The following is a 169594-nucleotide window of genomic DNA, read 5'->3' as shown; positions in this document are numbered from 1 at the left end:
GACCAACCTACGAATACGAAGCGATCGCGCTTGAGCCAGTCGTCGAGAACGTCAAACCACCCTCTACTGGGGGCGCGTCCAACTGCGATGGTCATCGGACTAAAATCCTCTTTTTTTACTAAAATTGCAAACGTTCCTAAGGCGGTGCGGAGAGGCAATGTAACCGACTGCCGTGAGGAATTAACGTTTTTTTGACAATCTCAATAGCATCAAAGCAATTGAGATTCTGAGAGTTTGCTGACTAGTGAAGTCACCATTTCTCAGAGTTATGCCATTACACGTACCATCGGCTAGTAATCTAGCTTGTGGTAACTTAATGATTCTTAATTTATCACACTAGTAAGGGTTTTTGCCTGATACGCAGAAGCAAATGAGGTATGAAACACGAACCTTATAATTAATATGAATATCAGAAATTTTACAATTTGACACAAGTTTTCTCAGAAATCTGAAAAAATTTAATGTAGATGTACGTATGTAGGTAATTTCTTCCCAAGAGGTCAAAAAGAGGCGGGGAGAGAGGAGCAAGGGGGCAGAGTAGAAAGAATTTTTATATAACCTGCCTTAAAAAATTATATGGTTAGCAGCAACAGGGAGGAGCGCAGTTGAGTTTTTGTCAACAATCTTTGGTAAAATACACAGGAGCCACCACTCAATGCAAAAACATTCAGTGTGCGAGTATGTTACGAGCCAAGGTAGTTTAATGACGACATCAACAACGGTTAACAAAGGCGATCGCCTCCTGCATCAAAATGTTCTCGGTTCTCGTCGGTTCAGTAACTACTGGTGGGCAACTATCGTTACCCTGGGAGCAAGCGGCTTTTTATTGGCTGGTATATCCAGTTATTTAAAAGTTAATTTACTCATAGTTTCCGATCCAACTCAACTGGTATTCGTTCCCCAAGGATTGGTAATGGGGTTATATGGCGCTGCTGGCTTGCTATTAGCCACATACCTCTGGCTAGTGATTTTATTAGATGTTGGAGGCGGTTACAACGAATTTAATCAGGAAACTGGCGCAATCAAAATCTTCCGTTGGGGGTTTCCTGGCAAAAATCGCCGAATTGAAATTGATAGCCGCATAGAAGATGTGCAATCTGTACGAATAGATGTCAAAGAAGGTCTTAATCCCCGTCGCGCCCTCTATCTACGCATTAAAGGCCGTCGAGATATACCCTTAACACGGGTTGGACAACCCTTATCTTTAACAGAGTTGGAAACAGATGGCGCAAAGTTAGCCCGCTTTTTGAGTGTGTCACTAGAAGGATTGTAAGGGAGTGTGCATGGGGTATGGGGCATGGGGCGTTGGAAAACCCTTGGTTTGTCCTCCTTGTTCCCACTTGCTAATCCGCAATACTTCGACTTCTCTACGAGACGCTACGCGAACGCTCAGTACAAGTGCCCAATTCCCCATTCCCTCTTGAGACGATAAGATACTCTGGTTGAATCAGTAAGTAACAATGCAGTTAAAAATTTCACAATTTTTGCTTTCTCTTGTGCTCATTAGTGCCTTGATGTTGGGAGGATGTTCAACACAGCAAGCCGCTTCTAATACCTCTTCTCCAACCTCGACAGCTACCTCGACTACAAGCGAGGCAAGCACCAAGACAACTACTGAAGCAACTTCTGTATCTCAAACCAGTAGTGAGAGTATTCCTGGAATCACAGATTTACCAAGGCTTGAAGGTAAGGCTACTGTGGTAATGACGGTTAAAGGCTCGCCCATTACTATCGAAGTAGACGGTACTGATGCCCCCATTACAGCAGGGAACTTCGTAGATTTAGTGCAAAAGGGTGTGTACGATGGTCTGGCTTTCCATCGAGTTGTACGCGAACCCCAACCCTTTGTAGTTCAAGGGGGAGATCCCAAAAGTAAAGACCCGAAAGTTCCTGTAGATAGTCTGGGAACAGGTAGTTATATTGACCCAAAAACGGGAAATGCTCGTTATATACCTTTAGAAGTTAAGGCAAAAGGTTCAGATACTCCGATTTACAATAAACCGTTTGATGCCACTGCTCAAGCTGTTGTATTGCCCCATAAGCAGGGTGCAGTAGCGATGGCGCGATCGCAACCACCAGATTCCGCTTCTGCCCAATTTTACTTTGCTTTAGCGGATCTAGCCTTCTTAGATGGTAACTACGCCGTCTTTGGGAATGTTACTCAAGGCTTTGATGTAGTGAACAAAATTCAGCAAGGCGATCGCATTGACTCCGCTAAAGTTACCCAAGGTGCTGAAAATCTAAAAATACCTGGAAAGTAGGAAAAATAAATTCAAAATGAAGAATTGAATATTTGGTGTTGCTGAATCGAGGTATGAATTTGGATTTAGAGACGTTGCATTGCAACGTCTCTACAAGGATTTTAAAATAACGCAAAATTATTTTTCATACCGCAATCAGCAACGCCGAATATTTGAATAGGCAAAGATTCTTCACTCCCAAAATTCAAATTGGTTAAGGTTTGTGTCACTGGTATTGGTTTAATTTCCGCGTTGGGTAGAAGCTTAGAGGATAGTTGGCGAAATTTAATCGCGGGTAAATCTGGAATTGTCTTACATCAACCATTTCCAGAACTTATACCACTTCCTCTAGGTTTGATTACTCAACAACCATCTGAGTTGACAATGTTAACTCAGATGGTTGTTGCTTATGCTTTGCAAGATGCTGGGTTAGTTCCACCTTTAGCTGATTGTGCTGTAGTCATTGGATCGAGTCGCTCTTATCAAGGATCTTGGGAGAAGTTGGCAAGGCAAATGTATACTGAGGCGGAGAATTTACCCCTGTCCTCTTTTGGCAATTGGCTAGATACATTACCTCATATAAATGCGATCGCAGCTGCGCGACAAATCGGTGCATCGGGGATAGTTTTGGCACCGATGGCAGCTTGTGCTACTGGAATTTGGTCTATTGCCCAAGCAGCTTTACTGATCCAAAGTGGGCAATGTCAACAAGCGATCGCAGGTGCAGTGGAAGCACCAATTACACCCTTAACTTTAGCTGGATTTCAGCAGATGGGTGCTTTGGCAAAAACTGGGGCTTATCCCTTTGATTTGCACCGGGAAGGCTTAGTGTTGGGCGAAGGCGCAGCTGTGTTTGTCTTAGAATCAGCAGAGTTGGCAAAACAGCGTCAAGCAAAAGTGTATGGTGAAATTCTCGGTTTTGGCTTAACTAACGATGCATATCATAGTAATTCACCAGAACCAGAAGGGAAAAGTGCGATCGCAGCTATCAAACAATGTCTAGAACGTAGTTGTTTGATACCAAGTGATATTGATTACATTCATGCTCATGGCACAGCAACTCAGCTAAATGACCAGATAGAGAGTATGGTAATCCAGCGTTTGTTTCCTCAAGGCGTGGCGGTTAGTTCCACCAAAGGAAGCACAGGTCATACACTAGGAGCATCTGGAGCTTTAGGTGTAGCTTTTTCTCTTATGGCATTAAAGCATCAAACTTTACCACCTTGTATAGGATTGCAGGAGCCAGAGTTTGATTTAGATATAGTTACAGCAGCCCGTCTAAGTAAAATTAGGCAGGTATTATGTTTGAGTTTTGGCTTTGGTGGACAGAATGCCGCGATCGCCTTGGCGAGTTAAGGAGGCAGGAGGCAGAAGGAATCCCCCTAAATTTATCGTAAATTCAAGGGTTTAAGACCCCAACCATTACACGTAGTATTAGCTGAGTTGGGGTTTAAATCCCCGACTCCAACTGTCTTTGATTTTGAAGTAATGAGTAATAACGTAATAAGTAATAAGTAATAACGTAATAAGTAATAACGTAATAAGTAATAAGTAATAACGTAATAAGTAATGAGTAATAAGTAATAAGTAATAAGTAATGGGTATTACTCATTACTCATTACTCATTACTCATTACTCATTACTCATTACTCATTACTCATTACTCATTTAATTATGGGGATTTAATAGCGCTTCTGGGTTTAAAAATCCTTCACAAATTCCGTCAAGAACCTGAATGCCTTCAAAATATAATTGGCGCAATCTCTAGGCGAGGTGTTGTAAAACGATCGCCACGCACTCGCCTTATCTTCATCATAGCGATCGCTGCGTTGACTATGATTTTCTAGCCACGCCAATCGTACTGCATGACCGACTAACACATCTAACACGATATATTCTTCAATTTGCAGGTTGGGATTATTAGATGCGATCGCAGCTAATTCTACTAATGCTTCAATATTAACTTGGCGATATTCTGGAGCTTCGATTTTATTCAGCAAATGCTCAACTAACAGAGCAAAATTTCTTTCACCTGCTGTCATTTCCGACAACATTATTTCACTATCTAAACGATTGCGCCGCTCTAGTTTATCGCCAATTACTAGACCTTTGCAATGTTGCATTAATAGCCAAACTTGCTTAAAAAATTCTTTTGGTACGCGCCCCGTTGCACCCTCAGCTTGACGAAACCGCCGCCAACCGCCCGGTGGGACTTCTATTCCTTCTGCTATTGCTGGTAACACTACCCAAGCAATATCACTTTCTTTTTGTTTGACATGCAGTGATTCTTGCTGGCGTAACAGGTTACTCATGCCAGTATATCCAGTTAATACCTGACGCAAACGCATTTTCACATCAAAGGGTGAAAGTTGCATTAAGTAATCATAAGCTTCATCTTGAGTGACGTATAATTCCCGTGCTAGTTCGCTGGTAATCAATAAGATAAGATAGCCGACTCTCAGGGTTAATAGTCCCTGAAATAGTTCGGGTTCTGAGCGAATTAAGATGCCAAGATAGATTAAAATCTCTTGAGTGAGGACGCGATCGCGGATATCTTCACGACAAAAATGATTAATTTTATCGGCAATTTCATCGTGAGACATCGGTACGGTAATCAAGGACGCTTCACTGTAAGCTTTACCCACAGCAATTTGCTTACCTCGCACCAAAATACTCGTGACTGCATCTGATAAGCTGATATCAACCATCAGCCGTAACCCCGCAGCCCGACGCACTACTGCCCAAATGCCTAAATCTCCAGCTTTGGTGTAAACTTCATCGAGTAAATCGCCTACGGTGACAAGATATCCTGGCCCACCGTACCCCGTATCAAATTGCATTCCCTGCAAGCGAGTTAAAGTTTGCAATAACTCAATTTGCTCGTAGATATTCTCTGATGAGCGCAAACGAGAAAGTAATAACCCAAAGTTGGTTTCACACTCCATTTGAAATTCTTGGCTATGTCCTAAGCGCCAGTTTTTCTCAGGATGATAAGCTAGATAATAGCAACGTGGGCTAGCATTTTTCAGTGGCGATCGCAAAAATTCTGCATTTGGAAGAAAATCAATTCTTTGAATTCCGGCTGTTAGCATTAGCTGATTTAGCCGCCCTAATTTCACCCGCACGCTGTTACAAACACCATCTTTCAGTTCTTGCATCAATTCCAATAATGCTTCGGAACCGACTTCTAACATGGTGTGCGTCAACATTAAAGTCAAGGTAGGACGCCCTAAATCGCTCCAATATTTTTGAATGTAAGCTAATTCACTTCTAATTTGATCTAGCAGAAAATGGTAATCAAGGGTTAAGTAAAACTGCTGAGAGTCGGAAAATGAAGGTAAAAAGACAATTGTTTCACCGCTAATCCGAAAGATTCTAGATGTTGTTAAACTCCGCAGCCGCCGCACTGGACGCCCAGTTAAACCAAGTTTGTCGTTACGTCCAATTTGGGTATAAATAGCTGAAAATTCTCCAGCTTTTCTCACCTGAATCGGTTCTACTTGGGTAGGCGTTTGTGCTTCAATTCCGTGAACTTCTAATTTCTTTTGTAAATCTTCATCTTCTGCTAATAAGGCAATTTGTACCAAGGACTCGCGCTGTTTACCAACACACAAATGTCTTCCCAAAGGGTCGATATCACCAACGGCTAGCAAACCTTCACTTAACATTTGACTGAGAAAATATAAACTCTGCGCCCATACCAAGGGAATATTTTCATTAGGCAAACGTGGTTGCGTTTGAGGTGCTAACTTTTCAGCTTCTATGTTTTCGGCGGGAACATAATAAAGTTCTGGCAATAAACGCAAACCATCTTGTTCTATAAATAATGATTCTAAAAGATTTTGGTATTTTTTAACTTGTTCTTGTTCGCCGCGAAATAATCCATCTAGAACTAAATAAGTGAAAAATAACGGCCATTCGCATTCGATATGCTCAAATTGCTTAAGTTCTAACGGTTCGTAGTGCAAGCGCTGATGATCTTCTAAAACGGTTTGGTGTCCATCACGCAGAAAGCGTTTGCAGCCGTATTTGCCTGCGAGTTTATTGATAATATCGTTTAAAGTGCGATCGCGTAATTCCAAATCTTCCACTGCAAAGGCAGGATAACTAATAATACTCAACAGCGCCGCATCAATTTCTTTGGAACCAGATTCTCTCGGTAATAGTGATTCTAAAGTAATCCGGGCGCGGGCGATTTCATCTGGTAGCACATGAATCACCGATGCTTGACTACCACGCACACCAAATAAATCCAGTCCGTTGATAGCTTCTAAAGCCGCTTTTGCCATACCTACAGAACTGGCGTTTAACTCTGCACTACCACGATTAATTTTATTCCCACGTTCCCAAATGCCGTAATCTGGTGTGCGGTAAGCTCGTCCAATGTAATAAACTAAATTTTGGACGAAATTCACTTCATCAATTGAATAAATTATTTGCAATCCCGCAGCAGTCATTTGCCCCAACATCAGTAAAAATATAGATGTGGCATCAAGTTGTAAATGTCCCCATTCATCATCACCAACAACAATGTCACCGGTCGCTGTATTATATTTGGCGTGCAGTCCATCTAGTAGCGACTGAGTATGTTTAAATGTCTCTACTTTATGAGCCTGTCGCATCATCGCAAAAAGCAACCCACGCATCAATTTGATGACACTGTGTTCTAGTTCATAAGTGCGTCCTTCGTCGTCGTCAATTTTGCGGTATGCAAGTCCTAAACCCCAAACTGCCAAAATGCTGTAAACGTTGTCTCGCACCCACGCATCAGTATAATCGCCGTGGGCTGTAATCGCTGTACTCGCAGGTAGTAAACCAGTAATCGGATTTTGCCGAGTCAGGATGATCGTTTTGATTTGCTGGTAGTAATAGTCTAGGCGAGTTAGCAATTTGGTAGATGTTTTCATGATTTGGTTCAGAACAGCTTGCAAAATTCGACCCTGTGACTGTGAAGTTAATTACCTAAACCAAGTCAGAACAAGCTCTGTAATGGTTGATGGGAGAACAGCTGAGGGTGGTGTGAGTTTATCATTATCTCGTGTTAAGAGGTTTCTGGGTACTTAATTTTAGCGATCGCCAACTAAAATATGATATTTGTTAAAATCCCCAACAATTGATGTAATATCCTATACCTTTTTCGTTTCTTAGCTAGGACTTAGGGACTGACAAATAAAAAAATACTCAACTATTTCTTGTGGGGTGGGTGTCTCACCCGCCCACAGCCAAAGGCGCTCATGTTGCCCACCCCACAAGATTGGATAATTTATTTGTTGTCAGTCCCTTACCCAAGAAACTTCTTAAACTCCTATTCCTCCGTGTACTCTGCGCCTCTGTGGTTCGATTTTCCGTTACCTGTGCGTAAGTCCTGTTAGTTTATGGACAACTAGTGGTGGCGTTGTTCGCGTAGCGTTCCGCAGGAAAGGTATCAATAACAAACTCAAACTATAGCAATTTTAAATCATTCGTAAAAAATTAGATCCCCGACTTCTCGAAGAAGTCGGGGATCTGGACATCGCGCATTTTCACAACTCATTTAGGACTGCTATAATTAAACTCTCGGTTTATGGGTTGAAAAATTTTGAAACCTTCCGAGTAAGATGCTTATTAAGGTAGCATTCTAATTATTGCTTTAGCATAACAAGTGCTGAAGAACCGATTAATTTAATGTCACAAGACAAAAATTACTCAGATTTTCCCGACTCAGGCTTATAGTAAAGGGCTGACTTATATAAGACTTGTTCTTGATGGGTTTCTAAAGTGCAATCAGACAAAGGATAAGTTATACAAGTAACAACATAACCAGCCTGTATCTCACTTGGGCGCAGAAATTTTTGCTCACTTTGATTAACTTCACCGCTAATAAGTTTGGCGACACAAGCAGAACATTCGCCTTGTTTACATCCAGATGGTAGGCGGATGCCAGCATCTTCCGCCATATCCAGAATATATTGATCGTCTGGTACTGGAATAGTACGATCTAATCCAAGTGTAGGATTGATGAATCGAACTTGATAAACTGCCATCTGCTGTCTTTAATTATTGTTTAACTGCTTTCATCGACAAACTAATCCGCTTGAGTTTTTCGTTGATTTCTAACACCTCAACTTTAACTACTTGTCCGACTTTGACAACTTTGTTGGGATCATCTACAAATCTATCAGCAAGTTGGGATATATGCACCAAGCCATCTTGATGTACGCCGATATCCACAAATGCGCCGAAGTTGGCGACGTTTGTCACGATTCCCTCTAGTTCCATTCCCACCTTTAAGTCCCTGATTTCCTTAATTCCTTCCCTGAAGGTGGCATACTTAAACTCAGCACGAGGATCTCTACCTGGTTTTTCCAGTTCGCTGAGGATGTCGCGCAGTGTGGGTTCGCCGACGCTATCGGTAACATATTTCTTCAGATTGATCTTTTTGAGTTTTTCGGCAATTTGTGTTACCTGATTTAATGGCACACTAAGATCAGATGCGATCGCTTCTACTACAGAATAACTCTCTGGATGCACTGCTGTATTATCCAAGGGGTTATCACCGCCGCGAATCCGCAGAAAACCCGCCGCTTGTTCAAAGGCTTTTGGCCCCAATTTGGGAACTTTCAACAGTTGTCGGCGATTTTTAAAGGCTCCATTCTGGTTGCGATGGGCGACAATATTATTGGCAACTGTTGCCGTAATCCCAGAGACGGAAGTCAGAAGTTCTTTGGAGGCTGTATTTAAGTCTACACCTACGTAATTAACGCAGCTTTCTACGGTGTCATCCAATTTCTTTTTCAACAACTTCTGATCGACGTCGTGCTGATATTGTCCCACACCAATGGATTTAGGATCAATTTTCACCAGTTCCGCCAAAGGGTCTTGTAAACGGCGACCGATGCTGATGGCACCGCGCACGGTAATATCTAAATCGGGAAACTCTTCTAGCGCTACAGTACTTGCAGAATATATAGATGCGCCAGACTCATTCACCATCACCTTAACTGGTTTGCGTTCTATGGTTTGCAATATTTGCGTGACAAATTCCTCAGTCTCGCGGGACGCTGTACCGTTACCGATGGCGATTAACTCAATTTTGTACTTTTCAATGAGATTTTTGACAGTTTGTGCAGCTTTGAGTCGTTGTTCAGCCGCTTGGTGGGGAAATACCGCTTGATATTCCAAAAATTTTCCTGTTTGGTCGAGAACTGCAACTTTACACCCAGTTCTAAATCCAGGGTCTATGGCTAGCGTTGGTTTCATTCCTGCTGGTGCAGATAGCAGCAATTCTCGCAGATTAGTTTCAAATGTCTTGATTGATTCCATGTCTGCGTACACTTTAATCTCAGAAATTACCTCTCCCATTAGAGAGACTTTCATCAAACGATTGAATGCATCCTTCAACATCGCCTGATAAAAATCCCGAATTGTCCGAACTTTGGTTTTAATTTCTTTCGACTCAAGATAGTAAAGTACAGTATCTTCATCAAAAGCAATTTCAAAGCTTAATATTTTTTCAGTTTCACCCCGACACAACGCCAGCATATTGTGGGGTGCAATATTTTTTACCCTAATTTGATAGTTACGGTACATCTCAAATTTGGTTGTACCTTCAGGATAATCATCTTTGATGCGGGAGACGAATACCCCTTCTTCTAAAAGATAGTCGCGGATATATGCGCGTAACTCCGCTTTTTCAGCCACTTCTTCCGCTAAAATGTCAGCAGCACCTTTGAGCGCTTCTTCTGCTGTTTTTACTCCCTTACTTTCAGAAATATACTTCGCCGCTTCTTCTTCTAATAAAGCAGTTACAGCATTTTTGGTATTTAACGACTTGATGAACTCCGCCAATGGTTCGAGTCCTTTTTCCCTGGCGATAGTGGCGCGGGTGCGTCGTTTTGGGCGATAGGGTAAGTATAAATCCTCAAGTTCAGTTTTTTGTAAACAGGATGAAATTTTGGCTTTGAGTTCATCTGTGAGTTTACCTTGTTGGGCGATCGCACTTAAAATTACAGATTTTCGTTCTTCCAGTTCTGTTAAATAAGTATATCGTTCAGCCAGATCACGTAGTTGCACTTCATTCATCTCATCGGTGCGCTCTTTGCGGTAACGTGCAATAAAGGGAATTGTTGCACCCTCCGCCAAAAGTTCCAGCGCGTTTTGCACCTGATGGGGTTTGAGGTTTATTTCAGTTGCCAGTAATTGAGGAATGTTCAGCATTGAGTGTCTAAAATGAAAATCTTACTTCTAAAGGTAATATGCTAGATCCTGATCCTGGCGCAAGGGGAAACTTTTAAACTAATTTACCAGATGATTGCTTACAATAAGGCATTTAGCGAAATAAACAAAACCCATCTACACAAGTTTTAAAGCCTTTCAATCCGCGTAGCTGAACAAGTAAAGCTGACTACACACACCATTTACCACACAAAAACGATTTATTACTAACCTTTTGAGTGCTTCATCTGTCGCCAGAATTATTCCAATTGTTGTAATATACAACCTTGCGTAATCAATAGTTTCTATAATATTTATTTCAATCGGCTGTTGTGGCTAAAACCTTATTGGATGTAGAATTAACCACAATTCCAACTTATTTTACCAGCACAACAAATTTTAGTTCAGAGGTTACTAAAATGCCTTTGTTTTTCTTGATACCACTATGTACGGCTTTAGCTACTGGCTACTTATTTAAAAAGAGTACTGATGAAATTTCATATCTTGCCGGTGTATTTGCAGCTATTAGCTTTATTTTAAGTTTAGTATTAGCACCCTGGCAAATCCAGTTTGGATTGTTAATCATTGTCTTTATTGTTACCAACAAACTTTTGCAAAAGAATCAGTCCAAACAATAGAAAACAACCTAGAGAAACTGAATAATCCAAATACCTCGCACTAATTGTTTCTCAACTTCAAACTGCTGCAAATTATCAGACAGCTAACATTGCAGTAAGTGTACAAAATGTAAGATACTATACTTGTGGTTACAGGGTGTATAACCTTGCCCAAGAGGAGGGAAATCCACACGCCTTTCTAGCAACCCTGGCTTTCGCTGATTTGTTAGACTGGACACACACCAGGATTTTTCAGTCAAATCTCTGAACTACGCCAGCAGACGAGGCTACCGATGCTTACAAGTACGCTACTTCTCTCGAATCAACTTCCCACTCTCCAATATTCCTCCACACCAGAGCGTTTCGATGAAACCTGGGAAGCTCCCCTGGCTACCCTTCTGGGACTAGGACGCGCCGCCGGTGCTGATTTCATCGAATTATTTTTAGAGCGTCGCAACTATATTAGTTGTCTAGCAGAAGACGACTCCATCACCAGTATTTCACCCAGTCTGTCTACAGGTGCGGGAGTCAGAGTCTTTCGCGGCAAAGCCGATTGCTACGTTAGCACCAATGACCTTTCCTTTTCTGGTTTGAAAGCCGCCTTAGAAAAAGGTCTTTCAATCTTGGGATTGCAACTACCCACTGCGAAAGCTTTCATCCCAGAAATTAACCTGGAATTACTGAGAGATTACGCCACCAAAAGAGGTAAAGATGCATGGCTACCAGTGTGTAGCTCTATCCGAGAAATGGGAGAAGTCCTCCTTGATGGTACTGCCAACCTGAAGCAAAAAGCTAGCCACGTCCAATCCCGCCGTGCTAGCTATTTCCGGGATTGGCAAGAAGTTTTAATCGCCGCCAGTGATGGTACTTTTGCTCGTGATATTCGGCTCACCCAGTCAGTAGGATTTAACCTATTGTGTGCTGATGGTGCTAATCGTACCTCAATTGGCGATCGCGCGGGTAACACTAGCGATGCCAACTTCTTGAGGACTTGGGATTCTCAACAAGCAGCTGAGAAAATAGCAGAATCGGCAGGCAAAATGCTCTACGCAGATTACGTAGAATCGGGAACTTACCCCATCATTATGGCCAATCACTTTGGCGGCGTAATCTTCCACGAAGCCTGCGGACACCTGCTAGAAACCACTCAAATTGAACGCAATACCACACCCTTTGCTGACAAAAAAGGCGAAAAAATTGCCCACGAAAGTTTGACAGCCTGGGATGAAGGGCGCTCTGAAAATGCCTTCGGGACAATTGACATGGATGACGAAGGTATGCCCGCTCAAAGAACCCTATTAATAGAAAAAGGCGTTCTGAAAAACTTCTTAGCAGATAGAACAGGTTCTGCACGCACCGGACACCCCAGAACAGGAAGTGGACGCCGCCAAGATTATACCTATGCCGCCGCTAGCCGGATGCGTAATACCTATATTGATTCTGGCGAATACACCATTGATGAATTATTTGCCTCTATTGATAAAGGTGTTTACTGTAAAAAGATGGGTGGTGGTAGCGTTGGTGCTACAGGCCAATTTAACTTTAGTGTTGATGAAGCTTATTTAATTGAAAATGGCAAAATCACCAAACCACTAAAGGGAGCAATTCTCATCGGTGAAGCCAAGGAAATTATGAACAAAATTTCTATGTGTTCCCAAGATTTAGAAATTGCACCAGGTTTTTGTGGTTCCGTCAGTGGCAGTATTTACACCACAGTTGGACAACCCCACATCAAGGTTGATTCTATTACCCTCGGTGGGCGATAAAAATTTTAGATTTTGGATTTTGGATTGCAATATTCAAAATCCAAAATGCTCAAGTTACCGGATTGTTTCGTGGGTTCAATCTAAAACCTAAAATACCAAATTTTTTGACTGTTGCTTCAGTCAGAACTCTACGAGAGGAAAACAAGCAATAACATCCAAAATCCAAAATCTAATATTCAAAATAGAATCGCTTCCAATCCCAAATCGTTCGACTGAGCGTAGCCAAAGTCTAAAATCCAAAATCAAAAATTCACTATGCCAAATATCAATGAGATTGCAAATTCTGCCAAGGATAATGCTGATAAGCTTGGTATTAAGAAATTCGACATTTATGGCTCAACAGTAGATGATACTAGCGTGCAAGTAGACCAAGGTGAGCCAAAACAAGTCAAAGCCTCAAATCGCTCTGGTGTTACTGTTCGTGTCTGGAATGAAGAGAATACAATGGGTGTCACCAGCACCACAGATGTAGACCCCAAGGGACTAGAATTAGCTTTAAAAACTGCTTACGAAGCCAGTTTTTTTGGTGTTAAAGAAAATGTTCCTGATTTTAGTCCAGAGGCTACTATTCCTATTCCAAATAAACCTCTGGATAAGACACCCCAAGCACCTGTTGCTGAACTCATAGAAAGATTATTGGTAGCTGAAAAAGAATTACTAGCAGCTCATCCAGCAATTAAAGGTGTACCTTATAACGGTTTATCACAAAGAGATATTGACAGATTCTATCTCAATAGCGACGGCGCGGTGAGAACTGAATCTCACTCTTTGGCATCAGTTTATCTTTACAGCAAAACTGAGGAAGAAGGAAAAAAACCGCGCAGTGCAGGTGCTTTTAGAATCAACCAAAGTTTAGATAATCTAGATATTAATGGTTGCATCAAAGAAACCGCCGATAAAACTATCAGCCATTTGAATTATGAAAAAATTCCGACTGGTAAATATCGAGTTGTTTTCTCTGCGGAAGCTTTCTTAAGTCTCTTGGGTGGTTTTTCTAACTTGTTCAATGCCCAAAGTATTTTGGACAATCAAAGCTTATCTACTCCTGATGATTTAGGTAAGGAAATTGCTTCTCCTCTGCTTTCAGTTTATGATGATGCACTTCACCCAGCTAACGTAGGCGCAGAAACTTTTGATGGGGAAGGAACTCCCACTCGTCAGGTTTCGCTGATTGAAAATGGTGTTTTAACAAGCTTTCTCCACAGTGCAGGCACTGCTAAAAGGTTCAATACCCAGCCAACAGGTAATGCCAGTATTGGTGCCAAAGTTAGTGTTAGTCCCAATTTTTATCACGTTTTTTCAACAGCAACTCCTGAAGAAGAGTTAAGTTTAGAAACTGCTGAAAATGTGATTTTTATCGATGATTTACAAGCTCTCCATGCTGGAGTTAAAGCTTTGCAAGGTTCTTTTTCTTTGCCGTTTGATGGTTGGCTAGTTAATAAGGGTGTGAGGACAAGTATTGAGTCAGCAACTGTTGCTGGCGATTTCTTGGAAGTCCTGAAGTCAATTATTTATGTAGAAAAAGAGCCAGAGTTAACGCCAGGGGGAGTTTGCCCGAAAATCTGGGTAAATGAACTGTCAATTACTGGTGAGTAAAAGTTAAAAAGTAGAGAGTTAGGAGTTGAATATAACTCTTAACTCATCACTTTAAAATCATTATTCACCATTAGTATTCACCACCAATGCTAATGGCAGTATTAAATACATCAGCACCGCTTAAATCAATATTAGCCATAACAGCGCCATCTACATCACTATTATATAAACGGGAATTACTCAAATTAACGTTGGTGAGATTGGCATTATTTAAGATAGTATCGCTGACGAATGCTTTTGTGAGATTAGCAGACTTCAAATTTGCACCAGTTAGATCAGCACCTTCTAAGTTAGCACCTTCCAAGTTAGCTCCTTTTAAATTTGCATTTCTGAGGTCAACACCTATCAGGTGAGCGCCTTTGAGGTTTGCTCCTGTTAAATTACATCCAGAACATTCTCTAGTTTCCAGCAAGCGCCGGACAGGTGCGGAGTTTTCTGCTTTGACGGGAATGGGAGCAGCTAGAGATAGCGTGCTGAGTAAGGCTGCTGCCGTCAAAAAAATTCGTTTCATATTTACCTCCGACACTTCTAGAAGTCATTAAATTTTTGAACTTCTACGATACCAGTGTGCCAAGATTACAGAATTCTGTACTCATGCGATGGGAGGAATAGATAATTTCTATGAGAATAGGTATTCTTCCGTAAGCTAGTCCGATGGGACTAATATTATTGGACTCAACTGCAAACTGCTATATATTTTTAGTCGTTAATTGTTCCATCAGGCATGACCGCACCACGCAAATTTGCACCAGTCAGATTTGTACTACTCATTTCTGCTCTAATCAGATTTGCCTTACTTAAATTAGCACCAGTCAAGTTTGTCCTAGCAAGATAGGCATCAACTAAGTCTGCTTCAGTGAGGTTAGCCCCACACAGGTTAGCCCGACTTAAATCAACTCTATTTAGCCTTGCAAAACTCAGGTTTGCTCCACTCATCTGGCATCTAGTCAGTTTAGCATCGGGCATAATTGCACCATACAAGTTAACACCTGTAAGTTCGGCATCAATGAGATTTGACCGTTGCAGTCTAGCATTCATCAGGTTAGCACCTTTCAAATTAGCACCCCCGATGTTAGTATCTGCCAGAGATGCATTATGCAAAATCGCTTCACTCAAATTGGCATCACTCAAATCGGCATAACGTAGCGTTGCCTCACTCAAGTTAGCACCACTCAAATCAACTTTAGATAAGTCTACACCAGTTAAATCAGCGCCCCGCAGGTCAGCCTTATGGAGGTTAGCACCCCGTAGACTAGCAGAATACATTCTCTTTTCTTCTCTCAGGTTAGCACCACGCAGGCACGCACCAGTTAGATTTGCACCACTTAAATCTGCACCACGCAAATCGGCATCCATCAAGTTAGCATCCAGCATATACGCCAAAGTTAAATTGGCATTACGCAAATCAGCACCCTGCAAAGTTGCACCATGTAAATTAGCATCATGCAAGTTGGCACCGATTAAACTTGCCTGATTTAGGTTCGCGCCACTTAGTTTTGTACAAACTAGATTAGCCTTATCCAGGATTCCTCGATTTAGATAGCTAAAAATTAGGATGGCATGACGCAAATCTGCCTTGTTCAAAGCTATACCAATCAAGTCTGCACCAAACAAATTTACCCCATTTAAGTTTGCCTCAAGAAATTTTGTTTCTCCATTCTCATATCGCTGAAGAAGTTCATTGGCATCCATATTTTTTATATCTCAATTACCATAATCTTTCAAAATTTTCCCAGGTTCAACAATTATCTGTTGGCACTGGTGGATGATATATTGCCATATAAAACTTGCATAGATTGGATGATTGCACTAGCTGCTTGAATATTTTCATCCGGCTTGCCTAGAGATATAACAGCACTATTTAGTTTAGATTCAAGCTCTATGATAGTTGGACAAGCATCAAATAATTTCAGCAATAAATCATCGAGTTTTTTAGCCTTCAGTTTCAACCAGTCTTCTTCATTGAAAGTAAACTTATTGTCAAGGGCAGAAAATAGAACTATTTTAGCCCTAAGTGGGTTAGTATACTTCATAATATTTTGCCGTAAATCAAACTGATTATATTCATGTTTGATTTGACTGTTTGAAGATTTATCTATAGAATTTGATGGTATTTGTCCCCGATTATCAAATATCTGTTCCTCTAATAGTATTCCTGTTAATTCTTCTTGATGATGTTTATTTAATAATATTCCTGTTTGTTCATCAAGTGTTATATATAATCTCTGCATTTCCTGAGAAATAAGACTAGCAATTAGGGTATATTCAGTTTGTTTATTAAGGGTTTTTACAACTTTAGATAAAGTATAATTTAAGTTATTTATACTTGGATTGAATCTGTATAACTCTTGAATTAATTCTTGTAATTTAAACCGTTCTAGCGTGTCTTCATCATTCTCCCAAATATTTTTACAAGCCGAGTATATTAATTTTTTAATCCGTTTTGAGTTTTCATCCTGTTCTAAATTTTTAGTTACCGCATCGAGGCTAGATATAGTTTTCATCGGCAAATCTCCGGCACAGTTATAGAGCTAGCCCTTTCAACATGACTCGTAAAATCTCTTTTTCTCTGAGTTATCTCTGTGTCGAAAGTGTTTTAGGGACTTCCAAATAAAAAAATATCCAACTATTTATTGTGGGGTGGGCATCTCGCCCGCCTTTGGTTACTGGGCGGGCGAGACGCCCACCCCACAAGATTGGATAATTTATTTCTTGTCAGTCCCTTATCAGTTATTTAACCGAGCAGGGACAAAGGAAAGCCTGATGACAGGAAACCGCCGTAGGTATCAGGCTTTACAAAACAGAGAACAGAGGTTTAGAGAGGAATTCATTTTCGAGAATTTATACTCGCTTTGAAAGGGCTGTCTTATGTTATACCCTTTTTATCTAGCTTGTGTAGTCATAAATACATAGATGGTATTCAGCACTCAATTTGGGATTTGTCCGTTAAATTCCTTAAACCTTACCGCTTCCTATCAAATACAGTAGCGCCATCCGAACGGCAACACCGCTAGTAACTTGCGATTGAATGAGACTAAATTCTGGGTCATCCATCAAATCAGAACTAATTTCGACACCACGGTTAACTGGGCCTGGATGCAAAACTTTGACATTTGGTTGACAAAGTTGCAACTTTGTGCGTGTAATGCCAAAGAGCTGATGATATTCTCGCAAACTTGGCAGTAAATGAGCCGTCATACGTTCCTTTTGCAGGCGCAAAGTCATCACAAAATCAGCATTCTGCAAAGCTGGTTCTAGCTGCCAATGTAAAAAAAGTTGGGGAGTGGGGAAATAACTCGTGACTTCTGACTCCTGACTGCTGACTCCTAACTCTTCACAGATATACTCGGCAAATAACTTGGGTAACAGGGTAGGTGGTGCTGCGAGATGCACTTCGGCACCACTGGCAATTAAACTCCAAATATTCGATCGCGCCACACGAGAATGGAGAATATCCCCAACAATGGCAATCTTTTTCCCCTTTAAAAGTTCTAGCCGGGGACTCGCTGGGTCAATTAGAGTAGTTATGGTAAATAAATCTAGCAGCGCTTGGGAAGGATGCTCATGTTGACCATCACCAGCATTGAGGACGCTAACTTTTACACCTAGACGATCCATTTCAGCCGCGATCGCATTTGGTACTCCTGCCTCTCGATGGCGGACTACCATAATATCAGTTCCCATAGCCAAATAGGTTTTCGCCGTGTCGAGAATTGTTTCTCCCTTAGTCATAGAAGATGTGGCGGCGGCAAAGTTCAGTGTATCTGCACTTAAGCGTTTGGCTGCGAGTTCAAAACTGCTGCGAGTGCGGGTAGACGATTCAAAAAATAAATTCGCCACTACCTGTCCCTGCAAAGTTGGTACTTTCTTCGTCCGCCGTGATAGCACCTCTTGAAAACTGGCAGCAGTTTGCAAAACAGTATCGTATTCAGTGGTAGTGAAGTCAGCTAGGGAAAGAATGTGATGACGATTCCAAGTGTTAGTAGGCATAAATAGCAATCAGTTTCCTGCATAGAGATACAAGCGATCGCGTCTCTACAGCTTTTTAATTTACAGATGCACAGGAAATGATATCACCTGTCTTCTATCAAATTAGATATCTATTATTTTCTCATTAGTTATTTGTATTCACAAAGGACTAGTACAGCACGGCGTAAATCCAGCTAAGGGACTGACAACAAATAAATTCTCCAATCTTGTAGGGTGGACAACATGAGCGCCCATAGGCAAAGGCGCTCATGTTGCCCACCCCACAAGAAGTAGTTGAGTATTTTTTTATTTGTCAGTCCCTAATATCTCAAACAAGTTGCTTTGGGTTAAAGATAGGCAAACTGATGCTCTTGCTCTTGGCGCGTCTTTTCAGGGTACAAATCGCAAAAATTGCAAGGAACCCAGCTATACTTTCAATGCACGACATCTGAAAAATTAAGTAAATGCCGACACTTGGGTAAAGCTGATACTATAGCGGTTCTCGCTTGGGTGCAGTACAGTTTTGACCTCTCTCCTTTTAGGCTATCCATTACCCGGATCTTTCTTAACATTTGTGAGAGTATTGACTCAGGTTTTTATAACCCTTATTGGTTCGTTGTTTATTCTCAATAAAAACGCAGTTTTAGCGAGAGTATTAAAAGCGAATTTGTCAAGTATGCCTAACTCTTCAGTGTCTAAGACGGTTATAGAGCATAGGTTTCAAGATTGTTAAGAAAGATGTGACTAATGGATAGCTTTTTAGGAGAGAGGCTTTGAATCTTACTCCCCAAGGCTAGAAGGGAAGGGGCTGGGGGTTAGGTCTGTATTCCATGCAATTGGGAACCGCTATAATGCCCGTACTGGTGCATATTTGTCTTTTTTTAGACCTTTAAATTGGGATGATCGCATTTTTACCAATAAATACTGAGAGATCGGAAATTATGCAAGTGTGTCTGGTTACAGGTGGTAACTCTGGTGTAGGTTTAATGACGGCTGTAGGTTTAGCCAAATTAGGCAATCATGTATTTATTGCTTGTCGTTCGGCAAATAAAGCTGCAAAAGCTATAGACTATATCCGCCAAACTACCGGAAATCAAAATGTGACATTTTTACCTCTTGATCTAGCTTCTTTAGATTCAGTTCGTCAGTGTGTAAAACTATTTAATGACAAAAATTTACCATTACATATATTAGTCAACAATGCGGGTATATTCAACCGCCGAGGCACAACAAAAGAAGGTTTTGAACTGATTTGGGGCACTAACTATTTAGGTCATTTTTTGCTCACTTATTTATTACTAGAAAAATTGCAAGAATCTGCCCCTAGTCGCATTATTATGCTAGCGTCAGATTTGGCATTATCTCCAAGTGGTATTGACTGGAATTTATTAGTTAAAAGAACACCATTCAATTTTATAAAATTATATGCGGTTTCTAAACTCTCTTTATTGCTTTTAACAAGAGAACTTTCTCAGCGATTAAATAATTCTCAAGTCACTGTTAACGCAATACATCCAGGCTTTGTGCAATCAAATATTACTATATGGCATCGTCTCAGTAAATATTTAGGTTTAGGTATTTCCTCGGAAGCTGGAGCATATAGCACCCTTATTTGTGCTACTTCACCAGATTATCAAAATGTTAGTGGAAAATTTTTAGATAGTCATACTCAAGAAATCCCATTACCGAAAATAGCACAAAATCAAGAATTATCAGAGCAATTATGGGAACGTAGTTTATTATGGGCTGGTTGCAACCAACAGCAGAATATAAAGAAAATTAATTATGATGGTACTGATGAAATTTGGGGGCCAAACTCTCTGCTTTTAACCAGTAATGAAATAGCTGATATTAACCAATATATTTTCGATGAAGTTTTAAGAAAATTACCAATAAAAATATTATTAAAACAGGTAGTTAAATCATTTATTAGATTTGATATTGGGTCATTGTTCATTATATTGATTCAGGTTTTTACTAAATCTTTTTACATGGAAAGACATTTAGATTCACCTGTGATTTTGCAATTATGTCAAGATAAAAATTTATTAGAAAGGCTTAATGCTCATTTAGGAGAAAATTTAGTATTATGGCGATCAGAGTTGTGGGTAAATTATCCCGCACAGCAATTAATTCCTTTTTGGCATCAAGACTCTTATCCTAAACTGCTAAAAGGAGACGGTAAAACTATCCATGCTTATATAGCTTTGACAGAAGTTAATGAATATAATGGATTTGAGTATATACCTAATATTTACTTAAAAGATTGCCAGATAAAAGGAACCGATCCTTTTAGTGGTAATCACTTTTTTGAAATCAGTGATGAAGTTGCCCAAAAAGCTATTCCTGTGGTGCTACGTCCTGGTGAATTTGTACTATTTAGTAATGAACTATTACATCGTTCAGTACGTAATAATAGCGGTAAAGTCCGACTTTCTTTAACGCTACGGTTGACTCAGCCAGAGATAAAAGTTTTACCGGGTTATAGTTCTAATTGTCAGGAACCTGTAATTTTGCAATCACAAAAATAGCTGCGGGTATTAAATATTCACCCATTCCTCTGGCTTTTTAATTTATTTTTAGGGACTGACAAAAAATAAATGATCCATCTTGTGGGGTGGGCAACATGAGCGCCCTAGACCTGGGACGGGCAAGATGCCCATCCCACAAGAGAATTTGGGATGTTTTTTTATTTGGAAGTCCCTTAGCGGGGAATGTGAAAACTGACGATTAACTTGGTAAATGTAATACCTGCAAAGCAAAGGAAATCAAGGAAAGGAACGTTAAAAACCCAATTGTATCTAGCATTGTAGTGACTAAAGGACCACTAACTAAAGCTGGGTCAAGTTTTAAGCGTTTCAAACCCATTGGCAGTAAAGTGCCGAGTGTAACAGCCACAATTGTATTTGTTGCCATTACCATGCCGGCAATTAAAGCCACCCATCGTTCTTGGGGTTGCGCCCAAATTAAGGAAAGCAATATCATGGTTGTGGCTAAAGCGAGAGCTGTACCTAAACCAGCTAGAAGTTCCTTGCGGAGAATTTTCAAGGTGTCTTTGGGTGTTACCTCGCCCACTCCTAAGCCGCGAATTGTTACCGTTAATGATTGAATACCGACAGTACCACCTGTGTTGGAAAAAATCGGCATGATGACTGCTAAAACTGGCACTGCGGAGATGACAGATTGAAAAGGCGCGATCGCACTGGCGGCACCAATATACAGTGCCATGATGCCCAAAAGCCAAGGTAAGCGGTTGCGGATGGTGAGTAGGGGAGAGGATAAAGCTGCTTCATCACCACTGACACCCGCCAGTTTTTGGATATCTTCTGTGGCTTCCTCTTCCAAAATATCCATGACATCATCAATGGTGACAATGCCCACTAATCTGTCTTCTCGATCAACTACGGGGATAGCGATTAAGTCGTAGCGCTGCATAATTCGCGCCACTTCTTCTTGAGGGGTTTCGGTTCTAACTTTGATGACGCGATCGCTAGCAATATCTTTAATGAAAACCTCAGGAAAGGTAAATAGCAATTGACGCAGTGAAACTACTCTTACCAGCGTCCGGTTGTCATCTGTGACGTAGGCGTAGTAAATTGTCTCCTTGTCTTCATCCTGACGGCGGATTTTGCTTAGGGCTTCACCTACAGTCAATCCTTGGCGCAACCTTACATATTCAGTTGTCATCACCCGCCCAGCCGTGCCTTCTGGATAGCCGAGAATCGTTGCTGTTGCTTGCCTTTCTTCTGGACTCAGTTCTTGCAATAGCCGTTTGATGACTCCAGCAGGTAGTTCATCAAACAATTCTGCCCGTTCGTCGGGACTCATAGCTTCTACAAGTTGCACTACTTGGACATCATGCAGAGAATTAAGTAGTTCTTCTTGGACTTCTGTGGGCAGATATTCAAATACATCAATTGCTTGAGCTTTGTTGAGTAAACGAAATGCGATCGCGCGTTGTTTCTTAGGCAATTGTGTAATGTAATCTCCCACATCCACAGGTTGCAAGCGATTTAAATCCCATTTCAACTGGTTTAAATCGGTAGTATCAGTCAGCAAATCACGAATATCCTGTGTGAGCATGAGATATATCTCCTAAGTCTCCCCCGCGCTGGGAGACTTCCTCGCCAGTTCAGAGGAGGTTGATACTGCCATCTGGTGGACTATTGCCCATAAAATTTCAACAATTCAATATCGATATCTAAATCAAGGCATCGCTAGTCATCATCCTAACCCGGAATAGCGCTCTCCGGTAAATACTGAGACGCTGGTATTCAGTCTTGGCGATAATTATTACTATTGACTAACTTAATTACCTGATTCTTAGAGGTTGTTTGAAAAGTGTTTGGCTGTGATTTTAAGTACTTCTAGATCCCCCCGATCAAGCCTCAAAAAGGGGGAAACCGGAATCAAAGTCCCCCTTTATAAGGGGAGCCACTGCGTTGGGCGGCGAGCCACTCTTGTTGCACGTGGCGTGGATTTAGGGGGATCTTCAACGGTTTTGGTTTTGTAAAAAGATGTGTGTACACCGTAGCCTTTCCTTGTAGGTAAGGGGCTGAGGGTTAGGTCTGTATTAGACTCAAAAGAGAAGCGCTTTATCAATGATAGACCTAATGGTAGAAGTAAATTCTATCTTGCAAGAGAGGTTAAACTCTCGCACATAGTTAAAGATGAGATAAGAAGTAAGAAACAAAAAATATTTAGTAGGTCAAAAAAATGTTGACACCATTATTAACCGCCTTAGCTACAGCTTTGAGCCTGTTGATTGTTGATTTAGTTGTTCCAGGCGTTAATATTGCGAATTTTCCCGCAGCGTTGATTGCCGCTTTAGTAATTGGTCTAATTAACGGTTCAGTGAAACCAGTTCTCTCTGCTCTTTCGCTACCACTTAACTTTCTCTCATTTGGAGCATTTTCGCTCATCGTCAACGGTTTGTGTTTCTGGCTAGCAGCAGTGCTAGTTCCTGGGTTCGCAGTTCGCGGAATTATTGGTTTCCTTCTCGGCCCAGTAATTTTAACTTTTGCTAACACCTTCATTAACAACTACTTTGTTGAAAGAAGTCTTTTGACAGGCAGTGGGAATGTCAAGAACCAAACGGAATTACCTTCTAGATAATTTAGAAGGAGTAGAAAGAAACACCGGTTATATCAGGCTTCTTGCTTACATAAAATCTCTGAAGATGGATTTCCTAATTAGGCATCTTCAAAAGAATGTAATTAAACAAAATCACAAAGTTGTAAAATCATGAAACTAGTTCGTTTTCTTCTAGGTCTCTTAGTTCCTCCTTTAGGCGTTTTCTTGACAGTTGGAGTTGGCCCCACTTTGTTTATTAACATTTTACTTACCTTTCTAGGTTGGCTTCCCGGTAGTATTCATGCAATTTGGGTTATAGCCAAGCATGACGAACAACTTAATGAACAAGGGCGTATTTACTAATACGTAAGGATAGTTTTAAAGACTTTCAATTAAGGAGGGTGCGTTACGGTGTTTCACCTAACGCACCATTTTTTATGTATGCAATCTGCCGTTGTATTAGGCGTATACTTCGATATGATTTGTAAAGAAAAAGATTTCTGGAAAGCACTTAATAGTTATACAACATGGTGCGTTATGGCTAAAGCCGTAACGCACCCTACTTAAAATCTACTGAGCTAAATCAACAAACATCAAAGTAGTCTATTTATGAATAGTTTCCCGTTCTTTTTCAGCAGGTTCCTTATCTTTATCTTTGAACAAGTCAGCCGCCGTTAAGAGTAACTCTCTCAATGTTTGTTTAATTTGGCGCTCTTTTCTAGCTAGAGATGTACCAGCTTCACCAAGTTTATCTTCTAACTGCGATCGCTTCTGTTCTACCTGTACAGCTACAGACTCCGCTTGGGGACGAGCTTTATCATACCAGTGTTTAGCCTCGTCTAGATAATCTTGAACCTCTAAAGATCTTCCACCATAGCGTGCAGCTAAGTTAGCTCGGACAATGGCTAGCTGTGATTGCAGTTGCGCGTAACGTTTTTTTAACAATGCAACTTCTTCACTATCTTTAATCGTATTAACAGCAGAATCAATGGCAGTTTTAGTACTAGCAGATTTTTCTCTACCTGTGTCTTCAATCTCTGCCAAAATTACATCAACCTCTTGCTGTAATTGTTCTTCTTGACCATCTAGTTGAGCCTGTAGCTGCTTGATATCTGTCTGAGTTTTAGCAATGGCTTCGTGCCTTTGACTATTAATTCCTTCCAGCGCACCTTCAATGGAAGCTGTCACTTCATCTTTAAGTTCACTGCCTTTTTCTTGGAAGTTTTCAATTACAGCAGAAACGGCATCTCTAACAAGACTACGAAGTTCAGTAGAACCTTGTTTAAACTCAGAACCTACTTGAGAAACTGCGGATTTCACAATTTCTCGAATCCGATCGGTTCTTAATTGTCCAGTTTCTTTCGCTTGTTGCAAGTCGGCTTGAATTTGTTGTTTGATATTGTTAGGCATTTTCAACTCTTGAAATTTAACTAATTGGGATAAAAGTTTATAGACGTGTTCCTACATCCACATTATGGCGTAGCCTCATTGGGCTAGGCACTTCCTTTAGATAGAAAATTCCAGTCCCAAAGAGGTGATATGTAAGAACTTGCCCATTTGTGAGATGATGAATATTTGGTGGTAGTAATTGGGGGTGAAATATGTGGCGAGTAAATATTACTTGTTCGGGTGATGCTTGGAAGCTTTATGGTATTGATTTTAAAGCGATCGCCGCAAAATATCAAGGTGAATTGATTGGTTCCAAAAAAATGCCAGATGGTACGCGCATCATGTCTTATAAAATTGAGGATGTTAGTGATGCAGAAGCTTTTCAAGAAGATTGTGCAAATTTTGCTGGATTTACAACTGACTTTGAATCACTCTAGTATTGCTTCTGACACTTATGCTTGCAACCAGAATGTCAAAATCGGGAGAAGTTAATTGAAAAAACTACTCACATTAGTATTAGTAACATTTGTGTTATTAATCAGTACTTTTACTTTACCTGCTAGTGCAGCAGACACAGTTAACGGCGAACAAATATTTAGTGTTAATTGTGCTGCTTGTCATATCAACGGCAGCAATATAATTAGGCGAGGTAAAAATCTCAAAAAGCAAGCACTGAAAAAGTATGGCATGGATTCAATCGAGGCAGTTACATCTATAGTTACCAATGGTAAAAATAATATGTCAGCTTACAAAGAACGCCTGACTGAACAGCAAATTCAAGAGGTTGCTGCTTACGTTCTCGAACAAGCTGAAAAAGGCTGGCGTTAGAAAATTATGAGTTAGGAGTTAAGATTTTAGCAGTCATTAACTCTGGCAGTCCTAAATCATTCATAATAAAATTGAGGAGGCTGTAAAAACCCGCTTGGCAACTCACTAATTATTAATTCTTCTCACTTCTAAACTCGAATATGAACTTACCCGCAGCTAGCCGTCTCCAATTCACTCCCGACTTAAACATTTGCCGCATTTTAAATGGTATGTGGCAAGTCTCCGGCGCACACGGACAGATCAATCCCCAAGCTGCCATTGAGACTATGTTTCAATATTTAGATGCAGGTTTTACTACTTGGGATTTAGCAGATCATTATGGCCCTGCAGAAGACTTTATTGGTGAGTTTCGCTGTCAATTAATTGATACTCGTGGGAAAGATGCTTTATCTCAGGTACAAGCGTTTACAAAATGGGTGCCTCGTCCAGGAAAAATGACGAAAAAACTCGTCGAAGAAAATATTGATATTTCCCTGAGAAGAATGAATGTACAATCGTTAGATTTGATGCAATTTCACTGGTGGGAATATCAGGATAAAAATTACCTGGATGCCCTCAAATATATGGCAGAACTTCAGACTGAGGGTAAAATTAAGCATCTAGGTTTAACTAATTTTGACACGGAAAACTTGAAGATTATTACCGAAGCAGGTATCAAAATTGTTTCTAACCAAGTGCAATTTTCCCTTGTTGACCGCCGTCCCGAAGTTAATATGGTAGAGTTTTGTCAACAGCATGATATAAAGCTTTTTACCTACGGGACACTGTGCGGTGGTTTGTTATCAGAAAACTATTTAGGAAAACCGGAACCGCAAGGATTTGATCTAGCTACTGCTAGTTTGAAAAAATATAAAAATATGATCGATGGTTGGGGTGGTTGGCAATTATTTCAAGAGTTGCTGGCTATTCTGAAGGAAATTGCTAATAGGCATGGGGTAAGCATTTCTAACGTGGCAGTGCGTTACATTTTAGATCAGCCAACTGTAGGAGGTGTGATAGTTGGGGCCAGACTTGGTGTATCTGAACATATAGAAGATAACGCCAAAGTATTTAATTTTAGTTTAGATGCTGACGATCGCGATCGCATCAATGCAGTATCTCACCAGTCACGAGATTTGTACCAGGTAATCGGCGATTGTGGCGATGAATATCGCCGATAATTATCAGAAATTGGGTTGATAATATTTTGAACTGCGCTTCAAACTCATAAAAGCCTGCTTATGCAGGCTTTCTTTAGGTATGCGCAGAATTTAGTCTGTGGGCAATTTCAGGTTTTTGCAAATTTCAATTAACGTCTCTGACTGTTCTCTTTACTGCATCCCCTGCATCCTCAGCTGTGCGCTGAACATTTTTACCAGCGTTTTCAGCCCCACGCTGAACATTCTTGCTCAAGTCTTCGCCTGCATTTTGGGCATTTCCCTTGAGATTTTCAAATCCACGCTGAGTCCCCTTAACAAGACCTTCCCGCACTTCATCAGCAGAACTGCCGATATCTTCACCTAGGTTCTTTACTCTTTCACCAAGGGGTGTACCTTGTTGGAAATTCCGGCCATATTGCTCTCTGGTGTCAATTCCCTTCTGCTCGATATTTTTTTGAGCATTTTTCACTAGCGCCTCAGCTCTATCATTGGCTGCCTTTTCATCTTGCGCTCTGGGATCTACATCACTAAAGTTATTTATCCCACCGGTGGGAGAATTTAGAGGATAATTTTTTGTGGGATCATATCGTTGGACATTCGGTGCTTGGGAACCTGGCTGTGGTGGCTGTGCTGCTACTCCTGGAGCGCCACAAGCCTGTGCCACAAATAGAAAGATTCCTGCTAAAAAAACAGTCAAAACTTTCAACGGACGAATATTTTTCAGCCAACTACCTACTTTTTTCATAGTTCTACTCCTTGCATTTTTGTGACTAAGTTAAACTTCAACCAAGATAGCATTTGGAATTATTTTTGTATCCGAACAATTCAGATAAAATAATAACTTTTTCTAATAATATAAATAATCAAAGAAGTTTGACATCTAGCGCAAGTCACATTTTAATCAGCACAAAAATTATATTTTTATCTAACTCTAGGGAGATATAAATTAAGGTAATATAGTTGTTGTAAAAATAGCTACATCAACCTGTTTGAGACTTCAAAAGCTTTGGATATATAGCTGAAATACCATAAGAATTGAGGTATTCAGCCCTTGTGACTCTACCGTTAATATTACTAAATTCATGAAGCAATTTTTACGCTGGATAATTTTGGGGGGAACGCTGTTTTTTTTAGGTAAAGCTCTGAAGGATAATTGGATTGAGGTGACTGCTATCCGCATTGATGGGGTAGGATGGGCAGTCATAGCGATCGCTACAGGGGTAACTTTACTAGCTCATACTTGGGCAGGCTGGATCTGGACTTGGATTCTAAAAGAGTTAAATCAACCTGTATCATCTCCCCAATTTATCCAAGTTTACCTAAAAACGAACATCGCTAAGTATTTACCAGGTAATATCTGGCATCATTACGGGCGAATTGTCGCCGCCAAAAATGCCAATATTTCTACCGGTGCAGCCACCTTAAGCGTTTTGCTGGAACCGCTACTCATGCTAGCGGCTGCTTTAATCATCATTGTCCTATGCAGTAGCCAATTTGCGGCAGCTAATACTACTTTTGTTATACAAATACTACAATTGTTGAGTTTAGTTTTAGTTCTTTGTGCAATTCATCCCTGGTTTTTAAACCCAGTTATTCGCCTTTTGTACAGATTGAAAGCAAGAAAGTCTCCTGCTACCACTAAGCAAGCTGTTCCCTTCAGTCTTAAAAGCTATCCTCTACGCCCTTTGTTAGGAGAATTGGGCTTTATGGCACTACGCGCCACAGGATTTATATTAACTATGTTCGCCCTGGGTTCGTTAAATGCGAATCAAATTCCTTTGTTGTTAGGGGCTTTTAGTTGCGCTTGGTTGTTAGGGTTTGTCATACCGGGTGCGCCTGGTGGGTTAGGTGTGTTTGAAGCGACTGCATATCAACTTTTGCAACATCACTTTCCAGCAGCTTTAGTATTTAGTGCGATCGCTCTATATCGCCTCATTAGTATTCTAGCCGAAACTGCGGGTGCTACCCTCGCTTGGTTAGACGAACGCCTTGCTAAATCCTGAATTAGGCGACACTCATTTTTGTCTATCTACCTTCATCTGTGAAAACACGCGATAACCATCCAGATTTAACTGCTCATTACTGCTTTGTTCCTCTTCTTCCATCTTAATCAAGTTATATTCTACGTTTTCTGCATAAATTGCAAAGGTAATATTAAAAATCTCGATAAAATTTATTACCCCCTTGCATTCCTCTTCCGAATACTTTTCGTAAAAACGAATCAGATGAGCAATCCGAGTTTCTAAATGTCTGCGGGAATTTTTACAAATCAAAATAATCTTTAACAGGACAATTACCAATGTTAAAGCATGACCTTGGTTAAGCAATAATATAAATAATGATGAAGGCTCTTTGCCATTTTCTGTTGTCAAGCAGTCAATCACTCGATTACAGGTTCTCAAAAATAATTCTTTAGTGATATTTTGTTGATTATAATCCGTTTTCCATAAGGATAAACTCTCTGAAAACTGCTGCCGCAAAATCTCAACTGATTCTTGAATTTCTACGGAAAAAAAGAGATATTTTTCCAGATTTATTTTAAACTCTTCCAGAGTTTGATTTTGAGTTTGCTTGATGAATATATGGGCAATATTTTCATGACTAAATGCACCTCGTTTTAAGACAATTGCTTTTATTAAACGCAGTGCTTGATCTCCCAAAACACTTGGATTTTTGTACCGCGTTGTGCTGGAAACGGCAGATTGAGAACGAGCAACATACATTGCTAGTTCAAACTTAAATTTGTCCTTTATCTCTTTAGAAAGTCTTCTAGCAGCTTCTTGTTGCTCTCTGGGATTCTTTTCGTTAACAGATTGATCAATTAATAAATAGGATGTGTAGCGATTAGCCCAATGACCTTTAAATGATTCTTCATATCTCGTAGTAAATAATTTAAGATCCTTGTAATCTTTGCTGTTGACAAAATTCTCTAGCCAAGCTTTACAAGTTTTTACTACTGGAGGATTATTCGTCTTTATCTTGAGATTTTCATTAACAAATAAATTAAGTAATTCTTGGATATATTTGTCTTTCCGATTGGTTTTCCAATTATTAACTATAATGTAGCAACACCGCTTAATTGTATTACATAACTCCTCTTGATTATCATCTAAAAAAATGCTGTATATTCCAGGTATATAATCAGAATCTTGTGAATCAAGACCGTCTATAAATAAACCTTTGAATTCCCGTAAAACATCCTCTGGGGGCAATTTTTTGACAATTTCCACAAAGAAGCTATAAACCTCCTCTTGTGCAATTTGCACATTTAGTTGTCTAGAGTTAGACGTAAAATAACGGGGATCTTCCTGACTCATTGGTAAACTATTAGCGGTCATTCCAGTTATCAGGACAAAAAGACTTCCTGCTCATATTATTACCAGCTTAACCTTGGTGAACAGTAGCATAATCTATTCTTCAGAGATTCAGTAATTTTTTTACACAAATTTGATAAACTAAGACTATAAATAAAGTATTAAAGAGAAATTGTTTAATACTTTATCAAATAGTTCAGTAAAATTACTTAGTTGCCAATACTGCGTAGGTTTTGGCTAAAAAATTACTCTGGTGTAGGTTGGGTTGAGAAACCTAGACCCGAAGGGGCTTCCCGCAGGGGAACCCAACATTTTCAGAGCTTTGTTGGGTTGAACGCAGTGAAACCCAACCTACAAATCTTCAAAACCTAGGCAGTATTGACTTAGTTGTAACAATTGAAGACCATACATAACTATATGGGCGGTTTGTACCTATGATTAGATACAACCCGCCCATACCTTCTATGTAAACCTTTCGGTATTTTAAATTTTAGTGGGGGTGGAGGGACTTGAACCCACACGACCTTTTACGGTCAACGGATTTTCATTCTCCCGCAGCTTTCACTGCTACCTGATGATAATAACCAGATCAGGTTTTGAGAATTGGACTCTCCCTTTACCCTCGACTTAACGTTAGGGTAGCTCCCGTCGGGTCTCTGCACCTTCCGAATAGTTATGAGTTATGAGTTAGGAGTTGAGAGTTTTAAATTTACTCAATACTCAGCACTCAGAACTTTCTTCGGCTTGGCTCAGGATTGCCATGTCTGTCACCAGATTTAGGTTTCCCTGAGTTTGAGAGCTTCCACTTGAGGGATTTCTCCTTCAAGGCTCAGTTATCTAAGTCCGTAGCGTCTACCATTCCGCCACACCCCCGCAGGTGCTTGGTAACTAGTTATAACTAGTTATTTTGTAGAGGTAGCAAATACCCCCTCATCTATTCCACCATCAATTGTGTCTTTTGTCCAACTAGATTGAAAATATTTTTCTAGATTGTGCGATCGCTTCCTAAATTTGGAAGTTTTTTTGTTTTCTCGTAATCAATCTGGATAAGTTTTCGATCTTGCCTGACTAGAGCATTTGCTTGCTAGTAGACTTTTTATAATAGCATGACATTAGCTTTTTTCATGATGTCCGTTGAATTGCCCCCACAGTCAAAGTACTCCAGCCCGCTAAAGCTGCCCTTCCTCGCTTGTGGTGAGGGGTTATGAGGAATTCTGGGGCGTTTATGTTGAAGGCATTATGACTATAGTTCTCTGAGTTTGGCTCTTCAGCCTATGATGGAAAACAGATGCTTAAGACTTGAAACTTATGATTGTCGCCCTGCTGTATCTGATTTTGGCTGGAGCTTACCTTCTGGTAATCCCCATTGCTGTCTTGCTGTACCTGAAGCAGCGTTGGTATGTCGCTAGCTCCATTGAGCGGATGTTGATGTACTTTTTGGTGTTTTTCTTCTTTCCGGGTTTGTTGGTTCTATCGCCGTTTGTAAATTTTCGACCCCAACGGCGACAAATTCAAGTTTAACGATATTGGTAGGTCATAACTCTCATGCGACGGATTGACGCGATTGGAATTGGCTTGGGTGTTTTTACTGCCGGTGGCTTGGCATACATAGGATTGCAGCTAGTCGGTTTGGATAATCAGAAAGCTGGTATATGGAGCCAAGTCTTACTAATCAGTGGGTTAGTTGGTTGGTTAGCCACCTATTTTTTCCGCGCGGTGGGAAAAAAAATGACCTACCACGAACAGAGGGAACAGTATGAGCAAGACTTTCTGCAAAAGCGGCTAGATGAGCTTACTCCCGAAGAATTGGCACGAATTCAAGCCCAAATAGAACAAGAAGAGCAATCTCAGGTGTAAAGTTATCATTGGTCAGTTGTCGTTTGTCCTTTGTTAGTTACGAATTACCAACGACTAATGACCAATGACCAATGATTAATGATTAATGCTAATGACTGCAATTTCTGATTGCTTTGAAACTCTTGGGCGCAATGGTGAGTGCGCTCTGATTCCTTTTATCACTGCTGGCGATCCAGATTTAGAAACAACGGCAAAAGCTTTGCAGGTTCTAGATCGTAGTGGAGCCGACATTATAGAACTGGGCATACCCTACTCCGATCCTTTGGCGGATGGACCAGTAATTCAAGCTGCTGCTACTCGCGCCCTGCAAAGGGGTACGAAATTAGAGCAGGTGCTAGAAATGCTGCAAGAGATTACTCCCCAATTGCGATCGCCTATTATTCTATTTACCTATTACAACCCAATTTTGCACCGGGGAATTGACAAATTTCTCTCTTCAGTCGCTGCGGCTGGGGTAGCAGGATTGGTAGTACCAGATTTGCCCTTGGAAGAAGCCGCAGGCTTGCTCGAACCAGCTAAGGAGATGGGAATTGATGTCACCTTATTGGTAGCTCCCACCAGCTCTGCCCAACGGATACAAGCGATCGCTCATTCTTCTCAAGGATTTATTTATTTAGTCAGCGTCACAGGGGTAACAGGGGTGCGATCGCAACTGGAAAACCGCGTGTCCGATTTACTCAAACAAATTCGTAATGTTACTGATAAACCCATCGGTGTCGGCTTTGGGATTTCTGAAGCTGCCCAAGCCCGTCAGGTAAGGGAATGGGGTGCAGATGCTGCGATCGTGGGCAGTGCTTTTGTGAAACGGTTGGCAGAAGGCACCCCAGAAGAAGGACTAAATGCGATCGCCCAATTTTGCCAAAGTCTCAAGGCAGCCATCAAAACCACCAACACCAGCACAGATACTCCTCTTGATTAGAAGGGTAAACTAGATTAAAAAAGTATAATAGTGTAGTTTTTCCATCCTTCCTTGGTAGACAATTTGACCATTATGGTCTTGAATATTAACATCAGATATCATGGTGTAAAAAAACTAGCTGATACATTCGCTTATAGTTTGAGTATTATGTGAAATCAAGTAGGCAAAATTTATGAATGTGAGTGTGAGAGTGAGTCAGTCACAAATGATTATAGTTACGTCGCAATTGAGGAGCAAAGGCGATGAGTGAGAGTATGGCGTTTATCGGCGGGGTCGCCGTAGCTGGGCTGGCGGCTCTCGTATTGCTCAAAGGAACAAATACCCCTCTACAACCTAACTTTGCTGTTGCTTCGCAAATCCCAGGTGTAGTAGCGCCCCAAGGAATGCAGCCACAAATGTATCCTTACGGGCCTTATGGGCAACCAATGTATCCCGGTCAGATTCAGCCACCGACTGCCCCAAATACTGACCAGCGCTTAGAGGTAGAGAAGCTGAACACGCAAATGCAGTTGGAACGTTTAAAAAGCGACAACGAACAACTGAAGTTGCAAAATCAACAGCTCCAAGGCCAAGTCCAAAATTTCAATACTCAGCAGCAGTGGCAACAAGCCCAGCAGTATAACCAACAAAAAGCAGCAGCATTCCAACCGCAAAATCCTTCTTGGTGGTCTTCACCCATGCTTTGGGCTGTGGGAGGCGCAACTCTCACCATTGGTGGTGGTGTTGTCGTCGCTGGGGTATTGGCTTTATTCTCACCACGGCAGCGTCCAGCCCGGACTGTACAAGTTATTCATCCTTACCAAGGAAATACGCCGCCCTTGGTTCCAGTCCGTCGCGCTGAGTTTCTGCCTGCTTCGCGGATGGAAGCCAGACGAGTTGAAGCCCAAGAATACGACGAAATGCACGGATAGGGAAAATAAAACCACAGATAAGGGACTGACAAAGAAAAAAATACTCAACTATTTCTTGTGGGGTGGGTGTCTCACCCGCCCACAGCCAAAGGCGCTCATGTTGCCCACCCCACAAGATTGGATAATTTATTTGTTGTCAGTCCCTAAACACAGATGCACACTGACGAATTATCTGTGTGCATCTGTGGTTTAAAATGAGCAACAAAGCTTTTTGCAAGGTTTATATAGTAGTTTTCAATATCATTGGTATCAGCTTAGAGCCAGGGCGAATAGAATTTGCGGCTACACAAACTCTCGTCCGCCTCCACGGACTAAGGAAAAATTGAGTGTTTGAAACCTAGGGAGGTGGGTTTTATCTGTGTAGACAAGCCAGTGCGTTGGGCGGCTCCGCCGACTTGAAGCAACTGGTGCGCGGTTTCTAAGCGCCCTTTAAACTCGTAACTGTAACTGTTAAAACCCGCTTTTAGGAGTTTCTATGGCATTGGGACTCTCTTTGGTAGCACGTTGCTTAGTATCAGGAAGTTTCTGTTGGGTACTCTTCTGATTACCTTGATTTTCTAGTTGAGTTAGTGCTTGTTTTGCGAGATTTTCGGCTGCTTGTTTAAATAAAGGTTCTATTTTATTTCGCCAATATTGAGTATTAGGCAACTTTTCTGGATGGTTTTTATAATCTAAAACTTTATCCCATTTACCATCATCTATTGCTTTGTTGATCTCATTAGATAACGCCTCCGCCTTAGCCCAATCTTGCTGCCACTGGTTAATCATTTTGCCTGTCTCCTGGATGCCAGAAGCAGCATTTGCCGGAATTGATTTTAAAAGTGCGATCGCTCCTACTATATCCCCAGAATCATACTTCTTTTTTGCTTGTTCTATAATACTGGCACTGTTGTCACTAGGTTGCGATCGCTCTGATTTCCCCGCATCGTTAGTTGACCCCTTTGGCTTTTCTGGTAATGAAGTTGCGACATTCCTCAATTTTGCTTGTGCCTTGGGAGTCGGTCGAGTCGCAATCAAGCTACTATCATCTACAATTTTAGTTGCAATGCCTTTTTCGCGCAGGCAAGAACCCCATTCTGGATTATTGGTTATCACATCTGAGGATGCCCAAGCCAAACGACCAGATTTAAGTTTAACTTCTATCCAACCTCGTTTTGTCCGCTTGCCTGTTACCTCGAAATTGGTGTTATCAGCAACAGTTTGCAAAACATTATCAGAATTTATCGAACTAGGTTCAGAACGAATATTAGAATTTCCGACGACAACAGCCGAGCATTTGTTTGCTAAGGACGTATCCTTACCTGTAAGATTAGCAGCTAAATTTTTGACATTTGGATATACATTTGCTACCAAAGCAGCCGCACCACCAGCCAATAATATGGCAATTAATAGCGGCCATGGGTCGGATTTACTAGAATCTTTAGGCGCAGATTTAGCGGGGACGGGATTTGCTGGTGCAACTGCAACCGTTTGCAGCCGAGATACTTGAGGTTGGGATTTGGTTGCTTGGTAGCTGGAATTTTTGGCAGATTCTTGAGGTGTGGAAAGTGCAGGTACAGGATTAATCGCGTCTCTACACGCTTGCAGTGCTTCCGTGGCGTTTTGGTAACGGTCTTTGAAGTGATAACGCACCATCTTCGTCAACACTGCCGCCAATCGAGGGTTGACGGTTACTGAATGCCGCCAGATGATTTCCCCCGTTTCGGGATCTTCTTGCAATTCTGTTGGGTGTAATCCTGTTAATGCTTGAATGGCGATGATGCCAAGGGAATAGATATCGCTGTTGGGACGTGGTTTACCTTGCCCTTGTTCTGTGGGCATATACCCAGGAGTGCCGATAACTACTGTAGAAGAGGGTTGTCCGCCCACTGTTACCATCTGTGTACGCAGTTGCTTCACTGCCCCAAAGTCCACTAAAACTAACTTATTATCTGAGGCGCGGCGGATGATATTATCCGGTTTGATGTCGCGGTGAATCACGCCTTGGCGATGAACAAATTCGAGAATTTCTAGAACTTCCTGTAATAGTTGAATTACTTGGCTTTCATTCCAGCGCTTACGAGATATAAGTTCCTCAGCTAGGGTATGTCCTTCAATATATTCTTGTACTAAATAGAATTCTTGGTTTTCGTCAAAGTACGCTAATAACCGGGGTATTTGGTCATGGTTGCCTAGTTTTTCTAAAGTTTCGGCTTCGCTGTTGAACAAACGTTTAGCAGTATCAAAAACTCTGGGGTCAGTTCCGGGTTTAAGATGCTTGACAACGCAAATGGGGTTGCCGGGACGCCTAGTATCTTGGGCAATGTAGGTTTGACCAAATCCTCCCATTGCGAGGACTCGAATTACTTGGTAACGATGGTCTAGTAGCTTGCCTATCATATTCCCTCCCCAGAGTTATTACCTAATTTTCCAGCTGGTAATAAATATCTCCAAATTTTCTTCAATGAAATCCGCTATCTTGAGAAAAGATTTAGATTAAAAACGCAGCTTTTTAATAAACGTAGACTGTTTATTTTTCTTTTAGTGTCCCTGTTTATTACCAATGCCACCTAAAATAACCAACTCAGTTGCATGGCAGCAGGCTGAAATCCTCATGCAACCAGCTTTCATTCGCGTTATCGACAATATCCGCAAGTCCCTTGATGAATCTTCTTGGACGGGAACTTACCATGATGTCCTGATTTGGCCGCCTAGCACCACTGATGAAATCAAAGCATTGGTGACTGAGTTGTTGCAAGCAATGGAAACTGCAACGCCGAAAGAGGCAGATGAAATCAGAGAGACTCTGGCTCGTCTGCCGATGCCCCATCCAGGATATCATCTACGTTTGCAGCGTCAACAGCAAGAAGCGAGTATCGATTTGTGGGAACTGTGTTATCAAGTGTGTTTTCTTGAATACACGCCACAGGTGGAAGCTGCTGATATTGATACTAGTTTAATTGATGAAGTCGGTGAAGTCGATTGGCTGGGTTTGGATGCTAAGGCAAAGGAGTTAGTTGAAGAGGCGTTTGCTAAATTACCAGAGAGTTGAAACCCTCAGAATAGAATTCTGGGGCTATACGAACAAAACCCAACGGCTTGGGCTAATGAGATAAGGCGATCGCTTTTTCAGCCTGTCTTAGCCGCCTACCTGACAGTTTATGCTGGCTTCCAAGTATTTAAAGATGCTTCAATAGGAGCCAATTCGCTCAAATATTCATTAAGTTTTACTTTCTGAGCTTCAATGATTGCAAGAATTTGCTCCTTTTCGCCCTCTCTAGTTTCGCGCTCTTTCAACACGCGGTCAAACTCCTCTTGAAACATATTCATGTATTCATTAATCTGGTGTTTTGCATATCTGAAGTCTTTTGATACTTGTTTTTCAACTACTCGCTCTAGTAAATGTTGGTTTCTTAAAACCTGTTCATCTATCTTTTGCTGAATTAATCTTGCTGTTTCTTCTAAGTCAATGTCGTAAACTTCTCCTATAATTGGCACATCAACATAATAATCAGGTTGACAGCAACCACCGCTTCTTTTTTCTGGTGTTTTTCCAATAATGACATTTTGTTGATGTTGAATTACTGCATCAATACCTTTAAACTTAAATTTTTGAAACTGAATTGTGTTGAGATTAATCTCAATCTCCAATGTTTTTCCAAGATAATCAGACAACTCATTTGATATTGTTTGAATATCAATTTGTATTCTTTAGCTAAAGCACGTACAGCTTAAATTACTAATGAAAATATTTGCCTCAGTAATTGCACTGTCACAATAAAGGCGATCGCACCTTATACCTTTAGCCACAAACACATTAAAGTTGAAAAAGCAGCAAAATGGAAGAATAGATAAATTGAAGAACAAAAAAATGCCTATCCAGACAAACTACACCGAAGCTTGCAACAATTTTGACAAAATTTACGAAGAGGCAATTCAAAGCCGTGAACCTGTAGTTATTAATCGTGAAGGTGCTGAAAGTGTAGCCGTAATTCCTACTGCGGAACTTAACAGCATCATAGAGACAGCGTATTTGTTTCAATCACCTGAAAATGCAGCACGTCTTTTAGCAGCCATAGAACGTGCGAAAGACCGTACATTTCAGCCTCGAACCATAGACGATTTGCGCCAGGAGTTTGGTCTTGTCGAAGAAGAGTAAAAAATCCAACTCGGACAATCCACAGTCTGAATCTTCCCAAGACGAGATTTCAGAACGTGACCTGGTATTCGACTCCCAATTTCTCGAAGACCTTACCTACTGGGTAGAGACAAATAAAAAAATTGCAATCCGCCTACTATCTCTAGTTGAGGAAATCAGGCGGAATCCTTTCATTGGAATTGGAAAACCTGAAAAATTGAAATATCAGGATGCAAACGTATGGTCGCGCCGACTAACTGAAGCTGACCGCATTGTTTATATGGTTAGTGATAATCGGATTGATTTTCTTCAGGCTCGATACCATTATAATGATCGCTGATTTCATGATTAAGTGATGTAAACAAGCTGGGGTGGAAAAAGAGTGATGCCTACGGCGTTTAAGCGGCACCTATTTCTACCTGAAGTGTCTTAATTTGAGGAATAATAGTAGCTATTGGTGGTTCAAAATGTAGTGACAAAGCTTCCTCAAGATTAGCCAATGCATCAGTTTCAGTCTCACCCTGGCTAGCAATATCAATTTCCAAGCACTGTGCCACAAACCAGTTACTTTCCTGCCATACACTTGCAGTAAAAGTTCGTTTCATAAGTTTTTATTCTTCGGCACTTACTTTTGATTTGATTATACGCTAGAAGAAACCCGGAGGTGCATTGAAGCCGCAAACCCTTATTTGCTAAGATTTTCAGTGCGACAACATTGAAACAGGGCAATTTCTCATCACCATGCCAACATCTACACTTGACGATCAAGACGCAGCAGCTATCGAAGCCGCCAGAGTTGGGGTTGCAATATGCGATCGCACCGCCTGGGGACGCATCAAAGTATCTGGCGACGATCGCCTCAATTTCTTACACAACCAAAGTACTAACAATTTCCAAATACTCAAGCCAGGACAAGGTTGTGATACGGTTTTTGTCACTTCCACAGCCAGAACAATTGATTTAGCAACCGCCTACGTTCGAGAAGATGCGGTAATTCTGCTGGTTTCGCCTAACCGCCGCCAGTTTCTCATGGAATGGCTGGATAAATATATTTTCTCTGCCGACAAGGTGAAATTATCTGATATTACCCAATACACCAACACCTTCAGCCTCATTGGCCCAGGAAGTGACGCTGTTTTAGAAAAGTTGGGTATTGGCGAACTCATCGGCCAACCTTACGGTAGTCACAAAGTATATACGATCGCTCCGGCTGAAGGAGTGCGGATTGCTGTGGGTAGTGGGTTAGCGGCACCCGGATACACTTTTACTTTCCCCTATACTGATAAATCTTCGGTGTGGAACAAATTGTTAGAAGCTGGGGCGGTAGAGATGAGCGATCGCGCTTGGGATGCTTTGCGAATCTTACAAGGCCGCCCCGCCCCAGATGCGGAACTTACAGATGATTACAATCCTCTGGAAGTTGGTTTGTGGCAAACAATTTCTTTTACTAAAGGTTGCTATATTGGGCAAGAAACCATTGCTCGGTTAAATACATATAAAGGTGTAAAACAACACCTTTTGGGTATTCGCCTCAGTGCCCCTGCGAAAGTTGGCAGTGCGATCGCACTTGGAGATGAAAAGATCGGCAAACTCACCAGTTACACCCAAACTGCTGATGGTTACTTTGGACTAGGTTACATCCGTACCAAAGCTGGAGGTGTAGGCTTAAAAGTCCAAGTGGGAGAAACTGAAGGTGAAATAGTCGAAATCCCCTTTGTTTCTCACGAGTACCCATAAGCAATTCAAATCAAAATATCTTCCTCTTTATCCCGCGTGCCATAACAAAATTCATCTATCCAAGAAGCTATACTACGGGCATTAGTGGTTGGTAAATTCACTTTGCTTTTAACATCTTGTGGTTGAATATTCGGATGTTTGGCGTTGCTTTTAACCTCAGTAGTAATTGCTAGCGATCGCACTGGTTTGCCGTTGCTGTTAATCTCGGTGGTAATTGCCAACAGTGCGCCTAAAGGGAGTCGCGCAGATGGCGATCGCATTGGTTTGCTGTTGCTAGAAACCTCAGTAGCTAATGCTAGAGATGGCATAGTTTTAGTTTTGGCTTTGCTGTTAACCTCAGTGGTCATTGTCAGTAATATTCCTGAAGAGAGGCGTTCAAGGGGCGTTTGTACTGGTTTGTGTTCCCTTAGGAAACTGAAGGGTATCTTGGCTGAGTGTGAAGTTATTACGGGAGTATCTGGAGCAATTTTAGTGCCAGATACAACTAACAACTTAGGTTTCTGTGTGTGAGCTACCTCAGTAGTTGCTGTCAATGATGGCACCGATTGGTCAGCGCGTGACAAGTTCGAGTGAGGTGCAATCTTGCTAGCAGTTACAACCGATGACATAATATCCTCACAATGCTTCTGATATGGCGACTCGCTTTCAACTTGGCTTGCAGCCATAGAATGCTCTGATTTTATTAAACGTAACTCTTCATCAGGATTGAAGTTGAGACCTAAAGCGGCGACTATTTTATCTGGATTGTTATTCAGATCCAGCATAAAAGAAAGTATTTCATCAAACTGGGGTTCCAAAACAGACAGTGTTGCCAAAATAAAACCGGACAAAGGACGGCGCAAACCATCGTAAGTGCCCCAAATTCGCATTTTTACCAGCCAGGGAATATTTTGCTCGTAGTAACTCAGCCACTTATGTTTTAAGGATTGACGCAGCAGTTGGATATTCATTGGATGCCTCGCTTCAGTCAACAAGATTGCAGACATTGATATTATTAATTAGTTTGATTTTTGGGGATGAAACCGATAATAGAGCATCTGTTTGACTATTTGACCACCTAGCAAATGATCTTCTACCAATAGAGAGACTTCATCTGGTTGAACGGCGCTATACCAGATCATATCGGGTAATACCAGCACCATCGGCCCATTGCCACATTGTCCCAAACAGCTGCTAGCCATTACCGTTACGCCAGGGATTGGTAAAGCTGCAAAAGCTGCTAAAACCTTGACTGAACCTTGCTTTTTGCAAGTACGATTTTGACAAACCCTCACACATTTAGGAGAGGAGGGTTGATCTATTGTCGGGAAGTTTGATGGTTGAGTGATGTTTGACATTTTTTAACGTAGACGCGGAGCGGCTTCCCGCAGGGTACCGCAGAGGCGCAGAGGACACAGAGATGAGGGAGAAATCAATTCAAAATTCAAAATTCAAGAATTTATTTCTGCCTCCTGCCTCCTCTTTCCCAATTCCCAATTCCCAATTCCCAATTCCCCATAACTAATCTATTGAAAGTCCTTTTGAGGCTAGCCATTCCGGGTTGAATATGCGCGACTGATACCGAGAACCACTATCACATAAGATGGTGACAATGGTATGTCCTGGACCCAACTGCTTCGCTAGGGCAACAGCAGCCCCAACATTAATACCCGTTGAACCGCCCATTAATAGCCCATCTTTTCTCAGGAGTTGGTAAACTACCCGCAAAGCTTCTTTATCATCGATTTGGATGGCATCATCAGCAGGTGCGCCTTCCATATTGGCTGTAACACGACTGTTACCGATGCCTTCGGTGATGGAATTTCCTTGTATGTTGATTTCGCCGGTTTTGACATAGCTATAAAGTCCACTACCCAGAGGATCGGCAACAACGCATTTAATCGCCGGATTTTGTTCTTTCAAGTACAACGCCACGCCAGCAAAAGTACCACCAGTACCAATTGCAGCTGTCCAAGCATCTATTTTACCATCTGTCTGAGTCCAAATTTCCGGCCCTGTGGTTTCGTAGTGGGCGCGGCGGTTGGCTAAGTTATCAAACTGATTCGCCCAAATAGCATTTTCTAATTCAGCAGCCACTCTGCCAGATAGTTTGACGTAATTGTTCGGGTCTTTGTAGGGTACAGCAGGGATGGGACGAACTTCTGCCCCTAGTGCTGTCAGTGCATCTATTTTTTCTTGTGACTGAGTATCGGGAATAATAATTAGGCATTTGTAGCCTTTGGCGTTGCAAATATGCGCCAGTCCAATGCCAGTATTACCAGCCGTTCCCTCGACAACGGTACCACCAGGTTTGAGTAGACCTTTCTCTTCTGCGTCTTCGATAATGTAAAGTGCGGCGCGGTCTTTGACGGAACCGCCAGGATTGAGGAATTCTGCTTTACCAAGGATTTCGCACCCTGTTTCTTCACTGAAGCTGTTTAAGCGAATCAGGGGTGTGTTGCCAATAGCGCCGACGAAGCCATTTTTAATATCCATTTTGATTTTACCTGTGTGAGTATCTATAAAAATTTTGGCTTATAGCGGTGGCATGATTTACATCTGATTTGCCTAAAATCCGATGATGCTTAAAAAAAGACAAATTTAGAACTAATTTTGGTGAAGAGCGTTAAGATAAAGTGCGTAGACGCAAAGCGGCTTGTCGTTAGACATCGCTTCACGAATATTTTCTAAGGCTTCTTGCTCTGTTTCTCCTGCTGAGACACAACCTGGTAACTCTGGACACCAAACAGCTCAGTCACCTGTTTCTGAATCTGGTTCAAGAATTACACGCCATTTCATTTTTTGTTACCACACTTTATTCAAATTCAGCACAAACCCAGATAATACCGATTCACCGCTAACAGTCGCGGGATTTTCTAGACATTCCTCTAATACACCACGACGATAAATATAGACTCGGCGATGCTTGCGGTCAATTAACAAGCCTAGCTGTACTCCTGGTTCCCTCATATATTCTTCCATTTTCTCCTTTAAAGGTTTGAGGTTATCAGAAGGCGATCGCAGTTCAACTACAAAATCTGGACAGATGGGGGCAAACCTTTGCTGTTGTTCTGGCGAGAGAGCATTCCACCGTTCCAGTTTAATCCAGCAAGCATCAGGCGATCTATCTGCACCTGTTGATAGCTTAAATCCTGTGCTGGAGTCAAAACAAATACCTGTCCCGTCTTTTTCTGTCCAGACATACAACTGACCAGCTAGGTTGAAGTTACGATTACCTGTCTCTGAACCAGTGGGGGACATAATTGATATTTCTCCAAATTGATTCCGCTCAATGCGTAAGTCACGATTCACCTGGCAAAAGTCAAAAAACTGCTCGTCTGTCATTTGCATTGAGGGAGGAATTTGCACAACTAAAGGGGATGAAAGCATGATGATTTCCTCTAGGTTTTGCTGTCTACCCGACTGGCTTGTATTTCTTATTCTGACGCAATTCATTAACTAAATAGCTGCTGAGATTCAAAGATACAGCAGATTTCAGGTAAATGAAGTACATATATAAAACCCAAAACCTTGTAGAGACGTAGCAGTGCTACGTCTCTACGTGTATTCGATTAGAGCGCAATCTGCTGTAATATTCGTTCTTGCTACAAATTTCTGGCAAACGAGTGCATTTTCTAGTATCTAACTTCCAGCTTCAGTTTTGCAGTGGCTGAAAATTAAAATAGTAATTTTACTGGGGGTAAAAAATATTGGTGTAAGTTAGTATACTGCATGACTAACGAGTGAATGCTGACATCATTTCATTGTCTTAGATGGGGTGGACACCGATGACATCTGAAAGCAATCGCCAAAAAGAACTTGATCACCGGGAACGTTTACTACGAGAACGAGAAGTTGAATTGCGACTCCGGGAAATGGAAACTAACATCCAGGCTAACGACGCAGCTTTTCATCAAACTGTCAAGCATCAGCCAGAAAATTCCCAGAAACCTTGGATGAAAAAAGTGATTCTGGGTGGGAAGCTGTTTGTTCTTGGTGTGGCAGCGCTGGTTGCAGTAAAAATAGCCTCAGTGCTGGCTGGGTTTATGATTGTTGGGGCACTGGGGTGGATGTCTTACAAATTATTTTTGGAATCTCAAAAACCCAATCTTTAATAAAGGTATAACTATGACGACTGATCAAGTAGTAAATGACAGATTTATCCAAGATTTAGAGCGTGTTGCTCAAGTGCGATCGGAGATTTCTGTATGTTTAAGTAAACTTGCTGAAACAATTAATCAAGCTGAGTTGGCTGGAGACTCTTCATCAGGGAAACTCAGTTTAGAGCGAGATATTGAAGATATTACTGTAGCTAGTAAAAACCTCCGTCAAGGTGTATTTCGCCTTTTAGTTTTGGGCGACATGAAACGGGGAAAAAGTACGTTTCTCAATGCCTTAATTGGTGAAAAATTATTACCGAGCGATGTTAACCCTTGCACCGCAGTCTTAACAATTTTACGCTATGGAGCAGAAAAGAAAGTTACCATTCATTTTAATGATGGGAAAAGTCCACAACAGCTAGATTTCCAGAACTTTAAATATAAATATACCATTGATCCGGCTGAAGCGAAAAAACTGGAGCAGGAGAAAAAACAAGCATTTCCCGATGTGGATTATGCAGTAGTTGAGTATCCCTTAACGCTACTAGAAAAGGGAATTGAAATTGTTGATAGTCCAGGGTTGAATGATACAGAAGCGCGAAACGAATTATCTTTGGGTTATGTAAATAATTGCCATGCAATTTTGTTTGTCATGAGAGCTTCTCAACCTTGTACCTTGGGTGAGCGTCGCTACCTAGAGAATTATATCAAAGGTCGTGGATTGACGGTTTTCTTCTTAGTTAATGCTTGGGATCAAGTGCGGGAATCATTGATTGATCCTGATGATGTCGAAGAATTACAAGCATCTGAGAATAGATTACGGCAAGTATTTAATGCGAATTTGGCAGAATATTGTTCTGTAGAGGGTCAAAATATTTATGACGAACGGGTGTTTGAGCTTTCGTCAATTCAAGCACTCAGACAACGATTGAAAAATCCCCAAGCTGATTTAGAGGGGACTGGCTTTCCAAAATTTATGGAAGCCCTTAATACTTTTCTTACCAGAGAACGTGCGATCGCAGAACTCCGTCAAGTCAGAACCTTAGCAAGACTTGCCTGCAATCATACCCGCGAAGCAGTAGCTAGACGCATACCATTACTTGACCAAGATGTAAATGAATTAAAAAAACGGATTGATTCAGTCGAACCAGAGTTTAACAAACTCACAGGTATTCGAGATGAATTCCAAAAAGAGATTATCAATACCAGAGACACTCAAGCAAGAACGATTTCCGAATCTTTTCGCAGCTACGTTTTAAACTTAGGTAATACCTTTGAAAACGACTTCTTACGCTATCAGCCAGAATTAAATTTGTTTGATTTTCTCAGTAGTGGTAAACGAGAAGCATTTAACACCGCACTACAAAAAGCCTTTGAGCAATATATCACTGACAAATCTGCTGCTTGGACATTAACTGCTGAAAAAGATATCAATGCAGCTTTTAAAGAACTTTCTCGCAGTGCTGCACAATATGGCGCGTCTTATAGTCAAGTCACAGATCAAATAACAGAAAAGCTCACAGGACAAGACGTAAAGGTAAATACCACTACGACTGCTGAAGAAGATAACTCTCCTGGCTGGGCAAAATGGGCGATGGGATTGTTATCACTGTCTAAGGGAAATCTTGCTGGTTTCGCACTAGCCGGGGCTGGATTTGATTGGAAAAATATCTTGTTAAACTACTTCACTGTAATCGGCATTGGTGGGATAATTTCGGCAGTGACAGGTATTTTGCTTGGACCTATCGGGTTTGCACTGCTAGGTTTGGGAGTAGGATTTTTGCAAGCAGATCAAGCCCGTAAAGAGTTAGTTAAAACAGCGAAAAAAGAGTTAGTTAAACATCTACCCCAAATCGCCCATGAGCAATCTCAGGTTGTCTATAGTGCGGTGAAAGAGTGTTTTGACTCTTACGAAAGAGAAGTTAGCAAACGGATTAACGATGATATTGTATCTCGTAAATCTGAATTAGATAATCTAGTCAAACAGAAACAAAACCGCGAAATAAATCGTGAGGGTGAGTTCAATCGATTAAAAAAATTACAGGAAGATGTAATAGCTCAGTTGCAAAAAATTGAGGCAGCATATAGCAATTTATTAGCTTACTATAGTTGATAAATCTTGTTACTCTCGTTCCCAGCTAGAAGCTGGGAATGCCTACTTGGAGGGCTACCGCCTCCTATAACCATAAGAAAGTGAGGCGGAGCCTCAATGATTTGCATTCCCAGCCTGGAGGCTGGGAACGAGGAAGATAAGGTAATTATGCAACAACAGTATGAAGGTTATAAGGATTTAGCAGATTCTCTGAAGTCTGCATCTGCATTACTACATTTAGAACGCAAATCGCAACTACATCAAGATATAATTGCCATCTGCAATCATCTCGTTAATCCTAGCTTTCGGATTGCGGTATTTGGCCCCTTTAATCATGGAAAGTCTACCCTATTGAATGCCATGTTGGGGAATCGTACCTTACCGATTGATTTAATTCCCACCACAGGCGCAGCAATTACTGTTAAGTATGGCTCTGATGTGCGAACTCGCATCATGTTGGTAGATGGTACAGAAATCTATCGCAGTGGTACAGAAGTTTTACAGCAATTTGCCATTCTTGATGGCAATAGACAAATGCGAAAGGATGTCGCATCTGTGGAAGTTTTTTGTCCCCATCCTTTTTTGGAAACGGGTGTAGAATTTCTAGACTTACCGGGAACAAATGATCGAGATGAACAAGATAATTTAGTTAGAGAAAAACTTTTAAGTGCAGATTTAGTTATCCAATTATTAGATGCACGGAAGTTAATGACTTTAGGTGAACGGGAAAATTTACGAGATTGGCTATTAGATCGCGGAATTAAAACAGTTATCTTTGTTGCCAATTTTATTAACTTACTCGAACCCGACGAGCAAAAACAAATTCAAAATCGCCTGGTATTTGTTGCAGAAAGCTTTCGAGCCGAATTACCTCCAGGTTTTAGTAATTTATATCGCGTTGATGCCTTACCTGCCTTAAGAGCCAGATTAAAAGGCGATGTTGCGGCTGCTAATAGTAGCGGTTTAGCAGCTTTTGAAACAGCGTTGCAAAATATTGTCGGGATTTTGCAACCAAATCGTGGTATTGTGCGTTTGCCAAGAGTGGAAGCGATCGCTTCTCAAATCCAATTCTCATTAAAAGCTAAAATTGACCCGATTGCTGTTGAAATAAAATCCTTTGATGATAAACAAAATAGCAAAACTGAAATTAAACAAAAAGCAGCCAATTTAATTTATAAAGGTTTTACTACTAGCCTAGGAGAGTTACGCGATTGGCTAGCATTACCCAAGTTACTCACAAAATATCAAGCTGATGCAGCAGTTGCATTGGCAGAAAATAACTTTAAAGCTTGGCAAATAAATACTCTTAAAAAAGACCTGACTCAATTGCAATTTGCGGCGGTGAAATGGCTTTATCAAGCTTACGAATTTTTCCAAGAAGAACGACCGCAAGATTTATTAATTCCCTTCCCTAGCGAACCACAAGTAATACTACCCTCAAAGCCCAGCAATACCGATGATTTGAGTGAACCCGGTTCCATCGCTGTTGGTGGTGGTATTGGTTGGTTGTTAGGCGGTCCAGTGGGTGCTGCTGTCGTCGGCAGTATTTCTTATCTGTTAAACAAGAATATCCAAAAACAAGACGATCAATTAGCAAAGGAATCTTATCATCAGGAAGTTGCTAAACTTTGTATAACTGCAACTGAAAATTATTTTTCTGACTTCAGTATTCAAGCATTATCAATTTTGACTGAATATGAACAGAAAGCCGAAAAAGTAATTTGCTTTGAATTTAGTCAAGAACCGCTAGAAATTACTAATAAACGTGAAAACTTGCAGCAATTACAAAATGCTTTTAATCAGTTGCTACGAGAGTTAGAAAAAGTCAAAATCGTCTCAAATCATCAATATTATAAAGAAATACCCAAATCTAACAACACTAATAGAAAATATTCGCCACAGCCAAAGAGAGTTCAAACTTCCCCTGAAAAAGATCCTAGTGTTAAGCGACAACAGGAAAATACTATTAAGAATACTGGGACAAGGGTAGAATCTGTTTCTGCACCACCGCCAAAAGCTTCTCCCTCTCCACGGAAAGAAGAGGTGGAGGCGAAATTTCGTGATTGGGAACTCAATGAGGAAATAGCGCGAATGAAAGCAGAGATGCGTAGCCCTAATGCTTGTCGTCAGACATCGCCAGATTCTCAAACTGGTAAACAGCAAAATACAACTCAAAGCAACAAAGCACCCAGTCAACCCAAAACCCAGACGGAAAAAGATAAAATCACTCGCGCCTACAGCATTTTAGGATTGCAAACTAATGCTTCTTTGGCTGAGGTAAAGCAAGCTTATCGAACTTTAGTAAAAAAATGGCATCCAGATTTGTTTGTGAATCAGCCGCAACTGCTAAAACAAGCACAAGAAAAAATGCACTTAGTTAATGAAGCTTACACAATTTTGAGTGATAAATGAACAATCATATCCCCAACTTTTCAAAGAATCGGGGATTTTTAGATTTCATCCTAATTTCATTTCTGGCTGTAAAGCTAAGAAGTAAATATAGAATTAAGAAACTGTTAGGTGAAATTTATGCAACTGCTATCTTTGAGGAATGGCTTTTTGGTATTAACCCTGAGTGCGATCGCTTCAGCCAGTGGGTTAATGACAGCCTGTACCAATACTGCTTCCCAGAACCAAAGCCAAGCCCCAAACACAACCGCTACCAATAGTAGCGATAAGCAACAGATGAACCACGGTAGTGGGATGAATCACAGCATGGGAATGGATTTAGGCCCAGCCGATGCTAACTTTGATTTACGGTTTATCGATGCTATGATACCACACCATCAAGGGGCTGTGGAAATGGCTAAAGAAGCGCAGCAGAAATCAAAACATCCTGAAATCAAAAAGCTAGCAGACAATATCATCAAATCGCAGAACCAAGAAATCACTCAGATGAAACAGTGGCGACAAGCTTGGTATCCCAAGGCGGGAGATAAACCAATGGCTTATGATAGTCAAATGGGGCATACGATGGAAATGTCGTCTGACCAAATGCAAGCCATGATGATGAGTCAAAACTTAGGTGCAGCCGATCCTAACTTTGATTTGCGTTTTATCAATGCGATGATTCCTCACCATGAAGGGGCTGTAACAATGGCAAAAGATGTGTTAAGTAAGTCTAAGCGCCCTGAAGTCAAGCAATTAGCCCAAGAAATTATTAAGGCACAAAATACAGAGATTAAGCAAATGCAGCAGTGGCGAAAAACCTGGTATAACAAGTGATAAGCTAATGGGCATTTAAGTTGCATAATCAAGGCGCTCATGTTGCCCACCCCACAAGATGTTGAGAACATTTTAATATGCAAATTAGATGTGTTTTAGCTTAGTAATTAGTAATTACTAATTAAGACATAGGATAAACCTTGATATCGGATCGTCAATATTTACTGTAAGTAGAGAGGCGTAAAGAATTAAAGGTTTATAGTGTACCCCTTTGAGGATCTTGCTACGCGTAGCGTCTCGCAGAGAGGACTAAAATCCTGACTACAAAATAATAAGCTAAAAATCCTTTAATTTGCATCCTCAAAAAAATGAATCTCTTGTGGGGTGGGCAACATGAGCGCCCTAGTTGTGCAATCTTATTTGCGCGACAGCTTATCAAGATTTTTTACAATAATTGTTCGTTTGAAAACCCAGTCCCCAGTCCCTTTTACGATTTTGAAAATTGCGATGAGATATCAGGTTGTTCTATGGGAATTTCGATCGCAAACTCTGCTCCTTTGCCAACAGATGAGGTACAAGTAATATTGCCTCGGTGTTTTTGGACAACAATCTGATAGCTAATGGATAATCCTAGTCCACTACCTTTGCCTACAGGCTTTGTGGTAAAAAATGGGTCAAATAAACGCGATCGCAACGACTCTTCAATACCAAGACCATTATCAGCGATCGCAATTTTGACCATATCTAAGTTTATCACTTCTGTATGAATCTGAATTTGGGGAGTAGGGAGTAGGGAGTGGGGAGTAGAAAATTGATTCTCTACTCCCCACTCGCCATTACTCCTTATCTCCAGAGGCGACCCCACCTTCCCCACTCTCTCTTCTATTGCATCAATAGCATTATTCAACAGATGCATAAATACTTGATTTAGTTCACTCGCATAACAAGTGACTAGGGGCAAGTTCCCATAATCTTTCACTACAACAATTGCCGGACGATCGGCTGCTTCCCTGAGTCGATGTTGTAACATCACCAAAGTATTTTCAATGTCTTCATGGATATTTACCCGCTTCATCTGTGCTTCATCATGCCGAGAGAAGTGTTGTAGCGCCAGTACAATTTCCCGAATGCGATCAGATCCCCTATACATTGCACTTATAAGGTTTTGCAGATCCTCAATCATAAAATTCAGGTCTATATCTTGGGCTATTTCCTGGATTTTTGGTGTGGGTTTGGGATATTCCTGTTGATAGACCTCAATCATATTCACTAGGTCTTGGACATATTGACCAGCATATTGGAGATTACCATAAATAAAACTGATCGGGTTATTAATCTCATGAGCCAGCCCAGCCACTAACTGTCCCAGCGCCACCATCTTTTCATTCTGAATTTGTTGAACTTGAGAGGCTTGCAAGTTGTCAAGTGCCTGTTGGAGTAGAAAGTTTTTTTCTTCGAGTTTAACTTGAAGTAAACGTAAATTAATCTGATTTTCAATTCGCAACACCACCTCTGCCCCATGAAAAGGTTTTGCAATATAATCTACACCACCAACATCAAAGGCTTTTACCTTATCGACAACATCATCTAGGGCACTAATAAAAATTACTGGGATTTCACAAGTTTTATCGTCAGCTTTCAGTTGTTGGCAAACTTCATAGCCATCCATCCCTGGCATATTGATATCCAGCAAAATCACATCGGGCAAAACCATTTTACATGCAGTTAGCGCCATTTTACCGTTTAGGGCTTTGCGAACTTCAAAACCTTGTGCAGTCAGCATCGCCGATAAAAGCCGCAAATTATCTGGGGTGTCATCGACCACCAAAACATTTCTTTTATGATGGTTAGTTTGGTTAAAATGCATTATTATCAAGAGCTATGGGTATAGACATCTCCAAAAATTAATTATACGTTGTCCAAAACCCTTCGTATGCACAATTTATAAATTGTGCATACGTTATTTTCACTAAATTCCTAATGAAATTTTTCCCAGGTATTATTTGATAGCTACCATTGGGGTGCTGCGGCAAGCAACTTAAGAACCAGTTGTTGTTCTATAGGTTGAGAAAACAGATATCCCTGAGCAAAATTACAGTTTAAACTTCTTAATTGGGCTAACTGTTCTTCTGTTTCGACACCTTCAGCGATCGCACTCATGCCCATTGAGTTGGCAATGCTAATCATTGCTGGTACTAACCCCATATTCTCTTTGTTCTCCTGCATTCGCTTGACGAAAGATTGATCAATTTTCAGGGCATCGAAAGGAAAACTATGCAGATAACTCAATGATGAATATCCTGTACCAAAATCATCCATAATCAACTTGATTTTTCGCTGCTTTAGTTGTTCAAGAATTATTTTAATTGCATAACTATTTTCCATAATTACACTTTCTGTAATTTCTAATTCTAAGTACTCAGGATTTATTTTCTTTTCATAAATTATTCGGTCAATTTGTTCTACCAAATTGGTCTGTAAAAATAACCTAGCACTTAAATTGATACTAATAGTTAGAGGTTCTGGTGTCACTGGATGATGTTGCCAGACACTTAATTGATGACAAGCTGACTGTAATACCCAAGTATTGATGGCATTAATCAAACCTGTTTCTTCGGCGATCGGAATAAATTCTATGGGAGAAACTAGACCACGAATTGGATGTCGCCAACGCACCAAGGCTTCAAATCCACAAATTCTGCCTGTAGTCAGCGAAACAATTGGCTGATAGTAAACAAGGAATTCTCGCCTTTCAATAGCCCTTCGCAAGTCATTTTCTAACTCTAAAAGCTGAATAGCTTCCTGATGCATCGCCGGATTGAAAACGTGATATTTGCCTCTTCCTTGAGCCTTAGCCCGATACATTGCCGTATCAGCATCCCGCAGCAAATACTCTGGGCGTTCGTAATCTTTATTGCCCCAACTAATACCAATACTGGCATTCATAAATACTTCATATCTTGACAGTTTAAAAGTAACTGATAGCTGTTGTATAATCTGTTCAGCAACTTGAATTGCTATGTTGATATCTGTAATATTTTCTATGAGAATTCCAAATTCGTCACCGCCTAATCGTGCTAGAGTATCAATAGATACAAGACATGATTGCAGGCGACGACCGATGGCTATCAGCAATTCATCTCCCACCAAATGACCAAGGGAATCATTGACAACTTTGAAGCGATCGCAGTCCAAAAAAAGTACCGCAAACTGATAACTAGATTCTTGTTTAGCCCGATTGAGAGCATATTCTAGTCGCCTGATAAACAAAACTCGGTTTGGCAATCCAGTCAGTGAATCATGCAGTGCTATATCTAGTAGTTTACTTTGCAATTTCTGGCGAGAATCGATTTCTTCTTGGAGTTTCTCTAGAGCTTTTTCTAGCTCCAAAGTTCGCTCTTTTACCCGATCTTCTAGTTCAACATTTAGTTTCAATATTTCTAATTGCGCCGATCTCAATGCCAGTTGATTTTTCACGCGCACTAAAACTTCTTGAAACTCAAAAGGTTTGGTGATGTAGTCTACACCACCCACCTTAAAAGCTTTAACTTTGTCCAAAACATCATCTAAAGCGCTAATAAAAATCACCGGAATATCGGCTGTTAGTTCCCAAGCTTTAAAGGTCTGACAAATTCCATAGCCATCTACTTCTGGCATCATAATATCGAGTAGAATCAAATCTGGTAATAATGTCTGAGTTGCTGTCAGTGCCATTTGCCAGTTTAAGGCTTTACGAACGTTATACCCTTCCCTTGTTAATATGGAGGATAGAACCCGGAGGTTGTCGGCCATATCGTCAATGATCAAAATATCTTTTTTATCAGGGTCTAAATGCTCGTAATTCATTTTACGTTTGTTTTAGTCAATTCCATGATTTTCTCAAACTGGTAGTTATTTGCTAAATTCCTGAGGGCTTGGAAAACTTGACCATTATCTGATGGAATTTGCTTGAGTAACTCCAAAATCAGTTCATCGCTACAGCTGGCTGCGGCATAGTGGATCTTTTCGAGCCACTCAGGTGACATTTGTGATAAAAGGCTCACCAGTTCGGCAACACTGACAAACATCTGTGTAGGTTGATCGAGAACTACACCTTTTGTAGTTTCTACTTGGTTGGTATACTTTAAATCCAGATGTTGGCTGAGTTTTTCCAATAATACTTCCTGTGTGAATGGCTTGCGAATAAAATCATCGCAGCCAATGGATAAAATTTTCTGGCGTTCTTCCTCAAAGGCGCTAGCAGTTAGGGCAATAATGATCGTGTGTGTATTGGAGCAATCTGGCGTTGCTCCAGACAATTCGCAAGGGGGAGCCAAGGCTGTTGGCATCCACTTTGCAAAGGCGGATGCACCAGAAGCATCATTTCCCATAACAACAGTTGCTTCTAGTGAGGGAGAAGCTTTGTGTAGAACTTTCAGAACCTCGCAGTCGCCTGAATTGGGTAATCCTTGAGTCAGGTTCTGGCTCGGCGATGATGCTAGTTGTTTCAATTTTGGGAACCTCCACAACGTATTGGCTGCCCCATACCCTATTTGTTTAGCTTTAATCATTCTTGTGGCTTCGTAGCCATCCATAACCGGCATTCGCATATCCATAAAAATCAAGTGTGGTTGCCAAGATTCCCAATTAGCGATCGCTTCACTACCATCAGTAGCTTCCCTGACTTCAAAGCCTAGAGATGTGAGAATTTTGACTAGCAACAGACGGCTTTCTTTGGAGTCGTCAACTACTAAGATACGGTATACTTTCTCAATTGGTGCTAAACCTCTAATTTGGGATTTAATTTTGTTTGTCGGTATTTTTATGGGACAAGTTAGAGCAATCTGAATATCAAAGGCAAATGTGCTACCGACACCAGGCATACTGCTGACAGTAATATCTCCTCCCATGAGTTGCACGTATTTGCGGCTAATGGCTAAACCCAATCCCGTGCCTTGTTGTGATTTTCTGCCGATTTCAGTTTGCTCAAAAGCCTCAAATAGCAAGCCAATTTCTTGTGGGGCAATACCACAACCGGTGTCTTGTATCTCGAAGATTAGGGATTGGGGATTAGGGGGTAAAGGGGAGAATGAAGAATTACCTCTTTCACCTCTGCTCCCTCCTTCCTGCTCACCAGTTCCCAGTCCCCAGTCCCCAATCCCCAGTCCCCAGCGATGCACTGAGCTTGTCGTTGGCGCAGCCTCTCGTAGAGAAGTGTCCCCAGTCCCCAGTCTCACCCTTAACGTCACGCTCCCCGTATCAGTAAATTTGATGGCGTTTTCCAAGAGGTTGATCAAGACTTGATACAGTTTATGTTCGTCTGTTTCTATGTAATTAGGAATATCTTCTGTATATTCAAACAGCAATTCTAAATTTCTCGATGCAGCCCGCAAGTGCAACATCTCTTCTAAGTTCTTCAACAGATGAATTAAGTCAAAGCTACTGCAATTTAATGTGATTCTGCCAGCTTCGATTTTGGACATTTCTAGAATGTCGTTAATTAAGTTGAGTAGATGTTCGCCAGCACGATTAATAATTGCCAAATTTTCTTGATGTTCGTTGGATAGTGAATAATCTCGGCTCATGATTTGGCTAAAACCAAGAATTGCATTCAGTGGGGTACGTAGTTCGTGGCTCATATTGGCGAGGAATTCGCTTTTGGCGAGGTTGGCGGCGGCGCTGCGTGCGGCTTCCCGAACGGCTGCTTGTTGTTCCTGTGCCGCGATTTCTTGCGATTTAATCAGTTCTTCTTGGGTGCTTTGCAGTTCCTCGATCAGTTGCTGGAATTCTTCAGTACGTTTTTTTACTTTAGCCTCTAAGGTGCGATTGTATTCTGCTAATAAATTTTCTGTTTGTTTGCGTTGGCTGATATCAAAAAATGTGGCGATCGCAAAAGCCAGATTCCCCGATTCATCATAAATTGGTTTTCCTAAAACCTCAATAGGAGTAATCTTTTCACAACAGCGAATTTCCATATCATCAATTCTGGCGCTTTCCCCTTGCAATGCTCTCAAAATTGGAAAGCGATCGCTGGGGTAAAGTTGATCTGTCCCGGCAAGGTAAGCTTGATATACCTCTGATAATTGTTCAGCGCTAACTTCTGCGATTGCTCCTTGCCCAAGAATTTGCTGCCCAATTTTATTTGTATAATAAGGTTCACCTTCCGCATCGATAATAAGTACACCTACTGGCATGGCTTCTAAAAACTGAGTTAGCTGACTCTGACTGTGAGATAGCGCCTCATTTAAGACTTGCATCTCGGCATTCTTTGCTGACAAAGCACTAAAGGATGCTTGAAGTTGCTTTGCCATAATTTCAAATGACTTGGCTAGTTCTCCCAGTTCATCGGAACGCTGAATTTCTGATGTTTGCTCCCATTCACCTTGAGCAATTTTTTTCGCTGATGCGTTTAATTGTAAAATCGGCTTAATTACCCAACGAGCCGTCAAAATCCCAATTCTTATAGCTACTAAAAAAGCAACTATGCAAAGCAAAATAGTAATGCGAGTGTTGGCGTTAATTTGCTCCATAAATTCGCCTTCGGGAATCACCGCCACAATTAGCCAATCTAAACCCAGTTTGTCCCTCCAGCTTTTTACCTGCACAAAATAACGCATTCCATCGGCGGTAAAACTTAGCTGTTCCTTCCCCACAACAGACTTAAGACTGCCAAAGCGTTTGATTAAAGACTGTGTTGTGAGTCTAATTAAAGAATCTTGACTATCTAATGCTGATCGACGTTTTCCTTTGCCATTAACGATGGTATATGGTGGATTGCTAGTAGAAGAAGCCACTATTAACCCAGAACGCTCTAAAATAAAAGTTTTACCCGAACGCTCGACATTTAATTTAGCTAAAAAGTTGCTGATTTGTGACAATATCAAATCGATACCAATCACCCCAACAAGTTTGTGAGTTTTATCGTAAACAGGATAGCTGGAAGATATGGATAAAATTTCTGGTTTATCTTCCCATTGATAAATTTGACTCCAGACGGGTTTGCCTATTTTGATTGCATCTGCATACCACGCTTCTGCACGAGGATCATAATTTTTGACTTGCTGTAACTGGCGGCGATTGCCTTTCTGGTCTGTATTGTAAACATAAAGTTTTCCGATGCCATGCTTTTCGGTAACTTCATTAATTAAGAGCGTGCCATTATCTAAACGTTCAATGCCGATAAATTCACCTTTGGGGTTGGCAAAGTTGTTATAGCCAACATCAAAAACCTGCATTTGTTTCCAAAAGTAATTTCCGGTGGTTTTAAAGTCTGAAAGGTTGAGCAAACCTAGCTCAATCGCATCTAAATTGATTTGATTGATTTGCTTTGGGTTTGTTAAATAGTCATCAAGATGCTGCTCAATGCGATCGCAGATTTCACTTTCTAATTGACTAGCAAGCTTATTTACCGCTTTTTGGCCGTTTTGATACGAAAGATATCCCACAAGCCCCACCGCCCCACAAATTTGCAATATAAAGGGCACAATCAGAACATATCTCAGGGGCATCTTGGCATAAACTTTGCCAACTAACCGATTAATAGATTTGGCGGGCTGAAGTTTGGATAACATTGTTGTTTAATTCTTCACCAGCATATAGTAGGTGTATTTTTGCCCTATTAGCTACACTCAATCTCAATATAATTACGGAATAAAATCGCTTGGTTCATGATTTCATTGTATACTTGTTTAACTGGCTGAGTTCCTCCAATGCTTAACTTTCAAACTTTGCTTAGGCGTAGCCGGTTGTAAACATCGTCTATAGGGGAGGAGTAAGCCATCGCAGGTGAATTTGCTTAGTTTTATCTGCCAATATGTCAACAGATTTTCTCTGAATGAACTGAAATTTGACCGATAAGCTCCAGTATGGCATTATAAAATCCCGGTCGCCATTAGCACCCAATCCTAAATTGAATTTTTAATTGCTGATGTCTTAATTGTCCGGTCTGAAAACCTCTGGACTTGTATAAAAACTTATCTTTAACTACAACAATTTTAAAATTGTCATGCAAATACACAGCCAAAACAAAAAAAATCCCAAAAAATTTACTTAGTATTTTTTATTTTAAATAAATATTAATTTTGTTGTGGAAGTATGTCAACCTCATCGCCAAGCTGTAAAACTTTTCCGGCTGACAATGGGCGTAATTGGGTATTGACACTCAATCTGTAAAAGTGATTAAAAGGCGATGAAGCAACCCAATTTGGCAGAGTTGCTTGTCGCTGGGTTGCAAAGATTTTTTGAAAGTTTGGGTAAACTTTCCCTAAGTAAGAATCCCGTGTTGGGACTATACAACGCTGACATGGGTTAACCCCAAAAAATTGCACATCTCCTACTTGAAAGGAGACTAAATCACCTTGTTCACTAAATAGCCGATCTTCCCAAAATGCTGGGACACCCCCAATCTCGATGTTGGCACGCATCCGACGGCGCATTTCATCTACACTTAAACCGGGAAACCAAGAAGCTACTTCTACCAAAGTTGCCGTACTAATTACCGTTGGGCCAAGTGAGTGTGTATCGTCAGGAAAACCCATCAGAGAGTTTTGCTTCAATGTGACAGCAAACTCAAAAAAATCACTTAAAATTGCTTCTAATGCTTGCCGATCTTCATCCAGATGAAAAATTTGTTGTGAGTCGCCACCTGGGATTTGCAACGAGATAGTTCTATTTAAGACGGCAAATTGCGCCCTTAATAAATGGATTTTAGGATGACGCTTGCCATTGACAAATCTACCCTGTTCGTCAAAAATTGCAAACTCACGGTCAGATTGTAGTGCGCCACTGGCAAGGACTCTAGCGTTCTCAACTTCAACACCATCCAGTGACTTAACAGGATACAGCAAAATCTTTGCTAGATAAGGCATCATGGATATAGTGGCGATTTATTTATTCCTCCAATATGACTTAGAGGCCAGAAACGAACTACAGCAAGTCCAATAAGATTTTGGCGGGGGACGACACCCCAGCAGCGTCCATCGTAACTGCTATTACGATTGTCACCCAGTACCAAGTATGAATCGGGTGGTATAGTCTGGGGTTTTGCCAAAAAAGGTGCCTGTGGCATTGATTGGCAAACATCAATGACTGTAGTCTGCCCAGAACTGAGGTAATTACCTTCTGAGAGGGGTTTGTTGTTGATGTAGACTTTGCCATCCTGAAGTTGTATTTTTTCTCCGGGTAAGCCAATTATACGTTTAATAAAAGCATCCTTAAATTGTTGCTTTTTTAGCTCTTCTGTAGGTGAGAATACTACTATATCTCCCCTCTGCGGGTTAGCAAATTTATACTTCAACTTATCGACAATGATTTTGTCTGCTTCCCATTGGTTTGGCGTACCATGCAGAGTTGGTTCCATCGCGCCAGAGGGAATCCAACGAGCTTCGACAAACTTAATATAAACAAGAATATAGAGACCAATTAACCCTGAGACTAATACACTACTGTATACAACAATATTACGGATGATCTTGGGCATACCACATCCTCCTTCGTTTTTCCTCAAAGCTAGCTGATTGCTCAAGCGAAGAATATAACAGTCTTAAATCATTCTTCAGCAAGAGCATCAAGCTAATTATCCCTCAAACCCATGATTCTTGTTCTTGAAAAGAGACTTTACTGGCACTTAGGAATGAGGATTAAATTAGATCCATAACTTTTTCTGGGGGCATGGCACTGAAATGCTTCTATGCAGGAAATCTGGAAGTTAATAAATCCTTATTCCTTAAGTGTAATCGCTAAATTTTTGAATCAAGTATACAGAGGTGCAGTCAGAAAAATTGGGGTAGTAATAAGTTAAGTGAGAAGGTGGAAATGTTTACCCATCTTTATGGAGTTTTTTGTGGATATAGTGGCGACTTATCAAGGCCACCAATATGATTTAGAGGCCAGAAGCGAAATACAGCACGTCCAATAATATTCTGGCGGGGGACAACACCCCAGCAGCGGCCATCATAACTGTTGTTACGATTGTCACCTAGTACTAAATATGAATCAGCCGGTACAGTCTGAGGTTTCGTCAAAAAAGGTGGATCTGGCCTTGATTGGCAAACATCAATGATTGTGGTTTGCCCAGAACTGAGGTAATTAGCTTCTGGAAGGGGTTTGTTGTTGATATAGACTTTGCCATCCTTAAGTTGTACTTTTTCTCCAGGTAAGCCAATTACACGCTTAATGAAAGCATCCTTAAATTGTTCTTTTTGTAACTCTTGTGTGGGTGAAAATACTACAATATCTCCCCTCTGTGGTTCAGCAAATTTATACTTCAACTTATCGACAATAATTTTATCTGCCTCCCACTGGTTATCAACACCATGCAGAGTCGGTTCCATCGATCCAGAAGGAATCCAGCGTGCTTCTGCAACAAAGGTGCGAATTCCCAGAGCTAAAACAATGCTCAAGACAATGGTTCTACCTAGCTCTGCGATCCAAGAATTATCGGGTTGTTGACTAGAATTGTTATCAGACACTTGATTATGCATGAAATTACTTAACTGAATGAAAAATGTAGGTAATTAACTCACCTAGTGAGACTTGATCTGTTAATCTTAACGGGAAAACTTTAATTTCCTAGTCATGTTTGCCTCTTGACTACCAATTTTAGATTGTGGACTTCGGTGTGAGCGCCAAAGGTGCGAACTAAAATTCCAAATCGATTGACGGGGTTCTTCATACAATTAAAAATAAACTTTTTTTTAAGACACGGCAAAAATTGGTTACTCCGATCGCGAATAAGTTTAACCTAAAAGCATGGTTCTCTGTAATACATAGTTTCCTGTCTGAACTTTAGTTATCCCTATGTCATCTCCAAAAAACTTACTGATTCGCCGCGCTCGCATAATTCTACCCAATGGTGAACTGATGATTGGGGATGTATTGACGCGCGATCGCCAAATAGTCGAAGTTGCGCCAGAAATCTCCCAAACAGCACTAGTCACTGAAGTTGACGCAGAAGGGTTAACTTTGTTGCCAGGAGTGATTGATCCGCAGGTGCATTTCCGCGAACCGGGGCTAGAACACAAGGAAGATTTATTCACCGCCAGTTGTGCCTGTGCTAAAGGTGGAGTCACTTCTTTTTTAGAAATGCCCAATACGCGCCCCTTGACAACGACACAGCAGGCTTTAGACGATAAGCTAGAACGTGCCTCACATAAGTCCTTAGTTAATTATGGATTTTTTATTGGGGCAACGGCAGAAAATTTACCAGATTTGCTTTTAGCAAAGCCAACACCGGGAATTAAGATTTTTATGGGGTCGATGCATGGTCAATTGCTAATTGATGGTGAAACAGCACTGGAAGCGATATTTGCTAAAGGCCATCGCTTGATTGCCGTTCATGCCGAAGACCAAGCTAGAATTAACCAACGTCGCCAAGAATTTGCCAACATTCACGATGTAGCCGTTCACTCTCAAATTCAAGATAATCAAGCGGCATTGCTGGCAACTCAACTGGCATTAAAACTTTCTCACAAATATCAACGTCGTCTGCATATTCTGCACTTATCAACGGCTGAAGAAGCAGAGTTACTGCGTCAAGATAAACCGAGTTGGGTGACAGCAGAGGTAACGCCACAGCATTTGTTGTTGAATACTAGTGCTTATGAAACAATTGGCACATTAGCACAAATGAATCCACCTTTGCGATCGCCCCACGATAACGAAGTTCTCTGGCAAGCTTTGCGCGATGGCGTGATTGATTTCATCGCTACAGATCATGCCCCGCACACCTTAGAAGAAAAAGCTCAAGAATATCCCAATAGCCCTTCGGGAATGCCTGGGGTAGAAACTTCCCTAGCTTTGATGCTAACTGCGGCGATGGAAGGAAAGTGTACTGTGGCTCAAGTTGTGAACTGGATGTCTAAAGCTGTAGCTGTAGCTTATGGTATTCCCAATAAGGGTGCGATCGCGCCTGGTTATGATGCCGATTTAGTCCTTGTAGATTTAAATACATACCGTCCAGTGCGGCGGGAGGAACTTTTAACTAAATGCCATTGGAGTCCCTTTGAGGGCTGGAACCTCACCGGCTGGGCTACAACCACCATTGTCGGCGGTGAGATAGTTTATGACAAAGGCCAGGTAAATACGCAAGTCCGGGGTCAAGCTTTAACTTTCTTATAGCAAATATTTATTTAACATTACGTAGTAGACGGATAATTTTACATCAAAGTCATACTTGAACTGGCAAGATTTTCATCTATCCAGAGTCAAGACTAGACCAATGCGGTTTGGTTAAAGCTAAAAGGCGAAAATCCTTGTTTTTCTACCTTTACTCTTTTAACCAAAGAGTATTGATATTATGTCCGCTTGAATACTTACTAAACCCGAAGAACCCAACCCCGCCAAAGCTGTGCTTTGTCTCCCCTCCCGAAGAACTCTTAGGCGCTGGGGGTGGGGTGCAATGACTGTGGGAATCATAACTAATTATCCGGGCTTGATATGACTTGTCCCTGGCTCAGAAATTGCAACTTGAAACCCTAAATTTATTTGTAAGTGTTTCAAGTCAAATCTTCGGGAGCATCCCAAATGTGCAAAAACCTTGATAGCCCTCATCCCTTAACCCCTTCTCCCGTCTTTGGGAGAAGGGGAACTAGAATTATGTCTCCCCTCTCCCTTCATATGGGAGAGGGGCTGGGGGTGAGGGAAAAGATTTAAGCTTGCATTGGGATGCTCCCAAATCTTCAATAACTACTCATAGAAATAATCAAGGAGAATTACAATGTCTTTCCGAATTTTAGCTTTAGATGGTGGTGGTGTTCGTGGAGTCATTGCAGCACGAATACTTCAACAAGTAGAACAAGAAATTAGAAATCAGGGTAAAGGAAACTTTTTACACGAATACTTTGACCTGATTGCTGGTACTTCTACTGGTTCAATGTTAACAGGAGGGATTGCTATGGGAAAGGAGAGTGATGAACTAATTAAAATGTATCTAGATCGGGGTAAAGATATATTTCCAACCTATAGAAAAGACCGCTATAAAAACTTCCCGCCCATCATAAAATCCATTTTGGATGTACTTTCACCACCTAAATATTCTCATGATGGAATTACTAGCGTCCTCAAAGAGGCGTATAAATCCACAAGAATGAAGGATATTGAAAAACCCATTATTTTGATTCTTGCTTACGATACGCTATATCGCAACACAACCTTTTTTACAAATTGTCATCCCGACGTAGGAGACAAATGGTACGATGATTGTTATTTATGGGAAATATGTACCGCTTCTGCTTCAGCACCCACTTTTTTTCCACCATATAAACTAGAACCTGTAGATAAAGAAAAATTTGGTGATTGGCAATTTCCCCATATTGATGGAGGGGTTTCTGCTAACAACCCCTCTCTCGCCGCTTTGAGTCTAGTTATGAGGATCAGTCAATCTTCAGTCTCTCCAGCAATCAAGCAGAAATATAAACTGGATAATCTGCGATTGGAAGATATTTCTATCCTTTCTATTGGCACAGGTCAAACTGGTGAACCATATCAATATGAGCAAATAAGCAAGTGGAGAGGCTTCGACTGGGCAAAAAATCTGACTAACATCTTTATGGAACCTACATCTGAGATTGGTACTACAATTTGCCGGCAAATCATGGGTGGATACGATTCTAAACGTTATTTACGTCTTCAGTTTGACTTAAATGAGACATTTAAACCCAAGCCAAAAGAGACTTATAAAGATCCTCGCATTGTATTACCTCCAGAAGATCGAAAAAACCGATTTACAGGCGAAAAAGTAAGTCAAGAAATAGATAACACTAATTCCGAGATTCTTCAGCAGTTAATAGATACTACCTCTATATTCATTGATCATGGTCGTACATATTATACCAGAAACGACTCCGGTCCTCTGGTAAAAAATGCGATCGCTTCTTTCGTTAGAGATAATTAGTAGTCGTTAGTCCTGGATTTTAAGCCCTGAAGTGCTGACTACAAATTCATCAAAATTAATCAAACAGACTTCTAGTGGGGAGCATCTCAGCGAAAGCAAATATACTAGGCGATTAGAAATCGCGGCTACACAAACGTACTCCTTTGGAGAACCCGTTGGCGCAGCCTCTCGAAGAGAAGGGTAGAATTTGAAACCCAGCTCGCTGGGTAAAGTCTCGTATAGCCGCCTTCGCAGAGGCATCATTGTATTCGGTAGGGTAGGTTTCTTTTTACACTTTTTTAATGCTCCCCTCATAGTGCATCCACTTAGGCATATTAAGGTCAACTATAGTGGTTATCGCTTGGATGCAATACAGTTTGACCTCTCTCCAAACCTCTTCCTAAAAGGAGAGAGGCTTTGAATATTACTCCCCAACGCTAGTAGGGAAGGGGCTGGGGGTTAGGTCTGTATTGCACTAAACTGAGAACCGCTATAATTTCGGATAAAACATCTCGTATTTCTACAGAAGTTATCGTAGAAATACGAGATGTTTTAGTTAATATATTCTTGAATTAAGTGCTAATTACAGATGTGAATATCAGAATTTGTTGCTAGTTAAAATTATTAGAACTAATTTCATCCAACTATAAACTAGTTTATTTTTTTGTATAGATTGTGAATCTAACTTGGGAATACTAAGCGTAAGGAAAGTTAGACGAATTATACACAAGTTGATTATTGCTTAACTTTTCTCTACTAGCTTTCGCTACTAAATAATCCAGATTACTTCTCTGAATGATCGTAGGAAACTAATCTGGTTCAACTAAGCTGACTAAGTTTTGTAAAAATTCTCATTTAACCCAACAACAGTTTATTTAAATTCGCTTGATTCGGACTGTAAATCAGTTTTTAAGGATAAGGGTACGGGGAGACAAGGGGAAGTTGTCTCAAGACTGGCTTTTCACGGTATCTGGAAAACCTCTCTAAATCTCCTGCATCTGGCTTGTGTTTCAGGTGGGGTATTAATCCCCATCTAATTTCTCCCCTTGTCCCTTTGTCTCTTTTTTAAGAGGGGTGAAGGCAAAAACTCAACCTATTTGTGCCTCTGTTTTTAGCTTTAACTGAACCCTATTGCAATATATCTGCTGTTGAACAGTTCTTTCGTTTATTTTTGGCTGAGATAACAATGTTAGTGACTTATAGCGGCGAGCGTGGTAGTGGCAGATAGGACGAGCGTGGAGTTCTCCCTCGGCTATTTGCAGAAATTTTTTAATGTTGCGACGGGAAAAGTGAAATCCCTTGTACTTCAGTGAGGAAATGAGCTTAAATCGCGGTAATGACTTTGCTAATGACGCAATTGAATGGTATGAGTTCGACTTGACGAGCGCCCTCATGCCCATAAGTCAAACTCACACTCAGATAACTATCTGGCTTGTAGGGTAAACGTTCTGCCCATTCAACTGCCACAATTCCTGGTATGAGTTCAACACCTTCCCAGTAACTTTCTAAATTCAGGGCTGCAACTTCTTGTGGCTCTAAGCGGTATAAATCTAGATGGTAAAGGGGGAGGCGTCCTTCCGTGTACTCATTAATCAGCGTGAAAGTTGGACTGACAATGGGTTCAGCAATTCCCAAACCTTTGCCAATGCCTTGAACGAGGGTAGTTTTACCAGCGCCTAAATCACCTTCTAGTAAAATTACACTGCCAGGGGTCAGAGATTCACCAAGAGTAATACCTAAGCGTAGCGTCGCCTCTGTATCTGCAAGAAAAATTTTCATAATTCATCATTAGTCATTGGTCATGAGTCAAAACAAAGGACTAATGACTAATTTTCATTTTCCTTAATTTTGAATTTTGAATTTTGAATTCCCCGAAGGGGCTGACCTCTACCGTACCACCGCAATAACACTCGTGCTAGTTTCTGCGGATTATGACGCACAAAACCCGTTTCATCTTCATACAAAACATTAGCTGGAACAATCCTTCGCCCTAGCTGAGTTACGGCTTCTCTATCCAGGAAAACGGGATGGGAATTTTGTTGGGCGTAGCGGATGAGTGATTGCTCGGAGGGAGATTTTTTGTGTATTAGCACAGCATCGAATAGCCGTCTTTGTCCACAAGCAGCATCAATTGCTCTAATGTGGTCGGCAACAGTGTAGCCTTCAGTTTCTCCTGGTTGAGTCATTATATTGCAGATATAAATACGAGGCACATCTGTTTGAGCGATCGCATCGGCAATTTCTGGTACTAATAAATTAGGAATCAGGCTGGTATAAAGGCTACCTGGGCCAATAATAATGTAATCAGCTTCTTTAAGTGCCTTAATAGCTGCTGGCACCGCCGGAGGATTAGCTGGAATGCAGCCAATTTTGACAATTTTACCGCCAGCTTTGGGAATGCTAGACTCCCCATCAATGCGACGGCCATCAGCCAATTCTGCCCAGAGGCGAACATCACTGAGAGTTGCTGGTAGTACTTGTCCCCGTACCGCTAGCACTTTGGAACTCGCTGCAACTGCTTGTTCTAAATCTCCAGTAATATCACTCATTGCCGTTAAAAACAAATTGCCAAAACTATGACCTGTCAACCCATCTCCAGCCCGAAAACGGTATTGAAACAATTCTGTTAATAACTTTTCTTCATCCGCTAGTGCAGCCAAACAATTGCGAATATCCCCTGGTGGTAACACTCCAAATTCTTGACGCAACCGCCCAGAAGATCCGCCATCATCGGCGACAGTGACGATGGCGGTAATATTAGCGCTGTAGGTTTTCAGTCCCCTCAACAACGTAGAAAGTCCTGTACCACCACCAATTACCACTATTTTCGGGCCTCGGTACAATTGACGATAGGCGAGCAAGACATCAATAAGTTCCTCCCCGCCTTCTGCTCTTAATACCTTTGTAATTGAGCCGACGGTGCGAGTTTGTCCCCAAAGCACTAACAGCAAGCCACCAAGCAGCACCAAAGGGCCGCTGATATAGTTGGGTAAGACGTCGGTAATTACTCCCAGGAAACCCCTAAGCAACTCGATTATCCAAAAAATGGGGGTTAGCTTAATCCAGATAGCTAACCCCAAACTCGCCAGCAGTACACCCCCAACACTGATCAACAACCAACGTTTTACCGATATTCCAGGGGATAACCATTTGAACCACTGGTTAACCCGATGGGAAGTACGAGAGCGCGACTGCTTTTGCAGGGCGTTGAGGGCTTGTCTGAGAAAACCAATTGACATACCTGATTCGGAGCAGTGCTACAAAGAATAATTAACTGAAAATCTACACCACTTGGTTTAAAACACGAGGCGTGAAACTATTATATTTTTCAATCCCATTAAGCAAGTGGTCAAAATTGCCAGTATTCCTAGTTAAACAATATTCTGGCTTGGTAAAAGTGAATTTAATGGAAAAACGAATTTTAGGATTAGATCCAGGACTAGCAATTTTAGGATTTGGGGCAATTAGCTGTATACAAACTCCTAACAAGGTGCCAGAGACTACAGTAAATATGCTGGATTTCGGGGTAATTAAAACGTCGGCAAATGTAGAAATGGCACAGCGCCTATGTACCTTATTCGATGATTTACACACCCTGATGGAAGAATTCCAACCAGATTTGGTGGCGATCGAGAAACTATTCTTCTATCGGATGTCAAATACAATCGTAGTTGCACAGGCGCGGGGTATAGTTATTTTAGTGTTGGGTCAGCGTCGTCTTCCTTATGTAGAGTTTACTCCTGCTCAAATTAAACAAGCTTTAACAGGGTATGGCAATGCGGATAAGTCGGAAGTGCAAGAGGCGGTGGCGCGGGAGTTGGATTTAGATGATATTCCTAAGCCGGATGACGCTGCGGATGCTTTAGCGGTGGCTTTGACGGCTTCTTATCAGCTTTAAAACAATAAAGTCCTTTATTAACTCTCACAGAGTAAAAATACTTAAGACACGATTAGTACGAGCGATCGCTTGAAATAAGGGACTGACAAAAAATAAAATCAGCATTCAAACTATTTTGAATGCTCTAGACAATAGTAGATAGTGCTTAAGCAAAAGGCTCCAATATGCCTAGAATCAAAATTGCCTAAATTACTTTATGACTAAGAACTTTGCCATCTCAGTAAAAGCTATAAAACTGTAGGGTGCGTTAGGATGAAATCTATAACGCACCAAATCCTTACGAATGGTGCGTTACGCTGTGGCTAACACACCCCGGATCTTTTTAAAAATCAAATAGTAGTCCTATAATCAATACTTTTATCTTCGGAATACGCTTATAGATAGGTTCAAAAACAGTCAGAAACAAACTCAGTGAATCGCCGTCATTAAATACATCACATACACAAAGGACGACCCTCTGATGACACGCTTACATCAATGGAAATCTGGAACTTCTGCACTTATGGCAATCGCCATTACTACAAGCGTCATTAGCCCTCTATTGGGCTTGGCTCCTGCTAATGCCCAATATAGAATTGGGCAAGACCGAACTGGGCAATACGGAAACACTACTATTCCTTCTGGGGTTGCTTTTCCTGTTACCTACGAAAAGGAGACAATTACTATTGCTCCTGGAGAAAGTAAATCTCTAACCCTGAGAATAGCGAACGATATTATCGACAGAAATAGAAATGTCTTGATTCCTGCTGGTACTAAAGTAAATGGACGGCTAGAATCTGTTGATTTAGATAATTATTCTAGAAATACAGATGAGAACCAAGGAAAAGGCGTGCGGTTTGTAGCCCAAGAGTTAGAATTTTCTAATGGTCAGCGTCAGTCAATTAATGCAAGTTCTCGAACATATACCACAACTCAAAAAGTTACACAGGGACCCAGCACAAATCAGGTTTTAACTGATGCAGCTATTGGTGGGGGTGCTGGTCTTTTAGGTTCACTACTTACTGGTAATCGCAGAATTGACGATTTAAAACCTGTTCTCGGTGCGGCTGCGGGTGCGGGTGCCAGTGTCCTGTTGCGGAAAAAAGAAGCAAATGTCTTTGTCCTCAGACCTGCACAGGATTTAAAGCTCACACTGAGTTCTAATTTGAATTTAGTACCATCATCCCGCTACTAGATTTAACTCTATTCCAGTTGTGATTAAAATCACCCATGACAGGCGATCGCTACTTTCACTATAGTGTGCGATCGCCTTCATTTTAACCGTGAAAAATCTATTTTCCAACAACTATTCTATCTCTGTATCGTCTGACTTGGTATCAATATTTATGAGAATAATTATTTTATTGCGCTCTGGAAAGAGGTAGAAAAGTTCGCTCTATTGTATTCTCTATCCAAAAGAGTATTCAAAATTAGGTAATATCCTGATACTTTTGTGAAGTAGTGGCGATCAAGGAGCCTTTATTGTGTTAATTCAAGGTTTCGGCTTAAGCGCATCTCTTGCAATTCCCGTAGTATTAAGTCTTTTAGCTCAAGGAGAAAAAGTAAAAGTATCGGTAGTTGAAAACGCCCGTCAGGTATCCACTAACAAGGAAATGATCCGATCCAAGCGCGAGCTAATCAGTGCCAATTCAACACCGAAAACATACTATGTTAGTGGTACTGGAGACGATAGTAATAACGGACTCTCTACTTCATCCGCTTTTAGGACAATTCAAAAGGCCGCAGACCTTACCAGCCCTGGCGATACAGTATTGATTATGAACGGATTATACACAAACTCACCCAAAGCTGGGAGTGTAGTAAGTATTAAACGTTCTGGAAGTGCAAATGCATGGATTAGGTATAAAGCATATCCTGGGCATTTGCCAAAAATTCAGCATAATACATGGAACGGGATCGAGATTTCCAATGGAGCTTCATATATCGAGATCAACGGGCTGGAGGTTATGGGAAACAATGCCAACATAACCCTTGATTATGCGATGAGTCAGAAAACTAACAAAACAAACCCCCTGACGAGCGGAAACTGCATCAGCGTGGATGGACGAAAAAATGGTCATAGTCACCATATACGTATTCTCAACAACAAGGTACATGATTGTGGAGGTGGAGGCATTTCAACGATTCAATCGGACTATGTGACAGTAGATAGTAACGTGGTGTTCGATAATGCTTGGTACAGCGTTTATGGTTGCAGTGGCATTTCAATGTTGAGCAATTGGAATTTTGACAACAACCAGGGATACAAGATGTTTGTCACCAACAACAAGACTTACAACAATCGAATGTACATCCCTTGGATTGCAGTTGGAAAGATCACAGACGGGAATGGGATTATTATCGATAGTTCAAGAAATCAGAACAACCCAAGTTTGGGTGCATATAAAGGACGGACTTTAGTTAAAAACAATCTGACATTTAATAATGGTGGATCGGGTATTCATGCATTTATAAGCGATCATGTTGATATTGTAAATAACACAGCCGTTTTAAATAATCAGAGTCCAGAAATTAAAGGAGGACAAATATTTGCTCGGATGTCATCTGACGTAAAAATTCTAAACAATATTCTCTATGCTTTTCCTGGTAAGGATGTTAATGATAGCAATAGAAACCAAAACGTTACTTATGATTATAATATCTACATGAATACCTCTAAGATAAGTGTTAAGGGTCCTCACGATATTGTTGCAGACTCAGAGTTTTTAAGTAAGCATCCCACTCTACAAAAAATATCTGGCGATTGGACGCGCCTAGATAAACAAAATCCACCAAGGCGGACTTATGTAGAGCCTAAATTGGCAGCTTTTGCTTGTGGGACAGTGAGTTATACTTTGCAAGAGGAACTCATCAAAGTGGGATGCTCTCCGCAATCTGTAGCTCAAACGGCTCAAACGGCTCAAACGACTTTCTCTGATGTTTCATCTAACTATTGGGCGGCACAATTTATTCAACAATTGTCACAGCTAGGTGTAATTGTTGGATTTCCTGATGGTAGCTTCCGTCCTGAAGAACCGGTGACACGCGCTCAATTTGCCGCGATGGTAAACAAAGCTTTCCAAAAAGCCCAGCAACGGCAGGCGATCAATTTTAGTGATGTGCCAAGCAATTATTGGGCATCCAGTGCCATTGGGCAAGCCTATAGCATTGGTTTCTTATCTGGTTATCCTGGTAATCGCTTTCAGCCTAATCAGGCTATTCCCCGCGAGCAGGTTTTGGTTTCCCTAGCCAACGGTCTGGGATATACTCCTGGCGGTAATACTAAAAGCACTCTGCAACACTTCAACGATGCCTCTAATATCGCTAGCTATGCCCGTAGCCCGATCGCAGCAGCAACTGAAAAGCAAATTGTGGTGAACTATCCGAATGTAAAGTTACTGAATCCAACTGCAAATGCTACTCGCGCCCAGGTAGCAGCTTTTATCTACCAAGCATTGGTTAGTTCTAATCAAGCCTCGGCAATTAACTCGCCTTATGTCGTGTCAAACTTCAGCAATTAACTCGCCATATTGAATTTAATCATTTTACATAGGCGATCGCCACTTTAACTATAGTGGGCGATCGCATTTATTTTTAACCCTAAAAAATCTATTTTATAGCAACTATTTTATCTCTGTATCGTCTGACTCTGGATCTATATTTATGGGAATACTTATTTAAGTAGGTAGGCACAAATAAACGTAACTATGTAACGAAAAGTAAAAGAGGTGAAAACCTTGCGATTGCTTCACTCCACTCCGTTGCATTCGCAATGACATAGTTATAAATTTTCTCGCCCACCTACTTAATTATGTAAAGAGATAATAGGGTAATTACACTACTTCTATTACCTACTTTTTTTACGGATATCTTTTGATTATCGCCGTATTACTAAAGTAATGGTTTTTACTAAAAGCAGAAATAATTGGGAACCTAATACTTCAGTAAATGTCTAATTAATTAACAGTAAAAAAAAATAATCTCACTGGATTAAAAAATAATGTTTAACTTAAATCGTTGGCAATCTCCAACATCTGCACTTATGGCTTTGAGCGTCACAGTCGCTACTGTAGCGCCCTTCATTACAGCTTTGCCATCTTTAGCTCAAACTACTTTTTCTGATGTTTCATCTAACTATTGGGCGGCACAATTTATTCAACAATTGTCTCAAAGAGGTGTAATTGCCGGATTTCCTGATGGTAGCTTCCGCCCTGAAGAACCGGTAACACGCGCTCAATTTGCCGCGATGGTCAACAAAGCTTTCCAAAAAGCACAGGAACGGCAAACAATCAATTTTACTGATGTGCCCAGCAACTATTGGGCATCCAGTGCTATTGGGCAAGCGTATACCATTGGTTTCTTATCTGGTTATCCTGGTAATCGCTTTGAGCCTAACCAAGCTATTCCCCGTGAGCAAGTTTTGGTTTCCCTCGCCAACGGTCTGGGATATACTCCTGGCGGCAATACCGAAAGCACTCTGCAATACTTCAACGATGGTTCTAACATCGCTAGCTATGCCCGTAGCCCGATCGCAGCAGCAACTGAAAAGCAAATTGTGGTGAACTATCCTAATGTCAAGTTCCTGAATCCAACTGCAACTGCTACTCGCGCCCAGGTAGCAGCTTTTATCTACCAAGCATTGGTTAGTTCTAATCAAGCCTCAGCAATTAACTCGCCTTATGTCGTGGCTGTCGGTTCTACTACCCCAACATCTGCATCAGTCACAATTGCCCAAGGGACTGCTATTCCTGTGAAATATGACAAAGCACAAAAAATTCTGGTAACAAAGGACGAAACAGCGCCTTTGACACTGACAGTATCTCAAAACGTGGTTACGCAAGACGGATCTGTAGTGATTCCGGCTGGTAGTCAAGTTATTGGTCAACTCAAACCTGCTATAGGCGGTTCTCAATTCGTTGCCGAAAAACTGGTTTTGACTACAGGCCAAGAGTATCAGCTCAACGCTACATCTGAAGTGATTACCAAAACTGAAAGAGTCAACAACGGTACTAGTACTGGTTCAATTATCAAGGATACTGTATTGGGTGCAGGTGCAGCTGCTGCGGTCTCTGCTGTCACAGGCGATCGCGCCATTGCCACAGAAGAAGTCTTGGGTGGTGCTGGTATCGGTGCCTTGATTGGTCTATTCTTCGGTAAGAAGAGTGTTGACTTAATCGCTATTGACCCAAATACCGATTTACAAATGACAATCAATCAGAATTTGTTGGTTTCACTTAAATAGTTAGGAGTGAGAAGTTATGAGTTAGAAGTTAGGAGTGAGGAGTTATGAATTGAAAACTCCTCACTCCTAACTCATAACTAATTTCCAACTTCCGGCAACCAAATAATAAAGGTAGTCCCCGGCGCATCGGCTGAAGTTAGCTTGGAGTTGATTGCAGGGCTGAAAATCTCGATTTCGCCCTGCATAAGTTCTATTAATTGTTTAGCGATCGCTAACCCCAAACCTGTGCCGGGGATTTCTGTTTGCGCTTGTACACCCCGATAATGCCGTTCCCCAAGATGTTCTAAATCCTGGGGTGGAATACCAGGCCCGTTGTCACTGATGATAATTCCCTGAAAATTAGCTTTTTCTGCCCCCGCCTGGATCAAAATTTTGCCCCCAGTGGGAGTATATTTCAATGCATTATCAATAATGTTAGTCAATACCTCTCGTAATGCTTTGACATTGGCACGTACTAGGGATGAATTCTGTTGAATTTCAGTTATGAGTTTTAGCTTTCGCTCTTGGGCGATCGCTTTGGCTGATATTAATAATGGTTCTAATATATCTGCTAGGGAGCAGTCAACTGCTTTATCTCCCGTTCCTGGCAATAATAGTGGCGGTTTAGCGGATTTTTGAATAGTTGCTTCGACAAATACTTCATCTTCTGCCAGATTTAATGGTGCTAAATCTACCTCTGTAAAGTCAATTACTTGCTCAAATTGTTGCAGCAATTCTTGGAGGCGATCGCTTTCCCGCACAATACTACTTGCTACATCTCGGTTAGCGTCTGCTGGTCGTAGTCGCTTCAATAGCAGTTTACCAAAAGTCCGCAACGCCGTTAATGGATTACGAAACTGATGCAACAGGTTATCCAGCAAGTCGCGCTGTTTTTCTTGAAGAATTTGTTGCTCACGCAACTGCTGTTCAAACCATGCTCGGCGCTGATCTAAAATACAAGCGATCGCCAGTGTTTGGGCTATCCGTTGAATCTGACTTTCCTCATGTTCATTCCATGCCCGGTCTTTCCTACCCGTCACCAGTAACCCCATCATCACACCTTCATAGACCAGAGGTAAAACAATTTGGTTGCCACTAAGTAGGTATTCCTCTTTTAGATGAGGTTGAGAAGCATCTGGTATTTCCGACTCCCGTGGCGAGGTTGGAGATTCTGACCCTGCTGTTAATAATCTTCTCTGATCGTTGGGTAATATAAAGGCGTTTCCAATTTGAAGTTGCTTGTATGTTGTCACCTCAGCAGTTTCATCCCCTGGCGGCAATAATGCTGTTTCTGGATAAATCACCACAGGAATAAGTTTTGCATCGCCGGAAGCAGTTTCTACCAACTCTTGTGTTAAGTACACAATACTTAAAGTTGCTCCCAGCCCCTGGGTTAGCAGCGCTATTTGCTCTCGACACAGAGCAAGAAAATCGGAACTGGCAGACATTAACATTTTTAGCTTTTGCTCAAGATTATAGATTTTGAGGCATGATGTAAGAGAGGATACTTAATTTTTACCTCACTCATTTAATAAAGCTTAACTAAAATTTTCTTAGAGATGGTTTCTACCGAGGGATTATATTCTTAGGTGATTTTGTTTTGTCTAGCTTCAAAGATATTAACTTTCTTATATTAAAAGGTTAAAAACTATTGATATTTTGAACTAGAACCTATATAATGACGACGGATTTTGTAGCTATTACTACAATCTATAGCTTGAAAGAGGAGGACAATAAATTGGCAAGGAGACGTAAAAGGAAGAGTCGCCGTCGTCAAGAAGGACGGCGAATTTTGGAACATGTGCCTCAATATAGCATCGAGAGTGGCGAAGAAAAGCCTGTGACAGCAGCGAGAAGATTCATTCAAGCTGAAGGTATTTTGCCACCGGCGTTGCTACTCGTAAAACGAAACGAACACACAACAGATCGTTATTTCTGGGCAGAAAAGGGACTGTTTGGTGCTCAATACGTAGAGGAAAACCATTTCTTGTTTCCTAGTTTGAGGGTGTTAGAACCTTCACCAGGTCAAGAACCTCTTGCCTTAGCTAGTCGGTGAACCATAAATGGTCATCTTAGGCATTGAATGTGGCTCCTGACTATAATTAACTGGCAAAATTGCTAAGTTTATGCAAAATTTAATTTTTTTTTAGTTTGTAGCTGATTGCCAGTAAATCTAGTCCAGGTAGTTGGAAAGTAAACTTGTCTCAAACCACGCTAGATTGCATGGGTTGATACTATTTTGATGATGCAGAAGGGATTGGGTATAGAGCCAAGCGCCTTCAAAAGCGCTAGTGAAATTGCGCTCTGATGCCGTAGATTGTTAGGGAAGCTCTGTCAACAGATTTAAGTTAATGAATTTAAATTTTTTCCCCACGACTTGTATCGTGGGGAAGATTGACAAAGCAGCAGTCTTGATTTCCTCCTTCCTACTTTCCATTGCCTAAAGAGTAGGTTAGGTCAGAAGTCTGCATCTCATAGTTAAAAGATGGTCATAAAAAGCAACAATTATTTCCCAGGCTTTAGCTGTAGAGTCCTCTGTAACTCACTGAGTTCATCTCGATGGGCGGCTACAGTGATCTTACTTGAGCAGGTTTGTTCGCTCTGAGTTGTTTCTACTTTGAGCGACACCTTCTCAAGTCTTCCAGATTTTTGCCAATAAAATAGACCACTTAAAGGCGACAACACTACCATAGCCAGAACAAGGGTACTAAGGCTAGGAAAAAGCAGGGATATAACCAGAGATAGACAAATAATCCCAGTCGCTGCCAGTAAAGTTAGAAATATCGCTAAGAACCAGCTAGGGCGAACATTACCTTCAAAAGTCACCTGGTTTTGTTCTCGGTTTACCGCTGCCACTCGGTAAGACCGCGATCGAAAATACTCTCTTAATTGAGACATTAAAGCAGCTTCATCTTGCTCAGATACCAGTTGCGCTATTTCTGTGCGGTCTTTAGTCGAGGCACGAATAAAGAAAAACAGCCCAACCGATAACAACAAGGTTAGCAGAAACGTAGATGGCAGAATAGCAGTATCCATAACTAATTGTTAGTGTTTGACTGGAGGAGACTTATTCATTATCAATTATTCGTTATACCAATTTGAACAATGATTGCGACAAATGGAGTGCTAAAAAGCGATTACCAGGGACTTATCCAAAATCCAAAATGGTATTACTTTGTCCTCCCATTAATGTAGTCTTGCCAAAGAAAAGCTAAATCCTGTCCTTGAACTTGCCATTCGGGAGAAACTTGGTACATCCGCCTGGGGCGTCCCCGTCCTTCGAGTTTCTTCCAATATCCAGTGATTGCCCTTTGGTCTTCCAGAAATTTGATTGCACTGTAAAGTACGGTATCTGAAAGCCGATAGATGGGATATTCAGTTTCTAATTGCTCGATCAACTCGGTTCCGTAGGATTCACCTTGTAATAAAACAGACAGTATGTAACAAACTGCTAGTTCCTGACAAAGGTAAGTTGGCGGAGGATTCTCAAAAAATTGATATATATCCTCAAGTTTCATGGTTAGTGAATGGCTAAAAAAATGCCTTAGGGTAAGGTCTACAATCCTTGTAGTCAGTATACACTGCTACTGGTAAGTCAGTAATATAGATCAAGCTACTTAGACTAGATATCCATTGCGTAAACACCAAATAATTACCCACGCCGATAAAGTTGTGGGACGAGTTTGGGAGTTTTAGGGGCACAAAATAGTGTACCCCGACTCAAGCTCGATACGGTGTGGTGAGGAGCGAACAGACAGTGGCGAACTCACTATCTTGGTGTCAAGTGATGCCGAACTGATTAGAACCGCTTAAGCAATAAAATGCCATCGAAGAAATTTTACAGGTAAAATGCTATTTTGTCTGTAAATGTTAATAAACACTTTTTTTTACAGTGATTTTCCCAATGCAAATTCTCCAAGCTTAGGCTATGGAATATGTCTGGGTTAAAGCTCCTACGTCAGTGGAAACACTTAAGTAGTAACTATTACTAATTTCCTCGACAAGAGAATCTCTTGTCTGTTATGGCAAGTGTGATAGTAAATTTATCAAAGAAGACCCAAAGACGGGGGAAAGAAAACCTGACTTTTCACGTTGTCCCCGCGTCCCTTAATTAAGCGCCCAGCTGGTGATCACTAACTATGTCACAAACTCCCGATGCCCCATCATCTTCCTCAACTCTTAGGGCAATTGCCCAAACTTTTCGTCTTACAGGTTGGATTAGCTTCTGGATTCAGCTAGTACTAGGCGTTGTTTCTAGCATAATTGTGCTGCTGTTCGCCGTCTTTAATCAAAAAACTGGCAGTCCTAGTAATAATCCGGGGACTGGCTTTGGTGTGTTTTTAGCAATTTGTGGACTGGTTGTTTTGGGTGGGGGCATTTATTTAGCTTACCGTTACACTAGAATTGGCAAGCAATTGGAATCCTCTAATGCCAGCAACCGCCCTCGGAAAAGCGAGACTGTGCAAGTATTACGCTTAGGGGTGTGGGTGAATTTAGGGGGAACGCTGGTGACTCTTTTGGGGGCGCAAGCGATCGTTGGAACGCTGGTAGCAAGATCCATATCGCCTCAAGCGATAACTACCCAATTTTTTGACCCCACCCGAATTATTAGCGGTCTAGATATGCTTGTAGTACAGGCAAACACCAACACTGTCTCAGCCCATTTTGCCGGGCTTGTGGCGTCACTTTGGCTACTCAATCGCATTAACAAACCACAATAAGCAATTAAAAATTAAAATTGAGACTGATTTTTCAAACAAACTTTGTTTTTGCAGTCACAGGAAACCGAAATTAATATATGCTGGATGCTTGTGTGTTAACTGTCTTGACAAGAAGATAATAGGCTAAAAACTGAGAAAAATCTGTGCTGGATATCAAGCAAATACGGGAAAATCCGCAATTAGTTCAAGAACGATTGAATAGTCGTAGTGGTAAATACGACATTGAACCGATATTACAGTTAGATCGTCAACAACGGGAACTTGAGGGAAGGCGTAGTCAACTCCAAGCCCGTAGCAACGAAATCGGTAAATTAGTTGGGCAAAAGATTAAATCTGGGATCAGTCCTCAAGACTCAGAAATTCAAGCTTTGCGGGATGAAGGTAACTCTGTCAAAGCTACGTTGAGTGAACTGGAACCCCAGGAAAAAGAACTCAAAGCTGAAATTATCCAACTTGTGTTGGCACTTCCCAATTTACCAAGCGACTCTACACCCATTGGTAAGAATGAGGAAGATAACGTAGAAGTGCGCCGTTGGGGTGATGAGTACATTCCCCAAAATCCAAATATTCTCCCTCACTGGGAAATTGGCGAAAAGCTAGGTATTCTCAATGTTGAACGGGCTGTCAAAGTTGCCCAAAGTCGATTTGTGACATTGATAGGCGCTGGTGCGGCATTGGAGAGGGCATTAATTCAATTTATGCTGTCTCTCCATACTCAAGCTGGGTATGTGGAAGTGAGTCCGCCTCTGTTAGTGAATACTGAGTCTTTGACGGCGACCGGTCAGTTACCTAAGTTTGCTGAAGAAAGCTTTAAATGCGCTGATGACGATTTGTGGCTGATTCCGACGGCGGAAGTTCCAGTTACAAATCTCTATCGGGGTGAAATTCTCGCTGCTGAAGATTTACCTATCTACCACTGCGCTTTTACTCCCTGTTTTCGCCGCGAAGCTGGTAGCTATGGGCGTGATATGCGAGGATTAATTCGCCTGCATCAGTTCAACAAGGTGGAAATGGTGAAATTTGTCGAACCCAGTACTTCTTTTGATGAACTGGAAAAATTAGTGGGTAATGCAGAAGCAATTTTACAGGCGTTGCAGTTGCCTTATAGAGTAGTAAATTTAAGTACTGGAGATTTGGGATTTGCCTCTACCAAAACTTATGATTTAGAGGTTTGGTTGCCCTCTTCTGGTAAATACCGCGAAATTTCTAGCTGTTCTAATACTATAGATTTCCAGGCGCGACGGGCTGATATTCGTTTTAAGGAAGCGGGGAAGAAAGGTACTCAGTTCGTACATACTCTGAATGGTTCGGGTTTGGCGGTGGGACGGACAATGGCAGCAATTTTGGAGAATTATCAACAACCTGATGGAACGGTGAGGATACCAGAAGTGTTGAAACCTTATTTAGGGCGGGAAGTTTTGTAATTTGTCATTAGGGATTTCCAGGAAAACGAACCACAGAGGCGCAGAGGGCACAGAGAGATGAAGAAGAGAGAGATGAGGAAGAGAGAGATGAGGAAGAGAGAGGATTATTGGATGAGATTTTTGGATGTTTTTTAATTTGGAAGTTCCTTAGTCTTTAGTCCTTGGTCTTTTACTAATGCCCAATGCCCAATACTCAATGCCCAATTAGAATGGAGATAACCATATCTTAATATCTTCACTAATTTAGTTTATGTCAGTTTTAGCAGCGATCGCAGTCTTGGCTGTTTTGATCTTGGTACACGAGTTGGGACATTTTGTTGCAGCACGTTCTCAAGGTATTCTCGTTAACCGTTTTTCTTTGGGTTTTGGCCCAGTTCTTCTTAAGTACCAAGGTTCACAAACCGAATATGCTATCCGCGCTTTTCCCTTGGGCGGCTTTGTCGGCTTCCCGGATGATGACCCCGATAGCGATATTCCACCCAATGACCCAAATCTACTGCGTAACCGTCCAGTTTTAGACAGAGCGATCGTTATCAGTGCCGGAGTAATCGCCAATTTAATATTTGCCTACTTGGTGTTGGCTCTGCAATTGGGTATTGTTGGTATTCCCAAGGAATTAAACTATAAAGCTGGTGTCGCCGTACAGCCTGTTAATCAAGAATCTGTTGCCTATCAAGCAGGAATTCGGGAAGGAGATATTATTCTGGCTGTGAACGGTCAAGAACTCCCGGCTTCTGAAAAGTCAACTCCTTTGCTGACAAAAGAAATTCAAACTCATCCTAATCAGCAAATCGAAGTGAAAATTCTGCGTGAAAACCAACAACAAACCCTGAAATTAACACCAAAATTGGGAGCCGATGGCAAAGGTGTAGTTGGTGTGGCACTCAGTCCAAATGCTACAGCAGTTTATCGCCGTCCTAATAGTCCTTTGGAAATTTTCGGCATTGCTGCTAATAGATTTCAACAATTATTTGTTGGAACTCTGAGCGGGTTCGGACAGTTAATTACCAATTTTCAACAAACTGCTGGACAAGTTTCTGGGCCAGTTAATATTGTCAAAATAGGTGCAAAATTAGCTGAGGATAATAGTGTGAATCTGTTGTCTTTTGCCGCAATTATCAGCATTAACTTGGCTGTTATCAACATTTTGCCTTTACCAGCTTTGGATGGCGGACAACTTGCTTTTCTGCTGATTGAAGGTTTGCGCGGTAAGCCTGTACCTGCACGCATTCAAGAAGGTGTAATGCAAACCGGTTTGGTGTTACTCTTAGGGTTAGGAATTTTTCTGATCGTCAAAGAAACTACTCAATTAACTAGCCAATTGGAATGGGTGCAAAGATTGTTCCAGTGAAAATAGGGAGTACGGAAAAGAAACTTTTACCTTTAAGGAAGCGATCGCTAGAAATTTTAGCTCGTCTGAAGCGTCTTTATCCAGATGCTACTTGCTCTTTGAACTACTCAACGCCTGTACAATTGTTAGTGGCAACGATTCTCTCTGCTCAATGTACTGATGAACGGGTAAATAAAGTTACGCCAGCTTTATTTGGGAAGTTTCCTGATGCTGCGAGTTTAGCGATCGCTGACTTGGTAGAATTAGAAAGTTTGGTGCATTCCACAGGATTTTATCGCAATAAAGCGAAGAACATTCAAGCCGCCTGTCGGATGATTGTCACTGAATTTAACTCTGTTGTCCCCAACCAAATGGAACAGTTGTTAAAGCTTCCAGGTGTGGCGCGGAAGACAGCAAATGTAGTCTTGGCTCATGCCTATGGCATTAATGCTGGCGTGACGGTAGATACTCACGTCAAGCGTCTGTGCCAACGTTTGGGTTTAACCCAAGCAAAAGAACCCGTTCGGATTGAGCAAGATTTAATGGGTTTATTGCCTCAGCCTGATTGGGAAAATTGGTCAATTCGGCTGATTTATCATGGTCGTGCTATTTGTAAAGCCCGCTCTCCCGTCTGCGTTGCTTGTGAGCTTGCCGATTTATGTCCTGCTGCTAATCAGCCAGTGGTTGTAGGATAAGCGACACAAGTAACCACAGAATTGATGGATAGACTGTAGAATGGGGAATGGTGTCTTTAAATAAGTTAGAGAATATATGGCAAAAAAGAGCTTGATTGAGCGCGAGAAAAAGCGCACCAGATTGATAGAAAAGTATGCTGACAAGCGCGAAGCTCTTTTAGAAGAGTTCAGAAGTGCAGCATCTCCTCTGGATAAGCTGGAAATCCACCGGAAGATTCAACAGCTACCCCGGAATAGTGCGCCCACCCGTCACCGCAACCGTTGCTGGTTGACTGGTCGTTCTAGAGGTGTTTACCGGGATTTTGGGTTGTCTCGGAACGTGCTGCGGGAATGGGCACATGAAGGTCTTTTACCTGGAGTTGTTAAGTCTAGTTGGTAGTTAAAAGTCATTGGTCATTAGTCATTAGTCATTGGTAAATAACAAAGGACTAATGACAAAATTATTGACCACAACATTTATCAATTCCCAGACTTTCTAAGAGTAGATCGCTGACGGCGTTAGCGATCGCAAACTCTCCATAAAAGCTATTGGAAAAATCATAGGACTGCATTTCTGTGACAATGGCAATTACCAAAGAACCAAGGTCATTTTCTCCTTCCATCCGTTGACGCACAAAAATCTGTGCGGCTCGTTGGGCAATATTTTGGTTTACTGCTTCGGGGATAAATTCTGTATCTAGCCACCGTTGTAAACGCTCTCGTAACCATTCACCTTCGAGTAACGGATTTTCAGGCGGTGGTAGGGTGATGGGTGGAATTGGTTGAGTCATCTTTTTTTTAACGCAGAGGGACGCGGAGGGAAACGCAGAGGAACGCTGAGGTTGACTGTTAGTATCAAATTGCGTTTCTCTAGTGTTTTTTTATATTTATCTATGCAATATGATATCGCCGCTATTGTTGAGGGCTATGCACAAGGCTATTTTCTCATGGCTGATGAGCGCGATCGCCTGAGTTGGTACGGAAGTCGCGATCGAACTTTGATTCCTTTGGATGAACGGTTTCGCTACCCCAAGTCTTTGCAGCGCGTGATCAATCAAGAGCGGTTTGCTGTGGCGATTAATCGTGATTTTGAGGCTGTGGTGGCTGGGTGTGCTGACAGAGACACAACTTGGATTTCACCGGAATTACGAGAGATTTATTTGCTACTTTACCAGAATGGTTATGCTTATAGTTTTGAAACTTGGCAGGGTGACGAATTAGCTGGGGGAATTTTAGGGATTGTCATTGGTGGCGCTTTCATTGGCGAGTCGATGTTTTACCGCATTCCTGAAGGTTCAAAAGTAGCGATGGTAAAGTTGGTGGAAAGATTGCGTCAGAGGGAATTTGTATTTTTTGATGCCCAAATGATGAATCCTCATTTGGAGAGATTTGGCGCTTATCGAGTTGAGGATGAAGAATATCAAATACTACTTCAGCAAGCGTTGCAATGTCGTTGTTCTTTGATATAAAGGCTGACAGACTTTTTAACACAGTTTTTCGCTGTTGTCTAAGGGAATTTTTCATATAAAAACTAGCTATACAGAAAAAATAAGGTTATTTGAGCTAGCCATATCTAAATTAAGAAATTACACTGAATTAAAAAAGATTATATTTTGTTATTCTGAACTAATAAAACTCTGTAAGAAGAACATGATTTTGATAAAATTTAAGTTTAACGGCGAAAATCTTATTTTTAAAGAAGTATCTAATGAATATGAGCAAGGAATGCTAGTATATGGACTTTTTAGGTATGATGGTACTCGTTTAGGTACAAGTATCTGCAATCCTAATAAATATAAGGGTGATGCTTGGTATCTAGATAATATTTCAATTTTCCCTGAATTTGAAAGGAAAGGCTATGGCAGTAAATTATTAGAAATAACTTGCCAAATTCTCTGGGAAATTAAGAAGATAGATATTGTTTTAGAAAGACCAGGAGATAATGTTGCTCCTGACGGTTTTGATCGTAAAAAGTGGTATGAAAAACATGGTTTTGAATCAGCCCCTGGAGCATTGACTTTTATGTTTCGTAAATCTACATAGTTGAATTATGCAGAAGACAGCCCCAGCCCATTTAGCAAGCACTTATCAGTTGATTCAGTGTGCTTTTACCCAAGGCATTGATGAGCAGAGATATTTACCAATGCTTTCAATACTCTACACAAATATGTCCGATCGCAGTTTAGCTCAAGTTATTGCTGATTATACGGGCAAAGATTACCACATTGTCCTAAATGATGTCTATCGAGTTGGGTCAATGACGACTTTTTCAGATGAGATCATTGATTCGGTTAAGCAAAAGCTGATGAGTTGCAACTACGAAAAGTGGTTGGCAGATGAGTAATGAAGCGATCGCAGTCTAACAAAGCTACTGCACCGTAACGTAGTTTGAGGTTTCTTGGGCTACCCTAAAGTTATAATTGGTAAACTAGCCTTGCCATGAGTGTTGTAATCTCAGACGAAATTCTACAAGCATCTCAGCTTACCCCAAGCGAGTTTTGTCAAGAAATTGCGCTGTTCCTATTCCAGACAGGACGCTTAACGATAGGCTACGCCAGTCAGTTAGCGGATATGCAACCCAACACCTTTCGCCAACTCCTCAAGCAGCGAAACATCCCTCTCTACTCCTACGACGTTGAGGACTTTGAATTGGATTTGAAAAATCTGCGAGAGCTTGGAAGGCTGTGATTATTATCAGCGATACGTCGGCAATCACAAATTTGGCAGCAATTCAACACTTGCAACTTCTGCCTCAACTTTGGATAGGGCGATGTCTACGACGGGCTACGCCTACGCAGGATTTATCATTCATCTGAAATAAGCGATAATGGACTTAACTATTTGTGTATTGTTCATTAAGCCTTCATGCAGTTTGAGTGGGACGAAACAAAAAATCTTGAAAATATTCGTAAACATCGAATTGATTTTGCAGATGTCCCCGGAATGTTTGATAATTCCATGCTGATTGAGCTTGATGAGCGTTTTGATTATGGCGAAGATCGCTGGATCGGAATCGGCTTTTTAGGCAACGGTGTGGCGGTTGTCGTTTGGACAGAACGACAGAACAACATAGTCCGCATTATCTCAGCACGAAGGGCAAACCGATATGAGCGCCAACGACTTGAACAATACCTCACATACTGATTGGGCTGCATTAGAGGCGATGACAGATGAGGAAATTGATTACTCAGACATTCCACCCTTGAGTGATGAGTTTTTTGAAAATGCCACGCTGAGAATTCCGGCAACACGAGCCAGTGACTTGATTGAGTTAGATTCGGAAGTAATAACGTGGTTTCGTAAACAAGGTGCAGAGTACAAAACACTGATTAACTCAGTTTTGCGCCGTTACATTCAAAACAGTGGCGATCGAGGCGCGGGCTAGCGATCGCAAAAACAATTAATCCAGCAACCAACTAAATAAACCTTCTACTGTTAAACTGAAATCTTTAGCTAATTCTGGCACTGGTAACTGTGTTCCTAGTTCTTCGTAAAAAGTGGTTGGTTGATCTGGCAAGTAGACAAAGACGGATTGTTCTTTAGGATCAATCAGCCATCCCATAAGAGTTCCATACTTTAGGCAATGCAGAATATTTTTGGTAACTTTAGTTTGACTTTGATCGGGAGATAGAATTTCAATTGTCCAATCTGGGGCAATTGAGAAAACGTTAGCAATCCCACCATTTTCTTTACGGGGAATTCTATCCCACATAAACACAGAAATGTCAGGTACAATTGAGCGATCGCCAAAGGTACAGCGAAGCTCACAGAAAGCCCGTGCAATCTGTTTGGGTTTTACTACCAAGTTAATTGCAGGTGCTAACTCGGTCTGAATGGCGCTGTGTTCTCCTTGTGGCATCGGTTTTTGGATGATCCGCCCATCAATGTATTCACTGGCCGGTTCTGTCTCTGACAGTTCCAGGAATTCACTTAGAGTCAGGGATTTAGCAGGGATCTGTACCATTTCAGGTTGCTGTCAAAAACTCATTATTCATCATCAAGATGTTAGAGATTACTTGCACATTTGCAACGTGCGGCGATCGCTAGCAGTGATAGAATTTAAGCGATAAAAGTCTTGCAGAGCCAGTGAGTAAGCATAAGAATTTGACTCATCATCATTAACCTTGGGCAGTCTATTGGTTGTAGCTACCTGATTCGACTGCTCAGAACTGGCTTCATTTGACGAAGTATTAACCGTCATCGCCAACTCTCCTGATGGGTTGATTGTACCCTGAAAACAATTCAACTCTGATTGGGGCATATACAATGCACCGGTTACCTTGTCCTGCCGCTTTTGAAATATGATATAACCTTGACCAAGCTGGTTTGGTTTTTGGGATTGACCATAGAGGTAAATCCCATCTTTTACAGGAAAACTGGCTTTTGGTAAAACTTCTGCGCCTTTTGTGGCTCCCTGATCACCTGGAACCATTGCTGTGGTTGTAGATATTGTTTTTCCGCTCTTATGGGAAAAAATCTCTCTATCTCCAGAAGCCGCATTAAGTTGACTTCTTTGCTCTCGAACTTTTCTGAGTTGCGACAAAAGAGAGTTTTCGGAGGTTTTGTGAATCTGAGCCGATGATAATCGAGAGTCTGTAACTGATACTACTTGAGTTTGCTTGGCTAGAAAGCCCAAACCGAGAAGTAAGCCTAAGCCCGCGAGGGAAATTGCCCACTTACGGGGGGATAATAACTGATGAAGGTTGTTAAGCACCCTACTTCTCCTGTTAAAAAACTAACTAAGTTCTCTAGAACTTACTTAAATGATCACCAAGTCTTAATTGTTAAAGACTTATATTACTATTGTCCAAAAAAGAAAACTGTCAAAAACTAAAGTTTTTATTTAATTTAGTCCAACGATTTTATAGCAATCCTATTTGATTTGCAAATACCGAGAGGCTAAGATCCCCGACTTCTTCAAGAAGTCGGGGATCTTATGAAACTTGTATATCTTGTAGCTTTGCCACCATTTCTGCACGCGCCGAAACCTTCAACTTCCGAAACATTCTCTTCAAAGCTTGTTTGACGGAATTTTGCGTAATCCAAAGTTTTTCCCCAATTTCCGCATTGGTTAACCCCTGGGCCACCAACTCGGCAATTTGTAACTCACGGGCTGTTAAAGGACTTACTAAAAGGGTATTGGATATTTTTGGTCTTGCCCGTAGAGTCGCCATTTTTGCTGACAAATGAATGCATAAAGCGCTCAAGTCGGCTAAATCGTTGCCATTAAAGGCCGGATTTCCCTTGTCACGAGCCAAGTTAAGCGTTCCGACAAGATGACCATCGCAAACAATTGGTCCAGTCATTACGTGTTCGTGATCCGAACGCGAGCAAAAATGCTTCCAATCTCCTGGTGATAATAATAACTGCTCATGAGCGGGAGCATGACGCTCAACCACGTAGCGCCCCACTGGATTGCTCTCTAAGCAGACTGCGGGAATGCCTGGAACATTAATATCAGTGCTTGGCTCGTCATCTAGGAAATAAATACCCCAATTTTGCACGCGAAAATGCTCGCCAATTTGATCCGTGAGAGCTAGTCTTAATTCTTGCTCATTTTGGACATTGGCGATCGCATGAAATACGGCGTGGAGAGAATTAGCCATAAGTGTACCCAGTTGGGGACTATCCAAGCCTCAACAATTACTTCTATGCTAGTACCAATAAAACTAAAACGCTAATTTACAGTAGCGACTAGGAGAAGCACATGACAGTTACACAACTCTCTGCTCAGGAACTTTTCCGGGCTGCTTATGAAAACCGCTATACTTGGGACAAGAATTTTCCCGGTTATACCGCAAATATTACCTTTAAGCATGACGATAAAGTGTTTACAGGCAACGTTATCATCAACGCCAATCTCAAAGCCGAAGTTTTGGATGTAGATGATGAGTCAGCCCAAAAAGCAATTCATGGTCAAGCATGGGAAATAGCAATTCATCGCATCCGCCGCAGCTTTGAAGACACTCACAGCGCCAACACCTTTAGCTATGGCAAAACTGACGGAACTGGCGCGGTTGAGCTTTTAATGGGTGGTAAGGCTGAGGGTGATAAATACAAAGTCCGCAATAATGAAGTATGTCATGTTCACCGTCTAATCCACGGTACTTTTGTGACCATTGACACCTTCACCAGTCATGACACTGGGGAAGGCTACCTGTCACACAGCTATGACTCTGTGTACCATGACCCGAAAACTGGGGAACAAAAGGGCGGTAGAAGCGAATTTATTGATGAGTATGAAAAGGTGGGTGACTATTTCATCCTAAATCGTCGGGAGATTCGCACCGAAACAGCAGGACAAATTTCTACTCAGGAATTTATCTTCTCTGACATTAAATTGTTGGAACCTGTTGCTGCTTAAATTGGATTTGTAATCTAACAATTAGCGTCGGCGGGCTGCGCCTACGCTTTTATTTTTGAGCATTCTATGGGGCCTAGACATCGCTCAATCACGTTACGATACTTAATTAGGTCTTCCTAATCGAGCGGTAATTTACTTATGAGTCAACTTGAAAACATTCAAGCTGAGTACGAAAAATTTCCTGAAGCATTCGAGAGTGTAATCATTAGCACCGTGAGCGCCCAGGCAATACCCAATGCTAGTTATGCTCCCTTTGTAATGGATGATTGTAAGAATATCTACATTTATGTCAGTGGTCTTTCGACTCATACCAAAAATCTTAATGCCAATCCTCATGTTAGTGTCTTGTTTATCGAGGATGAAGCTAAGAGTAATCTAATTTTTGCCCGTCGTCGTTTGAGTTTTGATTGTACAGCAACTTTGATCGAGCGTGAAACTGACAAGTGGAATCAAATTGTTGAGCAATTTAAAGGGCACTTTGGTCAATTTATCGAGGTTTTGCGAGGCTTGTCTGACTTTCGGATTTTCCAACTAACTCCCAGTGAAGGTCGTTTTGTAATTGGTTTTGGGGGAGCGTATCAAATCAGTGGTGATAATCTCCATCGACTTGTTCAGATTACAGGAGATGCCGACAAAAAGTCAGAATGAATTATAAATTAGTTTGAGTTATATATAAATTAAATATGGAATAGCTTATAGCATATCAATATTTACTAGGACTTACGCAAAACTGCACGCTGTAGGGGCAATTCATGAATTGCCCCTACCTAAAAATCAGGGTTTTAGCTATTGTTTGCGTAAGTCCTGTTTACTTCTAAACCTTACACATCAAAGTGATAACGGATAGCTCCAGTATTTGGATCATTGTTGATCTCAGCGTACCCTATCTTCGTTGCCTCTTGAAGCAACTCTTTCAGATGCTCTGATTCTAGCTCAGTATACATAGCCGCTTGAGCAATGGAAAGTTGCCCATTATGTTCCTTTGCAGCTTTGAGCAGTTTCTGCATTGGACTACCTGTAGATAAAGGTTGTGGCTGTATCCCTTGTAATTGTTGAAGTTGGGGAATATCACCAATGTTCAATGTAATTGATTGATTAACACTGGGGGTTCCACTACCCTGTAACCCACGCAGATAAAGATTTCGCTGGTCAACCATACCAGGAATGAGAGCCAAATCGATTAGTTGACCAATCCCAAAAAAACCAATTGTGAAGAAATATATCAAACCACTAGTAACCTGTCCGGTGTAGAATCTTTGCCCACCACAGATACCAAAGAAGCACAAACACCAAAGAATGTATGCGACACTTGAATTTGCTTGCTGCATGACAGTGTACTCCAATTTTCTATGAATACCTGTATACAGTGTTCCCAGGTTTGAATGTAAACCTAACAATTGATTAGACTGATGGGTTTTATGATTAGGGATACTCTTAGAAAATTAATTTGGCATTAGTTTATTAATCTATCGGTTTCTCAGCTATTGCTTAGAAATAAATAACTATACGTTTGTTGGAATAATGTAAAGGGATGATTAAGAGGCTACGTCTTTTTTGGATAGCTATTGCTCTTATTTTCGCCATTTCTATCTCACTCGGATTAATGGAAAAATTGACGGCTCAACAGGCTTCGATTTCCCATCCTCTGACTTCGCTAACTGAGGCAGAAATTAGTACAGCCGTTTCGGTCATCAAAAGAGAAAAAACTTTGAGTGAAATGGCAGCTTTCCCACTGATTGCTTTACAAGAACCAGATAAACAAGAAGTTTTGAAATTTACACCTGGTAAAGCCTTTGGGCGAAAAGTTTTCTTAGTAATCTATGAGCGATCGCAAAACAAAACATTTGAGGGAATTGTTGATCTAACAAGCAAAACCTTAAGTTCTTGGAAAGAAATACCTTCTGTTCAACCTGCGATCGTCAATCCCGAATATGAACTAGCAACTAAGGTAGTTAAAGCCGATCCTCAATGGCAAAAAGCGATGCAAAGGCGGGGAATTACCGATTTTGAGCAAGTCAAAATTAGTTGGTGGGCGCCAGGAATCCTGAGTCAACAGGAAGAAGCAACAGGTAATCGTCTTTGTCGGGGATTATCTTACTACAAAGGCAAAGCCTGGAACTATTACGGTAGTCCCATTGAAGGAGTGGTAGCAACGGTAAATTTGAACACGGGTAAAATTGCCAGTTTTGTTGACAAAGGAAACATACCTTTCTCTAAAGAAAATTGGAACTACGATGTCAAGTCCTTGGGCAAATTACTTTCACCACTGAAAGCATTGAAGATTCTCCAACCTAATGGTCAAAGTTTCCAGATTAAAGACAATGAAATTAGCTGGCAAGGTTGGAAGTTTCGCTATTCAATGCATCCTCGTAATGCATTAATGCTGTACCAAGTGACGTACAAAGACGGGGAAAATATTCGACCAGTTTTATACCGCGCTAGCCTCTCAGAAATGGTAGTACCTTATGGCGATCCTGAGCCTACTTGGTCATTTAGAAATGCCTTTGATGTTGGAGAATACAACTTAGGTTTACTAGCAAATACGATGGAATTGGGTAAGGAAATTCCCGAAAATGGCTTGTTGCTAAATGCTGTATTTGCTAATGAGCAGGGAGAACCTTATAAAATACCAGGGGTTATCGGTATCTACGAGCGCGATAACGGAATGCTTTGGAAGCATTATGAGTATAATACTCAGCGTAATGATGTCCGTCGGAATCGAGAATTAGTGATGTCGATGACTGCGGCTATTGACAACTATGATTACAGCATCAATTGGATCTTTCACCAGGATGGGACTTTGGAAGTCCAAAATGAGTTAACAGGTATCGTGCTGGCGCAGGGAACGGCTGCTCAAAAGCAATCTGAGGATGATTCTCACGGTAGGTTAATTGCTAAGAATATCTTCGGAGTAAATCATCAGCACTTTTTCAACTATCGCCTAGATTTCGATGTCGATGGGCAAGCTAATTCTGTGATGGAAATGAACGTGAAAGCTTTGCCGATGGGTGAGAAAAATCCATTAGGAAATGCGATCGCACTTTCAGAAACCCCACTCACAAAAGAAACGGTGGCTGTGCGCGATTTGGATCTCAAAAGCAGTCGGGAGTGGATGATTGTTAGTGCAGACAAAAAGAATCCTCTCGGTGCTGCACCTGGATATATGCTGATGCCTGGTGGAAACTCCATGTTTTTACCCGTGGAAGGCTCGAAAATCCGTCAACGGGCAGAATTTGCGAATCATCACGTCTGGGTAACAAAATATAAACCTAGTGAACTTTATGCTGGCGGCGATTATCCTAACCAAACTCAACCGGGGCAGGGTTTACCAAAATATATTGCAGATGATGAAGCCTTGATGGGTGAAGATATCGTACTGTGGTACACAATGGGCGTAACTCATATTCCGCGATCGGAAGATTGGCCGGTGATGCCTGTTCACCGAGTTGGCTTTCAGCTAGTCCCTAGAGGATTCTTTAGCCGGAATCCCGCGATCAATTTGCCAGAGTAAAATATTGGTTTTCTAAAGTTTCCTTGGTTCAGTTTTTTCATAATCTGTGAACCTGTAACTTGAATGCTGATAAGCTTATCTTAGGTCAAATACTTGCACTTGTTAAAATAGGATACCTCATGAGTTTTCCAGAAATTAATATTCCCGGTGATGGCAAGCTGCACGCTCGTTTAATTACTTCCTTGGGTGAAATTGTAGTTCGTTTGGAGGAAGAACGAACTCCTAATACCGTGAAAAATTTTGTCGGTCTAGCAACTGGAACAATCGACTGGAAAGACCCTAAAACTGGTGAATCTAGTAAGGGGACTCCAGCTTACGATGGGGTTCGCTTTCACCGAGTCATCCCTGATTTTATGATTCAGTGTGGCGATCCTCTGAGTCGTTATCTAGATACAGCCAGCCGATGGGGTACTGGTGGCCCGGGATATCAATTTGAGGATGAGTTTCATCCTGAATTGAGACACACTGGTGCAGGTATCCTGTCGATGGCTAATGCTGGACGCGGTACTAATGGTTCGCAATGGTTTATTACAGAAGCCCCAACACCTCACCTTGACAACAAACACAGTGTTTTTGGTGAAGTTGTCGAAGGTCTAGATATAGTCAACAAGATCGCTAATGTGCCTACGACTAGAGATCGTCCAAATCAAGAAGTGGTGTTACAAAAAGTAGAAATTTTTCGGAAGTAATTAACACCTCGGTTTGTAGTAAGCACTTTAGTGCTTAGAAAATAAGGACTAAAGTCCTTACTACGAACTTGCTTATACAATTTATTTGTGAGGCCGCACCAAATTTCCTTTCTTTCTTTGTGTCCTTCTCTGACGAGACGCTGCGCGAATGCGCCCTTTGCGGTTCGTTCCTCATGTAGTTTGGCGCACCTTCATACAGAATTGGTATTACCCATCGAGATTTTGCAGCCCCATCGCAATTTTACTGTGTTTTTCAATTTGCCCCATGACTTGTTTTGCCCGTTGAATAACTACGGCTGGTAAACCCGCCAATCTTCCCGCTTCAATTCCATAAGATTTATCAGCGCCTCCTGGTTGGACTTGGTGCAAAAAGATAATTTGGTCGGGTAATTCTTTCACCGTCACCTGATAGTTAGCCACATTCGGTATAATGCTAGCCAGTTCATTTAATTCATGATAGTGAGTAGCAAAAATTGTGCGTGAGCGAATATCCACTGCGATATATTCCGCCACCGCCCAAGCTATGGAAAGACCATCAAATGTTGCTGTCCCACGACCAATTTCATCTAACAATACCAACGATCTAGATGTAGCATGGTTAAGAATATTTGCAGTTTCATTCATCTCCACCATGAAGGTAGATTGACCAGTTGCAAGATCATCTACTGCACCAACACGCGTAAAAATGCGATCGCATATTCCCAATCTAGCAAACCTCGCTGGTACAAAACTCCCAATTTGCGCCATTAACTGAATCAATCCCACCTGACGCAAATAACAACTTTTGCCACTGGCATTTGGCCCAGTCAGAATAATTAAGTCAGGTGCGGGGAAACTCTTCTCCTTCCCCTCTGCGTCCTCTGCGCCTCTGTGGTTCGTTTCCTCACTTCCCAATTGCGTCGAATTCGGCACAAAAAATCCCGCCGGTAAAGACTGTTCCACCACCGGATGACGACCATCAACAATGTTAATCTCCCTTCCTGGCAACATTTCGGGACGACAGTAACCTTGATGCACCGCCAACTCAGCCAAACCACACAACACATCCGCCGCCGCCACTGCACGAGACAGATTGCGAATTACTTCCGCCTCTTGTGCTACCTCTTCTCGCAACGCCGTAAAAATCTCATATTCCAACTGATTTAAATCATCTCGCGCCGTCAAAATTCGGGCTTCCCGTTCCTTCAAATCTGGAGTGATGTAACGTTCCTCATTGGTCAAGGTTTGCTTGCGGATATAATTAGCGGGTACTTGGTCAGCTTTGCTGCGGGAAATACTGATATAATAACCAAAGGTTTTATTAAATCCTACCTTCAGTGTCGAAATTCCTGTCTTGGCTCTCTCATCAACTTCCAAGTTGGCAATCCATTGCTGGTCTGCTTCTACAGTCGCCTTTCTCTCATCCAACAGGGGATTTACGCTAGGGCGAATTAATCCGCCTTCTTTAATTAGTATGGGTGGCGACTCTACAAGATGTGCGTGTAACTTTTGTGCTAATTCTTCCAACACACTTGGGACTTTTTGCAAAGCTTTCAGGAAAGGAGAACGCGTCTCAACGACTAAATTGGATAATTCCGGTAAGCGTGAGAGGGAATCTGCCAAAGCTACTAAATCTCTAGCATTAGCTGTACCAGAACCCGCCCTTCCTGTAAGTCGTTCCAAATCATAAATTTGGCGTAATAACTGCCGCAAATCTTGACGCAGGGGCGTATTTTCCATCAATTCTTGGATGGTATCAAGACGGGCCCGAATACCTTTAATATCGAGTAGCGGTTGCAACAACCACCGCCGCAAAGCCCGCCCACCCATAGCTGTACTCGTTTTATCTAACGCCCAGAGTAGGGAACCGTGAAAAGTGCCATCCCGGACGGTTTGGGTAATTTCTAAGTTACGGCGAGTTTGATTGTCAACTATTAGGTAGTCGGTGACAGTGTAGCTGCGGAGTCTTTGAAGAGTGACAGGGTTTTCTTTTTGGGTATCTTCCAGGTATTCTAAAAGACCACCAGCCGCACGGACAGCGAGGGGAAGATGATCGCAACCGAGTCCTTCGAGCGATCGCACCTTAAATTTCTGCAATAATCTAGGTCTAGCTTCACCTTGGGAAAAGGGAAGTTGCGATCGCAAACTATAACAAAATGATGGTGGCAAACACTGGGGAAGATGGGGCGAAGTTTCTCCTGGACGCAGCAAGCTACCCAAATCGGGCGCATTTGTTGGAACTAACACCTCTGAAGGTTGCAAGCGCATTAATTCTTGTGTCAAATGTTCTAAATCACTACCTTGAGTGGTGAGAAATTCACCTGTAGAGATGTCTGCATAAGCTAAACCCCAATGATTTGCGGCAATTACTACTGCTGCTAAGTAATTATTGCGACTGGATTTGAGCATTCCCTCTTCTAGCAAAGTACCGGGGGTAAGAATGCGCGTTACTTCCCGCCGTACCAATCTCCCAGCAGCTTCCGAAGAATCTTCCACTTGGTCGCAAATTACCACTGCATAGCCTTTTTCTACCAGCATCGTGGTGTAGCGTTCCCAAGCGTGATGGGGAACACCAGACATCGCCACTCGTCCTTGTTCCCCAGCTTGCTTACTAGTGAGAACTAATTCTAATTCTTGCGCTAGTTTTACAGCATCTTGGAAATAGCATTCAAAGAAATCTCCTACCCGATACAGCAATACCGCGTGAGGATATTTATCCTTCGTCTCGACATAGTGCAGGTACATTTGACTTAGCTTACTGCGGTCTACCTGTAAATGGTCGGAAATAAAAGTACTTGCGTCGGGTTTGGTAGATGGAGTTTCAGAGTGAGAAGCGGTCATAGATGCTATTGGGGTATGCGCGGAAATTCCACAATATCCGATGATAACGTGATGTGAAAGTTGAATAGCGATCGCTCAAGGTTTTTTTACGCTTGGCTGGGGTTGTTGGTTGATACATCCATTTTTGCTGTTAGTGTGGTGAACAGGCGATCGCAGTATGGCGAAGCTTGACGAACCCTAGCTACATTCAACAATGCTAAAAGCTTCGGAGCGTGTGTCCTTTTAGTTCTTTTTTCATACTTGCCATTTTTTGAATGACGGGTAGCTGTCTTTAACTGGATATACAAGGTTTCTTTAGAAATTTGCTCTACATTCTGATATTGTGCCATCAAACGTTCAATTCCATCTTCCCTAAATCCCTCCCCATAAAACTCTCTTAAAGCATCAATATCAGCAATAAACCATGCTTCCATTGTTTGCACCATCAGTTGGCACTGCTCATCGTCAAAATTAACTGCATCTAAAATCCAAGGATGATCTTCTGTTCTACTTGTCAGATGTTCCCAAGGTGTAATAGTGGAATCAACTGGAGATTCAGCATCAATTAATAAAACATTGAAAGCTTCTGGTTGAGACTCTAAAGCCGTTTTAAAATCTTCATAAGCATCACGCCTTGATCCACACATAACGATAAATATTTTAATGTTTTCACCAGCAATATCATATAGCTCTTGAAAAAATTTTATAAAACCTGGGCGTAGTCCAGTTGTGGTTTCTTTTCCACTTCTGATCCCGCTACGAAAACCTGGGGCGTGGTCTGGTCTGAGTAGCAGTTCAGTATCATCTTCATCTCCAGCACCCTCAATGTAAATGTATATCTTCATTACCAACGATTTCCACCAATTTGCCCCATACGCCAGAGATCACCAAGAGTATACTTTTCTAACCATTTTTTCAATCTCTCAGGTTCCTGACGATGGAAGTGGCTGCCTTTTTTATCTCGTTCACAAACTATGACTGATTCGGGATATTCACTCAAAGCAGAAACTAAAGAATCGGAATGAGTGGTGACAATTAGTTGTGTTCTCTGAGACGCTTCAATGAGCATTTCTGCAATAGTCGCTAAAATATCTGGATGTAAACCAATCTCTGGTTCTTCAAGACAAATAAGTGGTGGTGGAGTTGGATCAAGTAGTATAGCCATTAAAAATAAATAACGAAGTGTACCATCAGATAAACGATTTGCGGGAATTGGTTGAATAAGACCTTCTTCACGAATAAATATCTGTACTGTACCTCCATATATTCTCACACTCAGTTCTTCGGCTGGTTCATAAAATTTTTTCAGTTTTTCAATAATTCTCCTATTACCTATTTGGTGTTGTAAATTGTTTAACACTAAACCGAGATTACTCCCATCTTCTAGTAGAGGATGTTCGGGTAAGTCAGTTTTTTGAGCATTCCTTGGTTCTGAATATCGCCCCATCTGCCAGTGACGATATAAAGCAATATTAGAAAATTCTGTGCTGAGATAAGAGAGTTCTGGATACAAGTCTGGATCTTTTCTTTGAGATAAAACTGACTGATCTGGAATCAAATCTTCTCGGCGAAGAGTACGAGTACGTTGAACTATTGTTTTTAAATCTTCGTCTAATTTATTAATATTTAAAATGGGACGACCATTTTGATAACGATAGTAAAAATAGACATCACTTTGACCTTGATATCTTTCTTCATTTTCTACAGCTTCGTCCACTAACTCTAGTCTTTGACCAATCGAAGTTAAGTTTACATAGTAGCGCAAATTCTGGGGTCTTTGAGGGTAATCTAAAGTAGCTTCTATTTTGGCTACTGGATTTTCCTGTCCGCCCTTCCACAAAAACTCACTAATCCCTCCTCCTTGCCGAAATGGGGCGGGTAAGTCTGTCGGTGTTGCTTTTAGAATTCCAATTGCTTCAATTAAATTCGATTTACCTGAAGTGTTAGCACCAATTAAGACATTGAGCGGTTGCAGTTCAATTTCTTCACCTTCACTTCCATAGGAGAGGAAGTTTTCTAATCGCAGAGTGCGGATAAATCTTTTACCTTCCATTAGGTTCTCCTATTTAGTTAATTATCTATATTCTATTAATGTCATAGGTGCTATAAGACTCCTGACTGATTTCGGAACAAGATTTCAAATGAAACCCTGATAAAACGGGCTTTTCAGTCCCAAGATGTTTTCAAAAATCTTTGGAGGAGTCCTATGGTAATTACACAAGTAAATTTTATAACATTTAATTATGAGTTATGTTACGGAAAAAGGGTGATGCTTGGGGCGGGCTACGCCTACGCTCAAGGATATTTTACCTTTATCTGAACAACGGTGGTGTGTTATTTAGGCATCTCTGAAAAATAGAAATTTAGCAGTACTACTTCTCTACAAGGGTTCTGGATAACTCTACAAATTGATAAATTCAGCTTTTTGGCGATTTTTGCGTAATTCCTAATTGGGATCAATTGTCCAGTATAGAAAAGCATGAGATGTCCTAACACCAGGAGTTTTGCAGCATAAGTGTAATTTTAAGCAGTAATCAGGGAAATATAAGTTTGATTAACTTTGCAATTATCGCAATGCTTGTTTGGGGTGTTACCAGAAATATTAACTCAACTTTAAGGATTGAAAGTATGCTGGCTATACATAGCATGACAAATGCTAATAATTTGAACTTGCGATTAGAGTCTACTTTACAAGAATTACCACTTTGGTCTGTTTACGTCGAGGCAGATAGTCCGGCAAATGATTTGAATACACTCTTTAAGCAAGAGCCTTTACTACCAGGAATTATCCTGGTGAAAAATCATGACTATCTGGGGATGATTTCGCGGCAAAGATTTTTTGAACACATGAGCCGTCCCTATAGTTTCCCACTATTTTCTAAACGACCTGCGATAAATTTGATTAATTCCCTTCAACCAGAGGTATGTGTAATTTCTGAGGATACGCCCATTGTAGAAGCAATTCAGGTAGCCTTGCAGCGAGTAGCTCAATTTGTATATGAGCCGATTTTAATAGAAACTCACTTAGGCAGCTATAAACTACTCGATTTCCATCAGTTACTTTTAGCTTACTCCCAAATTAATATTTTAACATTAGCTCAACTAGAGCAAGTAGAAGAGCAATCTAGAATCGCCAAAGCAGGTTTTCGTAACCTGAAGAATAACTATACCCGATTAATTCAGAATGAAAAAATGGCTGCTTTGGGACAACTCGTTGCTGGAATTGCCCACGAAATCAATAACCCTGTAAACTTTATCGCTGGCAACCTTGGTTATGCGCTCAATTACGCTCAAGATTTACTAAAATTAGTTAGTTTATACCAACATCATTATCCGGTGCCAGTGGCAGAAATTAAAGCTGCGATCGCTGAAATGGAACTAGAATTTTTAACTGCCGATTTCCTGAAGCTTCTTGATTCTATGAAGTTTGGTACTAAGCGTATCCAAGAGATAGTTCTTTCTTTACGCAACTTCTCTCGTCTCGATGAATCTGAGAAAAAAATAGTTGATATTCATGAAGGTATTGATAGTACTTTAATAATATTACAAAGCCGTCTAACGAATCAGCAAACAGGTCATACAATTACTATTATTAAACAATATGGAAATATCCCCTTAGTAGAATGCTACGCTGGGTTAATAAATCAAGTATTTATGAATATTCTAGCAAATGGGATTGATGCTATCTTCGAGAGTTTGGAATCAGGTTATTCAACTCTCAAATCACCATTAATTAGTATTCGTACTGAAGCCACAGATAATCAGCAAGTAGTTATTCGCATTGCTGATAATGGTACAGGAATTCCCAAGGATATACAAAAACGATTATTTGATCCCTTTTTCACCACTAAACCCGTCGGTAAAGGCACTGGATTGGGGCTATCTATCAGCTATCAAATCGTTGTCGAAAAACATTGTGGTCAACTGCAATGTATATCTACTGTAAAAGAAGGAACGGAGTTTATTATTACAATTCCTGTCCAACTTAATTCCTGAAAAGTTAGTTAAAAAACCTCTATTTTGGGCAAATAGAGATGAATAGCGATGCTTGGGGCGGGCTATAGATACGCTTAAGAATATTTTACCCTTTTGTTCGGCTGCTACGGCGCGTAGGTGGCTGTGGTGGAGGTGGTTCTTGAGATTTTAGCTTGTCATCATCAGTTAAAAATTCTACATGGAAACCCTTTTGGTGATAGTGCCAACCCAAGATGACAATACTAGCATCACCCATAGAAGTCTCTTGCACAGCCTGAATGGGAAATTGAGCCGCTAAACTTTTTAGTGCTGCTGCCTCCCAAAGCACAATCTGCTCACTAAAAGCCGCCCAAGGTGTCGTTTCATCAGCAGCATAAGTTATGATTTCGGCAAATTTTTGAGCTGTTGGAAACTTATTTATCGTGTTTATTTTAGCTTGTGCAATGTGATTACCTGTTTCTATAACACTCGCTAAAGGAAGTACCAGTGTTGTTGATTTGGCGATTTCTGCCTGAATTTTCTGATTTACGCGCTCAAAATTCCATTCATTATTACCAGCAGTTTCTCTACCTGGAACTTGTAACCAAACGCATAAAAGCGATGTATCGATTAGTAGCACCTTTCTCATATTACTAACTATTCATTATGAGAAAGGCTTCTTTCAATTGCACCCTTAGTTGTCATATCACCCAAAGAATATGACGCAAACAACTTAGAAAAATTATCAATCTCTTCTAAAAGTGTAAGCTTGCTTTCTCCAGTTTCTTTATCCCGGTGTGCGACAACCACAAAAGGAACTATCTCTGGGCTTAAAGCATCAAGTAAAGCTGGGTTATGGGTAGTAATTAAAATATCAATTTTTCTTTTGCTGCCAATTTCTCGTAGTATTCTTACCAGCAATTCTGCACGTGATGGATGAAAACCGTTATCTATTTCTTCAATTACTATTTGACTACTTTCTGGTCGGGTGAGTAGTGCTGTGATAATTGCTAGAAAACGTAAAGTTCCATCTGACATAGTTCTAGCATCAATTTCTGTAATATGACCAGGTTTCCATTCTTCCTGACAGTAAAGCATGGCATCAGTACCAAATCTACCAACTTTTTCTGCCCATACTTTTTGAATATCGCCTTCTGGGAAATCTTTGATGTAGGCTGATAGAATTGATTCTACTTCATTTTTTCGTTTATCGGTTAATGCTGCTAGGACACCTGCGATATTAGAAGCATCGCTTTCTAGGGTATCAGACAGTAGTGAATATGATCTCATTTTAGAAGGAATGGGGTTTAAAACAAAGGTTTTTTCTAATGCTTTAATAACTAAGTTAGTGATGTTCCTAATTCTTTTAGAAACATCATCAACATTCTTTAACTGATATTTTTTAGCAATTGTAATTACACCTGAACCTGTCGCTGTACCACTTCCTTCTAATGTATTCAATGCACTTCTAATGGGAATAAAACTATCTTTATCTTTGATTGAAAATTCAATTAATGAATCTGAATTTTCCACATCTAGTATTTGTATGAATTCTCTTATGACTATTACAACAGGTTGTGTTTGTATTTTGATTGCATATAGATAATCGGTATGTTCATCATCACCCTGAACCAGAAATTTTAATGTAAACTCAGTTTCTGGTTTAAGTGCTGCCCACTCCACACCACCTCGAATCGAGGAAAGTATTTTATCACCCGCCAAAGCTGCTTCAATATTCTGACCTTGTGTTACTCTTTGTAAAAATTCAAAAGCTTCAACCACATTAGACTTACCACTTGCATTTGTACCAATCAGAACAGTCAAGGGGTCAAGTGGAAGCTCTGCATAACGGAAACTTTTCCAGTTTTCTAAGATGAGTTGCTTAAGCATGATCAACTCCAAAACTCTACCTACTTCAATTTAGCTCCTATCAGTGGCGTTGGCAAAGCCCAACCCAGGCATCGCACAAGATTTTTCATCCTTCAACATCTCACGAAAAATAACAAAGCCAGCAGACAAAGTAAAAAATTGCGTAATTACTCTATCTAACTGGCTAAATTTTGCCGCACTTTTAGAGATTTATTTTTCTGGCGGTAAATCTACACTGTAAATAGTCTTCCCAGCCAAGTTACGCAATGTTACCGTCATCACCTTTGTATTTCTATCAATTTTGACTCCTCCAAAGAATTGCAAACCTTCACTTGGCGGTCGATTTGCTTTCGTACCTGGAGGAAGGCTTTGAAATATCAATTGTGGCCCAAAGGTATTTTCCAATTGGTTAGGGCCAAATGTGCCAGAGTTAAGCGGCCCAGCAACAAACTCCCAAAAAGGCTTAAAGTCGGTAAATTGTGCTTTAGCGGGGTCGTAATAGTGGGCTGCTGCGTAATGTACATCAGCAGTTAACCAAACAACATTCTGGATATTTTTGTTTTTGATAAATCGTAGTAAATCGGCAAGTTCTAGTTCTCTTCCTAAAGCTGGGCCATCTCCATTAGCCCAAGCTTCAAAATCAGTGCTACCGTCTTTAACTATCAGTCCCAAAGGCATATCACTAGCAATCACTTTCCATGTTGCTTTTGATGACAACAATTGCCCTTTCAACCATTGCACTTGTGTTTTACTCAAAAAGTCTGTTTTTTTACTTGGTACTGGCTGATTATTGGGACTATTTGGCCCCCGATAGGTGCGCTCATCCAGCATGAAAATGTCTAGTAATGGTCCATGCTCAAAGGAGCGATAAATTTTCGCTTTCTCTGGATTATTGCTTGCATATCCAATAGGCAGATATTCTAAAAATGCTTGTCTTGCTCTTTCGGCTAGCAAGTTAACATCCTTAACTGTATAACGGTCATCGTTGAGGATAATTTGCCCAGGATACCAGTTATTCCTAGTTTCGTGGTCGTCCCACTGCGCCAATATGGGAACTTCAGCATTGAAACGCTTGATGTTTTCATCCAGCAAATTGTATATATAGTTGCCACGAAATTCTGTGAGAGTTTCTGCTACTTTTGATTTTTCTGGTGTGGTGATGTTTTTCCAAATAGTGCCGTCGTCTAAAGTCACTTCTGATTGAATGGGACCGTCAGCATAAATATTATCGCCAGAATGGATGAAAAAATCGGGATTAAGTTGGCGCATAGTTTCGTAAATTTTCATCCCACCAAAATCAGGATTAATACCCCATCCTTGACCGGCGGTGTCGCCACCCCAAACAAAGAATACATCTCGTCCAGATTTGGCGGGAGTTCGGAAACTACCATAAAAAGGAGCGCTGCAAGTACGTTGATAATCTAAATCTTGGAAAATCACCCGATAAAATAATTTTTGGTCTGGTGGTAGATTCCTCAAACAAAGCCGTGCAGTGAAGTCGCTATTTTTTAAAGCATTAGGCCCCACAACTCGCTGCACATTGCGAAAAGATTCGCTGGTAGAATATTCTACGATCATTTTGGCGGGGCGATCGCTCCGACTCCAAATCACAATGCTATCGTTACATATATCTCCGCTTGCTACACCATAAGGTATGCCAGGACGCATTTTATCAGAGGTGACAATTGCAGGTGCTTGGGCAAAAGCTGGTGATTTGGTTACGAGATTTGTAGAAATAATTCCACCGGCTGTAATAGCTGAACGTAGCAAAAACTGTCTACGGTTGAGCTTCAATGAGTGATGAGATTCCATACTAAATAATAGCAACCTTAAACTAAAGTATTACACGATAAGTGTTTACCACACCCTGTGATGGCAATGAGTAAAGATTGAGTTATCTAAGGGTTAATAAAATATATTTAGTTTGATGTCATCAGAATGGTAGTGTTAATCATGAAATGGCCTCAGCAAATTTATCCATGACCGAAACAGAAAAGGAATAGAGCAACTAAATTTATTTAGGGGGATTTTAATTTTTAATTAGGAGCGTTCGCTTAGTGTCTGGGAAAATATGGAACTGCACGGAAGACTACATCATACTGGTAACCCGCAGCGACAAAAATTAAACATCTCCAGAAATTAAATATGCGTCACCCAGAACCCTTTTAGAGACGTAGCAATGCTACGTGTCTTTTTCGGAGATGTCTATTGATTAATCAATGGCTAGAGTATGTTGAGCTAGCACAAAAACGTGATGATTTGGTAAAAACCCTGTCTGGGGGTAGGAAACGACGGTTGCAGATTGCGAGAGCTTTATTGCATCAACCGCAAATTTTGTTTTTGGATGAACCAACGGTAGGACTAGACCCCCAAACCAGGCGACGCCTCTGGGAAATTATTCGAGATTTGAATAAACAAGGGATGACGATGCTACTGACGACCCATTATATGGATGAGGTCGAATTTTTGTGCGATGTTTTCGGCTCCACCAAGCCAGGACGTATTGGTATTATGGATAGCGGTAAGCTGATTTCTTTGGGAACTTTACAACAGCTGCGTTCTGCTCACGGTGAAGGTTTGGTGATGAAACAATTAGGTGTGTCTGATGTGGGAAGTGATGGCGCTCGTAGTTGGGAATATTTGTTTTTCCCATCTTTGGCAGCAGCGAATATCTAGTTGAATTAACAGCCCGATAAAACCGGAATGATGGTGCGTCCCTCTAATCTGGAAGATATTTTTGTGGAATTAACGGGACGCCAGTTAGATTAACCTCATCCTCCTAACTGTCGCAGCATGGCTTCTACTCTATCCACGCCTTGTGAGTCATTGCGGCGCTTGTACAAGTCACGGGCTTTCTGAAGCAAGCTGTTCGCTTGTTTGGTTTGTTGTCGCTGTTTATACATCGAACCCATTAATTCATAAGTCTGGGCGTTGTTCTTATCCAACTCGATTGCTTGTTCATAAGCCCAGGTAGCTGCACTATAGTCTCCCATACGCGATTGTGTTACAGCCAATCCTAAATAGGCGTTAACGTTGTTACGGTTCAGCTGTATGGCACGACGATAACCTTCCTTTGCCCCAGGTGTATCGCCCAAATTGGCTTTAATATAACCCACAGCGTAGTAAAAATCACTGTTGTTAGGGTTGATAGCGATCGCTCGACGATAAGCTGTTAATGCTGCCTGGTAATTTCCCTGTTGAGCGTATAAATACCCAATACCTGAATGAATTTTAGCATTCTTGGGGTCTAAACTAGCTGCTTGCTGATAAACTGCGATCGCACCACCATAATCACCAGCATCCACTAACCTCCGTCCTTGCTCCAGTAGTTGCTTTAACTCTGGGTTTTTGCCTTGTGCCACTAATACCTGAGCCTGAGCTACTGAAGGTATGGTGAAGGCAAAACATCCTAGTAACACCACACTAAACACGAATGATGTTGGCTTGTACACAGTAAATTTCCTGAAATTTTAGAGAACTTTTTTCTTGTACATTAAAACAAAAATATGGACTTTTGGAAACTGTATTTATTCGTATTCATTAAGATGTTAATACTTCATTGCCTTTCCTTTACAATCAACACTACATGACAGAGTTTTTACTGAGAAATGAAGTGTCAGCTATCCAGGCTCAGATGACCTTACTCTACATATAAACCAGTAGAATAGCAAAATAACACATTTTTTAATCAGTAGTTATACGTGTTAATCGGAGAATCCCAACAGGTATCTGAATAAATCCTAAATGTTGATGTGCCGAGCTTACAGGGTTTGACATTCATTCCTGTTTTTTATTTCATTTAAGAATTTGCTAACTCTGTATGCAATTTTTAGTCCTTGATACTACCTTTTTAGAAGTCATCACCCAGGCGTTCACATCTTTTTTTGTCATTACACGTTAAGATAAATTTTATAATTAAAATGTTCCTTTAATTCCTGTTTACCATTAAAGAAAATACTCAAGCTCAAAGCGCAATCTAGAATTGTGTGCCAGGATGTTTATCAAAACTGTATTCTGTAATCAAAGTTACAATTGCTCAAGTATTTTGATAAACACTTTAATAATAAATATCAACATACTATATCCTATCTAGGAGGTTAATTTGTGATTATAACTACCACTGATGTAATTCAAGGAGCCGTCATTGAGTCATATTTAGGCATTGTGACAGCAGAAGTAGTCTATGGTAGCAATTTCTTGCGGGATTTTTTGGCTGGTATTCGAGATATTATCGGTGGACGCACTGGTAGCTATGAGCGTCTATTTGAGCAGGGTCAACGCAAGGCACTACAAGAATTAGAACAACGGGCACAACGTTTAGGAGCAAATGCTGTAATCGGGATTGAAATTGATACTGGCACAATCAATCTTGACCAGTCAGGAGTTCTTTTGCTGATTACTGCCACAGGCACTGCTGTGAGGATGCGTTAATTTTTGATTATCCTTACTTTTAATAATCATTATAAAGTTTTAAATTAAGTCTAATTGCATACAGAATTAAAGCTTGTTTATCAGAGCTAGCTAATAAATAGTTGTATTTTGATTTAAGACTCTTTAGATGGAGAATTTAGAGAAAATTATGAGGATATAAATAAATACTAATATGTATTAAAAATTATTAAGCCAGTCTATTTTTTATTACTAAAGATAGACCTATTAACTATCTCTATTGATAGAGATAAAAGTAGATGATTTAGTTTGTAATTTTTAAGTATAAACATGAATATACCTGAGATAAAGTTTGCTGAAACAGCATTGGAGAACATCAACTATGTCATACGTAAATCGTACAGGTAATGACGTTATTCCTACTGAGTCTGTAGTAGCAGGTAGAGTAGCTGAATATCATGATCTTGTTCGCTGGGGGCCAATTATTGCTGGTTTGTTGGTTTCTTTAGCCACTCAATTAATTTTGAGCGCTATAATTGGTGCGGTTGCGGCAGGCACAGTTGAAGGTTCAGGCGCACCCAGAACAATTGCCCCTAACGCTGCGGGTAATGCGGGGCTTTGGTCAACTATCGCGTTACTAATTTCCCTATTTACTGGTGGTTGGGTTACAGCCCGTGCTTGTGGGCCGATGAACCGCAATACAGCTCTTCTCAACGGTGCAATTCTTTGGGCAACGACTTTGGCTGTTAGCTCATGGCTGTTAGCAAGTGGAGTATCTGGTGCTTTTGGTGTTGCTGCTTCTAACGCTGGGGAAGTCATAAACCAGGTACAACAGCAAGGTGGGGTTAATGTACCACAAGCAAACATCAGTGCCCAACAAGCTCGTGAAGCGGCATCTAATTTACGTTCGGGATTGTGGTGGTTTGTGTTTGGTTCTTTGTTGGCTTTAATAGCCTCAATGATTGGAGCCGTAACTGGAACTCGTAGTCCTCGGACTAACAATTACAATGCTTAAATAATTGTTTGGCTATAATCTGCATTTTTTTTCAACAGTAGTACATACTCCTGTGGACTCAGTTGAAGCAAGCATCTACGCTGAGGTCAACTAAGATACTTTTGGTTGCTGCCATAGGATGAGTTTCAATTCAGAGCAGTTGTAAGCTCCATTAATGATTTGATGTTCGTGGTCAGCTAACCAATCATAAATTTGTGCAGCTTTTGCTAATGCTACTTTTTCTGAACGATAAAGCTGAGGAGTAGGGCAGTAGGCTTGGCCATTGATGTGTATAGCTGCAATCTGCCAATAGTCGCTGTATTCACCCTCTGGTACAACGTCTAAAAATCCGTTATTGTAAGACTCGATTATTCCTATGTTCATCTACAACCATCAAACTTTCTAACGTTGGCCACAACAAAACCGATACCAGGCAATTCAACCGAGTTAAAGCTGGAATCACTAGGGAATGCAGTCGCAACCCTTGTTAATGATTTTGGGTTCGTAGTCAATGAAAATCTGAATTATTGGTCACTTTTTGGCTTTATTTCGTTATTGCCAGCAATAATGGCAAGAGGAATATGCAGAACTAAGTAGAGCGGCGTGAATAATTCAAGGTTTGTAGTGTTCGCGCAGCGTCTCGTAGAGAGGACTTTAGTCCTGAAATGAGCGATGGAGCCGCTCACTACGAACTAATCTCAATATTTTTACATTAGTTAATCTAGTTTGATTTATTCTCACCGACTTACTTAGTACTTTATCAAGCTAGTAATGAAGAGTTTGTAGTAAGCACTTTAGTACTTAGGATATAGCGTTTCTCGCTTACGTGAGGTACACCCGTAGGGGCACGGCATGCCGTGCCCCTACACCTTGCGATATAATTTTGTACCGCATCTGAATGGGAACCGCTATATAAGGACTTAAGTCCTTACTACGAACTCGCTTAACCATGAATTTAAACTTGAGAGACCACTAGTAGTCTGCCACCCAAAAATGTGCTTGTGAAGGTTGGGGAAAGGGCAAAAGATAAAACATCTTTCCCTTTTACCTAAGCGATAACGCGCAGCACTCATCCAAAAATGACCGAAAATAAGGTGAGTACTATTTAAACCTTGAGGCGTAAATTTATCATGTCCCGTCTGCTAACAGCGATACCTACGGTGGGCTACGCCTACGCACAACGACTCTTGTTGAGTGTCACTTTTGCAATACTCCTAACTTTTATTAGTAGTTTCATACTTACTGGGGCTACTTGGGCTGCTTCTTCTATCTTGGGAGTTGATAATGGTCATCTGAGTTCTTGTCCGGCTTCAAACAACTGTGTTGTCAGCCAAAATGCAGATGAAAAACACGCCATTGACCCGATTCCCTATCATATAGACCGCAAAGCAGCTAAAGAAACCTTGCTAAAAGTTCTCAGCGTTGTTCCTCGTACAGAAGTTATAGAACAGAAAAATGATTATATCCATGCTCTTTCTAAAAGCCGCATCTTCCAATTTGTTGATGATGTAGAGTTTTATTTACCTCCCAATGAGTCAGTAATTCATCTGCGCTCGGCATCTCGCGTGGGAGAGTCTGATCTCGGTGTCAACCGCCGGCGTGTAGAACAAATTCGTTTGGCTCTACGCGATTTAAATATTTGATTAATGCGAGTTCACTCGATAAAACACGAGTTGAACTGCTGTAATCGCAGTAGTATTCTCAAAGAGAACCCCGACTTGTGGTGATAAGTCGGGGTTCTGGGTATTAGTTTATATAAACGGGAGCATCTCATACCATTTCTTTGTGAGGCTGCGCCAAATTTTCTTTCTTTGTGCCCTTTGCGCCCTTTGCGGTTCGTTCCTTATGTAGTTTGGCGCATCTTTATACAGAATTGGTATCAGTTTTGCAAATATACTTGGCGATTAGAAATCGTGGCTACACAAACGTACTCTTTTGGAGAACCCGAAAGATAGGCCGCCTGCGCGGACTTAAGAAATTGGAAACCCGCGTAGGCGGGTAAAGTCTCGTGTAGCCGCGTACTCCTACGGAGAAGCAAGCTACGCGCCAGCGTGCCGGAGGCTCTATTCCATTCGCTAGGGCTTTTTACTCTAATCCTAATTCACCATTTCAAATATGAATCTTCAATTCCTTGCTCACGTCGAATTTTGCCATCTTTTTCAAACCAAGCAATTACTTGCTGTGATGTCAAATCTTCAATAGCAACGCCGTACTCTTGGGCGATATGCTTTAAAAGCTTAAGTGATGAAATTGTCAATCTTGTTAAAAACTTTTCTGGAGAAGACAACAAAGCCGCATCTACTTTTGCTGACTCTTCCAGAGTTAAAAATTGTGCTGATGGTTGCTGTGGTATTACGTCCATAAACGCTATCTCAAACTTAGTTGGGCATGGGGCATGGGGCATTGGGTATTAAAAAAAGGACTAATGACGAACTTGTACTAAATAGCCACAACGATGTTCGCCATCAATAATCCAGTGGGTGCGTTCTACGGTACAATCAGGTAATACAGCAGCAAACATTTCTAATTCGTGACCACAAATGCTGGGGAAAGATTCGGCAACGTTAGAAATGGCGCAGTTATGCTCTATAAAAATAAAGCGATCGCACTCAAAGCTGTCATTCACATCAACAGGGTGATACTCGGCCATGAAGCCTTCCGCTTTTCTCAATTCTACTAAGTTGGCTACCCGTTCTCGCAGTGAACCGCTACCGACGCGATCGCGGTACTCTAGAGCTTTGCGCTGCCACTGTTTCTCTAAAATCGATTTAAATTGATCGTGTCCTACCGTTTCGGCTAAGGTGTCTAGCAGCGAAACCGCGAAATTGCCGTGGCCATCACCAAAGCGATCGCTCATTGTTCGGTGCAAGCGATCGCGTCCTTGACGACTCAGTTGATAAAGGTGCTGCGGCCGCCCCATACCCGCCGCCTGCATTGATGTCGAATACAAAACTAGCTCCTCCGTCTCCAAGTCCTTGAGGTGGCGACGAATCGCTTGGGGGGTAACGTCTAAAACTTCAGCTAGCTCCAAAGCCGTTGCTTTTTCGTGTTTGTGCAGATACTCAAGGATATCTTGCTTGGTTGAGGACTGGTGGGTAGTCGCCATCTTATGGTTGGTGCGAGGCGTTCAGCGAACGTCCCAAAAATTTCTTTGAAAATTTGACTTTGACAACATTGTTGTTGTTAATCTAGCGTAAAATGAAGATAGGTTAAACAACAAAGCTGTTGTTTTAGTCTCCACAACTATTCTAGCAGCCGTGTAACCATTGCGTAACCTGATATGGGAATCGAATAAAGATAAAGTCCGTCTCCCATCCTAAAAGAGTTCAGAACACGAGAGATTATTACTGATGAGTGCCACTGTCAAAACCTTAGTCAACCAACCCTACAAGTACGGCTTTATTACTGATATTGAGGCCGACACTATTCCGCGTGGACTAGACGAGGACGTTGTTCGCTTGATCTCCTCTAAGAAGAACGAGCCGCAGTTCATGCTGGACTTTCGCCTCAGAGCTTATCGCCAGTGGCAAAAAATGACGGAACCAACTTGGCCGAATGTCAAGTATCCGCCAATTAATTATCAGGATATCATTTACTACTCAGCGCCGAAACGCAAGAAAGAAAAACTAAACAGTTTGGACGAAGTTGATCCAACTCTTTTAGAAACCTTTGAGAAGTTAGGCATTTCCCTATCTGAACAGAAGCGACTGGCAAATGTCGCCGTCGATGCGATTTTCGATAGCGTCTCTGTCGCCACTACATTTAAAGAAAAGCTAGCGGAAGACGGCGTTATTTTCTGTTCGTTTTCGGAAGCGTTGCAAGAACACCCGGAATTAATCAAAAAATACCTGGGTAGCGTTGTTCCCATCGCTGACAATTATTTTGCCGCCTTGAACGCTGCCGTATTTAGCGATGGCTCTTTTGTCTACATTCCTAAAGGCGTAAAATGCCCAATGGAACTGTCTACCTACTTCCGCATCAACTCTGGTGATACGGGACAATTTGAGCGGACTTTGATTGTCGCCGAAGAAGGTAGTTATGTTTCTTACCTCGAAGGTTGCACCGCACCGATGTATGACAGTAACCAGTTGCACGCTGCTGTTGTGGAACTTGTCGCCCTCGACAACGCCGAAATTAAATACTCAACTGTCCAAAACTGGTACGCTGGAGATGCCAACGGTAAAGGCGGTATTTACAACTTTGTCACCAAGCGCGGTTTGTGTCAGGGCGTAAATTCCAAGATTTCTTGGACTCAAGTCGAAACAGGTTCGGCAATTACTTGGAAATATCCTAGCTGTGTGTTGGTGGGTGATAACTCTGTGGGTGAGTTCTACTCGGTGGCGCTGACAAATCATCAGCAGCAAGCTGATACGGGTAGTAAGATGATTCACGTTGGGAAGAATACCCGCAGTACAATTATTTCTAAAGGAATCTCCGCAGGTAATTCTAGTAATAGTTACCGGGGTTTGGTGAAAGTTAACCCGACGGCTAAAGGGGCGAGAAATTATTCTCAGTGTGACTCAATGCTGATTGGGGATAATGCCCATGCTAATACTTTCCCTTATATCCAGGTGCAAAATAACGGTGCGAAGGTGGAGCATGAAGCTTCTACTTCTAAGATTGGGGAAGATCAGTTATTTTACTTTGCTCAACGGGGTATTTCTTCGGAAGATGCTATTTCGATGATGATTAGCGGCTTCTGTAAGGATGTTTTTAATCAGCTCCCGATGGAGTTTGCTGTGGAAGCTGATAAGTTGTTGAGTTTGAAGTTGGAAGGCAGTGTTGGATAAGTGGATGCAAGGATAAACACAGGGACATCGGTGTTCTGTGTTTATCTTTTGGAAGAATGACGAACCGCAGAGGCGCAGAGAGCGCAGAGAAAGAAGGGAGAGAAGATGATTATTGAGAATAGTGAAGTTGTGCTGTCTGTACGGAATCTGACGGCTAATGTTGATGGGACACCGATTCTTAAGGGTGTGAATCTGGATGTGCGATCGGGTGAAATTCATGCGATTATGGGGCCGAATGGTTCTGGTAAGAGTACTTTTTCTAAGGTGTTGGCTGGGCATCCGGCGTATGAGGTGACTGGCGGTGAGGTGATTTTTCAAGGGCAAAATTTGTTGGAGTTGGAGCCGGAGGAACGCGCTAGAAGTGGTGTATTTTTGGCGTTTCAGTATCCGTTAGAAATTCCGGGTGTGAGCAATTTGGATTTCTTGCGGGTGGCGTACAATTCCCGGCGCAAGGCGCAAGGTTTAGAGGAAATAGACGCTTTTGATTTTGACGATTTGATTGAGGAAAAGCTGGATGTGGTGAAGATGAATCCCAGTTTTCTCAGTCGCAGTTTGAATGAAGGGTTTTCTGGTGGTGAGAAGAAACGGAATGAAATTCTGCAAATGGCTCTGCTAGAACCAAAGTTGGGAATTTTGGATGAAACTGATTCGGGTTTGGATATTGACGCGCTCCGAATTGTGGCGAATGGGGTAAATCAACTGGCAAGTCCAGACAATTCGACAATTTTGATTACTCACTATCAAAGATTACTCGATTATATTGTGCCTGATTTTGTCCATGTGATGGCACAGGGGCAGATTATTACGAGTGGTGGTAAGGAACTGGCGCTGGAATTAGAGTCTCGCGGTTATGACTGGGTGCTGGAAGAATTTGCTGCTGCTGAGGTGGGTGTGTAATGAATATTCAAGTATCTCCTAGTCCAATACCTAATTCAAATGCAGTCAGTTTGACATCGATGTTAGATAGAGATGATTATCTGACTGGGTTGTTAAATCAAGTAATTCCAACTAAAACAGAAGGTTGGTTGCAGGAATTACGCCAAAGTGCTGCTAATTGGGTACGTCACTCAATTATCCCGACTACCCGCGAGGAAGAATGGCGATTTACTGATTTGTCGTCTCTACGAAAGCTGCAATTTAATGTAGAGGCGGGAAATTTTGCGTCTGTCGCGTCTGTAGAATTTGATATTTTGCCAGAGGCGGCTAATAGTCGTTTGGTATTTGTGAATGGCATTTTTGCACCGGAGTTATCAGCAGTTTCAGATTTACCATCTGGAATTGTGGTGAGTAATTTGGCTGGTTTGTCTGCGGTTGAGCAGGAAGGTGTGCAGCAGTATTTAGCTCAAGCTGAGGGAGCGCAGGAAGTTTTTACTGCTCTCAATACGGCTGGGATAACTGATGCAGCTGTGGTATGGGTGAAGAAGAATGTGGTAGTTGAAACGCCAATTCATTTGGTGTTTATTTCAGGTGAGACGCTGACAATCTCGCAGCCGCGTTGTTTGGTGGTGGCGGAAAGTGGTTCGCAGGTGACGTTGGTTGAGGAGTATACGAACCGCAGAGGCGCAGAGAGCGCGGAGGAAGAGGGAGTATATTTTACTAATGCGGTTACGGAAGTTTGGGTTGGTGACAATGCTGAGGTGAGCCACACTAGGGTTGAGTGGGAAGGTGCAGAGGCTTTTCATATTGGGAAGACTGCGATCGCACAAGCTCGTGATAGTCGATATACTTGTCATGCCATAAGTTTAGGTGCAAAGTTGTCGCGGCACAATTTGGAGATTTTGCAAACTGGTGAGCAGACACAGACTACTCTCAATGGTTTGACGGTGATTTCTGGTAAGCAATTGTCTGATACTCACAGTGCGATCGCACTTAACTATCCTCACGGTACAAGTGACCAATTGCATAAATGTATTGTAGGCGATCGCGCTCATGCGGTGTTCAATGGTAAAGTTTTTGTACCCAAACTAGCGCAGTTAACAAATGCATCCCAGTTGAATCGCAATTTGCTGCTATCGTCTAAAGCCAGAGTTGATACCAAACCCCAATTGGAAATTACGGCGGATAATGTCAAATGCGCTCACGGTGCTACTGTTAGCCAATTAGAAGATGACGAAATATTCTATCTGCAAAGTCGGGGAATTGATGAAAACGATGCACGGAAGTTGTTAATTAACGCCTTCGCTGCTGAAGTTATTAACCAAATACCGATTCCGTCTCTGCGAGAAATCCTTTTAAACACAGTGAATAATCTCAAGTCCCTGACTAATGAGTAATAACTAATCTACCAATGACTTTTACTCCTACCAAAACCCTTGCTGATAAAGTTCGCGCTGACTTCCCGATATTGCATCAGGAAGTCAATGAGAAACCCTTGGTTTATCTCGATAATGCCGCGACATCGCAAAAGCCTTTGTTCGTATTAAATACCCTGCGGGATTATTACGAGCAATATAATGCTAACGTGCATCGAGGTGCCCATACCCTGAGTGCTAAAGCTACTGATGCTTATGAAGGTGCTAGAGATAAAGTTGCCAAATTCATCAATGCTGCATCACGTCAGGAAATTGTTTACACCCGCAACGCAAGTGAGGCGATTAACCTAGTCGCTTATAGTTGGGGCATGAATAATTTGCAGCCGGGAGATGAAATTATTCTGTCGGTGATGGAACACCACAGTAATATTGTGCCTTGGCAATTGGTGGCACAAAAAACGGGTGCAGTACTGAAATTTGTAGAATTAACACCAGAAGAAACTTTTGATTTGTCACAGTTTAAAAAGCTGATTTCCGAAAAGACAAAGTTAGTGTCAGTGGTGCATATTTCTAATGCTTTGGGTTGTATTAATCCAGTGGAAGAAATTGGTGCGATCGCTCACAGCTACGGTGCTAAATTCTTAGTAGATGCTTGCCAAAGTGTTCCCCACTTCCCTATCGATGTCCAACAAATAGATTGTGATTGGTTGGTAGCTTCCGGCCACAAAATGTGCGCCCCAACTGGCATAGGATTTCTGTATGGCAAGTTGGAAGTGTTAGAATCAATGCCGCCATTTTTTGGTGGTGGTGAGATGATTGCAGAGGTGTATTTAGACCATTCTACTTATGCAGAATTACCGCATAAATTTGAAGCTGGTACACCTGCAATTGGAGAAGCGATCGCACTTGGGGCTGCAATAGATTATCTTAGCAGTATTGGCATGGATAAAATTCACGCCTACGAAGCCGAATTAACGGCTTATTTGTTCCAAGAATTAGAGCAAATTCCCCAAATTAGAATTTACGGCCCCAAACCAAATGCGAAAGGAGAAGGTAGAGCCGCTCTTGCGTCATTCACCGCCGGAGAAGTCCACGCCAACGACTTATCTACATTATTAGATCAAGAAGGCGTTGCGATCCGTTCTGGACACCACTGTACTCAACCATTACACCGTTATTTAGGTCTTGCTGCAACCGCACGAGCAAGTCTATCTTTCTACAATACCCGCGAGGAAATTGATATTTTTATCAAAGCACTGAAAGAAACTCTGGACTTTTTTGCAGGTTTCCCTGCTTAAAGTTACAAAATATTCACATACTAATTGTGCCAACTATCAGCAATATATCTTGCTAAGTAGGTAGGCACAATTAAACCAAACTACGTAAACTTATGTAAAGCACCAGGAAGGCTTTGAATATAGGCTTTTAAGGGATTTATATTTCTTAATATAGTTGGATTTTTTAGCGCCCACCTACTTAATAAGTTGGGCACAATTTAATTATCTGGATTCTTTATAGGAGTAACTAAAGTGTCATACAGGTTTTTTACCCTGAAATGTCACAGTGCTAACTTCACATATCGCGGTGGAAATTCCTAATTTTTGCTGAGGCGATCGCTAAACTAATCCCATAAAAATAGTAACAGTTAGTTGCAAATTTTGAAGTAGATTTCTATAAATCATCATCAAAATTCGGTTTTACTATTTGAAGATAAAAATCATGAAAAACAAAGTATTGTTTAGTGCCATCTTTATGGCAACTTGGGTAGGAACATTGATTCCCAGTGCTTTCGCGGCTTCACCCTGTTCTGTGGGACAAAAGGCTGAGGTTCTTTGGAAGCAAGCATGGTATCCGGCAACAGTACTTAAGGTTAATGATGATAAGTGCTATATTACCTACGATGGTTATGATAGTTCCTGGAATGAATGGGTTGGTAGTAGACGCTTCCGGGCATCATTTCAAACTGGAGATGCAGTCAGAATTTTGTGGAAGGGAAAATGGTATCCAGGGCAGGTTTTAGAAGTTAGTAACAATCTTTATAAAATTACTTATGATGGCTACGATAGTTCTTGGGATGAGTGGGTTGAACCTTCTAGGGTAAGTAGATAGGGAATATTTCACTTTTATAAATTGGGAGGGACGATTTCATTTGTTGGAGTCGTCCCTCCCTTGACTTTTCACGGTATCTGGAAAACCTCTCTCCTAAAAGGGCGATCGCGATGCTGACCTGATGGCATTATGGGATACGTCCGAGGTTGGGGTAGGAGGAACGAACCACAGAGGCGCAGAGGGCGCAGAGAGTGGAGGGGAGAGGAATATCTGTGACACAAAGTTTTTGTGATTATACTGTGTCAGTGGTATTTAAAGGTGCATTATGGACGCTAAGGAACTTTTGGAGAAATACGCCGCAGGACAAAGGAACTTTCAGACAGCAGTACTGAAAAATGTAGACCTCAGAAATACAGACCTGATTGAAATAGACTTATCGAATGCCAATCTGATTGGTGCAAATTTCAAAGGTGCAGATTTAAGTAAGGCAGACCTGACAAAGGCAACAATTTACGGAACCGATTTTAGTAGGGCATGTCTGACAGCCGCAAATTTCAGTAAAGTGAATGGTGGTACAGCAAACTTTAGTGGTGCAAACTTAAGCAGTGTTAACTTAAGTGGTGCAGAACTAGGTAGTGCAAACTTGAGTCACGCCAACTTAGACAAGGCAAATTTGAGTAGTGCAAATTTGAGTAGTGCAAACTTGAGTCACGCCAACTTAGACAATGCAAATTTAAGTGGAGCAAATCTAAGTAGTGCAAACTTGAGAGAAGTTTCCTTGAGAGGAGCAAATTTGAGTAATTCAACACTCAATAGTATAGATTTTAGTGGACTTTCCCTAGTAGGAGTGAATTTGAGTCGAGCTAACTTAGAGGGCGTAAACTTTCAAAAGGCAAATCTACAGGATGCCAAACTGCAAGCAGTGAATTTACAGAACTTTAATCTATCAGGCTTAAATTTGACTGGAACTGATCTGGCTGGAGCCAATCTCGGACAGGCAAACCTCAAAGAATCTTGTCTCCAAAGAGCAAATTTGGAGAGAGCAGTTCTGCAAGGAGCAGATTTGAGAAAGGCAAATTTGAAGGAAACAAATTTGACAAGAGCAGACTTGACTGATGCTACTACTTATGGATGGCTAATTGAGGATGCTGACTTCAGTCGTGCGATAATGCCAGATGGAGAAGTTTACAAACCGATCGCACCTGAAGCGGAAATCGGTAAACAGGAAACATCGTTAGAGAAAGTAATATCTATGACTCGTAAAGTAATTAATACTGATAAGGCACCGGCTCCAGTTGGCCCTTATAATCAAGCGATCGCAGCTTCTGGTCAATTTGTATTCGTCGCTGGACAAATTGCCATCGATCCCCGCCTTGGTGATGTGGTCTACACTGATGATGTTAAAAAGCAAACTGAGCAGGTATTAGCTAACCTTGAAGCCATCCTCACAGCAGCTGGTGCAACTTTTCAAGATGTGGTGAAGACTACTGTATTTTTAGCTGATATGAATGATTTCGCGGCGGTGAATGCCGTTTATGCCAAATATTTCCCGGAAGATACAGCCCCAGCACGGGCTTGTGTGCAGGTATCGCGCTTACCTAAAGATGTGTTAGTAGAAATTGATGCGATCGCAGTGATTAGTGGTTAGTGCCAGCATGAGTTATTTTAATCTACATTCCTTCAAGAGACTCAGATCCCCCACTTGTTCAATAAGTCGGGGATATTTTTGTTCGTAACTTGATAGACATTACAACCAACGTTGTTTTTTAGCATAGACAATACTACCAATCACAATTGATGCCATAACGCAAATCACAACAGGATAAGACCAAGGTTGCTCTAATTCCGGCATATATTTGAAGTTCATTCCATAGAAACCAGACATGAAAGTGATTGGTAAAAATATAGTCGAGAGGATAGTTAGGCGATTAATTCGTTCACCGGTTTTGCTAGCAATATTATCGCGTTGAATTTCCATTAATTCTGACATCCAGGCTCTCAGAGCTTGATATTCTTGCCAGAGTTTATCAACGTGATGAACCAATTCTTGATTGAATAGTTCCTTCACTGGCTGGCTAATCCATTGGAAATCTTCGTTATCCATAATACCCATAAGTAACTTGATACTTTGAAAATTACGGCGTCCAGAACGAGTAGATTGCCTCATTGTGGCAATTTTTTTGTACGTTGATTCATCACCGGAATTGTCTAAAACTTCATCTTCTAAATCATCAAGTTTTCTAGAAATATACTCAAATACAGTTTCATAATTATTTAAAATATCTTTAAAAATGAGATAAAAAAGATAGTCAATTCCCAACTTATGAATATCTAGAGTTCGCTTTTGCAAATTATTAGTTAGAATGCTTAAAATTTTTAATTCAGTGATTTCAAAGGTGATGATAAAATTATTTCCAACCACAATATTGCCACGTACAACCTCAAACTCATGATTTTTTATTTGAGAAGATAAGATTTCATAGCTATCAAATAAACAATCTTCTACATCTTCATCAATTCCTAGAGGTGAATGGTTAAAAATCATGTTAACACGAGATGGATTGAGTCCAAAGTGCTTGATAATTCTGGCTGTTCCAGTGCGATCGCGGAAGTGAACACAACGCAACCAAATATTGTGAGAGCCATCAATTCTTTTTAGTACCGTATCGACATCCCTACTGGTAAATATTTCCAGGTTATCTGGATGAAAAGTGAGAAGAATTAGCATATAGCAATCCTAATTGAGTCGTGATAAAATACGGTGACTCATTTTGAATGATAGTTTCTTTAACTACAGATAACACTTAATAATTCAAAATTTCAATTCTTTTCTATTTTCCCAGATTTAGGGCGAGTATTTTTCGCCGGTGCTGAATTATTTTGGAGAATTGCAATTTCCCTCTGTGCATCTTGATAACTATCTTGCTCTCCTTGTTGTTGGAATAGTTTGGCAGCTTTTTGGAAATCTGCGATCGCACCTGATTTATTTTTCTGCTTGGTGCGAATCACACCCCGGTTATAGTAGGCTAAGGCATTGTTGCCATTAATTGCGATCGCTCGTGAATAATCCTGATTTGCAGCTTTTTTATTTCCCAGTTCGAGATAGGCGTTACCACGGTTGTTGTAAGCTACTACATTATTAGGATCTAGCTTTAGGGCTGCGGTATAATCTTCAATAGCGCCTTTATAATCTCCGAAAGAAAAGCGGTAAATAGCTCTGTGAATATAAGCTGCAATAAATTTAGGATCAATCTGTAAAATAGTATTGTAATCTTGATTAGCCTCGATTTTATCTCCTAGATCGCTGTAAACATCCCCACGATTAAGATAGGCTTCTATATATTTGGGGTTAATATTAATTGCGTCTGTGTAATCTTTAAGTGCTGCATATTTTTGATTATTAACAAATTGAGTTAAACCCCTTTGATAATAAGCTTTAGCATCAGTAGGATTAATCTTAATTATTCTATCAAAATCTTGGATTGCTTCAAGTCTTTGTCTGAGGCGACGGCGGAGAATCCCTCGCTGCAAGTAGGCTTCGGTATACTGCGGTTTGAGAGCGATCGCTTTGTTAAAATCTTCAATTGCTCCTTTATTATCCTTCAGTTCAGCACGGGCTAACGCGCGGCCATAGTAAGCGTAGACATCCGCAGAATTTAACTTAATTGCTTGGTTATAGTCTGCGATCGCTTCTTTGTACTTGCCTAATTCCGAAAAAGCAAATCCTCGGTCATAATAGGCATTAGCATCTTGAGGATTGAGCAAAATCGCTTGGCTAGAATCTGCTTGTGCTTGCTCGTAGTCTCCTAATCGATAATAAGCATCACCTCGCCTATTATAAGCCAAAGCGTTTCGCGGATCTAATTCAATAGCCTGATTGAAATCTTCAATTGCTCCTTCATAGTTTCCGGCATCATATTTATTTAGTCCATCTTGATATAATTTTTTTTCAGCATTGTTTACAGGTTTTGGCGAGTGCAAAAACCATGCTCCAACACCAAGTATGATACATCCAGCTACACCCATTAGAACTAGTAATAATTTTTTATCATGCTGTTTTTGCTGATGGGCTTCAACATTGTTTAACTTTTTTAGATCATCTAAAACTTCAGTTGCATACTGATAGCGCTGACGATAGTCAAAACGCACCATTTTATTAATAATTTTGACTAATTTACTGTTAAACTTTAGATTTTTATCGCGCCAAATTATTTCACCTGTCAGGTTATTTTTCTGAGTTCGCAAATTAGATATTTCCTTTGTTGGTAAACCTCTCAAGGCTGCGATCGCAACTATACCTAAAGCATATATATCACTGTTATATTTGAGGTTGCCGTTAACTTGCTCTATAGGCATATATTCGAGATTATCAACGGTATTATTGATAGCTTCATTAACAGTACCAAAATTAACTAAAACTAACTTATTATCTAACTCCCGCCGAATAATATTTGCTGGTTGAATATCCCGATGAATCACGCCATAGCTATGTACAATCACCAAAATTTCTAATATCTCTGACAAAAGAGTAATTACTTGGTCTTCACTCAGAGGTTTTGCCTGGATAATTTCGTCAGTTAAATGATTACCGGAGATGAATTCTTGGACTATATAGAATTCTTCATTTTCTTCAAAATAAGCAATTAGCTTTTGAATTTTATCGTGTTTTTGTCCTAGTTGTTTTAATGTTGCTGTCTTTCTGGCAAACAATCGGTGTAAGATTGTTAAAGTTTGAGGATTGCTACTAGGAGGACATAACAGCTTTACTATAAATTGCTTGTCAGGAAGATTAACATCTTCAACTAGATAGGTTTTACCCTTTTCCCCATCACTGAGAACTTTTAGTATTCGATAATGCCCATCTAATAAATTACTATTCATCAATATCAATCTAGTTTTATAAATTGTTTGATTATAGCTTAAGTAAAAAATTTAAAATGAGATAATTTATTTCTTGAAAATTCCTTAAGCTTATCCTCGCTTAACGGCTAACGGGTAGAGGTTTAAAGAGCAATACGCTTGGGTTAGGGACTTCCAACAAATAAATTACCCAATCTTGTGGGGTGGGCAACATGAGCGCCCTTGTATATGGGCGGGCGAGACGCCCACCCGCGACACGGAGAGAGAAGAAGGAGGAGGAAAAAATTGCTTAGGGACTGACAAGAAATAAATTATCCATTTTGTGGAGTGGGCAACATGAGCGCTCTAAATCTGGGACGGGTGGGGACACCCATCCCACAAAAAATTTGGGATGTTTTTTTATTTGTCAGTCCCTTAACTGAACTGTATTGGTTTAAAGAGTGTCAAACCAAATCTATCAAACTCACGCCATTGCAAGCCGATCTGACTTTTCACGTTATGTGGAAAAGCCGTGAAAAACCTAACCCCCTAACCCCCTTCCCTACAAGGGAAGGGGGAAAATTCAAAGTCTCTCTCCTTTTAGGAGAGAGATTTAGAGAGAGGTTTTCCAGATACCGTGAAAAGTCAGACAAGCCGATGCATTAACAATGCAAGAAGAAAATAGTTCCTGTATTTACAGCAAAGAGGGAGTTATAGTCAGGTTTTACGCTGGAACAACAAATTTCTCACTACCAGCCAATTCAAAGGCTGCATGAATGGCTTGCAAAGCTTTAACACCTTGCTCTTGTGCCACGACACAACTAATTTTTATTTCTGAGGTGGCAATCATTTGAATATTAATTTGTTCTTGGGCTAAAGCTTCAAACATTTTAGCGGCAACACCTGGTTGTCCTACCATACCTGCACCGACAATACTCACCTTAGCGATCGCACGATCTAAAACAACTTCACCCCATCCTAATTCTGCCGCTACTTGGGTAAGCATCTTTTTGGCATTTTCCCCATCCATCCGCGAGACGGTAAAGGCAATATCTCGCCGAGGAACACCATCAATTACCCGACAGCGCTGAGATTGAATAATCATGTCAACGCTAATATTATGCTGCGCTAATAATCCAAACAACTTCGCCGCCATCCCTGGACGATCTGGTAATTGGCGAATGGCAAGACGCGCTTGATTCAAATCGAGGGCGACACCACGAACGGGAGAAGTGGGGGAGGAGTGAGGAGTGAGGAGTGAGGAGTTAGGAGTTAGGAGTTCTCCCCCGTTTCCTGCTTCGATCTCAAAGGCGGTGCGAAGTGCGTTGACGGCGCGATCGCATTGGGTGGCATCGACTACACAACTTACTTTGACTTCGCTGGTGGAAATCATTTGAATATTCACGCCAGCTTCGGCTAAGGTGGCGAACATTTTCGCAGCTACACCGGGACGGCCAATCATTCCTGCGCCGGCAATGCTGACTTTGGCAATGTTATGTTCTATCATTACCTCGGCTTCGTCAAATTTGGGGTTAGGTTGACTCCTCAGTGCTGGGGCGATCGCTGCTGCTACTGCTTCTGCACGTCTTAATATTGGTGTTGCTACTGTAAAGGCAATGTCATTACTGTTACCTTCATGAACTGATTGAATAATCAAATCTACGTCTACTTTTTGCCGAGAAATTTCGCCAAATAACCTGGCTGCTACCCCTGGTTTGTCTGGTACGCGCAACAAAGCAACCTTTGCTTGGTTAGTGTCAAATTCTACAGCATCCACTGGACGAGCAATTTCTAGATTGATTAGCGATCGCCCTTGGGGTTTGGCTGATGTCACCCAAGTACCTGGTTGATCCGTCCAACTAGACCTAACTACTAGGGGAACACCGTAGTTACGGGCAATTTCCACAGCCCGGGGATGCAATACTTTTGCACCCAAGCTAGCTAATTCCAACATTTCATTGCAGGTGATGGCATCCATCAACTGAGCTTCGGGAACTAAGCGGGGATCTGTAGTGAGAATCCCTGGAACATCTGTATAAATTTCACAAAAATTCGCTCTTAACGCGGCGGCGATCGCCACTGCTGACGTGTCAGAACCACCACGCCCCAAAGTGGTAATTTCCATCTCTCCGGCGCTGGATGTACCTTGGAACCCTGCTACTACAACTACTTTGCCTTCATTTATGTGGCGACTTAGGCGAGTAGTTTCAATATGCAAAATCCGAGCACGGCTGTGTTCAGCTTCAGTAACAATTCCTACCTGAGCGCCAGTCATGGAAATTGCGGCTTGTCCGAGTTCTTGCAAAGCCATACTCAGTAAGGCAATGGTTACTTGTTCGCCAGTGGAAAGCAGCATATCCATTTCCCGGCGGTTAGGATTTGGAGAAATTTCATTAGCTAGTTTGACGAGTCCATCGGTGGTTTTGCCCATTGCCGAAACCACTACAACGATAGAGTTTCCAGCTTTAACCGTTTTATAAACACGCTGTGCAACAGCTTGAATACGTTCCACTGAACCGACAGATGTACCACCGAATTTCTGAACTATGAGCGCCATAACTTTTTATTTAATCAATTGTGCCTGGTTTCATCAACACTTCCGCCGAGTTAGGAAACCTTGAAGGCTTATCAGTTATATAGTTTACTAAATATCGCGCCAAATGCCCCATCATAATTGTTCAAAAACTACATCTTCGTAGAGTGCTGCCATTGTTTCCTCAAAATCTACGCTGTTGAGTCGAAATGATTGATGTTCTGATGTATAAGTTTGTAAAACCCACAACCCTTCCTCATTGCGTCGGAAACACTCGACTCGCTGACGTTTTGTATTAATTAAAACATACTCTTGCAAAGTTTCCAGTGTTTGATAATCGGCAAATTTATCGCCCCGGTCAAAGGCTTCGGTAGAATTAGATAAAACTTCAACAATTAAACAGGGAAATCTTTTATAACCTGGCGTTTCTCGATCTTGTTGATCGCAAGTAATCATCACATCGGGATAATAAAAGCGATTTAGGGATTCGATTCTGGCTTTCATGTCAGCAATGTAAACACGGCAACCAGAACCGCGTATATGATTACGGAGGAGAGCAAACAGATTTCCAGCAATGGTAACGTGTGGATCTAGCGCTCCAGCCATTGCGTAAATATAGCCGTCGATGTATTCATGCTTGATATTGCTCTGTTCCTCCATTTGGAGGAATTCTTCAACGGTGACGTAGTTTTGTTGGGGTGAGGCTATCATATTTTAAAGGTTTGATTGTGCCGATTTACCTATGGCGGTGCGTTAGGCGCAGTAGACTTAATAATCAGGTAAGTAACTTATGTAAGGAACCTGGATAATGGCTAGTGCGACCATCACCACTAAAGGACAAGTAACTATTCCTAAATAAATTAGGGATTATCTTAACCTTGATACAGATAGTAAGGTTGATTTTGTCATTGTTGAAAATGGAATAGTTAAATTAATTCCCTTAAATATCTCTATCCAAAGTTTATCAGGGATTTTACACCGTCCGGGAATGAAAAGCGCAACTTTAGAACAAATGGAAGCTGCAATTAAAGAAGGCTCAAGTGATTGGACTTGATACAAATATTTTAGTACGGTACTTGACAAAAGATGATGATATAGCATTTCCTGACCTAGTAAGGTACACCCGTAGGGGCACGGCACTGCCGTGCCCCTACACCTTGCGATATAATGTTGTACCTCATCTGAATGGGAACCGCTATAAGCAGTATGAGCAAGCTGCTGAAATTATCGAAGGTGGAGAGCAATGTTTTGTTGCTAATATAGTTATTTGCGAATTAGTTTGGGTTTTGCGGAGTAATACTTATCAATTTAGTAGAGAAGAAATTAGTAAGCTGTTGCGCCTTTAATTTGCACTAATATTTTTTCAACATGGTTGTGGGGTGGGCATCTTGCCCGCCCTGATTGTGCAAGATGTATACATAACAGCTATTCTTTTTTCTCAACAGCCTTTTGAATCTCTCGCCACGTTTCAATCCCTAATAGGGATTTTGATGAATTGCAATGAATAGGGTTTTAGGTAAAAAGGCAAGCTTCCCTTTTTGTTTCAATCCCTAATAGGGATTTTGATGAATTGCAATTCTAGTCATCTCATTAGCAATTGCATGTGTTCTTCGTTTCAATCCCTAATAGGGATTTTGATGAATTGCAATTTGCAATCATTACAGCAATAGCCAGGGTATCCCGGCGTTTCAATCCCTAATAGGGATTTTGATGAATTGCAATTTGGGATATTGTTGATATCCTGAATTGTCGAGATAAGTTTCAATCCCTAATAGGGATTTTGATGAATTGCAATTGGAGCAACCAGGAAGATACCAACTCACAGAAAGTTTCAATCCCTAATAGGGATTTTGATGAATTGCAATCGTTTTATAGCAACATTACAGTTGACTTTATTTACGTTTCAATCCCTAATAGGGATTTTGATGAATTGCAATAATTGCACTAGCAGGAATCCAGATTTCCTTATAGCTACGTTTCAATCCCTAATAGGGATTTTGATGAATTGCAATGGCGGGAGCCTGAAAGCCTTACTATATTTAGTTTTCAAGGTGCGGTTGCGCGAGTCTAGAGTGATCATAGCATTAGAGAATTCCTTTGGGAAGAGTGCCAGAAAAATTTCAAGGCTAAAACCTTGTTTTGATAAGCATTTCAGAGGTTGCGCGGATGATAATTGGTCTATTAGTGGGGTGAAATGCTTGCTGGTGTTGGGATAGAAGCACTTTTTTCGGGCTGGGGAATTTGTACACCTACCCTTCCCCGCAAACCCAGATGCATTTTGCCTTCCCACAGGGTTAGTAACATTACAGTTGGGATTAAAATCGCTGACCTGTGGTAACTTCAAATCTAACTTCCCCTTGGTCGCTAATTCCTAAGTCGCCTCGAATTAGCCCAAAGGATGACTTGACTCGCAATCCTAAACCGTAACCAAAGCCACTTCCAGGTTTGTTTCGCAGTACTCCTGGTTCTCCTAGCACGCTTTCGCTAGATCCGAAATCTGAGGCGAAGTCTGTAAAAAGAACTCCTCCGATTGACTGTACAATTGGGAAACGATATTCTACTGAAGCTAAACCATAACTCCGACCACTGGCAACTTTACCATAATCGTAACCCCTGACAGAATCTAGTCCGCCAATATTAAAGGCATCTGCTGGTGGAAAGTCTCCAATAATCGTGCCAATTTGGAAATTAATCGCCAACATTTCTGGATTCTCAGTTAGTTTACCATTACCGATCCAACTAACTGGTAAATACTGAATATAGTTTCCCCGTAGGCGGTTGCTGGAAATATTACCCAGTCCAATGGGAATCGCTTGCTCTGTGCTGAGGGTGAGGATTGATCCTTGAGTGGGATTTTCTCGGCGATCGCGTTGATCTCTAGATACAGCAAATGATACTGTGAATAAGTCATCAATGCCAGTACCGCTCAAAGATAAAGGACTCCCTAATCTATCGACCTGTGCAACGTTATATTCTCCATCGCGTAGGCTAATCCTGGTATAGTTCAGACTCACAGATGTATCCCACTCATCAAAGGATCGCAAAACTCCCACAGAAGCGCCAAATCTTCCCTCGCGTACTCTGTCACCGTTAGATAATCTGATATCTTCGTTGAAGGTTCCTGATATATTTCGATTACGAAAAGCTCTAATGGTGTAGCCTAAGCGGTTTGGTTCTTCAGGACGATAACGGCTAGTAAACTGACCATTAAACTGGACATCTTTACCGCTAATCTGCACAGTTGTATCTAATTTATCGTTAAGGCCACTAATATTTGCATCTTTATAACCCACCCGACCGTATAGCCCAACGTCGTCGTTATCACCGCCTCCTAAGATTAGAGAAGGGAAGCTACGCTCTTTGATTTCATAGATGATATTAACGCTGGCAGTATCTTCTTGTCGATAAACATTGACTTGATTAAATGACTCTAATCTCCTCAATCTTTGCAAGTCTGCTTTCAGTAAATCTTCACGGAATACCTGACCAGGTTTGAGTTTCAACAGACTAATGATAAAATCTTTTTGAGTCCGCCCTTTAATCGGCTGACCTTTGTCATCGAGCAATTCATCTTTGTTATTAATAAAACGAATCTCGATATTTTTGACAATTCTCTGGGAAAACTCGATAGATTGAGCATCTACTGGAGTTGATCCGATATAATCACCATATTTGGCATACCCACCCTCTATCTGTAATGTCGGTTTTGGTGTCACAATACTACTAGCACCACTGTCAGTATAAGATTGCGATTCTGCAAGAGCCTCTGGATTTTCACCATTCACTAAGATTAGTGCGATCGCAACTACAGCTATTTGAATACGCATAAATAAAGTTTGATCATTACACCCTTTCTTCAGTAACTAATGTCAGACTAACCCATTCGCCTTTCTCGTTGTAACTGCGAATCATCCGTTGGCGCAGGTTTGGCTGGATTAACCAACCCACTTCTAGAAATAAGGGTTGACGTAATTGCACTTTGAGGGGAGAAGTTGCAGAAGCGCCATCTGGTAACATTAATACTTGTATCTGCTTTTCTGGATCTTGGTCAAAGAGGATGATGGAATCTTTGATGGTCGCAGTTGAGGTAATTGTGCGTAGACGCGTTGGGGAAGCCTCTCGCAGAGAAGCGGCTTGTCGCGAGACATCGCCAAAAGAGAGACCTTGAATTAATCGCCCAGTATCATCAAGTTCTAACTTTAAGGTTGTAGAGTAAGTATCAGGCGATCGCCAATCTGGATATATCGTCACTGCTTGCCCTTGCCATTCTCCCAACAAATCATTTATCTGCAAAGTTGGACGTTCTGCTACTGGCGTTCCAGCAAGGTGTTCTCGAATTAAAATTAATTCCTTTAGCTGACCGGTTTTATCAAACAGTTGCACCAGACGCAAACGCCGATTTTCATGAACTAAAGCAAGTTCTGCCCCAAATTCAGAAAAAGGCCCAAGCTGAATTAGACCTTCCGAAAATGAGCCGTTTTCAAAAAACAGCAGACCCCCACCCACAGAACTAAATTCTCTGATTACATCTTGTCCCAAACGGTTCAGAGTTAGGCGCACTGTCTGATTATGGTTCAAATGTTCTAGAGAAAGACGGCTAGGAGTATCTTTCAGAAATGTACCTTGGGGAGAAAAATTGGTAAATGAACCTTCCCAAACACCGAGGTTCTGCAAAAAACATTCCCATTGCGATTTTGTCATTTGTCATTTGTCATTTGTACTGAGCGACTTGTGCCGAGCGAAGCCGAGGTAAGCCGAAGTATTGGTCATTGGTCATTTGACGAATGCCTATCCTTTAGCAAAACGTCGGACAGCAAATAAGCTTCCCATTAATCCTACCGTGGCACCGAAGCTCAAGAGAATTAGGGGCAATAATAAAATTTCTGCTGAAGTGAGTTGCACTCTGTTGGTGATGACTTGGATAAACTCAGGTTGATTGACTAGCAACTTACCGAGAAACTGTTGAATCAGAGAAATAAAACTCCAAGCGATCGCACCACCAACTAAACCAAAGGCAATTCCTTGTAAAATAAACGGCAGGTAAATCCAAGCAGAAGTCGCTCCCACTAGTTGCATAATTTCAATTTCTTGCCTTCGCGCCATGACAATCAGCCGAATTGTGGTGGTAGTGACTGCGATCGCTGTTAAAGTTAGAATAATCGTAATTGTTAAAGTTATCCAGTTCAAACCTTGGTGCAACTGGGCAATGCGTTTGACTGCTTCATCCACATACTGCACCGTCTCAACTCCTCGTAACTTAGCCAACTGTGTTGCTAAAGTTGGTACAACTTGAGAATTGAGCGCTTTCACCTTCATCTCATCAACTAGAGGATTGTCACCTAGTTGCTGGGTAGCACCCTCAATATCAGAAATTCTCATTTCCTTCACTAACTTCGTCCAAGCTTCCTGTTTGGTAATGGTTTTTATCCCCGCCACCTCTGGCATTTTTGCAATCAATGGCTCAATACTTTCGATCTGTGTATCCGGTTCCAGATATACTGATACTTCTAGCTGGCTACCAAACTGGTACAGAAGTTTTTCCACTTGCCAAGAGGTTTGCAGACTCAAGCCGAATAAAAACAGTAACACCGTCACAGTACTTATAGCTGCCCAATTCATCCAACCTCCCCGCAGTAAACCGAGGAAAGTTTCTTTGAGTAAGTAGTCAAGTTTTGTGAGAGATTTAAACACACATCACCCCAGTAAAAAATTCATAACTCATAATTCATAACTCATAACTCGATTAACGAGCTTGGTAGAATTAAGATAGTAGGAATTTTCACCATTTAGCCATCGAGACTCATGCCCTCTGAAATTGCTGTAGAGAAAAAAAAGTTAAAAAACCCACCTTTGGAACTTCATTATTTAGGCGATCGCGTGTTGCGTCAAGCTGCAAAGCGAATTTCTAAAGTAGATGACGAACTCCGCCAAATAGTGCGCGAAATGCTGCAAACTATGTACAGCAAGGATGGCATTGGTTTGGCTGCGCCCCAAGTGGGAATTCACAAACAACTAATTGTCATCGACTTGGAACCAGAAAACGCAGCTAATCCGCCCTTGGTGTTGATTAACCCCACCATTAAACAAGTCAGCCGCGAACTCTGTGTTGCCGAAGAAGGATGCTTGAGCATTCCTAACGTATTCCTGAACGTGAAGCGCCCCGAAGTGGTGGAAATTGCCTATAAAGACGAATACGGTCGTCCCCGGACATTAAAGGCTAATGACCTCCTCGGACGCTGCATTCAGCACGAGATGGATCACCTGAATGGCGTGGTATTTGTAGATCGTGTGGAAAACTCCTTGACTTTAGCCCAGGAGCTATCTAAGAATGGCTTCTCGTATCAAGCGGTGAAACCAATAGTATAGGGGGGCAGCTAGTGTATTTAACTCCAAAAAGCAGTTTATTTTTGGGTGGTTCTTGTGTAAGTGCGATCGCCGCCGTCGGTTCGATTTTTGAACTCGGTTATGGACACCCAGATTTTGGTGTCGCAGCCACGGCAATTATCCTGGTATTGAGCATTCCACTCACCGGATTATTTTTCTTTGCCGCAGTTAAGGATGCAAGGGCTAACATTAAATAAGCATCAGGTACATAAAAAAGGTAAGGGAATGAAGCAAAAAGGCAAAATTCATTCTTTTACCTTTTATTTTTGCTCTCTATTTTCCACTGCACCTAAAGCTTTCAGCGTTACTAACTGCGCTGCGGTTAACCCTGTAACCCCGGTGATATTCATTTTTTCGTAGGGTTTTAGCGATCGCAATGTTTTTAGGCAATCACCCGTCATGACATCCCAAAGCTTAATTGTCTCATCTTGGCTACCACAAATCAGGGTTTGACCATCGGGACTAAAGGCAACTGACTTTACCCAATTAGCCCCCTGCAAAGTTTTAACACACTTGCCATTATGGACATCCCATAATTTTACGGTTTGGTCTTCACTAGCACTAGCTAAAATTTCACCATCGGGACTAAAGGCAACTGACCAGACTCTATTACTATGTTCTGGAAAATTTGTCAAGCATTTGCCATTATGAACATCCCATAATTTTACCGTTTGGTCATCACTACCACTAGCCAAAGTCTGACCATCTGGGCTGAAAGTAATTGACCTGACGCGATTGCTATGTCCCTGCAAAATTTTGATACATTCTCCCGTAGAGATATCCCATAACCTGATTTTTTGGTTTTCACTGCCACTAGCTAAAGTTTGACCATCGGGACTAAAGGCAACTGATCTTACCCAACTGGTATGCCCTTGCAAAGTTTTGAGGCATTTTCCCGTGTAGACATCCCATAATTTCACCGTTTGGTCGTCACTGCCGCTAGCTAAAATTTGACCATCAGGACTGAAGGCAACTGACCTAATTCTATTAGTATGTTCCTGCAACCTTTGCAGGCATTGTCCTGTTTGAACATCCCATAATTTAATTGTTTGCTTTTCACTGCCGCTAGCTAAAATTTGACCATTAGGACTGAAGGCAATTGACCGTACCCAACTATTATGCCCATCCAAAATTTTGAGGATCTGATCGTTACGGACATCCCATAATTTCACTGTTTGCTTTTCACTGCCACTAGCCAAAATCTGACCATCGGGACTGAAAGCAACTGACCTTACCCGATTGGTATGCCCCTGCAAGGTTGTTAAGCACTCACCATTATGGACATCCCATAACTTCACCGTTTGGTTTTCACTACCACTAGCCAAAGTCTGACCATCGGGACTAAAAGCAACTGACATTACCCGATTGCTATGCCCATGTAAGTTTTTCAAACACTCACTTTTACGGACATCCCATAACTTCACTGTTGGGTCGTCACCACCGCTAGCTAAAATTTCACCATCGGGACTAAAGGCAACTGACCAGACTCTATTACTATGTCCCTGTAAGGTTTTCAGGCACTTTCCATTATGGACATCCCATAACTTCACCGTTTTGTCGTCACTGCCACTAGCTAAAATTTGACCATCAGGACTAAAAGCAACTGATCTTACCCAATTACTATGTCCCTCCAAGGTTGTCAAGCACTCACCACTGCGGATATCCCATAATTTAATTGTTTGTTTTTCACTGCCACTAGCTAAAGTTTGACCATCGGGACTAAAGGCAACTGACCTGACTCGATTAGTATTCCCCTGGAAAGTTTTGAGGCATTTTCCGGTGTGGACATCCCATAATTTTACTGTTTGGTCTTCACTACCACTAGCCAAAGTTTGACCATCGGGACTGAAGGCAACTGACCTTACCCAATTACTATGTCCGTGCAAAGTTGTCAGACAATTACCATTTCGGATATCCCATAACTTTACTGTTTGGTCATCACTGCCACTAGCTAAAGTTTGACCATCGGGACTGAAGGCAACTGATTTTACCCAACTGCTATGTCCAGTACAGGTAAAAAGTAGCTTTCCATCGTCAACTTGCCACAGGTAAGTCTTGCCATCAGCGTCACCCGTCGCCAAAAGTTTTCCATTGGGGCTAAATGCTACTGACGAAATACTAACTAATGTTTCTGCAAAAACGGATTTAGCTAAATCAGCATTGGCAAAATTCACTTGATGCAAATTCACGCTTTGTAAATATGCTTGCCAAATAGTTAGATGAGAAAAGTCGTAGCCGCTTAAATCAGTTTGGAGTTGACAAAGGATATTTAGCAGATTTCCACCCGCGTATCCTACTGATTGTGGAACCTGTTGCAATTGCAATAAAATTTGCGATAGATGATTTTCGAGATTTTGAGAATATCTAAAAGTATTTGATAACCTATCTATAATTGGTTGAATAATCAGAGTGATTTGAGTGTTTCTAATATAATCTTTTGCGGTAGCTTCCATTAAAGCATGGCTGATAAATAGTCTAATTTCACCTGTGGTAATTTCGTGACAAACCTCTTCAATTAATCGGTCGATCATATACTCCATTACCACAGATTGGAGGGTGAAAAGTGCTGTTCTTTGTTCAATTAGCGATCGCCTCCGTAAAGATTCTAGCGCCTCCAGTACTTCCCTTTTGGGTAATGGACGCACAATATCATCTAGCAATTCATCCAGAGAAACCAACTCGCGCTTGATTGCTAGCCAGTAAATTATTTCTTTTTCGATCTCTGACAACCGCTCAAATTGCTGATCTAGTAAATTCCGAGTGTCGCCAAAAATAATCTCACCTTCAGCAAGAAAGGCAGCGATATCACCAGCAAACAACTCTCGAATTGGCTCAGAGACTAGCTTTAATGCCAAAGGATTGCCGGAATACTTCTCAATTAGCTTGCCCCATTCCTGTTGTAATCCAAATAACCCCTTATCTTGGAGAATTTCTTGCCCTTCGGTTTCTCCTAAGCCGACTAAGGATAATGTTCTAACTGGTGATGCTTCTCCTTCTAAAGGAGCAAATTCTTTGGGTTTTTCCCGAGATGTCAGCACCAAGCAGCTTTGATGTGTTTCTTCCCCTACCCGTCTCAGTAGTTGACCATAATCTTCATATTCTGGTTTATAGTGTCCGGCGCGATCGCCTGATTGTAAAATTGTCTCTACATTGTCCAATACCAAAAGACAACGACGCGATCGCAAATAATTAATCAGCAGCGTGACTCTCGCATCTACGGTTTCTGGCAAATCTGTTTCCCTGCCATCAGATAAAAATCCAATCAGGTTTGCCAACATCTCTGTCACAGGTGGCGCATTGCGGAGACTTCGCCAAATCAAATACTCAAAATTCCCCTGAACTTCCTTTGCCAGTTTCACAGATAAAGCAGTCTTGCCAATTCCTCCCATTCCCAATATTGCCACCAGTTGGCATTTATCCTGGATGAGCCATTGCGTGAGCTGAGACAATTGTGCTATGCGTCCATAAAAAACGCAGATTCCAGGCGCTTGTCCCCAATCTTGGTGGTTTTGGGTAATCTTCTGTGAAGATGCTAGATACTCAGACTCAATAATTTGCTGTAACTTAGTGAGCTTACCTGGTCCGCTACCACTAACATCAAATTTTTTGTAAACCTCGCTTAATCTTTTGCGTACTGCTTCGGCGCTGATTGCCAATTCTTTAGCGATCGCATTTGGCGGTTGTCCCTGAACAGCATATAACAACACCTCGATCTCGCTGCTAGACAAGCACCGTTTTTCGGCTAAAGCCAAAAGAACGTTTTCAGGAACCATACTCAGACCCAGACTCACTACACACCAATATTATCTCACTGTGTGAGATAACATTACTGTTAATAGGTTATCCCCTCAATATCAGGACTTATATCATGTCCGCTTGATTAAACCCGAATAACCCCACCCCGCCAAAGCTGCGATTTTGCTCCCCTCCCCGCAGGCGGGGAGGGGTTGGGGGTGGGGTTCTTTTCTTAGGGGCAATTCATGAATTGCCCCTACCTAATTTGTTTGTGTAACAACTGGCTTCACGCGTAAACCTTCTATCTCATCAACCGTAGGAGTGGCAATGAGCGATTCTTTCCCTGTCAAACCTGATGTAATTTCTACTTCAGTACCATAATCTCGCCCCACGGCAACTTTTTGATAATGCACTTTTTGGTCTTTAGTTACAATTGCTACTTGCGTACCTCCACCATTAACGACTAAGGCACTATCTGGTATAACAAAGGGTGGATCGTTGCGATTAATGGCAAATTTGACATTAGCATACATCCCAGGTCGCAGCGTCGCGTCAGAATTTTGCACTTGTAATTGTGTCAGCAAAGTGCGAGTGGTTGGATCTATAGCGTTGCTAGTACGCACTACTTTACCCGTAAACACTCGTTGGGGTAACTCTCTGACTGTAATTTGTGCTGTTTGTCCAGTCTGAAGCGACTGTGACAAACTCTGTGGAACACTCACATTCACCTTTAGATTGTCATAAGCAGCAATAGTATAAAGGCTGGTATTGCTAGTATTGCTGTTGCTGGTACTGATGCTACTAGTAGTACTGGTGCTACTATTACCTGCTGAAATTAAAACACCTGTATTGACGTTACGTGCGGTAATTACTCCGGCAAAGGGAGCAGTGACTTTCTTATAAGATTGTAATACGGTATTACGCTGGAAGTTTGCTTGACTTGCGTAGACGTTAGCTTCTGCGGCTTTGACGCTGGCAGAGTTAGAACTAACAGTGTTTTGTGCTGCCTCAACGTTGGCAATATTAGCCTGATATGTGGCATATTTTGTATCTGTATCTTGTTGAGCGACTGCACCTTCCTTGACAAGGAATTGCCAGCGATCCCAGCTTTGACGTGCGATCAATAGATTAGCGCGGGCTTGCTTCAAATCAGAAATACCTTTAGCTAAATTGGCGCGACTTTGAGACACATTGGCTTGTGCTTGCACTAACTCTGCATTTGCTTGCAGAACTTGCTGATCGGTGTCTGGTGAGTCAATCTCTGCCAACAACTGACCGGCTCGGACGCGATCGCCAATATCCGCGTACCACCGCCGCAAATACCCAGTACTGCGAGCGTAGATGGTCGTTTGATTAAGGGCTACAACACTGCCAGGTAGTTCCAATTTGGTACTAGCAGTAGCGCGAGTGGGAGTGAACACGTTGATTGAGGGGATGGTGCTTGCTTCCTTGACTGCTGCTTGTAATTCTGACCTCTGGTTTAACCGGGGCAGAATACCTATGGCTAGTAGGCTACCAAAGAAAACAACACCAATTACAGCCCAACCAATTCCACCGATACCGCGCTTTTGTTTTCTAGAAGTTGCTTGTTGTTCAGAATCAGAAGATGGAGGATGCTGAGAATCCATAGGTAAACCGTTCCATATTATCTAGTTTGCAGAAATTTAGCAGCTAGAGTCATTACCATCATTGGTTTTGACAATTTTGTTCTTTGTATGTAATCTGTCCGAATCGCATACTTTAACTTGAGTTCGACAAGTCTTATTTGACCTCTTCCCCAGCCCTTCTCCATTTCGGAGAGGGAGGCTGGGAGGGAGAGGTTCATTATCCAGAACCCTTGGTAGGCACAATTCAGGAATTGTGCCTACGTTATTTTCACTCCTATGATTTGCCTTGAGATGATGACAACGAGTAGGCTGTCACTGGATCTGAGAAATTTAAATCGTCATCATCCTCATCAATCGGACGAGGTGCTTGACGGCGCATAATGCTGTATACGACAGGTACAAAGATCAGAGTAGCGACTGTTGCAGCTGACAAGCCACCAATTACAGCCCGACCCAAAGGTGCATTCTGCTCACCACCTTCACCCAGTCCCAGAGACATTGGCACCATCCCAATCAGCATGGCTAAGGCAGTCATCAACACCGGACGCAACCTTGTATAGCCCGCCGCTAACGCTGCACCATAGGCACTTTTACCTTCTACACGTTGCTCATTAGCAAAAGTGATCATTAAAATACTGTTTGATGTCGCTACACCGATACTCATAATTGCACCCATTAACGAAGGGACACTAAGAGTAGTGCGGGTAACAAACAGCATCCAAATGATCCCAGCTAAGGCGCTTGGTAGTGCCATCATAATAATCAGGGGATCGAGCCAAGATTGGAAGTTCACCACCATTAAGCAGTAAACCAACACAATTGCAAATATAAGTCCTAAACCAAGTCCCAGAAAGGAAGAGTTCATAGTTTGCACTTGCCCGCGAATATTTATCTGACTTCCCTTTGGCAATTTTTTCTGATAATCAGCAATGATTCGATTGACATCGCTAGCAACTCCCCCAAGGTCACGACCAGAGGAGTTAGCGTAGATATCGAAAACTGGCTGAATGTTGTAGTGATTGACAACTTGCATCACTGTGTCGCGTCTAACACTAGCCAAATTACCTAAAAGTTGCGGTGCAGTTTGACCGTTGCCAACTGGTGTACTTTTCAGGCTGTCAATAGAGTCAAGTTTATACTGGGGAACTTGTACAGCCAGGGTGTAACTCACGCCTTTTTTGGGATCGAGCCATTGGTTGATTGCAGCTTGACCGCTTGAACTTAAGGAAGTGAGGACGCTATTGGCAACATCACGCTGAGTCATACCCAATTGTTGAGCCTCGGTGCGATCGACATCAAGACGTAATTTGGGCGCATCGACAACTTGCTGGAGATGTACATCTACAGCCCCAGGAATGCGCGTCATCCGGTCGGCGATTTTTTGGGCAATTTCAAAGTTGGCTTTTGAGTTTTTTAGAGGGCCAGATATTTGCACGTCAACAGCAGCAGGTAAGCCAAAATTGAGAATTTGAGTCACAATATCAGCCGGCTCAAAGAAGAAGGTATAGCTGGGAAATGTCGCTTTCAATTTCTGGCGGAGTTCCTTGACGTAAGAAAAAGTTGCACCAGATTCTTTTAGGGATACAAGAATATCAGCATCAGCCGACCCAATTGTGGCACCGTTGTAGCCATAAGTAAGGTTAATGCCACTGGTGGGTAAGCCGATGTTATCCAGAATCAGAGCGAGATTATCTTTTGGTACAGTCTGGCGGATAACGTCTTCAACTTCGCTGATAATTCTTTCTGTCTCTTCTAAACGAGTACCAGGTAAGGCTCGAACATGGAGGCTAAATTGACCACCATCGACTTCCGGGAAAAAGTCTTGACCAACGAAGGGTAACAAAACTCCGGCACTGACGATAAATGCACCAAATAGCACAAAGACTATCCGGCGGTGATTTAATGCTGAGTTCAGGACGTTGTAGTACCAACTGCGAAATTTCTCAAATTGTCGGTTGAACTTTTCGTGTAGCTGCCATATCCAATCTTTCTTTACAGGTTTGGCAGTTTTGGTTGTTGTCTCTTCTGTTTGGTGATGGTTGTCGCTACCATTGTTGTTTTGAACTGGCGAATCTAAATGATGGCTGTTGTTACCATTATTGTTTTGAACTGGCGGATCTAGATGATGGTTGTCGCTACCATTATGATTCTCGCTTTCTCTATGCCAGTCCACTTCGTGTGGTAAAAGATAACTTGCCATCGTCGGTACTACAGTCCGAGATAGCACATAAGAAGCAAGCATCCCAAAGACTACCGCCATCGCTAGGGGGACAAATAGATACTTTGCCACTCCACTGAGAAACACGACCGGCACAAAGACAATACAAATACATAATGTGGCTACAAGTGCTGGAGTGGCGATTTGTTGAGCGCCATCTAAGATTGCTCGCTTGATTGCTTTACCTTGTCCGAGATTTCGGTGGATATTTTCAATTTCTACTGTGGCATCATCTACGAGAATCCCAACAGCTAAGGATAAACCACCTAATGTCATGATGTTGAAAGTTTCTCCCAAACGACTCATGACAATAATCGAAACCAGCATTGACAGGGGAATTGATACGGCTACAATTACAGTGCTGCGCCAACTTCCCAGGAAAATCAAAATCATCAACGCGGTAAGACAGGCTGCAATCAATCCTTCTTTGAGAACGCCTTGAATAGAAGCTTTCACAAATATAGATTGATCAAATAAAAACGCTAAATTCAGTTCTGGGGGCAAGGTGGATTGGATGCGAGGCAAAGTTTTTTTGACTCGCTCAATCACATCAATTGTTGAGGCATTGCCACTCTTAAGAATACTAAGTAAGCTCGATCGTCTGCCATTCTGCCGTACAATATTTGATTGCACACCAAAGCCATCTCTTACCTGTGCGACATCACGAATAGAAATGATCGTACCATTAACTTGTTTAATGGGTAAGTCGTTGAGGGCTGACACCACATCTGGACTATTATTTATTTGGACAGCGAAATCGCGATCGCCGATCTTCATATCACCTGCCGGCAATACCAAATTTTGGGCACTGACAGCATTAGTCACATCTTGAGCAGAAACCCCATTAGCCAACATCGCTTGGGGATCGATATCAACCATAATTTGCCGAGGTTTACCACCATAGGGCAGAGGTACACTCGCTCCTTGCACTGTTGCTAATTGGGTACGGACGAAGTTGGTAGCATAGTCAAAGAGCGCTTGTTCTGGCAAGGTTTTGCTACTAACACTCATCTGGATAATCGGCACCGAAGAAGCGTTGTATTGAATGATGAATGGCGGTGTAATTCCCGGTGGCAAAGGGCGGAGAATTGTTTGGCTAACAGAGGTAATTTGAGCGACAGCTGAGGCGATATTAGCGTTGGGTTGGAAAAAAACCTTCACGACACTAACACCACTCAAAGATTGAGATTCAATGTGTTCGATGTCACCAACGGTTGTTGTCATGGCGCGTTCGCTAATGGTGACGATTCGCTGCGCCATTTCCTCAGATGTAGTACCTGTGTAAGTCCAAACTATGCTGACAACCGGAATGTTAATTGCGGGAAAAATGTCAACTGGTGTACTAAATATTGTGACTACACCCAGGATCACAATCATCAAAGCTGCGATCGCGAATGTATAGGGAAGACGTAAAGCAATTTTGACGATCCACATAGTTAGTTAGGATACTTCAAAAGTTTTGGATGTTAATGGCGTTTGAGCTAATTGGAGTTGTTCTGTTTGGAGTTGCTCAACTAGCCACTCAATCTCCGATTGGATCACTTCAATTGCACGCTTTTGCAATTTCGCTCGATATAAATCATCAGTAATTTCAAGTGCTTTTTTCTCTACCAGGCGTAACCGACATGACATCAATCGATGTTCAATTAACTGCACTCGTTCTTCAGGTAATAAATAACCAAAGAAAAAAAATTTGATTAAGAACCGCGATCGCGCATTCACCCAACTTTCATGAGGATATGCCAACATCTCTTGATACCAAGTTTTTTTGCCAAGGGGTGTAATTTGATATACCTTTCCACACTGGCCACCTTCTTGTACCTCTTCCCCACATAGCATCAGTTGCTCTTGTTCTTCCATACGTTTGAGAAGCGGATAAATCCCGCCATAGTTGACACAAATACTGCAACTCATAAACATCTCTAGTTGCTGCTTGAGCCGATAACCATTTAATGGCTCTCGCTGTAAGAGACCTAATACTGCCAGCTTCAGCATTTTGCTATATCAATCTGATATGTTAACCAACCATATCAAATAGAGTCTTTTTAGCCAAGTACTTAAGGTTCAGTTATCAGACTTTTTTGTGGTGTTGCAGGGAGTGGGGAGACCTAACCCCCAGCCCCTTCCCTACTAGCGTTGGGGAGTAAGATTCAAAGCCTCTCGACCCTTGTCTGACGACAGGCTGACGCCAACGGGGAGAGGTTTGGAGAGGGGTCAAAGTAAACAAGAACCGCTATAGTCATCAATACCGGCCAAAGGTGAGCATTCATTATGGCGACTTCGAGCAGGTTTGTAGTATTTTATGCTATTTCAATAATTTTCTTGAGAGTTTCCCTTGACCTCAGTAACTTAGTTACTTTATAGTGAGTATAACAGCTAAAACCACGGTGACTTAGTAAGGTTACGGGTGAATAAAAGAAACTTAGTGAGTAAGAGATCAAGGCAAAGGCTGGAAGTGTAAATTCTGAAAAAGGCAAGTAGACAAATTGCCTGTAGGAATTTCGAGGGTTCAATGCACGTAGTGTGTATTCTCTGCGATTACGGGCATTGAGCGCCTAATTTTGATATCCAGATTGCCCTGGGAATTCATCAAAGAGCTTAATTTTTCACGATCTGCAAATATCAAGACCACCCTCGTTGACATTCCCACTCCATTCAGGAGTAGGACTGTTGTGTACCTTGACTTGGTGTGAGTAAAGCTGTGGGCATTAGCTGTTTCCTTAGTGTGGTCGGGGGAGCGCGATCTGCTGCCTAGATTCAACTTTCAAAACAGGAAAAAAACTATGAAACCCAGTCTTAAAGACAACGATAGTCTGCTGTTTAAGTGGTTTTGTCAAGGACTAAAATATTTTCTGCTGGTGCTGCTCGGTCTTGCAGTAGCCCTTGTTGTGTTTCACACTTTTGGGGCTAATGCGATCGTTGGGATGCTTTTATCCGAAACTCTACGGTTATGGGTTGAGAGGATCGCAATTTTCTTAATCTGTCTATTTGCGATCGCTATGATTCTTGAGTCTTGCAGTTAATCGCAGGGGCACAGCAATCTGACTTTTCACGGTATCTGGAAAACCTCACTTCTATTTCTCTCTCCTAAAAGGAGAGAGACTTTGAATTTTCCCCCTTCCCGCGTCGGGAAGGGGGTTAGGGGGTTAGGTTTTTCGTGCGCTTTTCCACATAACGTGAAAAGTCGGGAAGGGGGTTAGGGGATGAGGGCAAGTTTAGAACCCTTACTAAACCTAACTTATACGTTAAGTTGACACCAATAAGCATTGCTGTCCCCACCGTGTATTGCTTCCATTGGAGAACCGCCATAGCTAAAATAGAAGAATGCTGTCAACTCCGACTCAACTACTGCGACTGTCTCAAGGACAACTCAACTTACTAGAAACTTGTCCGCGTAAATTTCAACATACTTACTTAGAAAAACTCAATTCGCCCTCAAATCCAGAACAAGAAGAACGGCTAACTTTGGGTAGTCGCTTTCACTTGCTAATGCAGCAGCGAGAAATGGGTTTACCAATTGATAGTTTCCTGCAAGCAGATGCTCAACTGCAAAGCTGGATGCTCGGTTTTGCCGATGCAGCCCCAGAAATCTTAATGGCTGCATCTGATAATCAAACTTTCCGTGAAAGTGAACACTACCGCACCTTGCAAGTTCAGGACTATTTGCTAACGGTTATCTATGATTTATTGATTGCAGATAACCAACAAGCACAAATTATCGACTGGAAAACTTATCCGAAACCACCCAATAAACGCAAGTTAGAATCCAACTGGCAAACACGGCTTTATATGTATGTATTGGCAGAGACTAGCGACTATTTGCCAGAAAAGATTTCTATGACTTACTGGTTTGTCCAATCTGAGGGTAAACCGCAAAATATTAAATTTAATTACAACACTGCTCAACACACACAAACAGCAAAGAAACTTAATCAACTATTAAGCCAGTTAACTAATTCGTTGGAATCTTACCAAAATAACCAGCAGTTTCCTCAAGTGGTGGAGGGTAGCAAAATCTGTGATTATTGTCAGTTTGCCAAAAGGTGCGATGCCTACGGCGGTAAACCACGCATCCAAGAAACTGAAGAAGCAGTGAAAGACTCATTGCCAGATTTTGACAGCATTCAAGAAGTCTCACTCAACCCCATACATTAGTGGATGTTTGTCAAGTCCAATAAGGTATAAATAAATCACAACGGGCTACGCCTACGCGTCCAACAATTCGTGCCCGTAAACCTGATAGTGTTGCTAATGAAGTGGTTCTTAATCTTCTAGTAAATGAATCTAAAATAACTGAGGATCAACCCCCAATTTAACAAAAGTTAGGAGTGAATGATGAATTTTAAGGTAATTCTCATCGGAAATTAATTTAATTACTAGTAAATGCATTTAGATTATTAATTAGACAAGTATTTGCGGAGTTGACAAGACAATGAAATAAAAATATCTAGCAATCTTTTGGGAATGGCTGCACTTTTCACTGTCGGTATGCAACAGAGGTAAGTTCAAATCAGCTAGAACTAAAGATGTAGCGGTTAATAGTAACTTTTTATTTAGCAGGTTTATTTTTTATCAAGCCTTAGGGACTGACAACATGAGCGCTCTAAATCTGGGACAGGTGGGGACACCCATCCCACAAAAAATCTGGGATGTTTTTTTTATTTGTCAGTCCCTTATTAAACACCTCAAGCGTAACCAGAACAGTGAAGCAAGTTATAAAAGTTGGGATAAATATAGACCCATTTTCCTTACAGTCACGCCTCACGGTTGGTATTGGAGCATTTTCAGCTTTGGTATTAGGTAGCCTCGCTACATGGACTAGTTGGAAAATGCAGCAAATTTTAGTTGATAGTCATAAATATAATATAGAGCAAATTGCCAAGCGTTTGCCGCAAGATGTGCAAATTTATAGTGAAATGATGCAACCTGAAACTGGATTGCAAAAGGCTATTAATAATTTGTCAAATACCAACACATTATTGTGGCTCAAAAACCCTGATAATAAGATTCTAGTAAAATCTGCAACTTTAGATTTATTATCTGATACTACTGTAGATGAGTTAATGTCCCTGACTAAAATGCCGATTAAACCACAAGTTTACAAAGTAAATGAAAGGTACTTTGTTTTATGTGGTAGTTCTGTGCAAGTGCAGGGTAAGTTACTGGGTGAGTTATTTGTAGTCAAGGATATTACCCACGAACAGAGAATGTTTGTGGTAATGGTACAGAGTTTAGCTATCACTAGCGTTTTGGCAATCATTGTATTAACTGCTGCGATCGCATTCTATATTAAGCGTTCTCTGCAACCTCTGCGCCAGCTAAATCAAATGGCTTCTGTGATTTCGGCTGAAGATTTAGGACAAGCACAGCTATATCTGGATAATGCACCCAGTGAAGTTAAAGAACTAGCTCAAACCTTAACCATGCTGTTATCGCGTCTTTCCCAATCATGGGAGCAAGAGCGGGAATTTGTGAGTAATGTTTCTCACGAATTACGCACACCTTTGACAATTGTACATGGTTATTTGCAAAGTGTCTTGCGAAGACAGAATAACTTAACCCCAACTCAACAAGAAGCTTTAGAAACTGCGGCATCAGAAGCGGAACGTACTATCCGTTTGCTACAAGATTTACTTGATTTAGCACGGGCAGATAGCGGTTACTTATACTTTCAAATGAAATCTTATGTGCTGAATGACTTGGTTGAAGAAGTTGTGATGATGGCAGAAAAATATAGCGATCGCACAATTACAATCGAGTCAAAAACTTACCCAATTGAGGTAAAAGCAGACTATAGTCGCTTGAAACAAGTGTTATTAAATTTAATTGATAATGCAGTTAAGTATTCTGAAGCTGATACACCCATAATTTTTAAGTTAAATCAGCTTCAAGACAAGGCAATTATTCAAGTTTGGGATCAAGGTTATGGCATTCCTTTGCAACAGCAAGCGCGGATATTTGAGAGATTTTATCGCATAGATGAATCCCGCTCTCATACTACTGGGGGTTGTGGTTTGGGTTTATCCATTGTCAAGACACTTATAGAAGGTATGGGAGGTAGTGTCAGTGTACAATCCAAGTTGGGGGAAGGGAGTACGTTTACAATCACTTTACCCACATATATCGCAATCCTGAATCATTCGTGAGAAAGAAGATCCCCGACTTGGTAAAAGTTGTCGGGGATCTGCGGGTTGCAATTCTCACATTACCCGCAAGAGCCTGAAAATATGACAGCACACATTCTTTTGGTGGAAGATGAAGTCAAACTGGCGCGATTTGTCGAATTAGAACTTAGTAGCGAAGGATACCGAGTAAGTGTAGCCCATGATGGCATCGCTGGCTTAACTTTAGCGCGAGACTCATCACCAGATTTAGCGATTCTGGATTGGATGCTACCAGGCTTAACAGGTTTGGAAATTTGTCGCCGTTTGCGAGCAACAGGTAGTACAGTACCTGTGATTTTATTGACAGCAAAAGATGAAGTGAGCGATCGCGTGGCAGGATTAGATGCAGGAGCCGATGATTATGTAGTTAAACCCTTCAGCATCGAAGAACTACTAGCTAGAATTCGCGCTCATCTCCGCCGCACCCAAGAAACAGACGAGGATTTATTGCAATTTGAAGATTTAAGCTTAAATCGCCGTACTCGTGAAGTATTTCGGGCGAAACGAAGCATTGAGTTAACAGCAAAAGAGTTTGACTTATTAGAATATCTCCTTTCACATCCCCGTCAAGTTTTTACTAGAGACCAAATTTTAGAGAAAGTTTGGGGTTACGACTTCATGGGTGATTCTAATATTATTGAAGTTTATATTCGTTATTTGCGAATCAAGTTAGAAGAAAATAATGAAAAACGTTTGATTCATACTGTCCGTGGTGTAGGCTATGCACTCCGGGAGTAATCATACTGAAAACTCTCAGAAATCTTAAGCGGCTCCAGCCCTATAAGAAGGGGTGAAGCCGCTTACTACAAAGCTTTAATTATTCACGCACAATAAACCCATATTTTTTGAGTACAGTTTTGACTTGACTGCCAGATAGAAACTGCACAAATTCCTTAGCAGCAGAAGTATTTTTACTGCTTTTAATTATTGCTACTGGATAGACAATTGGCGAGTGAAACTTATCATCAGCCGCGACTACGACTTTGACCTTGTTGGAAATTTTGGCATCAGTGGCATAAACTAAACCTGCTTCGGCATTACCACTTTCTACTGCTGCCAAAACTTGACGCACATTGTTAGCAAAGACCAATTTTGACTTCACCCGATCATAAAGTTTCAATTTTTTTAAGACTTGCTCACCATATTGACCGGCGGGTACACTTCTGGGTTCACCGATCGCAATTTTTTTAATCTTACTATCTGTTAAATCGTAGAAGCTAGTGATGCCAACAACATCCTGAGCCACAATCAAGACTAGACGGTTATTTGCCAAGTTAGTACGGCTACTTGGTAGCAACAGTCCTTTTTCTTCCAAGGCATCCATTTGCTTTTTGCCAGCAGAAATAAAGATGTCTGCTGGCGCACCTTGCTCAATCTGTTGCTGCAATGCACCAGAAGCCCCAAAGTTATAACTAATATTGATATCTGATTTACTTTGTTGGTACAAAGGCTTAATTTCTTCCAGCGCTTCTTTTAAGCTAGCGGCTGCGGACACGAGGATGTTGGTGTTTGACTGTGCTATTACAGGAGAAGGACTAACCAATGGTAAACCAATTGCTAGCAGCAAGCCAGCAACTGCTACACCCAGGAAGCCAAAAATTTGTCTTCTTTTCATAGAAAAGGCGTTTGTAAGGTTTCTTGCATAAAATTGATGCTAGGTAAAATAGTATCAATAATACCAAGATTTGCCCAACTTTATCGGTAAAGCTATTCCTAGAGTACAAATTTCTGGCGTTGCTGATTGCGGGATGAAAAATAATTTTGCGTTATTTCAAAATTCTTGTAGAGACGTTGCATTGCAACGTCTCTACATCCAAATTTATAAGCTGTCGCGCATTTAATTTGCACAACTAGGGTGGGCAACATGAGCGCTCTAAATCTGGGACGGGTGTCCCCACCCGTCCCACAAAAATTTGGGATGTTTTTTTATTTGTCAGTCCCTTACCACTCTGTAGCTTACGAAAGCACTGGTTCTGCTTCCAACTTCTCGGCTTTGTTCTTCAAGATGGTTGGTAATTCGCTATTGAAGGCCTCACCTTCCACCACTTGCGATCGGAAGCCATCGGGGCCGACTGGAACATCACCTGTGATCGTAGTGCGATAAAGCACACGCTCTACTTCCACATGATCTAGATCCTGGGGAGCTAAATGTGAGGTGGCGCGGTTGTCCCAGAATGCAATGTCACCGTTGTTCCATCGGAAGCGGGTGGTGTAGGCGGGCTTGGTGATCTGGTTGAAGAACAACTCAAGCAGCAAGTCGCTCTCTTGTCGTGATACGTCAAGAATATGGGAGGTAAAACCAGGGTTGACGTACAAGGCGCGTTCACCAGTTTCAGGATGAACCCTTACTACTGGGTGGATTGAGACTAGTGGATTGGCTGCGATGCGTTGGGCAATTCTGCTCTCGTTGGGCAGATTCAAACGCGCATTGAAGCGATGTTCGGCTTTCAATGTGTCTGCTAGCGCCCGCAGGGGTGCTGACAGACCCTCGTAGGCTGCGACTAGATTTGTCCACTGTGTGTCACCACCGAAACTGGGGACATTAACCGCACGCAAAATTGATGCCGCAGGTGGGTTGACAACTGCTGTGACATCGGTATGCCAGCGACTCTCATAGCTGGAACGGCGTAGACCATTGCGCCGTTCGTAGCGGCTGCGGTCAATGGGCAGGATTTCTGAGAAGCCTTCAATTGGCTCATCTTCGTGGGGATGTGCATAAGTCACTTCGCCGAAACGAGCCGTGAACGCAATCTGTGCCGCATGATCGATGTTTTGACCACGAAAGAACACGACTTTCCACTTTAATAGTGCTTGACGAATTTCTTTGACTGCATCATCGTGCAAAGGACGCGACAGGTCTATGCCGCTAATTTCGGCACCGATAAAACCAGCTACCTGTTTAACTTCAATGTGTTTGTTGCTCATAATGAATTCTCCATAGTTTGATCTACAGGGCGGTGTTCGCACTCGTTCGTTTACTTTAGATATGTTGCTTGCATTTAATGGCTACATACCAAAGGAAGCGATCGCTGTTAAAAACCATAATACTACAACTTGATTGGTTTACCGTAGTATATAGACAACATATTTTAGACTGCCAGAACATCTGTGGTATTTTTGTCAATGCGTAAGTACTATAGGAATCCGATTTGATTTCTGAAAAAATCTAAGTATATGTAGGGGAGCCAGCCGCATGGGCGGGTTTCCCGACTTGAGCGGACTGGCGTTGTGTTACCACGAAGTGTAACGCACCGTATTCTGGGCTTTGGTGCGGCGCTTGGCGACAAAACACCCTACGTATTCGTTCAAAAATCAAATATGAATCCTATACATATTTAAGTACAAGAAATAAAAACGAACCGCAAAGTCCCCAAAGAAAGAAGTTAAAAGGGTTCGGCGCAGCCTCACAAATAAATGCTATAAGTCATAAGAATATGCCTCGTCGGTTAAAAATTAATATCAATTAGCCTCATAAGTGGCACAATTAGAGCCAAAATATACTTTAATTAAATCCGCAAAGTATATAGTTATACTGTCGCCGCTTATGTCATCGCCCTTTGAGCGCCCCCTAAAATTTGAAATTAGACTGCCATCCTCCCATCCTCAGTTATTAGAAGGACTAGATATATGGCTGCGCTTAGGTTTGATATCCGATAGCCAAGTGAGGGAGTTATGCCGAGAATTTCTGGTGTGTGCGGTGGTGTTAGAACCCCAGCCGGAAGCGAAGGCAAAGGTAGTATTTGCAACTTATGACCCCGTGGAGGAGTTGCCCGTAGCGGCTTTACAATCTAGTAGTCGTAGACAAGGGCAACAAAAACCAGCTAAACCCAACTTGATCAGCACAATGTTGCAGTCCTTGGGGGCAGAACTGAGTGTGCGTTGGCTGCTTTTTTTAGGGGTATTTCTGGTAGTGGTGTCCTCTGGGGTACTGGCTGCTAGTCAGTGGGAGAGGTTTCCCGCCTCTGGACAGTATGGGGTTTTATTTGCTTATACTTTGATTTTCTGGGGATTAAGCTTTTGGGCGATTAGGCAAAATAATCTCACATTGACGGCTCAGACATTGCTGATTGTCACCCTTTTGCTGGTCCCAGTGAACTTTTGGGCGATGGATAGCTTTCGGTTGTGGCATAATCCTGTGGATTGGATTGTAGTTGCGATCGCTTTTCCTACCCTCACTGCTATAACTGTTTTACTTTCCAAAAATCGGACTATTTTTGCCAATTTACATACTGGCAAATTACCTCTAGCAAATATTCTCGGGCTAAGTTATTTGCATTGGGGTTGGCAAATCCCACGATTTCCCTTGATTGCTGTTTATGTGGCAATGATCGGCACAACCATTATTACCGTTTATCACAATCTTTACCAACAGCCTCAAACTGTGAGTGGGGAAGATGGAAGCGATGTCTACGACGGGGTACGCCTACGCCATAAATTAAGTATTACTTTACCTGGCGCTGTAATTATTTATGCCTTGATAGTGCTGTTAGTGCGGGCGATTTTTGTTGCCAACGTAGATGTCACGCAGTTAGGGTTAGCTATTGGTATTTGCGGCTGGTTGGTGACTTGGTTAGCACAGCAGGGAGGAGGCAGGGGGCAGGGGGCAGGGGGAGGAGGGGAAGCAGGGGAAGTAACATTAATATCCCCCTCATCTCCCCCATTCCCTTCATCCCTTTTACTCTGGGAAAGACTCGGCGCAATTTTAATCTTTCTGGGTTGGCTGGTATCGGTAGTAAATTATCCCTGGCAAGCGATCGCTGTGAGTGGTTTGGGTTTGTGGTTTGTGGGAAGTCGCTTATGGCGGTACAGTTTCAAGGTAGACTTCGCAGCAGTTTTCGTCATTGGCTTACAGACGATTTGGTTAGGTTGGCGATTAGTACCTGATAACTTACAAAAATTAGCGATCGCAACTGGCACCCAACTCACCAATTCTCAAAATGAACCTTGGGCTTTGCTGGGTATAGCTTTATTTCCCTACATAATTTTGATGGTGGCGCTCACAGATAGCTTGTATCGCAGTCAAAAGCGAGAATTAGCTAAATTTGGCGAATTGCTCACCCTCTTATTTGGAACTCTTTTAACAACCATCGCTTTAGTAAATCCGGCATTGCGATCGCTAAATTTGCTATTTTCTACCACCACTCTGGTATTTGTCACTCAACGCCGCTCACCCTCATCCCTTCCCCTGGTATATTTAACTCATATCATGGGGATGCTGACATTTTGCTCTACCATTAATTGGCTCTTACCAAGCCTGAGTCAACAAGCCTGGGCAAGTATTTTATTAGCTCTGATGGTTGCAGAATGGGGATTTAGCCTCAAGGAAGGTTTATGGCGACGTAGTGCATGGGACATCGGTTTAGGACTAGCCGCCGCTAGTTTCTTTTTATTGTGGATGAATGCAGAATCATCTTGGTATGGCATAGCTGATAGCCAAGCCAATTGGGGAGTTTTATGGCTAGTTACGCCTTTAGCTCTCACGGGTGTTGCCAATTGCACAATTAGAGAGCGTCGGATTACTAGCCGTTACTTGAGTGTCTTGGCTGTGGGAGTTGCCCAGCTACTTACTTTACAGCTACCAGGAACCAGATTAATCGGTTTAGCCGTGGGTGCCGGATTGATGTTTGCAAATACGCGCTATTTGCGAAACCAAACATCTGCGGTAATTACAGAAGGATTTGCTCTGAGTTTCATTGGGGCGTTGCTGTGGAATGGTGTGCCTGGTTTACCTCACCTAGCAATAGGAGGTTGGTTTGTCGTCGGAGCGATCGCCACCTTAAGTTTATGGTTAGCAAAGACAGTTTTGAGACGACAAGGTAACGAATTAGCAGTTATCTATGCAGCCGCCAGTGATAAATGGGCGATCGCCTTGTGTGGTTTTGAGTTGTTTAGCTTGACACTGCACTCAATACTGATTTACTCAGGGTTTATTACTTCTGGATTTTTGTATTTAGCTGCCACTGCTATCACCTTGACAGCTATTGTTTATCGGAGTTGGCGACAACCGACAAATTGGGCATTTTATGGCATCGGTTGGTGCTTGGAATTGTTGACTGCCCAAGGGCTGGGATTTGGGGAACGCTCAACTGTTAAAATAGCGATCGCAAATATCGCTTTAGGTTTAATCGCTCAACTAGTCGGCGAGTGGTGGCGACGACGACATCAATTAGAAAGGCTTCCTAGCAGTTTTCACATTTTGCCATTAATTTATGGTGCATTCAGTGTATTGCTGCGTGTGAACACTTTCACCGAGTGGACTGGTTTGTATTCCTTGGGTGTAGCTTTAATTATCATTGGCGTGGGGCGACGGCGTGAGAACTTTAAACCCCTGCTGTACTTAGGAATCATTGGCGTATCCATTTCTGCTTATGAGCTTTTGTTCTATCAGATGTCACAAGCTTCAGGAGGAGCATTAGGTGATGGATTGATTGCCATGTCTGCCCTTGGTGGCAGTATCATGTATGCTTACCGCATCTTGTCGCCTTGGCTAGTCAGCTACTTACGCCTAACTCCCCAAGAACTGAAAAGAATTGCTCATATTCACTGGGTTTGGAGTAGCTGTTTATTAATGGCTGCCATTCCTCTCCCCATTGCAGTTAACCGTTTGGTGGGATTGGGAACGGGGGTATTTTTGATTCGCTATGGCATCTTTCAGGGACGAAATTCGCAGACTTCCCCCAGGATTTTCGGAGGAATCACAATCGGAGAAATGTGGGTTTATCTTGGCTTATTAGAAGTAGCTGGGATGAGGGTTTATTGGCGCGAGACAGCAGTGGGACAATTTTGGGCTGGGCCATTAGTTCCGTGGAATGGTGCGATCGCTTGTGTGGTAGCTTATTTTCTGTACATTCTACCTTGGGAAAATTGGGGTTGGTCTAAAAGACCTTGGCAGCAAGCCGCTTACATCATACCACTGATCATTTTATGGGAAACTAGACTGCAAACTTACCCCATAACCTTGGTACTTGCAGCTGGATTTTACATCTTTCTTGCAAAAGTGGGTGAAAACATCCGTTTTACTTATGTTAGTGTGGCGTTGATTGATTGGGCGCTTTACTGTTGGTTTGATTCCTTACATCTAAATGATGCCTTGTGGTATGTCACACCCATTGGGTTGTCACTGCTTTATATTGCTCAAATAGATACCCAACTGAAGCTACCAGAGTATAAAACCGCTCGTCATCTTCTGAGAGTACTAGGTAGTGGTTTAATTTCTGGGTGGACAATTTTATTTGATCAAAATACACCCTGGATACCAGGTATTTTTAGCCTCATCGCCATTTTTGCCGGATTAGCTTTGAGAGTGCGGGCTTTTCTCTACATTGGTACAGCCACTTTTTTAATCACTACAATCTATCAATCGGTAATTTTCAGCTTGCAGTATTCCTTTTTAAAATGGGTTGTTGGCTTGCTAGTTGGCATCCTCCTGATTTATATCGCCGCCAACTTTGAAACCCGTCGCGCTCAAATAACTTCCTTAATTCGTAGCGCCATTGATGAATTTCAATCATGGCAATAGCGGTAAATAAGTCTGACTTTTCACGTTATGTGGAAAAGCTAACGATTGATCTAATACCAATTCTATGTGAGGCTGCGCTTTATTCAGGTAGGGGCAATTCATGAATTGCCCCTACAGCGCGGTTTCGGGTAAGTCCTACGGGCGAAAGTTAGTAGCGCTAGACTTTTTTTCTAAACTCGCTACTAATTTCACTCCAAATTCTTCCTCAAATACTCCTTTTTTATAATCTAAACTCCACATTTCTAAAGCACAATCATCATCAGCTTGAGATGGGAAAATTAGCAGATTACATTGTCTCAATTGTGAATAATACTCACATTGTACTTGAGCGATCGCACCAATTTGCCGTCGATCTAATGCTACTGCTAATCTGAGAATTGCACTCAATTGACTAACAATTTGCCTCTGCTCTTTAGTCAGCAAGTTTTGGTAATCTTCATGTTTTTTCTTGGGCGGCGATTTGCGATGATAACGCGCTAAATTAGCAATGATTTCAATATCGGTTTCTGTATAACCAAGTAATTCACCATTGCGAATTAGATAGTAAGAGTGCTTGTGGTGAGATGAATGGCTGACATAATGACCGCAATTGTGTAATATTGCAGCTGCCCACAGCAGTTGTCGTTCATCGGCTCCCCAGTGGTGTAAAGTACCTTGAGTTTGGTCAAATAAACTCTCGGCAAATTTGGCGACGCGATCGCTATATTCTAAGTTAACGTGGTATTTACTAGCGACTTTGAGTATATTACGTTCCCGAACTGAACTTTGGTAGCGCAGCTTATCTTCAATTAAACCGTGGGTTAGCATCCAGTCTACAATTACGCCTTCCCTCAGAGAACGCTCACAAACTGTTACCGATTCACTACCCAAGAGGGTCATTGCTTCCTGTAATATTACTGCGCCAGCAAGTATAACTTCAGCCCGCTTATCTGGCATACTGGGAATCGCAGCCGTTTCTGAGTTACTCAGTTTCCGCAAGCGATTTACCAACTCTCCCAAGTCTTTAAGACTAAATTGGTAGCCATTGAGAGTAGAAGGGATAACACCCGACTTTTCTCGTGCATGAATCATCGCCAGGGTTTCAATTGTGCCCGCCGTACCCACCAAACGTGGAGATTCCCCAAACTCTAGGTTTGCTAACACTTCTTCTACAGAACGTTCCAACATTCCGCGTGCATAAGCTTGCAGGTATTGAAACTCAGTGTTGCTGATGGGATCGGTAGTAATTAACTCGCTAGTGAGTCGCACTGCACCAACTTTTGTACTGGTAAGAGTACGGGGTTCGTTACTGTCGCCCAAAATTATTTCTGTGGAACCACCGCCAATATCAACAATGATATGGGGTTGGTTGTTAAATTCCATCCCCGACAGCACGCCAAGATAGATTCGTCGCGCTTCTTCTTGACCAGAAATCAAGTCAACGCTTAAACCCAACTCCGTTTCTACTAGCTGCAAAAAATCTTTACCATTAGGCGCTTCCCGTACAGCGCTAGTTGCTACAGCAATGATTGTTTCAGCATTGATAGTTTTGGCAACTTCTTGGAAGCGTCCTAAAGCCGCGATCGCCTTTTCAATTATCTCTGGTTTTAGTTCCCCAGTCTTAAGATTGCGATCGCCAAGTCTCACAGTTTCTTTTTCTCTGGCAATAATGCTGAAAGCTGGTAGTGTGGGGTCAATCTTCACTACTACCATGTGTAGAGAATTTGTTCCCAAGTCAATGGCAGCAATAATCCGATGTTGGTTAGGTGGTTGAGTTGTAACACTCTTCCCGCTAGCCGAAGCTACTAAATTCAGCATCTAGTTTTCTCTCTTTATCAGAAATGATGGCAAACGGTGGTATGTCGGGGTAGCTGACACTGATATTTTTTGCAACAGACTTGCTCAGATTGAGTGCTGAGTAAATTAAAAAGTAGTCAGCACTCGTAACTCAGTTTGGTCAAGGGTAACTGAGCTAAGTATATTCACCCTACTGCTTCTAAGCTAGTGACTATTTAAAAGTATTTAAAGTTGCCACTTTGGGTTATGTTTTTACAAATAACAAATAACGTTATTCTATAGATGTAAAGATGTGTGAAGTAGGGATTGGGGACTAGGGACTAGGGACTAGGGACTAGGGACTAGGGACTAGGAAAGAGTATTCCCAATCCCCAATCCCCAATACTTCGGCTTACCTCGGCTCCGGCTCCATCGAGCGAAGTCGAGATGCTCGGCACAAGTCGCTCAGTACAAGTCCCCAATCCCCAGTACCCAATCCCCAATCCCCAGTAACATGTTAACCACACCACAACGCCCCCAAGAACCAGTTTTGCTTGTAATTATCCGGCTTTTGCGCTGGCATAAACCAGAAGGACGGTTAATTTTAATGATTCCTGCACTTTGGGCGGTGTTTTTGGCCGCTTCTGGGAAACCGCCTTTACCTCTGGTTGGTGTGATTATATTGGGTACTCTAGCTACAAGTGCTTTGGGGTGTGTTGTTAATGATTTGTGGGATCGGGATATTGATCCAGAAGTGGAGAGAACACGCTCACGCCCTCTCGCTTCTCGCGCCTTATCTGTGAAAGTTGGCATTGGAGTTGCGATCGTCTCCCTAGCATGTGCAGCAATCCTGGCATTTTATCTTAACCCCCTGAGTTTCTGGTTGTGTGTGGCAGCCGTGCCTGTAATTCTGCTTTATCCAGGTGCAAAACGAGTGTTTCCTGTACCGCAGCTGGTGCTTTCCATCGCTTGGGGTTTTGGGGTATTGATTAGCTGGAGTGCAGTCACACAAAGCATCTCTCAACCAACTTGGTTACTTTGGGGCGCCACTGTTTTGTGGACATTAGGATTTGATACAGTTTATGCAATGAGCGACAAGGAAGACGATCGCCGCATTGGTGTTAATTCTAGCGCCCTATTTTTTGGGAATTATGCCCCTGTAGCTATTGGAATTTTCTTTGCTGGCACAATCTTGTTATTGTCTTGGTTAGGCGTAGTTATACATCTGCACTTAGCCTTCTGGATTAGCCTTGTAGTTGCTACTATCGGATGGGTTTGGCAGTCTCTGCGATTAACAAAGCAAGACTTACCTAACCGTGTTTATGGTGAGATGTTCCGGCAAAATGTGTGGATTGGTTTTATTTTACTTGCTGGGATGATTGCTGGATCTTTTTAATAAAAAAAGCATAGAATCCCCTTGAAGAAGTATTTAAGAGTTTTTCTATGGGTACATTTTTTGATTGGTTTACTGCATTACTTCAGTCTATGCGTACTTGGGCAGCAATAGGTCTACTCTGTTTAGTTCTCACCTGGTCATTTCCGGCACAAGCTGCCAGCACCATTGATCCGCAGTTAGAACAGCAAGTATTACAAATTATCCGGGAACACCCAGAGGCAATTGTTGAATCTGTTCAAGCTTATCAGCAGCAACAACAACAGAAAATCAAACAAGTACAACAAGCATTTTTGCAGGATTTAAAAACGAATCCTCAAACAGTGATTGGTGAGTCTCCCACCACAGGTTCAACTAAATCAAAAACTCTGCTAGTAGAATTTTCAGATTTTCAATGTCCCTATTGTGCTGAGGCGCATAAGACTTTGAAAGAACTGTTAGCAAAATATCCAGATAAACTCAGATTAGTTTACAAAAATCTGCCGCTAATTTCAATTCATCCTGAAGCATTGCCAGCAGCCACAGCAGCTTGGGCGGCACATCAACAGGGCAAATTTTGGCAATATCATGATGCGCTATTTACGAATCAAAAGCAACTGGGTGAAGCGTTATATTTAGATATTGCTAAAAAACTGAATCTGAATTTGGGTAAATTTAAACGTGATCTAACTCTTGCCACTCCTGCAATTACTAAAGATATCCAGCTAGCTGATAAATTGGCTGTTTCTGGCACACCTTTCTTTGTAATTAATAGTCCAAATTTTTTAGGAGTGGTTCAGTTATCAGATGTCAACAGCATATTGGCTGATGCTAAGTAACGCATGGTGTCAATCCACTAGCCCTTTCAAGGTGACTCAGAAAATCTCTGATTTCCTCTCTGCGGTTTAAAAGTAATTTATTTAACCACATAGGCGCAGAGAACACAGAGTAAAGAGGGATTCTTTGACCAAAATTTTTACCCATCTTGAAAGGGCTAGTCAATCCACCTACCATCTTAATTAATAAAACTTGTAGGGGCAATTAATTAATCATTTGGTGTCAACTTAACGTAGAAATCAGGTAAGAGAAAGCGTTCCAGAATTGCCCTCATCCCCTAACCCCTTCTCCCAAAAATGGGAGAAGGGGAACTAGATAATTTATTCCCCTCTCCCCAAAATGGGAGAGGGGCTGGGGGTGAGGGCAAAACTCATGCAGTCAGAACATTCATGTTGACACCAATATTCATTAATTGCCCCCTCAGCAGCTATTCCCATGCAGAACATTATGAACGAGAGAACAATGGGAAATCGAGCGCCTTTTTTTGAGAACTGATGCAGCTTGAAGATGCTAAGGGTGCGAAAGATTTAATCCCAAAATATACGGATACAGTATTGATTATTTCCATACTAAAATCTGCAATTGAACTTGATACGGCAGAAGACTACAATCAGCTACTATATATTTTGTAAATCGGACAGGATGCTTAACCTACAATAATAGTGCTATATCTTTGTAGTTCCAAATTTTCGTAAACCACAAAGCCGACCTTTGCAACACAACCGTATTTGATGGCTAAATCAATTGTTTCAACAGAACGGCTCGGTAGCCAGTTAATCCACTGGTTGCTTGAAGAAGACCGACGAGAGAAGGAAGGGCCTTACCGCAAGGAAGAACCACATCGCCAACATTCTTGGTGGCAGGTAATGTGCTTGACTGGTGTAGATTATTTTTCAACCCTTGGCTATCAACCTGGAATTGCAGCACTGGCGGCTGGCGCTCTTTCTCCTATAGCTACCCTGATTCTGGTTTTGCTGACGCTTTTTGGAGCATTGCCAATCTATCGGCGCATTGCTGCCGAAAGCCCTCATGGTGAAGGGTCGATCGCCATGTTAGAGCGTTTGCTCCCCTGGTGGCAAGGTAAATTATTGGTGCTATGCTTGCTCGGCTTTGTGGCAACTGACTTTATTATTACTATTACCTTGTCGGCGGCTGATGCCACAGCCCATATCATCGAAAATCCCCTAACCCCAATTTGGCTTCACAATCAGACGATCGCAATCACTCTGATATTAGTTACATTACTAGGCGCAGTTTTCTTGAGAGGTTTCCGAGAAGCAATTGGGATTGCAGTAGTTTTGGTGGGAGTTTATCTACTCTTAAACTCCATTGTCGTTAGTGTCGGTCTGTATCACATCCTAGTTCACCCAGAAGCGATCGCTAACTGGCAAACTGCACTTTTTACACGCAATTCCAACCCTTTGATCTTAATCGGCATCGCTCTGTTGATATTCCCCAAGCTAGCGCTGGGACTGTCAGGTTTTGAGACTGGTGTCACTGTTATGCCTCTGGTAAAAGGCAGCAGCCGTAACACCCCACAGCATCCCGGAGGGCGGATTCGCAATACACGCAAGCTGCTCACCTCTGCGGCTCTGATTATGAGCTTCTTTTTGCTTACCACCAGCTTTATAACCACTCTACTGATTCCAACCGCAGAATTTGCATCTGGGGGCAAAGCCAACGGACGGGCCCTTGCTTATTTAGCACATCTGTATTTAGGAGATGGCTTTGGTACAATTTACGATTTAAGTACTATTTCCATTTTGTGGTTTGCAGGTGCATCTGCAATGGCAGGGTTGCTGAATATCGTACCTCGGTACCTACCACGGTATGGTATGGCACCCAATTGGGCACGAGTAACGCGACCTTTAGTGTTAGTCTACACAACGATCGCTTTTGTTGTCACAATCATCTTCAAAGCAAGTGTGGAAGCCCAAGGTGGGGCTTATGCAACTGGTGTGCTTGTGTTGATCACCTCAGCCGCCTTTGCTGTCACCTTATCAGCCCACCGTCACCGAGAGAAGCGGGCAAGATTCATCTTTGCAATTATCACACTGTTATTTTTATATACTACTGTTGTCAATATTATCGAAAGACCAGAAGGGATTAAGATCGCTGGGTTCTTTATCGGTGCGATCATTTTTACCTCGCTGGTTTCTCGTGTTTGGCGTTCAACAGAACTGCGAGCAGAGCGGATCGAAGTTGACGAACTTGCTGCCCAATTCCTGGCCGAAGAGAGCCAGGGAGCAATACGACTGATTGCAAATCGGTTGAATACGGGCGATGTCCTAGAGTATTTTTTAAAAGAGAAAGAGGTACGCGAGGATAACCATATTCCACCTAACGATCCAATTCTGTTTCTAGAGGTTCATGTATCAGATGCTTCGGAATTTGCGGATGTGATCGTAGTCAAAGGGGTGCAAGTTGGTGATTATCGCATTCTCAGGGCTGAAAGTGCAGCAGTCCCCAATGCGATCGCCGCTTTACTACTTTATATTCGCGATCAAACAGGTAAAATTCCCCATGCTTACTTCGGTTGGGTTGAAGGAAACCCCATACAATACTTACTGCGTTTTATCTTGTTTGGTGAAGGTGACATTGCTGTAGTTACCCGTGAAGTACTCCGTCGGGCTGAAAAGAATCCCCATCTACGTCCTGGTATTCATGTTGGGGGTTGAGTTAGAAGGTCTAATTTTCCGAACTGGGTGGGAAAAGCCCACCTGAAACTAGTAGTCCATCAAATACATTTTGATGGATAAAAGAACGAACCGCAAAGGACGCAAAGAGCGCTAAGTAAGAAGGAAAAAAGAAAAATTGAAAGATTTATTTATCCGTCAATTAGTTCTTGACAGACTACTAGTAGTCTGTCACATGAATTGGTTATGAAAAATACACTATAACGGTTCTCGAATGGAAGCAATACGCTTTGACCTCACTTCCATTCCTCTCTCCTTATTAAAAGGAGAGAGACTTTGAATCTTACTCCCCTTCCCGCACTTCGTGCCGCTACGCGAACGTAGGGAAGGGGCTGGGGGTTAGGTCTGTATTGCAGTCAACACAGAAGCGCTATATCAGAAGGCTTAAATCTCAATCGGCTTAACCATGACCAAGAAAGATTTGCTTTGCAACCAAATTTTCACGCTAGAAAATATTCTTTCGCCAGCAGAATGTGCTGAGTACATTACTTTAACAGAGAACATTGGCTATGCAGATGCTCCTATTAGTACTCATCGAGGTTTTGAAATGCGTCCCGACATTCGGAATAATCAGCGCGTTATTCTGGATGACCGGGAGCGTGCTTTTGATTTATGGCAGCGTGTGTCAAATTATATCCCCAGCACTATTGGTAGATGGCATCCAGTTGGGCTGAATGAGCGTTTTCGTTTCTATCGCTACGATCCAGGCCAGAGGTTTGCACCTCACCATGATGGTGCTTATCGGCGACCTAACGGTGAGGAAAGCCTATTCACTTTCATGATTTATCTCAACGAAGGCTTTGAAGGCGGCGAAACCCGCTTTTATCTTCCTCGATACTACGAAGATTTATCTAATCTAGCTGTGCTTCCAGTAACAGGTATGGCTTTGTGTTTTGTCCACGAACTAGTACATGAGGGCGCTGCTATTATTCAGGGACGAAAGTACGTCTTGCGATCGGATGTTATGTACAGTCAATAGTCTAAAAAGTCATTAGGGACTGACAAATAAAAAAATACTCAACTACTTCTTGTGGGGTGGGCAACATGAGCGCCCTTGTATATGGGCGGGCGAGATGCCCACCCCAGAAGATTGGGTAATTTATTTGTTGGAAGTCCCTTAACCAGCAAAATAAACAAAATTTAACTTGGTAAATGGCTTTAATAATGAGTTGCCGACTTGCGATGATGCACGGCTGTAACGCCATCACTATCTAGCACTTTGCCACTCTCAACAGTTGCATAAACCAGCCAATGGTCGCCAGATTCCATCCGGTTTTGTACGGAACATTCGAGATATGCTAGGGCATCGGTAAGTATGGGAGAACCGCTTTCAGTTTCTTGGGCGCCGACATCAGCAAATCGGTCTTGTCCTGGGCCAAAAGGTTTGAGGAAGTGCTTCATCAATCCCAAATGATTCCCTTCTTTAAGAATATTGAGGACAAATTTGTTGCCTGTATGGGTCAGTGTTTCTACTGCACGGTCTTTAGCTACAGCTATGGTTAAACCAGGCGGATTAAAGCTGGCCTGAGCTACCCAAGAAGCTAACATGGCACTGGAGCGATCGCCTTCTTTGGCAGTGAGAACGCAAAGAGAACCCACAATCCGCCCAACTGCTTGTTCTACAGTAGTTGCAGGAAGACTTGGCAATCGCACTTTTCGGGCTTTTTTCAGTGCTTGGGCAAAGTCGGTTCCAGCTTCTTCACACAATTGTAAGGTGGCATCGTCGGGTTTGAATTTGACGCGGATGGTATCAAAACCAAACCGATAGCCAGCATCTTTTAATTTACTTTCAATTAAATCAACCGCTTCCCCACTCCAGCCAAAGGAACCAAAAGCACCAGCGAGTTTATTATTAGTAGCGGTGGATAGCACAATCCCTAAAGCTGTTTGTACAGGTGTGGGTGCATGACCGCCGAGGGTAGGTGAACCGATGATGAAACCAGCCGATTTTTCCACCGCCGCCCGGATTTCTTCTGGTTCGGTAAATTCACAGTTAATTGATTCTACAGCAACGCCAGCTTTTGTAATGCCACGAGCGATCGCTTGGGCTAATGTGGCTGTATTTCCATAAGCTGATGCATAAATCAACGCCACTGTCAACTCAGCAGATGTTTGCTGTTGACTCCATTCTCGGTAAGCTTTGGTAAGCTCGATTAAGCCATAGCGTACCAAAGGGCCGTGTCCAGTGGCATACATTCTCACAGGAAAATCAACAAGTTTATCCAGTGTTGTTTCAACTTGACGGGCGTGGGGAGCCATGAGGCAATCAAAATAATAGCGCCGATCCTCGTTATATACTTCCCAACCTTCATCAAATACCTGATCTCCACAAACATGGGCCCCAAATAACTTATCTGAGTACAAAACTTCTGTTTGCGGGTCGTAGGTGCAGAGTTGATCTGCATAGCGGGGATTGGGAGTAGGAATAAATTGTAAATTATGTCCGTTACCCAAATCTAGAGTTTCTTCCCCCCGCATCACAAGAATTTGCAAATCTGGATTTTCCAGCGCCCCCCGTAAATTTTTCGCCCCTGGATTAGAACAAACAAAGGTGATTTGCGGGGCAATTTCCAGCAAAGCTTTTAAAGTTGCAGCGCGGTTGGGGTTTACGTGTCCCAAAATTACATAATCCAAGTCTTCGAGATGGAAACGCTGCTGCAACGCTTCTAAATAAATTTCCGTAAACGTTTCCCCTGGAGGATCGATAATGGCGGTTTTATCGCTTTCGATTAAATAAGAATTAGCAGTTGTACCTTTAGCAAGAGCATATTCAATTTCAAATCTGAGCCTTGACCAACTGCGCGATCGCAGTATTCTTGTATCTGTAGCTATTGGATAAACTTGAACATCACGGGGTTTATTTTTTGACATGGCTTTATTGGGGATTTGGGATTTGGGACTGGGGATTGGGGACTGGGGACTGGGGACTGGGGACTGGTAAAGTTATTCCCAATATCTTAATATTCAATCTCCAATATCTAATTCCTAATACCTAATCCCCAATCACTAGTACCCAGTCCCTTCTTTAATAATGGTTTCCGACTTTGCGGTGATGCACAGCAGTCAAAGCTTCTGGCTTAGAAACCCGTCCGGCGTAGACTGTGCTGTATACTGCCCAATGATCGCCACAATCCATTCTACTCATGACTTCGCACTCCATATAGGCGAGGGCATCGTTGAGGATGGGGGCACCATTTTCGGCTGACTGAGTTCTCACGCCTTCAAAGCGATCAGCACCAGGGGCGAAACGTTTCAAAAAGTGCTTCATGAGTGGTTGGAAATTGCCTTCTTCTAAGATATTAAGAACAAAGCGATCGCCTACTTGCATGAGTGATTCAATTGCCCGATCTTTGGCGACTGCAATGGAAAATCCCAAGGGTTTAAAGCTAGCTTGAGCAACCCATGAGGCTAGCATAGCACTGGAAACATCGCCTTTTTTGGCAGTAATAATATACAGTCCGCCGCTAAGTCTGCCTAGTGCTTTATCTAAGTCAGCACCAATGGATTTCATGGCTTTGATAGTGCGATCGCGTGTTACCCATTGAGCTAAGTCTGTACCCGCTTCTTCACAAAGCTTGTAAGTATTTTCCGTAGGCGTTTGTTTAATCCGAATCGCTGGAAAAACTGTTGTCAAACCCAAATTGCGGAATTTACTCACTAAAGGATCTATCGGCTCGTCATCGCCACCACCGGTTTCAAATACGCCGATAGCTTGCTTTTCTTTAGCAGATCCTAAAACTGTGCTGAGTGCAGCTTGGATGCTCGCAGTCCCAGAAGCCGGAGGTAGACCAACGATTATTCCAGCACAGCGTCCAACTAGTTCCCGCAGTTCTTGTAAATCGACTTCCGATCCCAAATCGACAATTTCCACAGCGACACCAGTTTTACTGATACCATTGGCAATTGCTTGGGCGAGGCGATCGCTATATCCGTATTCGGAAACGTAAAATATGCCAATCACTGTCTCTGGTTTTGCTTGTGTTTGGCTCCAACTGCGGTAACGTCCAACTAATTCCTCAACATTGTGAGATAATAATGGCCCATGTCCTGTGGCAATCATGCCGATGGTTTTCAGTTCCGCCATCCGCTTCAGGGCAGACAAAACTGACCGTGCATTCGGTCCCATCAAACAATCGTAGTAGTAATGAAAGTCTTCTTCGATCGCCGGCAAGTCTTCATCAAAGGTGCTATCTGAGCAATAGTGCAGCCCAAAAGCGTCGCAGGTGTAGAGAATTTTGGTTTTGTGGTCGAAGCTGAAAATGGTATCTGGCCAATGTAAATTTGGGGCAATCACGAATTCAAATTCATGCTCATTGCCCAAATCTAAGCGATCGCCATTTTTCACAATCCGCCGTTTAAATGGCTGATGTACAAAATCCTCAAGAAACTGAATCGCCACTTTAGAACCGACAACAGTAATTTCTGGAGCCATTTGCAGCAAATCTTTAACTAAACCGCTATGGTCTGGCTCGGTATGACTGATAATCAAATAATCAATATCTGTTGGGTTGATTAGTCCGGTGAGCGTATCAAAATATAGTTGACGAAACTTTTCGTGAGAGGTATCAACTAAGGCAGTCTGCTCCCCACGGATGATAAACGAGTTATAAGTGGTACCGTTTTGCAGACCAAACTCAATATCGAAGCGATCGCGATCCCAATCCAAAGAGCGAATGGTCGTCGTCTCTTGAGCAATTTCCACAGTCTGTATGGTGAGCCGTTTTTCAGTTTTTTCGGTGAGTGCTACCATAACTCCCTCCTTGACACAATGAGTATTTCTTCCTCTTGTTTTATTGTTACACGGCTTGAATGTTAATTTTTATTAAAAAACCTATAGCTGACTTAAAAAAGTTAAAAATGTGAAACCGCAGAGGGATTAGCGAGATGAGGGAGATGAGGGAGATGAGGGAGATGGGGGAGATTTGGCTAGCTTTGGAAATTGGGAACTCTCGGCTACATTGGGCTTTATTTATTGGCGAAAAGCTTTACTCCGCTTGGGATACCGACCATCTACCTGAGTCTGTCATACAAGAGTTAGCTAAATGTCAAACCCTGGATCATTTACTACTGGCAATTTCTCCACCCCATCAGAAAATTAGGGGAGAAAATACTTCCTCATCCCCCTCATCCCCCCCTCCCCTCCTCCTCGCATCCGTAGTTCCCAGCGAAACTGCTATTTGGCAAAGTTATCCCAACATTCGCGTTATTACCTTAGACCAAATACCACTAAAAGGCGTGTATCCCACATTAGGAATTGACCGCGCTTTAGCTTTGTGGGGTGCGGGGAAAACGTGGGGTTTTCCAATGTTGGTGATTGATGCTGGGACAGCGCTGACTTTTACGGCTGCGGATGCTAATCAGTGTCTAGTTGGAGGTGCAATTCTGCCAGGAATAGGTTTGCAATTTGCAAGTCTCGGTCAACAAACAGGACAATTACCATTAGTAGAAATAGAAAATTTTCCGTCTTTACCACCACGTTTTGCACTTAATACTACAGACGCAATTCAAAGTGGAGTAATTTACACTTTAATAGCTGGGATCAAAGATTTTATTGAGGCGTGGTGGCATTTATTTCCTGATGGAAAGATTGCGATTAAAGGTGGCGATCGCACTTTATTAATTAACTATCTCCAAGCCTTATATCCTGAGATTGCAGCACGTTTGATTGTGGAACCAAATTTGATTTTTTGGGGAATGCGGGAAATTGTTATGGGTGATGAGTAAATGGAAAATACTGGGGCGATCGCAAAACAAGCAGACAGATTAAGGCACCGATGGAATAAGTTCTCTGAATTGGACGCAAAAGGGGATAATTCCTTAGAAAATGTAATAGAACTGATTGACGAATGGACGGCTGATGAATCGGGATATGATGAACAAACATACCCACAGATTGAGACAGGCTTGAATCAGAATCGGCTGTCACTATAAAAACTTATATGGGTAGAGCCATAACTTAAGAGGTTGTTTGAAAAGTCATGATTGATGTATCAAATATTTTTTACCCCACCCTAACCCTCCCCTTATAAAGGCTACGGTGTACACACATCTCTGTTCCAAATCAAAATCGTTAGAGATCCCCCTAAATCCACGCCACGTGCTTCAAGTCGGGGAACCCGCCCAACGCAGTGGCTCCCCTTAAAAAGGGGGACTTTGAATCTGGTTCCCCCCTTTTTTAAGGGGGGTTAGGGGGGATCTAAAGCTGTGGGGAAACTCTAAAAGACTTGTGTATAGACCGTAGCCTTATAAAGGGGAGGGAACTAGACTGTCTTGTTTCCCCCCTTTATAAGGGGGGATTAAGAAGGGTAATAATTCGATTAAAATCACAACCAGCCACTTTTCAAACAACCTCTAAAACACATATCACGGTTTGAGAGCCAAGGAATATGTGTATTGGATTGGCTGCAAACTCTGAACGAGCTAGTTTAATTCGTTCAAATTATGGCTTTTTAAGATAGTTTTAATAAACTCCCCAATCTCCATTGCTACAACCCCAGCACAAGATTCTGGTAAATCATTTCCAGCATGAGCAATGATTTTCAACTCGACTTTTGATATCAGTTGAGCATAAACCCGACTCTTGGCTAAAGCATCTGGTGTATCTTGGCCACCTTGTAAAATAAAAACTGGCACATCTATCATGTAAAGCCGCTTTTGCACTAATTCCGCCTCAATTTCTACTTGTCGCCGTTTGAAAAGTAACTGACAAGCTATGGGGTAACGCAGCAATTCCTGACGTAATTGCAAGTCCTGGGCAATTTTTTCATGCCAACCCAGGATTTTAGTTAAGGGAATTAGCGATCGCAACAATTTAACTATTAGTGGTGGATAATTCAATAATCGCCGCATCTTCCGGCAATACTCTTCAAGTCCAGCTATCTCTACACCCTCTGGTGCTAGCAGTACCACACCATCAACTTTCTCTGGATACTTTAAAGCATAACTAGCAGCAATCCAACCCCCAAGAGAATGCCCTACTAAATATACTTTTTCTACCTTGACAGCTTGCAAAAACTCAGCTAGACACTCAACTTGTAAATCTATCGAATGGTAGATATTCGGATTCTCTGATTCACCAAAGCCTAATAAATCAGGTGCAAAACAATGAAAATCTTGTGCAAGAGACTCCATCACAGATAACCATTCACTGCTCTCATTCCAAGCACCATGTAAAAAAATTATAGGAGTGTTTTCACCGACTTCACGCCAGAATAATAGCCCTTGAGAGAGCTTTCTTCGGGAGTTACGGAATAGTGTATCCATCTTAATTTAGTAGTTAACTTTTAGCATCATAATAAATAGTCATTAGTCATTAGTCATTATTAATTAGTTTTGGACAAATTACAAACAGAGAAGTGGGAGCCGTTCGTTTAGCGTCTCCTTGGCGCAGCCTCTCATAGAGAAGAGGGCTTCCTTAAATCATAACTTTGGCGGCAAAGGACTAATGACTAAATATTGTTATGCCAATGTTGTCAAGCCATTTAAGTAATCTTGCAACTGCCGAGTATGGTCGTGAGACATCTTTTCTGAAGGTAGCAAACTGGGAGAGAAAGCTTGGATTTCCATAACTTCTAAAGTATCCTTAGTTTCCATTGTCCCATGTACATCGGCTTCAACCACAATACAAATTGAATGGATTCTGGGATCGCGGTCTGGTGCAGAGTAAACTCCTACCAAACGGTTAATTTTCAGCAATTCTAGCCCGGTTTCCTCCATCAACTCCCGGCGAACTGTATTGGGAATATCTTCTCCCCAATCCACTATCCCTCCAGGCAATCCCCAAAGACCATTGTCGCGCCGCCGGATTAGCACTATCCGGCCATCGGGTAAAATTGGAATGATACTAGTGCCAGTAATGGGATGACGAAATATGATACCCAATACTGTTTGTCCAATACGCCATAAGTTACGTGTGGACTCGACAGCTGCCGGAAAAAAAGCAATAACGTTCAATCTTCAAAATTTATGTGTTGTATTCTATGGTTCCCTACCACTTACATAGACTCAACTAATAAAATTTTTGTTGAGTTTTGTTTTATACAAAAAATGCTTGTGGGTTGAGATTTTATTCTCACGATTTACGTAGAATATTATTGATTCTAACATCAAGTTTCAACAGAAGCACTGTACTTATATATACATAAAATTTGTTAAATCAGAAGACTTTTCAGTTTATAACTAACATTAGCCTTGCCCAAACCAGCTATCAATAATAGTTTTTCAGCACATATTCAAGAAATTAATCTGAATAATAAGTTGAGATCCAGAATTCACAATTGAAAATTAAGCGGGGTTTGAGACCGCCACGTAGTTCTTGAGAATATTGATTAGTTTGTTCCAATAACAACAACTAGTTAGCTAACTTATACCTACTTTGACAGATTTGAATCTAACACAAGGTATTTTTGGTCAGGGATAATTCTAAATTTTATTGACAGAACAAGGTTGAATGCGGTAGACTAGTACACTGTTTAAAGCGTATTTATTGCTGCACTAGGCTACAAGTATATCAATAACATTGGTAGCTGATATTGCCTACGTGATGCCTAGTTGTTAGTTTTTTTGTTGTTTATTAACGAGGTGAACATGGCCAAGCGCCGTAACCCGAAAAAAGAAAAGGCGCTACGGAACCAGGCGTATGCCAGAAAGTTTCGTAAACGGACTACGACAGGAAGAATGCAGAGAAGGTTCCAACAAAGACCACCAAAGAGTGAAGAAGAAGAAGGCGCAGCAACAGCAGCTGACACTGACTAAGCTGCTTGCCTAAATCTTTGTTATTTTGATTATTTAGTTTTTAGGGCGCACATTTTTTGTACGCCCTTATTTATTGTTGGGCATTGGGCATTGGGCATTGTTTATTACCGAAAAAATGGGTTTAGAGCTACGTGCTTCACGCAATGCTTTAAAGTAATGAGTAATAAGTAATAAGTAATAAGTAATAAGTGAATATTCTTACTCATTACTCATTACTCATTACTTATTACTCCAGAATCACCGTGGCTTCAATCCGGTGAGGATGTCAACTCTCCAGTCCCCAGTCCCCAGTCCCTAGTCCCCAGTCCCCACTGCAATTTGAGCGCGGGCGGCTATGAGTGCTTTGTTTACCTGTACAAAGCCAGTACCACCGTAACTGTTGCGGGCTGACACAACTTGACGGGGGGATATGGCCTCATAAATGTCTGCTGCAAATGCCGGATGTAGTTCTTGCCACTCTGACAATTTCAAATCTTTCAGGAGTTTACCTGCGGCAATACTAGTTTTTACTACTTTACCTACGAGATTATACGCTTCCCGGAAAGGAACACCTCGTGCTGCCAGATAATCTGCTACATCGGTAGCATTAGAAAAATCTTCTGTCACTGCTTGAGCCAAGCGCTGGGTACGAAATTCCAAACCTTCTCTGAGCAAAATCGTCATCGCTTCTAGCGAGGCTTTGACTGTCTTAACGCTATCAAATAAACCTTCTTTATCTTCTTGTAAGTCTTTGTTATATGCCAGGGGTAGCCCCTTCATAATCACTAACATTGCCTGGAGATGACCGAATACCCGCCCCGTTTTGCCCCGCACCAATTCTGGTACATCGGGGTTTTTCTTTTGGGGCATGATGCTGGAACCTGTCGCACAGCTATCTTTGAGGGTGACAAAGCGGAATTCTTCTGATGACCAAAGAATAACTTCTTCTGCAAGACGGCTGAGGTGAACCATGATCAAGCTAGCAGCACACAAGAATTCGATCGCAAAATCGCGATCGCTCACTCCATCGAGACTGTTAGCATAAATATCGTCAAAGTTCAACAGTTTGGCTGTGTAGTGGCGATCGATGGGGAAAGTTGTTCCCGCTAAAGCACCACACCCCAAAGGTGAAATATTCACACGCCGAGAAACATCTCCTAAGCGTTCCCAGTCGCGCTGCGCCATTTGAAAGTATGCCAAGAGGTGGTGAGCTAAACTCAGGGGTTGGGCGCGTTGGAGGTGTGTATAGCCAGGAATTAGGGTTTCAACGTGCTTTTCAGCTATATCCAGTAAAACACCTTGAAATTCTCGCAATTCGCTTTTGATTTGTTGAATTTGGTCGCGGAGGTAGAGTCTAGTGTCGGTGCCAACTTGGTCATTCCGCGATCGCGCCGTATGCAGCTTTTTACCCACATCGCCGACAATTTCCGTCAATCGCCCTTCAACTGCAAAATGCACATCTTCAGCATCGACGCCGGGCTGAAATTTTCCCTGGCGGTACTCTTGGCGAATCTGTTCTAAACCTGCAACCAGTTTCTCTCCTTCTTCTGGGGAGATGATGCCCGTGTGAGCAAGCATTTTGGCATGAGCTTGAGAACCAGTCAGGTCATATTCGATTAATTCAATATCAAAACCGATACTGGCATTAAAACGCGCGATCGCTGGATGCAATGCTGATTCAAATCGCTGGCTCCAAGTTTCTTCTTTGGTCATAAATTATCAGGGGAGGGGCATCAATTTTGGATTTTAGATTTTGGATTTTGGATTAATCTAAAATCCAAAATCTAAAATTTCTTTAACCGTAGCTAGTTAGATTCCGAATCATATAGCCAATGACTAAACCAATCAACAATGCCCACACTTGACCTGTTTGTATAAAGTGGTTCCAAGCTTTTTCAATCTGACCCAAAACGTTTGGATCAGTAATCGTTTGTGCTAGTGCTGTCAAATTTACAGGCAAATGCCAAAATAACTGAGGGATTAAATCGCTGTAGTGGCTCATATTTGATGCTTAAGAAGTAAAGGGTGGCAAATTTCAGCATCAGTCTATTTTTGACATTAAATACTGATAGTGTACTGAAATATTGGATATAACTCTTAATGTCTTAACTCAAGATACAGCCGATGCCAACCGCAATTTCTCGGCAGTTCGCAAAATTTGCCCCGCCAAAACTGCTGCACCAAAACCATTATCGATATTTACTACACCTACTCCCGCAGCACAAGAGTTAAGCATTGTCAACAAAGGTGCTAAACCGCCAAAACTTGCGCCATAACCGATGCTGGTAGGTACGGCAATTACCGGACAACTCGCTAAACCAGCGACAACGCTGGGTAAAGCGCCTTCCATCCCCGCCACGACAATCAACACCGATGCTGACTCAATCACGTGGCGATTACTTAATAAGCGGTGAATCCCCGCAACGCCAACATCCCAGAGGCGCTGTACCCGGAAACCAGAAAGTTCAGCAGTGACAGCCGCTTCTTCAGCAACGGGTAAATCGGCAGTACCAGCAGAAAGAATGCCAATTTCACCCGCAAATTGTGGTTCGATGGTAGGGGGAGCGATCGCACAAATTCGCGCCGATTGGTAATATCGCAACCCACTAACTTTTGATTGCAGTACGGCATAAACTGCTGGTTCAATGCGAGTCGCCATCACCACCGGGTTGCGGAGGCGCATCACCTCCATAATTTGAGCAATTTGATCGGGAGTTTTACCTGGTCCCCAAATCACCTCTGGGAAACCAGTTCTTAGCTGGCGATGGTGGTCGATTTTGGCAAACTCACCTACAGATTGATAAGCTAAGTCTTTGAGTGATTCTACTGCGGTATCTGGGGTAACTTTACCATTGGCAACCGCTTCGAGGAGCGATCGCAAAGTTTTTTCATCAGTCATTGGTAATTAACCCTTTATCTTTTGTGATTTATTCAGTCGTCCAATCCCCAATCCCCAATCCCCAATCCCCAATCCCCAATCCCCAATCCCCAATCCCCAATCCCCAATCCCCAATCCCCAATCCCCAATCCTTAATCGGTTACTTTGATTTGTTCAATATTCCAGAAAGCACCGCCAAGGGCAGAGAATTTAATGCCTTCAAAACGATTACGTACTGCTGACATTGAATAAGGATTAACCAGATAAATAAAAGGTAAATTTTCTTGGGTAATCCTCTGTGTTTCGGCATAAAGTGCTTTAACTTTAGCTTCATCTAATTCTCGTGCAGCTTGAATGTAGAGCTTCCCTATTTCCGTTTCCCAAGGAGCGACCTCCCAACCCTGAATCGGCTTTTGTCCTGCTTGGGGTTTCTGATTAAACATGTGCAATCCGCCTTCGGGTGCCCAGACATTAGCACCATCATTCGGTTCTAATCCACCGGTCAGACCCATCAAAGAAGCTTCCCAATCCAAAGAGTTAGAAATTTTGTCAGTAAAAGTATTCCATGCTAACGGCGTGAAATCAACTTGAATGCCGATTTTGCTCAAGTCTTGTTTAATCTGCGCTCCCATTGCCTCACGGATTTTATTTCCAGCATTGGTAAGTAAAGAGAAACGAACGCGATTACCCTGAGCATCTACTAACTGATTGTTGTTGTACTTAAATCCTGCTTTTAGTAGTAATTCCTTCGCTTTTTGCTGATTGTAATCGTAAACTTTTAACCCTTCTTTAGGGGAAATATAATATGGGCTTTGCACAGAAATCGGCGAATCTTGTGGTACACCCAAGCCACGGAAAGTGTTATTAATCATCGTTTGGCGGTCAATTGCATAAGCTACAGCCTGCCGAAATTGTACATTATTAAACCACTGAGACTTAACCGGATCGAGCAATGGTTTTCCGTCTCTTTTACCTTTGTTGAGATTGAACCAAACAAATGATGTACTGGATGTTGGTCCACCATTATAAATGTTGAAATTACCCTGTTTCTCTTGCACTTTTAGCAAAGAAAAGTAATCTGGTGACACTCCGACAGTATCTAACCCGCCAGAACGAAATTGCAGCAATGAGGTATCTGTTGATTCCACAATTTCCCAAATTACCCGCTCAATATAAGGCTGGGAATTGCCTTGAGTATCCTTGCGCCAGTAGTAGGGGTTACGCTGGAAGACCACACGCTGACTCGTGTCGTAGCGCTCTATTTTGTAAGGACCATTGACAATAATTTGGTTTGGAGGAGTATCAACGCCCCATTTTGTTAGAAAGGTCGGATGCCCATTTTGATCTTTTGTTTTTACCGATTCTTGCAATATATGGGCGGGCAAAATTGGCGAACCCGTACTCAGTAGGAAAGGTCTAAAGGGTTCCGGTACGCTAAACTCAACCCGACGTTCATCTACTTTTCTGACAGTAGGCAATTTCCGACTTTCACCAATCCGCAGTGAGTCTCTAACATCAGTAGGAATCGCTTCGTTTAAGTAAATATCGTTGTAGGTAAACACCACATCATCTACTGTTAGTGGCTGACCATCAGACCATTTCAAACCTTCGCGTAGGGTAAAAACAATCTTTAATTTATCATCGGAAATTTGCCAAGATTCTGCTAATGCTGGCTCGACTTTAGCAGTTATCGGGTTTTGGGTAATTAACCCTTCATAAATTAGAGGAAAAACATTTGGAGATTCCTGACTCAGAGGGTAGTTAAAGGTTTTGGGATCGCTGAGAATGCTACTTACTAATTGCGGCACTTTAGCTGCTGGGCTTTTAAAGTTAGCTGGGTTGCAGGAGGTAAGTATAAGTGCTGTTGCTGAAGTCAGAATTATTGGCAACCAAAAATGTTTAATTGCCAGAAATCTTTTTCTGAAAAATTTCATAATTTCAAATTTATTCCATCCTAATCAGTCTTCTATATCTTGCTCAGAGGCTAAAAAAAATTACTCGAAAGCGACTAGCAAGACGACAGCATAAGCACAGATACCTTCTTCTCGTCCAACGGGGCCTAATTTTTCGTTGGTGGTAGCTTTGATGCCAATTTGATTTGGTTCTAATTCTAAAACCGCCGCTAATTTGTCGCGCATATTGTGAATATGCGGCTTTAATTTTGGACGTTCTGCTACTACCACCGAGTCAATATTTCCGATTTGCCACCCTTGATCCCGAATCAGTTGATGTACTTGAGCTAATAGTACTAAACTATCTGCTCCCGCCCATTGAGAGTCACTAGGCGGAAAATAATGACCAATATCACCCAAGGATAATGCCCCAAGCATGGCATCCATAATCGCGTGGGTCAGCACATCAGCGTCACTGTGCCCCAATAAACCGAGTTCATGGGGAATTTTAATTCCACCTAAAATTAAAGCGCGATCGCTTACTAGTTGATGAATATCGTAGCCGTTACCAATACGAATTTTAGTCATTAGTCATTAGTCATTAGTCATTAGTCATTAGTCATTAGTCATTAGTCATTAGTCATTAGTCATTAGTCATTAGTCATTAGTCATTAG

General features: G+C 41.8%; 143 protein-coding genes, 3 pseudogenes and 1 CRISPR repeat array. Of the genes and pseudogenes, 76 read left to right on the top strand and 70 right to left on the bottom strand.

Annotation, left to right across the window (positions count from 1 at the left end; translation table 11 throughout):
- Positions 1–703: 703 nt before the first annotated feature.
- The 3 genes from V7K50_RS28870 (at position 704) to V7K50_RS28860 (ending at position 3596) form a co-directional block, all read left to right on the top strand.
- The gene (locus tag V7K50_RS28870) at positions 704–1273 is read left to right on the top strand and encodes a photosystem I assembly protein Ycf4 (RefSeq protein WP_334966175.1); all 570 of its coding nucleotides are present in this window, start codon (positions 704–706) and stop codon (positions 1271–1273) included.
- Between the two features lie 187 nt (positions 1274–1460).
- A complete protein-coding gene (locus V7K50_RS28865) occupies positions 1461–2261 on the top strand; it encodes a peptidylprolyl isomerase (RefSeq protein ID WP_334966165.1) in 801 nt (266 codons plus the stop codon).
- Between the two features lie 189 nt (positions 2262–2450).
- On the top strand, positions 2451–3596 hold the full coding sequence (locus tag V7K50_RS28860; protein WP_334966163.1) for a beta-ketoacyl-ACP synthase: 1146 nt from the start codon (positions 2451–2453) through the stop codon (positions 3594–3596).
- 344 nt (positions 3597–3940) lie between these two features.
- On the opposite strand, the gene V7K50_RS28855 is transcribed toward V7K50_RS28860, so the two are convergent.
- The 3 genes from V7K50_RS28855 to V7K50_RS28845 all read right to left on the bottom strand — a co-directional run bounded on the left by V7K50_RS28855 (position 3941) and on the right by V7K50_RS28845 (position 10436).
- Positions 3941–7147: a glycoside hydrolase family 15 protein gene (locus tag V7K50_RS28855; protein WP_334966161.1), complete on the bottom strand. Its 3207-nt coding sequence runs from the start codon at positions 7145–7147 to the stop codon at positions 3941–3943.
- Between the two features lie 774 nt (positions 7148–7921).
- Entirely contained in the window at positions 7922–8263 is a 342-nt protein-coding gene (locus V7K50_RS28850; protein WP_334799490.1) for a 2Fe-2S iron-sulfur cluster-binding protein, read from the bottom strand.
- A gap of 13 nt (positions 8264–8276) precedes the next feature.
- Positions 8277–10436, bottom strand: a complete 2160-nt coding sequence (locus V7K50_RS28845; protein ID WP_334966159.1) for a Tex family protein — start codon at positions 10434–10436, stop codon at positions 8277–8279.
- A gap of 329 nt (positions 10437–10765) precedes the next feature.
- On the opposite strand from V7K50_RS28845, the gene V7K50_RS28840 reads away from it, so the two are divergent.
- From V7K50_RS28840 to V7K50_RS28830, 3 genes are all read left to right on the top strand, one after another.
- Complete coding sequence (locus V7K50_RS28840) at positions 10766–11071, top strand: hypothetical protein (protein WP_334966157.1); 306 nt, start codon at positions 10766–10768, stop codon at positions 11069–11071.
- Between the two features lie 272 nt (positions 11072–11343).
- Positions 11344–12816: a TldD/PmbA family protein gene (locus V7K50_RS28835; RefSeq protein WP_334799487.1), complete on the top strand. Its 1473-nt coding sequence runs from the start codon at positions 11344–11346 to the stop codon at positions 12814–12816.
- A 255-nt stretch (positions 12817–13071) separates the two neighbouring features.
- Entirely contained in the window at positions 13072–14412 is a 1341-nt protein-coding gene (locus V7K50_RS28830) for a TldD/PmbA family protein (protein ID WP_334966155.1), read from the top strand.
- A 70-nt stretch (positions 14413–14482) separates the two neighbouring features.
- Here V7K50_RS28830 and V7K50_RS28825 read toward each other — a convergent pair whose 3' ends face one another.
- The 4 genes from V7K50_RS28825 to V7K50_RS28810 form a co-directional block, all read right to left on the bottom strand.
- Complete coding sequence (locus tag V7K50_RS28825) at positions 14483–14923, bottom strand: pentapeptide repeat-containing protein (RefSeq protein ID WP_334966153.1); 441 nt, start codon at positions 14921–14923, stop codon at positions 14483–14485.
- A 188-nt stretch (positions 14924–15111) separates the two neighbouring features.
- Entirely contained in the window at positions 15112–16104 is a 993-nt protein-coding gene (locus tag V7K50_RS28820; RefSeq protein ID WP_334966151.1) for a pentapeptide repeat-containing protein, read from the bottom strand.
- Between the two features lie 53 nt (positions 16105–16157).
- Positions 16158–16916, bottom strand: coding sequence for a hypothetical protein (locus V7K50_RS28815; protein ID WP_334966149.1), 759 nt, complete (start codon positions 16914–16916; stop codon positions 16158–16160).
- A 451-nt stretch (positions 16917–17367) separates the two neighbouring features.
- The gene (locus tag V7K50_RS28810) at positions 17368–18402 is read right to left on the bottom strand and encodes an aspartate carbamoyltransferase catalytic subunit (RefSeq protein ID WP_334966147.1); all 1035 of its coding nucleotides are present in this window, start codon (positions 18400–18402) and stop codon (positions 17368–17370) included.
- Between the two features lie 878 nt (positions 18403–19280).
- On the opposite strand from V7K50_RS28810, the gene V7K50_RS28805 reads away from it, so the two are divergent.
- Complete coding sequence (locus tag V7K50_RS28805; protein ID WP_334966145.1) at positions 19281–20912, top strand: SDR family NAD(P)-dependent oxidoreductase; 1632 nt, start codon at positions 19281–19283, stop codon at positions 20910–20912.
- Between the two features lie 199 nt (positions 20913–21111).
- Here V7K50_RS28805 and mgtE read toward each other — a convergent pair whose 3' ends face one another.
- Positions 21112–22464 carry a magnesium transporter gene (gene mgtE, locus V7K50_RS28800; RefSeq protein ID WP_334966143.1) on the bottom strand — a complete coding sequence of 451 codons (1353 nt, stop codon included), beginning with the start codon at positions 22462–22464 and terminating at the stop codon, positions 21112–21114.
- A gap of 633 nt (positions 22465–23097) precedes the next feature.
- Here mgtE and V7K50_RS28795 point away from each other — a divergent pair.
- Together V7K50_RS28795 and V7K50_RS28790 are read left to right on the top strand one after the other, a co-directional pair.
- Positions 23098–23496 carry a phage holin family protein gene (locus V7K50_RS28795; protein WP_334966141.1) on the top strand — a complete coding sequence of 133 codons (399 nt, stop codon included), beginning with the start codon at positions 23098–23100 and terminating at the stop codon, positions 23494–23496.
- Between the two features lie 129 nt (positions 23497–23625).
- Complete coding sequence (locus tag V7K50_RS28790; protein WP_334966139.1) at positions 23626–23817, top strand: YqaE/Pmp3 family membrane protein; 192 nt, start codon at positions 23626–23628, stop codon at positions 23815–23817.
- A gap of 240 nt (positions 23818–24057) precedes the next feature.
- Here the strand turns inward: V7K50_RS28790 and V7K50_RS28785 are convergent, their stop codons facing one another.
- Positions 24058–24864 (bottom strand): histidine kinase, encoded by an 807-nt coding sequence (locus V7K50_RS28785; RefSeq protein ID WP_334966137.1) that lies wholly within the window; start codon positions 24862–24864, stop codon positions 24058–24060.
- Between the two features lie 191 nt (positions 24865–25055).
- Here V7K50_RS28785 and V7K50_RS28780 point away from each other — a divergent pair, with 191 nt between their 5' ends.
- The 3 genes from V7K50_RS28780 to V7K50_RS28770 all read left to right on the top strand — a co-directional run bounded on the left by V7K50_RS28780 (position 25056) and on the right by V7K50_RS28770 (position 26831).
- A complete protein-coding gene (locus V7K50_RS28780; RefSeq protein ID WP_334966135.1) occupies positions 25056–25280 on the top strand; it encodes a hypothetical protein in 225 nt (74 codons plus the stop codon).
- A gap of 55 nt (positions 25281–25335) precedes the next feature.
- Positions 25336–25671: a cytochrome c6 PetJ gene (gene petJ, locus V7K50_RS28775; protein WP_334966133.1), complete on the top strand. Its 336-nt coding sequence runs from the start codon at positions 25336–25338 to the stop codon at positions 25669–25671.
- Positions 25672–25811: 140 nt separating this feature from the next.
- Complete coding sequence (locus V7K50_RS28770) at positions 25812–26831, top strand: aldo/keto reductase (RefSeq protein ID WP_334966131.1); 1020 nt, start codon at positions 25812–25814, stop codon at positions 26829–26831.
- 124 nt (positions 26832–26955) lie between these two features.
- On the opposite strand, the gene V7K50_RS28765 is transcribed toward V7K50_RS28770, so the two are convergent.
- Positions 26956–27555 carry a hypothetical protein gene (locus V7K50_RS28765; protein WP_334966129.1) on the bottom strand — a complete coding sequence of 200 codons (600 nt, stop codon included), beginning with the start codon at positions 27553–27555 and terminating at the stop codon, positions 26956–26958.
- 337 nt (positions 27556–27892) lie between these two features.
- Here V7K50_RS28765 and V7K50_RS28760 point away from each other — a divergent pair, with 337 nt between their 5' ends.
- Positions 27893–28813, top strand: coding sequence for a lysylphosphatidylglycerol synthase domain-containing protein (locus tag V7K50_RS28760; RefSeq protein ID WP_334966128.1), 921 nt, complete (start codon positions 27893–27895; stop codon positions 28811–28813).
- A 12-nt stretch (positions 28814–28825) separates the two neighbouring features.
- On the opposite strand, the gene V7K50_RS28755 is transcribed toward V7K50_RS28760, so the two are convergent.
- On the bottom strand, positions 28826–30148 hold the full coding sequence (locus tag V7K50_RS28755; protein ID WP_334966126.1) for a hypothetical protein: 1323 nt from the start codon (positions 30146–30148) through the stop codon (positions 28826–28828).
- A gap of 1284 nt (positions 30149–31432) precedes the next feature.
- On the opposite strand from V7K50_RS28755, the gene ndhL reads away from it, so the two are divergent.
- The 4 genes from ndhL to V7K50_RS28735 all read left to right on the top strand — a co-directional run bounded on the left by ndhL (position 31433) and on the right by V7K50_RS28735 (position 33811).
- On the top strand, positions 31433–31645 hold the full coding sequence (gene ndhL / locus V7K50_RS28750) for an NAD(P)H-quinone oxidoreductase subunit L (protein WP_334866665.1): 213 nt from the start codon (positions 31433–31435) through the stop codon (positions 31643–31645).
- A gap of 24 nt (positions 31646–31669) precedes the next feature.
- Entirely contained in the window at positions 31670–31981 is a 312-nt protein-coding gene (locus V7K50_RS28745) for a DUF3007 family protein (RefSeq protein WP_334966123.1), read from the top strand.
- A 91-nt stretch (positions 31982–32072) separates the two neighbouring features.
- Entirely contained in the window at positions 32073–32900 is an 828-nt protein-coding gene (trpA, locus tag V7K50_RS28740) for a tryptophan synthase subunit alpha (protein WP_334966121.1), read from the top strand.
- Between the two features lie 242 nt (positions 32901–33142).
- A complete protein-coding gene (locus tag V7K50_RS28735) occupies positions 33143–33811 on the top strand; it encodes a heterocyst differentiation related protein (protein ID WP_334802580.1) in 669 nt (222 codons plus the stop codon).
- 450 nt (positions 33812–34261) lie between these two features.
- On the opposite strand, the gene V7K50_RS28730 is transcribed toward V7K50_RS28735, so the two are convergent.
- Complete coding sequence (locus tag V7K50_RS28730) at positions 34262–36190, bottom strand: serine/threonine protein kinase (RefSeq protein WP_334966119.1); 1929 nt, start codon at positions 36188–36190, stop codon at positions 34262–34264.
- Between the two features lie 163 nt (positions 36191–36353).
- On the opposite strand from V7K50_RS28730, the gene V7K50_RS28725 reads away from it, so the two are divergent.
- On the top strand, positions 36354–36842 hold the full coding sequence (locus V7K50_RS28725) for a hypothetical protein (RefSeq protein ID WP_334966117.1): 489 nt from the start codon (positions 36354–36356) through the stop codon (positions 36840–36842).
- A 107-nt stretch (positions 36843–36949) separates the two neighbouring features.
- Here the strand turns inward: V7K50_RS28725 and V7K50_RS28720 are convergent, their stop codons facing one another.
- Complete coding sequence (locus V7K50_RS28720) at positions 36950–37465, bottom strand: hypothetical protein (RefSeq protein WP_334966115.1); 516 nt, start codon at positions 37463–37465, stop codon at positions 36950–36952.
- Between the two features lie 196 nt (positions 37466–37661).
- Between V7K50_RS28720 and V7K50_RS28715 the strand changes: the two genes are divergently transcribed.
- Together V7K50_RS28715 and V7K50_RS28710 are read left to right on the top strand one after the other, a co-directional pair.
- Entirely contained in the window at positions 37662–37949 is a 288-nt protein-coding gene (locus tag V7K50_RS28715; protein WP_334966113.1) for a type II toxin-antitoxin system Phd/YefM family antitoxin, read from the top strand.
- Positions 37933–38268, top strand: a complete 336-nt coding sequence (locus V7K50_RS28710) for a Txe/YoeB family addiction module toxin (RefSeq protein WP_334966111.1) — start codon at positions 37933–37935, stop codon at positions 38266–38268. Before V7K50_RS28715 ends, V7K50_RS28710 begins: the two co-directional genes overlap by 17 nt.
- A gap of 58 nt (positions 38269–38326) precedes the next feature.
- On the opposite strand, the gene V7K50_RS28705 is transcribed toward V7K50_RS28710, so the two are convergent.
- The gene (locus V7K50_RS28705) at positions 38327–38533 is read right to left on the bottom strand and encodes a type II toxin-antitoxin system HicB family antitoxin (protein ID WP_334966109.1); all 207 of its coding nucleotides are present in this window, start codon (positions 38531–38533) and stop codon (positions 38327–38329) included.
- A gap of 136 nt (positions 38534–38669) precedes the next feature.
- Here V7K50_RS28705 and ygfZ point away from each other — a divergent pair, with 136 nt between their 5' ends.
- Positions 38670–39665, top strand: a complete 996-nt coding sequence (gene ygfZ, locus V7K50_RS28700) for a CAF17-like 4Fe-4S cluster assembly/insertion protein YgfZ (RefSeq protein WP_334966107.1) — start codon at positions 38670–38672, stop codon at positions 39663–39665.
- 5 nt (positions 39666–39670) lie between these two features.
- Here ygfZ and V7K50_RS28695 read toward each other — a convergent pair whose 3' ends face one another.
- From V7K50_RS28695 to V7K50_RS28675, 5 genes and pseudogenes are all read right to left on the bottom strand, one after another.
- Positions 39671–40651 (bottom strand): DUF5331 domain-containing protein, encoded by a 981-nt coding sequence (locus V7K50_RS28695; RefSeq protein WP_334966105.1) that lies wholly within the window; start codon positions 40649–40651, stop codon positions 39671–39673.
- 12 nt (positions 40652–40663) lie between these two features.
- Positions 40664–41002: a (2Fe-2S) ferredoxin domain-containing protein gene (locus V7K50_RS28690; protein ID WP_334966103.1), complete on the bottom strand. Its 339-nt coding sequence runs from the start codon at positions 41000–41002 to the stop codon at positions 40664–40666.
- Between the two features lie 163 nt (positions 41003–41165).
- Entirely contained in the window at positions 41166–42140 is a 975-nt protein-coding gene (locus V7K50_RS28685; RefSeq protein WP_334966101.1) for a cysteine synthase A, read from the bottom strand.
- 171 nt (positions 42141–42311) lie between these two features.
- Positions 42312–42443: pseudogene (locus tag V7K50_RS28680) on the bottom strand (type II toxin-antitoxin system HicB family antitoxin); the annotation flags it as partial.
- A 6-nt stretch (positions 42444–42449) separates the two neighbouring features.
- On the bottom strand, positions 42450–43034 hold the full coding sequence (locus tag V7K50_RS28675) for a Uma2 family endonuclease (protein WP_334966099.1): 585 nt from the start codon (positions 43032–43034) through the stop codon (positions 42450–42452).
- Positions 43035–43432: 398 nt separating this feature from the next.
- On the opposite strand from V7K50_RS28675, the gene V7K50_RS28670 reads away from it, so the two are divergent.
- From V7K50_RS28670 to V7K50_RS28655, 4 genes are all read left to right on the top strand, one after another.
- The gene (locus tag V7K50_RS28670) at positions 43433–43759 is read left to right on the top strand and encodes a DUF3040 domain-containing protein (protein WP_334966097.1); all 327 of its coding nucleotides are present in this window, start codon (positions 43433–43435) and stop codon (positions 43757–43759) included.
- 13 nt (positions 43760–43772) lie between these two features.
- The gene (locus V7K50_RS28665) at positions 43773–45857 is read left to right on the top strand and encodes a dynamin family protein (protein ID WP_334966095.1); all 2085 of its coding nucleotides are present in this window, start codon (positions 43773–43775) and stop codon (positions 45855–45857) included.
- Between the two features lie 147 nt (positions 45858–46004).
- Positions 46005–48248 (top strand): dynamin family protein, encoded by a 2244-nt coding sequence (locus tag V7K50_RS28660; RefSeq protein ID WP_334966173.1) that lies wholly within the window; start codon positions 46005–46007, stop codon positions 48246–48248.
- Positions 48249–48365: 117 nt separating this feature from the next.
- Positions 48366–49061 (top strand): DUF305 domain-containing protein, encoded by a 696-nt coding sequence (locus V7K50_RS28655; RefSeq protein WP_334966093.1) that lies wholly within the window; start codon positions 48366–48368, stop codon positions 49059–49061.
- Positions 49062–49488: 427 nt separating this feature from the next.
- Here the strand turns inward: V7K50_RS28655 and V7K50_RS28650 are convergent, their stop codons facing one another.
- The 6 genes from V7K50_RS28650 to lepB (V7K50_RS28625) form a co-directional block, all read right to left on the bottom strand.
- Positions 49489–50868, bottom strand: coding sequence for a hybrid sensor histidine kinase/response regulator (locus V7K50_RS28650; RefSeq protein WP_334966091.1), 1380 nt, complete (start codon positions 50866–50868; stop codon positions 49489–49491).
- 143 nt (positions 50869–51011) lie between these two features.
- On the bottom strand, positions 51012–52847 hold the full coding sequence (locus V7K50_RS28645) for a GGDEF/EAL domain-containing response regulator (protein WP_334966089.1): 1836 nt from the start codon (positions 52845–52847) through the stop codon (positions 51012–51014).
- Entirely contained in the window at positions 52844–56551 is a 3708-nt protein-coding gene (locus V7K50_RS28640; RefSeq protein WP_334966087.1) for an ATP-binding protein, read from the bottom strand. Before V7K50_RS28640 ends, V7K50_RS28645 begins: the two co-directional genes overlap by 4 nt.
- 504 nt (positions 56552–57055) lie before the next feature.
- Positions 57056–57847: an MOSC domain-containing protein gene (locus tag V7K50_RS28635; protein ID WP_334966171.1), complete on the bottom strand. Its 792-nt coding sequence runs from the start codon at positions 57845–57847 to the stop codon at positions 57056–57058.
- Positions 57847–58458 (bottom strand): signal peptidase I, encoded by a 612-nt coding sequence (lepB, locus tag V7K50_RS28630; RefSeq protein WP_334966086.1) that lies wholly within the window; start codon positions 58456–58458, stop codon positions 57847–57849. The genes V7K50_RS28635 and lepB (V7K50_RS28630) overlap by 1 nt, the downstream gene beginning before the upstream one ends.
- A gap of 349 nt (positions 58459–58807) precedes the next feature.
- Positions 58808–59461 carry a signal peptidase I gene (gene lepB / locus V7K50_RS28625; protein ID WP_334966084.1) on the bottom strand — a complete coding sequence of 218 codons (654 nt, stop codon included), beginning with the start codon at positions 59459–59461 and terminating at the stop codon, positions 58808–58810.
- 316 nt (positions 59462–59777) lie between these two features.
- On the opposite strand from lepB (V7K50_RS28625), the gene V7K50_RS28620 reads away from it, so the two are divergent.
- Together V7K50_RS28620 and V7K50_RS28615 are read left to right on the top strand one after the other, a co-directional pair.
- Complete coding sequence (locus V7K50_RS28620) at positions 59778–61097, top strand: dihydroorotase (protein WP_334966082.1); 1320 nt, start codon at positions 59778–59780, stop codon at positions 61095–61097.
- A gap of 598 nt (positions 61098–61695) precedes the next feature.
- Complete coding sequence (locus V7K50_RS28615) at positions 61696–62871, top strand: patatin-like phospholipase family protein (RefSeq protein ID WP_334966080.1); 1176 nt, start codon at positions 61696–61698, stop codon at positions 62869–62871.
- A gap of 1302 nt (positions 62872–64173) precedes the next feature.
- On the opposite strand, the gene tsaE is transcribed toward V7K50_RS28615, so the two are convergent.
- Together tsaE and V7K50_RS28605 are read right to left on the bottom strand one after the other, a co-directional pair.
- Positions 64174–64629 (bottom strand): tRNA (adenosine(37)-N6)-threonylcarbamoyltransferase complex ATPase subunit type 1 TsaE, encoded by a 456-nt coding sequence (tsaE, locus tag V7K50_RS28610; protein WP_334966078.1) that lies wholly within the window; start codon positions 64627–64629, stop codon positions 64174–64176.
- Between the two features lie 47 nt (positions 64630–64676).
- The gene (locus V7K50_RS28605) at positions 64677–66089 is read right to left on the bottom strand and encodes a gluconeogenesis factor YvcK family protein (protein WP_334966076.1); all 1413 of its coding nucleotides are present in this window, start codon (positions 66087–66089) and stop codon (positions 64677–64679) included.
- Between the two features lie 167 nt (positions 66090–66256).
- On the opposite strand from V7K50_RS28605, the gene ruvC reads away from it, so the two are divergent.
- Both ruvC and V7K50_RS28595 read left to right on the top strand, forming a co-directional pair.
- Complete coding sequence (gene ruvC, locus V7K50_RS28600; protein ID WP_334966169.1) at positions 66257–66748, top strand: crossover junction endodeoxyribonuclease RuvC; 492 nt, start codon at positions 66257–66259, stop codon at positions 66746–66748.
- Positions 66749–67208: 460 nt separating this feature from the next.
- Positions 67209–67922, top strand: a complete 714-nt coding sequence (locus V7K50_RS28595) for a conjugal transfer protein TrbI (RefSeq protein WP_334966074.1) — start codon at positions 67209–67211, stop codon at positions 67920–67922.
- On the opposite strand, the gene V7K50_RS28590 is transcribed toward V7K50_RS28595, so the two are convergent.
- Complete coding sequence (locus V7K50_RS28590; protein WP_334966072.1) at positions 67908–68030, bottom strand: hypothetical protein; 123 nt, start codon at positions 68028–68030, stop codon at positions 67908–67910. The two genes, V7K50_RS28595 and V7K50_RS28590, sit on opposite strands and share 15 nt — an antisense overlap.
- Positions 68031–69597: 1567 nt before the next feature.
- Between V7K50_RS28590 and V7K50_RS28585 the strand changes: the two are divergent.
- Positions 69598–70233 (top strand): annotated as a pseudogene (locus tag V7K50_RS28585) (S-layer homology domain-containing protein); the annotation flags it as partial.
- A gap of 494 nt (positions 70234–70727) precedes the next feature.
- Positions 70728–71969 carry an S-layer homology domain-containing protein gene (locus V7K50_RS28580; RefSeq protein WP_334966070.1) on the top strand — a complete coding sequence of 414 codons (1242 nt, stop codon included), beginning with the start codon at positions 70728–70730 and terminating at the stop codon, positions 71967–71969.
- A gap of 77 nt (positions 71970–72046) precedes the next feature.
- Here V7K50_RS28580 and V7K50_RS28575 read toward each other — a convergent pair whose 3' ends face one another.
- Positions 72047–73402, bottom strand: coding sequence for a GAF domain-containing sensor histidine kinase (locus tag V7K50_RS28575; protein WP_334966068.1), 1356 nt, complete (start codon positions 73400–73402; stop codon positions 72047–72049).
- Between the two features lie 284 nt (positions 73403–73686).
- On the opposite strand from V7K50_RS28575, the gene V7K50_RS28570 reads away from it, so the two are divergent.
- Positions 73687–74004: a DUF3155 domain-containing protein gene (locus tag V7K50_RS28570; RefSeq protein ID WP_041566316.1), complete on the top strand. Its 318-nt coding sequence runs from the start codon at positions 73687–73689 to the stop codon at positions 74002–74004.
- Positions 74005–74453: 449 nt separating this feature from the next.
- Here the strand turns inward: V7K50_RS28570 and V7K50_RS28565 are convergent, their stop codons facing one another.
- Both V7K50_RS28565 and V7K50_RS28560 read right to left on the bottom strand, forming a co-directional pair.
- Positions 74454–74984 (bottom strand): cofactor assembly of complex C subunit B, encoded by a 531-nt coding sequence (locus V7K50_RS28565; protein WP_334966066.1) that lies wholly within the window; start codon positions 74982–74984, stop codon positions 74454–74456.
- A gap of 134 nt (positions 74985–75118) precedes the next feature.
- Positions 75119–75466, bottom strand: a complete 348-nt coding sequence (locus tag V7K50_RS28560; RefSeq protein WP_334802618.1) for a PadR family transcriptional regulator — start codon at positions 75464–75466, stop codon at positions 75119–75121.
- Between the two features lie 621 nt (positions 75467–76087).
- Here V7K50_RS28560 and V7K50_RS28555 point away from each other — a divergent pair.
- The 5 genes from V7K50_RS28555 (at position 76088) to rpsN (ending at position 80497) form a co-directional block, all read left to right on the top strand.
- On the top strand, positions 76088–76669 hold the full coding sequence (locus tag V7K50_RS28555) for a DUF3611 family protein (protein WP_334802619.1): 582 nt from the start codon (positions 76088–76090) through the stop codon (positions 76667–76669).
- Positions 76670–76812: 143 nt separating this feature from the next.
- A complete protein-coding gene (gene serS / locus V7K50_RS28550; RefSeq protein ID WP_334966064.1) occupies positions 76813–78093 on the top strand; it encodes a serine--tRNA ligase in 1281 nt (426 codons plus the stop codon).
- A 250-nt stretch (positions 78094–78343) separates the two neighbouring features.
- Positions 78344–79444: an RIP metalloprotease RseP gene (gene rseP / locus V7K50_RS28545; protein ID WP_334966062.1), complete on the top strand. Its 1101-nt coding sequence runs from the start codon at positions 78344–78346 to the stop codon at positions 79442–79444.
- Positions 79420–80118, top strand: a complete 699-nt coding sequence (nth, locus tag V7K50_RS28540) for an endonuclease III (RefSeq protein WP_334966060.1) — start codon at positions 79420–79422, stop codon at positions 80116–80118. Before rseP ends, nth begins: the two co-directional genes overlap by 25 nt.
- 76 nt (positions 80119–80194) lie before the next feature.
- A complete protein-coding gene (gene rpsN / locus V7K50_RS28535) occupies positions 80195–80497 on the top strand; it encodes a 30S ribosomal protein S14 (RefSeq protein ID WP_292724399.1) in 303 nt (100 codons plus the stop codon).
- A gap of 61 nt (positions 80498–80558) precedes the next feature.
- Here rpsN and V7K50_RS28530 read toward each other — a convergent pair whose 3' ends face one another.
- Positions 80559–80888, bottom strand: a complete 330-nt coding sequence (locus V7K50_RS28530) for a hypothetical protein (RefSeq protein ID WP_012410384.1) — start codon at positions 80886–80888, stop codon at positions 80559–80561.
- Between the two features lie 102 nt (positions 80889–80990).
- On the opposite strand from V7K50_RS28530, the gene aat reads away from it, so the two are divergent.
- The 6 genes from aat (at position 80991) to V7K50_RS28500 (ending at position 83482) form a co-directional block, all read left to right on the top strand.
- A complete protein-coding gene (gene aat / locus V7K50_RS28525; RefSeq protein WP_334966058.1) occupies positions 80991–81566 on the top strand; it encodes a leucyl/phenylalanyl-tRNA--protein transferase in 576 nt (191 codons plus the stop codon).
- 34 nt (positions 81567–81600) lie between these two features.
- Positions 81601–82140, top strand: coding sequence for a GNAT family N-acetyltransferase (locus V7K50_RS28520; RefSeq protein WP_334966056.1), 540 nt, complete (start codon positions 81601–81603; stop codon positions 82138–82140).
- 7 nt (positions 82141–82147) lie between these two features.
- Positions 82148–82441, top strand: a complete 294-nt coding sequence (locus V7K50_RS28515; RefSeq protein ID WP_334966054.1) for a DUF3349 domain-containing protein — start codon at positions 82148–82150, stop codon at positions 82439–82441.
- Between the two features lie 95 nt (positions 82442–82536).
- Positions 82537–82785: a UPF0175 family protein gene (locus V7K50_RS28510; RefSeq protein ID WP_190728164.1), complete on the top strand. Its 249-nt coding sequence runs from the start codon at positions 82537–82539 to the stop codon at positions 82783–82785.
- Positions 82786–82962: 177 nt separating this feature from the next.
- Positions 82963–83241 carry a BrnT family toxin gene (locus tag V7K50_RS28505; protein ID WP_334966052.1) on the top strand — a complete coding sequence of 93 codons (279 nt, stop codon included), beginning with the start codon at positions 82963–82965 and terminating at the stop codon, positions 83239–83241.
- The gene (locus V7K50_RS28500; RefSeq protein WP_334966050.1) at positions 83204–83482 is read left to right on the top strand and encodes a BrnA antitoxin family protein; all 279 of its coding nucleotides are present in this window, start codon (positions 83204–83206) and stop codon (positions 83480–83482) included. The genes V7K50_RS28505 and V7K50_RS28500 overlap by 38 nt, the downstream gene beginning before the upstream one ends.
- Positions 83483–83497: 15 nt before the next feature.
- Here the strand turns inward: V7K50_RS28500 and V7K50_RS28495 are convergent, their stop codons facing one another.
- The 3 genes from V7K50_RS28495 to V7K50_RS28485 form a co-directional block, all read right to left on the bottom strand.
- Positions 83498–84061: a Uma2 family endonuclease gene (locus V7K50_RS28495; protein ID WP_334966048.1), complete on the bottom strand. Its 564-nt coding sequence runs from the start codon at positions 84059–84061 to the stop codon at positions 83498–83500.
- A 48-nt stretch (positions 84062–84109) separates the two neighbouring features.
- Positions 84110–84811, bottom strand: a complete 702-nt coding sequence (locus tag V7K50_RS28490) for a hypothetical protein (protein ID WP_334966046.1) — start codon at positions 84809–84811, stop codon at positions 84110–84112.
- Between the two features lie 220 nt (positions 84812–85031).
- The gene (locus V7K50_RS28485; protein ID WP_334966044.1) at positions 85032–85703 is read right to left on the bottom strand and encodes a LuxR C-terminal-related transcriptional regulator; all 672 of its coding nucleotides are present in this window, start codon (positions 85701–85703) and stop codon (positions 85032–85034) included.
- 101 nt (positions 85704–85804) lie between these two features.
- Between V7K50_RS28485 and V7K50_RS28480 the strand changes: the two genes are divergently transcribed.
- Positions 85805–86461 (top strand): DUF3386 domain-containing protein, encoded by a 657-nt coding sequence (locus tag V7K50_RS28480; RefSeq protein WP_334966042.1) that lies wholly within the window; start codon positions 85805–85807, stop codon positions 86459–86461.
- Positions 86462–86599: 138 nt separating this feature from the next.
- Positions 86600–87109, top strand: a complete 510-nt coding sequence (locus V7K50_RS28475) for a HugZ family pyridoxamine 5'-phosphate oxidase (RefSeq protein WP_334966040.1) — start codon at positions 86600–86602, stop codon at positions 87107–87109.
- Positions 87110–87282: 173 nt separating this feature from the next.
- Here the strand turns inward: V7K50_RS28475 and V7K50_RS28470 are convergent, their stop codons facing one another.
- Positions 87283–87789 (bottom strand): NINE protein, encoded by a 507-nt coding sequence (locus tag V7K50_RS28470; RefSeq protein ID WP_334966038.1) that lies wholly within the window; start codon positions 87787–87789, stop codon positions 87283–87285.
- Between the two features lie 203 nt (positions 87790–87992).
- On the opposite strand from V7K50_RS28470, the gene V7K50_RS28465 reads away from it, so the two are divergent.
- Together V7K50_RS28465 and V7K50_RS28460 are read left to right on the top strand one after the other, a co-directional pair.
- Entirely contained in the window at positions 87993–89972 is a 1980-nt protein-coding gene (locus V7K50_RS28465; protein ID WP_334966036.1) for a primary-amine oxidase, read from the top strand.
- A gap of 119 nt (positions 89973–90091) precedes the next feature.
- Positions 90092–90661, top strand: a complete 570-nt coding sequence (locus tag V7K50_RS28460) for a peptidylprolyl isomerase (protein WP_334966034.1) — start codon at positions 90092–90094, stop codon at positions 90659–90661.
- A 207-nt stretch (positions 90662–90868) separates the two neighbouring features.
- Here V7K50_RS28460 and mutS read toward each other — a convergent pair whose 3' ends face one another.
- From mutS to V7K50_RS28445, 3 genes are all read right to left on the bottom strand, one after another.
- Entirely contained in the window at positions 90869–93481 is a 2613-nt protein-coding gene (gene mutS / locus V7K50_RS28455; RefSeq protein ID WP_334966032.1) for a DNA mismatch repair protein MutS, read from the bottom strand.
- A gap of 86 nt (positions 93482–93567) precedes the next feature.
- Complete coding sequence (locus tag V7K50_RS28450; protein WP_334966030.1) at positions 93568–94305, bottom strand: DUF4276 family protein; 738 nt, start codon at positions 94303–94305, stop codon at positions 93568–93570.
- Positions 94305–95513 (bottom strand): AAA family ATPase, encoded by a 1209-nt coding sequence (locus tag V7K50_RS28445; protein ID WP_334966028.1) that lies wholly within the window; start codon positions 95511–95513, stop codon positions 94305–94307. The genes V7K50_RS28450 and V7K50_RS28445 overlap by 1 nt, the downstream gene beginning before the upstream one ends.
- Positions 95514–96088: 575 nt before the next feature.
- Here V7K50_RS28445 and V7K50_RS28440 point away from each other — a divergent pair.
- Complete coding sequence (locus V7K50_RS28440) at positions 96089–97456, top strand: ATP-binding protein (RefSeq protein ID WP_334966026.1); 1368 nt, start codon at positions 96089–96091, stop codon at positions 97454–97456.
- Positions 97457–97541: 85 nt separating this feature from the next.
- Here the strand turns inward: V7K50_RS28440 and V7K50_RS28435 are convergent, their stop codons facing one another.
- The 3 genes from V7K50_RS28435 to V7K50_RS28425 all read right to left on the bottom strand — a co-directional run bounded on the left by V7K50_RS28435 (position 97542) and on the right by V7K50_RS28425 (position 101095).
- Complete coding sequence (locus V7K50_RS28435; RefSeq protein ID WP_334966024.1) at positions 97542–98063, bottom strand: hypothetical protein; 522 nt, start codon at positions 98061–98063, stop codon at positions 97542–97544.
- An 8-nt stretch (positions 98064–98071) separates the two neighbouring features.
- Positions 98072–99304 carry an AAA family ATPase gene (locus V7K50_RS28430; RefSeq protein ID WP_334966022.1) on the bottom strand — a complete coding sequence of 411 codons (1233 nt, stop codon included), beginning with the start codon at positions 99302–99304 and terminating at the stop codon, positions 98072–98074.
- A gap of 189 nt (positions 99305–99493) precedes the next feature.
- Positions 99494–101095, bottom strand: coding sequence for an alkaline phosphatase D family protein (locus V7K50_RS28425; RefSeq protein ID WP_334966020.1), 1602 nt, complete (start codon positions 101093–101095; stop codon positions 99494–99496).
- Between the two features lie 396 nt (positions 101096–101491).
- Here V7K50_RS28425 and V7K50_RS28420 point away from each other — a divergent pair.
- Positions 101492–102052, top strand: a pseudogene (locus V7K50_RS28420) (ATP-binding cassette domain-containing protein); the annotation flags it as partial.
- 2 nt (positions 102053–102054) lie between these two features.
- Here the strand turns inward: V7K50_RS28420 and V7K50_RS28415 are convergent.
- Complete coding sequence (locus V7K50_RS28415) at positions 102055–102735, bottom strand: tetratricopeptide repeat protein (protein ID WP_334966018.1); 681 nt, start codon at positions 102733–102735, stop codon at positions 102055–102057.
- Positions 102736–103387: 652 nt separating this feature from the next.
- Between V7K50_RS28415 and V7K50_RS28410 the strand changes: the two genes are divergently transcribed.
- Together V7K50_RS28410 and V7K50_RS28405 are read left to right on the top strand one after the other, a co-directional pair.
- The gene (locus V7K50_RS28410) at positions 103388–103714 is read left to right on the top strand and encodes a YbjQ family protein (protein WP_334966016.1); all 327 of its coding nucleotides are present in this window, start codon (positions 103388–103390) and stop codon (positions 103712–103714) included.
- 340 nt (positions 103715–104054) lie between these two features.
- On the top strand, positions 104055–104687 hold the full coding sequence (locus V7K50_RS28405) for a hypothetical protein (RefSeq protein WP_334966014.1): 633 nt from the start codon (positions 104055–104057) through the stop codon (positions 104685–104687).
- 90 nt (positions 104688–104777) lie between these two features.
- Here V7K50_RS28405 and V7K50_RS28400 read toward each other — a convergent pair whose 3' ends face one another.
- On the bottom strand, positions 104778–105050 hold the full coding sequence (locus V7K50_RS28400; RefSeq protein WP_334966012.1) for a hypothetical protein: 273 nt from the start codon (positions 105048–105050) through the stop codon (positions 104778–104780).
- Positions 105051–105796: 746 nt separating this feature from the next.
- Between V7K50_RS28400 and V7K50_RS28395 the strand changes: the two genes are divergently transcribed.
- Positions 105797–106309 carry a DUF1499 domain-containing protein gene (locus tag V7K50_RS28395; RefSeq protein WP_334966010.1) on the top strand — a complete coding sequence of 171 codons (513 nt, stop codon included), beginning with the start codon at positions 105797–105799 and terminating at the stop codon, positions 106307–106309.
- Between the two features lie 458 nt (positions 106310–106767).
- On the opposite strand, the gene V7K50_RS28390 is transcribed toward V7K50_RS28395, so the two are convergent.
- Together V7K50_RS28390 and sufR are read right to left on the bottom strand one after the other, a co-directional pair.
- On the bottom strand, positions 106768–107028 hold the full coding sequence (locus V7K50_RS28390; RefSeq protein WP_334966008.1) for a hypothetical protein: 261 nt from the start codon (positions 107026–107028) through the stop codon (positions 106768–106770).
- Positions 107029–107088: 60 nt separating this feature from the next.
- Positions 107089–107772, bottom strand: coding sequence for an iron-sulfur cluster biosynthesis transcriptional regulator SufR (gene sufR / locus V7K50_RS28385; RefSeq protein ID WP_334966006.1), 684 nt, complete (start codon positions 107770–107772; stop codon positions 107089–107091).
- A 244-nt stretch (positions 107773–108016) separates the two neighbouring features.
- Between sufR and sufB the strand changes: the two genes are divergently transcribed.
- The 6 genes from sufB to V7K50_RS28355 all read left to right on the top strand — a co-directional run bounded on the left by sufB (position 108017) and on the right by V7K50_RS28355 (position 115405).
- Positions 108017–109456: a Fe-S cluster assembly protein SufB gene (sufB, locus tag V7K50_RS28380; protein WP_099103157.1), complete on the top strand. Its 1440-nt coding sequence runs from the start codon at positions 108017–108019 to the stop codon at positions 109454–109456.
- Positions 109457–109561: 105 nt separating this feature from the next.
- Positions 109562–110353 (top strand): Fe-S cluster assembly ATPase SufC, encoded by a 792-nt coding sequence (sufC, locus tag V7K50_RS28375; RefSeq protein ID WP_334966004.1) that lies wholly within the window; start codon positions 109562–109564, stop codon positions 110351–110353.
- Positions 110353–111729, top strand: a complete 1377-nt coding sequence (gene sufD, locus V7K50_RS28370) for a Fe-S cluster assembly protein SufD (RefSeq protein WP_334966003.1) — start codon at positions 110353–110355, stop codon at positions 111727–111729. Before sufC ends, sufD begins: the two co-directional genes overlap by 1 nt.
- 14 nt (positions 111730–111743) lie before the next feature.
- Positions 111744–113006, top strand: coding sequence for a cysteine desulfurase (locus V7K50_RS28365; protein WP_334966001.1), 1263 nt, complete (start codon positions 111744–111746; stop codon positions 113004–113006).
- A gap of 421 nt (positions 113007–113427) precedes the next feature.
- Positions 113428–113817 carry an agenet domain-containing protein gene (locus tag V7K50_RS28360; RefSeq protein ID WP_334965999.1) on the top strand — a complete coding sequence of 130 codons (390 nt, stop codon included), beginning with the start codon at positions 113428–113430 and terminating at the stop codon, positions 113815–113817.
- A gap of 265 nt (positions 113818–114082) precedes the next feature.
- A complete protein-coding gene (locus tag V7K50_RS28355; RefSeq protein WP_334965997.1) occupies positions 114083–115405 on the top strand; it encodes a Rid family detoxifying hydrolase in 1323 nt (440 codons plus the stop codon).
- 99 nt (positions 115406–115504) lie between these two features.
- Here the strand turns inward: V7K50_RS28355 and V7K50_RS28350 are convergent, their stop codons facing one another.
- Positions 115505–116485: a magnesium transporter CorA family protein gene (locus V7K50_RS28350; RefSeq protein WP_334965995.1), complete on the bottom strand. Its 981-nt coding sequence runs from the start codon at positions 116483–116485 to the stop codon at positions 115505–115507.
- Positions 116486–116577: 92 nt separating this feature from the next.
- Positions 116578–118638 carry a tetratricopeptide repeat protein gene (locus V7K50_RS28345; protein WP_334965993.1) on the bottom strand — a complete coding sequence of 687 codons (2061 nt, stop codon included), beginning with the start codon at positions 118636–118638 and terminating at the stop codon, positions 116578–116580.
- A 315-nt stretch (positions 118639–118953) separates the two neighbouring features.
- On the opposite strand from V7K50_RS28345, the gene V7K50_RS28340 reads away from it, so the two are divergent.
- A complete protein-coding gene (locus tag V7K50_RS28340; protein ID WP_334965991.1) occupies positions 118954–119262 on the top strand; it encodes a hypothetical protein in 309 nt (102 codons plus the stop codon).
- 58 nt (positions 119263–119320) lie between these two features.
- Here the strand turns inward: V7K50_RS28340 and V7K50_RS28335 are convergent, their stop codons facing one another.
- Together V7K50_RS28335 and V7K50_RS28330 are read right to left on the bottom strand one after the other, a co-directional pair.
- Positions 119321–121153: an aspartate kinase gene (locus V7K50_RS28335; RefSeq protein ID WP_334965989.1), complete on the bottom strand. Its 1833-nt coding sequence runs from the start codon at positions 121151–121153 to the stop codon at positions 119321–119323.
- Positions 121154–121264: 111 nt separating this feature from the next.
- Positions 121265–121840, bottom strand: coding sequence for a Uma2 family endonuclease (locus tag V7K50_RS28330; protein WP_334965987.1), 576 nt, complete (start codon positions 121838–121840; stop codon positions 121265–121267).
- Between the two features lie 148 nt (positions 121841–121988).
- On the opposite strand from V7K50_RS28330, the gene V7K50_RS28325 reads away from it, so the two are divergent.
- Both V7K50_RS28325 and V7K50_RS28320 read left to right on the top strand, forming a co-directional pair.
- Complete coding sequence (locus V7K50_RS28325) at positions 121989–122183, top strand: AbrB family transcriptional regulator (RefSeq protein WP_334966167.1); 195 nt, start codon at positions 121989–121991, stop codon at positions 122181–122183.
- A complete protein-coding gene (locus V7K50_RS28320; RefSeq protein ID WP_334965985.1) occupies positions 122170–122475 on the top strand; it encodes a hypothetical protein in 306 nt (101 codons plus the stop codon). Before V7K50_RS28325 ends, V7K50_RS28320 begins: the two co-directional genes overlap by 14 nt.
- A gap of 119 nt (positions 122476–122594) precedes the next feature.
- Positions 122595–123141: a CRISPR direct-repeat array (repeat unit 37 nt; unit sequence GTTTCAATCCCTAATAGGGATTTTGATGAATTGCAAT).
- A gap of 169 nt (positions 123142–123310) precedes the next feature.
- On the opposite strand, the gene V7K50_RS28315 is transcribed toward V7K50_RS28320, so the two are convergent.
- From V7K50_RS28315 to V7K50_RS28300, 4 genes are all read right to left on the bottom strand, one after another.
- Positions 123311–123433, bottom strand: a complete 123-nt coding sequence (locus V7K50_RS28315) for a hypothetical protein (RefSeq protein ID WP_334965983.1) — start codon at positions 123431–123433, stop codon at positions 123311–123313.
- Positions 123434–123444: 11 nt separating this feature from the next.
- Positions 123445–124956: a BamA/TamA family outer membrane protein gene (locus V7K50_RS28310; protein WP_334965980.1), complete on the bottom strand. Its 1512-nt coding sequence runs from the start codon at positions 124954–124956 to the stop codon at positions 123445–123447.
- 16 nt (positions 124957–124972) lie between these two features.
- Positions 124973–125830 carry a DUF3598 family protein gene (locus tag V7K50_RS28305; RefSeq protein ID WP_334965978.1) on the bottom strand — a complete coding sequence of 286 codons (858 nt, stop codon included), beginning with the start codon at positions 125828–125830 and terminating at the stop codon, positions 124973–124975.
- Between the two features lie 87 nt (positions 125831–125917).
- Complete coding sequence (locus tag V7K50_RS28300; protein WP_334965976.1) at positions 125918–126820, bottom strand: cell division protein FtsX; 903 nt, start codon at positions 126818–126820, stop codon at positions 125918–125920.
- Between the two features lie 111 nt (positions 126821–126931).
- Here V7K50_RS28300 and def point away from each other — a divergent pair, with 111 nt between their 5' ends.
- Together def and V7K50_RS28290 are read left to right on the top strand one after the other, a co-directional pair.
- On the top strand, positions 126932–127495 hold the full coding sequence (def, locus tag V7K50_RS28295; RefSeq protein ID WP_334965974.1) for a peptide deformylase: 564 nt from the start codon (positions 126932–126934) through the stop codon (positions 127493–127495).
- Between the two features lie 11 nt (positions 127496–127506).
- Positions 127507–127710 carry a hypothetical protein gene (locus V7K50_RS28290; protein ID WP_334695633.1) on the top strand — a complete coding sequence of 68 codons (204 nt, stop codon included), beginning with the start codon at positions 127507–127509 and terminating at the stop codon, positions 127708–127710.
- Positions 127711–127773: 63 nt separating this feature from the next.
- On the opposite strand, the gene V7K50_RS28285 is transcribed toward V7K50_RS28290, so the two are convergent.
- The 4 genes from V7K50_RS28285 to V7K50_RS28270 all read right to left on the bottom strand — a co-directional run bounded on the left by V7K50_RS28285 (position 127774) and on the right by V7K50_RS28270 (position 137068).
- The gene (locus V7K50_RS28285; protein WP_334965972.1) at positions 127774–131286 is read right to left on the bottom strand and encodes an NB-ARC domain-containing protein; all 3513 of its coding nucleotides are present in this window, start codon (positions 131284–131286) and stop codon (positions 127774–127776) included.
- A gap of 222 nt (positions 131287–131508) precedes the next feature.
- On the bottom strand, positions 131509–132876 hold the full coding sequence (locus V7K50_RS28280) for an efflux RND transporter periplasmic adaptor subunit (RefSeq protein ID WP_334965970.1): 1368 nt from the start codon (positions 132874–132876) through the stop codon (positions 131509–131511).
- Positions 132877–133129: 253 nt separating this feature from the next.
- Entirely contained in the window at positions 133130–136507 is a 3378-nt protein-coding gene (locus V7K50_RS28275) for an efflux RND transporter permease subunit (protein ID WP_334965968.1), read from the bottom strand.
- A 6-nt stretch (positions 136508–136513) separates the two neighbouring features.
- Complete coding sequence (locus V7K50_RS28270) at positions 136514–137068, bottom strand: PadR family transcriptional regulator (RefSeq protein ID WP_334965966.1); 555 nt, start codon at positions 137066–137068, stop codon at positions 136514–136516.
- A gap of 788 nt (positions 137069–137856) precedes the next feature.
- Between V7K50_RS28270 and V7K50_RS28265 the strand changes: the two genes are divergently transcribed.
- The 4 genes from V7K50_RS28265 to V7K50_RS28250 all read left to right on the top strand — a co-directional run bounded on the left by V7K50_RS28265 (position 137857) and on the right by V7K50_RS28250 (position 141975).
- Positions 137857–138096, top strand: coding sequence for a hypothetical protein (locus V7K50_RS28265; RefSeq protein ID WP_334965964.1), 240 nt, complete (start codon positions 137857–137859; stop codon positions 138094–138096).
- 301 nt (positions 138097–138397) lie between these two features.
- Complete coding sequence (locus V7K50_RS28260; RefSeq protein WP_334965961.1) at positions 138398–139228, top strand: PD-(D/E)XK nuclease family protein; 831 nt, start codon at positions 138398–138400, stop codon at positions 139226–139228.
- Between the two features lie 548 nt (positions 139229–139776).
- Positions 139777–141219: a sensor histidine kinase gene (locus V7K50_RS28255; RefSeq protein WP_334965959.1), complete on the top strand. Its 1443-nt coding sequence runs from the start codon at positions 139777–139779 to the stop codon at positions 141217–141219.
- A gap of 81 nt (positions 141220–141300) precedes the next feature.
- Positions 141301–141975 (top strand): response regulator transcription factor, encoded by a 675-nt coding sequence (locus V7K50_RS28250; protein WP_334804085.1) that lies wholly within the window; start codon positions 141301–141303, stop codon positions 141973–141975.
- Positions 141976–142054: 79 nt separating this feature from the next.
- On the opposite strand, the gene modA is transcribed toward V7K50_RS28250, so the two are convergent.
- Both modA and V7K50_RS28240 read right to left on the bottom strand, forming a co-directional pair.
- Positions 142055–142852 (bottom strand): molybdate ABC transporter substrate-binding protein, encoded by a 798-nt coding sequence (gene modA, locus V7K50_RS28245; RefSeq protein WP_334965958.1) that lies wholly within the window; start codon positions 142850–142852, stop codon positions 142055–142057.
- Between the two features lie 341 nt (positions 142853–143193).
- Complete coding sequence (locus V7K50_RS28240; protein WP_334965956.1) at positions 143194–144162, bottom strand: TauD/TfdA dioxygenase family protein; 969 nt, start codon at positions 144160–144162, stop codon at positions 143194–143196.
- Positions 144163–144781: 619 nt separating this feature from the next.
- Here V7K50_RS28240 and V7K50_RS28235 point away from each other — a divergent pair.
- On the top strand, positions 144782–148756 hold the full coding sequence (locus tag V7K50_RS28235; protein WP_334965954.1) for a DUF2157 domain-containing protein: 3975 nt from the start codon (positions 144782–144784) through the stop codon (positions 148754–148756).
- Between the two features lie 135 nt (positions 148757–148891).
- Here V7K50_RS28235 and V7K50_RS28230 read toward each other — a convergent pair whose 3' ends face one another.
- Positions 148892–150553 (bottom strand): Ppx/GppA phosphatase family protein, encoded by a 1662-nt coding sequence (locus V7K50_RS28230; protein ID WP_334965952.1) that lies wholly within the window; start codon positions 150551–150553, stop codon positions 148892–148894.
- A gap of 472 nt (positions 150554–151025) precedes the next feature.
- Between V7K50_RS28230 and V7K50_RS28225 the strand changes: the two genes are divergently transcribed.
- From V7K50_RS28225 to V7K50_RS28205, 5 genes are all read left to right on the top strand, one after another.
- Complete coding sequence (locus V7K50_RS28225; protein WP_334965950.1) at positions 151026–151907, top strand: 4-hydroxybenzoate solanesyltransferase; 882 nt, start codon at positions 151026–151028, stop codon at positions 151905–151907.
- A gap of 47 nt (positions 151908–151954) precedes the next feature.
- Complete coding sequence (locus V7K50_RS28220) at positions 151955–152722, top strand: DsbA family protein (protein ID WP_334965948.1); 768 nt, start codon at positions 151955–151957, stop codon at positions 152720–152722.
- A gap of 492 nt (positions 152723–153214) precedes the next feature.
- Positions 153215–153352, top strand: a complete 138-nt coding sequence (locus V7K50_RS28215; RefSeq protein WP_334965946.1) for a hypothetical protein — start codon at positions 153215–153217, stop codon at positions 153350–153352.
- Between the two features lie 99 nt (positions 153353–153451).
- The gene (locus V7K50_RS28210) at positions 153452–155398 is read left to right on the top strand and encodes an amino acid transporter (RefSeq protein WP_334965944.1); all 1947 of its coding nucleotides are present in this window, start codon (positions 153452–153454) and stop codon (positions 155396–155398) included.
- Positions 155399–155822: 424 nt separating this feature from the next.
- Positions 155823–156395, top strand: coding sequence for a prolyl hydroxylase family protein (locus tag V7K50_RS28205; protein WP_334965942.1), 573 nt, complete (start codon positions 155823–155825; stop codon positions 156393–156395).
- 179 nt (positions 156396–156574) lie between these two features.
- Here V7K50_RS28205 and V7K50_RS28200 read toward each other — a convergent pair whose 3' ends face one another.
- Positions 156575–158287 carry a diflavin flavoprotein gene (locus V7K50_RS28200; protein WP_334965940.1) on the bottom strand — a complete coding sequence of 571 codons (1713 nt, stop codon included), beginning with the start codon at positions 158285–158287 and terminating at the stop codon, positions 156575–156577.
- A gap of 154 nt (positions 158288–158441) precedes the next feature.
- Positions 158442–160166 carry a diflavin flavoprotein gene (locus tag V7K50_RS28195; protein WP_334965938.1) on the bottom strand — a complete coding sequence of 575 codons (1725 nt, stop codon included), beginning with the start codon at positions 160164–160166 and terminating at the stop codon, positions 158442–158444.
- 152 nt (positions 160167–160318) lie between these two features.
- Here V7K50_RS28195 and V7K50_RS28190 point away from each other — a divergent pair, with 152 nt between their 5' ends.
- Positions 160319–161140, top strand: a complete 822-nt coding sequence (locus tag V7K50_RS28190) for a pantothenate kinase (protein ID WP_334965936.1) — start codon at positions 160319–160321, stop codon at positions 161138–161140.
- Positions 161141–161347, top strand: a complete 207-nt coding sequence (locus tag V7K50_RS28185; protein ID WP_334965934.1) for a hypothetical protein — start codon at positions 161141–161143, stop codon at positions 161345–161347.
- Positions 161348–161836: 489 nt separating this feature from the next.
- On the opposite strand, the gene V7K50_RS28180 is transcribed toward V7K50_RS28185, so the two are convergent.
- Together V7K50_RS28180 and V7K50_RS28175 are read right to left on the bottom strand one after the other, a co-directional pair.
- Positions 161837–162679 carry an alpha/beta fold hydrolase gene (locus tag V7K50_RS28180; protein ID WP_334965932.1) on the bottom strand — a complete coding sequence of 281 codons (843 nt, stop codon included), beginning with the start codon at positions 162677–162679 and terminating at the stop codon, positions 161837–161839.
- Between the two features lie 195 nt (positions 162680–162874).
- Positions 162875–163369 (bottom strand): NUDIX hydrolase, encoded by a 495-nt coding sequence (locus V7K50_RS28175; protein WP_334965930.1) that lies wholly within the window; start codon positions 163367–163369, stop codon positions 162875–162877.
- 633 nt (positions 163370–164002) lie between these two features.
- On the opposite strand from V7K50_RS28175, the gene V7K50_RS28170 reads away from it, so the two are divergent.
- Complete coding sequence (locus V7K50_RS28170; protein ID WP_012412073.1) at positions 164003–164170, top strand: hypothetical protein; 168 nt, start codon at positions 164003–164005, stop codon at positions 164168–164170.
- A 294-nt stretch (positions 164171–164464) separates the two neighbouring features.
- Here the strand turns inward: V7K50_RS28170 and argH are convergent, their stop codons facing one another.
- From argH to ispF, 5 genes are all read right to left on the bottom strand, one after another.
- The gene (gene argH, locus V7K50_RS28165; protein WP_334965928.1) at positions 164465–165862 is read right to left on the bottom strand and encodes an argininosuccinate lyase; all 1398 of its coding nucleotides are present in this window, start codon (positions 165860–165862) and stop codon (positions 164465–164467) included.
- A gap of 82 nt (positions 165863–165944) precedes the next feature.
- A complete protein-coding gene (locus V7K50_RS28160; RefSeq protein ID WP_334965926.1) occupies positions 165945–166151 on the bottom strand; it encodes a hypothetical protein in 207 nt (68 codons plus the stop codon).
- A gap of 108 nt (positions 166152–166259) precedes the next feature.
- Positions 166260–167048 carry a nickel pincer cofactor biosynthesis protein LarB gene (larB, locus tag V7K50_RS28155; RefSeq protein ID WP_334965924.1) on the bottom strand — a complete coding sequence of 263 codons (789 nt, stop codon included), beginning with the start codon at positions 167046–167048 and terminating at the stop codon, positions 166260–166262.
- A 131-nt stretch (positions 167049–167179) separates the two neighbouring features.
- Entirely contained in the window at positions 167180–168961 is a 1782-nt protein-coding gene (locus V7K50_RS28150; RefSeq protein WP_334965922.1) for an ABC transporter substrate-binding protein, read from the bottom strand.
- Between the two features lie 60 nt (positions 168962–169021).
- Positions 169022–169507 (bottom strand): 2-C-methyl-D-erythritol 2,4-cyclodiphosphate synthase, encoded by a 486-nt coding sequence (ispF, locus tag V7K50_RS28145; RefSeq protein WP_334965920.1) that lies wholly within the window; start codon positions 169505–169507, stop codon positions 169022–169024.
- Between the last annotated feature and the right edge of the window lie 87 nt (positions 169508–169594).

The sequence above is a fragment of the Nostoc sp. genome, from assembly GCF_036917135.1.
Lineage (GTDB): Bacteria > Cyanobacteriota > Cyanobacteriia > Cyanobacteriales > Nostocaceae > Nostoc.
This window is presented reverse-complemented; position numbering and strand designations above follow the sequence as displayed.

Excerpts from the sequence above, each read along its gene's own strand:
- V7K50_RS28830 (WP_334966155.1), top strand. The coding sequence starts at position 13,072 with ATGCCAAATATCAATGAGATTGCAAATTCTGCCAAGGATAATGCTGAT.
- mgtE (WP_334966143.1), bottom strand. The coding sequence starts at position 22,464 with ATGCTCACACAGGATATTCGTGATTTGCTGACTGATACTACCGATTTA.
- V7K50_RS28450 (WP_334966030.1), bottom strand. The coding sequence starts at position 94,305 with ATGAAGATATACATTTACATTGAGGGTGCTGGAGATGAAGATGATACT.
- sufB (WP_099103157.1), top strand. The coding sequence starts at position 108,017 with ATGAGTGCCACTGTCAAAACCTTAGTCAACCAACCCTACAAGTACGGC.
- V7K50_RS28735 (WP_334802580.1), top strand. The coding sequence starts at position 33,143 with ATGAGTGAGAGTATGGCGTTTATCGGCGGGGTCGCCGTAGCTGGGCTG.
- V7K50_RS28355 (WP_334965997.1), top strand. The coding sequence starts at position 114,083 with ATGGACGCTAAGGAACTTTTGGAGAAATACGCCGCAGGACAAAGGAAC.
- V7K50_RS28160 (WP_334965926.1), bottom strand. The coding sequence starts at position 166,151 with ATGAGCCACTACAGCGATTTAATCCCTCAGTTATTTTGGCATTTGCCT.
- V7K50_RS28510 (WP_190728164.1), top strand. The coding sequence starts at position 82,537 with ATGAGTGTTGTAATCTCAGACGAAATTCTACAAGCATCTCAGCTTACC.
- V7K50_RS28760 (WP_334966128.1), top strand. The coding sequence starts at position 27,893 with ATGAAGCAATTTTTACGCTGGATAATTTTGGGGGGAACGCTGTTTTTT.
- V7K50_RS28795 (WP_334966141.1), top strand. The coding sequence starts at position 23,098 with ATGTTGACACCATTATTAACCGCCTTAGCTACAGCTTTGAGCCTGTTG.
- V7K50_RS28260 (WP_334965961.1), top strand. The coding sequence starts at position 138,398 with ATGCTGTCAACTCCGACTCAACTACTGCGACTGTCTCAAGGACAACTC.
- rpsN (WP_292724399.1), top strand. The coding sequence starts at position 80,195 with ATGGCAAAAAAGAGCTTGATTGAGCGCGAGAAAAAGCGCACCAGATTG.
- V7K50_RS28230 (WP_334965952.1), bottom strand. The coding sequence starts at position 150,553 with ATGCTGAATTTAGTAGCTTCGGCTAGCGGGAAGAGTGTTACAACTCAA.
- V7K50_RS28210 (WP_334965944.1), top strand. The coding sequence starts at position 153,452 with ATGGCTAAATCAATTGTTTCAACAGAACGGCTCGGTAGCCAGTTAATC.
- V7K50_RS28580 (WP_334966070.1), top strand. The coding sequence starts at position 70,728 with ATGTTTAACTTAAATCGTTGGCAATCTCCAACATCTGCACTTATGGCT.
- V7K50_RS28345 (WP_334965993.1), bottom strand. The coding sequence starts at position 118,638 with ATGAATAGTAATTTATTAGATGGGCATTATCGAATACTAAAAGTTCTC.
- V7K50_RS28500 (WP_334966050.1), top strand. The coding sequence starts at position 83,204 with ATGAGCGCCAACGACTTGAACAATACCTCACATACTGATTGGGCTGCA.
- V7K50_RS28765 (WP_334966129.1), bottom strand. The coding sequence starts at position 27,555 with ATGAAAAAAGTAGGTAGTTGGCTGAAAAATATTCGTCCGTTGAAAGTT.
- V7K50_RS28485 (WP_334966044.1), bottom strand. The coding sequence starts at position 85,703 with ATGGCTAATTCTCTCCACGCCGTATTTCATGCGATCGCCAATGTCCAA.
- ndhL (WP_334866665.1), top strand. The coding sequence starts at position 31,433 with ATGATTGTCGCCCTGCTGTATCTGATTTTGGCTGGAGCTTACCTTCTG.
- aat (WP_334966058.1), top strand. The coding sequence starts at position 80,991 with ATGCAATATGATATCGCCGCTATTGTTGAGGGCTATGCACAAGGCTAT.
- V7K50_RS28305 (WP_334965978.1), bottom strand. The coding sequence starts at position 125,830 with ATGACAAAATCGCAATGGGAATGTTTTTTGCAGAACCTCGGTGTTTGG.
- V7K50_RS28685 (WP_334966101.1), bottom strand. The coding sequence starts at position 42,140 with ATGGATATTAAAAATGGCTTCGTCGGCGCTATTGGCAACACACCCCTG.
- V7K50_RS28675 (WP_334966099.1), bottom strand. The coding sequence starts at position 43,034 with ATGCTTTCATCCCCTTTAGTTGTGCAAATTCCTCCCTCAATGCAAATG.
- V7K50_RS28560 (WP_334802618.1), bottom strand. The coding sequence starts at position 75,466 with ATGAAACTTGAGGATATATATCAATTTTTTGAGAATCCTCCGCCAACT.
- V7K50_RS28405 (WP_334966014.1), top strand. The coding sequence starts at position 104,055 with ATGTCATACGTAAATCGTACAGGTAATGACGTTATTCCTACTGAGTCT.
- V7K50_RS28475 (WP_334966040.1), top strand. The coding sequence starts at position 86,600 with ATGAGTCAACTTGAAAACATTCAAGCTGAGTACGAAAAATTTCCTGAA.
- V7K50_RS28285 (WP_334965972.1), bottom strand. The coding sequence starts at position 131,286 with ATGGTTCCTGAAAACGTTCTTTTGGCTTTAGCCGAAAAACGGTGCTTG.
- V7K50_RS28790 (WP_334966139.1), top strand. The coding sequence starts at position 23,626 with ATGAAACTAGTTCGTTTTCTTCTAGGTCTCTTAGTTCCTCCTTTAGGC.
- V7K50_RS28150 (WP_334965922.1), bottom strand. The coding sequence starts at position 168,961 with ATGAAATTTTTCAGAAAAAGATTTCTGGCAATTAAACATTTTTGGTTG.
- V7K50_RS28835 (WP_334799487.1), top strand. The coding sequence starts at position 11,344 with ATGCTTACAAGTACGCTACTTCTCTCGAATCAACTTCCCACTCTCCAA.
- mutS (WP_334966032.1), bottom strand. The coding sequence starts at position 93,481 with ATGACCGCTTCTCACTCTGAAACTCCATCTACCAAACCCGACGCAAGT.
- nth (WP_334966060.1), top strand. The coding sequence starts at position 79,420 with ATGGGTGCAAAGATTGTTCCAGTGAAAATAGGGAGTACGGAAAAGAAA.
- V7K50_RS28335 (WP_334965989.1), bottom strand. The coding sequence starts at position 121,153 with ATGGCGCTCATAGTTCAGAAATTCGGTGGTACATCTGTCGGTTCAGTG.
- V7K50_RS28205 (WP_334965942.1), top strand. The coding sequence starts at position 155,823 with ATGACCAAGAAAGATTTGCTTTGCAACCAAATTTTCACGCTAGAAAAT.
- V7K50_RS28275 (WP_334965968.1), bottom strand. The coding sequence starts at position 136,507 with ATGTGGATCGTCAAAATTGCTTTACGTCTTCCCTATACATTCGCGATC.
- V7K50_RS28725 (WP_334966117.1), top strand. The coding sequence starts at position 36,354 with ATGCCACCTAAAATAACCAACTCAGTTGCATGGCAGCAGGCTGAAATC.
- rseP (WP_334966062.1), top strand. The coding sequence starts at position 78,344 with ATGTCAGTTTTAGCAGCGATCGCAGTCTTGGCTGTTTTGATCTTGGTA.
- V7K50_RS28250 (WP_334804085.1), top strand. The coding sequence starts at position 141,301 with ATGACAGCACACATTCTTTTGGTGGAAGATGAAGTCAAACTGGCGCGA.
- V7K50_RS28595 (WP_334966074.1), top strand. The coding sequence starts at position 67,209 with ATGACACGCTTACATCAATGGAAATCTGGAACTTCTGCACTTATGGCA.
- V7K50_RS28825 (WP_334966153.1), bottom strand. The coding sequence starts at position 14,923 with ATGAAACGAATTTTTTTGACGGCAGCAGCCTTACTCAGCACGCTATCT.
- modA (WP_334965958.1), bottom strand. The coding sequence starts at position 142,852 with ATGAAAAGAAGACAAATTTTTGGCTTCCTGGGTGTAGCAGTTGCTGGC.
- V7K50_RS28530 (WP_012410384.1), bottom strand. The coding sequence starts at position 80,888 with ATGACTCAACCAATTCCACCCATCACCCTACCACCGCCTGAAAATCCG.
- ygfZ (WP_334966107.1), top strand. The coding sequence starts at position 38,670 with ATGCCAACATCTACACTTGACGATCAAGACGCAGCAGCTATCGAAGCC.
- V7K50_RS28225 (WP_334965950.1), top strand. The coding sequence starts at position 151,026 with ATGTTAACCACACCACAACGCCCCCAAGAACCAGTTTTGCTTGTAATT.
- sufD (WP_334966003.1), top strand. The coding sequence starts at position 110,353 with ATGAATATTCAAGTATCTCCTAGTCCAATACCTAATTCAAATGCAGTC.
- V7K50_RS28730 (WP_334966119.1), bottom strand. The coding sequence starts at position 36,190 with ATGATAGGCAAGCTACTAGACCATCGTTACCAAGTAATTCGAGTCCTC.
- V7K50_RS28605 (WP_334966076.1), bottom strand. The coding sequence starts at position 66,089 with ATGTCAATTGGTTTTCTCAGACAAGCCCTCAACGCCCTGCAAAAGCAG.
- larB (WP_334965924.1), bottom strand. The coding sequence starts at position 167,048 with ATGACTGATGAAAAAACTTTGCGATCGCTCCTCGAAGCGGTTGCCAAT.
- V7K50_RS28870 (WP_334966175.1), top strand. The coding sequence starts at position 704 with ATGACGACATCAACAACGGTTAACAAAGGCGATCGCCTCCTGCATCAA.
- V7K50_RS28270 (WP_334965966.1), bottom strand. The coding sequence starts at position 137,068 with ATGCTGAAGCTGGCAGTATTAGGTCTCTTACAGCGAGAGCCATTAAAT.
- sufC (WP_334966004.1), top strand. The coding sequence starts at position 109,562 with ATGATTATTGAGAATAGTGAAGTTGTGCTGTCTGTACGGAATCTGACG.
- trpA (WP_334966121.1), top strand. The coding sequence starts at position 32,073 with ATGACTGCAATTTCTGATTGCTTTGAAACTCTTGGGCGCAATGGTGAG.
- V7K50_RS28190 (WP_334965936.1), top strand. The coding sequence starts at position 160,319 with ATGAGGGAGATGGGGGAGATTTGGCTAGCTTTGGAAATTGGGAACTCT.
- V7K50_RS28695 (WP_334966105.1), bottom strand. The coding sequence starts at position 40,651 with ATGTCTGCAATCTTGTTGACTGAAGCGAGGCATCCAATGAATATCCAA.
- V7K50_RS28460 (WP_334966034.1), top strand. The coding sequence starts at position 90,092 with ATGAGTTTTCCAGAAATTAATATTCCCGGTGATGGCAAGCTGCACGCT.
- V7K50_RS28440 (WP_334966026.1), top strand. The coding sequence starts at position 96,089 with ATGCTGGCTATACATAGCATGACAAATGCTAATAATTTGAACTTGCGA.
- V7K50_RS28755 (WP_334966126.1), bottom strand. The coding sequence starts at position 30,148 with ATGACCGCTAATAGTTTACCAATGAGTCAGGAAGATCCCCGTTATTTT.
- V7K50_RS28815 (WP_334966149.1), bottom strand. The coding sequence starts at position 16,916 with ATGAAAACTATATCTAGCCTCGATGCGGTAACTAAAAATTTAGAACAG.
- V7K50_RS28865 (WP_334966165.1), top strand. The coding sequence starts at position 1,461 with ATGCAGTTAAAAATTTCACAATTTTTGCTTTCTCTTGTGCTCATTAGT.
- V7K50_RS28565 (WP_334966066.1), bottom strand. The coding sequence starts at position 74,984 with ATGGATACTGCTATTCTGCCATCTACGTTTCTGCTAACCTTGTTGTTA.
- V7K50_RS28615 (WP_334966080.1), top strand. The coding sequence starts at position 61,696 with ATGTCTTTCCGAATTTTAGCTTTAGATGGTGGTGGTGTTCGTGGAGTC.
- V7K50_RS28310 (WP_334965980.1), bottom strand. The coding sequence starts at position 124,956 with ATGCGTATTCAAATAGCTGTAGTTGCGATCGCACTAATCTTAGTGAAT.
- V7K50_RS28820 (WP_334966151.1), bottom strand. The coding sequence starts at position 16,104 with ATGGATGCCAATGAACTTCTTCAGCGATATGAGAATGGAGAAACAAAA.
- V7K50_RS28425 (WP_334966020.1), bottom strand. The coding sequence starts at position 101,095 with ATGGAATCTCATCACTCATTGAAGCTCAACCGTAGACAGTTTTTGCTA.
- V7K50_RS28650 (WP_334966091.1), bottom strand. The coding sequence starts at position 50,868 with ATGCATTTTAACCAAACTAACCATCATAAAAGAAATGTTTTGGTGGTC.
- V7K50_RS28655 (WP_334966093.1), top strand. The coding sequence starts at position 48,366 with ATGCAACTGCTATCTTTGAGGAATGGCTTTTTGGTATTAACCCTGAGT.
- V7K50_RS28705 (WP_334966109.1), bottom strand. The coding sequence starts at position 38,533 with ATGAAACGAACTTTTACTGCAAGTGTATGGCAGGAAAGTAACTGGTTT.
- V7K50_RS28745 (WP_334966123.1), top strand. The coding sequence starts at position 31,670 with ATGCGACGGATTGACGCGATTGGAATTGGCTTGGGTGTTTTTACTGCC.
- V7K50_RS28170 (WP_012412073.1), top strand. The coding sequence starts at position 164,003 with ATGGCCAAGCGCCGTAACCCGAAAAAAGAAAAGGCGCTACGGAACCAG.
- V7K50_RS28640 (WP_334966087.1), bottom strand. The coding sequence starts at position 56,551 with ATGTTATCCAAACTTCAGCCCGCCAAATCTATTAATCGGTTAGTTGGC.
- V7K50_RS28235 (WP_334965954.1), top strand. The coding sequence starts at position 144,782 with ATGTCATCGCCCTTTGAGCGCCCCCTAAAATTTGAAATTAGACTGCCA.
- V7K50_RS28505 (WP_334966052.1), top strand. The coding sequence starts at position 82,963 with ATGCAGTTTGAGTGGGACGAAACAAAAAATCTTGAAAATATTCGTAAA.
- V7K50_RS28810 (WP_334966147.1), bottom strand. The coding sequence starts at position 18,402 with ATGCCTACTAACACTTGGAATCGTCATCACATTCTTTCCCTAGCTGAC.
- V7K50_RS28670 (WP_334966097.1), top strand. The coding sequence starts at position 43,433 with ATGACATCTGAAAGCAATCGCCAAAAAGAACTTGATCACCGGGAACGT.
- V7K50_RS28555 (WP_334802619.1), top strand. The coding sequence starts at position 76,088 with ATGTCACAAACTCCCGATGCCCCATCATCTTCCTCAACTCTTAGGGCA.
- V7K50_RS28195 (WP_334965938.1), bottom strand. The coding sequence starts at position 160,166 with ATGGTAGCACTCACCGAAAAAACTGAAAAACGGCTCACCATACAGACT.
- V7K50_RS28515 (WP_334966054.1), top strand. The coding sequence starts at position 82,148 with ATGCAGAAGACAGCCCCAGCCCATTTAGCAAGCACTTATCAGTTGATT.
- V7K50_RS28850 (WP_334799490.1), bottom strand. The coding sequence starts at position 8,263 with ATGGCAGTTTATCAAGTTCGATTCATCAATCCTACACTTGGATTAGAT.
- lepB (WP_334966084.1), bottom strand. The coding sequence starts at position 59,461 with ATGCATAATCAAGTGTCTGATAACAATTCTAGTCAACAACCCGATAAT.
- V7K50_RS28770 (WP_334966131.1), top strand. The coding sequence starts at position 25,812 with ATGAACTTACCCGCAGCTAGCCGTCTCCAATTCACTCCCGACTTAAAC.
- V7K50_RS28465 (WP_334966036.1), top strand. The coding sequence starts at position 87,993 with ATGATTAAGAGGCTACGTCTTTTTTGGATAGCTATTGCTCTTATTTTC.
- V7K50_RS28635 (WP_334966171.1), bottom strand. The coding sequence starts at position 57,847 with ATGCCTTATCTAGCAAAGATTTTGCTGTATCCTGTTAAGTCACTGGAT.
- ruvC (WP_334966169.1), top strand. The coding sequence starts at position 66,257 with ATGGAAAAACGAATTTTAGGATTAGATCCAGGACTAGCAATTTTAGGA.
- V7K50_RS28855 (WP_334966161.1), bottom strand. The coding sequence starts at position 7,147 with ATGAAAACATCTACCAAATTGCTAACTCGCCTAGACTATTACTACCAG.
- def (WP_334965974.1), top strand. The coding sequence starts at position 126,932 with ATGCCCTCTGAAATTGCTGTAGAGAAAAAAAAGTTAAAAAACCCACCT.
- sufR (WP_334966006.1), bottom strand. The coding sequence starts at position 107,772 with ATGGCGACTACCCACCAGTCCTCAACCAAGCAAGATATCCTTGAGTAT.
- V7K50_RS28430 (WP_334966022.1), bottom strand. The coding sequence starts at position 99,304 with ATGCTTAAGCAACTCATCTTAGAAAACTGGAAAAGTTTCCGTTATGCA.
- V7K50_RS28665 (WP_334966095.1), top strand. The coding sequence starts at position 43,773 with ATGACGACTGATCAAGTAGTAAATGACAGATTTATCCAAGATTTAGAG.
- V7K50_RS28805 (WP_334966145.1), top strand. The coding sequence starts at position 19,281 with ATGATCGCATTTTTACCAATAAATACTGAGAGATCGGAAATTATGCAA.
- V7K50_RS28330 (WP_334965987.1), bottom strand. The coding sequence starts at position 121,840 with ATGATAGCCTCACCCCAACAAAACTACGTCACCGTTGAAGAATTCCTC.
- V7K50_RS28390 (WP_334966008.1), bottom strand. The coding sequence starts at position 107,028 with ATGGACGTAATACCACAGCAACCATCAGCACAATTTTTAACTCTGGAA.
- V7K50_RS28575 (WP_334966068.1), bottom strand. The coding sequence starts at position 73,402 with ATGTTAATGTCTGCCAGTTCCGATTTTCTTGCTCTGTGTCGAGAGCAA.
- V7K50_RS28445 (WP_334966028.1), bottom strand. The coding sequence starts at position 95,513 with ATGGAAGGTAAAAGATTTATCCGCACTCTGCGATTAGAAAACTTCCTC.
- V7K50_RS28280 (WP_334965970.1), bottom strand. The coding sequence starts at position 132,876 with ATGGATTCTCAGCATCCTCCATCTTCTGATTCTGAACAACAAGCAACT.
- V7K50_RS28240 (WP_334965956.1), bottom strand. The coding sequence starts at position 144,162 with ATGAGCAACAAACACATTGAAGTTAAACAGGTAGCTGGTTTTATCGGT.
- V7K50_RS28350 (WP_334965995.1), bottom strand. The coding sequence starts at position 116,485 with ATGCTAATTCTTCTCACTTTTCATCCAGATAACCTGGAAATATTTACC.
- V7K50_RS28185 (WP_334965934.1), top strand. The coding sequence starts at position 161,141 with ATGGAAAATACTGGGGCGATCGCAAAACAAGCAGACAGATTAAGGCAC.
- V7K50_RS28780 (WP_334966135.1), top strand. The coding sequence starts at position 25,056 with ATGTGGCGAGTAAATATTACTTGTTCGGGTGATGCTTGGAAGCTTTAT.
- V7K50_RS28690 (WP_334966103.1), bottom strand. The coding sequence starts at position 41,002 with ATGTCAAACATCACTCAACCATCAAACTTCCCGACAATAGATCAACCC.
- V7K50_RS28360 (WP_334965999.1), top strand. The coding sequence starts at position 113,428 with ATGAAAAACAAAGTATTGTTTAGTGCCATCTTTATGGCAACTTGGGTA.
- V7K50_RS28660 (WP_334966173.1), top strand. The coding sequence starts at position 46,005 with ATGCAACAACAGTATGAAGGTTATAAGGATTTAGCAGATTCTCTGAAG.
- V7K50_RS28435 (WP_334966024.1), bottom strand. The coding sequence starts at position 98,063 with ATGAGAAAGGTGCTACTAATCGATACATCGCTTTTATGCGTTTGGTTA.
- V7K50_RS28495 (WP_334966048.1), bottom strand. The coding sequence starts at position 84,061 with ATGGTACAGATCCCTGCTAAATCCCTGACTCTAAGTGAATTCCTGGAA.
- V7K50_RS28220 (WP_334965948.1), top strand. The coding sequence starts at position 151,955 with ATGGGTACATTTTTTGATTGGTTTACTGCATTACTTCAGTCTATGCGT.
- V7K50_RS28395 (WP_334966010.1), top strand. The coding sequence starts at position 105,797 with ATGTCCCGTCTGCTAACAGCGATACCTACGGTGGGCTACGCCTACGCA.
- V7K50_RS28620 (WP_334966082.1), top strand. The coding sequence starts at position 59,778 with ATGTCATCTCCAAAAAACTTACTGATTCGCCGCGCTCGCATAATTCTA.
- V7K50_RS28180 (WP_334965932.1), bottom strand. The coding sequence starts at position 162,679 with ATGGATACACTATTCCGTAACTCCCGAAGAAAGCTCTCTCAAGGGCTA.
- V7K50_RS28265 (WP_334965964.1), top strand. The coding sequence starts at position 137,857 with ATGAAACCCAGTCTTAAAGACAACGATAGTCTGCTGTTTAAGTGGTTT.
- tsaE (WP_334966078.1), bottom strand. The coding sequence starts at position 64,629 with ATGAAAATTTTTCTTGCAGATACAGAGGCGACGCTACGCTTAGGTATT.
- V7K50_RS28785 (WP_334966137.1), bottom strand. The coding sequence starts at position 24,864 with ATGCCTAACAATATCAAACAACAAATTCAAGCCGACTTGCAACAAGCG.
- lepB (WP_334966086.1), bottom strand. The coding sequence starts at position 58,458 with ATGCCCAAGATCATCCGTAATATTGTTGTATACAGTAGTGTATTAGTC.
- V7K50_RS28480 (WP_334966042.1), top strand. The coding sequence starts at position 85,805 with ATGACAGTTACACAACTCTCTGCTCAGGAACTTTTCCGGGCTGCTTAT.
- V7K50_RS28215 (WP_334965946.1), top strand. The coding sequence starts at position 153,215 with ATGCAGCTTGAAGATGCTAAGGGTGCGAAAGATTTAATCCCAAAATAT.
- V7K50_RS28315 (WP_334965983.1), bottom strand. The coding sequence starts at position 123,433 with ATGTTACTAACCCTGTGGGAAGGCAAAATGCATCTGGGTTTGCGGGGA.
- V7K50_RS28365 (WP_334966001.1), top strand. The coding sequence starts at position 111,744 with ATGACTTTTACTCCTACCAAAACCCTTGCTGATAAAGTTCGCGCTGAC.
- V7K50_RS28845 (WP_334966159.1), bottom strand. The coding sequence starts at position 10,436 with ATGCTGAACATTCCTCAATTACTGGCAACTGAAATAAACCTCAAACCC.
- V7K50_RS28400 (WP_334966012.1), bottom strand. The coding sequence starts at position 105,050 with ATGAACATAGGAATAATCGAGTCTTACAATAACGGATTTTTAGACGTT.
- V7K50_RS28340 (WP_334965991.1), top strand. The coding sequence starts at position 118,954 with ATGAGCGCTCTAAATCTGGGACGGGTGGGGACACCCATCCCACAAAAA.
- V7K50_RS28200 (WP_334965940.1), bottom strand. The coding sequence starts at position 158,287 with ATGTCAAAAAATAAACCCCGTGATGTTCAAGTTTATCCAATAGCTACA.
- V7K50_RS28645 (WP_334966089.1), bottom strand. The coding sequence starts at position 52,847 with ATGAATTACGAGCATTTAGACCCTGATAAAAAAGATATTTTGATCATT.
- ispF (WP_334965920.1), bottom strand. The coding sequence starts at position 169,507 with ATGACTAAAATTCGTATTGGTAACGGCTACGATATTCATCAACTAGTA.
- V7K50_RS28715 (WP_334966113.1), top strand. The coding sequence starts at position 37,662 with ATGCCTATCCAGACAAACTACACCGAAGCTTGCAACAATTTTGACAAA.
- argH (WP_334965928.1), bottom strand. The coding sequence starts at position 165,862 with ATGACCAAAGAAGAAACTTGGAGCCAGCGATTTGAATCAGCATTGCAT.
- V7K50_RS28470 (WP_334966038.1), bottom strand. The coding sequence starts at position 87,789 with ATGCAGCAAGCAAATTCAAGTGTCGCATACATTCTTTGGTGTTTGTGC.